The 223,071-nt window shown below is 69.0% G+C and carries 205 protein-coding genes, 1 tRNA gene and 1 pseudogene (2 of these 207 cut by a window edge); 98 read left to right on the plus strand and 109 right to left on the minus strand.

Annotated features, from left to right (window positions below):
- From clpA to putA, 5 genes are all read left to right on the plus strand, one after another.
- Window positions 1-2,204, plus strand: the 3' portion of a protein-coding gene (gene clpA / locus ACYBYQ_RS07925) for an ATP-dependent Clp protease ATP-binding subunit ClpA (protein WP_459618201.1). It extends 100 nt beyond the left edge of the window; 2,204 of the gene's 2,304 nt are visible here — the last part of the coding sequence; the start codon falls outside the window, past its left edge; the stop codon is at window positions 2,202-2,204.
- Window positions 2,205-2,206: 2 nt separating this feature from the next.
- Window positions 2,207-3,481 carry a paraquat-inducible protein A gene (locus tag ACYBYQ_RS07930; RefSeq protein ID WP_459618202.1) on the plus strand — a complete coding sequence of 425 codons (1,275 nt, stop codon included), beginning with the start codon at window positions 2,207-2,209 and terminating at the stop codon, window positions 3,479-3,481.
- A gap of 27 nt (window positions 3,482-3,508) precedes the next feature.
- Entirely contained in the window at window positions 3,509-5,197 is a 1,689-nt protein-coding gene (locus ACYBYQ_RS07935) for a PqiB family protein (protein WP_459618203.1), read from the plus strand.
- 12 nt (window positions 5,198-5,209) lie between these two features.
- Window positions 5,210-5,857, plus strand: a complete 648-nt coding sequence (locus ACYBYQ_RS07940) for a PqiC family protein (protein WP_459618204.1) — start codon at window positions 5,210-5,212, stop codon at window positions 5,855-5,857.
- A gap of 110 nt (window positions 5,858-5,967) precedes the next feature.
- Window positions 5,968-9,789, plus strand: coding sequence for a trifunctional transcriptional regulator/proline dehydrogenase/L-glutamate gamma-semialdehyde dehydrogenase (gene putA / locus ACYBYQ_RS07945; RefSeq protein WP_459618205.1), 3,822 nt, complete (start codon window positions 5,968-5,970; stop codon window positions 9,787-9,789).
- Between the two features lie 98 nt (window positions 9,790-9,887).
- Here putA and ACYBYQ_RS07950 read toward each other — a convergent pair whose 3' ends face one another.
- Complete coding sequence (locus ACYBYQ_RS07950; protein WP_459618206.1) at window positions 9,888-10,802, minus strand: alpha/beta fold hydrolase; 915 nt, start codon at window positions 10,800-10,802, stop codon at window positions 9,888-9,890.
- Window positions 10,803-10,948: 146 nt separating this feature from the next.
- Between ACYBYQ_RS07950 and ACYBYQ_RS07955 the strand changes: the two genes are divergently transcribed.
- On the plus strand, window positions 10,949-11,527 hold the full coding sequence (locus tag ACYBYQ_RS07955) for a CGNR zinc finger domain-containing protein (protein ID WP_459618207.1): 579 nt from the start codon (window positions 10,949-10,951) through the stop codon (window positions 11,525-11,527).
- Between the two features lie 55 nt (window positions 11,528-11,582).
- Here the strand turns inward: ACYBYQ_RS07955 and ACYBYQ_RS07960 are convergent, their stop codons facing one another.
- Window positions 11,583-12,539 carry an OmpA/MotB family protein gene (locus ACYBYQ_RS07960; protein WP_459618208.1) on the minus strand — a complete coding sequence of 319 codons (957 nt, stop codon included), beginning with the start codon at window positions 12,537-12,539 and terminating at the stop codon, window positions 11,583-11,585.
- Window positions 12,536-13,447 (minus strand): motility protein A, encoded by a 912-nt coding sequence (locus tag ACYBYQ_RS07965; RefSeq protein ID WP_459618209.1) that lies wholly within the window; start codon window positions 13,445-13,447, stop codon window positions 12,536-12,538. The genes ACYBYQ_RS07960 and ACYBYQ_RS07965 overlap by 4 nt, the downstream gene beginning before the upstream one ends.
- Window positions 13,448-13,654: 207 nt before the next feature.
- Here ACYBYQ_RS07965 and ACYBYQ_RS07970 point away from each other — a divergent pair, with 207 nt between their 5' ends.
- Window positions 13,655-14,884 carry an NYN domain-containing protein gene (locus ACYBYQ_RS07970; RefSeq protein ID WP_459618210.1) on the plus strand — a complete coding sequence of 410 codons (1,230 nt, stop codon included), beginning with the start codon at window positions 13,655-13,657 and terminating at the stop codon, window positions 14,882-14,884.
- A gap of 38 nt (window positions 14,885-14,922) precedes the next feature.
- On the opposite strand, the gene ACYBYQ_RS07975 is transcribed toward ACYBYQ_RS07970, so the two are convergent.
- From ACYBYQ_RS07975 to ACYBYQ_RS08010, 8 genes are all read right to left on the minus strand, one after another.
- The gene (locus tag ACYBYQ_RS07975; protein WP_459618211.1) at window positions 14,923-15,633 is read right to left on the minus strand and encodes an ABC transporter ATP-binding protein; all 711 of its coding nucleotides are present in this window, start codon (window positions 15,631-15,633) and stop codon (window positions 14,923-14,925) included.
- Entirely contained in the window at window positions 15,630-16,379 is a 750-nt protein-coding gene (locus tag ACYBYQ_RS07980) for an ABC transporter ATP-binding protein (protein ID WP_459618212.1), read from the minus strand. The genes ACYBYQ_RS07975 and ACYBYQ_RS07980 overlap by 4 nt, the downstream gene beginning before the upstream one ends.
- Window positions 16,372-17,412 carry a branched-chain amino acid ABC transporter permease gene (locus ACYBYQ_RS07985; RefSeq protein WP_459618213.1) on the minus strand — a complete coding sequence of 347 codons (1,041 nt, stop codon included), beginning with the start codon at window positions 17,410-17,412 and terminating at the stop codon, window positions 16,372-16,374. The genes ACYBYQ_RS07980 and ACYBYQ_RS07985 overlap by 8 nt, the downstream gene beginning before the upstream one ends.
- A 5-nt stretch (window positions 17,413-17,417) precedes the next feature.
- A complete protein-coding gene (locus ACYBYQ_RS07990; RefSeq protein ID WP_459618214.1) occupies window positions 17,418-18,299 on the minus strand; it encodes a branched-chain amino acid ABC transporter permease in 882 nt (293 codons plus the stop codon).
- 24 nt (window positions 18,300-18,323) lie between these two features.
- Window positions 18,324-19,484 carry an ABC transporter substrate-binding protein gene (locus tag ACYBYQ_RS07995; protein ID WP_459618215.1) on the minus strand — a complete coding sequence of 387 codons (1,161 nt, stop codon included), beginning with the start codon at window positions 19,482-19,484 and terminating at the stop codon, window positions 18,324-18,326.
- 41 nt (window positions 19,485-19,525) lie between these two features.
- Window positions 19,526-20,359: an alpha/beta fold hydrolase gene (locus ACYBYQ_RS08000; RefSeq protein ID WP_459618216.1), complete on the minus strand. Its 834-nt coding sequence runs from the start codon at window positions 20,357-20,359 to the stop codon at window positions 19,526-19,528.
- Window positions 20,356-21,912, minus strand: coding sequence for a benzoate-CoA ligase family protein (locus tag ACYBYQ_RS08005; protein WP_459618217.1), 1,557 nt, complete (start codon window positions 21,910-21,912; stop codon window positions 20,356-20,358). The genes ACYBYQ_RS08000 and ACYBYQ_RS08005 overlap by 4 nt, the downstream gene beginning before the upstream one ends.
- Before the next feature lie 79 nt (window positions 21,913-21,991).
- A complete protein-coding gene (locus ACYBYQ_RS08010) occupies window positions 21,992-22,456 on the minus strand; it encodes a DUF4863 family protein (protein WP_459618218.1) in 465 nt (154 codons plus the stop codon).
- A 164-nt stretch (window positions 22,457-22,620) separates the two neighbouring features.
- On the opposite strand from ACYBYQ_RS08010, the gene ACYBYQ_RS08015 reads away from it, so the two are divergent.
- The 4 genes from ACYBYQ_RS08015 to boxA all read left to right on the plus strand — a co-directional run bounded on the left by ACYBYQ_RS08015 (window position 22,621) and on the right by boxA (window position 28,141).
- On the plus strand, window positions 22,621-23,523 hold the full coding sequence (locus ACYBYQ_RS08015; protein ID WP_459618219.1) for a helix-turn-helix transcriptional regulator: 903 nt from the start codon (window positions 22,621-22,623) through the stop codon (window positions 23,521-23,523).
- 111 nt (window positions 23,524-23,634) lie between these two features.
- Complete coding sequence (gene boxC, locus ACYBYQ_RS08020; protein WP_459618220.1) at window positions 23,635-25,305, plus strand: 2,3-epoxybenzoyl-CoA dihydrolase; 1,671 nt, start codon at window positions 23,635-23,637, stop codon at window positions 25,303-25,305.
- Window positions 25,306-25,391: 86 nt separating this feature from the next.
- Window positions 25,392-26,819: a benzoyl-CoA 2,3-epoxidase subunit BoxB gene (gene boxB / locus ACYBYQ_RS08025; RefSeq protein ID WP_459618221.1), complete on the plus strand. Its 1,428-nt coding sequence runs from the start codon at window positions 25,392-25,394 to the stop codon at window positions 26,817-26,819.
- Window positions 26,820-26,908: 89 nt separating this feature from the next.
- On the plus strand, window positions 26,909-28,141 hold the full coding sequence (boxA, locus tag ACYBYQ_RS08030) for a benzoyl-CoA 2,3-epoxidase subunit BoxA (RefSeq protein WP_459618222.1): 1,233 nt from the start codon (window positions 26,909-26,911) through the stop codon (window positions 28,139-28,141).
- A gap of 12 nt (window positions 28,142-28,153) precedes the next feature.
- Here the strand turns inward: boxA and ACYBYQ_RS08035 are convergent, their stop codons facing one another.
- The gene (locus ACYBYQ_RS08035) at window positions 28,154-28,840 is read right to left on the minus strand and encodes a GntR family transcriptional regulator (RefSeq protein WP_459618223.1); all 687 of its coding nucleotides are present in this window, start codon (window positions 28,838-28,840) and stop codon (window positions 28,154-28,156) included.
- A gap of 147 nt (window positions 28,841-28,987) precedes the next feature.
- On the opposite strand from ACYBYQ_RS08035, the gene ACYBYQ_RS08040 reads away from it, so the two are divergent.
- The gene (locus ACYBYQ_RS08040; RefSeq protein WP_459618224.1) at window positions 28,988-30,250 is read left to right on the plus strand and encodes a M20/M25/M40 family metallo-hydrolase; all 1,263 of its coding nucleotides are present in this window, start codon (window positions 28,988-28,990) and stop codon (window positions 30,248-30,250) included.
- Here the strand turns inward: ACYBYQ_RS08040 and puuE are convergent.
- Together puuE and ACYBYQ_RS08050 are read right to left on the minus strand one after the other, a co-directional pair.
- The gene (gene puuE, locus ACYBYQ_RS08045) at window positions 30,247-31,191 is read right to left on the minus strand and encodes an allantoinase PuuE (RefSeq protein ID WP_459618225.1); all 945 of its coding nucleotides are present in this window, start codon (window positions 31,189-31,191) and stop codon (window positions 30,247-30,249) included. The genes ACYBYQ_RS08040 and puuE overlap by 4 nt on opposite strands.
- Window positions 31,188-32,465 (minus strand): allantoate amidohydrolase, encoded by a 1,278-nt coding sequence (locus tag ACYBYQ_RS08050; RefSeq protein WP_459618226.1) that lies wholly within the window; start codon window positions 32,463-32,465, stop codon window positions 31,188-31,190. Before ACYBYQ_RS08050 ends, puuE begins: the two co-directional genes overlap by 4 nt.
- A 172-nt stretch (window positions 32,466-32,637) precedes the next feature.
- Here ACYBYQ_RS08050 and ACYBYQ_RS08055 point away from each other — a divergent pair, with 172 nt between their 5' ends.
- The 4 genes from ACYBYQ_RS08055 to ACYBYQ_RS08070 all read left to right on the plus strand — a co-directional run bounded on the left by ACYBYQ_RS08055 (window position 32,638) and on the right by ACYBYQ_RS08070 (window position 36,473).
- On the plus strand, window positions 32,638-33,537 hold the full coding sequence (locus ACYBYQ_RS08055) for a LysR substrate-binding domain-containing protein (protein WP_459618227.1): 900 nt from the start codon (window positions 32,638-32,640) through the stop codon (window positions 33,535-33,537).
- Between the two features lie 204 nt (window positions 33,538-33,741).
- A complete protein-coding gene (locus ACYBYQ_RS08060) occupies window positions 33,742-34,722 on the plus strand; it encodes a Bug family tripartite tricarboxylate transporter substrate binding protein (protein ID WP_459618228.1) in 981 nt (326 codons plus the stop codon).
- A gap of 59 nt (window positions 34,723-34,781) precedes the next feature.
- Window positions 34,782-36,143 carry an acyclic terpene utilization AtuA family protein gene (locus ACYBYQ_RS08065; RefSeq protein WP_459618229.1) on the plus strand — a complete coding sequence of 454 codons (1,362 nt, stop codon included), beginning with the start codon at window positions 34,782-34,784 and terminating at the stop codon, window positions 36,141-36,143.
- Window positions 36,144-36,146: 3 nt separating this feature from the next.
- A complete protein-coding gene (locus ACYBYQ_RS08070) occupies window positions 36,147-36,473 on the plus strand; it encodes a DUF4387 domain-containing protein (protein ID WP_459618230.1) in 327 nt (108 codons plus the stop codon).
- 32 nt (window positions 36,474-36,505) lie between these two features.
- Here the strand turns inward: ACYBYQ_RS08070 and ACYBYQ_RS08075 are convergent, their stop codons facing one another.
- Complete coding sequence (locus tag ACYBYQ_RS08075; protein WP_459618231.1) at window positions 36,506-37,063, minus strand: hypothetical protein; 558 nt, start codon at window positions 37,061-37,063, stop codon at window positions 36,506-36,508.
- 172 nt (window positions 37,064-37,235) lie between these two features.
- Here ACYBYQ_RS08075 and ACYBYQ_RS08080 point away from each other — a divergent pair, with 172 nt between their 5' ends.
- A complete protein-coding gene (locus ACYBYQ_RS08080) occupies window positions 37,236-37,427 on the plus strand; it encodes a YqaE/Pmp3 family membrane protein (RefSeq protein WP_459618232.1) in 192 nt (63 codons plus the stop codon).
- A gap of 33 nt (window positions 37,428-37,460) precedes the next feature.
- Here the strand turns inward: ACYBYQ_RS08080 and ACYBYQ_RS08085 are convergent, their stop codons facing one another.
- Window positions 37,461-37,808, minus strand: coding sequence for a GFA family protein (locus ACYBYQ_RS08085; RefSeq protein ID WP_459618233.1), 348 nt, complete (start codon window positions 37,806-37,808; stop codon window positions 37,461-37,463).
- Window positions 37,809-37,879: 71 nt separating this feature from the next.
- Window positions 37,880-39,316, minus strand: a complete 1,437-nt coding sequence (locus tag ACYBYQ_RS08090) for a DHA2 family efflux MFS transporter permease subunit (protein WP_459618234.1) — start codon at window positions 39,314-39,316, stop codon at window positions 37,880-37,882.
- 100 nt (window positions 39,317-39,416) lie between these two features.
- On the opposite strand from ACYBYQ_RS08090, the gene ACYBYQ_RS08095 reads away from it, so the two are divergent.
- A complete protein-coding gene (locus tag ACYBYQ_RS08095; RefSeq protein ID WP_459618235.1) occupies window positions 39,417-40,019 on the plus strand; it encodes an LON peptidase substrate-binding domain-containing protein in 603 nt (200 codons plus the stop codon).
- Window positions 40,016-40,801 (plus strand): ParB N-terminal domain-containing protein, encoded by a 786-nt coding sequence (locus ACYBYQ_RS08100; RefSeq protein ID WP_459618236.1) that lies wholly within the window; start codon window positions 40,016-40,018, stop codon window positions 40,799-40,801. The genes ACYBYQ_RS08095 and ACYBYQ_RS08100 overlap by 4 nt, the downstream gene beginning before the upstream one ends.
- A 15-nt stretch (window positions 40,802-40,816) precedes the next feature.
- Here the strand turns inward: ACYBYQ_RS08100 and ACYBYQ_RS08105 are convergent, their stop codons facing one another.
- From ACYBYQ_RS08105 to gorA, 7 genes are all read right to left on the minus strand, one after another.
- On the minus strand, window positions 40,817-41,764 hold the full coding sequence (locus ACYBYQ_RS08105; protein WP_459618237.1) for an AraC family transcriptional regulator: 948 nt from the start codon (window positions 41,762-41,764) through the stop codon (window positions 40,817-40,819).
- Between the two features lie 13 nt (window positions 41,765-41,777).
- Window positions 41,778-42,797, minus strand: coding sequence for an XdhC family protein (locus tag ACYBYQ_RS08110; RefSeq protein WP_459618238.1), 1,020 nt, complete (start codon window positions 42,795-42,797; stop codon window positions 41,778-41,780).
- Window positions 42,798-42,812: 15 nt separating this feature from the next.
- Complete coding sequence (locus tag ACYBYQ_RS08115; RefSeq protein WP_459618239.1) at window positions 42,813-45,056, minus strand: xanthine dehydrogenase family protein molybdopterin-binding subunit; 2,244 nt, start codon at window positions 45,054-45,056, stop codon at window positions 42,813-42,815.
- A 10-nt stretch (window positions 45,057-45,066) separates the two neighbouring features.
- A complete protein-coding gene (locus tag ACYBYQ_RS08120; RefSeq protein ID WP_459618240.1) occupies window positions 45,067-45,525 on the minus strand; it encodes a (2Fe-2S)-binding protein in 459 nt (152 codons plus the stop codon).
- Between the two features lie 155 nt (window positions 45,526-45,680).
- Window positions 45,681-46,022: an I78 family peptidase inhibitor gene (locus ACYBYQ_RS08125; RefSeq protein ID WP_459618241.1), complete on the minus strand. Its 342-nt coding sequence runs from the start codon at window positions 46,020-46,022 to the stop codon at window positions 45,681-45,683.
- 36 nt (window positions 46,023-46,058) lie between these two features.
- Complete coding sequence (locus tag ACYBYQ_RS08130; RefSeq protein ID WP_459618242.1) at window positions 46,059-47,180, minus strand: 3-deoxy-7-phosphoheptulonate synthase; 1,122 nt, start codon at window positions 47,178-47,180, stop codon at window positions 46,059-46,061.
- A gap of 1,271 nt (window positions 47,181-48,451) precedes the next feature.
- Complete coding sequence (gene gorA, locus ACYBYQ_RS08135; RefSeq protein ID WP_459618243.1) at window positions 48,452-49,807, minus strand: glutathione-disulfide reductase; 1,356 nt, start codon at window positions 49,805-49,807, stop codon at window positions 48,452-48,454.
- Window positions 49,808-49,986: 179 nt separating this feature from the next.
- On the opposite strand from gorA, the gene ACYBYQ_RS08140 reads away from it, so the two are divergent.
- The 3 genes from ACYBYQ_RS08140 to ACYBYQ_RS08150 are packed head-to-tail and all read left to right on the plus strand — an operon-like array spanning window position 49,987 to window position 51,464.
- Complete coding sequence (locus ACYBYQ_RS08140) at window positions 49,987-50,286, plus strand: hypothetical protein (protein ID WP_459618244.1); 300 nt, start codon at window positions 49,987-49,989, stop codon at window positions 50,284-50,286.
- 19 nt (window positions 50,287-50,305) lie between these two features.
- Window positions 50,306-50,683 (plus strand): DUF2784 domain-containing protein, encoded by a 378-nt coding sequence (locus ACYBYQ_RS08145; protein ID WP_459618245.1) that lies wholly within the window; start codon window positions 50,306-50,308, stop codon window positions 50,681-50,683.
- 58 nt (window positions 50,684-50,741) lie between these two features.
- Window positions 50,742-51,464 carry a GNAT family N-acetyltransferase gene (locus ACYBYQ_RS08150; RefSeq protein WP_459618246.1) on the plus strand — a complete coding sequence of 241 codons (723 nt, stop codon included), beginning with the start codon at window positions 50,742-50,744 and terminating at the stop codon, window positions 51,462-51,464.
- Window positions 51,465-51,474: 10 nt separating this feature from the next.
- Here ACYBYQ_RS08150 and ACYBYQ_RS08155 read toward each other — a convergent pair whose 3' ends face one another.
- From ACYBYQ_RS08155 to ACYBYQ_RS08165, 3 genes are read right to left on the minus strand one after another with little or no spacing between them, the layout of a single operon-like run.
- A complete protein-coding gene (locus ACYBYQ_RS08155) occupies window positions 51,475-51,810 on the minus strand; it encodes a thioredoxin family protein (protein ID WP_459618247.1) in 336 nt (111 codons plus the stop codon).
- Between the two features lie 5 nt (window positions 51,811-51,815).
- Entirely contained in the window at window positions 51,816-53,081 is a 1,266-nt protein-coding gene (ertE, locus tag ACYBYQ_RS08160) for an N-carbamyl-l-glutamate amidohydrolase ErtE (protein WP_459618248.1), read from the minus strand.
- A gap of 31 nt (window positions 53,082-53,112) precedes the next feature.
- Window positions 53,113-54,519, minus strand: coding sequence for an MATE family efflux transporter (locus ACYBYQ_RS08165; protein ID WP_459618249.1), 1,407 nt, complete (start codon window positions 54,517-54,519; stop codon window positions 53,113-53,115).
- Between the two features lie 183 nt (window positions 54,520-54,702).
- On the opposite strand from ACYBYQ_RS08165, the gene ACYBYQ_RS08170 reads away from it, so the two are divergent.
- From ACYBYQ_RS08170 to ACYBYQ_RS08180, 3 genes are all read left to right on the plus strand, one after another.
- On the plus strand, window positions 54,703-56,556 hold the full coding sequence (locus ACYBYQ_RS08170) for a phosphoenolpyruvate carboxykinase (GTP) (protein ID WP_459618250.1): 1,854 nt from the start codon (window positions 54,703-54,705) through the stop codon (window positions 56,554-56,556).
- 87 nt (window positions 56,557-56,643) lie between these two features.
- On the plus strand, window positions 56,644-57,276 hold the full coding sequence (locus ACYBYQ_RS08175; RefSeq protein ID WP_459618251.1) for a class I SAM-dependent DNA methyltransferase: 633 nt from the start codon (window positions 56,644-56,646) through the stop codon (window positions 57,274-57,276).
- 23 nt (window positions 57,277-57,299) lie between these two features.
- Window positions 57,300-57,887 (plus strand): DNA-deoxyinosine glycosylase, encoded by a 588-nt coding sequence (locus tag ACYBYQ_RS08180; RefSeq protein ID WP_459618731.1) that lies wholly within the window; start codon window positions 57,300-57,302, stop codon window positions 57,885-57,887.
- Here ACYBYQ_RS08180 and ACYBYQ_RS08185 read toward each other — a convergent pair.
- Window positions 57,869-58,720: a beta-keto acid cleavage family enzyme gene (locus ACYBYQ_RS08185; protein ID WP_459618252.1), complete on the minus strand. Its 852-nt coding sequence runs from the start codon at window positions 58,718-58,720 to the stop codon at window positions 57,869-57,871. The genes ACYBYQ_RS08180 and ACYBYQ_RS08185 overlap by 19 nt on opposite strands.
- A complete protein-coding gene (locus ACYBYQ_RS08190; protein ID WP_459618732.1) occupies window positions 58,717-59,682 on the minus strand; it encodes a 3-hydroxyacyl-CoA dehydrogenase family protein in 966 nt (321 codons plus the stop codon). The genes ACYBYQ_RS08185 and ACYBYQ_RS08190 overlap by 4 nt, the downstream gene beginning before the upstream one ends.
- Before the next feature lie 116 nt (window positions 59,683-59,798).
- Here ACYBYQ_RS08190 and ACYBYQ_RS08195 point away from each other — a divergent pair, with 116 nt between their 5' ends.
- Window positions 59,799-60,695 (plus strand): LysR family transcriptional regulator, encoded by an 897-nt coding sequence (locus tag ACYBYQ_RS08195; RefSeq protein ID WP_459618253.1) that lies wholly within the window; start codon window positions 59,799-59,801, stop codon window positions 60,693-60,695.
- 29 nt (window positions 60,696-60,724) lie between these two features.
- Here ACYBYQ_RS08195 and ACYBYQ_RS08200 read toward each other — a convergent pair whose 3' ends face one another.
- On the minus strand, window positions 60,725-60,868 hold the full coding sequence (locus ACYBYQ_RS08200) for a hypothetical protein (RefSeq protein WP_459618254.1): 144 nt from the start codon (window positions 60,866-60,868) through the stop codon (window positions 60,725-60,727).
- A 125-nt stretch (window positions 60,869-60,993) separates the two neighbouring features.
- Between ACYBYQ_RS08200 and ACYBYQ_RS08205 the strand changes: the two genes are divergently transcribed.
- Window positions 60,994-61,215 carry a hypothetical protein gene (locus tag ACYBYQ_RS08205; protein WP_510677792.1) on the plus strand — a complete coding sequence of 74 codons (222 nt, stop codon included), beginning with the start codon at window positions 60,994-60,996 and terminating at the stop codon, window positions 61,213-61,215.
- A gap of 13 nt (window positions 61,216-61,228) precedes the next feature.
- On the opposite strand, the gene ACYBYQ_RS08210 is transcribed toward ACYBYQ_RS08205, so the two are convergent.
- Window positions 61,229-62,965, minus strand: a complete 1,737-nt coding sequence (locus ACYBYQ_RS08210) for an IlvD/Edd family dehydratase (RefSeq protein ID WP_459618255.1) — start codon at window positions 62,963-62,965, stop codon at window positions 61,229-61,231.
- A 222-nt stretch (window positions 62,966-63,187) separates the two neighbouring features.
- Between ACYBYQ_RS08210 and ACYBYQ_RS08215 the strand changes: the two genes are divergently transcribed.
- Window positions 63,188-64,204 carry a Bug family tripartite tricarboxylate transporter substrate binding protein gene (locus ACYBYQ_RS08215; protein ID WP_459618256.1) on the plus strand — a complete coding sequence of 339 codons (1,017 nt, stop codon included), beginning with the start codon at window positions 63,188-63,190 and terminating at the stop codon, window positions 64,202-64,204.
- A gap of 9 nt (window positions 64,205-64,213) precedes the next feature.
- Here the strand turns inward: ACYBYQ_RS08215 and ACYBYQ_RS08220 are convergent, their stop codons facing one another.
- From ACYBYQ_RS08220 to ACYBYQ_RS08235, 4 genes are all read right to left on the minus strand, one after another.
- Window positions 64,214-65,842: a GMC family oxidoreductase gene (locus tag ACYBYQ_RS08220; RefSeq protein WP_459618257.1), complete on the minus strand. Its 1,629-nt coding sequence runs from the start codon at window positions 65,840-65,842 to the stop codon at window positions 64,214-64,216.
- A gap of 6 nt (window positions 65,843-65,848) precedes the next feature.
- Window positions 65,849-66,853, minus strand: coding sequence for an ABC transporter substrate-binding protein (locus ACYBYQ_RS08225; RefSeq protein ID WP_459618258.1), 1,005 nt, complete (start codon window positions 66,851-66,853; stop codon window positions 65,849-65,851).
- A 79-nt stretch (window positions 66,854-66,932) separates the two neighbouring features.
- Window positions 66,933-67,748 carry an ABC transporter ATP-binding protein gene (locus ACYBYQ_RS08230; RefSeq protein ID WP_459618259.1) on the minus strand — a complete coding sequence of 272 codons (816 nt, stop codon included), beginning with the start codon at window positions 67,746-67,748 and terminating at the stop codon, window positions 66,933-66,935.
- 34 nt (window positions 67,749-67,782) lie between these two features.
- Window positions 67,783-68,550: an ABC transporter permease gene (locus tag ACYBYQ_RS08235; protein WP_459618260.1), complete on the minus strand. Its 768-nt coding sequence runs from the start codon at window positions 68,548-68,550 to the stop codon at window positions 67,783-67,785.
- Window positions 68,551-68,655: 105 nt separating this feature from the next.
- Between ACYBYQ_RS08235 and ACYBYQ_RS08240 the strand changes: the two genes are divergently transcribed.
- Both ACYBYQ_RS08240 and ACYBYQ_RS08245 read left to right on the plus strand, forming a co-directional pair.
- On the plus strand, window positions 68,656-69,381 hold the full coding sequence (locus tag ACYBYQ_RS08240) for a GntR family transcriptional regulator (protein ID WP_459618261.1): 726 nt from the start codon (window positions 68,656-68,658) through the stop codon (window positions 69,379-69,381).
- 8 nt (window positions 69,382-69,389) lie between these two features.
- Window positions 69,390-70,562 (plus strand): mandelate racemase/muconate lactonizing enzyme family protein, encoded by a 1,173-nt coding sequence (locus ACYBYQ_RS08245; RefSeq protein ID WP_459618262.1) that lies wholly within the window; start codon window positions 69,390-69,392, stop codon window positions 70,560-70,562.
- Between the two features lie 16 nt (window positions 70,563-70,578).
- On the opposite strand, the gene loiP is transcribed toward ACYBYQ_RS08245, so the two are convergent.
- The 3 genes from loiP to ACYBYQ_RS08260 form a co-directional block, all read right to left on the minus strand.
- Entirely contained in the window at window positions 70,579-71,346 is a 768-nt protein-coding gene (gene loiP / locus ACYBYQ_RS08250) for a metalloprotease LoiP (RefSeq protein ID WP_459618263.1), read from the minus strand.
- A gap of 187 nt (window positions 71,347-71,533) precedes the next feature.
- Window positions 71,534-72,853 carry an acyl-CoA thioester hydrolase/BAAT C-terminal domain-containing protein gene (locus tag ACYBYQ_RS08255; protein WP_459618264.1) on the minus strand — a complete coding sequence of 440 codons (1,320 nt, stop codon included), beginning with the start codon at window positions 72,851-72,853 and terminating at the stop codon, window positions 71,534-71,536.
- 13 nt (window positions 72,854-72,866) lie between these two features.
- The gene (locus ACYBYQ_RS08260) at window positions 72,867-73,853 is read right to left on the minus strand and encodes a Bug family tripartite tricarboxylate transporter substrate binding protein (protein ID WP_459618265.1); all 987 of its coding nucleotides are present in this window, start codon (window positions 73,851-73,853) and stop codon (window positions 72,867-72,869) included.
- 283 nt (window positions 73,854-74,136) lie between these two features.
- On the opposite strand from ACYBYQ_RS08260, the gene ACYBYQ_RS08265 reads away from it, so the two are divergent.
- Entirely contained in the window at window positions 74,137-74,280 is a 144-nt protein-coding gene (locus ACYBYQ_RS08265; protein ID WP_459618266.1) for a hypothetical protein, read from the plus strand.
- Between the two features lie 51 nt (window positions 74,281-74,331).
- Here the strand turns inward: ACYBYQ_RS08265 and ureG are convergent, their stop codons facing one another.
- From ureG to phnG, 15 genes are all read right to left on the minus strand, one after another.
- Window positions 74,332-74,958: an urease accessory protein UreG gene (gene ureG / locus ACYBYQ_RS08270; protein WP_459618267.1), complete on the minus strand. Its 627-nt coding sequence runs from the start codon at window positions 74,956-74,958 to the stop codon at window positions 74,332-74,334.
- Window positions 74,959-74,983: 25 nt separating this feature from the next.
- Entirely contained in the window at window positions 74,984-75,700 is a 717-nt protein-coding gene (locus tag ACYBYQ_RS08275) for an urease accessory protein UreF (protein WP_459618734.1), read from the minus strand.
- Window positions 75,672-76,349, minus strand: a complete 678-nt coding sequence (gene ureE / locus ACYBYQ_RS08280; protein ID WP_459618268.1) for an urease accessory protein UreE — start codon at window positions 76,347-76,349, stop codon at window positions 75,672-75,674. The genes ACYBYQ_RS08275 and ureE overlap by 29 nt, the downstream gene beginning before the upstream one ends.
- 3 nt (window positions 76,350-76,352) lie before the next feature.
- Window positions 76,353-78,056: an urease subunit alpha gene (ureC, locus tag ACYBYQ_RS08285; RefSeq protein ID WP_459618269.1), complete on the minus strand. Its 1,704-nt coding sequence runs from the start codon at window positions 78,054-78,056 to the stop codon at window positions 76,353-76,355.
- Complete coding sequence (locus ACYBYQ_RS08290) at window positions 78,053-78,358, minus strand: urease subunit beta (protein ID WP_459618270.1); 306 nt, start codon at window positions 78,356-78,358, stop codon at window positions 78,053-78,055. Before ACYBYQ_RS08290 ends, ureC begins: the two co-directional genes overlap by 4 nt.
- A 10-nt stretch (window positions 78,359-78,368) precedes the next feature.
- Entirely contained in the window at window positions 78,369-78,971 is a 603-nt protein-coding gene (locus ACYBYQ_RS08295) for a HupE/UreJ family protein (protein ID WP_459618271.1), read from the minus strand.
- Window positions 78,972-78,994: 23 nt separating this feature from the next.
- Entirely contained in the window at window positions 78,995-79,297 is a 303-nt protein-coding gene (locus ACYBYQ_RS08300; protein WP_459618272.1) for an urease subunit gamma, read from the minus strand.
- Between the two features lie 45 nt (window positions 79,298-79,342).
- Window positions 79,343-80,242, minus strand: coding sequence for an urease accessory protein UreD (locus tag ACYBYQ_RS08305; protein WP_459618273.1), 900 nt, complete (start codon window positions 80,240-80,242; stop codon window positions 79,343-79,345).
- A gap of 220 nt (window positions 80,243-80,462) precedes the next feature.
- On the minus strand, window positions 80,463-81,632 hold the full coding sequence (locus ACYBYQ_RS08310; protein WP_459618274.1) for an alpha-D-ribose 1-methylphosphonate 5-triphosphate diphosphatase: 1,170 nt from the start codon (window positions 81,630-81,632) through the stop codon (window positions 80,463-80,465).
- 5 nt (window positions 81,633-81,637) lie between these two features.
- On the minus strand, window positions 81,638-82,363 hold the full coding sequence (gene phnL / locus ACYBYQ_RS08315) for a phosphonate C-P lyase system protein PhnL (RefSeq protein WP_459618275.1): 726 nt from the start codon (window positions 82,361-82,363) through the stop codon (window positions 81,638-81,640).
- Between the two features lie 3 nt (window positions 82,364-82,366).
- On the minus strand, window positions 82,367-83,140 hold the full coding sequence (phnK, locus tag ACYBYQ_RS08320; RefSeq protein WP_459618276.1) for a phosphonate C-P lyase system protein PhnK: 774 nt from the start codon (window positions 83,138-83,140) through the stop codon (window positions 82,367-82,369).
- Window positions 83,137-84,021, minus strand: coding sequence for an alpha-D-ribose 1-methylphosphonate 5-phosphate C-P-lyase PhnJ (locus ACYBYQ_RS08325; protein ID WP_459618277.1), 885 nt, complete (start codon window positions 84,019-84,021; stop codon window positions 83,137-83,139). Before ACYBYQ_RS08325 ends, phnK begins: the two co-directional genes overlap by 4 nt.
- A complete protein-coding gene (locus ACYBYQ_RS08330; RefSeq protein WP_459618278.1) occupies window positions 84,018-85,178 on the minus strand; it encodes a carbon-phosphorus lyase complex subunit in 1,161 nt (386 codons plus the stop codon). Before ACYBYQ_RS08330 ends, ACYBYQ_RS08325 begins: the two co-directional genes overlap by 4 nt.
- A 3-nt stretch (window positions 85,179-85,181) precedes the next feature.
- Entirely contained in the window at window positions 85,182-85,793 is a 612-nt protein-coding gene (phnH, locus tag ACYBYQ_RS08335; protein WP_459618279.1) for a phosphonate C-P lyase system protein PhnH, read from the minus strand.
- Window positions 85,794-86,258 (minus strand): phosphonate C-P lyase system protein PhnG, encoded by a 465-nt coding sequence (gene phnG, locus ACYBYQ_RS08340; protein WP_459618280.1) that lies wholly within the window; start codon window positions 86,256-86,258, stop codon window positions 85,794-85,796.
- Window positions 86,259-86,415: 157 nt separating this feature from the next.
- On the opposite strand from phnG, the gene phnF reads away from it, so the two are divergent.
- From phnF to phnN, 4 genes are all read left to right on the plus strand, one after another.
- The gene (gene phnF, locus ACYBYQ_RS08345; RefSeq protein ID WP_459618281.1) at window positions 86,416-87,141 is read left to right on the plus strand and encodes a phosphonate metabolism transcriptional regulator PhnF; all 726 of its coding nucleotides are present in this window, start codon (window positions 86,416-86,418) and stop codon (window positions 87,139-87,141) included.
- A gap of 101 nt (window positions 87,142-87,242) precedes the next feature.
- Window positions 87,243-88,439, plus strand: coding sequence for an alpha-D-ribose 1-methylphosphonate 5-triphosphate diphosphatase (locus ACYBYQ_RS08350; protein ID WP_459618282.1), 1,197 nt, complete (start codon window positions 87,243-87,245; stop codon window positions 88,437-88,439).
- A gap of 4 nt (window positions 88,440-88,443) precedes the next feature.
- Window positions 88,444-89,184, plus strand: a complete 741-nt coding sequence (locus tag ACYBYQ_RS08355) for a DUF1045 domain-containing protein (RefSeq protein ID WP_459618283.1) — start codon at window positions 88,444-88,446, stop codon at window positions 89,182-89,184.
- A complete protein-coding gene (gene phnN, locus ACYBYQ_RS08360; RefSeq protein ID WP_459618284.1) occupies window positions 89,181-89,795 on the plus strand; it encodes a phosphonate metabolism protein/1,5-bisphosphokinase (PRPP-forming) PhnN in 615 nt (204 codons plus the stop codon). Before ACYBYQ_RS08355 ends, phnN begins: the two co-directional genes overlap by 4 nt.
- A gap of 42 nt (window positions 89,796-89,837) precedes the next feature.
- On the opposite strand, the gene ACYBYQ_RS08365 is transcribed toward phnN, so the two are convergent.
- From ACYBYQ_RS08365 to ACYBYQ_RS08415, 11 genes are all read right to left on the minus strand, one after another.
- Window positions 89,838-90,818 carry a Bug family tripartite tricarboxylate transporter substrate binding protein gene (locus ACYBYQ_RS08365; protein WP_459618285.1) on the minus strand — a complete coding sequence of 327 codons (981 nt, stop codon included), beginning with the start codon at window positions 90,816-90,818 and terminating at the stop codon, window positions 89,838-89,840.
- Between the two features lie 48 nt (window positions 90,819-90,866).
- The gene (locus ACYBYQ_RS08370) at window positions 90,867-92,195 is read right to left on the minus strand and encodes an arylsulfatase (RefSeq protein WP_459618286.1); all 1,329 of its coding nucleotides are present in this window, start codon (window positions 92,193-92,195) and stop codon (window positions 90,867-90,869) included.
- 133 nt (window positions 92,196-92,328) lie between these two features.
- Window positions 92,329-93,231 (minus strand): LysR family transcriptional regulator, encoded by a 903-nt coding sequence (locus ACYBYQ_RS08375; RefSeq protein ID WP_459618287.1) that lies wholly within the window; start codon window positions 93,229-93,231, stop codon window positions 92,329-92,331.
- Window positions 93,232-93,349: 118 nt separating this feature from the next.
- Complete coding sequence (locus ACYBYQ_RS08380; protein WP_459618288.1) at window positions 93,350-93,892, minus strand: phosphonate degradation HD-domain oxygenase; 543 nt, start codon at window positions 93,890-93,892, stop codon at window positions 93,350-93,352.
- Window positions 93,893-93,903: 11 nt separating this feature from the next.
- The gene (phnE, locus tag ACYBYQ_RS08385) at window positions 93,904-94,701 is read right to left on the minus strand and encodes a phosphonate ABC transporter, permease protein PhnE (RefSeq protein WP_459618289.1); all 798 of its coding nucleotides are present in this window, start codon (window positions 94,699-94,701) and stop codon (window positions 93,904-93,906) included.
- Window positions 94,702-94,777: 76 nt separating this feature from the next.
- Complete coding sequence (gene phnD / locus ACYBYQ_RS08390) at window positions 94,778-95,767, minus strand: phosphonate ABC transporter substrate-binding protein (protein WP_459618290.1); 990 nt, start codon at window positions 95,765-95,767, stop codon at window positions 94,778-94,780.
- Window positions 95,768-95,805: 38 nt separating this feature from the next.
- The gene (phnC, locus tag ACYBYQ_RS08395; protein ID WP_459618291.1) at window positions 95,806-96,660 is read right to left on the minus strand and encodes a phosphonate ABC transporter ATP-binding protein; all 855 of its coding nucleotides are present in this window, start codon (window positions 96,658-96,660) and stop codon (window positions 95,806-95,808) included.
- A gap of 179 nt (window positions 96,661-96,839) precedes the next feature.
- Window positions 96,840-97,805 (minus strand): ABC transporter permease, encoded by a 966-nt coding sequence (locus ACYBYQ_RS08400; protein ID WP_459618292.1) that lies wholly within the window; start codon window positions 97,803-97,805, stop codon window positions 96,840-96,842.
- Window positions 97,792-98,754, minus strand: a complete 963-nt coding sequence (locus ACYBYQ_RS08405; protein ID WP_459618293.1) for an ABC transporter ATP-binding protein — start codon at window positions 98,752-98,754, stop codon at window positions 97,792-97,794. The genes ACYBYQ_RS08400 and ACYBYQ_RS08405 overlap by 14 nt, the downstream gene beginning before the upstream one ends.
- Window positions 98,751-99,923 carry an NEW3 domain-containing protein gene (locus ACYBYQ_RS08410; protein WP_459618294.1) on the minus strand — a complete coding sequence of 391 codons (1,173 nt, stop codon included), beginning with the start codon at window positions 99,921-99,923 and terminating at the stop codon, window positions 98,751-98,753. Before ACYBYQ_RS08410 ends, ACYBYQ_RS08405 begins: the two co-directional genes overlap by 4 nt.
- 282 nt (window positions 99,924-100,205) lie before the next feature.
- The gene (locus ACYBYQ_RS08415) at window positions 100,206-101,201 is read right to left on the minus strand and encodes a Bug family tripartite tricarboxylate transporter substrate binding protein (protein ID WP_459618295.1); all 996 of its coding nucleotides are present in this window, start codon (window positions 101,199-101,201) and stop codon (window positions 100,206-100,208) included.
- 243 nt (window positions 101,202-101,444) lie between these two features.
- Between ACYBYQ_RS08415 and ACYBYQ_RS08420 the strand changes: the two genes are divergently transcribed.
- Window positions 101,445-102,218 carry an SIR2 family NAD-dependent protein deacylase gene (locus ACYBYQ_RS08420; RefSeq protein WP_459618296.1) on the plus strand — a complete coding sequence of 258 codons (774 nt, stop codon included), beginning with the start codon at window positions 101,445-101,447 and terminating at the stop codon, window positions 102,216-102,218.
- Here the strand turns inward: ACYBYQ_RS08420 and ACYBYQ_RS08425 are convergent.
- The 3 genes from ACYBYQ_RS08425 to ACYBYQ_RS08435 all read right to left on the minus strand — a co-directional run bounded on the left by ACYBYQ_RS08425 (window position 102,148) and on the right by ACYBYQ_RS08435 (window position 105,454).
- Window positions 102,148-103,212 (minus strand): 3-hydroxybutyryl-CoA dehydrogenase, encoded by a 1,065-nt coding sequence (locus ACYBYQ_RS08425; protein ID WP_459618297.1) that lies wholly within the window; start codon window positions 103,210-103,212, stop codon window positions 102,148-102,150. The two genes, ACYBYQ_RS08420 and ACYBYQ_RS08425, sit on opposite strands and share 71 nt — an antisense overlap.
- Window positions 103,209-104,312, minus strand: a complete 1,104-nt coding sequence (locus ACYBYQ_RS08430; RefSeq protein WP_459618298.1) for an NAD/NADP octopine/nopaline dehydrogenase family protein — start codon at window positions 104,310-104,312, stop codon at window positions 103,209-103,211. Before ACYBYQ_RS08430 ends, ACYBYQ_RS08425 begins: the two co-directional genes overlap by 4 nt.
- Window positions 104,313-104,470: 158 nt before the next feature.
- Window positions 104,471-105,454: an AraC family transcriptional regulator gene (locus tag ACYBYQ_RS08435; RefSeq protein WP_459618299.1), complete on the minus strand. Its 984-nt coding sequence runs from the start codon at window positions 105,452-105,454 to the stop codon at window positions 104,471-104,473.
- A 144-nt stretch (window positions 105,455-105,598) separates the two neighbouring features.
- On the opposite strand from ACYBYQ_RS08435, the gene ACYBYQ_RS08440 reads away from it, so the two are divergent.
- Window positions 105,599-106,996 carry a spinster family MFS transporter gene (locus tag ACYBYQ_RS08440; RefSeq protein ID WP_459618300.1) on the plus strand — a complete coding sequence of 466 codons (1,398 nt, stop codon included), beginning with the start codon at window positions 105,599-105,601 and terminating at the stop codon, window positions 106,994-106,996.
- Between the two features lie 25 nt (window positions 106,997-107,021).
- Here the strand turns inward: ACYBYQ_RS08440 and ACYBYQ_RS08445 are convergent, their stop codons facing one another.
- Window positions 107,022-107,585: a sugar O-acetyltransferase gene (locus tag ACYBYQ_RS08445; RefSeq protein ID WP_459618301.1), complete on the minus strand. Its 564-nt coding sequence runs from the start codon at window positions 107,583-107,585 to the stop codon at window positions 107,022-107,024.
- 163 nt (window positions 107,586-107,748) lie between these two features.
- On the opposite strand from ACYBYQ_RS08445, the gene ACYBYQ_RS08450 reads away from it, so the two are divergent.
- Window positions 107,749-108,156 carry a hypothetical protein gene (locus ACYBYQ_RS08450; protein WP_459618842.1) on the plus strand — a complete coding sequence of 136 codons (408 nt, stop codon included), beginning with the start codon at window positions 107,749-107,751 and terminating at the stop codon, window positions 108,154-108,156.
- A 72-nt stretch (window positions 108,157-108,228) separates the two neighbouring features.
- Here ACYBYQ_RS08450 and ACYBYQ_RS08455 read toward each other — a convergent pair.
- From ACYBYQ_RS08455 to xth, 3 genes and pseudogenes are all read right to left on the minus strand, one after another.
- A pseudogene (locus ACYBYQ_RS08455) lies at window positions 108,229-108,395 on the minus strand (DUF4172 domain-containing protein); the annotation flags it as partial.
- A gap of 117 nt (window positions 108,396-108,512) precedes the next feature.
- A tRNA-Ala gene (locus tag ACYBYQ_RS08460) sits at window positions 108,513-108,588 on the minus strand.
- A 68-nt stretch (window positions 108,589-108,656) separates the two neighbouring features.
- Window positions 108,657-109,439: an exodeoxyribonuclease III gene (gene xth, locus ACYBYQ_RS08465; protein ID WP_459618302.1), complete on the minus strand. Its 783-nt coding sequence runs from the start codon at window positions 109,437-109,439 to the stop codon at window positions 108,657-108,659.
- A 157-nt stretch (window positions 109,440-109,596) separates the two neighbouring features.
- Between xth and ACYBYQ_RS08470 the strand changes: the two genes are divergently transcribed.
- The 8 genes from ACYBYQ_RS08470 (at window position 109,597) to ACYBYQ_RS08505 (ending at window position 117,446) form a co-directional block, all read left to right on the plus strand.
- Window positions 109,597-110,529 (plus strand): MurR/RpiR family transcriptional regulator, encoded by a 933-nt coding sequence (locus tag ACYBYQ_RS08470; protein ID WP_459618303.1) that lies wholly within the window; start codon window positions 109,597-109,599, stop codon window positions 110,527-110,529.
- Between the two features lie 30 nt (window positions 110,530-110,559).
- Window positions 110,560-111,657, plus strand: a complete 1,098-nt coding sequence (locus ACYBYQ_RS08475; protein ID WP_459618304.1) for an ABC transporter substrate-binding protein — start codon at window positions 110,560-110,562, stop codon at window positions 111,655-111,657.
- Window positions 111,657-112,784: an ABC transporter ATP-binding protein gene (locus ACYBYQ_RS08480; RefSeq protein WP_459618305.1), complete on the plus strand. Its 1,128-nt coding sequence runs from the start codon at window positions 111,657-111,659 to the stop codon at window positions 112,782-112,784. The genes ACYBYQ_RS08475 and ACYBYQ_RS08480 overlap by 1 nt, the downstream gene beginning before the upstream one ends.
- A 26-nt stretch (window positions 112,785-112,810) precedes the next feature.
- Window positions 112,811-113,632, plus strand: coding sequence for an ABC transporter permease (locus ACYBYQ_RS08485; RefSeq protein ID WP_459618306.1), 822 nt, complete (start codon window positions 112,811-112,813; stop codon window positions 113,630-113,632).
- A complete protein-coding gene (locus tag ACYBYQ_RS08490; protein WP_459618307.1) occupies window positions 113,629-114,420 on the plus strand; it encodes an ABC transporter permease in 792 nt (263 codons plus the stop codon). Before ACYBYQ_RS08485 ends, ACYBYQ_RS08490 begins: the two co-directional genes overlap by 4 nt.
- An 18-nt stretch (window positions 114,421-114,438) precedes the next feature.
- Window positions 114,439-115,575: a M24 family metallopeptidase gene (locus tag ACYBYQ_RS08495; RefSeq protein ID WP_459618308.1), complete on the plus strand. Its 1,137-nt coding sequence runs from the start codon at window positions 114,439-114,441 to the stop codon at window positions 115,573-115,575.
- Between the two features lie 5 nt (window positions 115,576-115,580).
- The gene (locus tag ACYBYQ_RS08500) at window positions 115,581-117,071 is read left to right on the plus strand and encodes a M81 family metallopeptidase (protein WP_459618309.1); all 1,491 of its coding nucleotides are present in this window, start codon (window positions 115,581-115,583) and stop codon (window positions 117,069-117,071) included.
- Between the two features lie 72 nt (window positions 117,072-117,143).
- Window positions 117,144-117,446, plus strand: coding sequence for an Rdx family protein (locus tag ACYBYQ_RS08505; RefSeq protein WP_459618310.1), 303 nt, complete (start codon window positions 117,144-117,146; stop codon window positions 117,444-117,446).
- Between the two features lie 17 nt (window positions 117,447-117,463).
- Here the strand turns inward: ACYBYQ_RS08505 and ACYBYQ_RS08510 are convergent, their stop codons facing one another.
- The 4 genes from ACYBYQ_RS08510 to ACYBYQ_RS08525 all read right to left on the minus strand — a co-directional run bounded on the left by ACYBYQ_RS08510 (window position 117,464) and on the right by ACYBYQ_RS08525 (window position 122,121).
- Window positions 117,464-118,234: an amino acid ABC transporter ATP-binding protein gene (locus ACYBYQ_RS08510; RefSeq protein WP_459618311.1), complete on the minus strand. Its 771-nt coding sequence runs from the start codon at window positions 118,232-118,234 to the stop codon at window positions 117,464-117,466.
- Entirely contained in the window at window positions 118,231-118,911 is a 681-nt protein-coding gene (locus tag ACYBYQ_RS08515; RefSeq protein WP_459618735.1) for an amino acid ABC transporter permease, read from the minus strand. The genes ACYBYQ_RS08510 and ACYBYQ_RS08515 overlap by 4 nt, the downstream gene beginning before the upstream one ends.
- Before the next feature lie 46 nt (window positions 118,912-118,957).
- On the minus strand, window positions 118,958-119,743 hold the full coding sequence (locus ACYBYQ_RS08520; protein ID WP_459618312.1) for an amino acid ABC transporter substrate-binding protein: 786 nt from the start codon (window positions 119,741-119,743) through the stop codon (window positions 118,958-118,960).
- A 155-nt stretch (window positions 119,744-119,898) separates the two neighbouring features.
- On the minus strand, window positions 119,899-122,121 hold the full coding sequence (locus ACYBYQ_RS08525) for a heavy metal translocating P-type ATPase (protein ID WP_459618313.1): 2,223 nt from the start codon (window positions 122,119-122,121) through the stop codon (window positions 119,899-119,901).
- 86 nt (window positions 122,122-122,207) lie between these two features.
- On the opposite strand from ACYBYQ_RS08525, the gene cadR reads away from it, so the two are divergent.
- Entirely contained in the window at window positions 122,208-122,642 is a 435-nt protein-coding gene (gene cadR, locus ACYBYQ_RS08530) for a Cd(II)/Pb(II)-responsive transcriptional regulator (RefSeq protein WP_459618314.1), read from the plus strand.
- 46 nt (window positions 122,643-122,688) lie between these two features.
- Window positions 122,689-123,273: a nitroreductase family protein gene (locus tag ACYBYQ_RS08535; protein WP_459618315.1), complete on the plus strand. Its 585-nt coding sequence runs from the start codon at window positions 122,689-122,691 to the stop codon at window positions 123,271-123,273.
- Between the two features lie 159 nt (window positions 123,274-123,432).
- Here the strand turns inward: ACYBYQ_RS08535 and argH are convergent, their stop codons facing one another.
- The gene (argH, locus tag ACYBYQ_RS08540; protein ID WP_459618316.1) at window positions 123,433-124,848 is read right to left on the minus strand and encodes an argininosuccinate lyase; all 1,416 of its coding nucleotides are present in this window, start codon (window positions 124,846-124,848) and stop codon (window positions 123,433-123,435) included.
- Between the two features lie 81 nt (window positions 124,849-124,929).
- Between argH and ACYBYQ_RS08545 the strand changes: the two genes are divergently transcribed.
- Window positions 124,930-126,582 (plus strand): NAD+ synthase, encoded by a 1,653-nt coding sequence (locus ACYBYQ_RS08545; RefSeq protein ID WP_459618317.1) that lies wholly within the window; start codon window positions 124,930-124,932, stop codon window positions 126,580-126,582.
- Between the two features lie 14 nt (window positions 126,583-126,596).
- Window positions 126,597-126,935: a P-II family nitrogen regulator gene (locus ACYBYQ_RS08550; protein ID WP_459618318.1), complete on the plus strand. Its 339-nt coding sequence runs from the start codon at window positions 126,597-126,599 to the stop codon at window positions 126,933-126,935.
- Window positions 126,936-127,012: 77 nt separating this feature from the next.
- Here the strand turns inward: ACYBYQ_RS08550 and gspF are convergent, their stop codons facing one another.
- On the minus strand, window positions 127,013-128,221 hold the full coding sequence (gspF, locus tag ACYBYQ_RS08555; protein ID WP_459618319.1) for a type II secretion system inner membrane protein GspF: 1,209 nt from the start codon (window positions 128,219-128,221) through the stop codon (window positions 127,013-127,015).
- Window positions 128,222-128,341: 120 nt separating this feature from the next.
- On the opposite strand from gspF, the gene gspD reads away from it, so the two are divergent.
- The 3 genes from gspD (at window position 128,342) to ACYBYQ_RS08570 (ending at window position 134,803) form a co-directional block, all read left to right on the plus strand.
- Window positions 128,342-130,909 carry a type II secretion system secretin GspD gene (gspD, locus tag ACYBYQ_RS08560; RefSeq protein ID WP_459618320.1) on the plus strand — a complete coding sequence of 856 codons (2,568 nt, stop codon included), beginning with the start codon at window positions 128,342-128,344 and terminating at the stop codon, window positions 130,907-130,909.
- A gap of 7 nt (window positions 130,910-130,916) precedes the next feature.
- A complete protein-coding gene (gene gspE, locus ACYBYQ_RS08565; RefSeq protein ID WP_459618321.1) occupies window positions 130,917-132,347 on the plus strand; it encodes a type II secretion system ATPase GspE in 1,431 nt (476 codons plus the stop codon).
- A 224-nt stretch (window positions 132,348-132,571) separates the two neighbouring features.
- Window positions 132,572-134,803, plus strand: coding sequence for a phosphocholine-specific phospholipase C (locus ACYBYQ_RS08570; protein ID WP_459618322.1), 2,232 nt, complete (start codon window positions 132,572-132,574; stop codon window positions 134,801-134,803).
- Window positions 134,804-134,838: 35 nt separating this feature from the next.
- On the opposite strand, the gene gspN is transcribed toward ACYBYQ_RS08570, so the two are convergent.
- The 9 genes from gspN to ACYBYQ_RS08615 all read right to left on the minus strand — a co-directional run bounded on the left by gspN (window position 134,839) and on the right by ACYBYQ_RS08615 (window position 140,508).
- The gene (gspN, locus tag ACYBYQ_RS08575; RefSeq protein WP_459618323.1) at window positions 134,839-135,573 is read right to left on the minus strand and encodes a type II secretion system protein N; all 735 of its coding nucleotides are present in this window, start codon (window positions 135,571-135,573) and stop codon (window positions 134,839-134,841) included.
- Between the two features lie 3 nt (window positions 135,574-135,576).
- Complete coding sequence (locus ACYBYQ_RS08580; protein ID WP_459618324.1) at window positions 135,577-136,158, minus strand: type II secretion system protein M; 582 nt, start codon at window positions 136,156-136,158, stop codon at window positions 135,577-135,579.
- Window positions 136,155-137,150, minus strand: coding sequence for a type II secretion system protein GspL (gene gspL / locus ACYBYQ_RS08585; protein WP_459618325.1), 996 nt, complete (start codon window positions 137,148-137,150; stop codon window positions 136,155-136,157). Before gspL ends, ACYBYQ_RS08580 begins: the two co-directional genes overlap by 4 nt.
- Window positions 137,147-138,088 carry a type II secretion system minor pseudopilin GspK gene (gene gspK / locus ACYBYQ_RS08590; RefSeq protein WP_459618326.1) on the minus strand — a complete coding sequence of 314 codons (942 nt, stop codon included), beginning with the start codon at window positions 138,086-138,088 and terminating at the stop codon, window positions 137,147-137,149. The genes gspL and gspK overlap by 4 nt, the downstream gene beginning before the upstream one ends.
- A complete protein-coding gene (locus ACYBYQ_RS08595) occupies window positions 138,085-138,684 on the minus strand; it encodes a PulJ/GspJ family protein (RefSeq protein WP_459618327.1) in 600 nt (199 codons plus the stop codon). The genes gspK and ACYBYQ_RS08595 overlap by 4 nt, the downstream gene beginning before the upstream one ends.
- Complete coding sequence (gene gspI / locus ACYBYQ_RS08600; RefSeq protein ID WP_459618328.1) at window positions 138,681-139,100, minus strand: type II secretion system minor pseudopilin GspI; 420 nt, start codon at window positions 139,098-139,100, stop codon at window positions 138,681-138,683. The genes ACYBYQ_RS08595 and gspI overlap by 4 nt, the downstream gene beginning before the upstream one ends.
- Window positions 139,084-139,578, minus strand: a complete 495-nt coding sequence (gene gspH / locus ACYBYQ_RS08605; RefSeq protein ID WP_459618329.1) for a type II secretion system minor pseudopilin GspH — start codon at window positions 139,576-139,578, stop codon at window positions 139,084-139,086. Before gspH ends, gspI begins: the two co-directional genes overlap by 17 nt.
- Complete coding sequence (gene gspG / locus ACYBYQ_RS08610; RefSeq protein WP_459618736.1) at window positions 139,550-139,921, minus strand: type II secretion system major pseudopilin GspG; 372 nt, start codon at window positions 139,919-139,921, stop codon at window positions 139,550-139,552. The genes gspH and gspG overlap by 29 nt, the downstream gene beginning before the upstream one ends.
- Window positions 139,922-140,049: 128 nt before the next feature.
- Window positions 140,050-140,508, minus strand: a complete 459-nt coding sequence (locus ACYBYQ_RS08615) for a hypothetical protein (RefSeq protein ID WP_459618330.1) — start codon at window positions 140,506-140,508, stop codon at window positions 140,050-140,052.
- Window positions 140,509-140,685: 177 nt separating this feature from the next.
- On the opposite strand from ACYBYQ_RS08615, the gene ACYBYQ_RS08620 reads away from it, so the two are divergent.
- Window positions 140,686-142,662 carry a PhoX family protein gene (locus ACYBYQ_RS08620; protein ID WP_459618331.1) on the plus strand — a complete coding sequence of 659 codons (1,977 nt, stop codon included), beginning with the start codon at window positions 140,686-140,688 and terminating at the stop codon, window positions 142,660-142,662.
- A gap of 95 nt (window positions 142,663-142,757) precedes the next feature.
- Here ACYBYQ_RS08620 and ACYBYQ_RS08625 read toward each other — a convergent pair whose 3' ends face one another.
- Window positions 142,758-143,429 (minus strand): O-methyltransferase, encoded by a 672-nt coding sequence (locus ACYBYQ_RS08625; RefSeq protein ID WP_459618332.1) that lies wholly within the window; start codon window positions 143,427-143,429, stop codon window positions 142,758-142,760.
- A gap of 111 nt (window positions 143,430-143,540) precedes the next feature.
- Here ACYBYQ_RS08625 and ACYBYQ_RS08630 point away from each other — a divergent pair, with 111 nt between their 5' ends.
- Window positions 143,541-144,395 carry a LysR substrate-binding domain-containing protein gene (locus ACYBYQ_RS08630; RefSeq protein ID WP_459618333.1) on the plus strand — a complete coding sequence of 285 codons (855 nt, stop codon included), beginning with the start codon at window positions 143,541-143,543 and terminating at the stop codon, window positions 144,393-144,395.
- 39 nt (window positions 144,396-144,434) lie between these two features.
- On the opposite strand, the gene ACYBYQ_RS08635 is transcribed toward ACYBYQ_RS08630, so the two are convergent.
- On the minus strand, window positions 144,435-145,334 hold the full coding sequence (locus ACYBYQ_RS08635; RefSeq protein WP_459618334.1) for a LysR family transcriptional regulator: 900 nt from the start codon (window positions 145,332-145,334) through the stop codon (window positions 144,435-144,437).
- A gap of 93 nt (window positions 145,335-145,427) precedes the next feature.
- Between ACYBYQ_RS08635 and ggt the strand changes: the two genes are divergently transcribed.
- The 5 genes from ggt (at window position 145,428) to ACYBYQ_RS08660 (ending at window position 152,399) form a co-directional block, all read left to right on the plus strand.
- Window positions 145,428-147,056 carry a gamma-glutamyltransferase gene (gene ggt / locus ACYBYQ_RS08640; protein ID WP_459618335.1) on the plus strand — a complete coding sequence of 543 codons (1,629 nt, stop codon included), beginning with the start codon at window positions 145,428-145,430 and terminating at the stop codon, window positions 147,054-147,056.
- A 38-nt stretch (window positions 147,057-147,094) separates the two neighbouring features.
- Window positions 147,095-148,618, plus strand: a complete 1,524-nt coding sequence (locus ACYBYQ_RS08645) for an ABC transporter substrate-binding protein (RefSeq protein ID WP_459618336.1) — start codon at window positions 147,095-147,097, stop codon at window positions 148,616-148,618.
- A gap of 90 nt (window positions 148,619-148,708) precedes the next feature.
- On the plus strand, window positions 148,709-149,653 hold the full coding sequence (locus ACYBYQ_RS08650; RefSeq protein ID WP_459618337.1) for an ABC transporter permease: 945 nt from the start codon (window positions 148,709-148,711) through the stop codon (window positions 149,651-149,653).
- Window positions 149,650-150,528 carry an ABC transporter permease gene (locus tag ACYBYQ_RS08655; RefSeq protein WP_459618338.1) on the plus strand — a complete coding sequence of 293 codons (879 nt, stop codon included), beginning with the start codon at window positions 149,650-149,652 and terminating at the stop codon, window positions 150,526-150,528. The genes ACYBYQ_RS08650 and ACYBYQ_RS08655 overlap by 4 nt, the downstream gene beginning before the upstream one ends.
- A gap of 26 nt (window positions 150,529-150,554) precedes the next feature.
- The gene (locus ACYBYQ_RS08660) at window positions 150,555-152,399 is read left to right on the plus strand and encodes a dipeptide ABC transporter ATP-binding protein (protein ID WP_459618339.1); all 1,845 of its coding nucleotides are present in this window, start codon (window positions 150,555-150,557) and stop codon (window positions 152,397-152,399) included.
- Window positions 152,400-152,476: 77 nt separating this feature from the next.
- Here the strand turns inward: ACYBYQ_RS08660 and ACYBYQ_RS08665 are convergent, their stop codons facing one another.
- The gene (locus tag ACYBYQ_RS08665; protein ID WP_459618340.1) at window positions 152,477-152,869 is read right to left on the minus strand and encodes a GFA family protein; all 393 of its coding nucleotides are present in this window, start codon (window positions 152,867-152,869) and stop codon (window positions 152,477-152,479) included.
- Window positions 152,870-153,523 (minus strand): LysE family translocator, encoded by a 654-nt coding sequence (locus ACYBYQ_RS08670; protein WP_459618341.1) that lies wholly within the window; start codon window positions 153,521-153,523, stop codon window positions 152,870-152,872.
- A 113-nt stretch (window positions 153,524-153,636) separates the two neighbouring features.
- On the opposite strand from ACYBYQ_RS08670, the gene ACYBYQ_RS08675 reads away from it, so the two are divergent.
- Window positions 153,637-154,188 carry a YaeQ family protein gene (locus ACYBYQ_RS08675; protein WP_459618342.1) on the plus strand — a complete coding sequence of 184 codons (552 nt, stop codon included), beginning with the start codon at window positions 153,637-153,639 and terminating at the stop codon, window positions 154,186-154,188.
- An 18-nt stretch (window positions 154,189-154,206) separates the two neighbouring features.
- Here the strand turns inward: ACYBYQ_RS08675 and ACYBYQ_RS08680 are convergent, their stop codons facing one another.
- Complete coding sequence (locus ACYBYQ_RS08680; RefSeq protein WP_459618343.1) at window positions 154,207-154,827, minus strand: chorismate--pyruvate lyase family protein; 621 nt, start codon at window positions 154,825-154,827, stop codon at window positions 154,207-154,209.
- A 72-nt stretch (window positions 154,828-154,899) separates the two neighbouring features.
- On the opposite strand from ACYBYQ_RS08680, the gene ACYBYQ_RS08685 reads away from it, so the two are divergent.
- Window positions 154,900-155,631, plus strand: a complete 732-nt coding sequence (locus ACYBYQ_RS08685) for a pseudouridine synthase (RefSeq protein ID WP_459618344.1) — start codon at window positions 154,900-154,902, stop codon at window positions 155,629-155,631.
- Window positions 155,632-155,650: 19 nt separating this feature from the next.
- On the opposite strand, the gene ACYBYQ_RS08690 is transcribed toward ACYBYQ_RS08685, so the two are convergent.
- The gene (locus tag ACYBYQ_RS08690; RefSeq protein ID WP_459618345.1) at window positions 155,651-156,607 is read right to left on the minus strand and encodes a LysR family transcriptional regulator; all 957 of its coding nucleotides are present in this window, start codon (window positions 156,605-156,607) and stop codon (window positions 155,651-155,653) included.
- 198 nt (window positions 156,608-156,805) lie between these two features.
- Between ACYBYQ_RS08690 and ACYBYQ_RS08695 the strand changes: the two genes are divergently transcribed.
- From ACYBYQ_RS08695 to adeC, 3 genes are read left to right on the plus strand one after another with little or no spacing between them, the layout of a single operon-like run.
- A complete protein-coding gene (locus ACYBYQ_RS08695; RefSeq protein WP_459618346.1) occupies window positions 156,806-158,008 on the plus strand; it encodes an efflux RND transporter periplasmic adaptor subunit in 1,203 nt (400 codons plus the stop codon).
- Between the two features lie 13 nt (window positions 158,009-158,021).
- Window positions 158,022-161,192 (plus strand): efflux RND transporter permease subunit, encoded by a 3,171-nt coding sequence (locus tag ACYBYQ_RS08700; RefSeq protein ID WP_459618347.1) that lies wholly within the window; start codon window positions 158,022-158,024, stop codon window positions 161,190-161,192.
- 11 nt (window positions 161,193-161,203) lie between these two features.
- A complete protein-coding gene (gene adeC, locus ACYBYQ_RS08705) occupies window positions 161,204-162,673 on the plus strand; it encodes an AdeC/AdeK/OprM family multidrug efflux complex outer membrane factor (protein ID WP_459618348.1) in 1,470 nt (489 codons plus the stop codon).
- Window positions 162,674-162,769: 96 nt separating this feature from the next.
- Here adeC and ACYBYQ_RS08710 read toward each other — a convergent pair whose 3' ends face one another.
- From ACYBYQ_RS08710 to ACYBYQ_RS08745, 8 genes are all read right to left on the minus strand, one after another.
- Window positions 162,770-163,021, minus strand: a complete 252-nt coding sequence (locus ACYBYQ_RS08710; RefSeq protein WP_459618349.1) for a GlsB/YeaQ/YmgE family stress response membrane protein — start codon at window positions 163,019-163,021, stop codon at window positions 162,770-162,772.
- A gap of 223 nt (window positions 163,022-163,244) precedes the next feature.
- The gene (locus ACYBYQ_RS08715; RefSeq protein WP_459618350.1) at window positions 163,245-163,841 is read right to left on the minus strand and encodes an SCO family protein; all 597 of its coding nucleotides are present in this window, start codon (window positions 163,839-163,841) and stop codon (window positions 163,245-163,247) included.
- Between the two features lie 26 nt (window positions 163,842-163,867).
- A complete protein-coding gene (locus ACYBYQ_RS08720; RefSeq protein WP_459618351.1) occupies window positions 163,868-166,021 on the minus strand; it encodes an amylo-alpha-1,6-glucosidase in 2,154 nt (717 codons plus the stop codon).
- 14 nt (window positions 166,022-166,035) lie between these two features.
- The gene (locus ACYBYQ_RS08725) at window positions 166,036-167,100 is read right to left on the minus strand and encodes a glycosyltransferase family 4 protein (RefSeq protein ID WP_459618352.1); all 1,065 of its coding nucleotides are present in this window, start codon (window positions 167,098-167,100) and stop codon (window positions 166,036-166,038) included.
- A gap of 130 nt (window positions 167,101-167,230) precedes the next feature.
- Window positions 167,231-169,297: a M3 family metallopeptidase gene (locus tag ACYBYQ_RS08730; RefSeq protein ID WP_459618353.1), complete on the minus strand. Its 2,067-nt coding sequence runs from the start codon at window positions 169,295-169,297 to the stop codon at window positions 167,231-167,233.
- Between the two features lie 158 nt (window positions 169,298-169,455).
- Window positions 169,456-170,304, minus strand: coding sequence for a bifunctional methylenetetrahydrofolate dehydrogenase/methenyltetrahydrofolate cyclohydrolase FolD (gene folD / locus ACYBYQ_RS08735; protein ID WP_459618737.1), 849 nt, complete (start codon window positions 170,302-170,304; stop codon window positions 169,456-169,458).
- A gap of 11 nt (window positions 170,305-170,315) precedes the next feature.
- Window positions 170,316-170,942 (minus strand): response regulator transcription factor, encoded by a 627-nt coding sequence (locus tag ACYBYQ_RS08740; protein ID WP_459618354.1) that lies wholly within the window; start codon window positions 170,940-170,942, stop codon window positions 170,316-170,318.
- A complete protein-coding gene (locus ACYBYQ_RS08745) occupies window positions 170,939-172,690 on the minus strand; it encodes a PAS domain-containing sensor histidine kinase (protein WP_459618355.1) in 1,752 nt (583 codons plus the stop codon). The genes ACYBYQ_RS08740 and ACYBYQ_RS08745 overlap by 4 nt, the downstream gene beginning before the upstream one ends.
- 326 nt (window positions 172,691-173,016) lie before the next feature.
- Between ACYBYQ_RS08745 and aceE the strand changes: the two genes are divergently transcribed.
- The 3 genes from aceE to lpdA are packed head-to-tail and all read left to right on the plus strand — an operon-like array spanning window position 173,017 to window position 179,249.
- The gene (aceE, locus tag ACYBYQ_RS08750; RefSeq protein WP_459618356.1) at window positions 173,017-175,725 is read left to right on the plus strand and encodes a pyruvate dehydrogenase (acetyl-transferring), homodimeric type; all 2,709 of its coding nucleotides are present in this window, start codon (window positions 173,017-173,019) and stop codon (window positions 175,723-175,725) included.
- A gap of 11 nt (window positions 175,726-175,736) precedes the next feature.
- On the plus strand, window positions 175,737-177,413 hold the full coding sequence (gene aceF / locus ACYBYQ_RS08755; protein WP_459618357.1) for a dihydrolipoyllysine-residue acetyltransferase: 1,677 nt from the start codon (window positions 175,737-175,739) through the stop codon (window positions 177,411-177,413).
- Between the two features lie 9 nt (window positions 177,414-177,422).
- Window positions 177,423-179,249, plus strand: coding sequence for a dihydrolipoyl dehydrogenase (lpdA, locus tag ACYBYQ_RS08760; RefSeq protein ID WP_459618358.1), 1,827 nt, complete (start codon window positions 177,423-177,425; stop codon window positions 179,247-179,249).
- Window positions 179,250-179,297: 48 nt separating this feature from the next.
- Here lpdA and ACYBYQ_RS08765 read toward each other — a convergent pair whose 3' ends face one another.
- The 4 genes from ACYBYQ_RS08765 to ACYBYQ_RS08780 all read right to left on the minus strand — a co-directional run bounded on the left by ACYBYQ_RS08765 (window position 179,298) and on the right by ACYBYQ_RS08780 (window position 187,004).
- The gene (locus tag ACYBYQ_RS08765; protein WP_459618359.1) at window positions 179,298-180,158 is read right to left on the minus strand and encodes a hypothetical protein; all 861 of its coding nucleotides are present in this window, start codon (window positions 180,156-180,158) and stop codon (window positions 179,298-179,300) included.
- Window positions 180,159-180,340: 182 nt separating this feature from the next.
- Complete coding sequence (locus ACYBYQ_RS08770; protein WP_459618360.1) at window positions 180,341-184,774, minus strand: O-linked N-acetylglucosamine transferase family protein; 4,434 nt, start codon at window positions 184,772-184,774, stop codon at window positions 180,341-180,343.
- Between the two features lie 204 nt (window positions 184,775-184,978).
- A complete protein-coding gene (locus tag ACYBYQ_RS08775) occupies window positions 184,979-186,124 on the minus strand; it encodes a FliC/FljB family flagellin (RefSeq protein ID WP_459618361.1) in 1,146 nt (381 codons plus the stop codon).
- A 142-nt stretch (window positions 186,125-186,266) separates the two neighbouring features.
- Window positions 186,267-187,004, minus strand: coding sequence for an RNA polymerase sigma factor FliA (locus ACYBYQ_RS08780; RefSeq protein WP_459618362.1), 738 nt, complete (start codon window positions 187,002-187,004; stop codon window positions 186,267-186,269).
- A 385-nt stretch (window positions 187,005-187,389) separates the two neighbouring features.
- Between ACYBYQ_RS08780 and flhD the strand changes: the two genes are divergently transcribed.
- From flhD to flhF, 15 genes are all read left to right on the plus strand, one after another.
- Complete coding sequence (flhD, locus tag ACYBYQ_RS08785; RefSeq protein WP_459618363.1) at window positions 187,390-187,713, plus strand: flagellar transcriptional regulator FlhD; 324 nt, start codon at window positions 187,390-187,392, stop codon at window positions 187,711-187,713.
- Between the two features lie 12 nt (window positions 187,714-187,725).
- Window positions 187,726-188,316: a flagellar transcriptional regulator FlhC gene (gene flhC, locus ACYBYQ_RS08790; RefSeq protein WP_459618364.1), complete on the plus strand. Its 591-nt coding sequence runs from the start codon at window positions 187,726-187,728 to the stop codon at window positions 188,314-188,316.
- A gap of 126 nt (window positions 188,317-188,442) precedes the next feature.
- Window positions 188,443-189,318: a flagellar motor stator protein MotA gene (gene motA / locus ACYBYQ_RS08795; protein WP_459618365.1), complete on the plus strand. Its 876-nt coding sequence runs from the start codon at window positions 188,443-188,445 to the stop codon at window positions 189,316-189,318.
- Between the two features lie 12 nt (window positions 189,319-189,330).
- Window positions 189,331-190,278: a flagellar motor protein MotB gene (gene motB, locus ACYBYQ_RS08800; protein ID WP_459618366.1), complete on the plus strand. Its 948-nt coding sequence runs from the start codon at window positions 189,331-189,333 to the stop codon at window positions 190,276-190,278.
- 8 nt (window positions 190,279-190,286) lie between these two features.
- Window positions 190,287-190,667 carry a response regulator gene (locus ACYBYQ_RS08805; protein ID WP_459618367.1) on the plus strand — a complete coding sequence of 127 codons (381 nt, stop codon included), beginning with the start codon at window positions 190,287-190,289 and terminating at the stop codon, window positions 190,665-190,667.
- A 30-nt stretch (window positions 190,668-190,697) separates the two neighbouring features.
- Window positions 190,698-192,785 (plus strand): chemotaxis protein CheA, encoded by a 2,088-nt coding sequence (gene cheA, locus ACYBYQ_RS08810; protein ID WP_459618368.1) that lies wholly within the window; start codon window positions 190,698-190,700, stop codon window positions 192,783-192,785.
- A gap of 15 nt (window positions 192,786-192,800) precedes the next feature.
- On the plus strand, window positions 192,801-193,301 hold the full coding sequence (gene cheW / locus ACYBYQ_RS08815; protein WP_459618369.1) for a chemotaxis protein CheW: 501 nt from the start codon (window positions 192,801-192,803) through the stop codon (window positions 193,299-193,301).
- Between the two features lie 81 nt (window positions 193,302-193,382).
- The gene (locus ACYBYQ_RS08820; RefSeq protein ID WP_459618370.1) at window positions 193,383-195,113 is read left to right on the plus strand and encodes a methyl-accepting chemotaxis protein; all 1,731 of its coding nucleotides are present in this window, start codon (window positions 193,383-193,385) and stop codon (window positions 195,111-195,113) included.
- 38 nt (window positions 195,114-195,151) lie between these two features.
- Window positions 195,152-196,003, plus strand: coding sequence for a CheR family methyltransferase (locus tag ACYBYQ_RS08825; RefSeq protein ID WP_459618371.1), 852 nt, complete (start codon window positions 195,152-195,154; stop codon window positions 196,001-196,003).
- A 15-nt stretch (window positions 196,004-196,018) separates the two neighbouring features.
- Window positions 196,019-197,074 carry a protein-glutamate methylesterase/protein-glutamine glutaminase gene (locus ACYBYQ_RS08830; RefSeq protein WP_459618372.1) on the plus strand — a complete coding sequence of 352 codons (1,056 nt, stop codon included), beginning with the start codon at window positions 196,019-196,021 and terminating at the stop codon, window positions 197,072-197,074.
- A gap of 51 nt (window positions 197,075-197,125) precedes the next feature.
- A complete protein-coding gene (gene cheY, locus ACYBYQ_RS08835; protein ID WP_459618373.1) occupies window positions 197,126-197,515 on the plus strand; it encodes a chemotaxis response regulator CheY in 390 nt (129 codons plus the stop codon).
- Window positions 197,516-197,523: 8 nt separating this feature from the next.
- On the plus strand, window positions 197,524-198,156 hold the full coding sequence (cheZ, locus tag ACYBYQ_RS08840; RefSeq protein ID WP_459618374.1) for a protein phosphatase CheZ: 633 nt from the start codon (window positions 197,524-197,526) through the stop codon (window positions 198,154-198,156).
- 209 nt (window positions 198,157-198,365) lie between these two features.
- A complete protein-coding gene (gene flhB, locus ACYBYQ_RS08845) occupies window positions 198,366-199,520 on the plus strand; it encodes a flagellar biosynthesis protein FlhB (RefSeq protein ID WP_459618375.1) in 1,155 nt (384 codons plus the stop codon).
- A gap of 6 nt (window positions 199,521-199,526) precedes the next feature.
- Window positions 199,527-201,638 (plus strand): flagellar biosynthesis protein FlhA, encoded by a 2,112-nt coding sequence (flhA, locus tag ACYBYQ_RS08850; RefSeq protein WP_459618376.1) that lies wholly within the window; start codon window positions 199,527-199,529, stop codon window positions 201,636-201,638.
- Window positions 201,635-204,079 carry a flagellar biosynthesis GTPase FlhF gene (gene flhF, locus ACYBYQ_RS08855; protein ID WP_459618377.1) on the plus strand — a complete coding sequence of 815 codons (2,445 nt, stop codon included), beginning with the start codon at window positions 201,635-201,637 and terminating at the stop codon, window positions 204,077-204,079. The genes flhA and flhF overlap by 4 nt, the downstream gene beginning before the upstream one ends.
- A 20-nt stretch (window positions 204,080-204,099) precedes the next feature.
- On the opposite strand, the gene ACYBYQ_RS08860 is transcribed toward flhF, so the two are convergent.
- The 3 genes from ACYBYQ_RS08860 to flgA form a co-directional block, all read right to left on the minus strand.
- Window positions 204,100-204,570 (minus strand): flagellar protein FlgN, encoded by a 471-nt coding sequence (locus ACYBYQ_RS08860; protein ID WP_459618378.1) that lies wholly within the window; start codon window positions 204,568-204,570, stop codon window positions 204,100-204,102.
- Window positions 204,571-204,593: 23 nt separating this feature from the next.
- Window positions 204,594-204,887, minus strand: coding sequence for a flagellar biosynthesis anti-sigma factor FlgM (gene flgM / locus ACYBYQ_RS08865; protein ID WP_459618379.1), 294 nt, complete (start codon window positions 204,885-204,887; stop codon window positions 204,594-204,596).
- A 127-nt stretch (window positions 204,888-205,014) separates the two neighbouring features.
- Entirely contained in the window at window positions 205,015-205,728 is a 714-nt protein-coding gene (flgA, locus tag ACYBYQ_RS08870) for a flagellar basal body P-ring formation chaperone FlgA (protein ID WP_459618380.1), read from the minus strand.
- A gap of 171 nt (window positions 205,729-205,899) precedes the next feature.
- Here flgA and flgB point away from each other — a divergent pair, with 171 nt between their 5' ends.
- From flgB to ACYBYQ_RS08945, 15 genes are all read left to right on the plus strand, one after another.
- Window positions 205,900-206,307 (plus strand): flagellar basal body rod protein FlgB, encoded by a 408-nt coding sequence (gene flgB / locus ACYBYQ_RS08875; protein WP_459618381.1) that lies wholly within the window; start codon window positions 205,900-205,902, stop codon window positions 206,305-206,307.
- Window positions 206,308-206,323: 16 nt separating this feature from the next.
- Window positions 206,324-206,743, plus strand: coding sequence for a flagellar basal body rod protein FlgC (flgC, locus tag ACYBYQ_RS08880; protein WP_459618382.1), 420 nt, complete (start codon window positions 206,324-206,326; stop codon window positions 206,741-206,743).
- A 28-nt stretch (window positions 206,744-206,771) separates the two neighbouring features.
- Window positions 206,772-207,470 carry a flagellar hook capping FlgD N-terminal domain-containing protein gene (locus ACYBYQ_RS08885; RefSeq protein WP_459618383.1) on the plus strand — a complete coding sequence of 233 codons (699 nt, stop codon included), beginning with the start codon at window positions 206,772-206,774 and terminating at the stop codon, window positions 207,468-207,470.
- 57 nt (window positions 207,471-207,527) lie between these two features.
- Window positions 207,528-208,739 (plus strand): flagellar hook protein FlgE, encoded by a 1,212-nt coding sequence (gene flgE / locus ACYBYQ_RS08890; protein ID WP_459618384.1) that lies wholly within the window; start codon window positions 207,528-207,530, stop codon window positions 208,737-208,739.
- 44 nt (window positions 208,740-208,783) lie between these two features.
- Entirely contained in the window at window positions 208,784-209,545 is a 762-nt protein-coding gene (locus ACYBYQ_RS08895) for a flagellar basal-body rod protein FlgF (RefSeq protein WP_459618385.1), read from the plus strand.
- A 52-nt stretch (window positions 209,546-209,597) separates the two neighbouring features.
- Window positions 209,598-210,383 (plus strand): flagellar basal-body rod protein FlgG, encoded by a 786-nt coding sequence (gene flgG / locus ACYBYQ_RS08900; protein ID WP_459618386.1) that lies wholly within the window; start codon window positions 209,598-209,600, stop codon window positions 210,381-210,383.
- Complete coding sequence (locus ACYBYQ_RS08905; RefSeq protein ID WP_459618387.1) at window positions 210,383-211,075, plus strand: flagellar basal body L-ring protein FlgH; 693 nt, start codon at window positions 210,383-210,385, stop codon at window positions 211,073-211,075. The genes flgG and ACYBYQ_RS08905 overlap by 1 nt, the downstream gene beginning before the upstream one ends.
- A 92-nt stretch (window positions 211,076-211,167) precedes the next feature.
- Window positions 211,168-212,253, plus strand: coding sequence for a flagellar basal body P-ring protein FlgI (locus ACYBYQ_RS08910; protein WP_459618738.1), 1,086 nt, complete (start codon window positions 211,168-211,170; stop codon window positions 212,251-212,253).
- Entirely contained in the window at window positions 212,253-213,245 is a 993-nt protein-coding gene (gene flgJ / locus ACYBYQ_RS08915) for a flagellar assembly peptidoglycan hydrolase FlgJ (protein ID WP_459618388.1), read from the plus strand. Before ACYBYQ_RS08910 ends, flgJ begins: the two co-directional genes overlap by 1 nt.
- Before the next feature lie 66 nt (window positions 213,246-213,311).
- Window positions 213,312-214,958: a flagellar hook-associated protein FlgK gene (flgK, locus tag ACYBYQ_RS08920; protein ID WP_459618389.1), complete on the plus strand. Its 1,647-nt coding sequence runs from the start codon at window positions 213,312-213,314 to the stop codon at window positions 214,956-214,958.
- Window positions 214,959-214,994: 36 nt separating this feature from the next.
- Window positions 214,995-216,233: a flagellar hook-associated protein FlgL gene (gene flgL, locus ACYBYQ_RS08925; protein ID WP_459618390.1), complete on the plus strand. Its 1,239-nt coding sequence runs from the start codon at window positions 214,995-214,997 to the stop codon at window positions 216,231-216,233.
- Window positions 216,234-216,287: 54 nt separating this feature from the next.
- Window positions 216,288-218,156, plus strand: coding sequence for a methyl-accepting chemotaxis protein (locus ACYBYQ_RS08930; RefSeq protein ID WP_459618391.1), 1,869 nt, complete (start codon window positions 216,288-216,290; stop codon window positions 218,154-218,156).
- A 25-nt stretch (window positions 218,157-218,181) separates the two neighbouring features.
- Entirely contained in the window at window positions 218,182-218,616 is a 435-nt protein-coding gene (locus tag ACYBYQ_RS08935; protein ID WP_459618392.1) for a hypothetical protein, read from the plus strand.
- A 40-nt stretch (window positions 218,617-218,656) separates the two neighbouring features.
- A complete protein-coding gene (locus tag ACYBYQ_RS08940; protein ID WP_459618393.1) occupies window positions 218,657-220,390 on the plus strand; it encodes a methyl-accepting chemotaxis protein in 1,734 nt (577 codons plus the stop codon).
- A 142-nt stretch (window positions 220,391-220,532) separates the two neighbouring features.
- Window positions 220,533-222,128, plus strand: coding sequence for a methyl-accepting chemotaxis protein (locus ACYBYQ_RS08945; RefSeq protein ID WP_459618394.1), 1,596 nt, complete (start codon window positions 220,533-220,535; stop codon window positions 222,126-222,128).
- A gap of 55 nt (window positions 222,129-222,183) precedes the next feature.
- Here ACYBYQ_RS08945 and fliR read toward each other — a convergent pair whose 3' ends face one another.
- Entirely contained in the window at window positions 222,184-222,972 is a 789-nt protein-coding gene (fliR, locus tag ACYBYQ_RS08950; protein WP_459618395.1) for a flagellar biosynthetic protein FliR, read from the minus strand.
- Window positions 222,973-222,987: 15 nt separating this feature from the next.
- On the minus strand, window positions 222,988-223,071 hold the 3' end of the coding sequence (gene fliQ / locus ACYBYQ_RS08955; RefSeq protein WP_459618396.1) for a flagellar biosynthesis protein FliQ. It continues 186 nt past the right edge of the window; only the last 84 of its 270 coding nucleotides appear in the window; its start codon lies off the right edge, out of view; it ends in the stop codon at window positions 222,988-222,990.

The following is a 223,071-nucleotide window of genomic DNA, read 5'->3' on the forward strand; positions in this document are numbered from 1 at the left end:
TGCTGGACAACGCATCGGCGGTCGAAGTTCTGCGTGCCTGCGCGGCCAATCTGGATGACTTGCGCCGTAACCTGCGCCAGTTCGTAACCGAGAACACGCCAGTGATCCCGAGCGGCGCCGAGGTCGATACCCAGCCCACGCTGGGCTTCCAGCGGGTGATCCAGCGCGCCATCATGCATGTCTCGGCGGGCGGAACCGGCAAGAAGCCGGTCACCGGCGCCAACGTGCTGGTGGCCATCTTCGGCGAGAAGGACTCCCACGCCGTCTACTACCTGCAGCAGCAGGGCATCACGCGGCTGGACGTGGTCAATTTCCTGTCCCATGGCATCACCAAGCAGCCCCAGGAGGAATCCTCCGCCGTGCAGAAAGAGCAGCAGCCCAACGGCGAGGAACAGGCCGAATCCCGCCAGTCTCCCCTCGACCAGTACGCCACCGACCTGAACGCGGCTGCGCTGGCCGGCCGCATCGATCCGCTGATCGGCCGCGAGCACGAGGTCGAGCGCGTCATCCAGGTGCTGTGCCGCCGCCGCAAGAACAACCCGCTCCTGGTGGGCGAGGCCGGCGTCGGCAAGACCGCCATCGCCGAGGGCCTGGCCTGGCGCATCACGCGCGGCGAGGTGCCCGAGGTGCTGCACTCGGCGCAGGTCTATGCGCTCGACATGGGCGCGCTGCTGGCCGGAACCAAGTATCGGGGCGACTTCGAGCAGCGCCTGAAAGGCGTGCTCAAGCAGGTGCGCGGCAATCCCGACGCCATCCTGTTCATCGACGAGATCCACACCCTGATCGGCGCCGGCTCGGCGTCGGGCGGCACGCTCGATGCGTCCAACCTGCTCAAGCCGGCGCTGTCGTCGGGGCAGCTCAAGTGCATCGGCGCCACCACCTACAACGAATACCGCGGGGTCTTCGAGAAAGACCACGCGCTGTCGCGTCGCTTCCAGAAGATCGACGTGCCCGAGCCCAGCGTCCAGCAGACCGTCCAGATCCTGCGCGGCCTCAAGAGCCGCTTCGAAGAGCACCACAACGTGCGCTATTCGGCTGCGGCGCTCAGTGCGGCGGCCGAGCTCTCGGCCCGCTACATCAACGACCGCCACCTGCCCGACAAGGCCATCGACGTCATCGACGAGGCCGGCGCGGCGCAGCGCCTGCTGCCGCGTTCCAAGCAGAAGAAGGTCATCGGCAAGCCCGAGATCGAGTCCATCGTCTCCAAGATCGCGCGCATCCCGCCGCAATCGGTGTCCAACGACGACCGCAGCAAGCTGGCCACGCTCGAGCGCGACCTCAAGACCGTGGTGTTCGGGCAGGAGCAGGCCATCGAGGCGCTGGCCGCCGCCATCAAGATGGCGCGGTCCGGCCTCGGCAAGCCCGACAAGCCGATCGGCTCGTTCCTGTTCTCCGGGCCCACCGGCGTGGGCAAGACCGAAGTCGCGCGCCAGCTCGCCTTCACGCTGGGCGTGGAACTGCTGCGCTTCGACATGTCGGAATACATGGAGCGCCATGCCGTGTCGCGCCTCATCGGCGCGCCGCCGGGATACGTGGGGTTCGACCAGGGCGGGCTGCTCACCGAGGCCATCACCAAGCAGCCGCACTGCGTGCTGCTGCTCGACGAGATCGAGAAGGCCCACCCCGACATCTACAACATCCTGCTGCAGGTCATGGACCACGGCACGCTCACCGACAACAACGGGCGCAAGGCCGATTTCCGCAACGTCATCATCATCATGACGACCAACGCGGGCGCCGAAACCCTGAACCGGCCCTCCATCGGCTTTGCCAACAGCCGGGTCGCCGGCGACGAAATGGCCGAGATCCGGCGCATGTTCACGCCCGAGTTCCGCAACCGCCTGGATGCCATCATCCCGTTCGGCGCGCTCTCGCGCGACATCATCCTGCGCGTGGTCGACAAGTTCCTCATGCAGCTCGAAGACCAGCTGCACGAGCGTCGGGTTGCGGCGGTGTTCACGGAGAAGCTGCGCGAGCACCTGGCCAAGGCGGGCTTCGATCCCGTCATGGGCGCGCGTCCGATGCAGCGGCTCATCCAGGACACCATCCGGCGGGCGCTGGCTGACGAGCTGCTGTTCGGCAAGCTGGTCGATGGCGGCAACGTCACGGTGGACGTCGACGAGAACGACAAGGTCGTGCTGCGTTTCGACGATCCCGACGCGCGTGGTCCATCGGCCCGGCAGGAAGTCGCGCTGGCCGAGTAGTCTTGGATCGCGAACCGCTGATTGCCTGCGAGCACTGCGCCAGCGTATATCGCCGGCACGTGCTCGGGCCCGGCGAGACAGCCACCTGCAGCCGCTGCGGCACCGTACTCTGGCGCTATTCGGGCCTGGGCCTGCAGGGCTGGCTCGCGCTTGCTGTCTCGGCCCTCATCGTGTTTGCGCTGGCCAATGCCTATCCGGTGGCCAGCCTCAACGTGCAGGGCATGGTGCAGCGCGCGTCGCTGCTCGATGCGGTGCGCATCACCTGGGATCAGGGCCATGGCGCGGTAGCCTTCATGACCGGCATGGCAGGCTTCGGCCTGCCGCTGTTGCAGCTGCTCGTGCTGCTGTGGGTGCTGGGCCCGCTGTCGGCGGGCCGTGTGCCCGCCGGCATGGGCATGGCCATCCGCATCCTGGGCTGGGCGCGTCCGTGGAGCATGGTGCCGGTGTTCCTGCTGGGCGTGCTGGTGTCGGTGGTGAAGCTCGCGGGCATGGCTGCCGTGCAGCCCGAGATCGGCCTGGCCGGCTTCGCCGTGCTGACGGTGCTGCTGACCATGCTGGGGCGGCTCACGCCCCAGACCTTGTGGCGCTACGCCGAAGACGCCGGCGTCGTCGCGGTGCACCTGCCCGCCCGCCCGCAAGCGGGGCAGGTGCTGGCCGGATGCCACGCCTGCGGCCAGGTGCAGGCCGTGACGCTGGGCGCCGACCCCGCCGCCCGCCATCATTGCCGGCGCTGCCACGCCGTTCTGCACGTGCGCAAGCCCGATCACCTGACGCGGACCTGGGCGCTGCTGGTTGCCGCCGCCATCCTCTACGTTCCCGCCAACGTGCTGCCGGTCATGCGCATCTCCACGCTGCTGGGGGAAACCGACCACACCATCCTGGGCGGCGTGGTGGAGCTGTGGGAGGGCGGGTCCTGGGACATCGCCCTCATCGTCTTCGTGGCCAGCGTGGTGGTGCCGCTGACCAAGCTGCTGGCCCTGGCGCTGCTCGCGCTCAGGGTGCAGTGGCGCAGCACGTCGGGGCAGCGGCAGTCCACGCGGCTGTACGAGATGGTCGAATTCATCGGGCAGTGGTCCATGCTGGATGTCTTCGTCGTCATCCTGCTGGCTGCGCTCGCCGACTTCCAGGGCTTCATGTCGATCAGCGCGGGCGCAGGCGCGGCGGCCTTCGGGATGGTGGTGATCCTCACCATGCTGGCAGCCATGAGCTTCGACCCCCGGCGCAGCTGGGACCTGGAACGGGCCGCGGCAACACCCGCCCCCAACCGTACGATTTGATGCCGCCGGCACAAGGAGCCTCAATACATGGCCGACGATCCCACCCCGTCCCGCAACGATGAGCCAGCGCCCATCGGCGTTCCGGAGGTCGCCCGCACGCGGCAGCGCCGCATTTCATGGATCTGGCTGGTGCCGCTCATCGCGGCGCTGGCCAGCGCGTCGCTGGTGCTGCGCACGTGGCTGCAGACCGGGCCGGAGATCACCATCGAGTTCAACACCGCCGAAGGGCTGGAAGTGGGCAAGACCCAGCTGCGCTACCGGGACGTGAACGTCGGCGTGGTCACGGGCGTCCATTTCAACGACGACCGCAGCAAGGTCCTGGTCAAGGCCGAGCTGTCGCGCGAAGTGGCGGACCTGGCGCGCGAGGGCACGAATTTCTGGGTGGTGCGCCCGCGTGTGGGCTTCACCGGCGTGTCCGGCCTGGGCACCCTGCTGTCCGGCGCCTATATCGGCATGGACGCGGCCGAAGACGACAAGCAGGCCGAACGGGCCACCAAGCTGGATTTCGTCGGGCTCGAGACGCCGCCCGCGGTCACGCACGACCGCGAGGGCAGCCGCTTCGTGCTCAAGGCCGACAACCTCGGTTCGCTGGACATTGGTTCCCCCGTGTATTTCCGTCGCATCAGCGTGGGCCGCGTCATCGGCTATGCGCTGGACGAAAGCGGGGAATCGGTCAATATCGAGATCTTCGTCGACGCGCCGAACGACCGCTTCGTCACCCGGCATTCGCGCTTCTGGAATGCCAGCGGGGTGGATGTCTCGGTGAATCCCGACGGCCTCAAGCTGCGCACGCAGTCGTTGATATCCGTGGCGCTGGGAGGCGTGGCGTTCGAGTCGGTTTCGGCGTCGCAAAGCGAACCCCAGCCCGTCGAGCCGGGCGCGCAATTCCAGCTGTACGACAGCGAAAGCGCGGCCAAGGCCGACCCCACGGGCGAACCGTTCCCCATCCGGATGCGTTTCGACCAGTCCATACGCGGCCTGGCGGTGGGCGCCGGCGTCGACTTCCAGGGCATCACGATGGGCAACGTCACCGCCATCAACATGGACTTCGACAACGAGAAGAAGCGCTTCTATGCGGTCGTCGATGCCACGCTGTATCCGGAGCGGCTGGGGCGCGTCTACCATGTCCTGCGCGAGCGCTATGAGGCAGACGGCGATGCGGCCGGCACCAAGCTGCTCGGCGCCATGATCAGGCATGGTCTGCGCGCCCAGCTGCGCACGGCCAACCTGCTCACGGGCCAGCTGTATGTCGTGCTCGACACGTTCCCGCACGCGCCGCCGGTCACCTTCGAACCCGGCGAGCCGGGGCAACCCGCCGACATTCCCACCGTGCCCGGCCAGCTCGACCAGTTGCAGGAGCAGCTCAGCAGCATCGTCTCCAAGCTGGAGAAGATTCCGTTCGACCAGATCGGCACCGACCTGCGCGATACGCTCAAGACCATGTCGCGCCTGATGAACCAGATCGACAAGCAGCTGGCGCCGGAGGCGCGGTCGGTCCTGAAGCAGGCGCGCGAATCGCTGAAGCAGGTGGACGACATGCTGGCCTCGGATTCCTCGTTGCCGGTCAATGCCCAGCGCGCCATGCAGGAGCTCACCCGTGCGGCACGGTCGTTGCGCGCGCTGACGGATTTCCTGCAGGCCAATCCCGAAGCGCTGCTGCGCGGACGCGGCGCGGATCCGATTCCCGGCGTTCCGCCGGCCGATGGAGCAAGATAAATGGAGCCCCGCATGCGTGTATTCGTCCTGTCCTGCGCCCTGGCGGCGGCCCTGGCCGGTTGCGCCGGTTCGCCGCCCGCGCGCTACTACACCCTGGTGGCGCCCGTGTCGGCCGAGGCGCCGCCGGCCGCCGGCCGCAGCTACATGATCGACGTGGTGCCCGTGTCGGTGCCTGGCCAGGTGGACCAGCCCCAGCTCATGCTGCGCGATGGGGCCGGGCAGCTCGTGCCCTACTATTCCGATCGCTGGAGCGCGGCGCTGTCAGACGAATTCCGCAGCGCGCTGTCCGACGTGCTGACGCGCGAGCTGGGCGTACCCGATGTCCAGGTGGTGCAACCTCCGCCCGGTACCCAGGTCTGGCGGGTGCAGGCAGACGTGCAGCGCTTCGATGCCACCCTAGCGGGCCCCATCGTGCTCGATGCCACATGGCGCGTACGCCCGGTGGGGGGCGAAAGGGCGGAACGGGGCGGCCTGCTGTGCCGCACGCGCGTGGAAACGGCCGCTGCCGCCCCGACCGTGGCCAGTGTGGTGGAAGCACAACAGCAGGCGGTGCGCCAGCTGGGCCGGACCATCGCCTCTGCCGTGGCGGCAAATGGAACGGAAGCCCGGGCTGCAGAGGCGGGAGTGCAACTTCTGGGTTGTACTCAATTTAAAGGGTAAACCCTTAAAGGTTAACCATCATTCCGGTTGTGGTAAAACCGATCTAGAATTCTGGTTAACTCCGGGCGTCCTGCCCGGCCCTTCCCATTCTTGTATCGGGTCCATCCGTCATGGTCACCACCACCCTGGGCGTCAAGGTCGACGAAGCCTTGCGGCAGCGCCTGAAAACGGCCGCCGAAAAACTCAACTGCACGCCGCACTGGCTGCACAAGCAGGCGTTGCTGTCGTATCTCGAGAGGATAGAGCGCGGGCAGCTGCCGGCCGAGATGGCCCATCTGGGCCAGGACGAGGCCGAGGGCGAAGAGGGCGAGGCCGGGCCTGCCCCGGCCCCGACGCCGCCGTTCTTCGAGTTCGGCCAGGACGTGCAGCCGCAGTCGGTGCTGCGCGCCGCCATCACGGCGGCCTACCGCCGGCCCGAACCCGAGTGCGTGCCCCTGCTGCTGGGGCAGGCGCGCATGCCCCAGCTGGAGAAGATCCACGCCCTGGCCAAGGGCCTGGTGCAGACCCTGCGCGGCAAGCGCAAGGGCGGCGGGGTCGAGGGCCTGATCCAGGAGTTCTCGCTCTCCAGCCAGGAAGGCGTGGCCCTGATGTGCCTGGCCGAGGCGCTGCTGCGCATTCCCGACCGGGCCACGCGCGATGCGCTGATCCGCGACAAGGTCGCGCGCGGCGACTGGCGCTCGCACCTGGGTGGCAAGCAGTCGCTGTTCGTCAACGCGGCCACCTGGGGGCTGATGCTCACCGGCAAGCTGGTGGCGGTGAACAGCGAGCAGTCGCTGTCCAAGGCGCTCACGCGGCTCATCGGCAAGGGCGGCGAGCCGCTGGTGCGCAAGGGCGTGAACCTGGCCATGCGGATGATGGGCGAGCAGTTCGTCTCGGGGCAGACCATTTCGGAGGCGCTGGCCAACAACCGCAAGATGGAGGCCAAGGGCTTCCGCTATTCCTACGACATGCTGGGCGAGGCCGCCACCACGGCCGAAGACGCGCAGCGCTACTACGCCTCGTACGAGCAGGCCATCCACGCGATCGGCAAGGCCGCCGCCGGCCGCGGCATCTACGAAGGCCCGGGCATCTCGATCAAGCTGTCGGCCCTGCATCCGCGCTACAGCCGCGCCCAGCGCGACCGCGTCATGAACGAGCTGCTGCCGCGGGTGCGGACGCTGGCGATCCTGGCGCGCAGCTACGACATCGGCCTGAACATCGATGCGGAAGAGGCCGATCGCCTGGAGATCTCGCTGGACCTGCTCGAGGCGCTGTGCCATACGCCCGAACTCGAGGGCTGGAACGGCATCGGCTTCGTGATCCAGGCCTACCAGAAGCGCGCGCCCTTCGTCATCGACTACGTGATCGACCTGGCGCGCCGCAGCCGCCATCGCATCATGGTGCGCCTGGTGAAGGGCGCATACTGGGACACCGAGATCAAGCGTGCCCAGGTCGAGGGGCTGGAAGATTATCCGGTCTATACCCGCAAGATCTACACCGACGTGTCCTACCTGGCCTGCGCACGCAGGCTGCTGGACGCGCCCGAGGCGGTGTATCCGCAGTTCGCCACCCACAACGCCTACACGCTGTCGGCCATCTATCACCTGGCCGGCCAGAACTATTACCCCGGCCAGTACGAATTCCAGTGCCTGCACGGCATGGGCGAGCCGTTGTACGAGGAAGTGGTGGGGCCGCTGGCGCAGGGCAAGCTGAACCGTCCCTGCCGCATCTATGCGCCGGTCGGCACGCACGAGACGCTGCTGGCCTACCTGGTGCGGCGCCTGCTGGAGAACGGCGCCAACACCTCGTTCGTCAATCTGATAGGCGACGAGAGCGTGCCGGTGGAGCAACTGATCGCCGACCCGGTCGAGGCCGCCTCCCGCATCGTGCCGCTGGGCGCGCCGCACGAGAAGATCCCGTCGCCGCGCGAACTCTATGGCCGCGCCGACGCCGGCGCGCGCCTCAATTCGGCGGGCCTGGACCTCACCAATGAGCATCGCCTGAGCTCGCTCGCCGCGGCGCTGCTGGCGAGCGCGGCCACGCCCTGGCGCGCGGGCCCCATGCTGGGCGAGGACGCGGCCTGGGACGAGGCGCGCGCCGTCGACGTGCGCAACCCGGCCGATCATCGCGACGTGGTGGGCCGCGTGCTGGAGGCCGGCGACGACGACGTGGCGGCCGCGCTGCGTCATGCCGCCAATGCGGCGCCGATCTGGCAATCCACGCCGGTGGAGGACCGCGCACGCTGCCTGCGCCGCGCGGCGCAGCTGCTGGAGGAGCGCATGCAGGGCCTGCTGGGCCTGATCGTGCGCGAGGCCGGCAAGTCGCTGCCCAATGCCATCGCGGAAGTGCGCGAGGCCGTGGATTTCCTGCGCTACTACGCCGACCAGGTCGAGCGCGAGTTCAGCAACGACACGCATCGTCCCCTGGGCACGGTGCTGTGCATCAGCCCCTGGAATTTCCCGCTGGCCATCTTCACGGGGCAGGTCGCGGCTGCGCTGGCGGCGGGCAACACCGTCATTGCCAAGCCGGCCGAGCAGACTTCCCTGATCGCCGCGCAGGCCGTGCAGATCCTGCGCGAGGCGGGCGTGCCGCCGGGCGCCGTGCAGATGGTGCCGGGCCGCGGCGAGACCGTGGGCGCCGCGCTGGTTGCCAGCGCCGGCGTGCACGGCGTGATGTTCACCGGTTCGACCGACGTGGCCCGCATCATCGCCCGTGCCCTGGCCGACAGGCTGGACGACAACGGCCACACGATCCCGCTGATCGCGGAAACCGGCGGACAGAACGCCATGATCGTCGATTCTTCCGCGCTGGCCGAGCAGGTGGTGTTCGATGTGCTGAGCTCGGCCTACGATTCGGCCGGGCAGCGCTGTTCGGCGCTGCGCGTGCTGTGCCTGCAGGAAGACAGTGCAGATCACGTACTTGCCATGGTGCGCGGAGCCATGCGCGAACTGCGCGTGGGCAACCCCGACATGCTGTCCACCGACGTCGGGCCGGTCATCGACGCGGAAGCGCGCGACGGCATCCTGCGGCACATCGAGGCCATGCGCAAGGCAGGGCATCGCGTCGACCAGGTCGAGATGGACCCGAACTGCCGCTACGGCACTTTCGTGCCGCCCACGCTGATCGAGATATCCAGCCTCAGCGAGCTGACCCGCGAAGTGTTCGGCCCCGTGCTGCACGTGCTGCGCTATGCGCGCGACGAGCTCGACAGCATGATCGACCAGATCAACGCCACGGGCTACGGGCTCACGTTCGGGGTGCACACGCGCATCGATGAGACCATCGCCCATGTCACCTCGCGCGTGCATGCCGGCAACATGTACGTGAACCGCAACATCGTGGGCGCGGTGGTGGGCGTGCAGCCGTTCGGCGGGGAAGGGCTCTCGGGCACCGGCCCCAAGGCGGGCGGGCCGCTCTATCTGTACCGTCTGCTGGCGGTGCGCCCGGCCAGTCTGCCGGCGTGGGCCGACGGCATGCGCGGCGAGCCGCTGGTGCTGGCGCTGCCCGGGCCCACCGGCGAGTCCAATACCTACCGGCTGCAGCCGCGCGGGGCCGTCCTGGGCGTGGCCGCCACGGCGGCCGGCGCGCAGGCCCAGTGGGCCGCCGCGCAGCTCACCGGCAATGTCCTGATGCTGGTGGACAACGCCGCGACGCGCGCCTGGCACGGCGCACTGGATGCGCAGGCCCGCCAGCGCGTCACGCTCGTGCCTGACGCCGAGATCGACACGGCCTCGTACGGCGCCGTGATGTTCGAGGGCGACGGCGATGCGCTGCGCGAACTGAACCGCCGCGTGGCGGCCCGGCCGGGCCCCATCGTGTCGGTGCAGGGCCTGACGTCCGACGCCGTGGCCGCAGGCGCGGCCTATGTGTCGGATCGCCTGCTGAACGAGTGCGCCATCAGCGTGAACACGGCGGCGGCAGGCGGCAACGCCAGCCTGATGACGATCGGTTGACGTAGACGGCCCCGGACAGGCCCGCAGACCCACAGACCTGCAGACCCGGTGAGCCGGCCCCCGAAGCTGGACGAAATCCGGCCTCCGGGGCCGGCTCACTATGCCGGGTCTTTTTTTGCGCCGGGCCTGCCGGCCTGGTCCACGGCTGACAGCAGTTCGTGGATCTCGGCCGCGATCACGTCCACATGGGTCTCCAGCGCGAAGTGGCCGGTGTCCAGCAACCGGACGCGCGCGCGTGGATTATCCCGCAGGAACGCCTGCGCCCCGGGCGGGATGAAGAACGGATCGTTCCTGCCCCAGATCACCAGCGTGGGCACCTGCGCCGTCCGGAAGAACTGCTGGAAGACGGGGTACTTCTCCAGGTTCGACGCATAGTCGAGGAAGAGGTCCAGCTGGATTTCCCGATTGCCCGGCTGCTCGAGCAGGGCGGCGGCCAGGTGATAGGCCTCGGGGGCGATCCTGGACGGATCGTCCACGCCGTGCAGGTACTGCCACTTGATCCCTTCCAGGTTCAGGAAGGCGCGGACCTGGTCGCGGTTCCCGGCGGTCGGCTGCGCCCAGTATTGCCGGATGGGCGCCCATGCGTCGCCCAGGCCTTCCAGGTAGGCGTTTCCGTTCTGCGACACCAGGGCGGTCACCCGTTCCGGGTGGGCGGCAGCCAGGCGCAGGCCGGCCGGCGCACCGTAGTCGAACACGTAGAGGGCGTACTTCTCCAGGCCCAGGGCCTCGACGAACGCCGCCATGGTCGAGGCGAGGTTGTCGAAGGTGTATGCGTAGTTGCGTTCGGCCGGCACGACGGTGAAGCCGAAGCCCGGCAGGTCCGGTGCAATGAGGCGGTATCGGGTGGCCAGCAGCGGGATGAGGTCGCGGAACATGTGCGACGAGGCGGCGAAGCCGTGCAGCAGCAGCAGGACGGGAGCGTCCTGCGGGCCGGCTTCCCGGTAGAAGACGTCGATTCCGTCGGCGGAGACGGTGCGGTAGGCGGCGCGGGGAGCGGGGGTGGCGGCGGGCATGGCGTATTCCTGGCTACGGTGGGAAGGAGGGTAAAGAGGCGATGGACGTGAAACCATATAAACTTAGTTTTATAGGTTACTCAGGCAAAGTGTAGCGGAACCTGATAACCTGTCAACATGATTTTTAACGGTTACGCGAGGCGGAGATGAGCGAGGAATCGGCGGGCGCCACGATCGACTTGCACGGAGACCACCCGGCGCTCGACCTGATCAATACGGTCATGACGGTCGACGGGAATCCTGTGGAGCGCTGGGAGACGGACCGCGATGTCCTGGCGTGGCTGCGCCGGACGATCGATCCGGCGGTGGCGTTGCCGGAGCGGCCTCCCCGGGGGCTGCTGGCGGCGGCACGCGTGCTGCGCGAACAGTTGCGCGGCCTGCTCGAGGCGCGCACGGAGACGGGCAGTTTCGACCTGGCTGTGCTGAACGGTCTGTTGTCGCGCTCGCCATCCGTGCTGGCGGCACACATGGCGGCGGGGCGTCCCGCGCTGCAGCGCGTCTATGGCGGCGAAGAGGCCGCTGCGCTGCTGGCGCCGGTCGTGGAGGCGGCGGCACGCCTGCTGGCCGGAGAGGGGCTCGAGCTTGTCAAGCGTTGCGAGAATCCTGCCTGCACGCTGTGGTTCATGGACAGATCGAAGTCACGCCGGCGCCGGTGGTGCAGCATGGGACTGTGCGGGAACCGTCACAAGGTCGCCACGTTCCGCCAGCGCAAGGCCGCGGGCTGACGCCGCAACGGCGCAACGGCCGGCGCGATCCTGCTTCCCGATTTCCCGCTTCGGCTCAAGCCGCCGGGTCTTTTCGACGGTTCTCCCCGGCCTGCGGGGAAATCTCCATGATCAGCTCCACCCGCCGGTTGGCCGCGCGGCCTTCGGCCGTATCGTTCGAGGCGATGGGCCGGGTGTCGGCATAGCCCACGGCGCGCAGGCGGCCTGCGTCCACGCCGTCGCGCACCAGCTGCCGCAGCACGCTGGTGGCGCGGCTGGTGGAGAGCTCCCAGTTCGAGGGGAACTGGCGGGTCTGGATGGGAACCGGGTCGCTGTGGCCTTCGACGGACAGCGGGTGCGTGCTGCGGCCCACCACCTTGGCCAGGCGCTGGACCACGTCCAGGCCGGCGGGGCTGAGGGTGGCCTGGCCGGAAGGAAAGAGCAGTTCGTTGCTGATGCGGAAGCTGATGGACTGTTCGTTGATGACCACGTCCACGGCGTCGCCCAGGTCGGCCAGGCCGAGTTCCTCGGCGGACGGCGGCTGGATGAGCGGCACCATGGGCGCGTCGGCCGGCGCACCTTCCGCTGCCCGGGCAGCGGCTGCCAGGGCCAGGGTCTGGGCACGCGGCAGCGGGCCCACGTCGGCGGGATGGGCCGGAGGCAGCTCGCCGGGCAGCGCCAGGCGCGCCCATTCGGCGGGGATGTGCGGCGCGTCGAAGCTGGCGTAGGGGCCCTCGTAGGCGGGCAGGCCCCGGCCGGCCACGGAACCCACCAGGACGGGCGCTGCATCGCCGCCCATGGGCCAGCCCATGCGCGACAGCCCCAGCAGCACGACGAGCAGCGCCAGAAGCAGGGTCAGCATGTCGAGGTAGGTGAGCAGCCAGCTGTCGGGCTCGCGCTCGACGCCCTCGGGCATGTGCCAGCGCGCGAAGCGGCCCGCCTGCTGCAGCTGGCGACGAGGAGAGCGCCTGCGCTGCGCCTGTTCACGGCGCTGCGCGACTAGGTCGGCCAGCGTTGTGGCGGTGGCGCTCATTGGCGGGCGGCGGCGGGCTTGAAGACGGAACCGGCCAGGGTGGCGCGGACGGGGTCGACACCCGCGGCGGCGCGGTCAGGCTTGCCGGCGGTCTGGGCACCGTTCTGCGTAGCCGGCTTGGCGGCAGGCTCGAGGCCGCCGTCGTGCACCTCGTCTTCGACGTGCAGCATGAAGGAGTTGAGCGTCTCGCGCAGCATGGCGGGGCCGCGCTTCTCGCACATCATGGCGATGCCCTGCAGCACCATGTTGAGCAGCACGATGCGCTGTTCGGTGCGGCGCTCGAGCTTGACGGCAATGGGCTTGCACACCAGGTTGGCCAGCAGCAGGCCGTAGAAGGTGGTCATGAGGGCCACGGCCAGGTGCTGGCCGATGACCTGCATGTCGCCGTTGCCCAGCACGGTCATGAGGTTGATCAGGCCCACGAGCGTGCCCAGCATGCCGAAGGCCGGCGCGAGGCTGGCCATGACGCGGAACATCTGCGCCTCGGCCTGTTCGCGCGCGCGCATCCGGGCGATGCGCCATTGCAGCAGCTCGATGATCTGGTCTTCGGGAGTGTGGTCGATGACGAGCTGCACGCCGGTGCGCAGGAAGGGGTTGGCCACCTTGCGCAGGGCTTCCTCCACCTTGTGCACGTCGTCGTTCATCCACAGCTGGGCCATGGCGACGAGCTCGTCGATGTCGCGCTGGCTGTCGGGCTGGTCGTTGCGGAATACCGTGCGCACCAGGCGGAACACGCGGCGGATCTCGCGCAGCGGGTAGCTGATGAAGAGGGCGGCGCAGGTGCCGCCGATCACGATGGCCAGGCCGGGCAGGTTGACGTAGGCCAGGGCGTCGACGCGCGACGAGGCGGCCACCAGGACCAGGGTGAGGACGCCGACGGCGAGGCCGATGAGGGTGGAAGGATTCATGGAGGGCAGCCGGTGTAGCGCCGCGGGCGGGGAGCCTGCGCGGCCGCAGGACGGTCGGACCCGCAGATTCTAGTCAGCGGGCTGCCGGCGCAATCTGCCGGAAAACGGCGGAAAACCCCGGGTTATCGGGCGTAGCCCGCCACCCGGGGTACCTCGCCTGCGGCCGGTCGTGCGATCATGGCGGCCATATTCCGGAGATTCCGCCTCATGAGCCTCAATCAAGACAGCGTCAGCATGGCCATCTATTGCGACTTCGAAAACGTCGCACTGGGCGTGCGCGACGCCAAATACCAGAAGTTCGACATCCGGCTGGTGCTGGAACGCCTGCTGCTCAAGGGCAGCATCGTGGTCAAGAAGGCCTATTGCGACTGGGATCGCTACAAGGACTTCAAGGCCGCCATGCACGAGGCCAATTTCGAGCTGATAGAAATCCCGCACGTGCGCCAGTCGGGCAAGAACTCGGCCGACATCCGCCTGGTGGTGGATGCGCTGGACTTCTGCTATACGAAGTCGCACGTCGACACCTTCGTCATCATCAGCGGCGATTCCGATTTTTCGCCGCTGGTGTCCAAGCTGCGCGAGAACGCCAAGCAGGTGATCGGCGTGGGCGTGAAGCAGTCCACCTCGGACCTGCTCATCGCCAACTGCGACGAGTTCATCTTCTACGACGACCTCGTGCGCGACCGCCAGCGCACCGAGTCGCGCTCGGCGCCGCCCGCGCAGCAGCCGCGGCGCACCCCTGCCGAGGAGAAGCGGCGCAAGGAAGAGATCGACGCCAGGCGCGACCGCGCCATCCACATGGTCGCCGAGACGTTCGAGGCGCTGATCTCCGACCGCGGCGATGGCGGCAAGATCTGGGCTTCGGTGCTCAAGGAAGCGCTGAAGCGCCGCCGCCCGGATTTTTCCGAGTCCTACTACGGCTTCAAGACCTTCGGCAACCTGCTGGAAGAGGCGCAGGCGCGGGGCCTGCTGGAGTTCGGGCGCGACGAGAAGTCAGGCGCGTACGTGTACCGCAGCACGCCCGGCCAGCCGGCGGCGGAGCCGGTGGCCAGGCCTCAGGAGGGACGCGGCCGGCGCGGCGGACGCAAGACGGCGTCCTCTGTTCTGCCCGAGGCGCAGGAGCCGCAGGACATGTCCGCGGAATCGCCGGAACCCGAACTGGGCCTGGAGTCCGCTGCGGAGGCGGCACCGGAGCCGGCGCCGCCTCCTGCGCCGGCGCGTCGCCGCAGCCGCACCCGCAAGGCGGAAAGCGCCGAGCCGGCGGCAGCCACGCCCGCGCCGATGCCCGAAGACACGCCAGCCACGGCGGCACCCGAGCCGGAGCCTGCCCCGGCTGCCGAGGCGCAGCCCGAAGCCGCGCCTGCCAAGCCGCGGCGCGCGCCGCGCAAGACGGCCGCCCGCACCCGGCGTACGCGGACCACCGACGCCGAAAGCTGAACTTGCGGCGCGCGTCGCCAGCCGGTGCGCGGACCGGCTCATACCCCCAGGTGGCGTGCCAGCAGTTCCGGCTGGCACGCGAGGCCGGCGCTGTCCCCCTCCCGAACCAGGCAGCCTTTCTCCATGACGAGGCAACGGTCCGTATGGGCCAGCACGGCCCGGAAGTTGCGGTCCACGATGAGGGTGGACATGCCGGTGGCGCGGATCAGGCCGATGATCTGCCAGATCTCTGCCACGATGCGCGGCGCCAGCCCCTCGGTGGCCTCGTCCAATACCAGCAGTTCGGGATTCGTCATTAGCGCGCGGCCTATGGCGAGCATCTGCTGCTCGCCGCCGGACAGTTGCTGGCCGCCATGCGAAAGCCGCTCGCGCAGCCGCGGGAAGGTATCCAGCACGCGCTCGCAGGTCCAGTCCGGGCGCGCGCCACGGCCGGACCGCGCGGCGACCAGCAGGTTTTCGCGCACACTGAGATTGGGGAAGATGCCGCGGCCCTCGGGCACGTAGGCCACGCCCAGGCGCGCGATGGCGTGCGGCGCCGCGCGGGTGCAGTCGCGCCCGCGCACCTGCACGCTGCCGCGGGCAGGCTTCAGCAGGCCCAGCAGCGTGCGGATCAGCGTGGTCTTGCCCATGCCGTTGCGGCCCACCAGGCCGATGGATTCGCCCGGCAGCACCCGCAGGTCCACGCCGCGCAGCACGTGGCTGGCGCCGTAGTAGGCGTGCAGGCCGCGCGCCTCGATCAGCGGCGTCATGCTTCGGCTCCCAGGTAGGCGGTCTGCACCTCCGCGTTGGTGCGGATCTCCTGCGGGGTGCCGTGGGCGATGGTACTGCCGTTGACCATCACGGTGATGCGGTCAGCCACGCGGAACACCGCGTCCATGTCGTGTTCGACCAGCAGGATGGCGTGGTCGTGCCGCAGCGACTCCAGCAATGCCAGCACGCGGTCGGTTTCCTCGGGGCCCATGCCGGCCAGCGGCTCGTCCAGCAGGAGCACCTGCGGCGCGCCGGCCAGGCACATGGCGATCTCCAGCTGCCGCTTGCGGCCGTGCGGCAGTTCGCCGGCCTTGCGCGACGCGTCGGCGGCAAGCCCGGTGGACTCGAGTGCGCGTTCGGCAGCCGGCCCGCAGTGCGGGCAGTTCCGCGCGTCGCGCCACCATTGCCAGAAGCGCTGCCGCGCGGCCTGGGCGGCAAGCCGGCAATTCTCGTGCACGCTGAGCTCGGGAAACAGGGTGGAGCGCTGATAGGTGCGCCCCAGCCCGGCGCGGGCGCGGCGCGGCTGCCGCCATTCGGTCACGTCGCGGCCGTCCAGCATCACCGTGCCGCCCGTGGGAGCGAGCTCGCCGGAAAGAATGTTGATCAGGGTCGACTTGCCGGCGCCGTTGGTGCCGATCACGGCATGTATCTCGCCGCGACGCAGGTCCAGCGATATGTCGCTGACGGCCACCAGACCGCCGAAGCGGCGCACGATGCCGTGCGCCTGCAGCAGGGGTTCACCCATGTTGACCTCCGTTGGCGGGCAGGGCAGGCGCGCCGTGGACCGGCGCGGCGGCGCCGGTTTCCGCGGGCTGCGGCGGCGGGACACGCCGGCGCCATGACAGGCCGGTGAGGCCGTCGGGCAGCAGGGCCACCAGCACGATGACGGACAGCCCCAGCGGCAGGTGCCAGTGCTGGGCGTAGCTACCGAAAATCTGTTCGGCCTGGAACAGTTCCTGCAGCAGGACCAGCGCGGCCGCGCCCGCCACGGCCCCGCCCAGGCGCGCCATGCCGCCGAGGATCACCATCAGCAGCACCAGGCCGGACTGTTCCCAGGCCAGCAGCTCCGGCGTGACGAAGCCGTCCTTCAGGGCGTAGAGAAAACCCGCCAGGCCGGCCAGCGTGCCGCCCAGCACGTAGGCCACCAGCTTGTATGGGTAGGTGGCGTAGCCGGCGGCACGCATGCGCTGCTCGTTGATGCGGATCCCCGCCAATGCCGCGCCGAACGGCGAGCGGTACAGCATGGCGAGGAACAGCCACACCAGTGCCAGACAGGCCAGCACGAAGCCGTAGAAGACGCCCTCCGAGCCCAGGTCCGGGCCCGGCCAGCCGCCCAGCGCCGCCTCGGGCCGGAAGTACAGGTAGACGCCGTCGGATCCGCCGCCGAAGTCGGTGTCGTGGAACACGTAGTAGGCCATCTGCGAGAAGGCCAGCGTGACCATGATGAAGTACACGCCGCGGGTCCGCAGCGCCAGCGCGCCGGTCGCCAGCGCGTACAGGGCGGCGGCGCCCAGCGCGGCGGGCAGCAGCCACCACAGCGATGCGGGGCCGCTGTCGGGCGTGAGCAGCGCCGCGGCGTAGGCGCCGATGCCGAAGTAGGCGGCGTGGCCCAGGCTGACCAGGCCGGCGCCGCCCACCAGCAGCTGCAGGCTGAGGGCGAACACTGCGTAGATCATGATCTTCAGGGCCAGGCCGACGTAGTAGTCGCCGACCCAGGCCGGCAGCAGCGCCAGGCCGAGCAGCACGACGGCAGGCAGGAAGGCGGCGGGGCGGGGCATGGCGCTCATCCTTGCTTGAACAGCCCTTCGGGCTTGCAGATCAGAATGGCCGCCATCAGCATGTAGACCAGCATGCCGGCGATGGACGGGAACAGGCTCTGGCCGAAGGTGTCCACCATGCCGACCAGCATGGCGGCCAGGAAGGCGCCGCGGATCGAACCGATGCCGCCTATCACCACCACCACGAAGCAGACGATGAGCACGCCGTGGCCCATGCCCGGATACACCGAGGATACCGGTGCGGCGATGGCCCCGGCCAGGGCGGCCAGCGCCACGCCGGCAGCGAACACCAGGCGATAGAGGCGGTTGATATCTATGCCCAGGGCACCCGCCATTTCGCGATTGCTGGCGCCCGCGCGCACCATCATGCCGAGCCGGGTGCGCGTGAGCACGCCGTACAGCAGCAGGCCCACCGCCAGGCCCACCCCCGAGATGAACAGACGGTACACGGGATAGGTCATCACGTCGCCCAGCGACACGCTACCCTGCAGCCAGGCCGGCACGGACACGCCGTGCACGTCATTGCCCACCAGCAGGCTGCGCAATTCCTCGAACACCAGGATCAGCCCGTAGGTCATGAGCACCTGCTGCAGATGATCGCGCCGATACAGGTAGCTGAAGAACGCCAGCTCCAGCACGTAGCCCAGCAGGGCGGCGGCCGTCACGCACACCGCCAGCGTGAGCAGGAAGCCGCCGCCCAGCTCGCGTTCGACCCAGGGCCCCAGCGCGAAGGCCATGTAGGCGCCGATCATGTAGAAGCTGCCGTGGGCCAGGTTGATGACGCCCATGATGCCGAAGATCAGCGTCAGCCCGCTCGCCACCAGGAACAGCAGCAGGCCGTACTGGAAGGCGTTGAGGCACTGGATCAGGAATACGGTGGCGTCCATGCCGGCTCCGTCGGTATGGGGTTGTCAGAGCTTGCAGCCGCGCGCGGGGTCGGCCAGCTTGCTCACGGCCACGCCCAGCGACACGTTCTCCAGCCCGCGCACTTCGCGCAGGTAGATGTCCTGCACCGGGTTGCCCGACGGTGCCAGCGTGAACGGGCCGCGCGGGCTGTCGATGGTGGCGCTGCGCATGGCCTTGCGGAACGCCTCCTTCTTGCCGGCGTCGCCGTCCACCGCCGCCAGGCCCGCCTGCATCAGCTGCGCCGCGTCGTAGCCCTGCACCGCGTACACGTCGGGCACCATGTCGTAGGCCTTGCCGTAGGCGGCGCGGAACGCCCGGTCACGCGGGTTGTCCAGGCCGTCGGCGTAGTGCAGCGTGGTCAGCAGGCCCTGCGCGGCATCGCCCTGGGCCTTGAGCGTGCCGTCGGTGAGGAAACCCGACCCGTACAGCGGAATGGTCTTGCCCAGCCCGGCCGCGTGGTAGTCCTGCACGAATTTCACCGCGCCGCCGCCGGCGAAGAAGGCGAACACCATGTCGGGCCTGGCTGCGGCGATCTCGGTCAGCATGGACTGGAACTCCACATTGGGAAAGGGCACGGTGAGTTCCTTCACCACCTTGCCGCCGGCCTGCTCGAAGCCTTCCCGGAAACCCGTGGCGGCTTCTTCGCCCGCGGCGTATTTCCAGGTGACGGTGATGGCGGTCTTGTGGCCCTTCTTCGCGGCCACCGGGCCCATGGCATAGGCCGGCTGCCAGTTGGTGAACGACGTGCGGAAGATGCCTGGGCTGCACAGCGGGCCGGTAATGGCGCCGGCCCCTGCGTTGGCCACGATCAGCGTGGTGTCGCTGTCCTTGGCGGCCTTGGCCAGGGCCATGGCCACGCCGGAGTGCACCGTGCCGATGACCACGTCGACCGCGTCGCGCTTGATCAGGCGGTTGGCGTTCTCCGGCGCCTTGGCGGGGTTGGATTCGTCGTCCACCTTGAAGAACTGGATCTCGCGCCCGCCCAGCTTTCCGCCTTGTTCCGACACGTACAGGCGGAAGCCGTTCTCGATGGCCTGGCCCAGCGCGGCATAGGTGCCGCTGTAGGGCAGCATGAAGCCCACTTTGATCGGCTCGGCCGCCCAGGCCGCCGGCGCTGCGCACAGCAGGAGGGCGGCGGCGCCGCCGCGGATAGAGGCTCGTTGCATGGTTGTCTCCTTTGCTTCTTATGATGGCGGGCGCAATGGCCTCAGCCGGGTGGATCCAGCTCGCGGATGAAGTCGGTGAGGGCTTGCATGACGACCCCGGGCTTGTCCCTGTGGGGCGAATGGCCGCAGCCGGGAATCTCCAGCAGGCGCGCCTGCGGCACCGCGCGGGCGATGCCGCGGATCTGCGCCAACGTGCCGTATTCGTCCTCGGTGCCCTGCAGAGCCAGAACCGGGCAGCGGATGGCCGGCAGCCAGGGCTCGATGTTCCAGGTGCGGAAGGCCGGGTCCAGCCAGATGTCGTTCCAGCCCCAGAATGCCGAATCCACGTCGTCGTGATAGCGCGCCAGCTTGTGCGGCAGATCGGTATCCAGGTAGGCCTGGCGCGCGGCGCGGATATGCGCAACGGTGATGTCTTCCACGAAGATGTGGGGCGCGGCCACGACGATGCCGTGCACGGCCTGCGGATGCATGGCCGCGTAGAGCAGGGCGATGGAGCCGCCGTCGCTGTGGCCGTACAGCAGCACGCGCTCGCGCGCCGGATCGACATCCAGCGCCTCCAGCAGGGCGGGCAGGGCGTCGCGCGCCTGGTCGTGCATGAAGCCTATCGGCCAGCGTTCCTGCGGCGGGCGCGGCGTGGACCTTCCGTAGCCCTGGCGCGAATACACCAGTCCGCGGCAGCCCGCCGCGGCACAGGCCTGGTCGGGCCAGTCCTTCCACATCGCGGCCGACCCCAGGCCCTCGTGCAGGAACACCAGCAAGGGAGCATCGCTGCGTTCGGGCGCGATCCAGCGGTATTCGAGCCGGATCGCGCCGGCGCCGCGGCGGATCGTGGCGAATGAGGCCGGGACGGCCAGGGAGGCTGGGGCGAGCGTCACGGCAGGCTCTCTTCCAGCTGGCGCAGGCGGAACCGCTGTATCTTGCCGGTGGCCGTCTTGGGAAGCTCCTCGGTGAAGTTGATCTGGCGCGGATACTTGAAGGGCGCCAGGTGCTGCTTTACATACTGCTGTAGCGCCGCGCCGGTATCGGCGTCGGGCGCGTAGCCCGGGCGCAGCACCACGTAGGCCTTGGTCTTGACCAGCCCGTCGTGGTCGGGCACGCCGACCACGGCCGCCTCCAGCACCGCCTCGTGCTGGATCAGTACGTTCTCCACCTCGATGGGCGAGACGTACTGGCCGCTCACCTTGATCATGTCGTCGCTGCGGCCTGCGTAGGTGTAGTAGCCGTCGGCATCGCACACGTATTTGTCGCCGCTCTTGAGCCAGTCGCCCAGGAAGCATTGGCGGGTCTTGTCGCGGTTGTTCCAGTACATCAGCGCCGCGCTCGGCCCCTTGATGTAGAGGTCGCCGATGGTGCCTGGCGGCACGGGTCGTCCGTTCTCGTCGCGCAGCTCCACTTCGTAGCCGGGCACCGGCTGGCCGGTGGTGCCATAGCGCAATGCGCCACTGCGGTTGGAGATGAAGATGTGCAGCATCTCGGTGGAGCCCAGGCCGTCGAGGATCTCGCAGCCGAAGTGCTGCGTGAAGCGCGCGCCGATGTCGCCGGGCAGCGCTTCGCCCGCCGAGGTACAGACCCGCAGCGCCACCTGCTCGCGCGGCGGCAGCTCGGGCGAAGCCAGCATGCTGGCATACAGCGTGGGCACGCCGTAGAACACCGTGGGCCGGTGCGCCACCAGGCGGCGGAACACCGCCTGCGGTGTGGGCCGCTCGGCCATCAGCACGGTGGTGGCGCCCACCGACAGCGGAAAGGTCAGGCCGTTGCCCAGCCCGTACGCAAAGAACAGCTTGGCCGCCGAGAACACGACGTCGTCCTCGCGTATGCCCAGCACCGGCTTGGCGTAGAGTTCGGCCGTATGCCAGAGGTTGCCGTGGGTGTGCACCACGCCCTTGGGGCGGCCGGTGGACCCCGAGGAGTACAGCCAGAAGGCGATCTCGTCGGCGAGCGTGCGCACCGCCGGCACGCGGTCGGCAGACTGCAGCAGCGGTTCCAGCGCCTGCATGCCGGCGGGCAGGTCGGCGGGCGGGTCGGCCACCACCACGCGCTCGACTTCGCTGCCCTGCGCCAGCGCCGCCTGCAGCACCGGCAGCAGGGCGCCGGACACGAATGCCGCTCGCGCGCGGCTGTGCTGCAGGATGTAGGCGTAGTCGTCCGCCGTCAGCAAGGTGTTCACGGCCACCGGGACGACGCCGGCGTGCAGCGAGCCCAGGAAAACCACCGGCCAGTCGGCGGTGTCGTGCATCAGCAGCAGCACCCGTTCCTCGCGGCGCAGGCCCAGGCTGCGCAGCAGCCCGGCGAAGCGGGCGATGCGCTCGGCCAGTTCGCCGTAGCCGACGCGGCGGGTATCGTCTATGTAGGCGATCTTGGCGGCGCGTGCGGCGTTGAGCGCGGCCAGGTGGCTGGCGAAGTTCAGCTCGGTGGGGCAGTGGTTCATGCATGTCTCCTGATGTCGTTCCTGGCCCGGGTGTCGGGCAGGCCGGATCTGCAGTCCGGAAGCGGGGCCGGCCGGGGACTCAGCCGAAGTCGATCGCGCCCTGGGGCAACAGGTACAACACCAGCGCCTGCCCGCCTGCGACGGTGGGGCGGTGGGCGCTGCCTGGCCCGTACACCAGCCACCCGGCGCCGTGGCCGTCGAAGCGGGCGGCTTCGGCGATCGGCATGATCAGGTCGATCTCGCCATGGGGGTGGGTGTGGCGGGGGCCGGCCACGTCGCGCATGTCGACGACATCCACGGAAAAGCCGCCCAGGTCCGGCGCAGGCTTGATGACGCGCCCGTAACGGATGCCGTCGCGCTCTCGGCTGCACATCCAGCCTTCGGCCACGCCCTGCCTGCAGGCCTCGAACAGCCTCTGGTAGAGCCCGCTGTCCGGGCCGGCGTCGCGGTTGAGGCGAGCCTGCAGCGCGGCGTCCAGCGGCGCGTCGCCGATCTGGTCGACGACGCTGCGGACGAGCTCGTGGAACGATGCGGGCGTGGTCACAGCTGTCTCCTTTACACTGTGGCCGGCGCGGCATGCAGTGGAGTGCATTGCTTCGCCAGGATTTCGTTTGGAGTTTGTGGAAAAATAGTGCTTTGAACTCAGTCAGTCAAGCACTATAGTGCATAGCATTATCGAACCTAGGGTTTTTGCGGAGCAATAAGGTCATGATTCAAGCGCTCGATACCGCCGAGTCCGAGCCGCGGCGCGAGGCGTTCCTGGTCGCCCTGGGCGAGCGCGTGCGGCGGCTGCGCGCGATACGCGGCATGACCCGCAAGAGCCTGGCGCAGGCTACCGGGGTGTCGGAGCGCCACCTGGCCAACCTGGAGCACGGGGCCGGCAATGCGTCCATCCTCGTGCTGCTGCAGATCGCCCGGGCCTTCAACTGCTCGCTGGCCGAGCTGGTGGGCGACGTCACCACGGAGTCCCCGGAATGGCTGCTGATCCGCGAGCTGCTGAGCGGCCGCGCCGAATCCGAACTGCAGCGTGCCCGCGAGGCGCTGGCCCAGCTGTTCGGCGCCGGCAGTCCGCGCCCGAACCGTTTCCAGCGCATCGCGCTGATCGGCCTGCGCGGCGCGGGCAAGTCCACGCTGGGGCAGATGCTGGCCGACGACCTGGGCTACCCGTTCGTGGAGCTCAACCGCGAGATCGAACGCGTGGCCGGCTGCGGCATCCTGGAAATCCACAATCTGTACGGGCCCAACGCGTACCGCCGCTACGAGCGCCGGGCGCTGGAGGAGGCGGTGCAGATCTATCCGGAGATGGTGCTGGCCACGCCGGGCGGGCTGGTGTCGGAGCCCGCCACGCTGAATCTGCTGCTGGCCCACTGCTACACCATCTGGTTGCGGGCTACGCCGGAAGACCACATGGGTCGCGTGATGGCCCAGGGCGACTTCCGCCCGATGTCGGGCAACAGCGAGGCCATGGCGGACCTCAAGCGCATCCTGGCCGGCCGCGAGGCTTTCTATGCCAAGGCGGATCTCACCTGGGACACCAGCGGCTTGGAGCTGCAGGAATGTTTCGCCGGGCTGCGCACCCAGGTCCGCAAGGTGGGCGGCCTGCCGCGCTGAAACCTGCACTTTTTTGCATGCCCCGCTTGACGGGGCTTTTTTTTCTCCGTATTCTGCACTTTAATGCATCTAATGCAGTATCTTGCTGGTTGGCAGAACGAGGAGACGACTATGGATGGCATCGTGAACGGCGCGGCTGCGCCGGTGGACTTCCGCACCACGCCCGAGCAATACCGCCATTGGCGGCTGCAGTTTGACGGGCCGGTGGCCACGCTGGCCATGGATGTCGCAGAGGACGGCGGGCTGCGCCCGGGCTACAAGCTCAAGCTCAATTCGTACGACCTGGGCGTGGACATCGAACTGCATGACGCCCTGCAGCGCATACGCTTCGAACATCCGGAAGTGCGCACCGTGGTGCTCACCAGCATGAAAGAGCGGGTTTTCTGTTCCGGCGCCAACATCTTCATGCTGGGGCTGTCCTCGCATGCCTGGAAGGTGAACTTCTGCAAGTTCACCAACGAGACCCGCAACGGCATGGAGGATTCCAGCCGGCACGGCGGGCTGAAATTCCTGGCCGCCCTCAATGGCGCCTGCGCCGGCGGCGGCTACGAGCTGGCGTTGGCCTGCGACGAGATCCTGCTGGTGGACGACCGCTCGTCGGCCGTGGCGTTGCCCGAGGTGCCGCTGCTGGGCGTGCTGCCGGGCACCGGCGGACTGACCCGGCTGACCGACAAGCGCAAGGTGCGGCACGACCACGCCGACATATTCTGCACGCTGGTGGAAGGCGTACGCGGCCAGCGCGCCAAGGATTGGCGGCTGGTCGACGACGTGGTCAAGCCCGCGCAGTTCGAGGCGGCCGTGCGTGCGCGCGCGCTGGCGCTGGCCGAGGCCAGCGACCGTCCGGCCGACGCGCGCGGCGTGGCGCTGACGCCGCTCGAGCGCAGCGCCACGGCCGACGGCCTGGCCTATCGCTACGTGGACGTGCGCATCGATCGCGAGAAGCGGCTGGCCACCTGGACCCTACGCGCGCCCGAGGGCGGCGTGCCCACGCAGATCGACGCGATTCTCGAGGCAGGCGCGTCCTGGTGGCCGCTGCAGATGGCGCGCGAACTGGACGACGCCATACTGTCGATGCGCATCAATGAACTGGAGATCGGCACCTGGTTGCTGCGCACCGAGGGCGATGCGGCGGCGGTGCTGGCGGCCGACGAAGCATTGCAGGCCCACGCCGGTCACTGGTTCGTGCGCGAGACAGCCGGCATGCTGCGGCGCACGCTGGCTCGCCTGGACGTCACCTCGCGTTCGGTCTTTGCGGTCGTCGAGCCGGGGTCGTGCTTCGTGGGCACGCTGCTCGAACTCGCGCTGGCCGCCGACCGCAGCTACATGCTGGACGCGCCCGACGCCGACGCGCCCGCGGCCATTGCCGTCAACGCACGCAATTTCGGCGCTTATCCGATGGTCAATGGCCTTACCCGGTTGCAGCGCCGCTTCTACGACGAGGCCGGCCCCATGGAAGCCGTGCGCGCGCAAGCGGGGCGCATGCTGACGCCGGGCGACGCACAGGCGCTGGGGCTGGTCACCTACGCGCTGGACGACATCGACTGGGAAGACGAATTGCGCCTGGCGCTGGAGGAGCGCCGCGCGCTGTCGCCCGACGCGCTCACCGGCCTGGAGGCCAATCTGCGCTTCGGTCCCCAGGAAACCATGCACGCCCGCATCTTCGGCCGCCTGACGGCCTGGCAGAACTGGATCTTCAACCGCCCCAATGCCGCCGGCGAGAAGGGCGCGCTCAAGGTTTACGGCAAGGGCGAGCAGGCCGCGTTCGACTGGAACCGCGTCTGACGCGGGCACCCGCCCCCGCGCCGTCGCGGCGCGCCGCACGATCATCATGCCGCCGGCGGCGCCGGCGCACGACCAAGGAGAGAGACATGTCCGGCATCAACTACAGCGAGAAGATTCCCAATAACGTCAATCTGTCCGGAGACCGCACCCTGCAGCGCGCGCTGGAACACTGGCAGCCCAATTACCTGCAATGGTGGCAGGACATGGGCCCCGACGGCGCGCAGCAATTCGATGTGTATCTGCGCACCGCCGTGAGCGTGGCGCCGGACGGCTGGGCGCACTTCGACTACGTGAAGATGCCCGACTACCGCTGGGGCATTTTCCTCGCGCCGCAGGACGGCCAGCGCAAGATCCATTTCGGCGAGAACATGGGGCGCGACGTCTGGCAGGAGGTGCCGGGCGAGCATCGCGCCAACCTGCGCCGCATCATCGTCACGCAGGGTGATACCGAGCCCGCGTCGATCGAACAGCAGCGCCACCTGGGGCTGACGGCGCCCTCGCAGTACGACCTGCGCAACCTCTTCCAGATCAACGTGGAAGAGGGGCGTCACCTGTGGGCCATGGTGTACCTGCTGCACCGCTACTTCGGCCGCGACGGCCGCGAAGAGGCCGATGCGCTGCTGCAGCGCACGTCGGGCGATGCCGACAATCCGCGCATCCTGGGGGCGTTCAACGAGAAGACGCCGGACTGGCTGGCGTTCTACATGTTCACCTATTTCACCGACCGCGACGGCAAGTTCCAGCTGTGCGCCCTGGCGGAGTCGGGCTTCGATCCGCTGGCGCGCACCACGAAGTTCATGCTGACGGAGGAGGCGCACCACATGTTCGTGGGCGAATCCGGCGTGTCGCGCGTGATCCAGCGCACCTGCGAGGTGATGAACCAGCTCAAGACCGACGACCCCGCCACGCTGCGCGCTGCGGGCGTGATCGACCTGCCCACCATCCAGCGCTACCTGAATTTCCACTACAGCGTCACCATCGACCTGTTCGGCGCCGACCAGTCTTCCAACGCCGCCACGTTCTACAGCGCCGGGCTCAAGGGCCGCTACGAGGAGGGCAAGCGCACCGACGACCACCAGCTCAAGAACGACACGTACCGCGTGCTGAGCGTGAAGGACGGTAGGCTGGGGGAAGAGGAAGTGCCCATGCTCAATGCACTCAACGAGGTGCTGCGCGACGACTTCATCCGCGACTCGGTGGCGGGCGTGAGCCGCTGGAACAAGGTCATCGAGAAGGCCGGGATCCCGCAGCGCCTCACCGTGCCGCACAAGGCCTTCAACCGGCAGATCGGCACCCTGGCAGGGCTGCACATCTCCCCTGAGGGCGAGGTGCTGAGCGAGGCCCAATGGAAGGCCAACGTCGACCGGTGGCTGCCTTCCGAGTCCGACCGCGCCTTCGTCGCATCGCTGATGGGGCGCGTCACCGAGCCGGGCAAGTTTGCCAACTGGATCGCCCCGCCGGTCATGGGCGTGAACCGCCAGCCCGTGAATTTCGAATATGTGCGCTTCAACTGAGCTGCGCGCCGGGGCGGGTGGCGGCTGCGGAACGCGGCGCCGCGCCCGCCCCGGCATCTGCCGCAGCGCGCCCTCGCAGTGAGTCCATCATGAACGCGCCCCTGTCCGCCGATCTGCTCAAGCAGCATCTCATCGATCCGGAAATCTGCATCCGTTGCAATACCTGCGAAGAGACCTGCCCGATCGATGCCATCTCCCACGACGGCCGCAACTATGTCGTGGACCCGAACATCTGCAATGCCTGCATGGCCTGCGTGCCGCCGTGCCCCACGGGCTCGATCGACAACTGGCGGCTGGTGCCGCGCGAGCAGGCCTATACGCTGGAAGACCAGTTCGGCTGGGACGAGCTGCCTGCCGACCGGCCGCCGGCCGACGCCGCAGTCGCCGCGTCGGCCGATGCCGGCACCTTGCCGGCGCAGGCCGGCACTTCCGTCATCCAGGCTTCTGGCGCAGTGGTGCCGCCGTGGTCGGCGGCCCACCCGTACGTCAACCTCTACACGCACAAGTCGCCCGTGACGGCCACCGTGGTGGGCAATTACCGCGTCACCGATGCCGACACCGCCAGCGACGTGCACCACATCGTGCTGGATTTCGGCAAGGTGCCGTTTCCTGTGCTGGAAGGCCAGTCCATCGGCATCCTGCCGCCCGGCACGGACGCCGGCGGCCGGCCGCATCATGCGCGCCAGTATTCGCTGGCCAGCCCGCGCGACGGCGAGCGCCCGGGCTACAACAACCTGTCGCTCACGGTGAAGCGCGTGACCGAGACGCACGACGGACAGCCTTTGCGCGGGGTCTGCTCCAACTATCTGTGCGACCTGCCCAAGGGCGCGCAGGTGCGCGTGATCGGGCCGTTCGGCAATTCATTCCTGATGCCCAACCATTCCCGCGCCAACCTGGTGATGATCTGCACCGGGACCGGCTCCGCACCCATGCGCGCCATGACCGAGTACTGCCGGCGCCGCATGGACCAGGACACGTTCGGGCGGCTGATGCTGTTCTTCGGCGCCCGCACCCGCCGCGAGCTGCCGTACTTCGGGCCCCTGATGAAGCTGCCCAAGGATTTCATCGACATCAACCTGGCGTTGTCGCGCGAGCCCGGGCTGCCCAAGCGCTACGTGCAGGATGCCATGCGCGAACGCGCCGCCGACCTGGCCGGTCTGCTGGCCGATCCCGACACCTACCTTTACGTGTGCGGGCTGAAGGGCATGGAGGCGGGGGTGCTGCGGGCGCTGCAGGACATTGCCGAAGAGGCCGGACAGCGCTGGGCCGAGCTGCATCGCGCCCTGTGCGAGCACGGCAGGCTGCACCTGGAGACGTACTGAGGCTGTCTTGCGTCAGCTCAGCAGCGCTGCCACCAGGTCGCTGCCGGGTTCGGCGGGTCCGGTGAAGTCCAGGGCGGTCTGCACGTGCTCGAGGTGCGCGTCCATGAGGGCGCAGGCGCGTTCGACATCGCCGGCGCGGGCGGCCTCGAGAAAGGCCTGATGCTCGTTGGACGAGCAGCTGGCGTCGTGCGAGCTCTGGTACAGCACGGTGATGACGGCGCTGCGCGCCAGCAGCTCGCGCAGCATGTCGGTGAGCACCGAATTGCCGACCGTCTCGGCCAGCAGCAGGTGGAATTCGGACAGCAGGTGATTGCGGCCCTGCACGTCGCCGTCGGCGATGGCCCGGCGCTCGCGCGCCAGGTGCTGTTCCAGGCGCCTGTAGTCGGCCGCCTTGGCGCGCGCCACGAATTCGCGGGCTAGGGCCGCCTCGAGGATGCGGCGCACCGCATAGACCTCGCGCGCCTCGTTGGCGTCGGGCTTGCTGACGAAGGCGCCCTTGTCGGGCACCGTGTGGATGAGCTTGTCTTTCGACAGCATCAGCAGGGCGGCGCGGATCTTGGTGCGGCTCACGCTGTAGGCGCGAGCCAGCGCTTCCTCGCGCAGCCGTGTGCCGGGCGGCAGCCGGTGCGCAACGATGGCGGCCGCGATTTCCTTGGCGATGGCGGCGGCACTGGGATCGGAAGAAGCGGCTTTGGTCATGGCGCGGCGGCGCGGCGGTGAGAAACGGCGGCCAGTCTATCAAACTCGCCCAGGCGCCACCCAAACATTTATTGCATACAAAATTTACATACCTTAAATTGGCGAGGCTGCCGCGCCCCTGCGGCACGTGCCGTTTCCGGAGCCCCGATGTCTGTCCCGTCCGCCACCCTCATCACGCAATTCCTGGATGCCCAGCGCGCCGACCAGGCCGGTTTCCTGCGGGAACTGGTGCGCGTGCCGTCCGACAATCCACCCGGCGACTGCGCGCCGCACGCGGCGCGCGCCCGGGCGCTGCTGGAGGCGCTGGGGCTGCCGGTGCAGGCGGTGGAGGTCCCCGCCGACCAGGCGCGGGCGAACGGCATGGTCTCGGCCACCAATCTCATCGTGCGCCATGTATTCGGCCCGGGCCCCGTGGTGGCCCTCAATGCGCACGGCGACGTGGTGCCGCCCGGGGAGGGCTGGCGATACGACCCGTATGGCGGCGAGATCGTCGACGACCCGCAGTACGGGCCGGTGATGCTGGGCCGGGGCGTGGCCGTGTCCAAATCGGACTTCGCCACCTATACCTGGGCGCTGCTGGCGCTGCGCGCGGCGCAGGCGCAGGGCGTGGCGGCCTATCGCGGCACCGTCGAACTGCACTTCACCTACGACGAGGAAGCCGGCGGCGGCATCGGCCCGGCGCTCCTGCTCGAGAGCGGCTTGAGCAAGCCCGACCTGGCGCTGTCGGCCGGGTTCTCGTACGGCATCGTGTCGGCGCACAACGGCTGCCTGCACGTGGAAGTCATCGTGCGCGGCAAGCAGGCCCACGCCGCCATGCCGCACACCGGCGCCGATGCGCTCGAGGCCAGCACGCACATATTGCAGGCGCTGTACCGCCATCGCGCCAGGCTGGCGCAGAGGCATTCGGCCACGCCCGGCATCGACAGCCCGGCCCTCACCGTGGGGCTGATCCAGGGCGGCATCAACACCAACGTCGTGCCCGACCTGGTGCGCTTTCGCATCGATCGCCGCATGATCCCCGAGGAAAGCGGCTTCGATGCCGAGGGCGAGCTGCGCGACATCATCCTGCAGGCGGCCGCGGGCATGCCGGGCATCGAAGTGGACGTGCGGCGCATCATGCAGGCCGAGCCGCTGGCCGAGCTGCCGGGCGTGGAGCGCCTGATCGGGCCGCTCAAGGCCCATGCCGAGCGCGTATTCGGCGTGGAGATTCCCGTGCACGGCGTGCCGCTCTACACCGATGCGCGGCATTACACGCGTCATGGGGTGCCCACCGTGCTGTACGGCGCCGGCCCGCGCACCCTGATGGAAGCCCGCGGGCACAACTCCGACGAGAACCTGCGCCTGAACGACCTCTACAAGGCCACCCGCGTGGTGGCGCTCACGCTGGACGAACTGCTGTCGACTCCTTAGGTGTCTGACACCGAAGTCGCCGGAGCGGGATGCCGGCTGCGCCAGTGGCGCGCGATGTCGATGCGGCGCGCCACCCATACGTGCTCGTGCCTGCCGATGTGATCGAGGAAGCGCTGCAGGCCGGCCAGGCGGCCAGGACGGCCGAGGAGCCGGCAATGCATGCCCACCGACATCATGCGCGGCGTGTCGGCCCCTTCGGCATACAGCACGTCGAAGCTGTCGCGCAGGTACTCGAAGAAGTGCTGCGCCGTGTTGAAGCCTTGCGGCGTGGCGAAGCGCATGTCGTTGGCGTCGAGGGTGTACGGCACGATGAGCCGCGGCTCGGCGGTGCCCGCGATCTCCGGCGGCATCCAGAAGGGCAGGTCGTCGCCGTAGTAGTCGCTGTCGTATTCGTAGCCGCCCAGTTCGGCAAGCAGGCGGCGCGTGTTGGGGCTGTCGCGGCCGGTGTACCAGCCCAGCGGCCAGGCTCCGCCGGTGAGGCGCCGTATGCTTTCCGTGGCCTGGCGCATGTGCTCGCGCTCCACGTCTTCGGGCACGTCCTGGTAGTGGATCCAGCGCAGGCCGTGGCTGGCGATCTCGTGGCCGGCCTCCAGGAACGCGGCGGTGACCTCCGGGTTGCGCTCCAGGGCCATGGCCACGCCGAACACCGTGAGCGGCAGGCCGCGGCGCTCGAACTCGCGCAGGATGCGCCATACGCCCGCACGCGAGCCGTATTCGTAGATGGATTCCATGCTCATGTGGCGCGCCGGGTAGGCCTCCGCGCCCACGATCTCCGACAGGAACCGTTCGGATGCCGGGTCGCCGTGCAGTACGCAGTTTTCCGCGCCTTCTTCGTAGTTCAGCACGAACTGCACCGCGATGCGGGCGCCGCCGGGCCAGTCCGGGTTCGGCGGACGGCGGCCGTAGCCGACGAGGTCGCGCGGATAGCCGGGTGGGATCACTGGCCGCCCTCCGCGTCGATGCGCGCCAGGCCGTGCAGGAATCCCTCCACGGCGCGGCCGGCCAGTTCAGCATCCTCGGCCGTCATGGTCTCCAGCGGGTTGTGGCTGATCCCGCCATTGCCGCAGCGCACGAACAGCATGCTCATGGGCACGGCGCGGCCGACCAGCATGGCGTCGTGGCCGGCGCCGGAGGGCAGCTCGCGCACGGTGTGCCCCTGGGCTGCCAGCACTTCACGCCAGAGCGCCCGGTGGGCGGGCGCGCAGGGCGAGGCGGCGACGCGCAGGATCTCTTCGGTTTCGCAGGCGATGCCGCGCCGGCCGCAGATGGCGTCGATCTCGTGCGCGATGTCGGCCAGCGCGGCGTCGCGCGTGGCATCGTCCGGCGCGCGCACATCCAGGCTCAGGCGGCACGCGCCGGGAATCACGTTGATGGAGCCGGCGGGCACCTCCAGCACGCCCACGGTGCCGACCAGGCCTTCCGCCGCGCGGCAGCGCGCCTCCACGTAGAGCACGATCTCGGCCGCGGCGCACGCGGCGTCGCGGCGCAGGCTCATGGGCGTGGTGCCGGCATGGCCGGCCATGCCGGTGAGCGTGAGGCGGCGCCGCACGCAGCCCGCGATCGAACTCACCACGCCTAGCGCCAGGCCGGCGTCCAGCAGCACGGGCCCCTGCTCGATGTGGACCTCGAAGAAGTGGCGCAAGCGCCGGGGATCGGCCGCTGCCGAGGCGATGCCCGCGGGATCGAGGCCCGCCGCGAGCATGGCCTCGCGCATGGAGATTCCGTCGGCATCGCGGCGCTCCAGCTGCGTCATGTCGAACTGGCCGATGTAGGCCGAGGAGCCGAGGAAGGTGCTGCCGTAGCGCACGCCTTCCTCCTCGGCGAAGCCGATCACTTCGAGGTGGTAGGGCAGCCGCGCGCCGCGCCGCCGCAGTCCCGCCACCACCGCGATCGGCAACAGGATGCCCAGCCGGCCGTCGTAGCGGCCGCCGTTGCGCACGGTGTCGTAGTGGCTGCCGGTGGCCACCAGGTACGGGTCGGCAACGGCAGGGTCGGCATCATAGCGGCCCACCACGTTGCCCACGGCGTCGTGGCGCACGCTGTCGAACCCCGCTTCGCGCATCCAGGCCGCCAGCTGTTCGGCGGTGGCGCGATGCGCGGGGGTGAGGTAGGTGCAGGTCAGCTGGCCTTCCGCGTCGGACCAGCGCGACAGGCTGTGTGCCCATTCCATCAGGCGCGGGCCATAGGAAAGCGGGGCGGTGGCATCGAAGGGCATCGTAGGGCTCGGGAGTGGATTCCCGGCTATTTAATCGCAATGCACAAAAATTGTGTACAGGAATTCGTGCTGGATTTCCCGGCCACGCCGGTCGGGTGCCGTGCAATCGCCTATAGCCGCTGAGGCTTGGACATGATGAACTGGCGGCCCCGCGATTGCTACAGAGGCCCGAATGAACCTGCGCCAGATAGAAGTATTCCGCGCCGTCATGCTTGCCGGCTCCGTCAGCGGTGCGGCCCAGATGCTGCATGTCTCCCAGCCCGCGGTGAGCCGGCTGATCGCCTATACCGAGCAGCGCCTGGGATTCAGCTTGTTTCAGCGGCTACGCGGGCGCCTGCATCCCACACCGCAGGCGCATCGCCTATACGCCGAGGTGGAGATGCTCTACCAGGGCGTGCAGCGCATCAACGGCTTGGTCGGCGACATGGCGCACGAGCAGGGTGGGACGCTGCGCATCGCATGCAGTCCGAGCCTGGCCTATGCCTTGATTCCCATGGCTGTCGCCTCGTTCGTCCGCGACTGGCCCGATGTCCAGGTGACCGTGGAGAGCATGCTTGCGGACCCCCTGATCGATGCGGTGTTGACGCAACGGGCCGACGTGGCGGTGGCTATTGTGCCGCTGCAGCATCCGCACCTGCAGGTGCACAAGCTGTTCCGCAATCGCGTGGTGGCGGTGCTGCCGCCTCGCCATCGGTTGGCGCGCCTGAAACGCGTGCGGGTCACAGACCTGAGGGACGAGCGCGTCATCGGCTACAGCGCAGGCACCCCGTTGTCGCATGCCATCGGGCGGCTATACGACGGCGCACACCTGGCACCACGCTGGGTGGCTGAGGTGAAACAGACCCAGACCGCCTGCGCGATGGTTCAGCAGGGCATGGGCATCGCCCTGGTGGACGAGCAAGCCCGACTCAGCCAGGCATGGCCGGAACTGGCGATGAGAGACCTTTCGCCGAGCATCGATCTGCAGGTGCGTGTGGGCTACCTGCGCCACCAGCCTTTGCCCACTGTGGTGCAGGCATTCGTCGACCATCTGCAGTCGCTGCGGCATCCATTGCTCGTCGCCGCCAGTTAACTTGGCCATGGCGGGCGGCGTCGGTCAAGCGGCCGTATCCGCTTGCTAGCCCAATACTGGCGCGGCTCTTAATGGGAGGTTATGCGGATTTTCCATATCGGAATACGACATGCGCGAAGCCCCTACCTAGAATGGCCCCAGCCGTCGACGCATGCGGCGCGATGTGGAGCAACAAGCATCCATGCCAATACAAGGGGCCCTTACATGAAGTCTGCATTTTTCTGCGTGCAATTGGCCGTTGCGCTGCTGGGCATCAGTCCCGGCCTGCCCGTACTGGCCCAGAAGGCAAGCTTTCCGGACAGACCTGTGACCATGGTCGTTCCGTATCCCGCAGGCGGTTCGCTGGACACGGTGGGACGGCCACTCACCAGTGCATTCGAAAAGGCCACGGGACAACCGCTGATTCTAGAGAATGTCGGCGGCGCCGGCGGGCTGATCGGCGCGGCCAAAGTGGTGAAGTCGCAGCCCGACGGCACGACGTTGCTGCTGGCCAGCAACGGGCAGGTGACGATAGCGCCGCTCATCTACAAGGATATGGCCTACGATCCCATGAAGGATCTGGTGCCCATCGTGCACTTGGTTGACCAGACGGCCGTGATGTATGCCAGCGCCAAGTCGCCGTACCGCAACTTCGCCGACGTGGTCAGCGCCGCACAAGACGGCAACGGCTTGGAGTTCGCCTCCACGGGCACGGGAAGCATTTCCCATCTGGCCATGGAATTGCTGGCGCGCAAACTAGGCAGCAACTTTGTGCATATTCCCTATCGTGGCGCCGCCCCGGCGCTGCAGGACCTGGCCGGGGGGCAGGTTCCGCTGCTGTTCACTTTTGTCGGATCGGCCAAACCGCTTACCGAGTCGGGAATGGTGCGCCCGCTGGCCGTGGCCGCCCCGCAGCGTCTGCCGGCCCTGCCCGACGTGCCCACGTTCGCGGAGCTGGGCTATCCCGGCGTGGAAGCATCGGTATGGATCGGCCTGATGGCGCCACGAGGCACGCCGCCCGAACGAGTGCAGCGTCTCGCCGGCGTGGTCGATCAGGTGCTGGAGACTCCCGAGTTTCGCCAATTGATGACCAGCAACAACATGGAGATCAAGGGCGGAACGGTGGAGGCCTTCCAAACGATGATGGCGCAGGATGCCCGCCGCTGGGCGGAACTCGCCCGCTCCGTCAACCTTGCCGTCAAGTAGCACGGTATCGAGGCCCACGGAGTCGTGGGCGGTTTCAGCCCTTTTATGCAGGAATTCCGATGAAGCAGATCATAGGCGTGGCGCCGTCCGGCTCCATGGGCAGCGGGTACAACATCGCGTCGTTCAAGCGGGCGATGGACGCCCGGCCGGATTTCATAGGCCAGGATGCGGGGTCCACCGACATGGGGCCGTATTACCATGGTGCCGACAAGCCGTTCCTGCCTCTCTCTGCATATCGCCGCGATCTGGCTATCATGCTGACGGCTGCACGCAGCGCGCGCATCCCTTTGCTGATCGGCTCGGCCATCACCAACGGTTCCAACGTAACGCTGGCGTTGATGGTCGACCTGGTACGCAGCGTGGCTGCCGAGCAGAAGCTCTCGTTCAAGCTGGCGGTGATCTCGGCGGAAATAGACAAAGGATATCTCAAGGGCAAGCTCGAGGCAGGCCCTCTGGCCCCGCTGGGACCACCGCATGCGCTCGACTGCCAGACGATCGATGCCGCTGGCCCCATCGTGGCCCAAATGGGCATGGAGCCTTTCATGCGGGCCCTGGATGCGGGGGCCGAGGTGATCATCGCGGGGCGCGCATGCGACGACGCGGTGTTCGCCGCGCTGCCGGCGCTGAAGGGATTTCCGGTCGGTCTTGCCCTGCATTGCGGCAAGATACTCGAATGCGCAGGCTTGTCCGCCGTGCCGTATGACCTGGGCGAGCCCATGATAGGGCGCATCCGCGAAGACCATTTCGAGGTGGAGCCCGGCAACGCCAATAGCCGCTGCACTACGGTTTCGGTGGCGGGCCATTCCTTGTATGAGCGCAGCGATCCGTTCATGCAGGCCGGCCCGGGCGGCGTGAACGATCTCAGCAAGGCGCGGTTCGAGCAGATGGACGCACGGACCGTCCGCGTCACGGGCAGCGAATACCTGCCCGACGCGCAGTATCGAGTGAAGCTCGAGGGAGCGGAGCAGGTGGGCTATCGCAGCATCGTCGTGGTCGGCATCCGCGACGCCGTGATGATCCGGGAGCTGGATCATGTATACGCGCACGTGCGCGAGCGCGCCGAAGAACGGTTCGACCTCGCCGGAAACGGCATAAGCCTGATGCTGAGAACGTATGGGAGGGATGGTGTGATGGGGGCGCTCGAGCCCGACCTTCATCAGGCCCCGAAGGAGGTGGGCCTGGTGATCGATGCGGTGGCGCCCGACCAGGATACGGCTACCGCGGTCGCCATGTTCACTCGCGGTGTGCTGCAGCACGCCGATTACCCGGGCATATTGACCACAGCGGGCAACATGGCTTATCCGTTCTCACCCTTCGGCATACCGGTGGGGCCTGCGTACCGATTTTCCGTCTATCACCTGATGCCGGTGGGTGATCCATGCGAATGCTTCCCCATTCACTATGAGACGATCAGGAACTGAAGCATGACGAACGCAACCCAACCGCTGACTGCCTACGCAAAGGTAATCCGCAGCAAGAACTCCGGGCCATTCGAGCTGACCTTCGATGTGATGTTCGATGCTGAGCCGCCGTATCAGCACGTGAAGCGCACGGGGGCGATCAATGCGGACAGTGTGGCCAGGGCATTCTCGATACCGCTCGGGGACGTCCTCGTGTGTACTCCTTTTGATGCGGCGCGGGCCTTCAAGATAACCATACGCCGGCCGGTCAGTTCGGGCGACCTGACGGACCGCGACGTATATGGTTGCCAGCAGCATGTGCCCTTGACCAGGCTGGCCATACCTGCCTGACCTGCGGTGGTTCCAGGGACCGGTTTCCCCGATCAGCCGCGGCGCCCCGCCAGGCAGTCCTGCAGGGCGCGCTGGTAGGAATTCACCGACACCTGCGTGGTCCAGCGCGTGTGCATGGCCGGATCGTAGCCGCTGTAATTCACGGCCGCCCGGTGGCAGTCGGTTTCGGCCGGCGTCGCTGCCGAGGCGTTCAGCGGGGCGGAGCTGGCCGCAGGCCCGTCTACCGGCGCGGGCGGCGCCGCGTAGCCGGGGTCCACGGGATAGCCGGTGGGCGCGTTGGGGTCGGCGCCGTACGACGGGGCGTACTGGCCGTAGTCGTTCCCGGAGTAATACGGAGGCGGCGGGGAATAGGGCACTTCCGGATAGTCGGGCTCGGCGGTGGCGGCCAGGTACAGGCCGGCGCCCACGAGGGCCAAGGCGCCGATTCCCCACCAGTCGGTGCCGCCGTGGTAGTGGCCATGATGGTGGTGATATCCGTGGCCATGATGGCCCCAGCCGCGTCCGGCCTGGGCGGGGGCGACCAGGGTGGTGGCAAGGGCCGCGCCGGCCAGCGCGGTGGCGGCGATGCGCCGCAGGATGAGCGGTTTCATGCGTGACTCCAGGGGCGGGCGCAGCCCGCCTGTACCTGCCACTTTACTCCGGCCGGCCATGGCCCCGCCCCACAAAATGTGTCAAGTTGCAGGTGCGCCGGAGACTGCGGTGATGCCCGGCTGAGCGCCACGTTATGATGGAATGTCCTTCAATCCGGAGCCTCTGTCCGTCATGCGACTGCTACTCGCGATCTTCCTGCCTTTCATGGTGTTTTTCACAATCGGCCGCCCCATTGCGGGGATCATCTGCCTGATCCTGCAGATCACCCTGATCGGCTGGATTCCTGCCGCCCTGTGGGCAGTCTATGCCCTGAGCCAGTACAACACCGACAAGAAGATCAAGGGCATGCTCGACGGCCGGTGAGCCTGGCGGCGGCCTCGGGGCCGGCCCGCCATCCTAGGCCGAGCGGCCGTCGAATTCGCGTACGGGCACGCTGGCCAGGTCCACGTCCTCGAGGCAGCGCAGGTTGATGGCGGCCATGGCGGTGCCGTCGGGCGCCTGACCTTCCCCGAAGGGGTGGATGCCGCAGGTCCTGCAGAACCGGTGCTGGATCACGTGCCGGTTGAATGTGTAGGTGGCCAGCGCGTCGTCGGCCGCCTGCACCGACAGGGCGGTGCGGGGCACGAACCACAGCAGCGCCCCCTTGCGGCGGCAGATGGAGCAATTGCACGACAATGCGCCGTCGACCGTGCCTTCCACCTCGAACTGGACGGCCTGGCAGTGGCAGCTTCCGCGGTATTTCATCGTTTCTCTCCGGTGTGGGGGAAGGATCCGGGGCGGCATCCCCGTGCATGGTAAAGCCAGCCCCGGGCGATTCAAACCCCGGGCCCGGCCGCGCCGCTGGCCGGCCTGCCGTCCAGGCGCAGCAGCGCCGCGGCCAGGGCGGCCAGCGCAGCGCAGGCCGCGCCCAGTGCGAAGGCAATGCGATAACCGCCGTGCAGGGCCAGGGCGAGGGCCTCGCCGGATGCGTGAGAAGCCAGGCTGTGCGCCGCCGCCACGCTGGCCAGCACGGCCAGCCCCAGTGCGCCGCCCATCATGAACGCCGTGTTGACCAGCCCCGATGCCAGGCCCGCCTGGTGTTGCGGCACCTCGCCCATGGCGATGAGCAGGATGGGGTTGAAGGCGATGCCGGCGCCCAGGCCCAGCAGCAGCATGCCCGGCAGCACGTGCAGCGCATAGCTGCCCTGCGGATCGGCCAGGGCGAACAGGGCCAGCCCCAGCGTGCCGCATCCCAGTCCGGCCACGAGGGGCAGGCGTACGCCCAGCCGCATCACCAGCCGCGCCGAAATGCCCAGCGAACACGCCGCCATGACGAGGTTGGCCGGCAGGAACGCCAGCCCCACCTGCATGGCGTCGTAGCCCAGCACGCGCTGCATGGTCAGGGCCGAGAGGAAGAACCAGGCGAACATGGCGGCCGCCCAGAGCACGCATATGCCGTTGATGATGGCCAGGTTGCGCAGGCGGAAAAGCGCGAGCGGCACGAGCGGCTCGGCGGCGCGCGACTCGAGAAGGAGGAATGCTGCCAGCAGCACGCCGGCGGCGGCGAGCAGCCCCAGCGTGCGTGCGGAGGCCCAGCCGGCGGCGTTGCCCTCGACCACGGCATAGACCGCCAGCATGAGGGCCAGCGTGATGCTGGCCGCGCCGGCCAGGTCCAGGCGCAGTGGCCCGGCCCGCCTGGCGGCGGACGGCAACAGCCGCAGGCATAGCGCATACACCAGCATGCCGATCGGCACATTGACCAGGAAGATCCAGTGCCAGCTCAGCCGGCTGGTCAGCAACCCGCCCAGCAGCACCCCGATGCTGCCGCCCCCGGCGCACACGAAGCCGTAGACGCCCATGGCCTTGGCGCGCTCCCCGGGCTGGGTGAAGAGGGTGGTGAGCAGCGAGAGCGAGACGGCGGACACCACCGCGCCGCCCAGGCCCTGCACTGCGCGCGCGGCCACCAGCGTGGCGGGCTGGCCGGCCAGCCCGCAGGCGGCCGATGCCAGGGTGAACACCAGCAGTCCGGCCAGGAATACGGGCCGGTGGCCCAGCAGGTCGCCCAGGCGCCCGCCGAGCAGCAGCAGGCCGCCGAAAGTCAGCATGTAGGCATTGACCACCCACACCAGCGAGGCCTCGGTGAAACCCAGGTCTGACTGGATCGAGGGCAGGGCCACGTTGACGATGGTGGTGTCGAGCACGATCATCAGCACGCCCAGGCACACCACGGCCAGGGCCAGCCAGCGTGCGCGGGGGGAGTCGGACAGCGGCATGCGGCGATACGGGACGATGGCAGGGGCGCACACTGTAAACCGGCCGGCGCCTGCTGTCATGATGCGCTGCCGGTGCGGCGCTTTCGTGTCATCATGGGGTATGCAAGAAATACCCCTGTTCCCGCTGAGCAATGCGCTGTTTCCGGACGGCGTGGTCCACCTGCGCGTCTTCGAGGTGCGCTATCTCGACATGATCCGCCGCTGCATCGCCGAGGGCTCGGAGTTCGGCGTCGTGGGCCTGCTGTCCGGCAGCGAGGTGCGCACGCCCGAGGGCGTGCCGGAACTCGCCGCCGTGGGCACCTGCGCCCGCATCCAGCACTGGGAGGCCCCCATGCCGGCGCTGCTCACGCTGTCGTGCGTGGGCACCACGCGTTTTCGCCTGTATGCCAGCCGCCCGGCGAAGTATGGTCTCTGGATGGGCATGGCCGAGCCGCTGGCGGCGCCCGTGGTGCAGCCCGTGCCGCCCGAATTGCAGCCCGCCGCCGATGCGCTCGGGCAGCTCATTGCGGGGATGCAGCGCGAGGGCCTGCCTGCGCAGGCCATGCCCGTGGCGCCGCCGTTCCGTCTGGACGAAAGCGGCTGGGTGGCCGACCGCTGGTGCGAGCTGCTGCCGTTGCCGCAGGCCGAGAAGGCCGAGCTGCTGGCCCTGGACGATCCCATCGAGCGCCTGCGCCGCGTGCAGGCCGCGCTGTCGCAGCCATGACGCTACGCATCGACCCGGATCTGCGCGGCTACATCGATCCGCTCACGCCCGATGAATACGCGGCCCTGGAGCGCAGCCTGCTGGCCGAGGGTTGCCGCGACGCGCTGGTGGTATGGGGCGACCTGCTCGTGGATGGCCACAATCGCTACGAGATCTGCCGCAAGCATGGCATTCCCTATCGCACGATCGCGCACGCGGGATTCCGCGACATGGACGACGTGCGGCTGTGGATGATCGAGAACCACCTGGGGCGCCGCAGCGTGTCGGACTACCAGCGCGGCGTGCTGGCCCTGCGCAAGAAGGAAATCCTGCAGGCGCGGGCGGATGCGGCGGCCGGGCAGGAGACCCCGGTGCCGCTTCCCTCCCGGCAGGAACTGGCCCGCGAGGCGCGGCTCAGCCCGGTGGCGCTGGGCCGCATCGAGAAGATCCGCCAGCAGGCTGTGCCCGAGGTGCAGCGTGCCGTGCAGGCGGGCGGGCTGTCCATCCATGCGGCCGCCGCCGTGGCGGCCCTGCCGCCGGAACGCCAGGTGCGTGCGGTGGATGGCGGGGTTCCGGCGCTGCGCGAGGCGGCGCGCGAAGCCCGTGCCGCACGCCTCGCCGCGCGTCCCGCGCCGCACGTGGAAGTACAGGTGCCGGAAGTCGCCGATGCGGCCGACTATCCCGCGGAACTGGAACGCCTGGCGCGGCGCGTGGCCGAACTCACGCAGGAACGCGATGCACTGAAGAAGAAGGTGGCCCAGCTCACCGTGGCGCTGGCGCAGGCCCGCGCCGAACGCGGCTAGGCAGGCGCGTGGGGTTCAGTATCCCGCGCGCCGCAGGCGCGACACGTCGCGCAGCGGCGGGGCGCCGTACAGCCGGCTGTATTCGCGGCTGAACTGCGAGGCGCTTTCGTAGCCTACGCGGTGCGCGGCCGCGCCGGCGTCGAGCATCTCGGCCAGCATCAGGCGGCGCGCTTCGTGCAGCCGCAGCTGCTTCTGGTACTGCAGCGGGCTCATGGCCGTGACCGACTTGAAATGATGGTGCAGCGAAGACGGGCTCATGTTGACCAGCTGCGCCAGGTGATCGATGCGCAGCGGCTGGGCATAGTGCTGCTTGAGCCACTCGATGGCGCGCGAGATCTGGTGGCTGGGGCCGCCCTGCAGCACGATGTGGCGCAGCCGCGGCCCGAGCGGACCGGTGAGCAGGCGGTAGTGGATCTCGCGTTCGATCAGCGGGGCGAGAATGGGGATGTCGGCCGGCGTGTCGAGCAGCTCGGCCAGGCGCAGCACCGCCTGCAGCAGGCCGCGTTCCAGGCGCGCGGTGGCCAGGCCGCGCCTGTCGGCCAGCGGGGCTTCGGCGCGAGGCGGGCCCAGCTGGCTGATGAGCTCGGCGATGCGCCGCGTGTCCAGGTCCAGCGAGAAGCACAGGTACGGCGTGCCGCTGCTCGCCAGGGTCACGCGCGAGGCGACGGGCAGGTCCACCGAGGTGAGCAGGTAGTCGGCGGTGTTGTACTGGTAGACCTCGTCGCCCAGCTCGACGCGCTTGGCGCCCTGGGCCAGGATGGCCAGCGACGGCCGGTACACCGAGAAGAACGTCTCGGTGGGCTTGCTCCAGCGATAGAACTGCATGCCCGGCACGGCCGTGGTGTGCAGCCCGTCTTGCGGGGCGTGGCGGGAAAGCAGCGCCGCAAGGGCTGCCTGTTCCGGCTGCAGCGCCGCCAGCGCCGCCAGCGCCGGCGGCGTCAGGGTGGACGGATCGGCGCTCATGGGAGGGCGGAACTCAGGCGGGGGCCGCTTGCGGAGCCACGGCCTTGGCCACGCCCACGGCCACTTCCTCGGGCAAGCGCACGCCGTTCTTGCACGCCACGACTTCGGCCAGTATGGACAGGGCGATCTCGGCGGGCGTGCGGCTGCCGATGTACAGGCCGGCGGGGCCGCGCAGGCGCGAGAGCTGGGCGTCTTCGAGGCCGAAGTGCTCGCGCAGGCGCTGCACGCGGCTGGCGTTGTTGGCCCGCGAACCCAGCGCGCCCACGTAGAAGGCGGACGACTGCAGCGCGTGGATGAGGGCCATGTCGTCGAGCTTGGGATCGTGCGTGAGGGCCACGATGGCGGTGCGCGCGTCGGGCTGCATGGCCAGCAGCACATCGTCGGGCATGTCGTGCGTGACATGCACGCCGGGCACGTTCCACTCCTCGCGGTACTCCTCGCGCGGATCGCACACGGTGATGTCGAAGTCCAGTCCCACGGCGATCTCGCACAGATAGCGCGACAGCTGCCCGGCGCCGATCACCAGCAGCCGGTGGCGCGGCCCCAGCACGCAGGCCAGCCGCGCCTCGTCGAGCTGCGGCGGCGCGTCGGCGGGCGCGGCATGCAGCGCGACCCGGCCGGTGGCCATGTCGAGCTCGCGCAGCACGGGGCGCCGCGCCTGCAGCATGTCGACCAGCCCGTCCACCGCGCTGTGCGCCGCCAGGGGCTCGATCACCAGCTGCAGCGTGCCGCCGCAGGGCAGGCCGAAACGGCGCGCGTCTTCGCCGCGCACGCCGTAGGTGACGACGCGCGGCTTGCCGTCGGGGCACAGCGCCGCGATGCCCGCGCGCCGTACCTGGTCGATCAGGTCGTCCTCGATGCAGCCGCCCGACACCGAGCCGCTCACCACGCCGTCGTCGCGGATCGCCATCATCGCGCCCGGCGGGCGCGGCGACGAACCCCAGGTGCGCACCACGGTGAGCAGGGCGGCCTGGCGGTTCTGGCTCATCCAGTTGCGGCAGGCTAGCAGGACGGAGAGATCGGCGGCATGCATGGGGAGGACTCCGGTTCAGGCGGTCTCGAGACGGGTGCCGAAGGGCAGGGTGCGCAGCCGGCGGCCGACCGCAGCATATACCGCGTTGGCGACGGCCGGGGCGATCGGCGGCACGCCGGGTTCGCCCACGCCCGTGGGCGGCGCTTCCGATGGCACGATGTGGACCTCGACTGCCGGCATCTCGTTCATGCGCAGCACCGGGTAGTCGTGGAAATTGCTCTGCTGCACGGCACCGTCCGCCAGTGTAATCGCACCGTGCAGGGCCGCGGCAAGGCCGAAGCCGATGCCGCCCTCCATCTGGGCGCGGACGACGTCGGGATTGATGGCGATGCCGCAATCCACGGCGCAGACGACGCGTTCCACCCTGAGGGCACCGTCTGCGGAGACGGCGACTTCGGCCACCTGCGCCACGATGGTGTTGAATGACTCGTGCACGGCGACGCCGCGCCCGCGCCGCGTGCCGTCGGCCCCGGGGGCCAGCGGCCGCGACCAGCCGGCGCGCTCGGCCGCGAGTTCCAGTACGCGGCGGTGGCGCGGATGCGCCGCCAGCAGGCGGCTGCGATAGGCCACCGGATCGGCGCCGGCCGCCGCGGCGGCTTCGTCGATCAGCGTCTCGGCCGTGTAGGCCGTGTGGGTGTGGCCCACGGAGCGATACCACTGCACCGGCACGCGCACGTCCTGGGGCGAGTGCAGCTCGACCTGGAGGTTGGGCACCGCATAGCGCAGGTCGGCCAGGCCTTCCACCGACGTGGGGTCCACCCCCTCGCGCACCCAGCCCGAGAAGGGCGAGCCGCCCAGGATGGACTGCCCCACCAGCCGCACGTGGCAGGCGCCGGGATCCCCGCGCTCGTCGAGGGCGAGGCGGGCACGGTGCAGGTTGTACGGGCGGTAGTAGCCGGCCCGCATGTCGTCCTCGCGCGTGTAGACCAGTTTGACGGGGGCGTCCGTGCCCTGTTCGCGCGCGGCGCGTGCGATGGCCACGGCTTCGAGCACGTAGTCGGCATGGGGATTGGCGCGCCGCCCGAAACTGCCGCCGGCATACAGCTGGGTCAGGGCGACGCGCTCGGGCGGCAGGCCCAGCAGCCTGGCCACCGCGGCCTGGTCCGGCGTCTGGAATTGCTCGCCGTTCCAGATGTCGCAGCGCTCGTCGGACAGCCGCACCACGCAGTTCAGCGGCTCCATGGCGGCGTGGGCCAGGTAGGGATAGAGGTACTCGGCCTCGATGACGCGGCCGGCCTGCGCCAGCACGCCCTCCGCGTCGCCCCTGCGTGCCGCCACCGTGCCGGGCCGGCCGGCGGCCTCCCGGTATTGCGCCAGCAGGGCGTCGGTGCCGACGCGGTACGCCTTGGACTCGTCCCACTGCACGGCCAGGGCGTCGCGGCCGCGCCAGGCGCTCCAGGTGTTGCTGGCCAGCACCGCCACGCCGCCGCCGCCCATCCCGGTGGCCGGGTACTGCACCACGGCGCGCACGCCGGGCACGGCCAGGGCGGGCGCCGGATCGAAGCCCGCCACGGTGGCGCCGAAGCGCGGCGGCCTGGCCGCCACGGCCACCAGCATGCCGGGCAGCCTGAAATCCTGGGTGAATACCGCGCTGCCGTCGGTCTTGGCCGCGCTGTCGGTGCGCACGAGCCTGTCGCGTCCGATCAGGCGATATCCGGCGGCCGGCTTGAGCGGCGCGTCGGCGGGAACCGGCAGCGCGGCCGCGGCAGCGGCAAGCTGTCCGAAGCGGGCCTCGCGCCCGCTGGCGGCGTGCCGCACCACGCCGTCGCGCACCGTGATGTCTGCGGCCGGCACCTGCCATTGCGCGGCCGCCGCGGCCACCAGCATGGCGCGCGCCGTGGCGCCGGCGCGCCGCATGGGCAGGTAGGAGTCGGCCATGGCCGAGCTGCCGCCCGTGCCCTGCACGCCGCCCAGGGCGGCAGTCTGGTAGCGTTCGGCATCGGCCGGCGCGCCTTCGACGCGGACCTGGTCCCAGGCCGCATCCAGCTCCTCGGCCAGCAGCGTGGCCAGGCCCGTGTAGGAACCCTGGCCCATCTCGAGATGCTTGGCGATCACCGTGACGCTGTCGTCCGTGCCGATGCGCACGAAGGCATTGGGCGCGAACGCCTGCGCGGCGGGCTCGCCGGCCGGCGCGGCGGGATGCGCCAGCGGCGGCAGCGCCAGGCCCAGCAGCAGCCCGCCCGCGCCCTGCACGAAGCGGCGCCGGCTGAGGTTGTGTATGGGCGCGGCGGTTCCGCGCAGCATGTGGGGCGTGTCCATGGATGTCTCCTCAGGCCAGGGCCGCGGCAGCGGCGTGGATGGCTGCGCGGATGCGCACGTAGGTGGCGCAGCGGCAGATGTTGCCGCTCATGGCGTCGTCGATGTCGCGGTCGGTGGGGCGGGGCGTCTGGCGCAGCAGGGCCACGGCGGCCATGATCTGCCCGGACTGGCAATAGCCGCATTGCGCCACGTTGCCTTCGCGCCAGGCGTGTTGCACGGCTTGCCCGATCCGGTCGGCCCCTATGCCTTCGATCGTGACGACCTTCTGGCCGGCCACGGCTTCGGCCGGCGTCACGCAGGAGCGGACCGGGTTGCCCTCGACATGCACCGTACAGGCGCCGCACAGCGCCATGCCGCAGCCGTACTTGGTGCCGGTGAGGTCCGCCGCGTCGCGCAGCGCCCACAGCAAGGGCATCTCGCCGGGTACGTCGAGGGCCTTGGTCTGGCCGTTGATATCGAGGGTGATCATGGTGGCGTCTCCTTCAGGGCGCGGCCGCGGGATCGTGACCCGCGCCAGGTGCGCCTAGGATAGGAAACACCGCCATGCGGCGGCAATGCCGATTACTGTGCGATTCTTGCCTGATCGTGTCGAAGCCGGGTGGAAGCCAGGCTTGCCGGAGCAGTTCAGCCGCAGCGCAGGGCCTCGATGGCGCCGCCGGCATCCAGGATGACGTTGAGGCGGCGCGGATCGTATTCCATGGTCATGACCTCGCCAGGGCGCAATACCCGCAAGGATGCCGAGCCGGATCGCTGGCGCGCGTCTTCGGCAGTGCGTTCGGAATAGGATTGCCCCACCATGTTCTGGATCGACTGCGCGTCGCAGTCGGTTCCCGCGCCGGTGTCGGCGGACGCCTGGGAGGGGCTTTGCGGGGCCTGCGTGTCCGCGCTGCGGGCAGGGCCCTGGGGGTCGGCCGCGCAGGCGGTGAGTCCGGCGACGAGCACGGCGGGAATCAGTTTCCAGTTCATGGGCACTCCTTCATACAGACAAGGGTGGGATGAACATCATAGTAAACGACGGCGCGCGCGCACGGCCTCGGCCAGCTCGTGCAGCAGCGGCTCGGTCTGGGCCCAGCCCAGGCAGGCGTCGGTGATGGACACGCCCGGGCGCAGCGGCACACCGGGCTGGAGGTCCTGGCGGCCGGCTTCCAGGTGGCTCTCGATCATGACGCCGATGATGCGGCGGTCTCCGCCGGCGATCTGCCCGGCGAGATCGCGCGCCACCTCGACCTGGCGTTCGTGCGACTTGTTGGAATTGGCATGCGAACAATCCACCATGACCTGCTGCCGCAGCCCCGCCTTGCCCAGCACCTCGCAGCACGCGTCGATGCTGGCGCGGTCGTAGTTGGTGCCGCGCTTGCCGCCGCGCAGGATGACGTGCGTGTCGTCGTTGCCGCGCGTTTCGAAGATGGCCGCCATGCCCATCTTGGTCATGCCCATGAAGGCATGGCTGGCGCGCGCCGCCACGATCGCGTCGGCCGCCACCTGGATGCCGCCGTCGGTGCCGTTCTTGAAGCCCAGCGGACAGCTCAGGCCCGAGGCCAGCTGACGGTGGCTGGGGCTTTCGGTGGTGCGGGCGCCGATGGCGCCCCAGGCAACGAGGTCGGCGATGTACTGCGGGCTGAGCAGGTCCAGGTACTCGGTGCCGACGGGCAGGCCCAGCCCGCCGATGTCGAGCAGCAGCTCGCGCGCGCGCCGCAGCCCCTCGTTGATGCGGAAGCTGCCGTCCAGGCGGGGATCGTTGATGTAGCCCTTCCAGCCCACCGTGGTGCGGGGCTTCTCGAAATACACGCGCATCACCACCAGCAGATCCTCGCGCAGTTCGGCGGCGGCGGCCGCGAGGCGACGCGCATATTCCATGGCCTGGCCGTGATCGTGGATGGAGCAGGGGCCGACCACGGCGACGAGGCGGTCGCTGCGGCCGTGCAGCACGTCGGCGATGTCGCGGCGCCCCTGTTCCACCTGGCGCTGCAGCGGGGCGGGCATGGGCAGCTCGTCGAGCAGCAGCGCCGGGGAGATCAGCGGCCGCACTGCCCCGATGCGTACGCTGTCGATGTGGGTGGCGTCCTGCGGGGCGTCGGCCTGGCCGACTTCATGGTCATGGGAGGGGTCGTCGATGCGGGTCACGGGGGCTCTGGCGCGCGAAGGATGCAAAAGGGCGATTATCGCATCGCCAGGGTGGGCCGCCTCGCGGCCGGGCTCAGCGCCGGGTAGAGAAGGTGGGCGCCGCGGTGCGCGGGCGGGCGCTGCGCCGGCCAAGGCGTCGGGCTCGGGCGCGCCAGCAGGCGCCCTCGGCCCCCTGCGGGGGCTGCCCCGCCGCCTAAGGCCGCCGCAGCGCCCGCCCGCGCACCGCGGCTCGCAGCGTCTTCATGCGTCGACTACAGGACATCTTCCATGCCGCCGCTCCGGCATATGCAGGCGTTTGCGCCTCATGAGAACTTGACGCAGGCAGCGTGGGGCCGGGGCCTGTTCTTTCGCTGACGGGTAAATGAAGGTGGACGCCACGGCACGCGGGCGGGCGCTGCGCCGGCCGAAGCGTCGGGCTCGGGCGCGCCATCAGGCGCCCTCGGCCCCCTGCGGGGGCTGCCCCGCCGCCTAAGGCCGCCGCAGCGCCCGCCCGCGCACCGCGGCTCGCAGCGTCTTCATGCGTCGACTACAGGACATCTTCCATGCCGCCGCTCCGGCATATGCAGGTGTGTGCACCGCATGAGATCTGACGCAGCCAGCGTGGGGCAGGCCTCGGCTCGGCCAGTCAGGCGGGAGGGAAGCCGAAGGCCGAGGGCGCCTTCTGGCGCGCCCGAGCCGAGCGCCGTGGCCGGGCCGAGGCCCGCCCCGCGCTGGCGGATGAAGAACACAAACGCAGCAAAACCACCGGCAGCCGCACCTATCACCTATTGCACCGGCGTATGCACGACGGAAGACCTTCCACGCCCCCGCTCCGGCATATGCGGGTGTTTGCACCGCATGAGATTTGACGCAGCCAGCGTGGGGCTGGCCTCGGCTCGGCCAGTCAGGCGGGAGGGAAGCCGAAGGCCGAGGGCGCCTTCTGGCGCGCCCGAGCCGAGCGCCGTGGCCGGGCTAAGGCCCGCCCCGCGCTGGCGGATGAAGAACACAAACGCAGCAAAACCACCGGCAGCCGCACCTATTGCACCGGCGTATGCACGACGGGAGACCTTCCATGCCGCCGCTCCGGCATATGCGGGTGTTTGCACCGCATGAGATTTGACGCAGCCAGCGTGGGGCAGGCCCCGGCCCGGCCAGTCAGGCGGGAGGGAAGCCGAAGGCCGAGGGCGCCTTCTGGCGCGCCCGAGCCGAGCGCCGTGGCCGGGCCGGGGCCTGCCCCGCGCTGGCGGGTAAAGAACCCCGACACGGCACAGCACCCGCCAAATACCAGCAACCTACTGTACTGGCGTACGCATGGTGACGAACTCCTCGGCCGCCGTGGGATGGATACCGATGGTCTCGTCGAAGATCCGCTTGGTGGCGCCGGCCTTCAGGGCCACGGCCAGGCCCTGGACGATCTCGCCCGCGTCCGGCCCCACCATGTGGCAGCCCAGCACGCGGTCGGTGGCGGCGTCGACCACCAGCTTCATCAGGCTGCGCTCCTGGTCGTCCGTGAGCGTGAGCTTCATGGGGCGGAAGCGGCTCTCGTACAGCTTCACGTCGTAGCCGGCTTCGCGCGCGGCCTCGGTGGTCAGGCCCACCGTGCCGATGTTGGGCAGGCTGAACACCGCCGTGGGCACCAGGTCATAGTCCACCTTGCGGTATTCCTCGGGGCGGAACAGCCGGCGCGCGATGGCCATGCCTTCGGCCAGCGCCACGGGGGTGAGGGGGATGCGGTTGATCACGTCGCCGAGTGCCAGGATGGAGGGTTCGGCGGTGCGGTACTCGTCATCGACCACGATGAAGCCCTCCTCGTCGAAGGTGACGCCGGTGTTTTCCAGCCCCAGGCCGTCCGTCATGGCGCGCCGGCCGGTGGCGTAGAACACGCAATCGGTGTCGATCTGTTCGCCGCTCTTGAGCGTGACGCGCAAGGTGCCGTCGGCCTGGCGGTCGATGCGGGCTGCTTCGGCGTTGAAGCGCAGGTCCAGGCCCTTCCTGACCAGCTCGTCGCGCAGGTGTTGGCGCACGCTGCCGTCGAAGCCGCGCAGGAACAGCTCGCCGCGGTAGAGCTGGGTGACTTCGGCGCCCATGCCATGGAAGATGGAGGCGAACTCCACGGCAATGTAGCCGCCGCCGACCACCACCACGCGGCGCGGCAGGCGCTCGAGGTAGAAGGCTTCGTTGGACGTGATGGCGTGCTCGCGGCCGGGCAGGTCCGGCACCATGGGCCAGCTGCCCGTGGCCACCAGGATATGGGCGGCGGTATGGCGCCGGCCATTGACTTCCACGGTATGCGGGTCGACGATGCGGGCGTGGCCTTCGTGCAGGGTGACGCCGCTGTTGACCAGCAGGTTGCGGTAGATGCCGTTGAGCCGCTCGATCTCCCGGTTCTTGTTGGCGATGAGGGTAGGCCAGTCGAACACGGGTTCGCCGGTCGTCCAGCCGAAGCCGGAGGCATGGGCGAAATCCTCGGCGTAATGGGCGCCGTACACCAGCAGTTTCTTGGGCACGCAGCCCACGTTCACGCAGGTGCCGCCCAGGTAGCGGCTCTCGGCCACGGCCACGCGCGCGCCGAAGCCGGCCGCGAAGCGCGAGGCGCGCACGCCGCCCGAGCCGGCGCCTATCACGTAAAGATCGAAATCGAAATCCATGCGGGTCCTCTGGCGCCGGGAGCGGCGCCTGTATTGCAAGCTGTGACGGAGCCCGTATTAAACCTCCAAATCCGCCAGCGCGCGGAGCGGGCGCCGGCGGCCCGGGCCGTATTTGGGATATAACTGCGCTCGGGGCCCGCGGCGAGGCGCGGGCCCATCGGATGCCGCAATGGAGTCGCATGCAGACAGAATCGAGTTTCTTCGGGTCCCTGGGCGCCATGCTCGGGGAAGTGATCCGTGCCATCGTGGGCGCCCTGCAGGCCGTGTTCGGCGGGCTGGGTTCAGCCCTGGGGGATTTCTTTTCGGGCATGGCCGCTGCGCTGGGCATGAGCCCTTCGGTGTTCAACTTCGGCCTCCTGGTTCTGGGGCTGCTGCTGCTCTGGGCCGCGCTGCGCGCCTTCATGGGGCGCGCCATCGTCGCCGGCCTGTTCTGGCTGGTGCTGGCCATCTTGCTGCTGGGCGGCCTGATCGGCGGCTGAGGCGGCCGCACGCATATCCATGGGCATCTACCGCCTGCTGGCCGACCTGACGCTGTCGCTGCATGCCGCCTTCATCCTGTTCGTGGCGGTCGGCGGCGTGCTGGTGTGGCTGCGCCCCAGGCTGGCCTGGCTGCACGTGCCGGCGGTGCTGTGGGGCGGCAGCATCATGCTGTTCGGCGGCATCTGCCCGCTCACGCTGCTGGAGAACCATTGGCGCCGCCTGGCCGGGGAGGCGGGCTATCCGGGCGGGTTCATCGAGCATTACCTGCAGGCGCTGATCTATCCGCGCGGCCTCACGCGCGGCGCGCAGGCCGCGCTGGGCGTGGCGGTGCTGGTTTTCAACCTGGCGGTGTATGGCGGGCTGTGGTGGCGCCGCCGCAGGCGGGGCCGGCGCTGAACCCGCGGGCGGCCCGGCATGGTAGAACTACGGCTGCTTTTTTTCCCGGAGCTCCTGCATGTCTCCCGTCATGAACGAGTACGGCCAGCCCGTGGGCGAGCCGCTGCCCGGCTGGACGCCGCGCGCGCTGCCGCCCCGCACGCCGGTATCGGGCCGATATTGCCGCCTGGAGCCGCTGGACGCGGCGCGCCATGGCGATGCGCTCTGGGAGGCCTATGGCGGCGCGCCGGACGGCGCGCTGTGGACCTATCTCTCGGCCGGGCCGCATGCCGGCCGCGGCGCGTTCGACGACTACCTGGCGCGCGCCAGCGCCAGCACGGATCCGCTGCATCACGCGGTGATCGACCTGCGCAGCGGGGTCGCGGTGGGTACGCTGGCATTGATGCGCATCGATCCGGGCAATGGCGTGATCGAGGTGGGGCACGTGGCCTTCTCGCCCCGCCTGCAGCGCTCGCCGCTGTCGACCGAGGCCCAATACCTGTTGATGCGCCGCGTCTTCGACGAGCTGGGCTATCGCCGCTACGAATGGAAGTGCGACAGCCTGAATGCGCCCAGCCGCGCCGCGGCTCAGCGCCTGGGGTTCCGGTTCGAGGGCATCTTCCGGCAGGCGGTGGTGTACAAGGGGCGCACGCGCGATACCGCGTGGTATTCCGTCATCGATTCGGAATGGCCCGGGCGGCGTGCGGCGTTCGAGGCCTGGCTCGCGCCCGCCAATTTCGACGGGCAGGGCCGCCAGCGCCGGCGCCTGGCCGAGTGCGCGCCCGGGGCCGACGGGCGCTGAGCCTTGCGGTTCAAGGGAGTTCGGCCGGATAGCCGTCCAGCGCCAGGGAAATCTGCTGGCGCAGGTCCCATTCGGCCAGTTGCGCGCTGACCGGACCGTAGTAGGCGCCGTCGCGCACCACGAAGAGCGCGGGCAGGTGGAAGACCTCGTAGCGCTCCACCAGGCCGCCGTTCTCGCCGGCGTCGACCCAGCACAGGCGCTCGACGGGCAGGTCGAGCTGCGGCAGCTGCTCGCGCGCGATGCGGCAGGTGCCGCAGGTGCGGCTGTGGAACACCACCAGCGACAGGCCCGGGGCATCGAGCAGATAGCGGTCGGCGGTGCCGTCGTCGAGTTCGACCTGGTCCATGCGCGTCAGCCTTTGCGCGCCAGCACGGCGTCGAGTTCCAGGACGGTCTCGTACAGCACGCGCGTGCCGTCCAGCAGCTGTTGCGGCGTGATCCATTCTTCGGGGCAATGGCTGCGGCCGCCGAGGCAGGGCACGAAGATCATGCCGATGGGGCCGGTGGCGGCCATCTGCACCGCGTCGTGGCCGGCGCCGCTGGGCAGGCGCATGCTGGCATAGCCCAGGCGGTCGGAGGCGGCCTGGATCGCGTCCATGACCCGCGGCGTGCAGTCGGTGGGGGCGGCGCGGCTGAGGTCCGACATGGCGGCCTCCAGCCGCAGCGCGGGCAGGCCGGGCGCCACTTCGTGCATCAGGGCTTCGGGGAAGGTGTCGAGCACGTCCTGGCTGTCGCTGCGGACTTCCAGCACCAGTTCCACGTGGCCCGGTACGGCGTTGGGCACATTGGGCGTCATGGCGATGCGGCCCACGGTGGCCACCACGTAGTGCGGACGGCCGCTGAGCTGGCTGGCGCGGCGGTGCGCGGCCTCGATGATGCGGGTGGCGCCCACCAGCGCGTCGCGGCGGATGTCCATGGGCGTGGTGCCGGCATGGTCGGGCTGGCCGTCCACGGTGATGCGCACGCGCCGGATGCCCACGATGTTGGTGACCACGCCGATGGGCAGGCCGCGGGACTCCAGCACGGGGCCCTGCTCGATGTGCAGCTCCACGAACGCGGCGGTGTCGCCCGGCGAGCGCAGCGGCGCGCCCAGCGCATCGGGGTCGCCGCCGACGCGCCGCAGCGCCTGCGCCAGCGTCTCGCCGTGGGCGTTCTGGGCTGCCAGCATGCCGGCATCGAGCCGGCCGGCAATGGCGCGGCTGCCCACGCAGGAGATGCCGTAGTCGCTGGGCTCCTCGGACAGGAAATCGATGACCTCGAACGGGTGGCGCAGCGCGATGCCCTGCTCGTGCAGGGTATGGGCGACCTCGATGCCGGCCAGCACGCCGATGATGCCGTCGAAGCGTCCGCCGCCCACGACGGTGTCGCAGTGCGAGCCGGTGACGATGGGCTTGAGGCCCGGATCGGTGCCGTCGCGGCGGCCGATGAGGTTGCCGCCGGCATCCTGGGCCACGGCCAGGCCGGCCTCGGCGCAGGCGTGGCGCAGCCATTGGCGCGCCGCATCGAACAGCGGCGTGAAGGCCCGGCGCGTCCAGGGCGCTTCGGGCAGCGTATGGCGGGACAGGGCTTCGACGCGCGCCCAGAGGCGTTCGGCGTCGATCGGCGGCAGGTGGGGCATGGCGTTCCTCGATGAAGCGCCGCCGATTATGTCACAGGGGGGCAGCCTGCCCGGCCGGATGTGTGGCGGTTCTGACCAGGCCCAGCGTGTCGCGGCGCATCCAGCGCTGCATCATCAGCACGGCCACCACGCCCAGGCCCGCCGCCAGCCCGCTCCAGACGCCCACGCCGCCCCAGCCCAGGCCGAAGGCCAGGCCCGCGCTGGCAGGCAGGCCGATGCCCCAGTAGCCGAGCGCCGCATAGAACATCGGCACGCGCGTGTCGTGCAGGCCGCGCAGCATGCCGGCGCCCAGCACCTGGGCGCCGTCGACGATCTGGAACAGCGCCGCAACCGCCAGGAAGGAGACGGCCAGGGGCACCACGCGCGCGTTGGCGGGATCCTGCAGGTCGATGAAGAGGGAAACCAGGGCATGGGGCATCGCCACCATTGCCAGTGCCGCGAGCGCCATGACGCCGGTGCCCATCCAGAAGGCGGTCCAGCCGGCGCGCGAGACGTCGTCGGCGCGCCCGGCGCCATAGGCGTGGCCGACGCGCACCGTGGCGGCCTGCGCGATGCCGTAGGGCACCATGAACGTGATGCTCGCGATCTGGATGGCCACCGCATGGGCCGCCAGCTCGGCTTCGCCCAGCCAGCCCATGAGGAAGGCCGCGGCATTGAAGATGGTGACTTCGAACGCCGTGGTCACGGCGATGGGCAGCCCCAGCCGCCAGAACGCGGCCAGCCGCTCCCGGTCGGGCTGCCACCAGCGGCCGAACACGCGGTAGCGGCGGAACTGCCTGTCGGCGCACACGATGACTGCCATAGCCACGAACAGGGCCGCCGTGGCGAATGCGCTGGCGATGCCGGCGCCCACCAGGCCCATGGCGGGGAAGCCCCAGTGTCCGTATATCAGGACCCAATTGGCCAGCACGTTCAGCCCGATGGCCGCGAGCGCGGCCACCAGGGCCGGGCGCGGACGCTGCAGCGCCGCCACGAAGCCGCGCAGCACCAGGTAGCCCAGGAAGGCGGGCATGCCCCACATCAGCGCGCGCAGGTAGGCGCCGGCATCGCGCGCCAGTCCGGCCGGCTGGTCCATGGCGCGCAGCAGGGCCTCGCCGTGCCACAGCAGCAGGCAGCCGGGCACGGACACCAGTACGGCGCTCCACAGGCCCTGGCGCACGGTGCGGCGCACGTCGCGCACCGCGTTGCGCCGCCGGCCCAGCGCGCGCGCCGCCATCGGCGCCGTCGCGCTCACCAGCCCCAGGGCGAAGAACAGGACGGCGGCATAGAGATTGGCGCCCAGGGTGCTGGCCGCCAGCGGCCGTGCGCCGAGGCGGCCGATGAACATCACGTCCGTCGCCGTCATGGCGATCTGCGCAAGATTGGTCAGCACCAGGGGCACGCTCAGTGCGAACGTGGCCGCCAGTTCGCGTCTGCAGGCTGGGGTGAGGCCGGGCATGGTGTCTCCAGATCAGGGACGCAATCTTACGCCATGCCTAGGGTAAACCCGGATCTGGCCCAAGTTTCTTTTTCTTGCATCCTCATCCGGGACGCATTGCGCTGCGCAAGTATGATGGCCTCCATGCCGGGCGCCAGCCTCGCGCCCCCGGCCCCGTCCAACCCGACCGAGGAGAGAAGAACGATGTCATCGTCAGCTGTTGCAACGCTCAAACTGAACGTCCCGTCCTATGTCAGGCACCGGAAGCTGGTCGACTGGGTGTCGCGCATCGCCGCCCTGGCCCAGCCCGACGAAGTGGTGTGGTGCGACGGCTCGCAGGAGGAGTACGACCGGCTGTGCGCGCAGATGGTCGAAGCCGGCACGCTGCGCCGCCTCAATCCGGAGAAGCGGCCGAATTCCTACCTCGCCTGCTCCGATCCTTCCGACGTCGCGCGGGTCGAGGATCGCACCTTCATCTGCTCCGAGCGCCAGGAAGACGCCGGCCCGACCAACAACTGGGTGGCGCCGGCGCAGATGCGCGCCACCCTCGACGGACTGTTCGACGGCTGCATGCGCGGCCGCACCCTGTACGTGATCCCGTTTTCCATGGGGCCGCTGGGTTCGCCCATCGCCCACATAGGCGTGGAGCTGTCCGACAGTCCGTATGTGGTGGCGAACATGCGCATCATGACGCGCATGGGCAAGGCGGTCTACGACGTGCTCGGCGCGGACGGCCATTTCGTGCCCTGCGTGCACAGCGTGGGCAAGCCGCTGGCGCCGGGCGAGGCCGACGTGCCCTGGCCGTGCAACGACACCAAGTACATCGTGCATTTCCCCGAAACCCGGGAGATCTGGAGCTACGGCTCGGGCTACGGCGGCAATGCGCTGCTGGGCAAGAAGTGCTTCGCGCTGCGCATCGCCTCCACCATGGGCCGCGACGAGGGCTGGCTGGCCGAGCACATGCTGATCCTGGGCGTCACTTCCCCCCGGGGACGCAAGTACCACGTGGCGGCGGCCTTCCCTTCGGCCTGCGGCAAGACCAACTTCGCCATGCTGATCCCGCCCGAGGGCATGGACGGCTGGAAGGTCAGCACCATCGGCGACGACATCGCCTGGATCAAGCCCGGCGCCGACGGCCGCCTGTATGCCATCAACCCGGAGGCCGGCTATTTCGGCGTGGCGCCGGGCACCGGCGAGAAGACCAACCCCAACGCCATGGCGACCCTGCGCGCCAACGTGATCTTCACCAACGTGGCGCTCACCGACGACGGCGACGTCTGGTGGGAAGGCATGACCGACGAGCCGCCCGCGCACCTGATCGACTGGCAGGGCCGCGACTGGACGCCGGAGATCGGCCGCGAGACGGGCCGCAAGGCGGCCCATCCGAACGCGCGCTTCACGGCGCCGGCAGCCCAGTGCCCCTCGATCGATGCCGAATGGGAGAACCCGGCCGGCGTGGCCATCGACGCCTTCATCTTCGGCGGCCGGCGCTCCAACACGGTGCCGCTGGTGACCGAGGCGCGCAACTGGAGCGAGGGGGTGTACATGGCGGCCACCATGGGCTCCGAGACCACCGCCGCCGCCGCGGGCCAGCAGGGCGTGGTCCGCCGCGATCCCTTCGCCATGCTGCCGTTCTGCGGCTACAACATGAGCGACTACTTCAACCACTGGCTCGCGCTGGGCAAGCGGCTCGAAAGCGCAGGCGCCGCGCTGCCGCGCATCTATTGCGTGAACTGGTTCCGCAAGGGGCCCGACGGCAAGTTCGTCTGGCCGGGCTTCGGCGAGAACATGCGCGTGCTCAAGTGGATGCTCGGCCGCCTCGACGGCGCTGCCGGCGGCGTGGAGCAGCCTTTCGGCGTGTCGCCGAGCTACCAGGACATCGACTGGACCGGCCTGGACTTCAGCCCGGAAAAGTTCGAACAGGTCATCTCGGTGGATGCCGCTGCATGGCGCAGCGAGCTGGCGCTGCACGAAGAACTGTTCGGCCAGCTGGCCGAGCGCCTGCCCGAAGACCTGCCGGCGACCAAGGCGAAGATAGAGGAACGCCTGGCCGCCTGACGGCGCGCCGGGCAATGGCCCGCGCCGCACGCGCGGGCATTCTTCTTCTGAGGGCCGGCCTTCCGTTCGGAAGGCCGGTGCAACGCCATGACCCAGGATCCGGACACCCTGCGCCGCATCACCGCGCTTACCGTGGCGCACTATGACGAGCATGCGCAGGCCTTCGCGGCGGGCACGCGCGATCACGACGTGAGCCAGAACATCGCGGCCCTGCTGCGGCACATCGAGGCCGATCCGCCGTACCGCATCCTGGATTTCGGCTGCGGTCCCGGCCGGGACCTGCGCGCTTTCGCGGCGCTGGGGCACACGCCCGTGGGGCTGGACGGCTCGGCGCGGTTCGTGGACATGGCGCGATCGGCCAGCGGCTGCGAGGTATGGCTGCAGGATTTCCTGCAACTCGACCTGCCACAGGCCGCGTTCGACGGCATCTATGCCAATGCCTCGCTGTTCCATGTGCCTGCGCAGGAGCTGCCCCGGGTACTGGGCGAGCTGCGCGCCGCGCTGCGGCCGCGCGGCGTGCTGTTCTGCTCCAATCCGCGCGGCCTGAACCAGGAAGGGTGGAGCCACGGCCGCTATGGCGTCTACCACGACTTCGACCGCTGGCGCGCCACGGTGCTGGCCGCGGGATTCGAGGAACTGGAGCATTACTACCGCCCTGCGGGCCTGCCCAGGGAGCAGCAGCCCTGGCTTGCCACGGTATGGCGCCGCACGCCAGCCTAGGCGGCCCGCGGTATGCTCCCGTGATGGACGCAAGCACACGCCAGGCTCCCTGCGCATCGGCGGACGGCGTGCGGGGATTCCCGCCCGTGGCCGACGCGCATGCCCGCGTGCTGGTGCTGGGCACCATGCCCGGCGTGGCGTCGCTGCGCCGCGGGCAGTACTACGCGCATCCGCGCAACGCCTTCTGGCCGATTGCCGCGCAGGTGCTGGGATTCGACCCGGATCTCGGCTATGCCGACCGGCTCGCCGCCCTGCAGCGGGCCGGGGTGGCGCTCTGGGACGTGCTCGTCGCATGCGAGCGCCCGGGCAGCCTCGATGCGCACATCCGCTCGGCCATGCCCAATGATTTCGCCGGCTTCCTGGCCGCGCACCCGCGCATCCGGCGCGTCTGCTTCAATGGCGGCAAGGCTGCGCAGCTGTATCGCCGCCACGTCATGGGCAGGCCCGGCCTGCCCGAACTGGAATACCTGGCCCTGCCTTCCACCAGCCCGGCCCATGCCGCCATGCCGTATGCGGCCAAGCTGGCGGCCTGGGGCGCGGCATTGCGGCCGGACGGCGCCTGGGCGCTGCCCTGCGCCGACGCGGAACCCGTTCAGCCGATGGCGCCGTAGATGCGCCGGGCGTCCTGCGCCGTGGCGATGGGCCGGCCCAGCACCGTGCCGCCTTCCACGGCCTGGCGCACCAGCGCCGCGTTGTCCGGCGCCAAGCTGCCGTCGCGCAGCCGCAGGTTGTTCTCGAAGCCCACCCGCATATGCCCGCCGAAGGCTGCGGCAGTGGTGACGCACGCGTTCTCCTGGGGACCGAAGGCGCATACTGCCCAGGGCAGCGCGTGGTCGTAGGCCGCAAGAAACGGCAGCAGGTCATGGGCGGAGGAGGTCTGGCCGGCGCGATAGCGGCCCAGCACGAACAGCACCGACCATGCGCCGGGCGGCACCAGGCCGCGGGCGCGCAGGTCCAGCCAGCGCCGCACGTCGGCTTCGTCGTACAGGATGATCTGCGTCATGATCCGCTCGGCCGCGAGCCAGGCGAGGAACGCGGCGAGCTCCGTCTCGGGAACCTCGGGCACGGCGATCTCGCGCAGCCCGATGGACACGGCCTCGGGCCGCAGTTCGCGCACCATGGCGATCTGCTGGGGCGCGCGGTACACGCCGGCGGCCTCGCTGGTGACCTGCACCAGCAGCGCATCGCCCACGGCGCCGCGCACTGCGGCCAGGGCGTCGCGGTAGGCCTGCGCGTCCAGCAGGTGGCTGCCGTCGGGCTTGCGCACATGCATGTGCATCATCGCCGCGCCTGCATCGAGGCAGGCGCGCGCTTCCGCGGCCAGCGCCTGCGCGGTGAGCGGCACGGCGGGGTGGTCGGCATGCGTCTTGTAGGCGCCGTTGGGCGCGACCGTCACGATGACGGGCGAGTCGGCCAGGGTGGCCCCGGATACGGGCGTGTTCATGGCTGGATCTCCGGCAGTTCGTCCGACAGCAGGTCCAGGCCTGCGCGCAGCAGGCGGTCGTAGCGCTCGCGCTCGGCCTGGATGCGCTCCGGCGTCCAGCGGTAGAAGCCTTCGCCGGTCTTCATGCCGTGCCGGCCGTCGTGCGCCCGCTCCGTGAGGCAGCGCGCCGGCCGGTCGGCGTTGCAGAAAGTGGGATACATGGTGGCGCCCGCGGCGGCGTGCACGTCGATGCCGGCATGGTCGCGCTGCATCACCGGGCCGGCCGCCAGGAACCGGAAGCCGAAGCCGAAGCGCACCGCCGCGTCGACGTCCTCGGGGCTGGCGATGCCGCGGTCGATGAGGTCGAAGGCTTCGCGCGACAGTGCATGCTGCAGGCGATTGGCGAGGAAGCCGGGCAGGTCCTGGCGCACTTTCACCGGCACCATGCCGCAGCGGCGCATGAAGGCGACGAGCGTGTCCGCGCAGGCTTCGTCGCTGGATTCGCCCATGACCACCTCCACCAGCGGCACCAGGTGGGCCGGCATGAAGAAGTGCAGGCCCAGCATGCGCCCGCGGCTTTCCAGCCCCTGGCCGATCGCCGTGATCGGGAAGCTGGAGCTGTTGCTGGCCAGGACGGCCTGCGGCGGCGCCTGCCGCACCAGCTCGGCGAACAACGCCTGCTTCAGCGGCAGGCGCTCGGGTATGCATTCGATGACCAGGCCGACGTCGTGCCAGTCGACTTCCGCCAGCCCGGCCACGACGCGGATGGGGCCCGCATTGGGCTCCTGGCCCGCCGCGCGCAAATTGGCGGCTGCCCGCCCGGGCAGCGTGGCGGCGCGGCCGGCGTCGGGCTCCACCACCGTGGCGCGACATTGCGCGCGCGCGAGCACCACGGCGACGTCGGCGCCCATGGTGCCTCCGCCCACGATCACGGCATGCGCGGCGCCGGGCCGGGACAGCAGCGCGCTCGATGTTGCAGACATGCGGGAAGACATGCGGGAAATTCTCCTCGGGTAGGGATGCGGGGAGTGTAGGCAAGCCGGTTTGATTGATGAATCAGATTTTTTGAATAGAATTATTCCAAAAACAGATCAATGCCATGAAAATCAATCTCTCCATGCGCGACATCGAGACCGTGCTGGTGCTCGGCCGCACGCTCAATTTCCGCCAGGCCGCCGCCCAGCTGCACCTGTCGCAGTCTGCGCTGTCGACCCAGGTGCTGCGCATCGAGGAGGCCCTGGGCGTGCGGCTGTTCGACCGCACCACGCGCTCGGTGCGCCTCACGGCGGCAGGAGAGGTCTTCCTGCAGCAGGCGGCGAGCCTGCAGGTGGCATTCCGCGAGGCGATCGATGCGGTCGGCGGCATTGCCAGCGCCGAGCAGGGCCAGGTGGCCGTGGCGGCGCTGCCTTCGCTGGCGGCGCGCATGCTGCCGCGCGTGCTCATGGCCTACCGCCGTGCCCACCCGGGCGTGGCCCTCAAGGTGCACGACACGCTGTCGGGGCCGGCGTTCGACCTGGTGCGCACGGGCGCGGTGGACTTCGCGCTGACTGCCGCGGACCCGCAGCAGGCCGACCTGCACTATGTGCCGCTGCTGTCGGACAGCTTCATCCTGCTGGTGCCGGCCCGCCATGCGCTGGCGCGCGGCCGCGGTCCGGTGCGCTGGGCCGACACGGCGGACCTGCCGCACGTTTCCATGGTGCATCCGAGCAGCGTGCGCCAGTACACCGAGTGGGCTTTCCTGCAGAACCGCATCCGCTTCCAGCCGGCCTTCGAGGCGGAACACCTGACCACCATCGTGGCCATGGTGGAATGCGGGTTCGGCGTGGCGGCGCTGCCCGAGATCGCCGCCCGCGCGGTGACGTATTCCGGGCTCGCCGAACGTACGCTGGGCGTGCCCAGGGTGGAGCGTTCCATCGGCCTGGTCACCTCGCGCGGCCGCAGCCTCTCGCCGGCCGCGGCCGCGCTGGTGGACATGCTGCGCGACAGCCTGGCCTGAGCGCAGCCGCTGCAGGAAGCCGCGGCGCGTCAGATCTGCGGGGCTGGGGCATGCGGGTAGGGTTCGCGCGCCGTGTGCGCCGCTGCCCATTGCTGCGCCAGCTCCGCAGCGCGGTAGAACTGCACGCCGGCCCGGCGCTGCAGGCCGCCCAGGAAATCGGCAACCCGCCGCATCTGCGGCAGGCGCCCCGAGCCGATGTCGCCGCGCGTGTGCAGCGTGAAGTTGATGTAGCCGCCGGCGCAGTATTGCGCATGCGCCTCTTCCGCCCAGGCACCTGCGGCCGAACGAGTTCCTGGAGATGAACACCATGCGCACCATCGCGGACCTGGTCAAGGACGATCTGGGCGTGACGATACTGCCGATACCGACCGGGCTGGACTGGAGCCGCGACCCGCAGCTCCACGTGGTGCATTTCGACGACCCGCGGGCGCGGCGCACCGTGGGCCTGTTCGAGAACGAAAGCCGGACCTTCCTCACCAGCATACTGCGCCAGCACCTGCTGGCGCAGTTCCAGCGCTGAACCGGCGCGCGCGTCAGCGTTCGCGCGGCACGATCTCGTTGGTCTGGGGCGCGCGCAGGAAATCGAAGTCCACGCCGCGGTCGGCCTGGGTGACGGTTTCCAGGAACAGCTTGCGGTAGCCGCGCGGCGCGCTCGGGCGCTCGACCCGGTGCTCTGCCGCGCGGTGCGCCAGCTCTTCGTCGCTGATCAGCAGGGCGATCTCGCGTCGCTGCACCGAGAGGCGGATGCGGTCGCCGTTGCGCACGTGCGCCAGGGGGCCGCCGACCGCCGCCTCGGGCGTGACGTGCAGCACGATGGTGCCGGCAGCGGTGCCGCTCATGCGGCCATCGGAGATGCGCACCATGTCCTTGACGCCTGCGCGCGCCAGCTTGCGCGGGATGGGCATGTAGCCCGCCTCGGGCATGCCCGGCGCGCCGGTGGGGCCGATGCGCTTGAGCACCAGGACGTCGTCGGGCCGCACGTCGAGGTCTTCCGCGTCGATGCGGCGCGCCATGTCTTCGGCGTCTTCGAACACGACCGCGCGCCCCTCGTGCTCCATCAGTTCGGGATGCGCCGCGGATTGCTTGATGATGGCTCCGCCCGGCGCCAGGTTGCCGCGCAGTACGGCCAGGCCGCCCACCGGGTAGATCGGCGCGTCGAAGGGGCGGATCACGTCCTGCCTGAAAGGCGGCGGGGCGGCGTCGAGCTCCTCGCCCAGTGTGCGGCCGGATACCGTGAGGGAGTCCAGGTGCAGCAGGGGCCGCAGTTCGCGCAGCAGCGCCGGCACGCCGCCTGCCTTGTGGAAGTCTTCCATGTAGTGCTGGCCGGAGGGCTTGAGGTCCACCAGCACGGGGGTCTCGCGGCTGAGGCGGTCCAGGCCGGCCAGGTCGATGTCGATGCCCAGCCGTCCCGCGATGGCGGTCAGGTGCACGATGCCGTTGGTGGAGCCGCCGATCGCCAGCAGCACGCGCAGGGCGTTCTCGATGGCCTTGCCGGTGAGGATCTGCTCGGGGGTGCGGTGCGCGTGCGCCATCTCCACGGCCAGGGCGCCGGTGCGTTCGGCCACCCGCACGCGGTCGGCCGTGACGGCGGGCGCCGAGGCCCCGCCCGGCACCATCATGCCCATGGCTTCGGCCAGGCAGGCCATGGTGCTGGCCGTGCCCATCACCGAGCACGTGCCCACGCTGGCCACCAGCTGGTTGTTGACGTCGGCGATCTCGGCGTCGTCGATCTCCTCGGCGCGGTAGCGGCCCCAGTAGCGCCGGCAATCGGTGCACGCGCCGACGCGTTCGCCGCGGTGCGCGCCGGTGAGCATGGAGCCGGTGACCAGCTGGATGGCCGGCACGCCGGCCGAGGCGGCGCCCATCAGCTGCGCAGGCACCGTCTTGTCGCAGCCGCCGATCAGCACCACGGCATCCATGGGCTGGGCGCGGATCATTTCCTCGGTGTCCATGGACATGAGGTTGCGCAGGTACATGCTGGTGGGTTGCGAGAAGCTCTCGTGCACCGAGATGGTGGGGAAGTCCATGGGCAGGCCGCCGGCCAGCATGACGCCGCGCTTGACCGCCTCGATGAGCTGCGGCGCGTTGCCGTGGCAGGGGTTGTAGCTGCTGCCGGTGTTCACGATGCCGATCACGGGGCGCGACAGGGCCTCGTCGGTGTAGCCGGCGCCCTTGATGAAGGCCTTGCGCAGGAACAGCGAGAAGCCCGTGTCGCCATAGTTGGTCAGACCCTTGGAGAGCCCCTGCGCGGGCGGCTTTTTCTGGCTCATATGGATTCCAATAATATTATTGACAATCTGGTGCCCAGCATCATATCTCACCGCTTGAACATCGCGACAAGGAATTCGCATCCATCGCAATTGATCTTGATAAAAGGATCAGTCGATAGAAAAATGCGGATTCTTCAATCAAGACCGGAGGCCTACACTGCATCTCCACATAAAGCCGGGCATCGACGCACCCCTGAATCGCCCGGCACGAGGAGACAGTCCATGCCCGACCATCGTACCCCCGGCGTGTTGCATCCTGTGCGGCGCGCCATGGTGACCTTCCTGCTGGCCCTGGCGGCCAGCATCGCCATCCCCGCGGCCCAGGCCGCGCAGGCCGGCTATCCGGAGCGGCCCGTCCGCCTGGTCGTGCCGTATCCGCCGGGCGGGGCCACCGACGTGATCGGCCGCGTGCTGGCCGAGCAGCTGGGCGCGGAGCTGGGCCAGGCCGTGGTGGTGGAGAATCGCGCTGGGGCGGCGGGCAACATCGGCGCCGACCAGGTCGCCAAGGCGCAGCCCGACGGCTACACGCTGCTGATGGGCGCGCTGACCAGCCACGCCATCAATGCCGTGCTGTACGAAGGCCGGGTCTCCTACGACATCGAGCGCAGCTTCGCCCCGGTGTCCATCGTGGGCACCGTGCCGCTGGTGTTCGTGGTGCACCCGTCGGTGCAGGCCCGCACGCTGCAGGAGTTCATCGCCCTGGCCAAGTCCAGGCCGGGCCACATCACCATGGCTTCGGCGGGCAACGGCTCGCCCCAGCATCTCGCGGCCGAACGCTTCAAGCACGTGGCCGGGGTGGAGGTCCTGCATGTGCCCTACAAGGGCAGCGGGCCCGCCATGACTGATCTCATGGGCGGCCAGGTGCTGGGCATGATAGAGACCGTGCCTGCGGCCCAGGCCAACATCAAGGCCGGCAAGCTGCGCGCCCTGGCCGTGACCGCCGGCGAGCGGGCTGCGGCGCTCCCCGATGTGCCCACCGCGGCAGAGGCCGGCCTGCCGGACTTCGAGGTGAGTTCCATGTTCGGCATCGTGGCGCCTGCGGGCACGCCTGCGCCGGTGATCGACCGGCTCAATGGCGCCTTGCAGCGCATCCTGGCCCGCCCGGAGGTGAAGCAGGCGCTGTTGAACCAGGGCGCCGTGGCCACCTGGACCACGCCGGCGGACGCGGCGGCGCGCATTCGCACCGAGCGCCGCAACTGGGCCGAGGTGGTCCGCGAGGCGGGGATCAAGGCGGAATAGAAGCGGCCCTCAGGCCTGCGGCGCCGGCCGCCCCAGCACCAGGTCGGCGCCTTTCTCGGCAATCATGATGGTGGCTGCGTTGGTGTTGGTCGACACCATGGTGGGCATCACGGACGCGTCGATCAGGCGCAGTTTCTCCACGCCGCGCACGCGCAGCTGCGGATCGACCACCGAGCGCTCGTCGCCGCCCATGCGGCACGATCCGCTGGCATGGAATACCGTGCCGCCGCGCTGCCGTGCGAAGGCTTCCAGCTCGGCATCGCTGCGCACGGCGGCGCCCGGCATGTATTCCTCGCTGTGCAGATGTTCGCGGAACGCGGGCTGCCGGTAGATCTCGCGCAGCTGCTTCAGGCCGGCCACCAGCACTTTGATGTCATGCGGTTCGGTGAGGTAGTTGGAAACGATGCGCGGCGCATCGAACGGGTCGGCCGAACGCAGTTCCACCGTGCCGCGCGATTCCGGCCGGCATTGCGTGGCCGAGGCCGAGAAGCCGGAGAAGGTGTGGAGCGGGTCTCCCGGCTTGTCGACCGACAGCGGCATCACGTTGAAGAGGATGTCGGCGCGGCCGTCGCGCGCATGTTCGGTGTGCACCATGCCGCCCACCTGGCCGGCGCCCACGGTGAGCGGGCCGTCCTGCGAGAGCAGCCAGCGCGAGCCCATGCGCAGCAGCTGCAGGGGATTGCGCACGTCGTCGTTGAGCGACAGCCTGCGCTTGAGTTTCACGATGACGCGCGCCTGGTAGTGGTCCTGCAGGTTGCGTCCCACCTCCGGCGCGTCCACCTGCACCGCGATGCCGTGGCGCCGCAGCAGCGCTGCCGGACCCACGCCGGAGAGCTGCAGCAGCTGCGGCGACTGCAGCGCCCCGGCCGCCAGGATGGTTTCGGCCCCGGCATGCGCGATGCGCACCGCGACATGATCCGCTTCGGGCACCCATTCCACGCCGCGACACACGCCGTTTTCGATGAGCAGCCGCGTCACGCGTGCGCCGGTGACCACGGTGAGGTTGGGCCGCCGGCGCACGGGATGCAGGAAAGCGGTGGCCGCGCTGCAGCGCCAGCGGCCCTTGAGCGTGAGCTGGTAGCAGCCCAGCCCCCAGTCCTGGGCGCCGTTGAAGTCCGGATTGGCCGGAAAGCCCATCTGCAGGCCCGCCTGGACCCAGGCATTGCACAGCAGGTGGTCGTTGCGCAGGTCCGACACGCACAGCTCGCCCTGGTCGCCGTGATAGGCGTCGGCGCCGCCGCTGTAGCATTCCGATCTGCGGAAATAGGGCAGCACCGAGCGGTAGTCCCAGCCTTCGGCGCCGAGCCGGGCCCAGCCGTCGAAGTCGGCGTGCTGGCCGCGTATGTAGATCAGCCCGTTGATCGAGCTGGAGCCGCCCAGCACCCGGCCGCGCGGCCAGATGATGCTGCGGTTGCCGGTCTCGGGCTGGGGTTCCACGGCGAACTGCCAGGAGAACCGGGGGTCGTAGATCGAACGGAAATAACCCACCGGCAGCCGCAGCCAGAAGTTGCGGTCTGCGCCGCCTGCCTCGAGCAGCAGCACGCGGCACGCCGGGTCGGCGCTGAGGCGATTGGCGAGCAGGCAGCCGGCCGAGCCGGCGCCCACGATGACGTAGTCGTACGAGGTCGGGGAGGACATGCGGGCTCAGGCGGCGACGGTGTCCAGGTAGGGCTTGGGATCGAAGTACTGGCTTGCGGGCACGGGCGAGGCGATGTTGGCCGTCTGCACGAAGAAGTCGGTGACCTGCTGCAGCCATTTGGTGACCGTGCCGTCGGCATAGCGCGTGCGCCACTCCGCTGCGGTGAAGTACTTCGACGCCTTGAACTGTTCCTTGAGGTCGGCCAGCGGCACCTGCTGGTACTGCTGCCGCTGCAACACTTCCAGGGCCGCGTCGGTGTTGGCCAGCAGATAATCGTTGCTCTCCCGCCAGGCCCGGATCAGCCCGCGGATCACCTCGGGCTGGCTCGTGTAATAGTCGTTGCGTGCGGCCCAGCCGCCCACGATTGCCGCTTCCGGATAGAACGCCGAGGCGTCCAGCAGCTTGCGGGCGTCGGGCACGCGCTGGCGCAGCGTGACGTCGAACGGCACCCACAGCGCCACGGCCGGGACGGCGCCCGAGATGAAGGCAGTGACGGCCTCGGACATGCGCTGGTTGACGATCTGCACGTCCTTGCCGGGCTCCAGGCTGGCGCTGCGCAGCGCGCGGTCGAGGAACACGTGCGCCGTGGTGCCGGTGGTGGTGGAGATCTTCTTGCCCTTGAGGTCGGCCAGCGACTGCACTCCCGCATCCGCGCGTACCCAGAGCTGCGCGGTGGCGTATTCCACGTTGTTGATGAGGAACACCCGGCCCTGGCCGCGCGCGGGAAAGTTCGACAGCACGGCGCCGGTGGACAGGACGTCCAGGCTGCCGCCTATCATGGCCTGGAACAGCTCGAGGCCGGTCGTGAACTGGGTGGGCTTGATGTCCAGGCCCTGGGCGGCATAGAAGCCGCGGTCCATGCCGGTCCAGATCTGGCCGTCGACGGCGGGCGTGTGCAGGTAGCCCACGCGCACCGTGGCGCGCGGCTGGGCCAGCGCCGGGGCGCCGATGCCCGCGAGGGCGGCGGCCAGGGCGCCGGTCTTCAACATGGTTCTGCGGTGCGGATTCATGGATGTCTCCTCCTCTCGGGAGTGTGGTGCGGACGGCGGCTGCGCCGGGTCGGAAAAGCGTCATGGCCCGTGTAGGGCCTCAGCCGGACAGGCGCACGGCCTGCCGGGATTGTCTTGCGTACTCTTCCATCACCAGGCCGCGGATGTGCGAACGCAGTTCGCCGAAACGCGGGTCCTCGTGCAGGTTCTCGGCGCGCGGATAACCGAAGGGCACGTCGATGACGGTGCGTATGCGCGCCGGTCGCGCCGTGACCACCACGATGCGCGACGACAGGTAGATGGCTTCCTCCACCGAGTGCGTGATCAGCATGACGGTCTTGCCTTCGGTCATCTGCACCTGCAGCAGCAGGTCCTGCATGGCCGAGCGCGTCTGGGCGTCTAGGGCGCCGAAGGGCTCGTCCATCAAGAGGAATTGCGGGCGCACCGCGTAGGCGCGCGCCAGCGCCAGGCGCTGGCGCATGCCGCCCGACAGGTGCTTGGGATGATGGTGAGCGAAGTCCTGCAGCCCCATCAGCTGCATGTAGCGGCGGCAGATTTCCTTGCGTTCGGCCGCAGGCACGCGGTTGCTGCGCAGCGTCAGGCCGAAGCCGATGTTCTCCTCCACGGTGAGCCAGGGGAAGACGCCGTATTCCTGGAAGATCACGCCGCGGTCCGGCCCCGGGCCCTGCACCGGCTTGCCATCGAGCAGCACCCGGCCCGCGGTGGGCTGCACGAAGCCGCCCACCAGTCCCATCATGGTGGTCTTGCCGCAGCCGGACGGGCCGATGACCGAGACGAATTCGCCGTCGCGGATCTCGTAGTCGATGCCGTCGAGCACGCGCATGGGGCCGTCGGCCGTGGGATAGTCGACGCATACACCTTCGAAGCGGATGCGCGGGACGGCGGTCGCGGTCATGGGGTCTCCTGTGGTCTGGGACGGTGCCGGGCGGCTACGCGATGCGGTCCTGCCAGGACACCAGCCGCCGGGCCGCCGCGCGCAGCGCCAGGTCCATGGCGAGCGCGATGAAGCCGATGCAGATGATGCCCACGTAGATCACGTCCAGCTGGAAGAACGACGACGCGTCCTGGATGAGGGCGCCGAGGCCCTGCTGCGCGGCGATCAGCTCGGAGGCCACCAGCGTGGCCCAGGCCACGCCCAGCGCCACCCGCAGGGCCGTGAGCATGTGCGGCACGGTGAGCGGCAGGATCACCTTGCGGAAGATCTCTCCGTCGGTGGCGCCCAGCGTGCGCGAGACGCGCACGAAGATCGGGTTGATCTGCGAGATGCCTTCGTACATCACGATCACGCCGGCGAAGAACGCGGCATAGAACAGGATGGCGATCTTGGCGGATTCGCCGATGCCGAAGTACACGATGACCAGGGGAATGAGCGCGATGGGGGGCAGGGCGCGGAAGAAATTGATGACCGGGTCGATGAAGGCGCGCACGCCCTTGTACCAGCCCAGCACGAAGCCCACGGGCACGGCGCACAGCGTGCCCAGGCATACCCCGATGAAGACGCGCTGGGTGGAGATGTAGATGTCGTGGCCGAGGCGCTGCTGCAGCAGTTCCCAGAACTTGCGCGCCACTTCCAGGGGTGTGGGCACCAGGGCCGGATTGACCAGCCCGCTGTAGCGGATGCCATACCAGACCAGCACCAGCAGCAGCCAGGGGGCGAGGATCAGCAAGGCACGCGCGGGGGCGGAGTGGCGCTTCAAGATGTCTTCCTCCATGGCAGGCGTTTATCGCCTTGCACTTATTGTCTACCGATCGTACCATGGACCATACGTTTGGCAAATAAATCCGAGAAATAAGCTATCCGCATGCCGGTCAATTTCCACGACAGTCCCATCCCCCGCTATCTCCAGCTCGCCGACCTGATGCGCCAGCGCATCGCGCGCGGGCAATGGGGTCAGGGCCAGAAGCTGCCTTCCCTCGAGGACCTGGTGGCCGCGTTCGGCGTGGCGCGCGTCACCGTGCGCCAGGCCATCGACGTGCTCACCCGCGAAGGCCTGGTCTCGCCCCAGCAGGGCCGGGGCACTTTCGTTACCGGCATGCCGCCCAACGATCGCTGGCTGCAGGTGCAGAGCACCCTGGCCGAACTGGCCAAGGTCTACCGCGACACCCGTCCCAAGATCGTCAACATCGACGAGGGCATCACCAACCCGCCGCTGTCCGGGCGCGACGGCATCGCGGCGGAGCGCTATGTGTACATGCGCCGTGTGCACGAGCGCGACGGCCGCCCGTATTGCGTCATCGACATCTACCTGGACGAAGCCATCTTCCGCCGCGACCCCGAACGTTTTCGCAACGAGACCGTGATCCCGCTGCTGGTGGCGTTGCCCGACGCGCCCATCGCGCGTGCCCACCAGGTGCTCACCATAGGCACGGCCGACGTCGAGGTGGCGGGGCACCTGCAGGTGCCTGTCAACACCCCCATCGCGGAGGTGCGCCGCCTGTTCCACGATGGCGCGGGCCGCGTGATCTACCTCAGCGAAGTCGCCTACCGCGGCGATTTCATCCACCTGGAAATGAACCTCATCCCCTGAGACTCCTCATGAGCCCCGATGCCGCAGTCCTCGCACCCGCCCGGGTCGACGTATACGCGTTCCGCTATCCCGTGCGCACGCCGGTGCGCACCTCCTTCGGCACCATGCACGATCGTCCCGCGGTGTTCGTGCGCATCGAGGATCAAGACGGGGCCTGGGGCTGGGGCGAGGTGTGGTGCAATTTTCCGTCCTGCGGCGCGGAGCACCGCGCCCGGCTCATCGAGACGGTGCTGGCGCCGCTGCTGGTCGGCCGGCGATATGCCGATGCACCGGCCGCTTTCACCGAGCTCACCCGGCAGACTGCCGTGCTGGCCATCCAGGCCGGCGAGCCGGGGCCCTTGGCCCAGGCCATCGCAGGCATCGACACCGCCCTCTGGGACCTGGCGGCCCGCCGTGCCGGCCAGCCACTGTGGCGGCTCCTCGGCGGCACGTCCGACGAGATCGGCGTGTACGCCAGCGGCATCAATCCGCAGGGCTGCGCGGAGCTGGTGGCGCGCAAGCTGGACGAGGGCTACCGTGCGTTCAAGCTCAAGGTGGGGTTCGGCGAGGATACCGACCTGGCCAACCTGCGCAGCCTGCGCGGCCTGCTCGGCCGATTGCCGCTGATGGTCGACGCCAACCAGGGCTGGGACTTGCCCGAGGCCCGCCGCATGGCGGGGCTGATGGCCGGGTTCGACCTGGGCTGGCTCGAGGAGCCGCTGCGTGCCGACCGGCCGGCCGCCGAATGGGCCGAACTCGCCGCGGCGGCGCCCATGCCCCTGGCCGGCGGCGAAAACCTGGCCGGGCATGCCGCCTTCGAGGCCGCGATTGCGGCGCGCCAGTTCGAGGTGGTGCAGCCGGACCTGGCCAAGTGGGGCGGGATATCCGGTTGCCTGCCGGTGGTGCAGGCCGTGCGCCGCGCCGGGCTGCGCTATTGCCCGCATTTCCTGGGTGGCGGGGTGGGGTTGCTGGCTTCGGCCCACCTGCTGGCGGCAGCCAGTGTGCCGGGAGACAATGGCTGGCTCGAGGTGGACGCCAACGACAATCCGCTGCGCAGCGCGCTCAGCCCCGGCCTGCACCAGCCCCGCGAGGGGCGCGTGCGGCTGGGCGAGGCGCCCGGCCTGGGCGTGGACCCCGACCCGGCGGCGCTGGCACGGCTGTGCGGGGCAGCCGGCGGCCAGGCGCTTCCGGCTACTTCCTAGGCCGGACGCCGGCGCCTCACTTGCCGTTCTTCAGGCGGGCGCGCACGCGGGCGGCGCGGTCCGGCGAGGACGGGTGCGAGCTCAGCATGCTGCTTTCGCCGCCATCGAGCTTGGCGAGCTTCTCGAAGGCGGTGGCCAGGCCCTGGCGGTTCATCTTCTTCTGCGTCAGCAGTTCGAACGAGTAATCGTCGGCCGCGTATTCTTGCGATTGCGAGAACTGCGCGTTGATGAACTTCTCGGTGAGGTCGCCCAGCTGCGACGCGCTCAGCGAGGCCACCACGCTGTTGCCGGCCGAGGCGGCGGCCGAGCGCGCGGCGCTCACGGCGTAGGCGGTCTGCATGGCCTTCTTGCTGTGGCCCAGCGCCACGTGGCCCATCTCATGGCCGATCACGCCGCGCAGTTCGTCGTCGTTCATCATGTCCATCAGGCCGCTGTAGACGCGCACGCAGCCGTTGCCCATGGCCCAGGCGTTCACTTCGTCGGTGAGATAGACCTTGTAGTTCACCTTCTGCCCGTTCAGCGTCATGTTGCCGAAGCCGCGCATGATCTTGGTCAGCCGCTTGGCGTACTTGCTGCCGGCCGGCGCCACGCGGGAACCGGCATCGCTTTCCTTGCATGCCGCGTCGGACAGCTGGATGAGATCGGCGTCCGACAGGCTGACGGCCTTGGCCATGGTGCTGCCGGCCGACATCAGGCCGTTGGGATCCATGCTGCCCATGTTGCTGCAGCCGGCCATGCCCAGCGCGGCTGTCAGGGCTGCCGCGGCAAAGGTGAATTTCCTCATGAGTTCCTCTTTCCTGAAATCTGCTTATTGGTGTCGTCGCGCCGGTCCGGCGGGCAGCCGGCCGGAGCCGCCGTGCCCGCGGGCGCGGCGGCTGAACTGTAATGAATCCGTTCCGGACTATTGATGTGCCGATCTGTCGAAATGAAACCAGATGAGAACGGAGGGCGGCTGGCCGATCCGCCGGCCGCTATGCCGTCATGGACGGCGCCACGGCCTTGGCGGCGCTGGCGCGCGCCAGGAAGTCCAGCACGGCGCGGTACGAGCCCTCGTTGGCCGCGGCATTGGCCGGGGCCGTGCCGCCGGCGTCCAGCGGCAGGCCGGACATCGCGTGGCGCTTGCTGATCAGGGTGGCCGGCAGGTAGGGATAGTGCACATGATGGCCGGCGCCCGGGCACACATGGTGCAGCGTGGCGCCGGCGCATCCGGCCGCCTCGCGCTGCCGCACCACCATCTCGGCGTAGGCCGTGCTGGGCCAGAAGCCGTCGTCGGAAGCGCTCACGAGCATCATGGGCCCGGGATAGCGTTCCACCGGGATGCGGGCGCGTGCGAAGGCGGCGGCGTCGCGCGTGGCCGACAGGAAGGCGCGGCTCTGGCGATACGGCGGCTCGCTGGCGTAGGCCGCATTCCAGTCGGCGTGGGCGTTGTCCTGCCACAGGTGCGGCAGCGGCTTGCCCTGAAGCGTCCAGACCTGGGCGTCGCGGCCTGTGCCCGGCGCGCCGGCGCTGACCACCCCGTGCATGACCGGCGACGGCACGTAGGCCACCACGGCGCTGACGAGTTCGGGATAGGTGGACGCCACCAGCAGCGATGCCTCGCCGCCTCGGCTGATGCCCGACAGCGCCACGAAGCCGTCGCGCGGGGCCAGCGTGTCGCGCACCCAGCGCAGCGCCGCGCCGAAGTACTCGAGGGGCATGTCGTTGAGGTACTTCGGCCGGCCTTCGTAGTTGAACAGCCCCAGCGCCAGGCACTGGTAGCCGCGGGCGGCGAACAGCGCGGCGCGCGGCGCGTTCACGCCGCCCGAGGAGCCGTTCATGTAGACCACCACCGGATGCGGCCCGGGACCGGCCGGGGTATAGAGCTCGCCCGACACCAACATGCCCTCGGCATGCACGCGGACGGGTTCGTGCACCACGCCTTCGGCGAGAAAGCGCTGCACCAGCAGGGCCTCGGCCTGGTGCCGCCCGTCGGTGGCATGCAGGCGCACGACCACGTCGTCGGTGCGGTCGGGCGGATACACCACCTTGTCCATTTCCTGGCAGACCATGGACCACACCACGCCCATGGCCGAGGGCTCGGCATAGGAACCGGCCACCGGTGCGTCGCGGCGCAGGTCCAGCCTGCCGTCGTGGCCGGCCAGGAACACCGAGGAGGATCCCCAGGATGCGCCGCACAGCGTGGCGCGGGCCGTGACGGTGACCAGGGCATAGGGCGGGAAGCCCTCGATGCAGATGGCGCGCTCGACGTCGACCAGGGCTTCGGGCGGCGTGACGATGATGCCGGGTTGCATGTGCGCTCCCGCCTCAGGCCTTGAGGTCCGTCTTGGCCACGCCGTTGGATTCGATCACCTGCTGCCACAAGGCCGATTCCTCCGCGATGACCTTTTCCAGTTCGGCGGACGGCGTGAACTCGATCATCACGCCCTGCTCGGCGAACTGCTGGATCAGGCCGGCATCCTGCGTGCCGCGGCGCACCGCGTCTTCGAGTGTGGCCACCACGTCGGGCGGCATGGCCGCGGGGCCGGAGATCATCATGCGCGTGTAGAGTTCGACGCCGGCCACGCCGGCTTCGCGCATGGTCGGCACGTCGGGCAGGCTGCTGAGGCGCTTGTCGGCCGTGACGGCCAGTGCCAGGTACTTGCCGGCCTTGATGTTGGCCAGGGACGACGTGGGGAAGTCGAAGGTGGACTGCACGGTGCCCGCCATGAGGTCCAGCAGCGCCGGGCCGCTGCCCTTGTAGGGCACGTCCTGGAATTCCGTGCCCGTGCGGGCCTGGAAATGCAATAGCGCCAGGTGGTTGATCACGCCGCGGCCGGCGTGGGCACAGGTGAGCTGGCCGGGCTTCTGCTTGGCCATGTCGATGAACTCCTGCAGCGTCTTCACGCCCAGGCCGGGATGCACGCACAGCACCATGGGCGATCTCCCCATGGAACCCAGCTGCTTGAAGTCGGACTGCTGGTAGGGCAGGTTGTTGTAGAGCAGCGGGTTCAGGATCATGCCGTTGGTGCCGGCGAAGGCCAGGGTGTAGCCATCGGGCTCGGCGCGCGCGACTGCCGTCGTGGCGATGATGGTCTGGCCGCCGGGGCGGTTTTCCACCACCACGTTGCTGCCCAGCACCTTGCTCATGCGCTCGGCCAGGGCCCGCGCGGCGATGTCGGTGAGGCCGCCGGGCGCGAAGCCGACCAGCAGGCGGATGGGACGGTTCGGGAACTTGTCCTGGGCCCAGGCAGGCCGGGCGGCCAGGGGCAGGGCGCCCAGGGCCTGCAGCAGGCGGCGGCGAAACGGAAGCATGGAATGACTCCGGAGGCGGGAGGAGAGAGGGCGCGCCACATGCCCGCGCACGGTGGCGGCACCAAATAGTGGCGGCAGCCGCCCGAGCCCACCATCCGGATTATCCCGCTGGCGCGGAAGGGCTTCATGGTATGTGCGATGCACGGGGGTATGTGCGATGCACGGGCTCAATCGTCGGGATGCACGAAAACGAATGGACGGCGGGCCCGCCCTGCGCGCAGTATGGATCCGTCGTGCGCACCCCGCGGGTGCACGCATCTGTTTCCAGAACAAGGAGCATGCCATGCAGCAATTTCTCCGTGCCCTGGCCGAGGCGGAACTTTCGTTGTTCGGCGTGGCGGCCGGCCCCGCCTTCGTCCCGGTGCAGGCCGTTGCCGGCGACGCGCCGCGCTTCACCCAGACGGACTACCGCAGCGCCGCAGGCTGACGGCAATGGCGCTGCGGCGGCGCACGCGGCCGCCTGCGCCAGGGCGCCGATTCATGCGGACAGCAGGCCGCGCCGCTCGATGAACGCCACCACCTGGTCCAGCCCGGCGCCGGACTTCATGTCGCTCATCACGTAGGGCCGCTCGCCGCGCATGCGCCGCGTGTCCTCTTCCATGATGGGCAGCGAGGCGCCCACCAGCGGCGCGAGGTCGGTCTTGTTGATGATCAGCAGGTCTGATTTCGTGATGCCCGGGCCGCCCTTGCGCGGTATCTTCTCGCCGCCGGCCACGTCGATCACGTACAGCGTCAGGTCCGACAGCTCGGGGCTGAAGGTGGCGGCCAGGTTGTCGCCGCCGGACTCGATGAACACCACGTCGGCTTCGGGAAAGCGCTGCAGCATGCGGTCCACGGCGTCGAGGTTGATGGACGCATCCTCGCGGATCGCCGTATGCGGGCACCCGCCGGTCTCCACGCCCATGATGCGTTCGGGCGGAAGCGCGCCGGCAACCGTGAGCAGGCGCTGGTCTTCCTTGGTGTAGATGTCGTTGGTGATGACGACCAGGTCGTAGCGTTCGCGCATGGCCTTGCACAGCATTTCGAGCAGCGTGGTCTTGCCCGAGCCCACCGGGCCGCCGATGCCGACGCGCAAGGGGGGATTCTTCTTGGTGCGGTTCTGCATGGTTTCCTCGTTGCAGGAGCTGCCGCTACGAGCGGAACAGCCGGGAGTATTGGGTTTCGTGACGGGACGAGTGGATGCCGAGCAGGGGGGCGAAGGTGCTGACGTCGGCCTCGGGGCAGGACAGCGCGTGGCGCGTGGCCCGCGCCAGCGGCTCGCGCAGGCGGTGCAGGATGCGCTGCCCGGCCACCTGGCCCAGCGGCACGGCCTTGAGGGCGGCCGCGACCTGGTTCTCCATCCAGCCATAGAGCCAGGCGGTGAGGCAGGCCGCCTCGGGTATGCCGAGGGCCCGGGCCGCATAGGCATAGGCGGTGGCCAGCGCCACAGGCTGCAGGGCGGCCAGCCGGGCCCGCATTGCCGCATCGCCCCATTCCAGCTCGCGCGCCAGGCGCGCCAGCGAGCTTCCCATCTGTTCGGTCTCCAGGCGCAACTCGGCGGATTCGCGCAAGGCCAGCAGCGCGTCGTTGCGGCGCGCGAGCGCCTCGTCGTCCGGGGCCTGCCAGGCGCGATACTGGCAGCGCAGCAATACCGCCTCGCCGCCCGCCAGGAGATCGAGGCCGGCCGCGATCCAGTCGTACGCGCTGTCGGGGTCGTGCACCACGCCTGCGTCGATGGCCGCCTCCAGACCCTGCGAATAGCTGAATGCGCCGATCGGCAGGGCCGGGGACGCCAGTTGCAGCAGGCCGGCCAGGACGGCGGGATCGCCGGCCACGTGCTCAGTGCCTGTGTCCATGGCCGTGGCCATGATCGTGGCCGTGTCCGTGACCATGGTCGTGGCCATGATCGTGGTCGTGTCCGTGCGCATGATCGTGGCCGCCGTGGTCGTGCCCATGCCCGTGGTCATGCGCATGATCGTGGGCGTGCTCATGGGCGTGATCGTGGCCATGGCGATGCGCATAGGCCTGCTGCGCCAGCGCGTGGTCTTCCTCGAACGTGTCGTCGTGGCCGTGGCGATGGCCGCCACCGTAGGCGCCGGCCTCGGGATCGAAGGGGGCTTGCAGTTCCGTCACTTGCGCGCCCAGGCGCAGCAGCATGTCGCGCAGCACCGGATCGTGTTCCAGCTGCAGGGCGTCGGCCTGCACCTGTACCGGCGTGTGGCGGTTGCCCAGGTGGTAGGCGGCGCGCAGCAGCACCAGCGGATCGGGGCTGGTGACGCGCAGCACGGGCTGGGCTGCGGCCAGCACCTGCACCAGCGTGCCGTCGGTGGCCACCAGCATGGCGCCGTGCCGCAGGATGCTGCCGCGCGGCAGGAACAGCCCGGCCTCGCGGCCGTCGTCCAGCGTCACGGCCAGGCGGCTGCGGCAGCGCTGGTCGTAGGGCAGGGTGAGCGGCACGGCGCGGCGCCGCAGCGCGGGGGCCAGGGTGTGGCCGAGGATTTTTTCGATGCGTAGCATGGATCAGAAAAGAAAATAACGTTGCGCCATGGGCAGCACCTGGGCCGGCTCGCACATCAGCAGTTGGCCGTCGGCCACCACCTGGTAGGTCTCGGGATCGACCTCGATGTGCGGCAGCCAGTCGTTGTGCACCATGTCGGCCTTGGTGACCTTGCGCACCCCATGCACCGGCACCACGCGCCGGGCCAGGCCGTAGCGCTCGGCCACGCCTGCGTCGTAGGCGGCCTGCGACACGAAGGTGAGCGAATTGCGGGCCAGCGCCCCGGCACGCGCGCCGAACATCTCGCGATAGTGCACCGGCTGCGGCGTGGGGATGGACGCGTTGGGGTCGCCCATCAGGGCCGACACGATCTGCCCGCCCTTGAGCACCATCTCGGGCTTGACGCCGAAGAACGCCGGATCCCACAGGACCAGGTCGGCCCACTTGCCGGGCTCCACCGAACCCACTTCGTGGGCGATGCCATGGGTGATGGCCGGGTTGATGGTGTACTTGGCCACGTAGCGACGTGCGCGCAGGTTGTCGGCCAGTTCGTCGCCCGGCAGGGCGCCGCGCTGCACCTTCATCTTGTGGGCGGTCTGCCAGGTGCGCAGGATGGTCTCGCCCACGCGGCCCATGGCCTGCGAGTCGCTGGAGATCATCGACAGCGCGCCCAGGTCGTGCAGGATGTCCTCGGCCGCGATGGTCTCGCGGCGGATGCGCGATTCGGCGAAGGCCACGTCCTCGGCGATGGAGGCGTCGAGGTGGTGGCACACCATGAGCATGTCGAGATGCTCGTCGACGGTGTTCACGGTGTAGGGCCGGGTGGGATTGGTGGAGGAAGGCAGCACGTTGGCATGCCCGGCCACCTTGAGGATGTCGGGCGCGTGGCCGCCGCCCGCGCCTTCGGTATGGTAGGTGTGGATGGTGCGTCCGGCGATGGCCGCGATGGTGGCCTCGACGAAGCCGCCTTCGTTCAGCGTGTCGGTGTGGATGGCCACCTGCGTGTCGGTGCGCTCGGCCACGTCCAGGCAGCAGTCGATGGCCGCGGGCGTGGTGCCCCAGTCTTCGTGCAGCTTCAGGCCGATGGCGCCGGCCTCCACCTGCTCCATCAGGGGCTCGGGCTGGCTGGCGTTGCCCTTGCCCAGCAGGCCGATGTTGATGGGCCAGCCGTCCACTGCAGCCAGCATGCGCTCGATGTGCCAGGGGCCCGGCGTGCACGTGGTGGCGTTGGTGCCCGTGGCCGGGCCGGTGCCGCCGCCGATCAGCGTGGTGATGCCCGCCGACAGGGCCTCGTCGATCTGCTGCGGGCAGATGAAATGGACGTGTGCGTCGATGCCGCCCGCGGTGATGATGCGGCCTTCGCCGGCGATCACTTCGGTGGCCGCGCCGATGACGATGTCGACGCCAGGCTGTATGTCGGGATTGCCTGCCTTGCCGATGCGCTGGATGCGGCCGTTCTTGATGCCGATGTCGGCCTTGACGATGCCCCAGTGGTCCAGGATCAGCGCATTGGTGATCACGGTGTCGACCACCTCGGCGGCGCGGCGCTGCGACTGGCCCATGCCGTCCCGGATGACCTTGCCGCCGCCGAACTTCACTTCCTCGCCGTAGACGGTGTAGTCGCGTTCCACGGCGATCAGCAATTCGGTGTCGGCCAGCCGGACGCGGTCGCCCGTGGTGGGGCCGAACATTTCCGCATACGCGCGGCGCGGGATCTTCAGGCTCATAGCTTCCCCATGACGTTGCCGGCGAAACCGTAGACGGTTCGTGCGCCGGCCAACTCGACCAATTCCACCGTGCGCGTCTGGCCGGGCTCGAAGCGCACTGCGGTGCCGGCGGTGATGTTCAGGCGATGGCCCCGCGCGGCGGCGCGGTCGAACTGCAGCGCGTCGTTGACCTCGGCAAAGTGATAGTGCGATCCGACCTGCACGGGCCGGTCGCCGGTATTGGACACGCTCACGGTCATCGTGGCACGACCCGCATTGAGTTCGATCTCGCCGTCCAGGGGCAGCAGTTCGCCGGGTATCATGGCCGCCTCCTCAGCCCGCCAGCAGCACGGCGCCGTACAGCGCCACGCCGCCGCCCAGCACGCGCGCGGCCCACGCATGCATCCGGCGCAGTCCCAGCCCGCCGGCGATGCCGGCGCAATGGAGGGCGATGGTGGCTGCCATGAAGCCGCCGATGTAGGCCCAGGCCACTGCGCCACCGGGCAATTCGGCGCCATGGGCATGGCCGTGGAACAGGGCGAAGAGGCCGGCCACCGCTGCGCCGGCCGATTCGGGCAGCCGGGCGCGCGCCGCCGTGAGCAGCCCCAGCACCAGCAGCGATACCGCGATCATGGGCTCCACGGCAGGCAGCGCCAGGCCTGCGCGGCCCAGAAGCGCGCCGGCCAGCAGCAGCAGCGCGAACGTCAGCGGGGCCAGCCACACGCGGCGCGCCGTCATGGCGCTCCAGACCCCGAGCACGACCATGGCGCAGAGATGGTCCAGGCCGGTGAGGGGATGCAGGAAGCCGGCGGCCAGGCTGGCGCCGGTGGCGCCGGCCGCGGCCACGTGGTCGTGCCCCGGGTGGGCGAGTGCGAGGGCCGGGAGGGCAAGCAGCGTGGCCACGGCGGCGCGGCGCGCGAAGACGGAATAGCGCATGCGGGTTCCTTGTGTAGTCAACATCAGACGATGGGATTGTGGACGGTGACCAGCTTGGTACCGTCGGGAAAGGTGGCCTCGACCTGCACGTCGGGGATCATTTCAGGCACGCCTTCCATGACGTCGTCGCGGGTGAGCAGGGTGGTGCCGTAGTCCATCAGCTCGGCCACGCTGCGGCCGTCGCGCGCGCCTTCCATCAGCGCGGCGCTGATGTATGCCACGGCTTCGGGGTGGTTGAGCTTGAGGCCCCGCGCGCGGCGGCGCTCGGCCAGCAGGGCGGCGGTGAAGATCAGGAGCTTGTCTTTTTCGCGGGGTGTCAGTTTCATGGGTAGACCATAGGGAGAATCGGGGGCGTCACGTGGCGGCAGGGCTCAGGTGGACCATAGCCGCAGCGGGCGCCCTGCCACGCCGTGGACCAGTGGCCGCAGCTGCAGCCAGAGACGGGCGAACAGCGCGCGCAGCGCCTCGGGCTGGCGCGCCACGCCTCGTATCAGCAGCACGCCGCCGGGCAGCGCAGTGGCTCCGGCGCGCAGGGAGTCGTCGCCGGGCAGCGCGGGCGCCAGCGATTGGGCCAGCTCCGGCGTACAGGCCTCGCCCACGCACCAGAACGTGCCGTAGGCCGGCCGGCCGTCCAGCCCCTGCGGCGCATGCAGGAGGGGATCGCCGCTGCGCAGCACCTGGCGTTCTTCCCACAGCGGGCGGCCGTCGGGCCCCACCAGCCGGGTGAGGCTGCGCAGGCAGGCCCGCAGCCATTGTTCGCCGCCGGCGCGCCGGCCCAGCAAGGCGGCATCCCAGCCCATGGCGGTGGCCCCGGATGCCAGGTGCAGCGTGAGCTGCTGCAGGGCATGGCTGTCGTCGAAATAGATGTTGTCCTGGGGGAGCCAGTCGAGACGCGCGCCCTCGTCCAGCGCAATGGCGATGCGCTGCGAGGCCGGCCTGTGCGCCGCGCCCTTGTACCACTTGGTGGCGCCGGGCGTGGTGAGCAGCGCATGCGCGCCGGCCTGCACCTGCACGTCGATGTCCAGCGCATCGCCGGCGGCCAGGCCGCCCGGGGGATGCACGATGACCGCATGGCAGACGCCCGGGCCCTCGGGGTAGAGCGGCTTCTGCACCGTGAGCGGACCGTGGTGCTGGCGGTGCACCAGAACAGTGCGGGCATCGCGCCGCGCAAACCCCAGCCGCAACTGCGCCCGCCACCCATCGTGCCCCGCAGCCGCCGGCGCAGGGCCGGGGGAGCGGAACGGCAGCGACGCTTCGACAGGGCGGTACATGGCAGTATCGGGAGTGACGTGCAGGCCGGGACAGCCTGCGACCCAGAGCGGAATCGCCGGAGTGTGGCACATTTGCCGCAGTGCGCCAATACGGAACAATCCCGGCTGCCACCGCCGAACATGGGTGTCAGACACCAGGTTTCAGTCGGGAGTGAACGCTGGTGTCAGACACCGAGTTTCAGTCGGGAGTGAAAGCTGGTGTCTGACACCGACTTCGGGTTCAGGCGGCTTGGGCGGTGACGGGGTATTGGGCGGAGAACACCAGCCTGCCGGCAGACCAGGTGTGGGTGACCAGCGGGAGCTGGCCGACCTGGGTGACGGCGATGAGGTCGGCGCGCAGGCCGGGGGCGATGCGGCCGCGGTCCGTCAGGGCGCAGGCGTGGGCGGGATTGGCCGTGACCAGCGCCGCCGCCTGCGACAGCGACAATTCGCTTTGCTCGACCACCGCATATACCGCCGCGATCAACGTGGAGGGCTGGTAGTCCGAGCACAGGCAGGTGGCGACGCCGGCGCGTATGGCGTCGATGGCGCGCATCGAGCCGCTCTGGCTGCCGCCGCGCAGCACATTGGGCGCGCCGAGTATGGTCGTCAGTCCGCACGACACGGCCGCCTTGGCCGTGTCCAGGGTGATGGGGAACTCGCTGAGGGTGACGCCCAGGTTGCGCATGGTGGCCACGCGCTGCACGGTGTCGTCGTCGTGGCTGGCGGTGGGCACGCCGGCCTTCTGCGCGTGGGCGAGCAATTGCTCCACCCGGCCGGCGGCGTCGTGGCTGGCGCGCTGCTTGGCCAGCGCCGCGGCCTCGGCCTGGGCGCGGTCCATGCCGTGGTTGCCCATCATGTACTGCAGGTAGGCTTCCAGCGTCTTGAACTGGCCCTGCCCCGGAGAATGATCCATGACCGACAGCAGGTCCACCGCGCCTTCGTCCAGCAGTTCGCGCAGGACCTCGAGCGCGTGCGGGTCGGTGATTTCGTAGCGGCAATGCACGCGGTTGTCGACCAGCCCCTGGCCGCGGAAGGCGCGCACCATGCGCACCACCTGTGCGGCGGTGAGGTTGTTGCGCACGCCCCATTCGTTGTTGGCGAAGGACAGCGCGTGGTACGGGGTGGTGATGCCGGCCGAGGCGTTGCGCCGGTCGACCTGGGCCACGGCGAAGTCCAGCGGGAACTGCACGCGGGCTCGCGGTTCGGCCTCTTTCTCGATGGCGTCGCAGTGCAGGTCGATCAGGCCCGGAAGCAGCGTCTGGCCCGACAGATCGACGACATGGGCATTGTGCGGCATGCCGCCGGGGTCGATGGCGGCGATGCGGCCGTCCTCCATCAGCAGGGCGGCGTCTTCGAGCACACAGTCGGGCAGGACGATGCGGGCGTGGGTGATGTAGGTGGCAGGCATGGGCGTCATTCCATCAGGGCGGCCGGTTCGGGCAGGGCTGCGTGCAGCGGCAGGAGGCGGGTGGCGACGGCATCGCGCACGGCTTCGTCGTGGAAGATGCCCACCAGGCAGCGGCCGGCGGCGCGCGCCTCCTGGATCAGCCCGACCACCACGGCGCGGTTGCTGGCATCGAGCGAGGCGGTGGGCTCGTCCAGCAGCAGTATGGGATGGCCGCCGATGAAACCGCGCGCGATGTTGACGCGCTGCTGCTCGCCTCCGGAGAAGGTGGCGGGCGCCAGCGGCCACAGGCGTTCGGGTACGTTGAGCCGCGCCAGCATGGCGCCGGCGCGCTCGCGCGCCTCGGCGGCCGGCACGCCGGCCTGGCGCAGCGGATCCGCCACCACGTCCAGCGTGGACACGCGCGGGATGGTGCGCAGGAACTGGCTCACATAGGCAATGGTGTGGCGGCGCAGCGCCAGCACCTGCTGCTCGCTGGCCTGCGTGAGGTCGGTCCAGCCGCCATCGCTGCCGCGGACGCGGATGCTGCCAGCGCTGGCCAGGTAGTTGCCATAGAGGCAGCGCAGCAGCGTGCTCTTGCCTGCGCCCGAGGGGCCGGCCAGCACCAGGCAGTCTCCGGCGGCGGCCTGGAAGCTGACGGCGCGCAGCACCGGCAGGTGGATGCCGCCCTGGTTGTGCAGCGTGAAGTGCTTGCTCAGCCCGCGCACTTCTATCATGGGGTCCGGTGTGCTCATTGTTCAGCTCTGAAGAATGGATGAGACCAGCAGCTGGGTGTAGGGATGCTGCGGATCGTCGAGGATCTGGTCGGTCAGGCCGCTCTCGACGACGGTGCCGCCGCGCATGACCAGCGTGCGCTGGGCGAGCAGCCGGGCCACGGCCAGGTCGTGGGTGACGATGATCGCGGCCAGCCGCAGGTCGGTGACGAGCTGGCGCAGCAGGTCCAGCAGGCGCGCCTGCACGGAGACGTCGAGCGACGCGGTGGGCTCGTCCATCAGCACCAGGCGCGGATGCGTGACCAGGTTGCGGGCGATCTGCAGGCGCTGCTGCATGCCGCCGGAGAACGCGGCCGGGGCGTCGTCCAGGCGCGCGGTGTCGATCTCCATGCGCGACAGCCAGCCCGAGGCGGCGTCCCGCAGCGCGCCGTAGTGGCGCTGGCCGACGGCCATGAGCCGCTCGGCGATGTTGGCCCCGGCGCTGACCTGCATGCGCAGGCCGTCGCGCGCATGCTGGCGCACGAAGCCCCAGTCGGTGCGGGCCAGCAGGCGCCGTTCGGCGCTGCTCAGCGTGGCGAGGTCCACCAGGCCGGCGCGCTCCACGTCGTACCAGACGCTGCCCGATTCGGGTTCCGCCTGCCACGACAGCGCCTGCAGCAGGGTGCTCTTGCCCGAGCCGGATTCGCCGACCACGCACAGGACTTCACCGGGGTGCAGGTCGAAGCTGACGTCGCGGCAGCCGTGGATGCCGTCCCAGGTGCGGGTGAGGCTGCGTACCGAAAGCAGGGGGCGCGTCATGCCTGCGCTCCTGAGCCGGCACGGGCCTGCTCCGCCTGGCGGCCCGAGCAGTACTCGGTGTCGGAACAGACATAGCGGCGCGTGCCGCGATCGTCGAGGATGATCTCGTCGAGGAAACTTTCGTTGGAACCGCAGAGATCGCAGCACTCGGACCAGCGCTGCACCTCGAATGGGTGGTCTTCGAAATCGAGGCTCGCCACGCGGGTGTAGGGCGGCACGGCGTATACGCGCTTTTCGCGGCCGGCGCCGAACAGCATCAGGGCGGGGCTGGCATCGAGCTTGGGGTTGTCGAACTTGGGAATGGGCGAGGGGCGCATCATGTAGCGGCCGTTGACGATGACCGGGTAGTCGTAGGTGGTGGCGATGTGCCCGTGGCGCGCGATGTCTTCGTACAGCTTCACATGCATGGCGCCATACTCGGCCAGCGCATGCATGGTGCGCGTTTCCGATTCGCTGGGCTCGAGCCAGCGCAGCGGTTCGGAGATGGGCACCTGGAACACCATGATCTGGCCTTCGCGCAGCGGCGTCTCCGGGATGCGGTGCCGCGTCTGGATGATGCTGGCCTCCCGCGTGGACTCGGTGGTGCGCACGCCGGTGACGCGGCCGAAGAAGCGCCGGATGTTGATCGCGTTGGTGGTGTCGTCGGAGCCCTGGTCGATCACCTTGAGCACGTCGTCCTGGCCGATGATCGATGCCGTGACCTGGATGCCCCCCGTGCCCCAGCCGTAGGGCAGCGGCATTTCGCGGCTGCCGAAGGGCACCTGGTACCCCGGGAGGGCCACGGCCTTGAGCAGGGCCCGGCGCAGCATGCGCTTGGTGGATTCGTCGAGGTAGCCGAAGTTGTAGTGCGTGTCGCGGGCAGGATGCTGGGATGGGGTCATGGCGCGAGGGCCTCCTTGCGGTCGGCGGCGGGCGTTGCGGGCGCCTCGGCAGCCTGGGGATGCGCCGCACGCATGCGCCGCAGCAGTTCCAGGTTGGCCTGGAAATCGACGTAGTGCGGCAGCTTCAGATGCTGCACGAAGCCCGAGGCCTCGACGTTGTCGCTGTGGTAGAGCACGAACTCGTGGTCGTTGGCCGGCGAGTCGGCTGCCTCGCCCAGCTCGGCGGCGCGCAGCGCGCGGTCGACCAGCGCCATGGACATGGCCTTGCGCTCGCCGTAGCCGAACACCAGGCCGTAGCCCCGGGTGAACTTCGGCCCTTCCCGGGCGGTGCCGGCGAACTGGCTGACCATCTGGCATTCGGTGAGCTCGATCTCGCCGATGACTACCGGGGCCTCCAGTTCTTCGACCACCATCTCGACCTCCAGCGTTCCGTAGCGGATCTCGGCGGCGAACGGGTGAGTGTTGCCGTAGCCGCGCTGGGTGGAGTAGCCCATGGAAAGCAGGAACCCTTCGTCTGCGCGGGCCAGGTTCTGCAGGCGGGCCGGCCGCGAGGCCGGGAACGACAGCGGCTGGCGCGTCAGGTCGTAGGGCGCCGGGTCGCCGGGCGGCGGCTCGTCGCTATCGAGCAGCGCGTCGTGCTGCAGCAGGTCGGTGACGCGCGGCATGGCTTCGTCCGGGGACGCGGCATCGACGGCATCGGCGGCATCGCTGCCGGGCGCGCCGTCGTGCGCCTGCTGCGCGGCGCCGGCTTCGTCTTCCAGGCTGAAGTCGAGCAGGCGCTGGGTGTAGTCGTAGGTCGGGCCCAGCATCTGCCCGCCGGGCAGGTCCTTGAAGGTGGAGGAGATGCGGCGCTGCAGCTGCATGCGGGCGGTGTCCACCGGCTCGGTGTAGCCCAGGCGCGACAGCGTGGTGCGGTAGGCGCGCAGCAGGAACACGGCCTCGACCACGTCGCCGGCCGCCTGCTTGAGGGCCAGCGCGGCCAGGTGCGGGTCGTAGAGCGCCCCTTCGGCCATCACGCGCGAGACGGCCAGCGGCATCTGCTCGCGGATCTGCGCCAGGGTGATTTGCGGTACGGCCGGGTCGCCACGGCGATATTGGGCCAGCACGCGATACGAATTCAGGATGGCGCGTTCGCCTCCCTTGACGGCTACATACATGTCTCAGGCCTCCATGTGGCAGGTTCGCGGCAGGCCGCACAGCAGGGTGCCGGACGTGAGCAGGACATCGACGCCCAACGGAAAGCGCCGGTGGTTGGCCTGCCACTGGGCGAGGAAGCCGTCCGGCAGGCCGGCCACGCGCAACGTGTGCGCATCCCGGATACCGGGGCCGGTGAGCCGCAGGGGCACGCCCTGGTCCAGCGAGGCGACCTCCAGGACCAGCGTGCCGGAGCGGTCGGGGTAGGCGGGCTCGCCCGCATGGCAGGCGTGCAGGCCGGGGAAATCGAAACCCGCGGGCACCGCGGCGAAGGCCGCCTGGTCGGGTTGCTCGACGACCTGGCAGCCTGTGTGGAAGCGCAGGAACCGGGCCACATCGGCGGCCACGCCGGAAGGCAGCCACAGCGGCGCGTCGCCGTCGGCCAGCGTGAGCAATACCGCCGTCATCGCGGGCGAGAGGCCGCGGGGCACGCCACTGCGCACGTCTACCGCGACCACGCGGCCGGGATGGGACATGGCATGCAGGGTGGCGCGGAACACGGCCTGCGCCTCGGCCACCGGATCGTCGAAGCCCGGCAGCAGGACGGCGCCCGGGGCCGGGAGGGTTTGCGCTTGCATTCAGTCTTCTCCTCGGACCAGCGTGAAAAAGTCCACCTTGGTTTGCGCCGCCTGGCGCGCCCGGGCCTCGCGGCGGGCGGCAATGGCCTGGGCCAGCGGTTCCACCAGCCCGGCCTGCACGCGCTCGTGCCAGCGCGGCAGCTGCAGCAATGCGTCGGCCACGGCGGCCTGTTCGGCGTGGCGGGCCGCGCGGCCGCGGACGTAGGCCACGCCCATCACGCCGTCGAGCGTCACGGCGCAGCGCGTGACGGTGATCTCGCCGAGGTTGAACTGGGAGCCGGTGCCGCCGCTGCGCGCGCGCACCATGGCCATGCCGGTTTCCGGCTTGCGCAGCCATTGCCGCGCAGGCAGTTCGCCCAGCGCGGCATAGGCGCGGTCGAGTTCGGCAGGGTCGGCCAGCGCCAGGACGCGCATCCAGGCGCGGCGCGCACCGGCGTCCGGGTTGGGGGAGGGGATGTCGACCATTTTTCCTCTAAACGTCTATACGTATTGGGTGCTAGTATGCTTGCATGCCGGATCCGATTCAAGCGCGCCCGCATGAATTTATGATGACACCCGCGCAGGCTGCCGCGGCGCACGCCCCGATGGCACAATGGCGGCTGCGACACGGACGTGAAAGAACATGGTCGAACGAGGTTCAGGGGTTGCGGTGTGGCGGCAGATCGGCGAGCTGCTGGCTTCGGACATCCGCAAGAAGCTATACGCGCCAGGCGAGCAACTGCCGCCCGAGCCCGAGCTGGCGGCCCGCTACGGCGTCAACCGCCATACCATCCGGCGCGCCATGAGCGAACTCGAGCAGAGCGGCCTGGTGCGCATCGAGCAGGGCCGCGGCACGTTCGTGCAGGAACATGCCATCGATTACGCCATCGGCAAGCGCACCCGTTTCTCCGAGAACCTGCGCCGCCACGGCCTGCCGGCGCACCTGGAACTGCTGGGCAAGCAGCTGCTGCGCCATGCCGAGGCGGCGGGGCATCTGGGCCTCGCGCGCAGCGCGCAGGTGCTGCGCGTGCAGGCGCGCGGCAAGTCCGGCGAGCGCACGCTCAACGTGGCCGAGCACTATTTCGATCCGCGGCGCTTTCCCGACCTGCCCGAGAAGCTCGATGCGCTGCGCTCGGTGTCCAAGGCCTACGCGGCCTACGGCATCGCCGACTACACCCGCAAGTGGTCGCGCATCACCGCGGCGCTGCCCGATCCCGAGATCGCCCGGCTGCTGGGGCAGCCCAAGACCCGCCCCGTGCTGCAGGTGGAAGCCCTCAACGTCGACCAGGACCAGGCGCCGCTGCAGTACAGCATCACGCGCTTCGGCGGCGACTGGGTGCAGCTCGTGGTGTCGGACGAGGAGGCCTGAGGCCGTGCCGCGCCGGCTGGCCGGCGTGGCAAAATTCATCTAGACATCTGTCCGTCATGAAGCCGCTCTAGCATTGAGCCTCACCCATCCAGGACCCGCCGATGCAATCCGCGAATCTCTCCCGTGCACCCCTGGCCGGCATTTCCGGCGCCCGCGTACTCACTCCCGATGGCCTGCAGCCGGCCACCCTGGCGTTCCAGGACGGGCGCATCGCGGCCGCCGCGCCTGCCGCCGCGGGCTGCCTCGACGCGGCCGGCCTGCTGGTGCTGCCCGGCATCGTGGACCTGCACGGCGATGCCTTCGAGCGCGCCGTGATGCCGCGTCCCGGGGTCACCTTCCCGTATGAAGGCGCGCTGCTCGACGTCGACCGCCAACTGCTTGCCAACGGCATCACCACCGAGTTCCATGGCGTCACCCTGTCGTGGGAAGGCGGGCTGCGCGGCGAGTCGTATGCGCGGCGCATGTTCGACACGCTGGCGCGCATGCGGCCGGAGCTGGGCGCCCACCATTACGTGCACCTGCGTTTCGAGACCCACAACGTCGATGGCGTGGAGGTCGCGCAATCCTGGATCCGCGAAGGGCTGGTGCGCTTCCTGGCCCTCAACGATCACCTCCCCAGCATGGTCAAGCGCCTCGGGGACGACCGCAAGCTGCTGCAGTACGCCGAGCGCGCCGAATGCGATCTCGACACGTTCCAGGCGCGCATCCGCCAGGCCATGCAGGCGGCGGGCGGCGTGGCAGAAGCCATGCGCGCGCTGACCGCCACCGCGCGCGAAGCCGGCCTGCAGATTGCCTCCCATGACGATCCCGACGCCTCCACGCGGCGCTACTACCACCAGCTGCAATGCCGCGTAGCCGAATTCCCGCTGGTGCGCGAGGCCGCAGAAGTTGCGCGCGAACTGGGCGATGCCATCGTGTTCGGCGCGCCCAACGTCGTACGCGGCCGCAGCCACACCCACGCGCCCAACGCCACCGAGATGATCCGCGCCGGCTTGTGCGACGTGCTCACTTCCGACTACTACTATCCCGCGCCGCTGGCCGCGGCCATGCGCCTGGTGCACGACGGCGTGCTGCCGCTGCCGGCTGCCTGGAACCTGGTGTCGCGCAATCCGGCGCGCGCCGCCGGCCTGACCGACCGGGGCGAACTGGCCCCTGGCATGGCCGCCGACCTGATCCTGGTCGACGACAGCCAGCCCGGCCTGGCCCGGGTCTGCGCCGCGATCGTGGGCGGCCGCCTGTGCCATGCCAGCCGCGCATTCGAGACGATGGACGCGCCCGCCGCGGCGATGGCGGGCTGAACCCATGCCGCACGCGTACCGCTATGCGCTCTATCTGGCGCCGCCCGAGCCCTGGCGCAGCGCCGGGGCTCGCTGGCTGGGCCGCTGCGCCGAAACAGGCGCGACCCTGCCGTTTCCGGAGGATGCCGATCCGCGCCATGAGGCCTGGACGCAGGCGCCGCGCTTCTATGGCCTGCATGCCACGCTGAAGCCGCCGTTCCGGCTGCGCGCCGGCACCACGCCGCACGGCCTGGACCAGGCCGTGCGCGCATTGGCCTGCCGCCTCGCGCCGTTCGACGTGCGGCTGCAATGCCAGGCGCTGCGCGGCTTCCTGGCGTGGCGCCTGGACGGCGATGCCGCCAGCCAGGCGCCCATGCAGGCCCTGGCGGCCGAGGCGGTGCGTGCGCTGGACGACTGGCGCGCCCCACCCACCGAAGAAGAGCTGGCGCGGCGGCGCAAGACCCCGCTCGCGCCGGAGCATGAAGCCATGCTGCTGCGCTGGGGCTACCCCTATGTGTTCGAGCAGTTCGTGTTCCATATCACGCTTACCGGCCGGCTCGACGCGGCCGCCATGCAGGACGCGGCCGCGCGCCTGCAGGCCCTGACGGCGCCGCTGCAGCGCGAGCCCATGCCGGTGCGCGAGATCAGCGTCTACGTGCAGCCCGGGCCCGACGCGCCTTTCGTGGTGGCGCGCCACTACGGTTTCGACGGATCCATCGTCGATGCGGTGGGCGCCCCGTATCTCGATGCGGGCGAGCCTGCATGAGCGGCCCCGTATCGGCCGCACAGGACCCGGCCACGCAGGCCGGCGCCAGGCTCGTCTACCTGATGGGCGCGTCCGGCAGCGGCAAGGATACGTTGCTGCGCCTGCTGCAGTCCTGGCTGCACGACGAGCCCGTCAGGGTGGCGCAGCGCTGCATCACCCGGCCCGCCGGGCCGGACGAAGCCAGCGTGCATGTTTCCGAGGCAGACTTCGCGCGCATCGCCGCGGCCGGCGGCTTCGCCCTGCATTGGCGCAGCCACGGCCTGCACTATGGCATCGGCGTGGAGATCGACCGGCACATGGCAGCAGGCGCCGTGGTGGTGGTCAATGGCTCGCGCCGCCATCTCGCGCAGGCGAGAGCCCGGTACCCGGCCATGACGGCGGTGGAAATCGTGGTGGATCCGGCCGTGCTGGCGTCGCGGCTGGCGCGCCGCGGCCGCGAAAGCGCGGAGCAGATCGCGCAGCGGCTGGCCGCGGCGGTGCTGCCTCTGGACGATGCCGGCGCTCCGGGCCGGCTGCATCGCATCGAGAACAATGCCGAGCCCGAGCGCGCCGCCCGGGCCCTGCTGGAACTGGCGCGCGGCCTGCTGTGCAGGGCGGACAGCGTCGGCTGAACGCTGCAACGGCTGCGGCGCGAGGCTTGCGTGGCACGCGCTTCAGTTCAGTGGCAGCTTATTGCGTGTGGCCAGTTCAAGCCAGCGCGCCTGTTCCTGTGTGACGAAACGGGTGGTGGCCTCCGGCGTAGCGTGGCTGGGTTCCACGCCCGCTGTCTCGAATGCGGTCTTGACGTCGGGCAGCAGCAGGATCTCGCCGAGCAGGGCATTCAGGCGCATCAGCCTGTCCGCCGGGACGCCCCGCGGCGCTGCCACCACGAACCACTGGCTGGCCTGGAAGCCCGGCAGCACGGTTTCGCCCAGCGTGGGCGTGTCCGGCAGGGAAGCGGCGCGCTGTTCCGTCGTTACTGCATAGGCGCGCAACTTGCCGGACTGCAGGTGCGGCAGCACGGAGGTGATGCCCAGCACGCCCAGGGCGACCTGCCCGGATATCACGTCCATGACGGCCTGGGATCCGCCCTTGTATGGAATGTGCGCCGGGCTCACGCCTGCGAGTTGCTTGATGAGCTCGCCCGTGAGGTGCTGGCTGGTGCCGTTGCCGGAAGAGGCATATTCGTAGCGGTCCGGCGCCTGTTTCATGGCCTGGAACAGCGACTGCACGTCGGGCGGCGTGTCCCTGGCGAGGGTGCCGACCAGGACCATCGGGCCGCGCCCCAGTTCGCTTACCCCGGTGAGTTCAGCCCCGACGGCGGGCATGGGCTTGCTGGTCACTACCGGGCCGGGAACGGTGATCAGCGTATAGCCGTCGGGCGCGGCGCTGGCGGCACGCGCCTGCGCAATGGCGCCGGAGGCGCCGGGACGGTTCTCCACCACCACGGACTGTCCCAGGCGTTCGCCCAGGTGCTTGGCCAGGACCCGCGTGACGCTGTCGACGCTGCCGCCGGGCGACCAGCCCACCAGCCAGGTGATGGGTCGGCTGGGCCAGGGCGCCTCGTCCTGGGCGTGGGCAGCGCTTATGCCGGTGCTGAGCGCCGCGGCGCAGAGCATGGAACGGAGCACGTGGCGCCGCATGGTCTCGGTCATCGGATTCCCCTCGTCATGTATGTGCTGCGGTGGTGTCGAGTTGCCGCTTCAATCTTCCTTGCCTGGCGGCACGTTGGGATGGGCCTTCACGCTCTCGTTAAAGGCACGGACCATCTTCAGGATGGGTCCCAGGACCCAGGTGTTGTAGACCAGCACGTCGGTCTCTTCCTTGGGGTCGCGGGTGAGGTTGAACAAATAGGGCGACTCGAGCTTGCCCTTGCCCTCGTTGACTTCCGGCTCCCAGTAGAAGTGCAGTTTCCAGTCGCGCCACTTGGCGGCGCGCAGTTCCTGCTTGATGTAGAACAGGAAACCTTCGCGGGCCGACTTGGCGTCGGGCGCATCGTTGAGCAGGAATGGCAACTGGTCCACGCCGTCGATCGGCCGGTCGGTCGGGATGGCGGCTCCTGCTACGCTGGCCAGCGTGGCGTAAAGGTCGGTGACGTGCACGATCTCGTTGCTGATGCGGCCGGGCTGGATCCTGCCTGGCCACCGCGCGATGAAAGGCACGCGCAAGCTGCCTTCCATCGCCGTGTGGTAGGTGCCGCGCCAGGGGCCGGCCGTGCCGCGATAGGGGGCGCGGAATTCCGGACCGTTGTCGCTGCAGAAGATCAGCAGGGTGTCCTGTGCCGCGCCGAGCTCCTCCACCGCGTCGATGATCTGGCCCACCCGGTAGTCCATCTCGGCCATCGAGTCGGCGAAGTCGCCCGCGCCGGTACGGCCCGCGAAGTCCGGATGTGGCAAGGTGGGAAAATGCAGGTGCACCAGGGGCAGGTACAGGAAGAAGGGCTGTTTCCGGGCGTGGCTTTCCGTCATGAAACGGCGCGAACGCGCCACGAGTTCCGCGTCGATGCCGCGGCGGGAATCCAGGTCGTATACCGCGACGTTGCGCGAGGGCTCGCCGGCCTTGCCTTCCATGATGTACGGAATATCCGCCACCGAGGCATCGAAGCCCAGCGTGGAGGTGAACTGGCTTTCGTCGGTGGTGCGCGGGATGCCGTACCACTGATCGAAGCCCCGGTCGGACGGATAGCGGCCTTCGATGTCGCCGAGATGCCATTTGCCGAAATGGGCGGTGGCATAGCCCTGGCCGCGCAGCAGCTGCGCCAGGGTGATCTCCCAGCGGGTCAGGCCCTGCGGCAGGCCCGGCGGCACGGATTGCAGGCTGCCCGTGCGTATGGGGTGGCGCCCCGTCATCAGCGCCGAGCGCGTCGGCACGCAGTCGCTTTCCACGTTGAAGTTCTGCAGCAGCAGGCCCTCGCGCGCCAGCGCGTCGATGCGGGGCGTCGGTGCGCCGCGCAGCGCGCCGCCGCCGTAGCAGCCCAGTTCCCCCCAGCCGAGGTTGTCGGCCACGATCAATACGATGTTCGGTGTTACCACGCCAGTTTTCCAAGCCGGTAATGGCCTGACTATAGGAGGCATGCGCACGCGCCGGCATTCCTGTTGGTACGAAAAACCATATCCAATGGGAATATTCAGGGTAAACACGGAACGCCGGGGCAGGCGCGCAAATTCAGTGGCGAGCCTGGCTGGCCTGCTGCATGAGATCGCGGAACTCCTGCATCAGCGCCGAGTGGTGGGCATCGCGGCGGGTCAGCAGGAGCAGGCGTCGTGTGAGCGCCAGTTCGCGCACCGGCACCGGGCCGATGCGCCCGCTCCAGGCGCGCAGGCTGATCGACGGCGCCAGCGCCAGCACGTCGGAGTTGGCTACGATGCCCAGCGCGGCCTCGGATATGTACTCCGCCTCTACCGCCACGGAGGGTTCGGGCAGGCCCGCTGCCTCGTGCATGCGAATGACGGCCTTGCGGGCGGCGCTGTCGCGGCTGGGCATCACCCAGGAGTAGGGCAGCGTCGATGCCAGTGTCGGCTCCGCCTCCTTGAAGAGGGGATGGCCAAGGCGCGCCGCGACCAGCATGGTGTCCTGGCTCAGGTCCACCTGCTCGCAACTGAAAGTCGTGCCGGGCGGACAAGGGACGACCGCCACGTCCAGGTCGGCCGCTTCCACCGCGGCGTTCAGCGCGTCGGACTTGCCAATGACGAGCCGGATGCGCAGTCCGGGCCGCCGCCGGACCATCTCGGCCAGGACACGGACGGAGTCGCTGTCGCCGGCCGGGTTGGTGAGCCCCACGCGCAGCAGACCGCTGTGGTGGGCGCGCAGGTCGGTGGAAACCTTGACCAGCTCATCATGGTGCAGGCTGAGCCGGCGGGCGTGTTCGTGGAAGACGCGGCCGTCGCCGGTGAGCCGGGCTCCGTGCGCGCCCCGCTCGAACAGCGTCACGCCGGTGGCGTCCTCGAGGCGGCGCAGCGCCTTGGTGATGGCCGGCTGCGTGACGCCGCACTCTGCCGCGGCCCGGCCGAAATGGCCATGCCGCACGACGGCAAGGAAATAATCGATGTCGACCAATGAGAAATGCACGTCCTGCTCCGCTGCGCCACCGGGCGCCCTCCGTATCTATAACCGAGTAGCGGGGAACACGCTCGGCAGGCCTGCGCAGCGGCCGGGAGCAGGCCGGCAGGGATGGCTGCGCGCGGCGTCAGCCGCGCGCCAGCCCCTCCACCAGCGCCATGTAGTGCGCCAGCGGCGGAGTGACCGCATCCGCGTCCTTGGCCACGTCGTCGTAGCGGCGCAGCCGCAGCGCGGCTTCGGCGTGCGCGTGGGCGGCGAATTCGCGCCGGCCGGCCTCGTCGTAGGGGCCGCCCTGCAGCACCAGGCTGGCCTGCGAGGCGGGCGACAGGGTGGCGTGGTAGGAGGGGTCCGCGGCGCAGAGATAGCGCTTGGCCGCCACGTGCAGGCGTATGGGCTCGGTGACGGCAGGGCCCAGCAGCGGGGCCAGCGACCGCGCCGCCACGTCCTGGTGGCGCATGTCGAGGTTGCGGCTCTCGGCCTGCAGCAGGTGCCCCAGGTCGTGCAGCAGCGCCGCGGCCACGAGTTCGGGCGCCTCGCCGGCCTGTTCGGCCAGCCGGGCGCACTGCAGGGCGTGCTGCGTCTGGGTGACGGCCTCGTCGCCGTAATAGGCGCTGCCGTAGCCTTCGAAGAGGGCGGCGATGCGGGCCGGCGTGAGGGCGGGCGTCGACATGGCGTGCGATGTCAGATGAAGGCCTTGCGGATGCGCGACGACAGCATGTCGGTGGCCACCACGAAGACGATGATGATGATCATGATGGCGCAGGTCTCGGCGTAGCGGAAGCTGCGGATGATCTCCCACAGCAGCATGCCGATGCCGCCCGCGCCCACGATGCCCACCACGGAGGCCGAGCGCACGTTGGATTCGAACCGGTACAGCGAGAACGAGATCCACAGGGGCATGACCTGCGGAATGACGCCGTAGACGATCTCTTCGAGCGCGTTGGCTCCCGTGGCGCGCACGCCCTCGACCGGACGCGGGTCGATGGCCTCGACCGCCTCGGCGAACAGCTTGGCCAGCACCCCGGTGGTGTGGATCCACAGGGCCAGCACGCCGGCGAAGGGGCCCAGTCCCACGGCCACGATGAACAACATGGCGAACACCATCTCGTTGATGGCGCGGCACGCGTCCATGAGCCGGCGCATCGGCTGGTATACCCACGCCGGCACGATGTTGGACGAGCACATCAGGCCGGCGGGCACCGCCACCACGATGGCGAGGAACGTGCCCCAGACGGCGATCTGCACCGTGATCAGCATCTCCGCCAGGTAGTTGCGCCAGTCCCGGAAGTCGGGCGGGAAGAAGTCGGCGGCGAACTGGCCCATGTTGCCGCTGTCGCTGAGCAGGTCCAGCGGGCGCATGTCGGCCCCGCGCCACGACAGGCCCAGCACCACGAAGATCGCGGCCCAGGCCAGCAGCGTGGATACCGGCGTGCGCAGGCGCGCCGAGGTCGGAAGAGGGGTGGAGAGCGTGTGGTTCATGGCATGGGCCTCGGGCCTGCAGCCCGGTGGAAAGAGGGTGTCCGCCTCCAGGGCGGACACCCGGGAACAGCAGCGATCACTGGGCCGCCGCGACCTTCTCGGCCTGCTTGTTCAGCACGTCGAGCTGCGCGTCGATCTCGGCGATGCGCTTCTGCTTCTCTTCGGCCGACAGCGTGGTGTCGCCCTCGATGCGCGCCTTCTTGCTGGCCAGGTCGATCTGGCGGATGGGGATGAGCTGGTTGTTGTCGGCGGCGCGGAAGCCCTTGTAGGTGAGGCGCTTGAGGTTCTCCAGCTCCTGCTGCGAGCCCTTGCCGTAGTTGACGAAGAAGTCGCGGATCTTCTGCTTCAGCTCGGCCGGGAGGTCGGTCCGGTACACCATCGGGTCGGCGGGGATCAGGGGCGACTTCCACACCACGCGCACGGCGTCATGGGCATCGCGGCCGGTGTTGACCCGGTAGCGCTCCACCGCTTCGGTGTTGGCGATGGCCACGTCCACCTGCTTGTTGATCACCGACAGCAGGTTGGTCTCGTGGTTGGCGATGCGCACGGTCTTGAAGAGCGTCTTGGGGTCGACCTTGTTGGCCAGCCACAGGTAGTAGCCCGGCACCGCGGTGCCGGAGGTGGAGTTGGGGTCGCCCGCGCCGAAGCTCAGCGACTTGCCGTTCTTGATCACGTCTTCCACGCTCTTGAGCGGGCCGTCCTTCTGCACCAGCAGCAGCGACCAGTAACCGGGGTTGCCGTCCTTGTCGATCACCGAGGCGAACACCTCGCCGCCGGCGCGGTCCACCGCTTCCATGGCCGACTTGTTGCCGTACCAGGCGAGCTGCACCTTGTTGAAGCGCATGCCCTCGATGATGCCGGCGTAGTCGGAGGCGAAGAAGGGCTTGACCGGCATGCCGATCGCCTTGCTGAGGTCGCTGATGACGGGATCCCAGCCGGACTTCAGGTTGCTGGAGGACTCGGTGGAGATGATGCCGAAGTTCAGGGTCTTGGCATCCTGCGCCAGAGCGGGCGCGGTGGCGAGCGCGGCGGTGGCGAGCAGGGCGGAAAGGGTCTTGGCGAACATGGGATGGCTCCGTGATGGGCGGGCAGGAAAGGCTGGATTCAGGAGATGGCGGCCGCTTCCAGGGCGCCGCTCAAAACAGGGCGGGGCGCCGGCGCGGGCGCCGGCACCACGGCGGGGGCATCGTGCAGTTCGGAGAGCTGCGCGCCGTACAGCGCCTGCTGCATGGCCGGGGTGAGCTCGGACGACGGGCCGTCGTACACCACCTTGCCGTTGCGCAGGGCCACCACGCGCGGGCAGTAGCGCAGCGCCACGTCCACCTGGTGCAGCGACACCACCACCGCCACCTTGCGGCGCCGGTTGATCTCGGCCAGCGTGTCCATCACGCGGCGCGAGGACTCCGGATCCAGCGAGGCGATGGGTTCGTCGGCCAGGATCACGCGGGCGTTCTGCACCAGCGTGCGGGCGATCGCCGCGCGCTGCTGCTGCCCGCCGGAGAGCGTGGAGGCGCGCTGAAAGGCATAATCGTCTATACCAACCTGGGAAAGCGCGTCCATGCCCAGGGCCACTTCGTCGCGCCGGAAAATGCGCAGCAGGCTGCGCCACATGGGCACGCGCGGCAGCAGGCCGGTAAGCACGTTGGTGATGACGGGCAGGCGGCCCACCAGGTTGAACTGCTGGAACACGAAGCCGATGCCTGCGCGCGAGCGGCGCACGTGGCGGCTCAGGCGGCCGTCGCGCTGGATCAGCTCGCCGTTCATGTGGATCGGGCCCGAGCCCTTGTCGGCGGCGGTGAAGCCGGCCAGATGGCGCAGCAGCGTGGATTTGCCGGAGCCCGAGGCGCCCAGCAGGGCAACCATCTCGCCCGGCGCGACGCGCAGCTGGACATCGTCCAGCGCCTTGCTGCCCGGCTTGAACGTCTTGCTCAAGCCTTGCACTTCGATGGCGTAGGTCATGTGGAATCCCCTTGGTGGATCGACTCGCCGCAGTATGGGCAAGCCACATGACCAGGGCGTGAATCGCCGGGCCGCTGGTTTCAGGGGGCGGACAGCCTCGTTCGCAGGCCTGTCATCCGATTGCAGTGGTTGTGGCCAGACGTTACGCTGGGGGCGGGTCGCTGCCGGCCCCCGGCATTTCAGGCGCGCACTTCCTGGCGCTGGAAGGCAACGTAGGCCGCCGCATAGACCAGCAGCGTGCCGGCAAGCAGGCTCACGGCCTGCGGCCAGACGATCTGCAGGCTCTGCCCCAGGGCCAGCGGAGCGCCCATCACGGCGCCTTCGAGCTGATCCAGGAACACCGGGCCCAGCGTGCGGGTGCCCGGGCTCAGCACCGTGACCATGGCCTCGCTGAAGAGCTGGTTGGGCGACAGGCGCTGCAGCCCCTGCGTCCATTCCATGGTGGCCAGGCTGGGCTGCCCGGTGAGCTGCGACAGCACGTCGGGCGGCGCGATGGCCTGGGCCAGCGCGCCGGCGAGCAGGGGCCACAGCAGCGCCATGAATAGCCACAGTCCCAGCGCGACCAGCGCCGAGGTGGCCGCCGAGCGGAACAGCACCGAGAACAGCATGGACAGCGCCAGCCAGACGCCCGCGTACATCAGGGCGGCCAGCAGGAAGAGCAGCGAGCGGGCCAGCTCCTCCGCGCTCGGCGGCACGCCCAGCAGGACCAGGCCGCTGCCCATCACCAGCAGCCACAGGCACAGCAGGCAGATCGCCAGCGTGCCCAGGCCGGCGAGGAACTTGCCCAGCAGCAGCGCGTCGCGGTAGATGGGCTGCGACAGGATGCGGCTCATGGTGCGGCGGCTGTATTCGCCGTTGACCGCGTCGAAGCCCAGGCCGATGGCGACCAGGGGGATCAGGAAGCCCAGTATCGCGGCGAACGACGGCATGGGCGGCTGTGCCAGGGTGAAGAGCCGCAGGAACACGAACGGATCCTCGGCCGTGTTGCTGCGGATGTCGCGGAATGCGCCATACAGCGCAGCCGCCGCGGTCAGCACGATCAGCCACTCCAGCACCCGCATGCGGGCGCTCGCCATATGGTCGGAGAGTTCCTTGAGGGCGACCGTTCCGACTCCGGTCCAGGGTGAACCTTCACGCTGTCTCATGTGCGGGCTCCTCGGATGCTGCCGCGGCGGCGGCGAAGAAGCGGTTGTAGATGGCGTCCAGGCTGGGCTGCTCCACCGACAGGCGCGTCAGCGCGCCGCCCGCCTGCACCACGGCTCGGGCAGCGTCGGCGCGCACGTCGCCCTGGGCCAGCAGGCGGTAGCGGCCGGGCGCTTCCTGGCTCACCGAGCGCACTCCCGGCACGCGCTGCAGGTGCTCGGCCAGCCCGTCGCCGGTGGCCTGCACCTCGACCGCGTAGCCGCCGCCCAGCACCTGCCGCGCCAGTTCCGGCACGCTGCCCATGAGGGCGATGCGGCCCGCGCGGAACAGCGCCACCCGGTCGCAGATGCGCTGCATGTGGTCCAGCAGGTGCGAGGACAGCAGCACCGTCACGCCGTCGCGCTTGAGGGACCGGATCAGCTCCAGGAATTCCTCGGTGGATTGCGGATCCAGCCCCGACGTGGGCTCATCGAGGATGGCCACGCGCGCCTGCTTGACCACGATCTCGGCCAGGCCCAGCCGCTGGCGCATGCCGCGCGAGTAGGTCGCCACGCGACGGTCGGCCACGTCCGACAGCCGCATCCGGGCGAGCGCGGCCTCGATGCGCGCGTGCCGCTCGGCTTCGTCCAGCCCCAGCAGGCGTGCCGTGTAGGCCAGGTTGGCGCGCGCGCTGAGGTGGTCGTAGAAGCCCACGGCGTCGGGCAGGTAACCCAGGCTGCGCTTCACGGCCAGCGGCTCGCGCTGGGGATCCATGCCCAGCACGCGCACGCTGCCGCCGGTGGCGTCCGTCAGGCCCAGCAGCATCAGGATGGTGGTGGTCTTGCCCGCGCCGTTCGGGCCGAGCAGGCCGAAGATCTCGCCCGCGCCCACCGTGAAGTCGATGCCGTCCACGGCGGCCGTGGCGCCATAGCGCTTGCTCAGCCCCCGGGCTTCGATGACTGCGTCGCTCATCGCCGTCCGAACCTCGCGACGGCGCCCACCAGGATCAGCACCGCGATGGCGATCACGGCCACGCCGATGATCCCCCAGGTGCTGGAGGTGGCGACGGTGATGCGGAAATCTCCCGAGGCCGAGTTGCCGGCCGCGCGGGCGGTGATGCCCGCCATGTAGTCGCCGGCCAGCGAGCGCGACGACGGGGTCAGCCGGGCCTGCACTTCCGCCTGTTCGCCGGGCGCGATGCGGGCGACGGACTTGGGCTCGAATTCCACGCGCCAGCCGGAGGGCGCGTTGCTCGAGAACTCGACGTTCTCGGCCGCGGCGCCGCCCGTGTTGGTGACCACCACCGGCATCGTGGTGGTGCGGTCGGCTTCGGCGCGCGCGCTCATGAGGCCGTCGCGGCCGCTGATGCGCAGTTCCGGCTGGCCCACGATCTGCATCTTCAGGTCGGCGCTGGCCTGCAGGCCTTCCGCGGCGGCGGTGACCCGGATCGGGTAGTCGCCGGGCTGCGCGTCCGACGGCGGGCGCACGCTGAGCTTGATGTCCTTGGTCTGCCCCGCCTTGATGGGCACCGAGCTGATCTGCTGGCTGCCGTAGCCTTCGGTGAACGACGGGCGGAAATACTGCGGCGTCGTGGCGTCGAAGCTCACGGTGAGGTCGCGGCCGCTGTCGTTCTTCACCGTGAGGGAATAGTCGAACGCGGCGTTCGCGCCGCCCTTGAGCGCGGGCAGGCTGGGTTCCAGCGTGAGCTTGGCGGGCAGCGCCTCGGCCAGGTTCACCTGCACCGGCAGCGAGACCTGGTGTCCCTCGCCCTCGGCCACCAGGCGCAGCGTATGCGCCTGGGCGGCCGCGCCGGCCGGGACTTCCAGCCGCAATTGCAGCGAAACGCTGTCGTCGGTGGCGGGCATGGCCGCCGCGACGGGCTGGCCTCCGCCCAGCACCGTGGCCTTCCAGCCCGCCGGCACGTCTTCGACGCGCAGCGCCAGGCGTGCCGGCGGCAAGCCGTAGTTGCGCAGCATGAGCGAGATCGAGGAAGTGGTGCCGGGCTGGAGCGTGACCGCGGGGTAGTCGGTCAGCAGGTAGAGGCCCTTGTGGTCGGATGCGGGCTGGGCGCGCAGCGCGGTACAGCCCAAGGCAAGCAGGAAGGCCGTGGCGGCCAGGATCAGGTGTAATTGTTTTCGCATGGCAGGTCTGTTGCTGAAGAACCCGGCCGGCGGGCAGGCGTGGCCTGCGCCATCCGGCGGGTTCGCGTTCAAGAACAAAACTGGACGCGGAAAGCACGTGCTGATGCGCAGTCTGTGCTGCGTTCTGCGACACCCCGGCTGTCACGCGTCGCAGTGTCTGTTGACGCGTAAGCCGATGCGGAAGTTCAATTCAGATTGTTTCTTTTTGTTTCCCGGAAGGTGGGCTCCCAGGCCACTTGCGTCGGCATGGCCCGCAGCCAGCGCGCGGGCCATGCGCCGGCTTCATTCCACCTGCACCTTGGCCTGCGCGACCACGTCGGCCCAGGTCTTGTGCTCGGCGACGATGGACTGGCCGTAGGCCTCCGCGGGGGTGTACGCGAGCTCGGCGCCCTGTGCCGCCAGGGTGGACTTGAGCCCCGGGTCGGCCAACACCTTCTGCAGCGCTTTCGACACCGTGTCGATGGCCTCCTGCGGCGTGCCCTTGGGCGCCGAGAAGCCGAAGATGTTGTCGGCCTGCATGCCCTGTATGCCCGATTCCCGCAAGGTGGGCACGTCGGCCAGGACGGAGGCCCGCGTGCCGGAAGCCACGGCCAGCACCTTGAGTTTCTTTGCCTGGATCAGGGGCATCGAACCCGGGATGCTGTCGAACATGAAGCTCGACGAGCCGCTGGCCAGCTCGGGCAGGGCGAGCGAGCTGCCCTTGTACGGGATGTGCGTGACATCCAGGCCCGCCTTGATCGCGAACAGCGCGGATTCGAGGTGGGACAGCGTGCCGCTGCCCTGCGAGGCGTAGTTGTACTTGCCGGGCGTAGCCTTGAGGTAGGACACCAGCTGCTGCACGTTGTCGACCGGCAGCGACGCAGGCACCACCAGGATGTGCGGCACCATGCCTACGCCCGCGATCGGCACGAAGTCGTCGATGAGGCTGGCCTGCTGCTTCTTGTAGATGGCGGCGGCGATGGCCTGGTTGGTAGTTGCCGCGAGGTACAACGTATAGCCGTCGGCCGGCGCCTTGGCCGCGGCCGTGAGGCCGATGGCCCCGCCGGCGCCCGGCCGGTTTTCCACCACCACGGGCTGCTTGAGTTCGTCGGACAGCTTCTGGCCTATGGCGCGCGCCAGCACGTCGGTGGCGCCGGCCGGCGGGAACGAGATGATCACGCTGATGGGCCGCTCGGGGTAGGCGGCATGCGAGGGGCCCGCCATGCCCAGGCCCAGGACTAGGGCGCCGAGGGCGCGGGCGGCGTGGCGGAGGGAAGCAGCAAAGGGAAGAGCACGCATGCGGAATCCTTCAAGTGACGAGGGGTGTGCCGAGGGACCTGCATAGGCTTCGGCGCGATTGAGCAGCGTGCAACATGCAATAAACGTGCCAGGTTGTAACCGGGTGGCAGGCGCCTGCGCTGCGCCTGCCGGGTGCCGGACCGGGGCTTCGTGCACCGGCGTGGGGCGTGCGCAGGCAGGCCGGTGCATCGCCATGCTGCACCCTGACACGCCGGCCGTCGCCGTCTGTATTACGCTGCTGCCATGACCTCGAACATCCCGCACGAACTCATCGAGCGCCTGCGCAGCGCCGACCACGTGGTGTTCCTCACCGGCGCCGGCGTGTCCGCCGAAAGCGGCATTCCCACCTTCCGAGACCCCATGACGGGGCTGTGGGCGCGCTACGATCCGGCCGACCTGGCCACGGCCGAAGCCTATGCCAGGGATCCGGAACTCGTCTGGGGCTGGTACGAGTGGCGGCGCATGCGCGTGCTGCAGGCCCGGCCCAACGGCGCGCACCGCGCCATCGCGGCCATGGCCGCGCGGCTGCCGCGCGTCACCGTGGTCACGCAGAACGTCGACGACCTGCACGAACGCGCCGGCAGCCGCGACGTGCTGCATCTGCATGGCCAGCTCGACAGCCCGTACTGCCAGTCATGCCGCGCACCGCACGCGTTTTCCGCGGCCATGCCGCAGGAACCGGAGGGCGGCCGGCGGCTGGCGCCGCCGCGTTGCGTGCATTGCGGCGGGCCCGTGCGTCCGGGTGTGGTCTGGTTCGGCGAGATGCTGCCCGAGGCGCCGTGGCGCAGCGCGGTGCAGGCCTGCACCGGCTGCGACCTGCTGTTCAGCGTGGGCACGTCGGCCCTGGTGCAGCCGGCGGCCGGCCTGTCGGTACAGGCGGCGCGCCGCGGCGCCGACGTGGTCCAGGTGAATCCCAATCCCACCGCGCTCGACGGCGTCGTCCGCTTCAACCTGGCCGCTGCGGCGGGGCAGGCGCTGCCGGCGCTGTACCGGGCGACGTGGCCGGCTGAGGCGTGATGGCGGCGTCGAAGCGCGGCAGCAGGCCGAGGAGGCGCAGCCGCTGGCACAGCTCGTCGAGCCGCTGCATGCGATACGCCTCCACGTCGGTGCCGGCGTACGCATAGAAGCCCTGGCCGTCGCGCAGGCCGTTGCGGCCCTGTTCCATGTTGCGCGAAATCACTTGCGGCGCCTCGAAGCGCTGGCCCAGGGTCTGGCTCAGGTAGCGCGAGGCATAGTAGAGGATGTCGCCGCCGCCCCAATCTATGAACTCCAGCAGGCCCAGCACGGAGAAGCGCAGGCCGAATCCCAGGCGTATGGCGGTGTCGATGTCCTCGGCGGTGGCCACGCCTTCCTCCACCATGCGCGCGGCCTCGTTCATGGCCAGGGCCTGGATGCGCGGCACGATGTAGCCCGCCGCCGGCGCGCAGCGCACCGGCACCTTGCCGGCCTGGCGCAGCAGCGTTTCCATGGCGGCCAGGGCCTGCGGCGAGGTCGTCGCGTCGGCCATGATCTCCACCAGCGGGATCAGGTGCGCCGGGTTGAGCCAGTGCGCGTTGAGAAAGCGCCCCGGATGCGGCACCAGGCCGGCAAGCTCCGTGACCAGGAAGGTGGACGTGGTCGACGCCACCGGGCAGTCGGACGTGCAATGCCGGCCTATCCAGGCCAGCGCCTCGCGCTTGGCGTCGAGCCGTTCCGGCACTGCCTCGAACACTGCCCGCGCGTGCGCCAGCGCGGCCGCGCCATCGGCCTGGCCGCACAGCGATACGCGCGCCAGGGCCGTGCGCGCCTGTGCCTCCTGCAGCAGACCGAGGCGCACCAGGGTGTGGAACTCCTGCTGCAGCGCCGCGCGCACCCCGTCGAAATAGCGCGCGCGCTCGGCTGCGTCGCGCGGTTTGGCGTCGACCAGCGCCACCGCCATGCCGGCGTGGGCGTACGACATCGCGATGCCGATGCCCATGCGGCCGGCGCCCACGATGCCGACCGGCGCATTCAGGCTGTCCGTGTCGTTCATGCCGATACGCCCTGCACGAGCAGTTCACGCATCTGCTCGCGCGAGAGGTGGGCCAGGCCCAGGTTTTCCAGCGTGCGGCCCTCGCGGTACAGGTCGCGGCCGGTGAGCGCCGACGCGATGCTCAGCAGGCCCTGGGCAACCGGCGTGGGCACACCGGCCCAGCGCCCCAGCGAAACCAGCAGCGACAGGCCCAGGCGCGTGTCTTCCATCATGTAGCGGTGCGCGTGCAGGTCGATGCGTTCGCGCCAGTCGCCGCTGTCGGTGAGCCGGCCGTGCGCCCCGCGGCCGTACATCCACTCGTCGCCTTCCTTGGCGTAGTGATCCGCCAGCGGGAAATGCGGTGGGGCGTAGCCCAGCGCCGTGCGCAGGGCGATGCGCTCCGCGTCCAGCGCGTCCGTCACGCGGCGTATGCCGGGCTGGGTGCCTTCGTTGTGGATGTCCCAGGCCTCGAAGTGCTCGAGCGGACCCGCGTTCATCAGGATGAGCGGGGGATGGATGACGGGGCCCGCGTTCATCAGCGCGCCTGACAGACCGTCCTCGATAGGCTCGATGCTGGGATAGGCCAGGCGCAACCGCTCCAGCGCCGGGCCCGCGAGGCGGGCAGGGAACACGCCGGTGGGCAGGCGGGTGGCGTAGCCGCTGATCACCACGCGTTCGCCATGCTTGCGCGCCAGGTAGGGCAGTGTTCCGGTCTCGGCCCAGGCCACCTCGGCGGGATTGCCCGCGTCGCGCATTGCCTTCGCGAAGACATAGCTGCCGAAGGTGCCGGGAGGCAGGAACACCACCTGGCCGTCGCGCAGCAGCGGCGCCAGATCGGCCGCCAGGGCGTCGTGCGTGGTGGCGGGCAGCGGAATGACGAGGAGCTCGGCATCCTGCACGGCGCGCGCCAGCTCGGGCTGCAGCCGCAGCGCGCCCGGCTCGTCGGCCAGCGCGATGCGGCGCGTGCCGCGGTAGTCGGTGACGGCCAGGGCGCCTTCACGGCGCAACGCTTCGAGCGCCCCGCCGTCGCGGCGCCACAACGTGACCGCATGCCCTTTCTCGACCAGATCGGCTGCTGCCGCATAGCAGCCGTGGCCGCCCCCGATGACACTGATGCGCATGATCGACGTTCCGTTGCTGTTGCATTGCCGGCCATGCTAGCGACGCGCCGCTCGGCAGGCTCCCCGGAAAGCGCAAGCGCAATTCGGAAACTGCAACGCGGCGCGTGCGGCCGGGCGCCGGCAGCCCTGGCAGAGCGCAGATGCGCTGCCGACGGCGGCTAGCCGCGATGCTTGTGCAGCGTGTCGGACGGCAGGCAGCCGTAGCGCTTGCGGTAGTGCGTGGCGAAATGCCCGAAGCTGGTGACGCCATGCCGCAGCAGCACCTCCGTGACGCTTCCCCCTTCGGCGCCGGCGCGTTGCAGGGCGGCGTGCACGCGTTCCAGGCGCTGGCTGCGCATGTAGTCGCTGGGATTCTGGCCCAGGAAGCGCAGGAAGCCGTTCTGCAGCGTGCGCACCGACACCCCGCAGTGGGCGGCCAGTCCGGCCAGCGGGATCGCTTCGTCGGCATGGGCGTCGATGTAGTCGCGCGCCTTGCGCACGTGCGCGGGCAGGGGCTGGCGCGCGTCGCCCTGCAGCGCTTGGCTGTAATTGTGCGGCAGCTGCATGAGCAGCAGCGAGAGCAGGTAGTCGTCGAAGCCGGCCGACAGCGTGCGGCCCGCCCCGTCGGGCGCAAATTGATAGAGCCGGCACAGGTAGCGCAGGGTTTCGCGCAGCGCCTCGGCGCCGGGCGCATGGTTGCCGGCCTCCACCTCGAAGACCAGGGGCTGGCGCAGCGGACGCTGCAGCAACTGCTGCAACTGGCGTTCCAGCGGCTGGCGTTCGACGCGCAGGATGAGGTTGCGGCAATCCTTGCCGAAGCGCAGGGCGCTGCGCTCGGAAGGCGAGGACACCGTCAGGCTGCCGGCGCGCATTGCGGCCCGCTGCCTGCCCAGCTGCACTTCGCCTGTGCCGTGCAGCGTGGCCCGGAACAGGTAGTAGCTGCTGATGTCGCCGGCATCGATCTCGACTTCGGCGCCATAGTGGAGGTCGTAGAGCGCCACGCTGCCGAAGCGCACGCCGTACATGCGCGAGTGCAGGTCGGCCCCGGGGCGCACGCTCATGCGGTGCGACCACAGGTGCTGGCTGACCTGGTCCTTTACCTCGGAGGCGTTGCCGGAATCCAGCAGGCAATGGCGGCTTAGCGGGTAGCGGTTCGCGTACATGTTTTCTGCGCAAGGCGTACAAGGGTTGCGCGCGGCGTATAGAGCGGCCGCGCCCGAGGGCCTAAAACGGGGCAAATCCAGCATGAATCCGCGGCACGCACCACCGGAGCGCGCTGCATGGATCGACTCATATAAGGGGAAACCATGGTTGCCGATATGCGCGGGAACGCGACGGGCAGAAGCTACGCCTACGAGTGGTACGTCGTGTTGATCTGCATGCTAGCGTACATATTTTCGTTCGTCGATCGGCAGATACTCGCGCTGATGATCGAACCGATCAAGCGCGACCTGCAGCTCAGCGATACTCAGTTCAGCCTGCTCCACGGGCTGGCCTTCTCGCTCTTCTACGCCTTCATGGGCATACCCATCGCCGTGCTGGCCGACCGCCATTCCCGGCCGCGCATCATCGCCATCGGCGTGGCCTTCTGGAGCCTGGCCACCGCCGCCTGCAGCCTGTCGCGCAGCTTCGCGCACATGTTCCTGGCGCGCATCGGCGTGGGCGTGGGCGAGGCGGCGCTCTCGCCCGCGGTCTATTCCATGCTCAGCGACATGTTTCCGCGCGACAAGCTCGGCCGCGCCGTCGGCGTGTATTCCGTGGGCGCCTTCGTCGGCGGCGGCCTGGCCTTCCTCATCGGCGGCTACGTCATCGACCTGCTGAAATCCGTGGACAGCGTGGCGCTGCCCTGGGGCACCATGAGGCCATGGCAGCTCACCTTCGTCATCGTGGGCCTGCCCGGCGTGCTGGTGGCGCTGCTGATCCTGCTCACCGTGCGGGATCCGCAGCGGCGCGGGCTGACCCAGGGCGCCGACGGTGCCGCCGCCAAGGCCGGCTTCGGCGCCACGCTGCGCTTCCTGGGCAGGCATCGCGCCACCTTCTGCTGCCACTACCTCGGCTTCTCCTTCTACGCCATGGCCCTGTTCTGCCTGCTGGGCTGGGCCCCGGCCTTCTACATGCGCAAGTTCGGCATGACGCCCACCCAGGCGGGCTACATGCTGGGCATCGTGGTGCTGCTCACCAATACGGCGGGCGTGTATTTCGGTGGCTGGCTGATGGACTGGCTGGCGCGGCGCGGGCACCAGGACGCACCCATGCGCGCCTCCGTCATCGGCGCGGCCGCCATGGCGCTGCCGGCCCTGGCCTTCACCCAGACCGACAGCCTGGCCCTGTCGGTGGCGCTGCTGGTGCCCGCCATGTTCTTCGCCTCGTTCCCCATGCCCACTTCCACCGCAGCCATGCAGATCCTGCCGCCCAACCAGCTGCGGGCACAGATCGCGTCGATCTTCCTGCTCATCTCCAACCTCATCGGCCTGGGCCTGGGCACGACCCTGGTGGCCTTGCTGACCGACCGCGTCTTCAAGAGCCCGGCGGCCGTGGGCGACTCCATGTCGGTACTGCTGGGCTGCACGGCCTTGCTCTGCGTGCTGCTGCTGGGCGTGGGATGCGCCGCTTATCGCGCCAGCCTGCTGCGGGAATCCGGCCAGGACGGTGCAACGGCCGCCTATCCGCCAGCGGGCAAGGAGGGCGCCGTGACGGCGCCCTGACATGGCGCCCTGACACGGGCGCACCTCAGCCCGGCGCGCCCGGCCTCGGCCGGGCCGGATTGCCGTAGGCCGTGGCGCCGGCCGGCACGTCACGCGTGACGACGCTGCCCGCGCCGATCAGCGCGTCGTCGCCTATCGTCACCCCGGGCAGGATGATGGCACCCGCGCCGATCCACACATTGCGCCCGATGCGCACCGGCCGGCCGAATTCCAGGCCTGCCGCCCGCTGCGCCGGATCGCGCGGATGATCGGCCGCCAGGATCTGCACGCCGGGGCCGATCTGCGTGAGATCCCCGATGCATACCTCCACCACGTCCAGGATCACGCAATTGAAGTTCAGGAACACGCCGGCATCCAGCCGGATGTTGTAGCCGTAGTCGCAATGAAAGGGCGGACGCACCACCGTGCCGTCGCCCACTGCGGCAAGCCGTTCGGCTAGCAGCCGGTGGCGTTCCGGCAGCGGCATGTCGGGTCGCGCGTTGTAGCGCGCCAGCCACTGCCGCGCGGCTTCCTGGTCGGCCTGGATCGTGGGGTCGCCGGGATGGTAGAGCGCCCCGGCCAGCATCTTCTCTTTTTCGCTTTGCGTCATGGCGGCTTGCATGGGAGTGGAACGAGGAGGAGCCGCAAGATCCGTACCCGGCCGAGCCCGCGATCATGGGGGAGTTTGGCCGGGTGCTCCTGCCTTTCCGCGGCCCGTCTTTCCGACATACTGGCAGACCCGCCGTACCGTGACACCCGCCGGAGCAGACCTCATGATCCCGTCCCCAGCCCTGCCGGACGCCGCGGCAGCAATCGACGCGCTGCAACGCGAGTTCCCCCTGCGCCAGCAACCCCACCGGACCAAGGACTACGACGACCTGCAGGTCCGGTTCCTGGGCATCGGGCCCGGCCAGGCCGCAGCGCCCGCCGAGCGCCATTATCGCTTCGCCTACGCCGTGGCGTTCCCGGGCGTGCGCCGCAAGCCGGACGTCGCGGTGGACATCCATTACGCCTACGCAGCGGGCCCGGGTTCAGCGGCCGGCGCCGGCGGGGAACAGCCCCGTCTGCGGATCGAAGCCATGGGCGCCGACGTGTTGGGCGTCTCCGAAGCCGTGGCCGCGGTGGAGCGCTTCCATCATGAGGAGGGGTTTGACTCGGTGCTGCGGGTCGGGGATAGATAGGGGCGGGGCGGCGGGTGAAAGGCTGGCCCAACGAATTCCGCTGCGAGGTGCATCATCTGCTTCCGATCCGCAGCGGTGCGGGCGCCAATCGGCGCGCGCGAGAATAGGTTGTCCACGGGCCCGGTGATGCGGCCGTCGCCGTCGTCGAACGGATGAAGCGTCACGAACCACAGGTCTGCGAGGCCTGCCTTGATGAGCGCGGGCTCGCCGGTGTCCGCGTTGGCCCGCGCCAGGAAGCGGCTGCCGAATCGCTTCTGGGTACCTGATGCATGACGCCTTGCGCTATGGCCGAACGTCCCGCAAAAACAAAAAGCCTTGGAACACATTGTGTGTCCAAGGCTTTGATCTGGAATTTTTGGTGGAGCGGAGGAGGATCGAACTCCCGACCTTCGCATTGCGAACGCGACGCTCTCCCAGCTGAGCTACCGCCCCAATCAGTGAAGACCGAAACTATACCTGATTTGCCGCATTTGTGTAAACGGCTGCGGGTGGGTGCCGGCTCAGCCCAGCGCCAGGGTGGCCACCACCGGGGCGTGGTCGGACGGCTGGGGATTGCCACGCGGGGCCTTGTCGATGACGCAGGCCTGGCAGGCGTCGGCCAGGGGCTGGGTCAGCAGGATGTGGTCGATGCGCAGCCCGGCGTTGCGCCGGAAGGCGAACTGGCGGTAGTCCCACCAGCTGAACGACTTCTCGGGTTGCTCGAACAGGCGGAAGGAGTCCACCAGCCCGAGCGAAAGCAGGGTGCGGAATACGGCGCGTTCGGGTTCGGACACGAGCACCTGGCCTTCCCATTTCTCGGGGTTGTGCACGTCGGCGTCGGTGGGCGCGATGTTGTAGTCGCCCAGCAGCGCGAGCCGCGGGTAGATGGTCATCTCTTCCTTGATCCAGCGCGTGAGCTCGGCATACCACGCCAGCTTGTAGGCGTACTTGTCGGAGCCCACTGCCTGGCCGTTGGGGCAGTAGGCGCAGATGACCCGCACGTCGCCGGCGGGGCTGGGCAGGGTGAGCGCGATCACGCGCTGCTGCAGGTCTTCGTAGAGGGGGATGTTGCGCACCAGGCCGAAGCCTGGTTCGCGCGAGATGATGGCCACGCCGTTGTACGTCTTCTGCCCGGCCCAGGCGGCGTGGTAGCCGATGTCGGTGAAGGCCTGCAGCGGGAATTTGTCGTCGGCCAGCTTGAGCTCCTGGATGCACAGCGCATCCACGGGATTGGCGGCGAGCCAGTCCAGGACCTGCGGCAGGCGGACATTGAGGGAGTTGACGTTCCAGGTGGCGAGTTTCACAAGTGCGATCTTCTTTCTCGTGGTCGTGGCGGCCACGCCGGCTGTAGTTCGCCGAGCGGGCGACCTGCATTCTCGCAGAAATGGGGCTTGCGCTGAATTGTCGTGATCACTACAATTTTTCATTAAATAGTAGTGAATACAACAAAGCAGATCTTCCATGACGCTAGCCCAACGGATCACCGAGCACCTCGATACCCTGACGCGGGCGCAGCAGGAGCTGGCCCGATACATCCTCGGCCACGCCGAGCAGGTGGCATTCATGACCGCCAAGCAATTGGCGGAGGCTGCCGGGCAGAGCGATGCCGCGGTGGTGCGGTTCGCGCGGGCAGTGGGATATGGCGGCTATGCCGATTTGCGCGAGGCGTTGCGCGGCGGCCTGCTCGAGCGCGCCGGCGCATTGGGCATGCGGCAGGAGCCGCCCTCCACGCTGACGGAGCTGAAGGCGCAGGTATACGAAAGCGACGCCGCCCTGGTTGCCGAGACGGCGCGGCTCAACGCCGACGAGACGGCCGAGTCGGTAGCCGACCTGCTGATCGGCGCCCGCCGCATCTGGGTGACGGGGCATGGTACTTCGTACCCCCTGGCGGCTTATCTGGCCATGCACTTGAACCAGGTGCTGGATAAGGTCCAGGTGTTCAACGTCGAGCACGGCGACCTGGCCGAGCGCCTGCGCACCGTCGGCAAGGGCGACGTGTTCATCGGCATCGGCTATGTCCGCTACTTGCCCTACACCGTGGACATCCTGCAGCACGCAAAGGAGGCGGGGGCGCAGGTGGTGGCGATAACGGATCGTCCGACCTCGCCACTGGCCAGGCTGGCTGTCCATACGCTGTACGCGGCGCGCGGCATGACGTCGTTCGCCTGGTGGTCCCAGGCGGGCACGCTGGCGCTCGCCAACTGGATCACCGCGCTGATCATGGTGCGCGATGCCGAGCGGGTGGTACAGCGCCTGCGCCAGTCCGACGAGGCCTGGAAGCGGTTGGGCCACTGGCACAGCCCGGGCAACAGCGAGAGCGATCCATCGCTCGAGCAGCATCTGCGGGCGGGCATGCAGTCCCGTTCGAAACGCGCGTCAGGCAAGCGGGCCTGACGCAACCACTACAGTCAAGGGAGAAGTCACATGCAGTCGAAGTCGTTACCTGTGCGTGCCGGTCGCCGCGCCTTTCTGAAACGTTCCGCCCTGGCGGGGGCTGCCCTGGGCGGCGCCAGCCTGGGCATGCCGCTGGCGTACGGACGAGAGGCGGGCCAGGTGGTGGTCCGCGGTCTGGGCGGCGCCTATCAGGACGCCATGGACGTGGCGCTGTACAAGCCCTTCACGGCCGAGACCGGCATCAAGGTGGTGGTGCAGCCGGCCACGGCGGCCCAGATCCGCGCCATGGTGGAGGCTCGGCGGGTACAGGTCGACGTAGTGGACCTGCTGGACGTGGCGCAGATCGCGCTGGACAAGATTGGTGCGCTGGAGCGCATCGACTACGACGGCATGAAGTACAGCAATCCAGCCGACATCCAGTCCACGGTGCGTCATCCGACCATGGTGGGCAATCTGTACTTCGCCACGGTGCTGGCGTACAACACCGAGGTGTTTCAGCCCGGAACACAGCCGCGTTCGTGGGCGGAGTTCTGGGACGTGGCGCGTTTCCCGGGAGCCCGAACCTTGGCCGACCAGAAGTCGGGTGCGGCGGAACTGGAGTTCGCCTTGCTGGCCGACGGCGCGAACAAGGATCAGCTTTATCCCGTCGATCTCGACCGGGCATTCCGGTCCCTGGACCGCATCAAGGGCAGCGTGGTCAAGTGGTGGGACACCGGCGCCGTATCGGCGCAGTTGCTTGAGCGCAAGGAGGCCGTGCTGGGCGGCATCTGGAACGGTCGAGCGCAGGCGCTGATCGACAAGGGAGCGCCCCTGGCGATCGAGTGGAACCAGGCCAAGCAGCAGGTGCAGTACTGGGGCGTCGTGAAGAACGCTCCCAACAGAGCCAACGCGCAGCGCTTCATCGATTTCGCGCTGCAGCCGCAGGTGCAGGGCGAACTTACGAAGTACATCGCGTACGGCCCCACGAACACCAAGGCCTTCGAGCACGTGCGCCCCGAAGACCTGGCCAAGCTGCCAAGCTCGCCCGAGCATTTTTCCATGTCTTTCGAGCAGGACGCACACTGGTGGTCCGACAACCTTCCCACGATAGGCCAACGCTGGCAGGCCTGGGTGCTGCGGAGGTCCTGATGGCGGGTGCAGCTGCAATGCCGGCGCGCCGGGGAGCCGAACTGAAGCTGGAGGGAATCAGCAAGTTCTATGGGGTATCTGCCGCGGTCTGCGAACTCGACCTGGCCATCGGGGCGGGCGAATTCGTGACGCTGCTGGGAGCCAGCGGATCGGGTAAGACCACCACGCTGATGATGCTGGCGGGGTTCACGGCGCCCAGTTCCGGCCGCATCACCATCGGTGGCCGGGACGTCACCGCGCTGCCGCCGGGCAAGCGGGACCTGGGCGTGGTGTTCCAGAACTATGCCCTGTTCCCACATCTCACGGTTGCGCAGAACCTGGCGTTCCCGCTGGAGATGCGCGGCATGGGGCGTTCGCGCATCGAACAGGAAGTGCGCCGCGCCCTCGACATGGTGCAGTTGCCGGACAAGGGCGGGCGCTACCCCAGGGAGCTGTCGGGTGGACAGCAGCAGCGCATCGCGCTGGCCCGGGCCATCGTGTTTGCGCCCCAAGCGCTGTTGATGGACGAACCCCTCGGCGCCCTGGACAAGAACCTGCGCGAGCACATGCAGGTGGAGATCAAGCGCCTGCACGCCTCGCTGGGTGCGACGATTGTCTTCGTCACGCATGACCAGGAAGAGGCGTTGACCATGTCGGACCGCGTGGCGGTGATGCAGGATGGCCGCATTGCGCAGATTGCCTCCGCGCAGGCGATCTACGAGCAACCGGCGAGCCGTTGGGTGGCGGAGTTCATCGGCCAGTCGAATTTCCTGGCTGGCAGCATCGAGGCGCGCGACGGGCAGGACTACGTCGTCAGGTTGGCCGGCGGCGAGGCCATCCGGGCGCGCGGCAGTGTCTCCGGCGGGATCGGCAGCCGCGTGTACGGCGTGCTGCGTCCGGAGCGCGTGCGTGTGCACCAGGGAGACGCCGCAGATCTCGCGACGGGGCGCTGCCTGCCTGGCGAAGTCGTGGATACGCTCTATCTGGGCCACACGGTGAAGCTGGGGGTGCAACTGCGCGACGGCACCGTGCTGCGTACGCAGGCGGCCTGCGACGGCCATGATCGCGTCCCTGCGGCGGGTACGCCTGTGACGGTGCAATGGGACGCGGGCAGCGTCTGGCTGGTGGATGCACGGGAGGAGGGGTGATGCCGGCCGTACTCCGATCGCCGCGCATGGCTCCCTGGATCCTGCTGGCGCCGGCGTTACTGCTGCTGGCCGTGTTCTTCCTGTATCCGCTAGGCGGGATGCTGGCACGCAGCGTCTACGATCCCGACTTCACCTGGAAACACTATGCCCGCTTGTGGCAGGAGCCCACCTACCTGCAGGTGCTGTGGATCACTTTTGAGATTTCCCTCTCCGTCACCGTGGCGGCCTTGGCGCTCGGCTATCCGCTGGCATATTTCCTGTCGCAGATTCGTCCGCGCACGGCGGGACTGCTAATGATCCTGGTGGTGGTGCCATATTTCACCAGCGTCCTGGTCCGCACCTACGCGTGGATGGTGCTGCTCGGCACCGAAGGCGTCGTCAACCAGCTCCTGCTGGCGGCCGGCCTCATAGGAGAGCCGCTCACGCTGATGTATACGCGCTTCGGGGTGCTGGTGGGCATGACTTACATCCTGCTGCCCTACATGGTGCTGGCGCTCTATAGCGTGATGCGTGGGGTGGATACCGGCCTGCTGCGGGCGGCGGAAAGTCTGGGCGCTTCGCGCCGGCGCGCGTTCTGGCGCATTTTCGTGCCGTTGTCGCTGCCTGGCGTGGCGGCGGGCAGCCTGCTGGTGTTCATTCTTTCCATCGGTTTCTTCATCACGCCGGCGCTCATGGGCAGCCAGGAAGACAGCATGATCTCCATGATCATCGAAAGCCAGGTGGAAACCTATTTCGACTGGGGTTTCGCCTCGGCGCTATCGACCATCCTGCTGGCGTGCACGCTGGTGCTGTTCCTCGTGTATGAACGGGTCGTGGGCCTGAACCGACTCTTCGAGGCCAAGCTATGAATCCACACAAGGTCGGATGGGCCACCAGCGCCGCAGCGATCGCCGTATTGCTGTTCCTGGCATTGCCCATCCTCATCATCTTCCCGCTGGCGCTCAGTCCTTCTGATTATCTGAGCTTCCCGCCGCAAGGGCTGTCGCTGCGCTGGGTCGAGGAAGTGCTGGGCAATGCAGACTGGCGCGCCTCGATATGGCTGAGCTTCCAGATCGCGGTGGGCGCCACGATCCTGGCCGTGGTTCTCAGCGTGCTGGCCGCGCTTGCGCTGGTGCGCGCGCGATTCCGCTTCAAGCAGCTGGTCTACGCGCTGATCCTGCTGCCGATGATCGTGCCCAATATTATCTCCGCCATCGCGATGTTCTTCTTCTTCGCCGACCGGGGCGCCATGTTCGGCAGCACGGCCGCCATCATCATCGGCCACGCCGTGATCGCGCTGCCCATCGCCATCATCATCCTCTCGGCCACGCTGCAGGGCGTGGACAGCCGGCTGGAGAATGCCGCGCTGAGCCTCGGGGCGAACCGCTATACGGCGTTCCGGCGCATCACCCTGCCGTTGATCGCACCGGGGATCGCCTCGGCCTGCATCTTCGCCTTTCTCAGTTCCTTCGACGAGCTGCTGATCGCCATGTTCATGGCAGGCAGCACGGCGCAGACCTTGCCCGTGCGCATCTGGAATTCCGTGCTGTTCCAGCTCGATCCCACCATCGCCGCAGTCAGCGCGCTGCTTGTCGTGGTTTCCGTACTCGCGCTGCTGGCCGCCAATCTGCTGGCAAGCCGCGGCGCGCGCTCTTGAAAATTTTCTAGGATCTCTATGAGCCAGACCAAGAAGTTGCTGTTCACCCAGGACGAGTACGACGCCCGGGTCGAGGCGGTGCGCACCCATATGCGCACGCGTGGCGTGGATGTATTGCTGGTCGACCAGACCGAATTCCTGGCCTACCTCACCGGCTTCAGCATTTCCGAGAATATGTATCGCGCCTGCCTGCTGCCCCTGGAGGGGGAGCCGGTGATGGTATTGCGCGCAGTAGACCTGGGCCCATTCCTGGAAAGTTCCTGGGTGCAGGACGCCGTGGCGTTCTCCGACTGGGAGGATCCGGTCGGCGTGCTGGCGCGCACCCTGGCCCAGCGCGGCTGGGATGGGTTGCGGCTGGGCATGGACGAAGATTCCTACTGCATGCCGCTGCGTCGGTATCGGCAGCTCACGGCTGCCTTGCCCCAGTCCCGCTTCGTCGACTTCTCGGGTGTGCTGGAGCAGGTGCGCATGCGCAAGTCGCCGCAGGAGATCACTTATCTCCGTGAGGCGGGGCGGATCGCCGACCTGGCGCTGCAGGCCGTGGTGGAGCATGCCGGCGAAGGCCGCAGCGAGCGAGATGCCGCCGCGATCGTGCACCAGGTCTTCATGGAGCAGGGGGCCGACACCAGCCGGGCGGGCATCATCACCGCTGGCGTGGGCGACAGCTTCCTGCATGGCAACCTGCACGCCGAACCGCTGCGCCGCGGCGACGTGATGCACTTGGAGCTCCTTCCGCTGGTGAACGGCTACAGCGCCCGCCTGATGCGCCCCGTGGTGATCGGTGCGGCCGGCGAACGGGCCGCGCTGGCCGAGCAGTTGATCGCCATCCAGGATCGCCAGTTCGCCGCGATGGTGCCGGGCCGGCCGGCTCGCGAGGTCGACGCCATCGCCCGCGAAGGCATTCTGCAGGCGGGACTGCGCAAAGATTATCTGAACATCACCGGCTATACGGTTGGACATTTTCCGCTTTCCACGCCGCACACCAGCGATTTCTCGCGGGTATTCCTGCCCGATTCCAACTGGGTGCTCGAACCGGGCATGGTCTTCCACATGTACGTCTCCGCCGCCGGCGTGGCGTTCAGCGAGACGATACTGACCACCGAGACCGGCATCGAGCGGCTTACTCGAGCGCCGCGCCGGCTGTTCGAGGCCTGAAGCCAATGCGACGCATTGCCATCGGCGGATTCCAGCACGAGACCAATACCTTTTCGTCGCAGTCCGCCACCCTGGCCGACTTCCTGGATGGTTCGGGCTGGCCCGGGCTGCTGGAGGGCGCGAACCTGCTGCAGACCACCGCCGCCATGAATCTGCCGGTCGCAGGCGCAGCCGCGGAGCTCAAGGGTCTAGGATACGAGCTAGTGCCGCTGGTGTGGGCAGCAGCCACGCCATCGGGCAGGGTCGAGGACAGCGCCTTCGACGCGATTTGCGAGCGGTTTCTGCGCGCGCTGGAAAGCGCCGGTCCGCTCGATGGCGTGTACTTGGACCTGCACGGCGCCATGGCGACCACTACGTTCGACGACGCGGAAGGGGAGTTCCTGCGCCGGTTGCGCGCGCGCCTGGGGCCGGAGCTGCCGATCGTCGCCAGCCTGGACCTGCATGCCAACGTGTCTGCTGCCATGGTGACGCTGGCCGACGGCTTGGTCGGCTACCGGACCTATCCCCATATCGACATGGTGCAGACCGGGGCGCGGGCGGCCAGGCTGCTGCATGCGCGGTTGGTGCGCGGGGTGCCGCTGGCTGTGGCCTGGCGGCCTCTGGACTTCCTGGTGCCGCTCAGCAGCCAATGCACTTTGGCCGAGCCTGCCGCAGGCCTGTACGCGAAGCTGGAAGCGCTGGAGCGCGAGCTCGGGCTGGCATCCCTGAGCTGGACCGGCGGATTTCCCCTGGCCGATGTGCCGGATTGCGGCCAGGCCGTGCTGGCCTATGGCGAGACGAGCTCGCAGGTCGAGGCTGCGGTGCAGCGCTACAGCCAGTGCGTTGCCGAACAGGAAACGGCATTCCAGCAGCGCATCTGGGATGATGCCGAGGCGGTGGCGCATGTCATGCCACGTGCGGCGGCCGGGCATGGCCCCATTGTCCTGGCCGATACCCAGGACAATCCGGGCGGCGGCGGCGCTTCCGACACGACGGGCCTTTTGCGAGCCCTCGTGGCGGCGGGGGCTCAGAATGCGGTTGTTGCGATGATCCGCGACGGCGAGGCGGTGCGGCGCGCGTACGCAGCAGGGGCGAGTGCATCCGTGCACCTGGCTCTCGGTGGGCGCACGCCCGACGCAACGGGTCATCCAGGCGTGCCTTGTACCGGCCTGTACGAAGTGGAGCGCCTGACCGACGGCCGCTTCACTGGCACGGGGCCCATGTGGGGCGGTTCGCCCATCGACCTGGGGCCCACCGCATTGTTGCGATTGGGCGGCGTGCGCGTCATCGTGACCACGGGCAAGATGCAGGCGGCCGACCAATCCATCCTGCGCCACGTCGGCATCGAGCCGGCAGAGGTGGGGATCCTCGCGCTCAAAAGCTCGGTGCATTTCCGCGCAGATTTCCAGGCGCTGGCAAAGGAGATCCTGGTGGTGGCCAGTCCGGGGCTGGTCCGTGCCCGCCTGCGCGGCTTGCCATATCACAAGCTCCGGCCCGGATTGCGCATGCCGGCCTGAGTTGTGCCGGCTGCGCCTGCCATGAAGGCCTTCGACGTCGTAAGCTATCCCTCCCGCCCAAAGGAGCTCGCCATGAACACGCCCACGGCCCGTCCCCGCATCGTCATCGAATACTGCACGCTGTGCCAGTGGCTGCTGCGCGCGGCCTGGATGGCGCAGGAGCTGCTGTCCACGTTTTCCACCGACCTCGCCGAGGTGGCGCTGGCGCCGGGCACGGGCGGCGTGTTCCGGGTGCACTACGATGGCGAGATCATCTGGGACCGCACGGTGGACGGGGGCTTTCCGGATGCCAAGGCGCTCAAGCAGCGCGTGCGCGACCGCCTCGACCCGGGCCGGGACCTCGGCCACATCGACGGCCACAAGAAGGCGGGCTGAAGCGCCGCGGCAGCGCTTCAGGCGGTCCAGTCCTCGGGCAGGGCGCTGCGCGCCAGCGTGGCCACGAAGTCGGCGGTGCGGTCGTCGCCGGGGTGGGTGAACACGCGGCGCGGCGGGCCCGCCTCGATGATTTCGCCGTCGTGCAGGAACACGACCTGCCGCGCGATGGCGGCCGCCAGGCGCAGGTCGTGCGTGGCCATGATCATGGTCATGCCCTCGGCCGCGAGGCGGCGCAGTACGTCCACGACTTCCTCGGCCAGGCTGGGATCCAGCGCGGACGTGGGCTCGTCGCACAGCAGCACGCGCGGCGAAGGCGCGAGCGCACGCGCGATGGCCACGCGCTGCTGCTGGCCGCCCGACAGGGTGGCGGGCCAGGCGTCGGCCTTGGCGGCCATGCCCACCTTCTCCAGCAGCTCCATGGCGCGGTCGCGGGCGCGCGCCCGGGGCCAGCGTTGCACCGTCACGAGCCCTTCCATGACGTTCTCGATGGCGCTGCGGTGGGGGAACAGCTGGAAGTTCTGGAACACCATGCCGGTCTGGCGCCGCACGCGCAGCAGCGCCTCGACGGCGGGGCGCCGGCCGGGCTTGAAGCGCATGTGCTCCTCGCCCAGGTCGAGCGTTCCGGTTTCGGGCACTTCCAGCAGGTTGACGCAGCGCAGCAGCGTGCTCTTGCCGCTGCCCGAAGGGCCGATGAGGGCGGTGACGCCGCCTTCGGCCACGTCGAGATCGATCCCGCGCAGCACCGGGTGGCCGTCGAAGGATTTGGAGACGTTGCGCAGGCGGATCATCGCAGTTTCCCGGCGAATACGGCATGCTGGCCGTAGCGTTTCTCGAGCCGGCCCTGCACGGCCGACAGCACCGAACTGAAGATCAGGTAGATCAGCGCGGCTTCGAGGTACAGCACCAGCGGCTCGTAGGTGACGGCCGCGATGCGCTGGGCGGCCTGGAAGATCTCGGGCACGGTGATCACCGCGGCCAGCGAGGTGTCCTTGACCAGCGAGATGAAGGAGTTGGCCAGCGGCGGCACGGCCACGCGCGCGGCCTGCGGCAGAACGGTGCGGCGCATGGCCTGGCCGCGCGTCATGCTGAGGGAATAAGCGGCTTCCCATTGGCCCTTGGGAATGGACTCGATGGCGGCGCGGATCACTTCGGAGTTGTAGGCGCCCACGTTCAGGGTGAACCCGATCAGCGCGGCCGGCAGCGGGTCGAGCACGATGCCGGCGCTGGGCAGGCCGTAGAAGATCACGAAGAGCTGCACCAGCAGCGGGGTACCGCGGATCAGCCACACATAGAAGCGCACCAGCGCGACCAGCGGCCGCGGCCCGAAGAGCCGGATCAGGGCCACCACGAAAGCCAGCACCAGGCCGGCGGCGAAGGACAGGAGCGTGAGGGGAACGGTGAAGACCAGGCCGGCATGCAGCAATGGCCAGAACGAGTCGGCCATCAGCTGCAGCCAGGCGGGCAGGGCGGTAGCGGTTTCCTCGGGCATCGGCGGCGCGGCTCCGGGCGGCTCAGCGCGCCGACAGGTCGGTGCCGAAGTACTTCTCGGAAATGCGCTTGTAGGTGCCGTCGGCCTTGATGGCGGCCAGGGCCTGGTTGATGGCCTCGCGCAGCTCGGGGTTGTTCTTGCGGATCAGCACGCCCGATTGCGTGAATTCCTTGGCGGTGTCGCGCGCGGCGATGCGCACGGGCGCGTCGGGCTTGTGCTTCTTGAAGTCCAGGAACGACAGCTCGTCGTTGATGGTGGCGTCCACGCGGCGCGACAGCAGCAGGTCTATGGATTCGTTGAAGCCCTGCACCGGCACCACGTTGGCGCCGTATTGCTGGGCCAGCTTGCCGAAGTTGCTGGTGAGGGTGTTGGCCGAGCGCTTGCCCTTGATGTCGTCGAAGCCGCGGATCTCCTGGTTGTCGTTGCGCACGATGAGCACGGCCGCGGAGGAGATGTAGGGCTCGGAGAAGTCGTACTTGGCGCGGCGCGCCTCGGTGATGCCAACCTGGTTGATGACGGCGTCGTAGCGGCGCACGTCCAGGCCGGCGATGAGGCCGTCCCACTTGCCTTCCACGAATTCGGCCTTCACGCCCATGTGCTCGGCGATCGCGCGGCCGATCTCCACGTCGAAGCCGGTGAGGCCGGAGGCGTCGTGGTAGGTGAAGGGGGCATAGGTGCCTTCGGTGCCGATCTTGAACACGCCGGCCTGCTTGATGCGGGCCAGGTCGTCGGACTGGGCATGGGCGGTGCCGAGGGCCAGCAGGGGCGCCACGGCAAGGGAGAGCAAGGCGCGCAAGAGCGGTTTCATCGCGGGCTCCACATGGACGAGGGGTCGAAGGGGACGAGCACTCTAGCAACGTGTCTATTGTTTCACAAGGATGTTCCCGTGGTTCCGAAATAACAAAAAGTCATGAGACGCGCCGCGCCGCCGATGGCGCAGCGCAGCATGGAACGGCGTGGGTCTCAGCCCGCGCGCAGCAGGCGCAGGCCGTTGGCCACCACCAGCAGGGCTGCGCCCACGTCGGCGAACACGGCCATCCACAGGCTGGCCTGGCCCGTGACGGCCAGCACCAGGAACACGGCCTTGATGCCCAGCGCGAGCGCGATGTTCTGCACCAGCACGCGGTGCGTGGCGCGCGACAGGCGCACGAAGATGCCGATCTTGCGCAGGTCGTCGTCCATCAGTGCGACGTCGGCGGTTTCGATGGCGGTGCCGGTGCCGGCCGCGCCCATCGCGAAGCCGATGTCGGCACGCGCCAGGGCGGGCGCGTCGTTGATGCCGTCGCCCACCATGCCCACGCGGGCCGCGGGCCCGAGCCTGGCTTCGATGGCGCGCAGCTTGTCCTCGGGCAGGAGGTCGCCGCGGGCCTCGTCGATGCCGGCGGCCTGCGCCACGGCCTGCGCGGCGCGCGCATTGTCGCCGGTGAGCATCAGCGTGCGCACGCCCAGCGCATGCAGCTCGGCCACCGCTTCGACGCTGCCGGGCCGCAGGGTGTCGGCCACCGCCACCAGCAGCAGCACGCCGTGTTCATCGGCAAGCGCGACGGCGGTCTTGCCTTCGGCTTCCAGCGCATCGACGCGCTGCGTGAAGGCGGCGTCGGCCAGGCCCAGCTCCGTCATCAGGCGGCGGTTGCCGAGGTGGTAGAGGTTGCCGCCGATCCGCCCGCGCACGCCGCGCCCGGGCAGGGCGGAGAATTCGTGGACGGCCAGGCGTTCCAGGCCGCGCGCGTCGGGTGATTGCGCCAGGGCATGCGATACGGGATGGTCGGAGCGCGCCGCAAGACTGGCCCCGATCTGCAGGCTGTCGCCGCTTCGGGCGTCCAGGCGGAGGAGGTCGGTGACCACGGGCCGGCCCTGGGTGAGCGTGCCGGTCTTGTCCAGCGCCAGCCAGGCCAGCCTGCGGCCTTCCTCCAGGTAGACGCCGCCCTTGATCAGGATGCCGCGGCGCGCGGCCGCGGTGAGGCCGCTGACCACGCTCACGGGGGTGGAGATGACCAGGGCGCACGGGCAGGCGATGATGAGCAGGGCCAGGGCGCGGTATGCCGCGTCCAGCCATGCCTGGCCGAGCAGCAGCGGCGGCGCCAGCGCCACCAGCACGGCCAGGCCCACCACGGCGGGGGTGTAGTAGCGCGAGAAGCGGTCGATGAAGCGCTGCGTGGGCGCGCGCGCGCCCTGGGCCTGCTCCACCGCGTGGATGATGCGGTCCAGCGTGGTGTCGCCGGCGGCCGCGGTGACGCGGTATTCGAGGCTGCCCTCGGCGTTGACCGTCCCGGCGTAGACCGGCTCTCCCGGTCCCTTGTCCACCGGCAGGCTCTCGCCGGTGATGGGCGACTGGTCCACGGCGGAGCGGCCCTGGGCCACGACCCCGTCGGCGGCGATGCGCTCGCCCGGCCGCACACGCACCAGGTCGCCGGGCTGCAGGCTGGCCGCCGGCGCCTCGACCCACTGGCCGTCGGGCCGGCGCACGGTGGCGGTGGGCGGGGCGAGGTCCAGCAGGCCGCGCACGGCATTGCGCGCACGGTCCAGCGCGCGCGCCTCGATCAATTCGGCCACGTTGAAGAGGAACATCACCATGGCTGCCTCCGGCCATTGGCCAATGAGGACGGCGCCGGTGACGGCGATGCTCATCAGGGCGTTGATGTTGAGGTTGCCGTTGCGCACCGCGATCCAGCCCTTGCGGTACGTGCCCAGCCCGCAGGCCAGGATGGAGAGCAGGGCCGGCACGGCCGCGGCCCAGGCGGGCAGGGACGCGAAGTGCGCGATCTCCGCGGCCACGGCCAGCACGCCGCCCAGCGCCAGCAGGCGCCAGCCACGGGCCGCGCCCAGGCGCGCCTCGGGGGCGGGCGCGGCGGCGTCCATGGGCTCGGGCGTCATGCCCAGCGTGCGGATGGCCGCCTGCACCGCGGGCAGCGCGCCTTCGGCGTGCACCACGGTAAGCACCCGCTGCATCAGGTTGAAGTCCAGCGCCCGCACCGCGTCCATGGCGTCCAGCTTGCCGCGGATCAGTCGTTCCTCGGTGGGGCAGTCCATCTGGCCGATGCGCAGCCGCGACATCACTTCGCCGGGGCCGGGCCGCAGCGCGCCGGACGGGGCGCGCGACGGGGGCGGGGCCTGGACAGGGGCATCATGGCGATGGGCGTGGCCATGGGCGCAGCAGGCGGGTTCGTGATGGGGCGTGGATGACATGGCAGGGGGGCCAGTCCGTGAACGATGACCTATTGCACACCCTAGAGTTACTATAGGGTCAACGACCCACGTCTGGAGGTGTCGCCATGAAGATCGGAGCCCTGGCCAAGGCGGCCGGAACCACCGTCGAAACGGTGCGCTACTACGAGAAGGAGGGGCTGCTGCCGGCCCCCGAGCGCGGCCTGAACAATTACCGCAGCTACGGCCCTGCCCACCTGGAGCGCCTGCGGCTGATCCGCAACTGCCGGGCGCTGGACATGACGCAGGAGGAGATCCGCACCATTCTGGCCCTGTCCGATCATCACGAGGCCGGTTGCGGTCCCATCAACGCGCTGTTCGACGAGCACATCCAGCACGTCGACATGCGAATCGCCGAACTGCAGCAGCTCAAGGCGCAGCTGTGCGAGCTGCGGCAGCGCTGCCTGTCGGCACGGCCCGACACCGACGATTGCGGCATCCTGCACGGCCTCACCGAAATGGACGTGCAGGAACGGCCGGAGCGTCATACCCACCTGGGTTGACCGGGTGGCGTATGATGAGAACGTTTCTCATCGAAGCCCACGCAACATGACCGATATCTCGCTACCGCTGCATGCCCTGCATACCCGCCGCTCCATGAAGTTCCTGCGCGCGCCGGCCCCCCGTCCCGAAGAGCTCGACCAGATCCTGCAGGCCGCCATGAGCGCGCCCGACCATGGCGCCTTGCGTCCGTGGCGCTACGTGCTGATCCGGGGCGAGGCCATCGGCCGGCTGGCCGACCTGGCGCTGGACGCGGTCAAGCGCAGCGGCGACAAACGCATGACGCCTGAAAAGGAAAAGTCCGTGCGCGAATGGCTGGCCGGCGTGCCGCTGCTGATCGGCCTGGCGCACAAGATCGACCACGACAATCCCAAGGTGCCCGAGCAGGAACAACTGCTGGCCACGGGGGCATCGGTCATGAACATTCTCAACGCCGTGCACATGCTGGGTTATGCCGCATTCTGGAGCACCGGCCTGGGCACCTACCTGGAGGAGGTGCAGCAGGCGCTCGGCCTGGACCCGCTCGACTACCGCTTCCTCGGCTTCCTGGCCGTCGGCACGCCCGCCTGCGCCATGCCCGAAGCCACGCGCCCCGACTACCGCGAATTCGTCACCGAGTGGACCGGCGCCTGACCCCTCCCGCCACTCTTATATAAGTTGGTGTCAGACACCAGCTTTCACCAAACGCTAAAGGCTGGTGTCTGACACCGTCTTGTATAAGACTCGAGTGCGGCGGGTGCAGGGATAAAAAACGCCGGCTCGGGGCCGGCGTTTGTTGCATGCGAGCGAGGCTCAGCGGGTTTCGTCGAGCACGCGCCGGGCTTCTTCGCGCACGCGGTCGGGGGCGGTGCCGCCGATGTGGTTGCGGGCGGCGACGGAGCCTTCTAGCGTGAGCACCTGGTGGATGTCTTCGGCGATGGCGGGATGGTATGCCTGCAGCTCGGCCAGGCTGAGGTCGGCGAGGTCGCAGCCGCGCTGTTCGCAGTCGCGCACGGCGTGGGCCACGACTTCGTGGGCGTCGCGGAAAGGCAGGCCCTGCTTGACCAGGTAGTCGGCGAGGTCGGTGGCGGTGGCGTAGCCCTGCAGCGCAGCAGCGCGCATGTTCTCGGGCTTGACCTTGATGCCGGCGGCCATGTCGGCGAAGATCGTGAGCGTGTCGCGCAGGGTGTCGACCGTGTCGAACAGGCCTTCCTTGTCTTCCTGGTTATCCTTGTTGTAGGCCAGGGGCTGGCCCTTCATGAGGGTGAGCAGGGCGACCAGGTGGCCGTTGACGCGGCCGGCCTTGCCGCGGGCCAGTTCGGGCACGTCGGGGTTCTTCTTCTGCGGCATGATGGAACTGCCGGTGCAGAAGCGGTCGGCCAGGTCGATGAAGCCCACGCGCGGGCTCATCCACAGCACCAGCTCTTCGGACAGCCGCGAGACGTGGGTCATGATGAGCGCGGCGGCGGCGCAGAACTCGATGGCGAAGTCGCGGTCGGAGACGGCATCGAGCGAGTTGCGGCACACGCCGTCGAATTCCAGGGTGCGGGCCACGCGCTCGCGGTCGATCGGGAACGAGGTGCCGGCCAGGGCGGCGGCGCCCAGGGGCAGGCGGTTGACGCGCTTGCGGCAGTCGGCCAGGCGCTCGGCGTCGCGGCCGAACATCTCGGCGTAGGCCAGCAGATGGTGGCCGAACGTGACGGGCTGGGCCACCTGCAGGTGCGTGAATCCGGGCATGATGGTGCCGGCATTCTCCAGTGCCACCGTGGCCAGGGCGTGGCGCAGCTGGCGCAGCAGGCCCACCAGATGGTCGATCTCGTCGCGCAGCCACAGGCGGATGTCGGTGGCCACCTGGTCGTTGCGCGAACGGCCGGTGTGCAGCCGCTTGCCGGCGTCTCCCACGAGCTCGACCAGGCGCTTCTCGATGTTCAGGTGCACGTCTTCGAGGTCGAGCAGCCACTGGAAGCTGCCGGCGTCGATCTCGGACAGGATCTGCCGCATGCCGCGCTGGATGTCGGCGAGGTCCTGGGCGGAGATGATGCCCTGCGCCGCCAGCATTTCCGCATGGGCCAGCGAGCCGCGGATGTCGTGGCGCGCCAGGCGCTGGTCGAAGTCCACCGACGCGGTGTAGCGCTTGACGAGATCGGAAACCGGCTCGGAGAACCGGGCGGACCAGGCTTGCGCCTTGTTGGCGAACTGGTCTTGATTGGAGTGGGTGTTCTTTGCCATGATGGGCGGATTATACGGGCCGGCCAGGAGCGGGACATGCGATAATTTTTGCTTGTCCACTCCCCCAATCTGGATATCCGCATGAGCGCCCGGGTAGCAATTGCGCAAATCAACGCCGTGGTCGGCGACCTCGCCGGCAACGCCGAACGTGTGCTGCGCGCGGCCCGCGCGGCCCACGAGAAAGGGGCCGACGTCCTGGTCGCGCCCGAGCTGGTGCTCACCGGCTATCCCCCCGAAGACCTGCTGCTGCGCCCCTTCTTCGTCGAGCGGCAGCTGCATGTGCTGGACACCCTGCGCGAGCAGCTGGCGGGCCTGGCCGGGCTGCACGTGGTGGTGGGCTATGTCGAGTCGCGCCAGGGGCGCCTCTACAACGCCGCCATCGTGCTGTGCGAGGGCCGCGTGGCGGGCCGCTACGCCAAGCTCGAACTGCCCAACTATTCCGTGTTCGACGAGCAGCGCTACTTCACCGCCGACGGCGCGCCCTGCGTGTTCGAGGTCAAGGGCGTGCCGTTCGGCGTGACCATCTGCGAGGACGTCTGGTTCGACCGCGCCCCGCGCGCTGCCGCGCAGGCCGGCGCCCGGGTCCTGCTGGTGCCCAACGCCTCGCCCTACAACACCGGCAAGCAGGACGAGCGCCGCGAAGTCGTGGCGCGCTGCGTGCGGGAAACCGGCTGCGCCGTGGTCTATGCCAACATGGTGGGCGGCCAGGACGAGCTGGTGTTCGACGGCGCCTCCTTCGTGCTCGATGCCCACGGCGCGGCGGTGGCGCGGCTGCCCGAGTTCGCCGAGCATGTGGCCCTGGTCGAGGTCTCGGCCGACGGCGCGGTGCGCCCCGCGTCGGCACAGGCCGACGTGGCGCCGCTGGGCCCTGAAGAGCAGGTCTGGAATGCGCTGGTGGTTGGGGTGCGCGACTACCTCGGCAAGAACGGCTTCCCGGGCGCCATCATCGGCCTGTCCGGCGGCATCGATTCAGCCGTGGTGCTGGCCGTCGCGGTCGACGCGCTGGGGGCGGAGAACGTGCGGGCCGTGATGATGCCGTCGCGCTACACGGCCGACATCTCCCAGACCGACGCGGCCGACATGGCGCGGCGCCTGGGCGTGCAGTACGACGTGATCCCCATCGCGCCCGCGGTCGGCGCATTCGACGGGATGCTGGCGCAGCAGTTCGCCGGCCTGCCGCTCGATGCCACCGAGGAGAACATCCAGGCCCGGGTGCGCGGCACGCTGCTGATGGCGCTGTCCAACAAGACGGGCAGGCTGGTGCTCACCACGGGCAACAAGTCGGAAATGACCACCGGCTATTGCACCCTGTACGGCGACATGGCCGGCGGTTTCGCCGTCATCAAGGACGTCCCCAAGACCCTGGTGTACCGTCTGGCGCGCTGGCGCAATACCCGCGGCGAGGTCATCCCGGATCGCATCATCACGCGTCCGCCCTCGGCGGAACTGCGGCCCGACCAGACCGACCAGGACAGCCTGCCGCCCTACGACGTGCTCGACGGCATCATGGCGCTCTACATGGAACGCAACGCATCGGCCGCCGACATCGTGGCCGCCGGATACCCGCCCGACGCCGTGGAGCAGGTGGTGCGGCTGATCCGCATCAACGAATACAAGCGTCGCCAGGCGCCACCGGGGCCGCGCATCACGCCGCGCGCATTCGGCCGGGATTGGCGCTATCCTGTCACCAACGGGTTCCGCGAGACGCTGCACACCGATCGTCACCACAAATAACCAGGGATACGTACGTGAAACAAGTCACCGCCATCATCAAACCGTTCAAGCTCGACGAGGTGCGCGAGGCGCTGGCCGAGGTGGGCGTCAGCGGCCTCACGGTCGCCGAGGTCAAGGGCTTCGGCCGCCAGAAGGGCCACACCGAGCTGTACCGCGGCGCCGAGTACGTCGTGGATTTCCTGCCCAAGATCCGTGTCGAGGTGGTGCTGTCCGACAGCATGGTGGAGCCCGCCATCGAGGCCATCCTCAAGGCCGCGCGCACCGGCAAGATCGGCGACGGCAAGATCTTCGTCAGCCCGGTGGAGCAGGCCATCCGCATCCGCACCGGCGAGAGCGACGACGAGGCCCTGTAGCCCGCACTGCCGTCATTGCCGCAGGTTCACGGCCGGCCCCCAGGGGCCGGCCGTTTCATTTCAATTCCGCCGCGGCTTCAGCGCACTAGCTGGTTCATCTCCAGGATGGGCATCATCACGGCCAGCACGATCAGCAGGACCAGGCCGCCCATCACCAGGATGAGCAGCGGTTCGAGCAGCGCCGTCATGGCCATGGCGCGGCGCTCGAGGTCCTGCGACAGCGTGGCCGCGCCGCGGGTCAGCAGTTCGGGCAGCTGGCCGGTCTTCTCGCCGCTGGCCATGAGGTGTATCAGCAGCGGCGGAAAGCAGCGCTGCGCCGCGAGCGAAGACGACAGCGGCGCGCCTTCGCGCACCCGCTGCGTGGCCTCGTCCACGGCCAGGCGCAGGCGTTCGTTGCCCAGCGTGCGGCGCGCGGCATCCAGGGCCGTCAGCAGCGCCACGCCGCTGCCTGTGAGGATGGCCAGCGTGGACGCGAAGCGGGCGGATTCCACGCCCAGCACGAAGCGGCCGACCAGCGGCAGGCGCAGCACGCGCGTGTGCCAGGCCAGCCGCGCGGCCGGCGCCCGCAGCGCATAGCGCCACAGCCCGAAGGCCGTGCCCAGGACCAGGGCGCCCGCCCAGCCCCAGTCGCGCACCGCATCGCTGGCCGCCAGCATCAGCCGCGTCAGCAGCGGCAGCTGCTGCTTGGCATGGTCGAAGGCCGAGACGACCTGAGGCACCACGTAGCCCAGCATGAAGAGCACGATCCCCACCGACACGGTGGCGACCACGGCGGGGTAGATGAAGGCGGTGAGCACCTTGCTGCGCAAGGCGTTGCGCGATTCGATGTAGCCCGCCAGCTTCTCCATCACCTGGGAAAGGTCGCCCGAGGCCTCGCCTGCGCCCACGAGCGCGCGGTAGATCTCGGGGAAATCGCGCGGGCGCGAGGCCAGCGCATCGGAGAGGCGATGGCCGGCGCGCACGTCGGAGCGCACCTCCGTGAGCAGGTTGGCCATGTGGCGGTTCTCGGCCTGCTCCAGGGTGGCGCTGAGCGCCGCGTCCAGCGGCAGGCTCGCCGCGAGCAGGCTGGACAGCTGGCGCGTCATCCAGGCCAGGTCGGCGTCCGACAGGCGCGGGCGCAGCGCGGCGCCCAGCGAGCCGCTGCGCGCCGCGGCCGGCGCGGTCGACAGCGGCAGCAGGCCGCGCTGGCGCAGCTGGTTGCGCGCGCCGCGCTCGGTCTCGGCGTCGAGCGTGCCGCGCACGATGCGGCCCAGCGCATCGCTGGCTTCATAACGGTAGGAGGGCATGGAAAAGCGCGTGGATCCGGGGCTGTACGGCCTGCCACCATGCCGTTGAATTATGACCGTAGTGTTTCACGTAGCACCCGTATACTCGCCGGGTTTTCCTCGCCACCTGGTAAAGATCCCATGCGTCAACTCCTGTCGTTCAGCCTGGCCGCGGTGCTCGCCGCGACTGCCTGTGCGTGGCCGCCCCAAGCCGCGCACGCGCAACAGGTCGACAACCGAGTCAGCCTCAATTTCGTCGACACCGACATCCCCGCGGTGCTGCGTGCGCTGTCGCTGTTCACGCAGCGCAACTTCCTGGTCGACCCGCGGGTCAAGGGCAAGATCACGCTGGTGTCGGAACGCCCGGTGGATCGCAACCAGGCGCTCTCCATGCTGACCGGTGCATTGCGCATGCAGGGCTACGCCATCGTCGAGGTCGACGGCGTGACGCGGGTGGTGCCCGAGGCCGACGGCAAACTGCAGGGCAGCCCGGTGGTGGGCGGCGCAAGGCCGGCCGCGCCCGTGCCGGTGGAACAGTTCGCCGGCCGCGGCAGCGAGATCATCACGCGCGTATTTCCGCTGAAGTACGAGAACGCGGCCAACCTCGTGCCGGTGCTGCGGCCGATGGTGGCCCCCAACAACCCCATCAATGCCTACCCGGGCAACAACACGCTGGTCATCACGGACTATGCCGACAACCTCGAGCGCATCGCGCAGGTGATCGCCAGGGTCGACGTGCCCACGTCGATGGATACCGACGTGGTGCCCGTGCAGAATGGCATTGCGGCCGACATCGCCGCGCTGGCCACCCAGCTCATGGACGGCCAGCAGGGCAACGATTCCGGCCAGCGCATCGCGCTGGTGGCCGATCCGCGCAGCAATTCGGTCGTGATCCGCTCGGGCAGCCCGGCGCGCACCCAGCTGGCGCGCCAGCTCATCGCCAAACTCGACAGCCAGTCGCGCGGGGCCGGCAATCTGCATGTGGTCTATCTGCGCAATGCGCTGGCCACGCGCATGGCGCAGATCCTGGGCGGCCTGCTCGCGGGCCAGGGGCAGTACAGTCCTTCCGGCAGCACGGGAACGGGCTCGACCACCGGCGCGGCCGGGGGCGGCGCAGCCACCGCCACCACGACGAACCGCAGCCAGTCGGCGCCGGCGACGCAGACCGCCAGCTACAGCGGCTCCTCGTCCATGGGGCTGGGCACGACCGAGCAGATCCAGCGAGAGGCCACCAGCCTGGAGCCGGTGTCCTATTCGGGCAACGGAGCGGTGGTGCAGGCCGACCCGTCGACCAACTCGCTCATCATCTCGGCGCCCGAGCCCCTGTACCGCAGCCTGCGCGAGGTCATCGACCAGCTCGACCAGCGCCGCGCCCAGGTGCTGGTGGAGAGCCTGATCGTCGAAGTCAGCGAGAACGTATCCTCCGAATTCGGCATCCAGTGGATGACCGGCAGCAGCAACCTCAGCAACGGCAGCACCGGCTTCATCGGCGGCACCAACCTGGGCGGCAGCGGCATCAGCGTCAACGGGGCGACGACCCTGGACGCGCTGGGCAGCGGCCTGTCGCTGGGCGTGGTCAAGGGCACGGTGGACGTGCTGGGCAACGAGATCATCAACCTGGGCGTGCTGGCGCGCGCCCTCCAGGCCACCGGGCAGGCCAACATCCTGTCCACGCCCAACCTCCTGACGCTGGACAACGAGCAGGCCAGCATCATGGTCGGCCAGACCGTGCCGTTCATCACGGGCCAGTACACCACGTCCGGAGACAGCAGCACCAATCCGTTCCAGACGATCGAGCGCGAGGACGTGGGCCTGAAACTGAACATCCGGCCTCAGATATCCGAAGGCGGGGCCGTCAAGCTGGACATCTACCAGGAAGTCAGCAGCGTCGACCAGAGCACGGCCACGTCCACGCTGGGCGTCACGACCAACAAGCGCGCCATCGATACCAGCGTGCTGGTCGACGACGGCCAGATCATCGTGCTGGGCGGCCTGCTGCAGGATGCCGTCACGACCAGCAACGACGGCGTTCCGGGGCTGAGCAAGATTCCCATCCTGGGGGCGCTGTTCCGCTACGATGCGCGCAGCCGCACCAAGACCAACCTGATGGTGTTCCTGCGTCCCTACGTGGTGCGCAATGGAGAGCAGGGCGCCAGCCTGACGCTGGACCGCTATGACTACATGCGGCGCCAGCAGAGCCAGGCCCGGCCCAACGAGCACTGGCTGCTGCCGGACATGGATGCGCCGCTGCTGCCGCCGGCGGGCGTGCAGACCGCCAGCCGCGCCGGCACGCCATACGATATGCGGCCCGAGCATCTCGCCGAGACGATGCGGCGCGATCCTCCTCGCACCACGGAGACGTTCGCGGTACGCCAGATGCCGCAGGCCGCCGACCAGGCCGATGCCAGGTCCATCCGCGTGAACCTGCCGCGCGGAGCCAGCATCGCGACGGACATCGCAGCGCTGTATCCCGACACGAGCCGCAATGTCACCACGCTGCAGCTGGCCAATGTCGAGACCTCGGCGCAGGCCGAGCAGATCGTGCAAAGGGTCAGGCTCAGCGGCCTGAGCGCGTACGTGATGCCCGGTCCGGGCAATCAGGGATACCTGGTGCGCGCGGATGTGGCGCGCGATGCCACCACCGTCGACACGACCCTGCAGCTGCTGCGCGAGCTGGGATTTCGCGGCGAACTGGTGACCCAGCCGTAGGCGCGCCATGAATCCGCATCCCCTGCCGTATGCCTGGGCGCGCGCGCACCGCGCCGTGCTGTCGCTGCGCGGCGGCGCGCCGCAATTGTCGGTCAGCGCGCGCACGCCGGCCTGGGCCATACGCGAAGTGCTGCGCTGCCACGGGGACGTGCCGGTGGTGGAGATCGACGACGCGGCGCTGGAAACCCTGCTCACCGCCGCCTACAGCGATACCGGCGATGCGGCCTCGGTGATGGGCGTGGCCGAAAGCGAGATCGACCTCGACCGCCTGATGCAGGACATCCCCGAGGTGACCGACCTGCTGGATGCGCAGGACGACGCACCCGTGATCCGCATGATCAACGCGCTGTTCGCCCAGGCGGCGCGCGACGGCGCGAGCGACATCCACATCGAGCCCTTCGAGACGCATTCGGTGGTGCGCTACCGCGTGGACGGCACGCTGCGCGACGTGGTGTCGCCGCGCAAGGCGCTGCATGCGGCGCTGATCTCCCGCATCAAGATCATGGCCCATCTCGACATCGCCGAGAAGCGCCTGCCGCAGGACGGGCGCATCGCGTTGCGGGTGGGCGGGCGCCCCATCGACGTGCGCGTCTCGACCCTGCCTACGGGCCACGGCGAGCGGGCCGTGCTGCGCCTGCTGGACAAGCAGGCCGGCCGCCTGCAGCTCGAGAAGCTGGGCATGAGCCCGGCCGTGCTGACCCGCCTGGACACGCTGATCCGCCAGCCGCACGGCATCGTGCTCGTCACCGGCCCCACCGGCAGCGGCAAGACGACGACGCTGTATGCGGCGCTGGCGCGGCTGGACGCCAGCACCACCAACATCCTCACGGTGGAAGACCCGATCGAGTACGATCTTCCCGGCATAGGCCAGACGCAGGTCAACCCGAAGATCGACATGAGCTTCGCCACGGCCCTGCGCGCCATCCTGCGCCAGGATCCCGACGTGATCATGATCGGCGAGATCCGGGACCTCGAAACGGCCCAGATCGCGGTGCAGGCCTCGCTCACGGGCCACCTGGTGCTGGCCACGCTGCATACCAACGATTCCGTGTCCGCCGTCACGCGCCTCACCGACATGGGCGTGGAGCCTTTCCTGCTGGCGTCTTCCCTGCTGGGCGTGCTGGCCCAGCGCCTGGTGCGCCAGCTGTGCCGGGAGTGCCGCAAGCCCGAAATGCTGCCCGATGGCCGACAGGTGTATCGTCCCGTGGGCTGTCCGGCCTGCGGGCATACCGGCTACTCGGGCCGCTCGGGCATCCATGAGCTCTTCGTGGTCGACGACCAGGTGCGCACGCTGATCCACGAAGGGCGCGACGAGCAGGTGCTGCGCCGCGCGGCCGTGGCCTCCGGCATGCGCAGCATGCGCGAGGACGGCCAGCGCTGGGTGGACGAGGGCGCGACCTCGCCCGAGGAGATCCTGCGCGTCACCCGCGAGGCCTAGGCCCTGCCGCCGGCCGACCTTGCCGGCGGCACATGACAGCGGCACATGACAGTGGTGCGTGCATGCGGCGCGGGTGCGCCCGCACGCATCATGACACCGGTAATCGATTCATCAAGGCGGTTTCACGCAGGCTTCATGGGCCGGCCGCAGCATGCCTGCGGTGCTGCCGTCCCGGCACGCCACACCTTCATTCTTTTCTCATCAACCTTCATAGGGCTAGCGAGATGTCGAAGAAAGAAAGCGGGTTTCATGTGGTCGTGGACGCGGGCAAGCGCCGCTTCCTGCGGGGCTCCGCCGCGGCGGCTTCGGGCGTGGCAGCGTTGTCGATGTTCCCGCCCAGCATACGCCGGGCGCTGGCGATCCCCGCCCACAACCGCAAGGGCACCATCGAGGACGTCGAGCACATCGTCATCCTGATGCAGGAGAACCGCTCGTTCGACCATTACTTCGGTACGCTCAAGGGCGTGCGCGGCTTTGGCGACCGCATCACGATTCCCCTGCCCGAGGGCCGCAGCGTCTGGGAGCAGTGGAACGGGGCGCGCGTGGTCATGCCCTATCACCTGGACAGCAGGGCGGGCAATGCGCAGCGCGTCGACGGCACCCCGCATGACTATCCCGACGCGCATTTCGCCTGGGACGGCGGGCGCATGGACAAATGGCCGCTCTACAAGCAGGATCATTCCATGGGCTACTACAGGCAGGCCGAACTGGAATTCCAGTTCGCGCTGGCCGATGCCTTCACGCTCTGCGACGCCTACCACTGTTCCACGCACGGCGGCACCAATACCAATCGGCTGTTCCTCTGGACCGGCACCAACGACCCCTCGGGCGCGGGCAACGGGCCGTCCACGCGCAACGCCGGCCACGACGGCTTCGGCCCGTCGAGCGAGGGCTGGACGTGGAAGACCTACCCGGAACGCCTGCAGGAGGCCGGCGTGGGCTGGAAGGTATACCAGAACCTGCCCGACAACTACGGCGACAATCCGCTGGTGGGCTTTCGCCAGTACCGTGCCGCCCACGAGGCGGAGGGCAACGGCCCGGATGGCGCGCCGTATCTGCCCTGGACGCAGGAGATCGAGGCCCGCAATCCCTTGTACAAGGGCGTGGGCAACACCATGCCCAACGCCGGCGACGTGAACGCCACCGAGCAGATGCTGGCGGATTTCGAGGCCGACGTGGCCAACGGCCGGCTGCCGCAGGTCTCCTGGATCGTCGCCACCGATACCTATTCCGAGCATCCGGGTCCGTCGAGCCCCATCCAGGGCGCCTGGTATACGCAGAAGGTCCTGGATGCGCTGACGGCGCACCCCGAGGTATGGAGCAAGACCGTGCTGTTCGTGACCTTCGACGAGAACGACGGCTTCTTCGACCACCTGCCGCCGCCCGCCGCGCCGTCGCTCGACGCCGAGGGCCGGGAGCTCGGCGCCTCCACCGTGGACACCTTGGCCGAGCGGCACACGGTGGCGTCCACCACCGATCCGGCGGACAACGAGGTCTACGGCCCCGGGCCGCGGGTGCCCATGTATGTGATCTCGCCGTGGAGCCGCGGCGGCTGGGTCAACTCGCAGGCATTCGACCACACTTCGGTGCTGCGCTTCGTGGAAGCGCGCTTCGGCGTGATCGAGGAAAACATCAGCCCCTGGCGCCGTGCGGTGCTGGGCGACCTGACCTCCGCCTTCAATTTCGCCACGCCCAATCACGATACGTTGCCGGACCTGGACCTGTTGAGCAAGGTCGAGGCGGACCTGGAGCGTGCCGCGCAGGAACAGCTGCCGCAGGTGCCTCCGCCCGACGAAAGCATGCAGCAGCTGCCTGTTCAGGAGCCGGGCGTGCGCCCCTCGCGGCCGCTGCCCTACGTGCTGCACGTCCATGGCCAGGCCGACGTCAAGTACCAGGGCCGGCACGACCGGCAGGACATGACGCTGGTCTTCTCGAACACCGGCGGGCAGGGCGCAGTATTCCACGTGTACGACCGGCTGCACCTGGAGCGCCGGCCGCGCCGCTACACGGTCGAGGCCGGCATGCGGCTGGAGGGGCGCTGGAGCACGGCCGACGATCGCGGCCGCTATGACCTGTGGGTGCTCGGCCCCAACGGCTTTCATCGGCATTTCCAGGGCGACCTCGGCGTGCTGGACGCGCACCGCGTGGCGCGGCCGGAGATCCGCGTGGACTACGACAGCGACAACGGCGACGTCCAGCTGATCCTGTCGAACACGGGCAACGTGCCGTGCACCTTCGTGGTCACGCCCAACGCGTATTTCGGCGCGGACCAGGCCCGCACCGTCACCGTGGGGGTGCACCGCCGGGAGGCGCTGTCCTGGTCGCTGCGGGACAGCGGCTGCTGGTACGACTTCACGGTGAGGGTGGAGGGCGACGAGAGCTACGTGCGCCGCTTCTGCGGCCGCGTCGAGACCGGCCGTCCGTCGGTGAGCGACCCGGCCCTGGGCATGCGCTGACGCCGGCCGGGCCGGCGCAGGAGCCGGCCCGGGCTTCAGTCCTTCACGCCGTACCGGTGCACGCCGTCGCGTGACGGACCCAGCGCATACAGCAGGCCCTGCAGGCCGGCGCGCTGGGCATCGCTGGCCTGGTCCGATGCGGCTGCCTCGCCCTGGAACCGGAAATGGCCATTGCGCATGGCGCCTTCGCCGGCAAGGCGCAACGCGCCCCGCAGGGTCTCGAGCGACAGGTGCAGGCCGTCGTCGGCACGCGTGAGGCGCAGCCGGTAATCGCCCAGCGGCGCCACGGGCGAGATGGCCGAGCTGGCCTCGCGCCAGGTGGCCTCGGCCACCGTGCCGGTGGCGGCTGCCGCGGGATCGTAGCGCTGCCATTGCAGGGCCAGCTGCCCGCCGGGGGCGATGGTGTTCCAGGGCGTGCCCAGGCCGTAGAGGGCGCCGGCGGGCAACTGCGCCTGCCCCGCCGACACCGCCGCCCCGCGCCATCCCGGCGTGATCTTCACCGGCGCGCGCATCCATGCATGGCGAACTTCCAGCCCGCCGCCGCGCCATTGCCACGACAGCGGTTCGGTGAGCATGCGGCGCTGGCCCGGCGCGCCCAGCGCAAGCCAGCCCCGGCCATTCCACAGCGTGCCGTCGGCATCGACCAGCGTCAGCAGTGCATTGTCGGGCTGCAGGCGCAGCAGCCAGCGTGCGGGCAGCACGGCCAGCGCCGCGGCTGCGGCGACGAAGCAGGCCAGCAGCACGGCCGCGAGACGCGCAAGACGGGTCATGCCTTACTCCTTCGCCTTGGGCTGCGTGCTCAGCACCGCGGTGCCGCTGAGGCGGCCGGGCAGGCGCCGGTCGTCGGCATCGCGCGGGCGCACCAGCGCCAGTTCGCTCAGCGTGAGCCGCCAGTCGCGCGGGGCGCTGTCCAGCCATCCCAGCGCGGAGGCTGCCGAGGCGGCGTCGAAGCGCAGCGTGAGGCTTCCGGCATCGCGCCGCTCGATCGCCCATTGGTCCGCGGCCATGCCGGTCTGTTGCAGGCTGGCCTCGACTTCGGCATCGGCAGGCAGCGCGGCGGGGCCGGCCGATGCGCCGCGCTGCAGGGCCCGCGCGCGGCTGGCCAGGTCCGCCACCGTGGCGGCCTGCACGCGCAGGGCAGGCAATTCGGCCTGCAGCGCGCGCATCGACTTCCAGGCCGGTTCGATGGCCAGCAGGAACAGCAATGCGCCGCCGCCCAGTACGGCGGCCGCGGTGACCAGCCGGCGCTCGCGCGGGGCGAGCCGCTGGTGGGCGGCGCGCAGCCGCTGCAGCGATTCGGCGGCCTGCGCCGTGCGCTTGCGCAGGGCGGGGGGCAGGGTGAGGGATTTGATCATGGTTGGACAGGAACGATGCGCCACTGGCCGTCGGCCTGCTCGTCGCGTTCGACGCGCACGCCCAGGGCCGCGGCGCGCTGTGCGATGGCGGGGGCGTCGGCCAGGCGGGCGTCTTCGTCTTCGGCGCCGGCCAGTTGCAGGGTCAGGGTCTGGTCGCGGTAGTGCAGCGTCTCCACGGCATCGGCGGCGAAGGGCAGCACCTGGGCCGCGGCACGCGCCAGCAGGAAGAAGTCGCCGCCCGACGTGCCGCCGCGCTGTGCCAGCAGGGCCTCGTAGCCTTGCTGGGCCTGGCGCATGGGGTCCAGCACCACGGGGATGTCCGGGAAGGCGTCGCGCACGTCCGCCTGCATGCGTGCGCGCAAGGCTTCGGCCTCGCCGCGCAGCTGGCCCGCATAGAGATTCAGGCCGGCGATCCAGAGCAGGGCGGCGATGGCCGACCAGCGCAGCGCCGGGCGCCAGGGGGAGACGTGGGTGGGGGCCAGGCGGGGCAGTTCCAGCGTCCAGCCGGGCAGCGGCGCATGCCACCGCGCAGCGTCGCGTTCCTGCGGCGGTGCGTCGGCGTCCTGCTGCAGTGCCTGCGCCGGCACCACGGCGCGCAGCTTCAGGCCGGCGTCCGACAACAGGCGGCAGGCGCGGTGCAACGCAGCGCGGTCGGCCCAGGCCACCGTCACGGTGCCGTCGGGCTCGCGCTTTCCATGACCGATCGCCAGGGCGTCCAGGTCGCTCAGCACCAGCGCCTCGAGCGCACCGCGCACGGCCGCGGGGAAGCGTGCCGGCGCCACGGCCGGCACGTTGACGCGGGCGACGATGGCATCGTCCGGATGCAGCACCGCATACACGCCCACCCCGGGCCAGGCGCCCGCCAGGGCAGCCGCCGTGAGGGCGCCCTGGCGGGCCGGCTCGCCCTTGCGGTCGAACCAGGCATGCTCCAGCAGGACGGCGGCGTTCAGGTCCTCCAGCCGGGGAAGGGCGATGCGCAGTATGTTCTTCATGGTACCTCCCGCAACCAGATGGTTTCCGGTTCGGTGTTGGCGCTGTTGCGGATCAGGGCTTGCATGGTGATGCGTGCGTTCTCGTAGACGACGGTGCCGGTGGCCATGAACCAGCTGCTGGCCGTGACGACGGTGGGCGCCGCGATGTCCCGGGCCATGCCGGCGAGGCGGTTGGCAAAGTCGCCGCTGTTCACGAACCAGCGGCCGCGGTCGCGCTCGCCGGCCAGGCTGCGCGCCTGCGACAGCGACAGCTCGGGCACCAGGGCCGCCAGCACTTCGGGCGGCGCGGTATTGACGTTGATGCTGGTCGAGGTGGGCAGCAGCGTCATGGCGCGGCGCAGGCTGGCGCGGCTGGCCGCGTCGGCCCCGGCCAGCGCGGCCAGCTCGTCGATGCCGCGCGGCAGCGGCGCCTGCGCCGAGGGCTGCGCCGTCTCGGCCTCCTCCTGTTCAGCGGGCCTGCGCGGCTGCGCGGCTGCCACGCGCTCGGCCAGCGGCACGGCCAGCGTATCGGGCAGGTCCAGGTTGGCCAGCAGCCGGCGCAGCGTTTCCAGCTGCGCCGGCTGGACCACGCCCAGGGTGGCGACGTTGTACAGGTTGTACTTGCCCTGCTCGTCCTGGATGGTGCCGGAGAACACCGCCACACGGGCATCTCCGGCGCGTTCGATGCGGGTGTCGGGCAGGGGTGTGGCCCAGAGCTGGTCGTTGCGGGTGGTGGACTCGCGGCGCGCATGGTCGCGCAGCATGAGCCGCGCCCAGTCCAGCCCCCCCACCAGCAGCCAGCGCGCCTGGACGCGGTCCTGCGCGTTGGCCGTCTGGCGCACGGCGGCCGCCTGGCGCTGGAACAGGCTGGTGCTCAGCGCAGCCACCACGGCCACGATGAGCAGCGCGGCCAGCACGGCCACGCCGCGCTGCCGCCTGCGCGCGCGCTGCGTCCTCATGGCAGCACCACGATGCGGTTGTACGGCCGGGTGACGCTGCCCACGCGGCGCTGCAGGCTCACGTCCAGGCCGGTTGCGGGGGCGGGCAGGGCGGCGGGCAGGGCAGCCCAGCCGCGTCCGGGCACCCAGGCGCGCACCTGCATGGCGGTCACGTCGGGCAGCACCAGGGCGCCCGATTGCGGCTCGGGCAGCGGGTAGCGGTCTCCCGGCGCGCCGGCATAGCGCCAGAGTCCGTCGGGACGCAGCTGCCATACCACCTGCTGCCACCATCCGGGCAGGCCCGGCGCGGCGCGCACGATGCGCAGCTGCGGCGCGCCCGAGCCCGGGGGCACCGTCACGCCGGCGGGCAGCATGGTCCTCACGCTCGTGCCGCTGCCGAGATAGGTTTCGGCGAGGTCGCGGTCCATCTGCCCCAGCGTGCGTATCACCATGTCGTTGTCCTCGGCATTGCGGCCGATCGCTTCGCGCGTGGTGGCGACCTGCGCCAGGCCGCGCCATGCCATCAGGCTGACCAGCGCCATGAGCGCCACGGCGACCAGCACCTCGATGAGCGTGAAGCCGCGCTGCGCGCGCAGGCCGGCGATGCGTCGCGTCATTGCAGATTCGACAGCAGGCCGCTGAGCATGCCCAGCGTGGCCCCGTCCCTGCCCTGCTCGTGGACCCGCACCGTGACCTGCCGGAAGCGGCGATTCAGCGAGTTGGTGAATTCGATTTCACAGACCATGGCTTCTCCGCCCTGCGCGCAGGGTTCGCTGCGGGTGCCCGCGCGCGGCAGCGTCTGTTCCAGCCGCAGCTGCGCCAGCATGTTCTCAGCCGCCAGCATCGCCAGGGTCTTGTCGTGCAGGGCGCGGTTGTTGTCGATCATCACGCCCATGGCGCGCAGCGCCGCCGCCATGGCCACGCCGATGATGGCCAGCGCCACCAGCACCTCGATCAGCGTGAAGCCCTTCTGGCGGGCCGACCGCCCGGCCGGGTTTCGCCGCAGGGCGTTTTTTCTACTGTTCGATGGCATAGCGGCCGGCGGCGTCGCGGACGATGGTGAGGCTGTCGCCCTGGGCCTGCAGCTGCAGCACCAACGGCGCGGCGATCCACTCGTTGTCGAAGACCAGCGGTAGGCCCGGATCGGCCTGCAGGGTCACGGGCGGCGACTGCCACGCGCGGCCATGCAGCAGCGCGTCGTGCTCGAATCGGTCCGGGCGCAGCGGGGCGTCGTCCTGGGCGGACAGGCGGTCGGTGCGTCCGCGGCGCTCGAAGCGCCAGCCTTGCTCGTCGGCCTGCCAGCGGATGGGGCGGCCGTCGCTGCGGGCCTCGCTTTGCGCCACCGCAAAGGCATCGAGCAATTGTTCGGCGTCGGCACGCAGCCGCCCGTCTGCGGAAGGAAACGCCGAGACGCTGACCATGGCCACGCCGATGCCGACGATCACCAGCACCACCAGGATCTCGACGAGGGTGAAGCCGCGCTCAGAGCTCCCAGGAGCCGATGTCCGCATCGCCTTCCTCCCCGCCGGGCTTGTTGTCGGCGCCGAACGAGAACACGTCGATTTCGCCTTTCACGCCGGGGTTGAGGTACTGGTAGGGATGGCCCCAGGGATCGTTGGGCAGGCGCTCGAGGTACGGGCGCCAGCCGCGCGCGTCCTGCGGGCGCTCGACCAGCGCGCGCAGCCCCTGCGAAGTGCTGGGATACCGGCCGTTGTCCAGGCGGTAGAGCTTGAGGGCCTGCATCAGCCCGGCGATGTCCTGGCGCGCCGCCACCTGGCGCGCCTGGTCGGGCCGGTCGAGTACGCGCGGCACGACCAGCGCAGCAAGAATGCCCATGATCACGATCACCACCATGATCTCGATCAGCGTGAAGCCCTGCTGACGGCGGGCAATTCGGGAAGTGCGGCGCACGGTGTCCTCCAATTTTCGGTCAAGCCCGAAATTGTGCGGCATTTATATGACAGGTTTGCGTCGCCAGCCGCTCAGGGCTGCACCCGGATGCCGTCGGGCGGCGCGCCCAGCGGCGGCGCCGCAAGCCGCGTGCGCGTGCCGCCCATGTCGAGCATGACGCCCGCGGCATCCACCGAGACCAGCGTGATCTGCGGCGCCACTTCCTGGCCCGTGCGCACGCCCACCGGCGGGCCGCCATTGACGCTCAGCAGCGCCGCGCCGCTGTCGCCGCCGGCAATCAGGCCCACCACGGCGACCTCGGTCTGGAGTACGCCGTCGCGCCCGAACCAGAGGGCCACGGGCGACACGTCGGCCTGGCGGGAGGGGGCCACCGAGAGGGCGGGCGGCAGCTGGCCCGGTTGGGGCGCGCCGAGCAGCGCGCCCCATACGCCCACGGCCGCGGCAGCGGCGAGCAGCGCGGCCAGGCGCGCCATGGCGGGCAGGTTGAGGCGGGGCAGGGGCAGGGCAGTGAGCACGATGATCCGGAGCATTCGAAGAGGCCCCGAACGTAGCGCTGCATCATGACAGGAATAAGACTTTCAGGAAGCTGAATGATGAATTTTTTATTTCATTCCCAATTTTGTAATGGGGCGTTTATAGGATGCCGGTGCTGCGGGCCCCCTGCCTGCATTTCGTCACCCCTTTTCAGTTTCCGGAGATAGGCCGACATGCAAGATCCCATCCAACTCCAACGCCGACGCATCCTCAAGCTGCTCGGCGGCGCGCCCATGCTGCCCCTGGCCGGCGGCGCCAGCGCTGTACTGCTCGCGGGCTGTAATTCCGACGACGATGACGACGAGGAGGTCGGCGGTGGCGGCGATGGCGGCGGCACGCCGGCGCCCGGCGCGACCTTCCAGTCGGCGCGCTTCGTGCCCATGGATGCGCCCGGCGCGGACGACCCGGCTGCGATGGCCACGACCACGGTGAAGTCGGCGCTGGAAGTGACGTACAGCGACGGTACCGTGCAGACTTTCCAGCTGGGCTACGAGCCCTTCTTCATGACGGGCGACCTGGTTCCCGATGGCGACGGCGGCACGATCGTGGCCGGCGGCTACTACGACATCCACAACCAGCCGATCATGGACACCACCGGCAGCACGCCGCGCCAGTTCTTCTCGGACTGCCCCGACGGCTCTTCGCTGATCACGCTGGAAAACCCGGCGGTGGCCGGCGTCACGGGCAATACCGTGTTTGCCGTGGTGCAGTTCGAATACACCTCGCGCAGCCTGGACGACTCCGACATGTACGGCCGCCTGCCCTCGCCGATCGCCGTGCTGACGCTGGACCAGGATCCCGCCACCGGCGAGCTGAAGGTGGTCAAGTACCATAACGTCGACACGTCCTCCGCCAACGGCCTGTGGATCACCTGCGGCGCGAGCCTGTCGCCCTGGAACACGCACCTCTCGAGCGAGGAATACGAGCCCGACGCCTCCTCGATCGCGTCGAACACGCAGTTCGCCGGTTTCAGCACCAACCTGTACGGCACGGCCGACGCCGCCAAGCCCTATCACTACGGCCATCTGCCGGAAGTCACCGTCAATCCCGACGGCACCGGCACGATCAAGAAGCACTACTGCCTGGGCCGCATCTCGCACGAGCTGATCCAGGTGATGCCGGACCGCCGCACCGCGCTGATGGGCGACGACGCCACCAGCGGCGGCCTGTTCATGTTCGTGGCCGACAACGAAGCCGACCTGTCCTCGGGCACGCTGTACGTGGCGCGCTTCGCGCAGACCAGCGGCGTGGACGCCGGCGCGGGCACGCTGTCGTGGATCAAGCTGGGCCACGCCACGAGCGACGAGATCCGCGCCCTGGCCGACACCCTCACCTTCGACGACATCATGGAGAAGGTCACCACCGATCCGGCCGACGATTCCTATACCAAGATCTACTACAACGGCAAGGCCGAGTGGATCCGCATCAAGGACGGCATGGAGAAGGCGGCCGCCTTCCTCGAAACCCACCGCTACGCCGGCTACGTCGGCGGCAGCATGGCGCTCACCAAGAACGAAGGCACGACGGTCAACATCAAGGACAAGATCGCCTACTCCGCGCTGGCCAACATCCAGGCCTCGATGATCAAGGGCGAGGCGGCCTGGGATCCCAACGGCGGCGTCGCGCTCGACAAGAAGATCACCGCAGGCGGCATCCTGGCCCACAAGCTGGCCGGCGGCCAGCTGGACGCCGACGGCGATGCGATCAACAGCGAGTGGGTGCCCCATGAGTACTCGACCCTGCTGGTGGGCGAGGACATCACGGCCGACGCGCTGGGCAATACCGCCAACCCCGACCGCATCGCCAGCCCCGACAACCTGAAGTTCTCGGAAAAGCTGCGCACGCTCTTCATCGGCGAGGACAGCGGCAATCACGTGACCAACTTCATGTGGGCCTACAACGTGGACACCAAGGAGCTGTCGCGCCTGCTGTCCACGCCGGCCGGCGCGGAGTCCACCGGCCTGCACGCCGTCGACGAGATCAACGGCTGGACGTACATCATGAGCAACTTCCAGCACCCGGGCGAACTGATCGGCTCGGTGCCGGCGGCGCTGGCGGACACGCTCAAGCCGCTGATCGAGGCCAACTACAAGGACGGCTTCGGCGCATCGGTGGGCTACCTGACGGGCGTGCAGCTCGAGAAGGCCTGATCCACGGCCTGAGATGGGCGGGGCCGCGGCCCCGCCCGTGTTCCGGAAGCCGGCGTTCGCCGGCTTCTTTTCTTCATGCGCTGTGTTGATGGCCGTCAGCGCCGCACGATCGACAGCGAATAGCCGTCCCAGCCCTTGGCGCCCACGGTCTGGATGGCGGTGGAGTTCAGGCGCAGGTCCTGGCCCAGCTGCTGCAGGAAGGCCTGCACGCCCCGTACGTCCGGATCGTCCTGGCTGCCGGCATCCTGCAGCCTGCCGGCGCGGGCGATGTTGTCGGCCACGATCACCGTGCCGTCGCGCGACAGCGCCAGGGCCGCCTCCAGGTAGGCGGGATTGTGCTGCTTGTCGGCATCGATGAAGATCAGGTCGAAGGGCTCGAGCGCGTCGCGGCGCAGCTGGTCCAGGCTGGCGTGGGCGTCTCCCGTCATGATGCGCACGATGCCGGACAGGCCGGCCAGCTCGACATTCTGGCGCGCCACCTGCGCGTGCGCGGGATCGCGTTCCAGGGAAATCAGCCTGCCGTCGGACGGCAGGGCGCGCGCCATGCAGATGGCGCTGTAGCCGCCCAGCGTGCCGATCTCCAGTATGCGGCGGGCGCGCGTCATTTGTGCAAAAATCTGAAGCATGCGCCCCTGGTTCGGCGCCACTTCATGGGCGGGAAGGCCGGCTGCCGCAGCGCGTGCCAGCGCGGCGTCGAGAATCGGGTCGCTCAGGCCCAGGGTTTCATTGAAGTAGGAATCCAGGGCAGTCCACTGTGATGGGTGCATGTCGTCGTATCCGGGAAAAGTGCAGGTTGCAGCCGATCTTAGGCGCGGCGGGCGGATCCCGTATATCGATTTATTCTGCAGTATCCGGCAGTTTTTTTAACGATACAGATCATGCGCAACCTGCCGCCCCTGGGGGCACTGAGGGCCTTCGAAGCCATCGCACGCACCGGATCGGTGACGCGCGCGGCCCAGGAAATGCATCGCACGCATGGCGCGCTGAGCCGCCAGCTGCGCCTGATGCAGGAGCATGCGGGCGTGCCCCTGTTCGAGAAGGAGGGCACCGGCCTGGCGCTTACCGCCGCCGGCCGCGCGCTGTACGACATGGCCCGGCCGCTGTTCGACCAGCTGGAGCAGGGCTACCGCCGCGTATTGCAGCAGGCGCGCAATCCGGGCCTGCACGTGGCCTGCAGCGCCACGTTCGCCATGCGCTGGCTGGTGCCCCAGCTGCCGGACTTCTATCGCCGCCATCCCGACGTCCGCATCAGGTTGTCCATGACCTCCGCGCGCGACATGCGCGGCGAAGACGCGGACCTGGTCATCGCCTGGGACCTGGCCTCGTATCCGCAGGCCGACCGCGCCCGTGCACGGCGGCTGGCCGGCGTCGCGTTCGGGCCGGTGTGCGCGCCCGGCCACGGCCTGCGCCGCGCCACGCGCATCAGCCACGACTACACCTCCACGGCATGGGACCAGTGGCAGGCGCTGGCCGGCAGGACGCCGGCCTGGGCGGGCGAGCGCTCATTCCCGCATACCCATCTGTGCATCGAGGCCGCGTTGTCGGGCCTGGGCGTGGCGCTGGTGGAGCGCCGGCTGGTGCGCCGGGAACTGGCGGAAGGAGCGCTGGTGGCGCCCTATGGCTTCACGCCGTTCCCCGGCGGGCTGATGGCCGTGCCGGCGGGAGACAGGCCCTGGCCGCAGGAGGCCCAGGCCTTCGTGGACTGGCTGGCCATGGCGCTGTCCGACGCCTGAGACGGCCCTGCCGGGGCCGGGATTGAGCCGGCCCCTGCGTCAGGGATGTGGCGCTTCGCGCCCGCGGATGGCCTCGAGATAGGCTGCGCAGATCGCCGTCGTGATGCCCTGGCGGGCATGTTCGCGCCGCTCCAGCATGCCCACGGCACGGGCGATGGGGCCGATGTCGCCCGGCAGCCTCAGCACGCGCAGGTCCGGCGCCTGGGGCCAGTTGGAGCCCTGCAACAGGGGCAACAGGGTCACGCCCACTTCCTGGCGCACCAGCTCCACCAGCGTCTCGATCGCGTTCAGTTCCAGGAACTCCTGCACCGACACGCCCAGCCGGCGCAGCACCCGGTCGATCTGCCGTCCGGTGCGCTGGGTGCGGTCGAAGCGCAGGAAGGGATGGGCGGCGAGCAGGGCGCGCGGATCGTCTCCCTGCGCCGAGGGCGGCGCCAGCACCACGAGGGGCTCTTCATAGAGGGGCGTCCAGCGGGTGCTGGCCATCTTGCGTCCGGCCTCCACCACGAAGGCCGCGTCGAGCTCGCCGGCCTCGACCCGGCTGGCCAGTTCGCTGGCCTTGCCCGACAGCACACGCACGTCCAGGGCCGGGTGGCGGCGCTTGAGGTGCGACACCACCTTGGAGAGCGAGCCCATGCACGACACGATGGCTCCCACGGTGACCGACCCCGCCAGTTCGTCGGGCGCGCTGCGCGGCTGGCGCAGCCTGTCGTACATGTCCAGCAGTTGCTTGGCTTCCGGCACCAGTTCGCGGCCCGCGGCGTTCAGCAGGGCCAGCCTTCCGGAACGGTCGAAGAGTTCCCGTCCCAGTTCGGCTTCCAGGGCGCGCATCTGGAAGCTCACCGCGGCCTGGGTCAGCGCCACCTGCTCCGCAGCCTCGGAAAACGAGCCGTGGTGCGCCACCGCCAGGAAGGTGCGCAGGAAGCGTAGGGTGCTCATAAAAAAACTTTTAATGACGGAATAAAAAATCAAATTGATCTAATTAGATCACGGGAGTAACGTCGCGAGCTTCCCTCCCTATCGAGTCGCCGCATGAAGAACTTCAACTGGGCCAACCCCTATCCTTCGCACCGCATCCCGCTGTTCGCGCGCAACGTGGTGTCGACCTCCCACCCGCTGGCGGCCCAGGCCGGCCTGCGCATGCTGCTCAAGGGCGGCAACGCGGTCGATGCCGCGATCGCCGCGGCAGCCACCATCGTGCTGGTCGAGCCCGTGTCCTGCGGCCTGGGCGGCGACTGCTTCGCCATCGTCTGGGACGGCCAGGAACTGCACGGCCTCAATTCCTCGGGCGTGGCGCCCGCGGCATGGAACGTGGAGTATTTCAAGCGCAAGTACGGCACGGGCACTGACGGGCTGGCACAGCGGCCCAAGCGCGGCTGGGATGCCGTCACCGTGCCGGGCGTGGTGGCCGGCTGGGCCGCCCTGCACGGCAAGCTGGGCAAGCTGCCGTTCGAGCAGCTGTTCGAGCCCGCCATCGAGATCGCCGAGCGCGGTTATGCCGTGCCGCCGGTGGTGGCGCACAAGTGGGAAGCCGCCGCCGCCGAGCTGGCCGGCCAGCCGGGCTATGCCCAGGCCTTCATGCCCCAGGGCCGCGCGCCGCGGGTGGGCGAGCACTTCCGCTTTCCCGACGCGGCCCATGCGCTGCGCCGCATCGCTGCCAGCGGCGGCCGAGACTTCTACGAAGGCGAGCTGGCCGAGCGCATCGCCGCCTTCAGCAAGGAAGGCGGCGGCGCCATGACGCTGGACGACCTGCGCAATTACCGGCCCGAGTGGGTCAAGCCGATTTCCAAGTCGTACCACGGCTACGCGCTGCACGAGATCCCGCCCAACGGGCAGGGCATCGCCGCGCTGATCGCGCTGGGCATCTGCGAGCGCTTCGACCTGCGCAACATGCCGGTGGACTCGGTGCAGTCGCAGCACGTGCAGATCGAGGCCATGAAGCTGGCCTTCGCAGACCTGTACCGCTACGTGGGTGATCCGCGCTCCATGGACGTCACGCCGGAGCAGATGCTGGACGACGCGTACCTCGACAGCCGCGCCAGGCTCATCGACCTCGACCGCGCCACGCATTTCCAGGCCGGCCGCCCGCATGCCGGCGGCACCATCTATCTCACCGCCGCCGACGAGAACGGCATGATGATCTCGTTCATCCAGTCGAACTACATGGGTTTCGGCTCCGGCGTGGTGGTGCCCGGCACGGGCATCAGCCTGCAGAACCGCGGCGTGGGCTTCTCCATGGACCCGGCCTCCGCCAACGTGGTGGCGGGCGGCAAGCGCCCCTTCCACACCATCATCCCGGGCTTCCTCACCCAGGGCGGCCGCCCGGTGATGAGCTTCGGCGTGATGGGCGGCGACATGCAGCCGCAGGGCCACCTGCAGACAGCGATCCGCATGATCGACTACGATCAACAACCGCAGGCCGCCTGCGACGCGCCGCGCTGGAAGGTGAACCGCGACTTCACGCTGGACGTCGAGTCGTCCATGAGCCGCGATACCGTGGAAGGCCTCAAGCAGCGCGGCCACGCGCTCAAGTCGGTGGACGATCCTTACATGGACTTCGGCGCCGGGCAGTTCATCTGGCGCATGTCGGCCGGCGACAACGAACTGGGTTACGTCGCGGCGAGCGATCCGCGCCGTGATGGTCAGGCGGTGGGCTTCTGAGGCCTGTCCGCATATCGCAGAGCTAGGGGAATAACCAAATGAAGAAACTGAAGCGCTTGGGCATGCTGGCGGGCGGCATGCTGCTGGCGGTGGCCGGCGGCGCCGCCGCCGCGCAGGAATTGCGCATCGGGCTGCAGGAAGATCCCGATGTGCTGGATCCGCACCGCGCACGTACGTACGTCGGCCGCATCGTGTTCACGTCGCTGTGCGACAAGCTGGTCGACATCGACGAGAAGCTGGAGTTCGTGCCGCAGCTGGCGCAGTCCTGGACGTGGAGCGACGACAACCGGACGCTCACCTTCAAGCTGCGCACCGACGCGGTGTTCCACGACGGCACCCGCTTCGACGCGGCCGCGGCCAAGGCCAACCTGGAGCGCGCCATGACGCTGCAGGACAGCATGCGCAAGGGCGAGCTCGCCTCGGTGGCCGGCATCGAGGCGCCCGACGCGGCCACCCTGGTGCTCAAGCTGAAGCAGCCCGACGCCACGCTGCTGGCCAACCTGTCGGACCGCTCCGGCATGATGCTCTCGCCCAAGACCTTCGATCCGGCCGATTCCTCCACGGTGGGCAAGCAGCCGGTATGCTCGGGGCCCTACAAGTTCGTGCAGCGGGTGCAGAACGACCGCATCGTGCTGGAGAAGTTCGACCAGTACTACGATGCCGGGCAATACCACTTCTCGCGCCTGGTGTTCCTGCCCATTCCCGATACCACCGTGCGCCTGTCCAACCTGCGCGCGGGCGGGCTGCACATCCTCGAGCGCCTGAACCCGTCCGACGTGGGCCAGGTGAAGGGCGATTCCAACCTGGTGCTGGCCACGGTGTCGGGCCTGGGCTACCAGGAAGTGTTCTTCAACTTCAACAACGGTCCGCGGGCCGAAAGCAGCCCGTTCAAGGACGCGCGCGTGCGCAAGGCCTTCGAGCTGTCGGTCGACCGCAACATCATCAATGAAGTGGTGGGCGCGGGCATCTTCGAGCCGGCCAGCCAGCCGTTCCCCCCGGCCAGCCCCTACCACAGCAGCAAGTACCCGGCGCCCGCGCGCGATGTGGAAAAGGCCCGCGCGCTGCTGAAGGAGGCCGGCGTGGAAACGGTGCAGGCCGAGTTCGCCTTCGGCAACAACACCACCACCTCGGCCATTGCCGAGATGATCCAGGCCATGTCGGCGGAGGCCGGCTTCCAGCTCAGCCTGCGGCCCACCGAGTACGCGGCCTTGCTCAGCGAGGCCCAGCGCGGCAACTTCCAGGTGATGATGCGCGGCTGGTCCGGCCGCGTGGACCCCGACGGGAACCTGCACCAGTTCGTCACGTGCAAGGGCGCGCAGAACGACGGGCGCTACTGCAATCCCGACGTGGACAAGCTGCTCAACGAGGCGCGCACGGTCACCGACCAGGCCCGGCGCAAGGCCCTGTACGAGCGGGCCGAGGGGCTGCGGCAGGCCGACAAGCAGAATTTCTACCTCTACTACCAGCCGTGGCCGTTCGCGCTGCAGAAAAGCGTGCAGGGCTTCAAGCCCTATCCCGACGGTATGATCCGGTTGAAGGGCGTCACGCTGGCGGCAAAATAGTGTGAACAGGCCCTGGGCGACGCCGGCGCCGTCCGGGCCGCATCCGCGGCAGTCGGCGCCGGCGCGCTTGTCCGTTTTTCCGGTTATCCCATGCTGAAACTCATATTGCGCCGCGTCTTCGTGGCGATCCCGACGCTGATCCTGGTGTCGATGATCGTTTTCTCGCTGCAGAAGATCCTGCCCGGCGACCCGGTGCTGACCCTGGCAGGCGAAGAGCGCGATCCGGCCGTGCTCGACTACCTGCGCGAGAAGTACCGCCTCAACGACCCGCTGCCCGTGCAGTACGGCGCCTGGCTGACCCAGGTGCTGCAGGGCGACCTGGGCAAGTCGCTGCGTACCGACGTGCCGGTGCTCGACCTGATCGGCCAGAAGCTGCCCGTGACGCTGCAGCTCGCCCTGATGGCGATGTTCTTCGCCGTGCTCCTGGGCATTCCCATGGGCATCATCGCGGCCGTGCGCAAGGGCACCGCCGTGGAGATGGGCGCCAACGTGGCCGCCCTGTCCGGCATGTCGATTCCCAATTTCTGGCTGGGCATCATCCTCATCATGGTGGTGTCGGTGCAGTGGCAGCTGCTGCCGGCCTCGGGCTACGTGCCGCCCTCGCAGGACCTCTGGCTGTCGATCAAGACCCTGCTCATGCCCTCGCTGGTGCTGTCCACCGCCATCGCCGCCTACCTGATGCGGCACACGCGTTCGGCCATGCTCGAGGCCCTGAGCGCCGACTACGTGCGCACGGCGCGCGCCAAGGGCGTGTCGCCGCGCCAGGTGGTGCTGCGGCATGCGCTGCGCAACGCGCTGATGCCCATCGTGACGCTGGTCACGCTGCTCTTCGGCGAACTGCTGGCCGGCGCCGTGCTTACCGAGCAGGTATTCACCATCCCGGGCTTCGGCAAGCTGATCGTCGACGCCGTGTTCAACCGCGACTACGCCGTGGTGCAAGGCGTGGTGCTGTGCGTGGCCGTGGGCTTCATCGTCATGAACCTGCTGGCCGACGTGCTCTACATCCTGGTCAATCCCCGCCTGAGGCACGCATGACGACGATACAGACTGCCGCGGTCGCCGCCGTTCCGCCCCGCAGCGGCAACCGCGCCTGGAACAAGTTCCGGCGCAACCGCACGGCCCTGCTGGGCGCGGGCATCGTCCTGGTGTTCGTGATCCTGGCCATCCTGGCGCCCTTGCTGGCCACCCACGATCCTTTCCAGACCAGCTTCATGACCATACGCAAGGCGCCGTCCGCGGCCTTCTGGCTGGGCACCGACGAGCTGGGGCGCGACATCTACAGCCGGCTGCTGTACGGGGCGCAGGCCTCGCTCATGGCAGGCCTGGTGTCGGTGGTGATCGCCCTGGTGGTGGGCGTGCCCTTCGGGCTGGCGGCCGGCTATTTCGGCGGCTGGACCGACAGCGTCATCTCGCGCGCCACCGAGGCCCTGCTGGCCATTCCCTTCCTGATCCTGGCCATTGCGCTGGCGGCCTTCCTGGGCCCCAGCCTCACCAACGCCATGATCGCCATCGGCGTGTCGGCCGCGCCCAAGTTCATCCGGCTCACGCGCGGGCAGGTGCTGGCCGTGAAGAACGAAGACTACGTGCAGAGCGCCCGCGCGCTGGGCGCGTCCGACCTGCGCATCATCGCGCGCCATGTGTTCCCCAACGTGATGCCGCCGCTGATCGTGCAGGCCACCATCACCATCGCCACGGCCATCATCGCCGAGGCCAGCCTCTCGTTCCTGGGCCTGGGGCTGCAGCCGCCCAACCCCTCGTGGGGCTCCATGCTCAACACGGCCAAGAACTTCATGACCCAGGCGCCCTGGATGTCCATCTTCCCCGGCTCGGCCATCTTCCTCGTGGTGCTGGGATTCAACCTGCTCGGTGACGGGCTGCGCGACGCGCTCGATCCGCGTCAAGAGAAGTAGTAGGGTCTGTTCACACTATGGCAAGCATGGATTCCAAGCGCGTGGCGCAGGTCGAAGGCCTGACGGTACGCTTCAACACCCCCGCGCGCGTCGTCGAGGCGGTGCGCGACGTCTCCTTTCATGTCGACCGCGGCGAGACGCTCGCCATCGTGGGCGAATCGGGTTCCGGCAAGTCCGTGACCTCGCTGTCGCTGATGCGCCTGGTGGAATACGGCGGCGGGCACATCACCGCGGGCAGCATGCTGCTGCGCCGGCGCAGCGGCGAGGTGCTGGACCTCGCCCGCGCGCCCGAACACACCCTGCAGCGCGTGCGCGGCGCCGACATCGCCATGATCTTCCAGGAGCCCATGACCTCGCTGAACCCCAGCTTCACCGCCGGGGCCCAGATCGCCGAGGCGCTGCAGCTGCACCAGGACCTCGATGCCGCGGCAGCGCGCGCCGAGGCGCTGCGCATGCTCGAGCGGGTGCGGATCCCGGAGGCGCGCGCCATCCTGGATCGCTATCCGCACCAGCTTTCGGGCGGCATGCGCCAGCGCGTGATGATCGCCATGGCGCTGTCCTGCAAGCCGCAGCTGCTGATCGCCGACGAGCCCACCACCGCGCTCGACGTGACCATCCAGGCGCAGATCCTGCAGCTCATACGCCAGCTGCAGGAAGAGATGGACATGGGCGTGATCTTCATCACGCACGACATGGGCGTGGTGGCCGAGGTGGCCGACCGGGTGCTGGTGATGTACCGCGGCGACAAGGTCGAGGAGGGCGGCACCGACCAGGTGTTCGCCGAGCCGCGCCATGGCTACACGCGCGCGCTGCTGTCGGCCGTGCCGCGCCTGGGCGCCATGCAGGGCACGGTGCATCCGGCGCCGTTTCCGTTGCTGCGCGTGGATGGCGCGGACGAGGTTCCCGAGGCCGCGCCCGTCGACACCGTGCGCCGCGAGCATGGACCGGTGCTGCGCGTGCGCGACCTGGTCACGCGCTTCGACGTGGCCAGCGGCCTGTTCGGGCGCGTGCAGAAGCGCGTGCACGCGGTCGAGAAGGTCAGCTTCGATCTCTATCCCGGCGAGACGCTCTCCCTGGTGGGCGAGTCGGGTTGCGGCAAGACCACCACCGGCCGTTCGCTGCTGCAGCTCGTCAAGAGCCAGGGCGGCAGCATCGAGTTCGACGGGCGCGACATCGGTTCGCTGCGCGGTTCGGCCATGCAGTCGCTGCGGCGGCACATCCAGTTCATTTTCCAGGATCCCTTCGCCTCGCTGGACCCGCGCATGACGGTGGGCGACTCCATCATGGAGCCGCTGCTGATCCACGGCGTGGCGCGCGGCAGGCAGGCCCGGGAAAGGGTGCGCTGGCTGATGGACAAATGCGGCCTGCTGCCCGAGATGGTGGACCGCTATCCGCACGAGTTCTCGGGCGGCCAGCGCCAGCGCATCAGCATCGCGCGGGCCCTGGCTCTCAATCCCAAGGTGGTGGTGGCCGACGAGTCCGTGTCGGCGCTGGACGTCTCCATCCAGGCCCAGATCGTCAATCTGCTGCTGGACCTGCAGCGCGAACTGGGCGTGGCCTATCTCTTCATCTCGCACGACATGGCGGTGGTGGAACGCATCAGCCACCGCGTGGCCGTGATGTACCTGGGCCAGATCGTGGAGATCGGCCCGCGCCAGGCGATTTTCGAGAATCCGCAGCATCCCTACACCCGCAAGCTGATGGCGGCCGTGCCCATCGCCGATCCGCAGCGCCGCCATCGCGAGCGTTCGCTGCTGGTCGACGAGATCCCCAGCCCGGTGCGCCGCGTGGGCGACGAACCCGTGGTCGAGCCGCTGGTGCAGGTGGGCGAGGGACACTACGTGGCACGCCACACGGTGGGCGTGTACTGAGCGTTCCGGTGTTTGCGGCAGGGCGGCCTTTTCCGCCCCTGAGTCTTGCGCGCGGTCCCGTCGCCGGGGTGACGCGTTCAGTCGTCGCTAACCAGGCGGCTGCCGTGTATCAGCAAGACCGGCACGGCCGACGGGTCGAAATCATCGAGGCATCGGGTGTTCACGGCCCAGCCCGTGAAAGGTTCGACTCCTCGGGCGCGCTCGGCAATGGTCGGTAGGCTGGGCCGCCGGAAAGGCAGTACGCCGCACCGCCGGCAGAAGTAGTCGACTGCCGTGCCGGAACCCCAGCGGTATTCGCTCAGATCGTTCCAGGGCCTGAGCAGGCGCAGGGCTTCGGCGGGCACCCGGTGGATCAGCGCGCTTCGGCGGCGGCAGACGGAGCAGTCGCAGGAGCGTACGTGGTCGATGTCCGCCTCCACTTCGAAGCGCACGGAGCCGCAGTGGCAGCTGCCTGCATAGACCCGCCGCATTCAGCGTTTCTCGAGCGCCAGGCGCAGGCCGAAGGCGAGGAACACGGCGCCGGTGGCGCGATCCAGGCCGCGCGCCACCGCGGGGCGGGCCAGCCAGCGGGCCAGCGGGCGCGTGGCGGCCACGAGCAGCGCGAACCAGGCGATGCCCATCGCGGCGTGCAGGCCCGCCAGCAGGATGCTGAAGGCGAGCACGTCCACGCCCTGCGGGATGAACTGCGGCAGGAATGTGATGTAGAACACGCCGACCTTGGGATTCAGCAGGTTGGTAAGGCAGCCGCGCCCGAACCAGGCCAGCGGCGTGGAGGCGGCGCCAGCGTGGGCGGCCGCGGCCATGGCCGCCGGCGACGGCGCGGCCGGCGCGGTGCGGCGGCTGCGCCACAGCAGCATGGTGCCGAGATAGAGCAGGTACGCGGCTCCCGCGGCACGCAGCACGTCGTAGGCGAGCTGCGACGCCTGCAGCAGCGAGCCCAGGCCCCACGCGGCCGCCAGGCCCCAGCCCAGGCAGCCGGCGCAGATGCCGAGCCCTGCCATCAGGGCGCGGCGCGGCCCCTCGTTGGCGGCGGTGCGCAGCACCAGGGCGGTGTCCAGGCCGGGCGTGAGCGTGATGACGAGGGCGGCGACACAGAAGGCGAGGAGGGCGGCGGCAGGTGTCATGTGCGGCGGAATCGGCGCTGCGGTTGGCGGGGGGCCTGTGGCGGATTGCCGCCATCATACTGCGGGCATGGCAGGTTATAGTGCCGCCTTTGTTGGATACCGGAAGTTCCGCTATGGCGTTGCGCGCAACCATCTACAAGGCCGATCTCAACGTGGCCGATACCGACAGGCACTACTATGGCAGCCATGGCCTGACCGTGGCGCGCCACCCGTCGGAGACGGAGGAGCGCATGATGGTGCGGCTGGCGGCCTTCGCCCTGCACGCCTCGGAAGGGCTGGCCTTCACCAAGGGCCTGAGCGACACCGACGAGCCCGACATCTGGCGCCAGGACCTCACGGGCGCGATCGAACTGTGGATCGAGGTCGGGCAGCCCGACGAGCGCCGCATCCTGCGCGCCTGCGGCCGCGCCGAACAGGTGGTCATCTATTGCTATGGCGGCCACGCATCGCAGGTCTGGTGGGGGGGCGTGCGCCACAAGGTGGAGCGGGCGCGCAATCTGCGCGTCGTCAACCTGCCGGCCGGGCAGACGTCGGCGCTGGCAGAACTGGCCGAGCGCGGCATGCAGCTCAACGTGAATATTGCCGACCAGGCGGTTTATGTCTCGGCCGCAAAGGGTGAAGCGACGCTGGAACCCGAGGTCTGGCGTGAGGCGTCCGCGGGCTGACATCCCGCCTTCGCCGACCTAGGACGCGGGGCGGTCGTTCGAGCGGCGGTGGGGCACCAGGGGCGGGTTGGGGCGGTCGGCGACCACCTTGTGCCAGAAGTCGGGCAGGAAGCATTCGGCGACCAGCAGCGGCTGGCCGTGGCGCCAGAACACGGAACGCCGCGCCCAGGCGCCGGTCGCGCTGGCCGGGGTCTGGCCGGGCAGCCGGCTCACCATGCGATGAAAGGGCACCGGCGGAGCCAGGCGCAGGACGGCAAATGGCGAGCGCCTGACGCTGCGGTCGTGATACAGCATGTCGGCCAGCGGCCGGGTCATCAGGCGCCGCATGCCCTGCCATACGCCATGCGATGCGGCCAGCGGGGTCAGGCTGCGCGCCGCCACGCTGTCCACGCCGTCCACCGACATGAGCACTTCCCGAACCCATACCGGGTGGCGTGCGGGCAGCCCCATGGGCCTGGCTTCGTCCTCGGGCGCGCCGCTGGGGTACTCGGCCAGCACGCGCAGCCGCACCTGGCCCAGGCCGCGCAGGCCGGCCGTGAGGGCGCCCGGGCGGAACAGCCAGGCCCGATGGAGGAGTGGGAGGGAGGCGGGCGCGCGGGCGGCCCAGCCGCTGGGGCTGACGGGGCTGGAAAGGATCATGGGCCGGTATTATGCCAAGGTCGGAGGGCGGCGCCCGGGGCGTCCGCGCCGCAGGGCCTACAATACCGCGCCATGGAAAAAGTACGCATCTCCAAGCTGATGTCCGAGCGCGGGCTCTGTTCGCGGCGCGAGGCCGACGCCTATATCGAGCGCGGCTGGGTCCGGGTCGACGGCGAGGTGGTGTCGGAGCTCGGCGCGCGCGCCTATCCCAGCCAGGCCATCACCCTGGAGCGGGCTGCGCAGGCGCGCCAGACGGCGCAGGTCACCATCCTGCTCAACAAGCCGGTGGGCTACGTGTCGGGCCAGGCCGAGAAGGGCTACACCCCGGCGGTGGCCCTGGTGCAGGCCGCCTCGCGCTACGCCGGCGACCGCGCCCCGCAGCGTTTCGAGCGGTCGCATCTGCGCGGGCTGGCGGTGGCCGGCCGGCTCGACATCGATTCGCAGGGCCTGCTGGTCCTCACCCAGGACGGGCGCGTGGCGCGGCGCCTGATCGGCGAGGATTCTGCCGTCGACAAGGAATACCTGGTGCGGGTGCAGGGGCGGCTGTCGGAGAACGGGCTGGCGCTGCTCAACCACGGGCTTTCGCTGGACGGCAAGGCGCTGAAGCCGGCGCAGGTGCGCTGGCAGAACGATGATCAACTGCGCTTCGTGCTGCGCGAAGGGCGCAAGCGGCAGATCCGCCGCATGTGCGAGCTCGTGGGCCTGCGCGTGGTCGGGCTCAAGCGCGTGCGCATCGGCAAGGTGGCCCTGGGCGACCTGCCCCCGGGGCAATGGCGCTACCTGCGCGACGACGAGTCGTTCTGAATCGGGCCGGCCGCCGGACTCATTTCAATGGGTTTCCCGGCACGGGTTCGGGCAGGCCGAGCGCGCTATGCTGCACGCCCAGTTCGCCACGACTCAGATGCTCCATCAGGAATTCCGCAAAAATACGCGTCTTGGCCGGCAGCAGCCGGGTTTCGGTAACGGCGTATACCGGGAAGGGGCCTGCGTGCCACTCCGGCAGCACGCGCCGCAGGCGGGTCGAGATGCGGTCCGGGCCGACGTCGCTCGTGGGCGCAAGCACCGCCACGCCGGCGCCCAGCATGGCCAGGCTGCGCAGCATGGCCACGCTGTTCACCGAGAAGCGCTGGCCTGGCGTGATCTCCACGTGCTCGTCGCCGCGGCGCAGCGGCCAGCGCGTCACGCGGCCGCTGTAGGCGCGGAATTCCAGGCATTCGTGCCGGGCGAGGTCCTCGGGATGCCGCGGCTCCCCATGGCGGGCCAGGTATTCCGGCGAAGCGTAAAGATAGCCGTGTATCCTGCCCAGCAGGCGTGCGATGCGCGTGGAGTCGGGCAGGTCGCCGATCTGGATCGCGATGTCGCACGACTGGAACACGCGCCCCGCATGCTCCGGCGCGGCCAGGTCCAGATAGAAGGTCACCTCGGGATAGCGGCGCGAGAAGTCCATGAAGGCGTCGGCCAGGAAATCGGTGCCGAAATCCGCAGGCATGTTCACGCGCAGCGGGCCCCGCGGGGTATCGACCAGGTTCTGCAGTTCTTCCTGGGCCACCAGCGCCTCGGCTACGATGCGCTGACAGCGCTCGAAATAGAGCTGCCCGGCCTCGGTGAGCTCCACCCTGCGGGTGGTGCGGCTGAGCAGCCGCAGGCCCACGCTGCGTTCCAGTTCGGCCACCTGGCGCGAGAGCGTGGATTTCGGGATGCCGAGGTGCTCGGCCGCCCGGCTGAAATTCCGGGTCTTGGCCACCTCGACGAACAGTTCCATGCCTTGGAGTCGGCTCATGCGGATGACTGCAGGAAAAGGGATGGTGGATTGTCCCATAAATGGAACTATGTTTTCGTAACCGAATACTTTGTATCTGGAACGGGATAACGCAGAATGTCGGTTTTTTGCATTGCAGCACGGGGCCGGAACACCGGCCGCGGCGTGTGCGCAGCCGCCCGGCGGGCGCGCAAGATGAACGAAACGGGAAAGCAAGCAATGAAGAATCATCATCCGGTCCTGCGCGGCGGTGCTGCGCTCTTTTTCTCGGCGATCGTGCTCGGACTGGCGGCTTGCGGCGACCAAAAAGGGGCGGCCCCGGCTGCTGCGGGCAAGCCCCAGGTCGGCGTGGTCACGCTCAAGACGCAGCCTGTGACGCTCACCACCGAACTGCCCGGCCGCACGGCCGCCACCCGCAGCGCCGAGGTGCGGCCCCAGGTCAACGGCATCATCCAGAAGCGGCTCTTCACCGAGGGCGGCGAGGTCAAGGCCGGCGACCAGCTCTACCAGATCGATCCGGCGCTCTACCAGGCGCAGGTCGAGAGCAGCAAGGCCGCACTGGCGCGCGCCGAAGCGCAGCTGCGCAGCGCCCGCGCGCTGGCCGAGCGCTACAAGCCGCTGGTCTCCACCCGCGCCATCAGCCGCCAGACCTATGACGACGCCGTGGCCGCCCGCGACCAGGCCCAGGCCGACGTGCTCTCGGCCAAGGCCGCGCTCGACACCGCGCGCATCAATCTCACGTATACCAAGGTGCTGTCGCCCATCGACGGCATCATCGGCCGCTCCGCCGTCACCGAAGGGGCTCTGGTCGCAGCCAACCAGGCCAACGCCCTGGCCACCATCCAGCAGATCGATCCCGTCTACGTCGACGTCACCCAGTCCAGCACGCAGCTGCTGCGCCTGAAGAAGGACCTGGCCAGCGGCCGGCTCAAGCGCAGCGGCGACGGCCAGGCGGCCGAAGTCACGCTCACGCTGGAAGACGGCACGCCCTACGAACACAAGGGCAAACTCGAGTTCTCCGAGGTCACGGTCGACGAAAGCACGGGCTCCGTGATCATCCGCGCGCTGTTCCCCAACCCCGACCACACTCTGCTGCCCGGCATGTTCGTGCGCGCCCGGCTGGCCGAAGGCGTGGCGCCCGAAGGGTTGCTGGTGCCGCAACGCGGCGTCACGCGCAGCCAGCGCGGCGAACCCACCGCGATGGTGCTCGATGCCGAGAACAAGGTCGAGCTGCGCGTCCTCCAGGCCGATCGCACCGTGGGCGACCACTGGCTGGTCACCGGCGGCCTGAAGGCTGGCGACCGCGTCATCGTCGAGGGGCTGCAGAAGGTGCGGCCGGGCGTCGAGGTCGAAGCCACCGAATGGCAGCCGGCGCCCGCCGCGGGCGCCGCCCCGGCCCAGCCCGCCGCGCAAACGAAGTAAGGGAGCCTAGCGCATGGCCAAGTTTTTCATCGACAGGCCGGTCTTCGCCTGGGTCATCGCCATCGTGCTGATGATGGCCGGAGCCCTGTCCATCCTCAGCCTGCCGGTGGCGCAATACCCCAATATCGCGCCACCCGCCGTCCGCGTCTCGGTCACGTATCCGGGCGCGTCGGCGCAGACCGTGCAGGACACCGTGGTGCAGGTCATCGAACAGCAGATGAACGGCATCGACAACCTGATGTACATGTCGTCGCAGGCCACCTCCGACGGCAGCATGCAGATCAGGCTCACGTTCCGCCAGGGCACCAACCCCGACACGGCCCAGGTGCAGGTGCAGAACAAGCTGTCCCTGGCCCAGCCGCTGCTGCCGCTGGAAGTGCAGCAGCAGGGCATCCGCGTGACCAAGGGCACCGACAACTTCATGCTGGTGGCGGGCTTCGTGTCCACCGACGGGTCCATGAACAAGGCCGACCTGGCCGACTACGTGGCCACCTACGTGCAGGATCCGGTCAGCCGCACGCAGGGCGTGGGCGACTTCCAGCTGTTCGGCTCGCAGTACGCCATGCGCATCTGGATGGACCCGGACAAGCTGGTCAACTACGGCCTGGTGCCCAGCGATGTCAGCGCGGCCATCGAGGCACAGAACGTGCAGCTCTCCGTGGGCGAGCTGGGCGGGCTGCCGGCCGCCAGGGGCAACGAACTCAACGCCACCATCATCGGCCCCACGCGCCTGCAGACGCCGGAGGAGTTCGGCAAGATCCTGCTCAAGGTCAACGCCGACGGCTCGCGCGTGCTGCTCAGGGACGTCGCCACCATCGAGCTCGGCGCCCAGAGCTTCGCCATCGACAGCCAGTACAACGGCCGGCCCGCCACGGGCCTGGCCATCCGCCTGGCCTCCGGGGCCAATGCGCTGGACACCGCCGAGGCCGTCCGCGCCACGCTGGACAACCTGAAGCAATACTTCCCGCCGGGCATGGAAGTGGTGTATCCGTACGACACCACGCCGTTCGTGTCGATTTCCATCGAGACGGTGATCCACACCTTGTTCGAGGCCATCGTCCTGGTGTTCCTGGTGATGTATCTGTTCCTGCAGAACTTCCGCGCCACGCTGATCCCCACGCTGGCGGTGCCGGTCGTGCTGCTGGCCACCTTCGGCGTGCTGGCCGCGGCCGGTTTCTCCATCAACATGCTCACCATGTTCGGCATGGTGCTGGCCATCGGCCTGCTGGTGGACGACGCCATCGTGGTGGTCGAGAACGTCGAGCGGATCATGCAGGAGGAGGGCCTTTCGCCCAAGCAGGCCACGCGCAAGTCCATGGACCAGATCACGGGGGCGCTGGTCGGCATCGCCCTGGTGCTGTCGGCCGTGTTCGTGCCCATGGCGTTCTTCGGCGGGTCCACGGGGGTGATCTATCGCCAGTTCTCCATCACCATCGTGGCCTCCATGGCGTTCTCGGTGCTGGTGGCCATCGTGTTCACCCCCGCCTTGTGCGCCACCATCCTCAAGCCCATCCCCAAGGGGCACCACGGCACGCGCAAGGGCTTCTTCGGCTGGTTCAACCGCAACTTCGAGCGGGCCAGCCACGGGTATTCCAACACGGTGGCCCGCTCGCTCAACCGCGGCAAGCGGATGATGCTGATCTACGTGCTGCTGGTGGCGGGCATGGCCTGGCTGTTCACCCTGCTGCCGTCGTCCTTCCTGCCCAACGAAGACCAGGGCGTGCTTTTCGTCCAGGTGCAGGCGCCGGTGGGCGCGACGGCCGAGCGCACGCAGAAGGTCATCAATGCGGCGGCCGAATACTTCCGCAACGAGGAAAAGGAGACGGTCGAGTCCACCTTCGCCGTCAATGGCTTCAGCTTCGGCGGCCGGGGCCAGAACGCGGGCCTGGTCTTCGTCAAGCTGCGCGACTGGGACCTGCGCAAGGGGGCCGAGCTCCGCGTCGACGCGCTGGCGGCGCGCGCCAACGCCAAGTTCGCCACGGATCCCATCTTCCGCGATGCCACCGTCATGGCTTTCGCGCCGCCGGCCGTGATCGAGCTCGGCAACGCCACCGGTTTCGACATGATGCTGGTCGACCGCGGCGGCGTGGGCCGGGAGACCCTGCTGCAGGCGCGCAACCAGCTGCTGGGCATGGCCGCCCAAAGCCCGGTGCTGGCGGGGGTGCGTCCGAACAGCACCGAAGACGCGCCGCAGTACAAGCTGGAGATCGATCGCGAGAAAGCCAGTGCGCTGGGTGTGTCCATCGCCGAGATCCACACCACGCTGTCGGCGGCCTGGGGCTCGTCGTACGTGAACGACTTCATCGACCGCGGCCGCGTGAAGCGCGTGTACATCCAGGGCCAGCCGATGTCGCGCATGGTGCCGGAAGACCTCAACAAGTGGTATGTGCGCAATGCCGCGGGCGACATGGTGCCGTTCTCGGCCTTCGCCACGGCCGAGTGGACCTACGGTCCGCAGATGCTCACCCGCTATAACGGCACCCAGTCGTACCAGGTCCTGGGCCAGGCCGCGCCGGGCTACAGTTCGGGCGACGCCATGGCGGAGATGGAGCGCCTGGTCGCCCAGCTGCCCACAGGCGTGGGCTTCGAATGGACGGGCCTGTCATACGAAGAGCAGTCCTCGGGCTCGCAGGCGCCAGCGCTGTACGCCATCTCCATCATCGTGGTGTTTCTGTGCCTGGCCGCCCTGTACGAAAGCTGGAGCATTCCCACTTCCGTGCTGCTGGCGGTGCCGCTGGGAGTCATCGGCGCGGTGATCGCGATGCTGCTGCGAGGCTTCTCCAACGACGTGTACTTCCAGGTGGCGCTGCTCACCACCGTGGGCCTCACCGCGAAGAACGGCATCCTCATCGTGGAGTTCGCCAAGGAGCACTACGAGTCCGGGGCCAGCCTCGTCGAGGCGGCCGTGCATGCCGCGCGCCAGCGCCTGCGTCCCATCATCATGACCTCGCTGGCATTCTCGCTGGGCGTGGTGCCGCTGGCCATCTCCACCGGCGCCGGCTCGGGCGGCCAGAATGCCGTCGGTACCGGCGTCATCGGTGGCGTGGTCACCGGTACGCTGCTCGTCATCTTCTTTGTGCCAACGTTCTTCGTGCTCATGCTGCGTCTCTTCAGGGTCAAGCGCCTCAGCGAGCGGCGTGCCGAAGAAGAGGCCCTCGACGCCAAGCTGAGGGACCAGCCGTGATTCCGTTTTCCATGAACAAACTGTCCGTACTCGCCTTGTCGGCCCTGCTGGCCGGCTGCACCCTGGCGCCGCGCTACGAGCGCCCGGATGCGCCGGTCGACGCGGCCTATCCCACCGGTCCGGCCTATGGGCAACCCACGCCGCTGGCGGCGGGCCAGCCCGCCGCGGCCGACATCGGCTGGCGCGATTTCTTCCACGATCCGCTGCTGCACCGCCTGATCGAGATGGCGCTGGCCAACAACCGCGACCTGCGCGTCGCGGCGCTCAATGTGGAGGCGGCGCGCGCGCAGTACCGCATACAGCGGGCCGAGATCCTGCCCACCATCGGCGGGGCGGGCGAGGCCTCGGTGCAGCGCCTGCCGGCCGATCTCAGCCAGAGCGGCCAGTCCATGATCAGCCGCAGCTACCAGGTCGGCATCGCCACCTCGGCCTGGGAGCTCGACCTCTTCGGCCGCATCCGCAGCCTGAGCCAGCAGGCCCTCGAGAACTACCTGTCGCTCGACGAGACCCGCATCGCCACGCACCTCAGCCTGATCGCCGAGGTTGCCAATGCGTACCTCACGCTGCGGGCCGACCAGGAACTGCTGCGGATCACGGGCGACACCCTGGCCGCCCAGAAGGCGTCGTACGACCTCACCAAACAGCGCTTCGACGCGGGCGTCTCCACCGACCTCGACCTCAGCCAGGCCGAGATCGCGCTGCGTACGGCCGAGAGCAATTTCGCCACCTATACGCGCCTGGCGGCGCAGGACCGCAATGCCCTGGTGCTGTTGCTGGGCCAGCCGTTGCCGGCCGACCTGTCGGCCGAGATCGAGCAGGCGCAGGGCCTGCCCGACGGCATCGTCTCGGAAGACCTGCCGGCAGGCCTGCCTTCCGACCTGCTGGTGCGCCGGCCGGACATCCGCGCCGCCGAGCATACGCTGCGCGGCGCCAACGCCAACATCGGCGCGGCGCGTGCGGCATTCTTCCCCACCATCAGCCTCACGGGCAGCGCCGGCACGGCCAGCGCCAGCCTGGGGGGCCTCTTCGAGGGCGGCTCCGGGGCCTGGAGCTTCGCGCCCCAGATCACGCTGCCCATCTTCGCCGGCGGATCGCTGCGCGCCAACCTGGACCTGGCCCAGGTGCAGAAACGCATCGAGATCGCCAACTACGAGAAGGCCATCCAGACGGGTTTCCGCGAGGTAGCCGATGGGCTGGCGGGCAAGCGCACGCTGGACGAGCAGATCCGTTCCGAACGCCAGCTGGTGCAGGCCAGCCAGCGGGCCTACAACCTGTCGGAACAGCGCTTCAAGGAAGGGGTGGACGACTACCTCAGCGTGCTGGATTCGCAGCGCTCGCTGTACAGCGCGCAGCAGTCGCTGGTGAACACGCGCCTGACGCGCCTGTCCAACCTCATCGGCCTGTACAAGGCCCTGGGCGGCGGCTGGACCGAGCGCACCGTTGCGCCCGCGCCGGCGGCGCAGGTTGGGGCGCCGGGCTGAGGCCAGGCGGCGGGCTCATGCCGGGGCCCGGCAAAAAACAAAGCCCGCCGGCTTGCGCAGCCTGCGGGCTTTGTTTATCGAGCCTGCATCGAGGCGTCAGGCGCGCCTTTTGGTGATGAAGCCCACCACGAACAGCACGATGATGGCGCCTACCACCGAGCCGATCCAGCCAGCCGGCTCGCCAGGCGCGTACCAGCCCAGCGCCTGCCCCAGGAATCCCGCCACCACGGCGCCGACGATGCCCAGGATGGTCGTCATTATGATGCCCAGATTCTGGTCCCCCGGCATGATGGCCCGGGCGATCAGGCCCACGACAAACCCGACGATGATCATGATGATGATGCTCATGCGCGTACTCTCCTTGGTGGGAAACTGCGGAACCCGTCCGGAAATCATACCGGCCGCCTTTGCGGGCGCGTTGTAACCACACGTACCGGACAGGAACAACATGCGGGCGCCGGCCGTGGCGCCGCGATTTCCGCGCCGCGGACCGGACGGCAACGTGTCGGGAAAGCAACAGTGGCGCGCTGCAAACCCTGCGGTCCGGGCCCGAACCCCTCCACGTGGCCGGTCACTTGAGCGCCAGCATCTGCCGCAGGTCGTGCACGATGGCTGCCACGCCGTCGGTGTCGGCCGCGAGCAGCCGGGCCTTGCCGGCGGCATCGAAGATGTACACGCCGCGGCTGTGGGTCACTTCGTAGTTGTCGGGGTCGGCGCCGGGGCGGGGCGGCTCGATCTGATAGGCCACGCGGTAGCGTCGCGCCAGGCTGGCGATCTGCTTCCCGGTGCCCGTGAGGCCGGTGGCGTTGGCATTGAACGCGTCCACGTACGCCTGCAAGGTCTCGGGCGTGTCGCGGTGGGGATCCACGCTGATGAAGACGATGCGCACGTCCCGGGCGTCGGTGCCCAGCTCCTGGAGCACGCCGGTGAGCTGGGCCATGGTGGTGGGGCAGACGTCCGGGCAGCTCGCATAGCCGAAGAACAGCAGCACGGTCTTGCCCCGGAGGTCTTGCGCGGTGACCGTTCTGCCGCCGGCGCCCGTGAGCTCGAAAGCGAGATCGGGCAGGTGGCCGCTCACGTCGTAGAGCTGCCAGTCGGCCGTGCGATCGCCGCAGCCGGCGGTGGCGAGGCCCAGCAGCAGGGCGAGGCAGGAGAGGAGGCGTCGCATGCCGCGATTCTAGCGCGCCGGCCCCGCTACAGCCGAACCTCCACCTGGACGTCGTGGCTGGCCGGCCCGCGATCCTCCACGAAGGCGGATACGCGCGCCCCCTGCCGCTGGAAGACCAGGTCCAGGTAGTGCGATCCCACTTGCAGCCGGCGCAGCTGCAGCCGGTCGATGCCGGTGGGCAGCCAGGGGTGGGCGATCGTCACCCGCCGGCGCTGGCCGTCCACTTCCACGCCCAGGCAGGCCTGCAGCAGCATGAATACGGCGCCCGAGGCCCAGGCCTGTGGCAGGCATGCCACGGGATAGGCCGTGGGCGCCTCGCCGGGCACGCGCTCGAAGCCGCAGAACAGCTCCGGCAGACGCATGCCGAAATGCGCGGCTGCCTCGAACAGCTGGGCCAGCAGACGCACCACGGCCTCGCGCTCGCCGTAGCGCGCCATGCCTGCGGCGCACAGCGCCATGTCGTGGGGCCATACCGAGCCGTTGTGATACGACATGGGGTTGAACCGGGCGGCCTCCACCGCCAGCGTCCGCAGCCCCCAGCCGCTGTTGAGCGCGCGCGACATCAGTTGCCGCGTCACGGCCGCCGCCCGCTCTCGCCGGGGCAGGCCCGCGTAGAGCAGGTGTCCGGGATTGGAGGCGCGCACGCGGCAGGGCTGGCCTGCGCCGTCGAGGGCCAGCGCGTAGTACTGCAGGTCGGGCAGCCAGAAGTTGCGCTCGACGGCTTCGCGCAACTGGTCTGCCAGGCCTCGCCAGTGGCGCCCGGCGTCGGGCTCGCCCAGCCAGTCGGCCAGCGCCGCCATGTCTTCGTAGGCGCGGTAGGCATAACCCTGCACTTCCACGAGCGCGATGGGCCCCTCGGCCGCGCTGCCGTCTGCGTGGAACACCGAATCGTGGCTGTCTTTCCAGCCCTGGTTCGCCAGCCCGCTGGCCTCGGCACGGGCGTAGGTCAGCAGACCATGGGGATGCGCCGAGGCATTGGCCTCGATCCACTGCACGGCGGCCTTCAGGGCCGGCCACAGGGTCTCGGCGAATGTCCGGTCGGCGGTGCGCCGGGCATAGGCGCCGGCCAGCATGATGAACAGCGGCGTGGTGTCCACCCCGCCGTAATACTGGCCGAACGGCAGCTCGTTGGCGGCAGCCATTTCGCCCTTGCGGGTCTCGTGCATGATCTTGCCCGGCTGGGCATCGCGGAATGGCGAGGTTTCCCGCGCCTGGCTGTGCGCCAGGAAGGCCAGCACGCCGCGCGCGAGCTCCGGATCCAGCCACAGCGTCTGCAGAGCGGTGATGATGGCATCCCGGCCGAAGGGCGTGGAAAACCACGGGATGCCTGCATACGGATAGAGGCCCGTCGGCAGCTCCGTGGTCAACAGGGCCAGGTCGGCACGGGATTTGTCCAGCCAGGACTGGAACAGCCGGCCCGGCGCGACCAGCCGCGCGCCGCGGCGCCTGCGTTGCCGCAGGCTGCGCCAGGCCGCCGCCGCGGCCTGGCGGTAGCGCTGGCGCGAAGGCTGGGCGCGCGTCGTGCCTATCTCCACATACAGCAGCCACGCGGCGCGTCCGGGCAGCGCAACGTCGAATACCGCAAGCCCGGCGTCCAGCCGGGCCGGCGGCTCGGAGAAGTCCACCGACACCTGCCGGGCCAGCCCGTCCAGTCCGCGGTAGCGCAGCGTCACGCCCCGGGGGTCCACTTCGGGCGGGGTCTGAGTGCCGCGCTGCGCGCGCTGCTGCCCGCGCACCTCGAACATGTCGTGGAAATCGGCGGCGAAATGCACGGCCAGCGGCGCGTGCGTCGGCGCATCGCTGTAGTTGGCGAGCTGGATGCGCTCGTAGATCCGGCCCTGCCACAGGAAACGCTTGCGCTCGATGTGCACCACGCCTTCCGGCGTGGCCGCGGGGGCGCCCAGCGCCGGCAGCGGCTGGTTGGTGAGGTGCGCCGTGAAGTAGAGGTTGTCCTGGCTCACGCCGCTCGACAGCAGGGCGGGCCGCCGCTCCGCCAGCCGAAGGTGCAGTCGGGAGAGCAGCCGGGTGTCGTTGTGGAACAGCCCGTCGCCGCCGCCGTTCACGTCCCCGTAGGCGTCGGCCACCAGGAACGTGTCGCCTTCCTTCAGCACGAACAGGGCGCCGGCGCGGGGCGCGGCCCCGGCGGGCTGGGCTGCGCTGGTCATCGCTTCGGATGCCATGGCCACCCCCGTGGTCACGCGCTCTGCGCGAAGAGCGCCTCGTTGGAGGATTCGCCCTGCAGCTGCCGGTAGAGCCGCAGGTAGCGCCCGGCCATCGCAGTCGCGGTGAAGCGGCGTTCGAACACCGAGCGCACGCGGCGGCGATCCAGCCAGCCGGCGCGTTCCACGGCTGCCGCCGCCTGCTCGATGTCGTCGACGATGAAGCCCGTGACGCCTTCCTCGAGCACTTCGGGCACCGAGCCCTGGCGCCAGGCAATGACGGGCGTGCCGCAGGCCATGGCCTCGATCATCACCAGGCCGAAGGGCTCGGGCCAATCGATCGGGAACAGCAGGGCCCGGGCATTGCCCAGGAATTCGGATTTCTGGTGGTCGCCGATCTCGCCGATGAATTCCACCAGCGGGTCGTCCAGCAGGGGTTCGATGGCCTGGCGGAAATAGGCCTGGTCGGCCGCATCCACCTTGGCCGCGATCTTCAGCGGCATGCCCGCCTGGCGCGCGATCATGATGGCGCGGTCGGGCCGCTTCTCGGGAGAGATGCGGCCCAGGAAGGCGAGGTAGTCGCCGCGCGGCCGGGCCGGCGGGCGGTAGGGGGCCGGGTCCATGCCGTGGTGCACGGTGCCGATCCAGTTGGCGGACGGCAGCGGCTCGCGCTGGGATTCCGAGATGGACACCAGCGGGTAATCGGGCCAGCGGCGGTAGGCCTCGGGGAGGTCCTTCAGGTCCAGCCGTCCGTGCAAGGTGGTGAGCGTGCGCCCGGCCATCTCCTCGAACAGCGGGAAATGCAGCAGATCCACGTGGAAATGCAGCACGTCGAATTCGGCGGCCCGCGCGCGCACCTCGTAGAGCATGGCCAGGTGGCTGGCCACATCGGACTTGAGGGGAGCGGGATCCAGCCGTAGCGCCTGGTCGCGCACCGGCACGAGCCGGCCGCGGGTGCACGTATCGCCGGAGGCAAACAGGGTGACGTCGTGGCCCAGGGCCACCAGTGCGTCGGTCAGGTGGGCCACGACGCGTTCCGTGCCGCCATACAGGCGCGGCGGGACGGCTTCGTACAGGGGTGCGATCTGCGCAATCTTCATCGGTCGAGTTCCTGAGCAATGAACAAAGCGGAGAGGGACGGCGGGTTGCGGGCCGTCCGGCCGCACAAGGAATATGGGCGCCCGGCGCGGATTTCAAGAGGCCGGGCGTGCCCGCTTCCGGGCCCTGCGATCAGGCCGGCTCGGCCATGCCGCTGTGCCGCAGCAGCGCGTCGATGCTGGGCTCGCGTCCGCGGAAGGCGCGGAACGAGTCGGCCGCGGGGCGGGCTCCGCCCACGGCCAGGATCTCCCGGCGGAAGCGCCGGCCGGTGTCCGGGTCCAGCGTGCCGGCGTCGGCGCCGGACCGGGCGGCGGCTTCCTCGAAGGCCGCGTAGGCATCGGCGGACAGCACCTCGGCCCACTTGTAGCTGTAGTATCCCGCGCCGTAGCCGCCGGCGAACAGGTGCGAGAAACTGTGCGGAAACCGGTGCCAGGCCGGCGGGAACAGCACCGCCACCTCCTCGCGCACCTGCTGCAGCACCGCCAGCACTTCGCCGATGGGCAAGCCCCGGGAGCCCGAGTGCAGCAGCATGTCGAACAGCGCGAACTCGATCTGCCGCACCGTCTGCATGCCGCTCTGGAAATTGCGCGCGGCCACCAGCTTGTCGTAGAGGGCGCGCGGCAAGGGCTCGCCGGTCTCGACGTGGGCGGAAAGCTGCTGCACCACCGTCCATTCCCAGCAGAAGTTCTCCATGAACTGCGAAGGCAGCTCGATGGCGTCCCACTCCACGCTGGCAAAGGCGGCCGCGGCCGGCTCGTCCACTTCCGACAGCAGCGCGTGCAGGGCGTGGCCGGTCTCGTGGAACAGGGTGATGACGTCGTCGTGGGTGAGCAGGGCGGGCTTGCCGTCGCCCGGCCGCGAGAAATTGCACGTGAGGTAGGCCACCGGCGTCTGCAGCCGGCCGCCGGCCACGCGGCGGGTGCGCTCGCTGTCGACCCAGGCGCCGCTCTGCTTGCCGGCGCGCGCGTACAGGTCCAGGTAGAGGTGGCCCACCAGCCCGCCCGCCGGCGTCTCGACGCGCACGCCGCGCACGTCGGCGTGCCAGGCGGAAACCGGCTCTTCGCGCAGGCGCACGTCGAACAGCTTCTCGATGACCGAATACAGGCCCTGGAGCACGGTGGGCTCGGTGAAGTATTGCTTGATCTCGTCTTCGGAATACGCGTAGCGCGACTCGCGCAGGCGCTCGGCGGCGTACGTCACGTCCCAGGGCTGCAGGTCTGCCAGCCCGAGTTCGCTGGCGGCGAATTCGCGCAGCGCCGCCAGGTCGCGCTCGGCGTACGGCCTGGCACGGCGGGCCAGGTCGCGCAGGAAGTCGGTGACCTGCGCGGCGCTGGTGGCCATGCGGGTCTGCAGGCGCAGCTCGGCGAAGCTGGCGTAGCCCAGCAGGCCGGCTTCCTCGGCGCGCAGCGCCAGCAACTCCTCGATGAGCGCGGAGTTGTCGAACTCGGGCGCGCCCTGTTCCGAGGCTACCGTGGCGTAGGCGCGGTACAGCGTGGCGCGCAGCTCGCGGTCGCGCACGTACTGCATCACCGGCAGGTAGCAGGGCATCTTCAGGGTGAGCTTGAAGCCCGGCTTGCCGTCGGCCTCGGCGGCGTCGCGCGCGGCCGCCAGCACGTCGGCGGGCAGGCCGTCGAGCCGCGCCGCGTCGTCCACGTAGAGCGACCAGGCGTCGATCGCGTCGAGCACGTTCTCGGAGAACTTCTGCGACACCTGCGCCTCGCGGTCGGAAATGGCCGCATAGCGGTCCCGCGCCTCGCCCTGGAGCTCCACGCCGCTGAGGCGGAAGTCGCGCAGCGCCAGTTCCACGATGCGCCGGCGCACCGCCGGCCAGACGTCGAACCCGGGCGCCTGGCGCAGCCGCTGGTACTGGCGGTACAGGCCTTCGTGCAGGCCGACCCAGGTGGAGAACTCCGTGACCTTGGGCAGGGCCTCGTTGTAGGCCTCGCGCAGCGCCGGCGTGTTGACCACCGCATTCAGGTGGCCGGCCACCGACCACGCCCGCCACAGGCGCTCGGTGGCCCCGTCCAGCGGTTCGACCACCGCTTCCCAGGTGGGCGGCAGGTCGGGCGAGGCGGCGTGCTCCACCGCCTGCCTGGCCTCTTCCAGCAGCGCCTCCACCGCCGGGACGATGTGCTCGGGCAGCACACGGGCGTAGTCGACCAGTTCGGAGGCGGGGGCGAGCAGGGGATTGGGAGTCATCGTGGTATCGGGGAAAGACCGGGAAAGGCCCGCACGCGCGGGGCCGTGTTTCAACTAGTTGGGGGCGATCGGGAGGGATGCAAGCCCCGGCCGCGCCCGGCAACGGGGCAGGCGGCCGCGGTGCCGGGCGCCGGAGCGCCTGGCGCCACCGCTGTCGTTCAGGCGCGGCGCTCGGCCGCCTCGACGGTGTTGACCAGCAGCATGGCGATGGTCATGGGGCCCACCCCGCCCGGCACCGGCGTGATGGCGCCGGCCACCTCGCGTGCGGAGGCGAAATCCACGTCGCCGCACAGCTTGCCGTCCGCGCCGCGGTTGATGCCCACGTCGATGACCACGGCGCCAGGCTTGATCATGTCGCCGGTGATCATGCCCGGCTTGCCGGTGGCCACCACCAGCACGTCGGCGCGGCGCGTCTGGGCGCCGAGGTCGCGCGTCTTGGAGTTGCACAGCGTGACGGTGGCGCCGGCCTGCAGCAGCAGCATCGCCATGGGCTTGCCCACGATGTTGCTGGCTCCCACGACCACGGCCTCGGCGCCGCGCAGCGGCACCTGCTCGGATTCGAGCATCTTCATCACGCCGTAGGGGGTGCAGGGGCGGAACAGCGGCTGGCCGGTCATGAGCAGGCCGGCATTGCTGACGTGAAAGCCGTCCACGTCCTTCTCGGGGGAGATGGCCTCGATCACCTTGTGCGAGTCCATGTGCGGGGGCAGCGGCAGCTGCACCAGGATGCCGTGGATGGACGGGTCGCGGTTCAGCGCGTCGACGCGCGCCAGCAGCTCGGCCTCGGTCATGTCGGCCGGGTATTGCTCCTTGACCGAGTGCAGGCCGGCCTTTTCGCAGGCGGCGACCTTGTTGCGCACATAGACCTGGGAGGCGGGGTCTTCGCCCACCAGCACCACGGCGAGGCCGGGGCGGATGCCGCGGGCGGCCAGGGCCTGCACGCGCTGGGCGACTTCTTCGCGGATGCGTTGCGACAGCGCCGTGCCGTCGATGATGCGGGCGGTCATCGGCTCTGCGCTCATGCCTGGGTCTCGGGCTTGGCCAGGGCAACTTTCATCAGGTCGGCAACAGTGGTCACTTCGAGTTTTTCCATGATGTTGGCGCGGTGCGCCTCGACAGTCTTGATGCTGATGCCGAGGTCGTCGGCGATCTGCTTGTTGAGCCGGCCGGCCACGATGCGCTCGAGCACCTGCTGCTCGCGCGCGGTGAGCCGCGCCAGCATGGCTTCGTGGTCTTTCTGGGCCTGGAACTTGCTCACGCGCTGCACGGCCTGTTCCAGCATGCGCGCCACGATCTCGCGCAGGTCGGATTCATTGAAGGGCTTCTCGAGGAAATCGATCGCGCCCTTCTTCATGGTGGACACCGCCATGGGCACGTCGCCGTGGCCGGTGATGAAGACGATGGGCAGCGGCGCCTGGCGGGCGATCAGCTGCTCCTGCAGCTCCAGGCCGCTCATGCCGGGCATGCGCACGTCGGCGATCAGCACGCCCACCTGGTTGGGGTCGTACTCGTCGAGGAAGGTCTCGGCGCTGGCGTAGGCGCGGACGCGGTAGCCGTTGGCCTCGAGCAGCCAGCGCAGCGAATCGCGGACGGCCTCGTCGTCGTCGACTATGAATACCGTGCTCGACAGGTGGGGGGTGTTCATGCGTGCAACTCCTCGGACTGATCAGGCTGCGGTTGCGTTTGTGGCGCTGCGCAGGGCAGGGTAAACCGGAAAATCGTACCGCCGGCCGGGTTGGGATCCGCCCACAGGCGGCCATGGTGCGATTCGATGATGGTACGGCAGATGTTCAGTCCCATGCCCAGCCCCTGGGACTTGGTGCTGAAGAAGGGTTCGAACAGGCGCTCGGGCTCGGCCAGGCCGTGGCCCCGGTCGACCACGGCCACTTCGATGTGCTGTTCGTGCAGGATGACGGCCACCTTGAGCTCGTCGGATTCGCTGTGCTCCATGGCCTCCAGGCCATTCTTGAGCAGGTTCAGCAGCACCTGCTCGATCAGGATGGGGTCGGCCAGCACGTCGGGCGCGTTGGACGGCACGAAGCTGTCGATGCGGATGCGGCGCTTGCGCGCATCGATCTCGGCGAAGCCGATGGCATTGTCGACGATGCGGCGGATCGCCACGCGCTGGCGGCGCGGCTCGCTGCGCTTCACGAATTCGCGGATGCGGCTGATGATCTTGCCGGCGCGCTCGGCCTGCGCCGCGGCCTTCTCGAGCGCCGGCAGCAGCATGTTGGGGCTGGTGTGGCCGGCCTTGACCAGGGCCACGGCGCCCATGCTGTAGTTAGCGATGGCGGTGAGCGGCTGGTTGAGCTCATGCGCGAGCGACGACGCCATCTCGCCCATCGTGGTGAGGCGGCTGGTGAGCTGGATCTTCTCCTGCTGCAGGCGCGAGGCCTCCTCGTGGTTGCGGCGCTCGGTGATGTCGCGCGCCACCTGCATGCGCACGCGCCGGCCGTCGGTCCAGGCCAGCATGCGGTGGTGCACCTCGAACCAGCGCTGCACCGAAGGGGCGAACACCTCCACCGACTCGTCGGTGAAGCGGCCCCGCCGGCCGGCCAGCAGCTCGTCGTGGCCGCCGGTCTGGGCGCCGAACACCCTGCGGTAGGTGCGGTTGGCGAACAGCAGCTCCAGCCCGTCGTGCGTGTCGGCCGTGACCGAGATGGCGTCGTCCAGGCCCTCCAGCACCGTCATGAAGCGCTCGTGCGCCGCCGTGAGCGCCTCGCGGATGCGCTTGGGCTCGGTGATGTCCGTCATGGAGGTCATCCAGCCGATCTGGTTGCCGTTGGGGTCCAGCAGCGGCGAGACGTACATGCGCGCGGTGAAGCGCGAGCCGTCGCGGCGCTGCGCCTCGATCTCCAGCCCGCTGGAGGGCGTCTTGCCCGACATCAGGACGTCGAGCGTGTGCTGGTGCTGCTCATGCCGGCCGGGCACCCAGTAGGGGAAGGGCGGGCTGCGGCCGATCAGGTCGGCCTCGTTCCAGCCTATCATGCGGCAGAAGGCCGGATTCACATAGGCGATGCGCCCTTCCATGTCGAGCACGCGCATGCCCGTGGACATGGAGTTTTCCATGGCGCGCCGGAAGCCCGTCTCGGCGATCAGCGCGGCCTCGGCCTCGGAGCGGAAGCGCGTATAGCGCCACAGCATGAGCAGGCTGATCACGATCACGCACGACAGCGCCAGCACCACCCAGATCAGCCGCTGCTGGCGCAGCTCCTGGTCTATCGTGACGAACATCACGCTGTCGTCGTGGATGCGCTGCAGCCAGAAGAATGCGCCCATCACACATATATAGAGCACGAGCACGAGCGCCGGCGTCAGCCAGTACAGCCCGCGCCGGTGCTGGCGGGCATGGTCGCGGAACGACGTGGGGATGGTGGACTTGACGCTGGACATGTGGGCGGTGCCGGTGAATCCGGCATTTTAGTGCCACTTTGTATCGCCCGTGCCAGGGGGCAATTGCCGTAAGGTGTCAGGCATGCCGTCGCGGCGCCAGAATCGGACGGAGCCAGGGCGGGCGTGCCAGGATATTCCGTATCATGAAATGCCGTACCGCAACATGAAATTTTCCTTGCGGCAGGTTAAATTTGTTTCTTAGAATGCCGCTTCTGGCAGCCCGCACAAGACCGCGGTCGTGTGCGCACGGCCCGCCGGCTCGGCCTGCACCTCGCCGTCCGCGCTACCCGCGGGCGCGCTCACGAACCCCCAACAGGAGACACACGATGTCCTCTCTTGCCCAGGCTGGCGCCCTCGTGGCTGCCAATGACGAAGACACCATCGAGACCCAGGAATGGCTGGAAGCGCTGGCCGCGGTGCTCGACCGTGAGGGGCCGGAGCGTGCGCACTACCTGCTCGAGCGCCTGATCGACCTGGCCCGCCGTTCCGGCGCGCACATCCCGTTCTCGCCCAACACGGCGTACGTCAACACCATCCCGCCCGGGCTGCAGCCGGCACACCCCGGCAACCTCGAGCTCGAGGCCCGCATCCGCTCATACGTGCGCTGGAACGCCATGGCGATGGTGGTCAAGGCCAACAAGCATAACCCGCCCGATGGCGGCGACCTGGGCGGCCACATCGCCTCGTTCGCCTCGCTGGCCACCATGATCGGCTGCGGCCAGAACCATTTCTGGCACGCCGAGACCGAAGACCACGGCGGCGACCTGGTCTACTTCCAGGGCCACTCGTCGCCCGGCGTCTACGGCCGCGCCTACCTCGAGGGCCGCCTCACCGAAGAGCAGCTCGACAATTTCCGCCAGGAAGTCGACGGCAAGGGCCTGTCCTCGTATCCGCATCCCAAGCTGATGCCGGATTTCTGGCAGTTCCCCACCGTCTCCATGGGCCTGGGCCCGCTGATGGCCATCTACCAGGCGCGCTTCCTCAAGTACCTGCACGCCCGCGGCATCGCCGACACCAGCAAGCGCAAGGTCTGGGTGTTCTGCGGCGACGGCGAGATGGACGAGCCCGAGTCGCTGGGCGCCATCGCCCTGGCGGCCCGCGAGAAGCTCGACAACCTGATCTTCGTGATCAACTGCAACCTGCAGCGCCTCGACGGCCCGGTGCGCGGCAACGGCAAGATCATCCAGGAGCTCGAGGGCGACTTCCGCGGCTCGGGCTGGAACGTCATCAAGCTGATCTGGGGCGGCTACTGGGATCCGCTGCTGGCGCACGACAAGGAAGGCATCCTGCGGCGCATCATGGAAGAAACCGTCGACGGCGAGTACCAGGCGTACAAGGCCAATGACGGCAAGTTCGTGCGCGAACACTTCTTCGGCAAGCATCCCAAGCTGCTCGAGATGGTCTCGCGCATGAGCGACGAAGACGTCTGGCGGCTGAACCGCGGCGGCCACGATCCGCACAAGGTCTATGCCGCCTTCGACGCCGCCTACCGGCACAAGGGCCAGCCCACCGTCATCCTGGCCAAGACCATCAAGGGCTACGGCATGGGCCAGGTGGGCCAGGCCAAGAACCCCACTCACCAGCAGAAGAAGCTGGAACTGGAATCGATCCGCGAGTTCCGCGACCGCTTCGCCATTCCCATCCCCGACGACCAGCTCGAGAAGCTGCCGTACTTCAAGCCGGCCGAGGATTCGCCCGAGATGAAGTACCTGCACGAGCGCCGCAAGGCCCTGGGCGGCTACCTGCCCAAGCGCCGCGAGAAGGCCGACGAGCAGCTCAAGGTGCCGGGCCTGGAGGCCTTCAAGGCGGTGCTCGAGCCCACGTCCGAGGGCCGCGAGATCTCCACCACCCAGGCCTTCGTGCGCATCCTCAACCAGGTCCTGCGCGACAAGCAGCTGGGCCCGCGCGTGGTGCCCATCCTGGCAGACGAATCGCGCACCTTCGGCATGGAAGGCCTGTTCCGCCAGATCGGCATCTATGCCCCGGAAGGCCAGAAGTACGTCCCGGTCGACAAGGACCAGGTCATGTACTACAAGGAGGCGGCCGACGGCCAGCTGCTGCAGGAAGGCATCAACGAAGCGGGCGCGATGAGCTCGTGGATCGCGGCGGCCACGTCGTACTCCACGAACAACCGCATCATGATCCCGTTCTTCATCTACTACTCGATGTTCGGGTTCCAGCGCATCGGCGATCTGGCATGGGCCGCCGGCGACATGCAGGCGCGCGGCTTCCTGCTGGGCGGCACGGCCGGGCGCACCACGCTCAACGGAGAGGGCCTGCAGCACGAGGACGGCCACAGCCACATCCTCGCGTCCACCATCCCGAACTGCGTGTCGTACGACCCGACCTTCGCGCACGAACTGGCCGTCATCGTCCAGCACGGCCTCAAGCGCATGGTCGAGAACCAGGAGAACGTCTATTACTACCTGACGGTGATGAACGAGAACTACCCGCAGCCGGGCCTGAATCCCGGCGACGAGGAAGGCATCATCAAGGGCATGTACAAGCTGAAGTCGGTGGGCAAGGGCAAGGCCCGCGTGCAGCTGATGGGCTCCGGCACCATCCTGCGCGAGGTCCTGGCGGCCCAGGACATGCTCGAAGCCGACTGGGGCGTGGCCTCCGACGTCTGGAGCGTCACCAGCTTCACCGAGCTGCGCCGCAACGGCCTGGACGCCGACCGCCACAACCTGCTGCATCCGCAGGAGAAGCAGCCGCAGGTGCCATACGTCACGCAGCAGCTGGAAGGCACGGAGGGCCCCATCGTGGCGTCCACCGACTACATGAAGCTGTTCGCCGACCAGATCCGGCCGTTCATTCCCAAGGGCCGCGAATACCGCGTGCTGGGCACCGACGGCTTCGGCCGCTCGGATTTCCGCAGCAAGCTGCGCGAGCACTTCGAGGTCGACCGCCGTTTCGTCACCCTGGCGGCGCTGCGCGCGCTGGCCGATGAGGGCAAGGTGCCGGCCGCCAAGGTCGCCGAGGCCATCAAGAAATACGGCATCAACCCCAACAAAGCCAACCCCCACTACGCCTGAGGGTGAGAAACATGTCCAAACAGGAAATCAAGGTTCCCGACATCGGCGACTTCAAGGAAGTGGAAGTCATCGAGGTGCTGGTGTCCGAAGGCGACACGGTCAAGGCCGAGCAGAGCCTGATCACGGTGGAGTCGGACAAGGCCTCGATGGAGATTCCGTCGTCGGCGGGCGGCGTGGTCAAGTCGGTGAAGGTCAAGGTCGGCGACAAGGTCTCGATGGGCACGGTCATCGTCGAGGTCGAGTCCGACGCGGAGGCGGCCGAGCCGGCGCAGTCGGGCGGATCGGAGCAGCCCGAAAAGGCGGAAAAGCCGCAGAAGCCGGCTGAGTCCGCCCAGGCGCAACCTGCGGCCGAGGCCGGCGGCGACGGCGCCGTCACCGACGTCAAGGTTCCCGACATCGGCGACTTCAAGGAAGTGGAAGTCATCGAGGTGCTGGTGTCCGAGGGCGACGAGATCAAGGCCGAGCAGAGCCTGATCACGGTGGAGTCGGACAAGGCCTCGATGGAGATCCCGTCGTCGGCAGGCGGCGTGGTCAAGTCGGTGAAGGTCAAGGTGGGCGACAAGGTCTCGATGGGCACCGTCATCGCGCAAGTGCAGGGTGGCGGCGCCAGGGCAGCCGCGGCCGACAGGCCGGCACAGGAAGCCAGGCCGGCCGAAGAGGCCAAACCGGCCGCCGGCGCGCCGCCGCAGCCGGCCGCCGACAGCGCGCCCCAGGGCAGCGGCAAGCCTGCGCCGGCCGCTGCGCTGGAAGATGCGGGCCTCAAGCCCGGCCAGTTTCCCCATGCCTCGCCGTCGGTGCGCAAGTTCGCGCGCGAGCTGGGCGTGAACCTCAGCCGCGTGCAGGGATCCGGCCCCAAGGGGCGGATCACCGTGGACGACGTGCGCGCCTTCGTGAAGAGCGCGCTGGCTTCGGGCGCCGCGCCCACGCAGCCGGGCGGCTCGGCCGACGGCGCCGCGCTGGGCCTGCTGCCCTGGCCCAAGGTCGATTTCGCCAAGTTCGGTCCGGTCGAGGCCAGGCCGCTGTCGCGCATCAAGAAGATCTCCGGCGCCAACCTGCATCGCAACTGGGTGATGATCCCCCACGTCACCAACAACGACGAGGCCGACATCACCGAGCTGGAAGCCCTGCGGGTGCAGCTCAACAAGGAGAACGAGAAAGCCGGCATCAAGGTCACGATGCTGGCCTTCCTGATCAAGGCCGTGGTGGCGGCGCTGAAGAAGTTCCCTGAGTTCAACGCCTCGCTCGACGGCGACAACCTGGTGCTGAAGCAGTACTACCACATCGGCTTCGCCGCCGACACGCCCAACGGGCTGGTGGTGCCCGTGGTGCGCGACGCCGACAAGAAAGGCATTCTGCAGCTGGCGCAAGAGACGTCCGAACTGGCCAGGAAGGCGCGCGACGGCAAGGTCTCGCCCGCCGACATGCAGGGCGGCTGCTTCTCGATCTCCTCGCTGGGCGGCATCGGCGGCACGCACTTCACCCCCATCATCAACGCGCCCGAGGTGGCGATCCTCGGCGTCTCGCGCAGCTTCCACAAGCCTGTCTGGGACGGCAAGCAGTTCGTGCCGCGCCTGACGCTGCCGCTGTCGCTGTCGTACGACCACCGCGTCATCGACGGCGCCGCCGCGGCCCGCTTCAACGCCTATCTCGGCCAGCTGCTGGCCGATTTCCGGCGCATCGCGCTCTAAGGGGGCCCCATGGCGAATCTCACGCAAATCAAGGTTCCCGACATCGGCGACTTCAAGGAAGTGGAAGTCATCGAGGTGCTGGTGTCCGAGGGCGACGAGATCAAGGCCGAGCAAAGCCTGATCACGGTCGAGTCGGACAAGGCATCGATGGAAATCCCGGCCTCGCAGGGCGGGGTGGTGAAGTCGGTGAAGGTGAAGGTGGGCGACAAGGTCGGCGAGGGCAGCGTCATCGTCGAGGTCGAGGCCGCGGGCGAGGACGCCGGCGATGCCAGGCCCGCCGAATCGGCCAAGTCGGATGCGAAGGCCGATGCAAAGGCTCAGGCGCCCAAGGGCGAGGCCGATAAAAAGGCCGACTCCGCGCCGGCGCAGCCGTCCAAGCCTTCCGCCCCTGCGCCGGCGGCCGCCCGCTACGAGGGGCAGGCCGATCTCGAATGCGACGTGCTGGTGCTGGGCGCCGGGCCCGGCGGCTATTCCGCGGCCTTCCGCGCCGCCGACCTGGGCCTGAAGACCGTGCTGGTCGAGCGCTACGCCACGCTGGGCGGCGTGTGCCTGAACGTGGGCTGCATTCCGTCCAAGGCGCTGCTGCACAACGCCGCCATCATCGACGAGGCGCGTGCGCTGGCCGCCCACGGCATCAGCTTCGGCGAACCGAAGATCGACCTGGACAAGCTGCGCGCCTACAAGGACAGCGTGGTGGGCAAGCTCACCGGCGGCCTGGCCGGCATGGCCAAGGCCCGCAAGGTGACCGTGGTCACGGGCGTGGGCGAGTTCGCCGATCCCCATCACCTGGCGGTGAAGGATGCGGACGGAAAGGCGCAGACCATCCGCTTCAAGAACGCCATCATCGCGGCCGGCAGCCAGTCGGTGAAGCTGCCGTTCCTGCCCCAGGACGACCGCATCGTCGACTCGACCGGCGCGCTGCAGCTGCGCGCCATCCCGAAGAAGATGCTGATCATCGGCGGCGGCATCATCGGCCTCGAAATGGGCACGGTGTATTCCACGCTGGGCGCGCGCCTGGACGTGGTCGAAATGCTCGACGGCCTGATGCAGGGCGCCGACCGCGACCTGGTGAAGGTGTGGCAGAAGATGAACGCCCCGCGCTTCGACAACATCATGTTGAAGACCAAGACGGTGGGCGCCGAAGCCAAGCCTGACGGCATCTACGTCAGCTTCGAAGGCGAGGGTGCGCCGAAAGAGCCGCAGCGCTACGACCTGGTGCTGCAGGCCGTGGGCCGCAGCCCCAACGGCAAGAAGATCGGCGCCGAGCGCGCCGGCATCGCCGTCACCGAGCGCGGCTTCATCGAGGTCGACAAGCAGATGCGCACCAACGTGCCGCACATTTTCGCCATCGGCGACATCGTCGGCCAGCCCATGCTGGCCCACAAGGCCGTGCACGAGGGCCACGTGGCGGCCGAGGCGGCCGCCGGCCAGAAGTCCTTCTTCGACGCGCGCGTGATTCCGTCCGTGGCCTACACCGACCCCGAGGTGGCCTGGGTGGGGCTCACCGAGGACGAGGCGAAGAAGCAGGGCATCAAGGTCGAGAAGGGCCTGTTCCCGTGGGCGGCCTCCGGCCGCGCCATCGCCAACGGCCGCGACGAGGGCTTCACCAAGCTGCTGTTCGACGCCGAAACCCATCGCATCGTGGGCGGCGGCATCGTCGGCACCCACGCGGGCGACCTCATCAGCGAGATCGCGCTGGCCATCGAGATGGGCGCCGACATGGTCGACATCGGCAAGACCATCCACCCGCATCCCACGCTGGGAGAATCGGTGGGGATGGCGGCCGAAGTGGCGGAAGGCGTGTGCACCGACCTGCCGCCGACGCGGAAGAAGTAGGCCCGCGGCCCGGCGCCGGACACCGCACGTGTCCGGCGCCGGCCGGCTTCAGCCCACCGAATCGGCCTGCGAGAGGGCGGCGGCGCGCACGCGCCGGGCAGACCTGCCGAACAGGCCGTAGTGGCCGACCATGTTCTTGATGCACTGGTCGTTGTTGCCCAGGAACAGGTTCTTGTGCCAGAGGCTGGCGTACTGGCTGCCGGGCCACTGCCGCAACGCCAGCCGCTCGCCCACCACCCTGGCGCGCCCGCCGTTGCGGCGCCACATCCAGTACAGCCACACGTCGTCCGCATTGGGACAGAGCGACTCGAAGAGCGCCCGGTTCGTCACGTCGGCATGGAAAATCCCGGGCGGATACAGCACGCCGCCCACGCCGGTGGGAAAGATCAGCGTGGAAGACGCAGTGGACGAGCGATAGCTCCAGCGCCACTTGAAATAGGGCAGGGGCCGGCCGGTGGCGGGATCCAGCGCTATCCGGTGCGCGCGCCACGCCACCGCCGTGCGGTAGTCGCCGGGCCAGGCGGCGATCAGGCCCGCCAGCCAGTGGCTGGGGTAGCGCACGTCGTCGTCGGCGGTCACGATGAAGGCGGACGGCTCTTCCTCGAGCGTGGGAATGATCTTCTTGTACGACTTGATGTCCGCGCAATAGCGGATCTCCAGCCCCTGGCCTTCCAGGCTGCGCACCGACTCGGGCAGCAGCGCGCGCTCTTCCTGCGCAATCCACAGAATGATGCGATCGGGCTGCACCGACTGGTTCAGAAGGCAGGCCAGCGTACGCGGGAGGATGCGGAAGCGCTTGCGATACGAGGTCAGGCTTACGACCAGCCGCCCGGGAAGTCCATGCGCGGCAGCAGGAATCCCGGGATCCGCCTCCTTCCATGCAAACAGGTCTGCGTATCGGCGCGCCATGGGGAAGCGGGCTCCTCAATGGGAAATTACTAGATCGTGCGAGCAATAGATGACATGTATAAGAAAAGCCGGCGTCCGACGCAAGCCGAGTGTGGCAGGAAGTTACCGGCCAGGGGCTGTCCCGGCGTCGGGCAATGCGTGCCTGACACCGTTTGTCGACAATCGGTGGGTGGGGCCCGCGCTCAGCGCGGGTCGGTGGCGGCCTGCACGAGTCTCATCACGATGCCGGCCGTATAGCGGCGTTGCGGCACGATGAACTCCGCCATGCGGCCCACCAGCCGGTGCGGCTTGAGGAAGGCCTCGACGTCGTGGTAGTAGGGCCGCTGCACATAGTCGTCCCAGAGGATGACGCAGCCCGGTTCGGCCAGCAGCAGGCTGATGAGGAAGCAGGCGCGGCGGAAGCGGCCGTCGATCAGGACCAGGTCCGGGTTCGGCAGGTTGGAGGCGTGCACGCAGTCCCAGGGCAGGGTGCAGTATTGCGGCCATTGCACCGACTTGCTGGTGTCGGTGGGCTTGCCTCCGGCCTCCATCGGACCGATGTCGGCGTACAGCGGCCTGAGGGTCACGCCCTGTCCCACCCGCTCCGCGAATGCCTCGACGACCGCCTGCAGGAAGGCCTGGTCCGAATCCACGCTGATGATGCTGCGGATCCCGGCCGTGCCGGCCATGATGGTGCTGCCGCCCGAGCCGTACTCCATGTAATGGCGGCTTTCCGCCAGGCGTTGGCGCAGCAGCTCCACACCCTCGGGCTCCATGGCGGGGGTGTCCCGGATGACCAGAGGGGCCGAGGTCAGGGCCAGGGTTGCTGCTGCGGCCGGCTGTGGACGGATGGCTGGTACAGGAGGCCGAGTATGGCCCAGCGTCTCGATCAACAGCCAGGAGGCGCGCAGCTTGGCAAATTTTTCGGCGGCGTGGGCATTTCCGCGCAAATAGTCATGCTGCAGCACCGCGGCCGGCGTGTACAGCTGCCGCTCGGGGCCGAAGCCGTCGCGGAGCAGTCGATGCGAAATGTCGACACCGCCGTGGCCAAACAGAATGTAGTCGGCCCAGCCGCCCACGGCGAGGAATTCCTTCCTCGGGAAAGATACATTGCCTTCCAGCAATGGCGGTGCGCTGCAGACGGTGTCACCCAGGTGATAGTGTTCGGGGATCTCGGAACCCGCGGACCTCGGCCGGCACGCGCCACGCAATGACACGGGATCGTGGCTCGCATGGACGGCCAAGTGGGCCTCGACGAAGCCGGCTTCCGGCAGGCCGTCGTCGTCGATGAACAGCAGGATGGGGGCCGTTGCGTGGATCGCGCCGAGATTCCGTGCCAGGCAGTCCCCCGAATTTCGATTCAGCTCTATCCACACGTCCACCATCGGGGGCAGCACGGCGCAGTCCGCTGCCGGTATCCCGTTGTTGACGAATACGATCTCGATGCCGTCCTGCTGCTGCTCGCGCAGCGCTTCGATGTTGGCCACGATCTCGGGCTTGAAGCGGTTGGCGATCAGGATGGCGCTCACCCTGGCGTGCGGCCTGTTGCGCAATTGGCGCACGTCCGATATCCAGTCGGCATACAGCGCACCCTTGTGTGCCCAGCCGGCGGCAGCCAGCCGCTGGCTCAACTCCGCAAGCACGGCAGAATCCTGCACGTCCTCGAGCGCGCCCTGGGCCAACAGGGCATGCACCAGGATGAAATGCGCCGTATTGTTGGCCTCGTCTCGCAGCAGGGCCTGGCGGCATCGGTTCGCGACGACCTGCAGCGCGGCCGCATCCCAGCGGCCGAACTCCTGCGTCAGGCGCACGACGGCGCCGGCGTCGTTCTGCGACCTGACGTTCTGCAGCGGGATGCGGATGTCCCGGCCGGCAGACTTGCGCAGCAGCGCATCCTCCAGGTAGCGCTCGGACCCGGGCAGCGGCGCCATGATCCGGTACGCTGCATCCTCGAGGCCGTAGACCGCGTGCAGGATGAAGGCAAGCTTCATCCTGCGGTTGGGGTCCAGCGCTTCGAGCCGCTCACGGCTGGGCAGGAACAGGGCGCTGGTGCCCGGCGTGGCGGTCGGCGTCAGCGCAAGCCCGCTCGCGGCCTCGCGGCCAGATTTGGATTCATGCAGGCGGTAGAAGGCGTAGCCGTGGCCGTTTGCCCAATCCTGCAGTTCGGCCAGATCCGGCTGCCGTTCATGCGTGGGCTGGAAGCTGACGCGGGCCTCGATCAGCAGGCCTTGCGCCAGCGCGTTCCGGCCATGCGCCAGGATGGCGGCGCTGTCGCTCATGTCGTCCAGCATGAGCCAGTCGATACCGGGCAGACCCTCTATGTTGTCCAGCGCGACGGTATCCAGCGGCAACTGGGCCAGGACCTGCGTCTCGCGCCCATGGGGAATCGGCGACTCGCCGGCCTGCAGCGGCCTGAGCGGCCCGCTGAGGCTGGCGTCCAGGCAGGCGTACAGCGTGCCCGGACGGCCGTCGCCCAGCGCGGTGCCAGCGTAGTAGTGCACCCCTTGCCGGCGCGCGAGGGGTTCCTGCAGGGCCTGGCTGGCCGCGTCGAACACCACCAGCTCCAGGGCCTGGCGTTCCAGCATGCGCGCCACGGCGGCGTCGGCGAATGGGCGGCTGCCGCTGGATACGGCGATGATCCTGCCCTGGAAGCTCCATTGGAACCCGGCCTCCTCGGCGCTGGGCTGGGGGTGCTGCAGCACCAGGGGCTGGGCTTCGTCCTCGAACCAGGCCTCGCCGTCGGCGCCCAGCGCCAGCGCCGCCGGCGCCTTGCCTTCGCAGTACCGCTGCCAGATGGCGCGCAGCGCATTGGCCAGGTTGCGCCCGAAGCGCGCGCTGTCGCATACCGGCGAAGCCAGCAGGATGTCGCGCAGATGGGCCCGGATCGTGGCGAGGCTCTGCAGGTCGGAGGCCAGTTCCACCGCGCGCGCCCGGTATTGGTTCCAGTCGTCCGCCACGAGCTCCGGCATGCCGGCATTCACCAGATGCGTGGCCGAGTGGCGGCCGGCGAACGTGGGCCCGGGCAGCGTGATCACGGGTACGCCCATGAGCAGGGCCTCGCAGGTGGTCAGCCCGCCGGAGTAGGGCCAGGGATCCAGGCCGATGTCCACTTCGTTGTAGCGCGCCAGCAGCTCGAGATGGGGCGAGCGGCCTTCTATCCGTACGCGCCCGCTATCGATGCCGTGGGCAGCCAGCGTGTCCAGCACCCGCTGGCGCAGCACCGGGGTGCTGTAGGCAGCGCCCTTGAGGAAGAGGCGCGATTGCGGCACCGCATGCAGCAGCTCGGCCCAGCGGGCCAGCAGCGTTTCGTTGATCTTGGTGGGGTTGTTGAAGCAGCCGAACGTGATGTAGCCGTTCTTCAATGCGGGCAGCGGCGCCACCTCGGGCGGCTTGGGCGGCGGCACGAAGCAGATGTAGTCGTCCGGCATGCGGATCAGCTTCTCCGTGTACAGGTGGTCGCTGCCGGCCGGCGATTCGATCTTGTCGGTGATCAGGTAGTCGATGGCCTCGACCCCGGTGGTGTTGATCAGGCCCCCCACCCACTTCACCAGCACCGGCGCGGGCTCGAGCGCCATCGTGCGCATGCGCGAGCCGGCGTTGTGGCCGCTGAGGTCTATCAGGATGTCGATCTGGTCGTCGCGGATGCAGGCGGCGAACTGCTCGTCCTTCAGGTGGTAGATCGGCGTCCACTTGCTGACCAGCGCCATGATCCGGCGGGTAATGGCGTCAACGGAATTGTTCGTGGTGTATGCATAGATCTCGAAGCCGAGTCCGGGCAGGCGTTCCAGCGCGGACACTGTCATGGTCCCGACGGGGTGCTGGCGAAAACCGTCGGAAAACATGCCGATCCGCAATACCTTGGACGGAGACCTATCCGCGGGAATAGGCCGTTCAGGCCGCACGGCAGGGGCGAACATGCTCCCCCAGTCTTTGCATGCCTGCAGAATGTCCTCGATCGTGGCCTCGGGCTGGTAATGCATGGCGGTAAGCCGGTTCGACTTCGGAAGGGGATCGACCTTCGTGAGCGAGGCTGCCTTGGCGTAGCAGCGCTCGGCCTCGTCGAGGTTGCCGGTGTCGCGGTGAATGTTGCCCAGGTTGTTCCAGGCGGAGTATTCCTTGGGCTGGATATCGAGCAGGGCTTCGAAATCCCTGCGCGCCTCGTCGTAGCGCTGCATGGCCAGCAGGATGACGCCATGCCACGCCAGCCACGCTGCCAGGTGGGCTGCAGGAGGTCTTCCGGCCACCTCCAGGCATTGCAGGGCTTCTTCGTTGCAGCCCAGTCGATGCAGGATCTCGGCCAGCTTGATACGGCCCAGCAGATGTCCAGGCTCTATGCCGAGTGCCATGTCGAGCTGCCGTCGAGCGTCCTCGATGCGGCCTTCCTTGAGAAGCAGGTCGGCCATCACGCGCAGCCCTTCCGCATCGCGCGGAGCGAGTTCCATAACGCGCTCGAGCGCCAAGCGGGCCTCTGCCAGCCGTCCGGCTTCCAGGCAATGGGCGCCCAGGCTCTTCCAGCCCAGCGGATCCTCGGGATGCTGCCGCGTGCGGGCCTCGGCCTGCGCCTGGGACAGGCCCATGATGGTGAGGACCTTGGCGGAAACGGGGGGCTTGCGCGGGGAGCGGACGGTTCTGGGCATGGCGATCTACACACGAAGGGCAGACATACAGCCTACCCGCGCACGCGCGCGGGCAATGTGCCGGAGTGCGAGCAAAAAACCGCCTATTTTCCGCAGCCAAGAAAACAGCCCCTCCGGGGAGGGGCTGGGCGCGGCCCGCGAGGGCCGGTGATCGGCATGAGAGGGAATGCAGCCGGGCGGCGGGCCGCCCGGCCTGCTCCGGGATTACTGCAGCAGCGACAGGACCGTCTGCGGAACCTGGTTGGCCTGGGCCAGAACCGAGGTGCCAGCCTGTTGCAGGATCTGGGCGCGCGTCATGTTCGACACTTCGACCGCGTAGTCGGCATCTTCGATGCGCGAGCGCGAGGCCGAGAGGTTGTTGACGATGTTGTTCAGGTTCGAGACCGTTGACTCCAGGCGGTTCTGCACGGCACCGAGGTTGCTGCGCAGGGTGTCCACCGTGTTCAGGGCGGTGTCGAGCGAAGCCATGGGGTCTTCGCTGGCAGTTCCGAGCACCTTGGTCGAGTCGTAGGTAACCGTTGCCGTCGGATTCATATCAGCCGCCGCGGTACCCGTACCAGCTTTGACAGTCACGCTGGCTGCGTAGTAAACGACGTTGGAAGCGCTGGAGCTGTCCTTGACATACCAGTTGCCGCGCTCGTCTTGGACGAGGTCCAGAGTGCCACCCGTTGCGCCAGCCCGGGTGCCACCATCGCTGACATCCTTCAGGGTGACGGCGGCAGAGCTCACGGCAGCGGGATCACCGCTGCCGTTGGTCGACTTCAGCGTGACGGCGCCAGCAGCGGTGCCGCCCGTGTAGTCGGTGGCGTCGCCGGTCGGGCCGGCGATGCTGAACGAGGCCAGGTCCAGCGTGCTGGAGCTGATTTCCTTCAGGTCGATGGTGATGGTCTCGCCGTCGCGGGCGCCGACTTGCAGCGTCAGCGTGCGGTCGGCCGACAGCACCTTCACGCCGTTGAAGTCGGTCTGCTGGCTGATGCGGTCGATGTCGGCCAGGCGCTGTTCGACTTCGTCCTGCATGGAGGCCAGGTCGGTCGAGGAGTACGTGCCGTTGGCGGCCTGCACCGACAGTTCGCGGATGCGCTGCAGGTGGGTGGTGATTTCGGCGGTGGCGCCTTCGGTCGTCTGGGCGATCGAGATGCCGTCGTTGGCGTTGCGGCCAGCCTGGGTCAGGCCACGCACGTTGGACGTGAAGCGGTTGGCGATGGCCAGACCGGCGGCGTCGTCCTTGGCGCTGTTGATGCGCAGGCCGGAGGACAGGCGCTCGATAGCCGTGCCCAGGGAGGATTGGGACTTGGTCAGGTTGTTCTGGGCAACCAGCGACAAGTAGTTGGTGTTGATAACAGCAGCCATGTATAGCTCCCAAGAGAGAAAGGCTTCTTCAAACCGGGCAGCGGGGCCGCCCTGCGTTGCGAGGCGGTGCTGCCTCGCTGCCTGGGTTACGTCCTCGATCCTGGGAACTTAAGGGTTTTGCGAACGACTTTCCGCGGGTTCGTCAGAACACGTGGGCCAGGTGCGACTCGGCAGGCAGTTCCTGCCAGGCGCTCGCTTTCATGCGCGCGCGGATGCGGGCGATGGCCTGGGTGCGCAGCTGGCACACGCGCGCCTCCGTGACATTGAGCACGGCGCCGATCTCCTTGAGATTGAGGCCGTGCTCGTAGCACAGCGACATCAGGAGCTTCTCGCGTTCGGGCAGCGCCTCGATGGCCTGCACCAGCGTCCGCTTGAGGTCGCCGGCAAGCAGCGCGTCCAGCGGGGTGGACTGTTCGTGGGCGGGCACGTCGTGCCAGCCGCCTTCCTCGCCGTCGCGGCCGAAGTCTTCGTAGTGGAGGATCTGCATGCCCTGGGCATCGGACAGCATGTGCTGGTATTCGTCCAGCGACACGCCCAGCTCTTCTGCGACTTCGCGCTCGCTGGGCGCGCGCATCAGGGCCTGTTCCTGGCGCTGCATGGCCGTCTCGATGCGCCGGCTCTTGCTGCGCACGCTGCGCGGCAGCCAGTCCTGGGCGCGCAGCTCATCGAGCATCGCGCCGCGGATGCGGGTGGTGGCGTAGGTTTCGAACTGGGCCTCTGCGCACTCGTGGTAGCGGCGCAGGGCATCGAGCAGGCCGATCATGCCGGCTTGTATCAGGTCGTCCAGCTGGACGCTGGCAGGCAGCCGGGCAAGCATCTGCAACGCGAGCTTGCGCACGAGCGGGGCGTACTGGACCAGGCTTTCTTCGGCGTCGGGCATTCGGTGTCGTCGGCAGGAAACGGACGCGGCAGGGCCGGGAGCGCGGGGCCGGACGGCGGCCAGCCGGGTGATTCCGGTGCAGGGATTGTCGACAAAACGCCACGATTCATTTCAGCAAGTAGAAAAGTTTTTACTCGCTTATTTACGAATTTGCCTGAAATATGGCGTAATCCGCGTTCCACAATGTATCTTTAGTGCCAAAAACCGCGGTAAAAAATACGTACTGTCACATTTGTCATAGATAATGTTGCTTGATGTGTTAGATTGTTGATACATCAAGCACATTTGTTACATGCTTGCAACGGTCGCGACAGGGCTGGCCGCTGCGCCATCACGGTGCAGCCCGGCGTTCTTGCCCCACTTGTTCGAGTTTCAGGAGTGAAGTGTGAAGCCTGCGGATAATTCTTTGCTTGCCGATATACGTGAGGTCAATCTTTCGTACCTGCTTCTGGCCCAGCGCATGTTGCGGGACGATCTTGCCACGTCGATGTTCCGTCTCGGTTTCAGCAGCGAGGTCGCCGACATCCTGCTGCGCCTGTCTCCGGCCCAGCTCGTGAAGCTGGCGAGCTCAAGCTTGCTGCTGTGCCGCTTCCGCTTCGACGACTACGGGCTGCTGTCCGCGCTCACCCAGGATGTCCTGGGCGGCGCCCTGCAGCAGGCCCATGCGACGATCCTGCTGTCCAGGCAGTCAGTCGAAGAACTGGCCTGAGGCGGATCCGCCATGCCACCGAAGAGCGTCTCGCAGGAGGCGGACGAGATCCTGCTGGCCAGCGCCATGATCACGCTGGGCGCCCGCCTGCAGGTTCTCGAGGCTGAAACCAACATCAGCCACGACCGGCTCGCCAGGCTGTACCGCGAGATCCGGGGCTGTTCGCCGCCGAAGGGCATGCTGCCCTTCTCGGTGGATTGGTTCATGACCTGGCTGCCCAACATCCACTCGTCGCTGTTCTACAACGTGTACGGCTTCCTGAGCTCGCGCACGTCCAGCCGCGGCATCCGCGCCATCATCGACGCCTACCGCCTGTATCTCGAGCATGTGGCCGGCGACGAAGGCGAGGCGGCCGAGCCGGTGCTCAGCTTCACGCGCGCCTGGATGCTGGTGCGCTTCTTCGACAGCGGCATGCTGCAGTTGTCGCCGTGCAGGCAATGCGGTGGCCATTTCATCGCGCACGCCCACGATCCGCAGTCGGATTTCGTGTGCGCGATCTGCCGCCCGCCGCCCCGGGCAGGCAAGACCCGCGCCGCGAAGGCGAAGGTGGCGCAGGCGCGGGTCGCCCGCGTCCGCGGCGACGCCGCGCCGGCCCGCTCCTGAGCCGGAAAAACAGGGCCGAACTGGTCAAAAGCCCCCGAAAAACCCCGGTAACCCGCGTTTTCGGGTGACGGGGTGCGGGAGATCATTGTCATCGGTTTCCATGGACTACGTTGGCAGAGGCCCGTTGTGTTGATTCTTATCGGTTATGCGATCGTATGCGTCGCAGTGGTCGGGAGCTTCGTCCTGTTGGGTGGGCATCTCGGGGCGCTCTATCAGCCTTTCGAGTTCACGCTGATCGTGGGTGCCGCGTTCGGGGCGTTCCTGGCAGGCAATAGCCGCAAGTCGCTGGGCCTGGTCGGGCAGGCGCTTCCCCAGGCGCTCAAGAGCGCGCCCTACAGCAAGGTGCTCTACATGGAGCTGATGGCCCTGCTGTACGTGCTGCTGAACAAGGCCCGCCGCGAGGGCCTGATGGCGATCGAATCGCACATCGAGGATCCCGCCTCCAGCCCGCTGTTCGCCGAATATCCGCGCATCATGGCCGATCCCAAGCTGATGGAGTTCATCACCGACTACCTGCGCATCATGATCAGCGGCAACATGAGCTCGTTCGAGATCGAGACGCTGATGGACGAGGAGATCGAAACCTATCGCCACGAGCGCGAGGTGCCGGCTCATGCGCTGCAGCAGGTGGCCGACGCGCTTCCCGCATTCGGCATCGTGGCCGCGGTGCTGGGCGTGATCAAGGCGCTGGCATCCGTGGATCAGCCTCCGGCCGTGCTGGGCGACCTGATCTCCAAGGCCATGGTGGGCACGTTCCTGGGCATCCTGCTGGCCTACGGGTTCGTTGCGCCGCTGGCCTCGCGCGTCGAGCGCCGCACGGCCGAATCGGTGAAGGTGCTGGAGTGCATCAAGGTCACGCTGCTGGCCAGCATGAACGGATATCCCCCGCAGCTGGCGGTGGAATTCGGCCGCAAGGTGCTGTTCTCTGCCGTGCGCCCGACCTTCGGCGAGCTCGAGGAGCATGTGCGCCAGGCCAAGTCGGCCTCGCCCGGCCGCGCCTGACGGAGCCTCGGCATGAGTCCCGTAAACAACTATCGCGTCGTCGTGCGCCGCAAGCGCGGCCGCAAGGCGGCGCATCACGGCGGCAGCTGGAAGATCGCCTACGCCGACTTCATCACTGCCATGATGGCGTTCTTCCTGGTGATGTGGCTCATCAGCGTCGTCCCGCGCGAAGAACTCAAGGGCATCGCCGAGTACTTCCGCATGCCGCTGCGCGTGGCGCTTACGGGCGGCCCCAGCAGCTCCGCCGAGACCAGCGCCATCCCGGGCGGCGGGCGCGATCCCTTGCGCGACGAGGGCGACGTGCGGCGCGCCCAGGGCGAGCGAGTGCAGGCTCAGCCCACGCCGTCCGAGGCCGATCGCCGCGACCGCCGCCGCCTGGAGCAGCTGCGCACCCGGCTGGAGTCCGTGATCGAGAACAGCCCGGTGCTGCAGAAGTTCCGCCCGCAGCTGCTCATCGACATCACGACGGAAGGGTTGCGGGTGCAGATCGTCGACAGTCAGAACCGGCCGATGTTCGCCACAGGCAGTGCCCAGGTGCAGCCCTACATGCGCGACATCCTGCGCGAGCTCGGTCCGGTGCTGAACGAGCTGCCCAACAAGATCAGCATTGCCGGCCATACCGATGCCACCCAGTACGCATTGGGAGAGCGGGCCTACAGCAACTGGGAGCTTTCCGCCGACCGCGCCAACTCGTCGCGCCAGGAACTCGTGGCCGGCGGCATGAGCGAGGGCAAGGTGATCCGCATCCAGGGACTGGCATCCAGCATGAGCCTGGTTAAGGATGACCCCTATGCTGCCGTTAACCGCCGCATCAGCCTGGTCGTGCTCAACGAGGCCACGCAGCGACGCATCGAGATGGAGAATGCCGCGGCGGCCGACCTGACCGCGCGCGACGCGGCCCAGGTCGGGCAGGAGCTGGCTGCACCCCAGGGTGCCGCGGCATCCGCGGCAACACGATAGGAACATTCATGGCAACCACGATTCTGGTAGCGGACGACTCGGCAACCATGAGAATGATCGTCCAGGCGGCCTTGTCGGGCGCCGGCTGGCAGGTGCTGGCCGCCGCCAACGGACGGGATGCGCTGGCGCTGTCGCGCGAGCATGCCGTCGATCTGGTGGTCACCGACTGGAACATGCCGGTGCTGGGCGGGCTGGGGCTCATCCAGGGCCTGCGCGAGGATCCCCGCTACGCGGCCGTGCCGGTGCTGGTCCTTACCACCGAGGAAGACGCGCTGAGCAAATCGGCGGCACGCGGCCTGGGCGCCAGCGGCTGGCTGAACAAGCCGGTGGATCCGGATGCGCTGGTCGAGCTGGCGGCCGAGCTCCTGGACGAAGCGGCGCGCGCCTGACGCGGGCTTTCACTCAAAGGCATATTTCCCATGAGTTCTGGTCTGGACCTGAGTCAGTTCTACGAGACATTCTTCGACGAGGCCGATGAACTGCTGGCCGAGATGGAGCAGCGGCTGCTCCAGCTGAATGTCGATGCGCCCGATATCGAACAGCTCAACGCCATTTTCCGCGCGGCCCATTCGATCAAGGGCGGCGCAGCCACGTTCGGCTGCTTCCAGAAGCTGGCCGAGACGACTCACCTGCTGGAAAACCTGCTGGACGCCATCCGTCGTGGAGAGATGGCGCTGCGTGTCGACATGGTGGACTCTTTTCTGGAAACGAAGGACGTGCTCAAGAGCCAGCTGGATGCCTACCGGGCATCGGAAGAACCCGACGAAGCCGTGTACGAACGGATCTGCGCCATACTGAGGGAATTGGCGCTCGAAGACGCCGGCAGCGCGCCCCAGGGCCGTGTCCAGCCGGCCGCCGCGGCGCCGGCCGTGCCGCCGCCTGCAGCGGCGCAGCAGGCCCCGGCGCCCACGCCGTCCGCGCCGGCACCCGCGCCGGCTGTCGAGGGCGCCGTCACGTGCGTGCGCCTGCGCGGCGTCTCCGACAAGGACGCCCAGGCCATCCTCGAGGAAATGGGCAACCTGGGCAAGGTGCATGCATCCGAGCGCCAGGACGGACAGTTCACCGTGTGGGTCGACACGAACTGCAGTGCCGACGATATCGAGGCAGTGTGCTGCTTCATCGTCAATGCCGACCAGCTCGCGATCTCGCGCGAGGCGCCACCCGCGCCGAAGGCCGATGCGCCGCAGCAGCCGGCCCCCGCGCCAGCCGCCAGTGCGGCGCCCACGCCCGTCGCCGAGGCGCCGGCACCGCGGCCGCCGGCCGGCGGTGCGCCGCGTCCGGCCCGCCCGGCGGCGGCGCCCCAGGCCGACAAGGAATCCACCTCCATCCGCGTCGGCGTCGAGAAGGTCGACCAGATCATCAACCTGGTGGGCGAACTGGTCATCACCCAGGCCATGCTGGCACAGACCGCTTCCACGCTGGATCCGGTGCTGCACGACCGCCTGCTCAACGGCATGGAGCAGCTCGAGCGCAACGCGCGCGACCTGCAGGAGGCGGTGATGTCCATCCGCATGATGCCGATGGACTACGTGTTCAGCCGCTTCCCCCGCCTGGTGCGCGACCTCGCCGGCAAGATGGGCAAGCAGATCGAGCTGCAGACCTATGGCCGCGCCACCGAGCTCGACAAGAGCCTGATCGAGCGCATCATCGACCCGCTCACGCACCTGGTGCGCAACAGCCTGGATCATGGCATCGAGACCCCCGAGAAGCGCATCGCGGCGGGCAAGGATCCGGTCGGGCAACTGGTGCTGTCGGCGCAGCACAACGGCGGCAACATCGTGATCGAGGTGAGCGACGACGGCGGCGGCCTGAACCGCGAGCGGATCCTGAAGAAGGCCCTGGCGCAGGGCCTGCCGGTTAGCGACAGCATGTCCGACGACGAAGTGTGGCAGCTCATCTTCGCGCCGGGCTTCTCCACGGCCGAGCAGATCACCGACATTTCCGGGCGGGGCGTGGGCATGGACGTCGTGCGCCGCAACATCCAGGACATGGGCGGCCACGTGCAGCTGTCCAGCGTGCCGGGGCAGGGCACCACCACCCGCATCATTCTTCCGCTCACGCTGGCCATCCTCGACGGCATGTCGGTGCGCGTGGGCGAAGAGACCTTCATCCTGCCGCTGAACCACGTGACCGAGTCGCTGCAGCCCACCGAAGAGCAGATCTACACGGTGGCGGGCAACGAGCGCGTGATGCACGTGCGGGGGGAATACCTGCCGCTGGTCGAGATGCACAGGGTGTTCTCGGTGGCGGACGCCCAGGCCGATCCCACCCAGGCCATCGCCGTGATCATGCAGGCCGAGGAGCGGCGTTTCGCGCTGCTCGTCGACCACCTCGTGGGACAGCACCAGGTGGTGGTGAAGAACCTCGAGTCCAACTACCGCAAGGTGCCGGGGATTTCCGCCGCGACCATCCTCGGCGACGGCAGCGTGGCCCTCATCGTCGACGTCTTCGCGCTGGCCCGGGCCAACCGCGAGAAATGGGCCCAGCCCGAAGCCGCCCTCATTTGATTGGAGCATACGAACATGGCAGCCAAACCCCAACCGCAGGCTTCCCGCGTGGAAGACGGCGGCAGCGAGTTCCTGGTCTTCACGCTGGGAGAAGAGGAATACGGCATCGACATACTCAAGGTGCAGGAGATCCGCGGCTACGACGCGGACGTCGTGACCCGCATCGCGAACGTCCCGCCCTTCATCAAGGGCGTGACCAACCTGCGCGGCATCATCGTGCCCATCGTGGACCTGCGCATCAAGTTCAACCTGGGCAGCGTCGAATACAACGAGCAGACGGTGGTGATCATCCTGAACCTCGATCGGCGCGTGGTGGGCATCGTGGTCGACGGGGTTTCCGACGTGCTGATGCTCAATGCCGCGCAGGTGCGGCCGGCGCCGGAGTTCGGCGCCACGCTTTCCACGGAATACCTGACCGGACTGGGCACGGTGGACGACCGCATGCTCATCCTGGTGGATATCGAGAAGCTGATGACCAGCGACGAGATGGCGCTGGTGGAGAAGGCCGCTTCCTGAAGAACCGCCGCCGGCCTGGCGGACGCCGCGCCGCCCGGCCTGCGCCGCAGCCCAGATCGTCGTAGTCGGAGATCCTGCTTCATGCGCAAATTCCTGGCCAATCTGTCCGTACGCACCAGCCTGCTGGCCGTGCTGGGATTCTTCTCTTTCATGCTGGTCGTCGGCGCCGTGCTGGGCGTGGCGTCGCTGCGCACCAGCAACGCCACGCTGGTCGGCATCAAGCAGGCGCAGGACGTCGCAGATGCCATGTCCCGCGTCACCAGCAGCTACAAGGAAGCGGTCAATACATTGAGCCGCGCCGCCTCGACGCACTACGCCTACGTGGTGGCGAGCATCGGCCAGCCCGTCCAGCTGCAGTCCGGGCTGAGCGGCCAGGCGGCGGCGCTGTTGCAGCGTGCCGAGGCCGCACTGAACCGCGGGCAGACCGAGTTCGATTATTACCGCACGCTGGAGAAACCGGCGGCAGCGCAGGAGGCGCTGGGCGAGTTCGAGGAGGCCTACCGCGTGCTGGCGCAGCAGGGCGTTGCGCCGCTGGTCGAGGCGCTGAGGCGCGGCGACCTGCCGGGCTACCAGACGCAGGTCGAAGAAGTGCAGGACGCCCTGGAGGGGCGCTTCCTGCGTGCCGTGGAAGCGGTGGATTTCTGGCGTGCCGGCCAGATGAACGATGCCTACGCGCTGGCCGAGCAGCGCTATCGCATGGTATTGGGCGCCGTGGCGGCGGGCACGCTGATCGCTGCGCTGCTGGTGCTGGCTACCTACTTCTTCCTGCGCGGCCGCGTGCTGCGTCCGCTGCGCGAGGCGGGCCAGCACTTTGACCGGATAGCGGGGGGTGACCTGACGGCGCGGGTGGAGGTGCGCAACAGCAACGAGATCGGTCAGTTGTTTGCGTCGCTGAAGCGGATGCAGGAGAGCCTGACGCGCACGGTGAGCACGGTTCGCCGTGGGGTGGAAGAGATCAACGTGGGTGCGCGTGAGATTTCGGCGGGCAACACGGACCTGAGCAGCCGCACGGAGCAGCAGGCGGCGTCGCTGGAGGAGACGGCGGCGTCGATGGAGGAGCTGGCCTCGACGGTGAAGCAGAATGCGGACAACGCGCGGCAGGCGAACCAGCTGGCGGCGAGCGCGTCGGACGTGGCCGAGCGCGGTGGTTCGGCGGTGTCGGAGGTGGTGAGCACGATGGAGGGGATCTCGGCGAGTTCGCGCAAGATCTCGGAGATCGTGTCGGTGATCGACGGGATCGCGTTCCAGACGAACATCCTGGCGCTGAATGCGGCAGTGGAAGCGGCGCGCGCGGGCGAGCAGGGCAAGGGATTTGCGGTGGTGGCGGGCGAGGTGCGTTCGCTGGCGCAGCGCAGCGCGCAGGCGGCCAAGGAGATCAAGCAGCTGATCGAGGACTCGGTGTCGAAGGTGGGCACGGGGTCGCAGCAGGTGGAGCGCGCCGGGGCGACGATGCAGGAGATCGTGGCGTCGGTCAAGCGCGTGACGGACATCATGGGCGAGATCTCGGCGGCGTCGGAGGAGCAGTCCAGCGGGATCGACCAGGTCAATCGTGCGGTGTCGCAGATGGACGAGGTGACGCAGCAGAACGCGGCGCTGGTGGAAGAGGCGGCTGCGGCGGCGGGTTCGCTGCAGGAGCAGGCGCAGCGGCTGGCCGAGGCGGTGTCGGTGTTCAAGATCAACGCCGGCGAAGTCATCGAGGTGCCGGCGGCCAGGCTGGCCGGCCATGCACCCCAGGTCGGCCGCGAGGGTGGCAGCCCTGCCGCGTCCGATGACGGGCCGCCGGGTGGTCCGCTGGCGCTCGCCGGCGGCTGACGTGTACAGACCTGACGTGTACAACCCCTAGGATCCGCATGGCCATCGTGGACAAGCCGCCGGCATTCCCGGCCGAGCGCCAGTTCGAGTTCCGGGACGCGGATTTCACGCGGGTACGGAAGATGATCTATGCGCGCGCCGGCATCTCGCTGGGCGACCACAAGCGCGAGATGGTGTACAGCCGTCTCGCCCGCCGGCTGCGCGTGCTGGGCCAGCAGGGCTTTGCCGCTTATCTCGACGGCCTGGAGCGCGACGCGGGTTCCGCCGAATGGGAACATTTCGTCAATGCCCTCACGACCAATCTCACGGCCTTCTTCCGCGAGGCGCATCACTTTCCCATCCTGGCCGATTTCGCGCGAGGTCGCGGCGCGCCGCTGTCGGTATGGTGCTGCGCCGCTTCCACGGGCGAGGAACCGTATTCGATCGCCATCACGCTGGCCGAGGCGCTGGGCGCGCGCGCCGGTTCCTGCCAGGTGCTCGCCACCGACATCGACACGCAGTGCCTCAGCCGGGCCAGGGCCGGTGTCTACCCCTACGAACGCGTGGCCAAGCTGGGCGAGGAGCGCCTGCGCCGCAGTTTTCTGCGGGGCCGCGGCAGCAACGAGGGGCAGGTGAAGGTCCGCCCGGAGATCCAGGAAATGGTGCGTTTCGAAGTCCTGAACCTGCTGGCGCCGACCTGGCCGCTGCATGAGCGGTTCGATGCGATCTTCTGCCGCAACGTGATGATTTATTTCGACAAGCCGACCCAGGCCAGGATCCTGCAGCGCTTCGTGCCGCTGCTCAAGCCCGGCGGATTGCTGTTTGCGGGGCATTCCGAGAATTTCACCTATATCAGCCGGGACTTCCGCCTGCGCGGCCAGACGGTCTACCACTGTGTCGCCCAGGCGTAGCGTAGGGATGGCAGCATGAAGAAAATCCGAGTCTTGTGCGTGGACGATTCCGCGCTGGTGCGGGGGCTGATGACGGAGATCATCAACGGCCATCCCGACATGGAGGTCGTGGCCACCGCGCCCGATCCGCTGGTGGCCCGCGAGCTCATCAAGCAGCACAATCCCGACGTGCTGACGCTGGACGTCGAGATGCCGCGCATGGACGGCCTGGAGTTTCTCGAGAAGCTGATGCGCCTGCGGCCGATGCCGGTGCTGATGGTGTCTTCGCTCACCGAGCGCGGGGGGGAAACCACCATGCGCGCCCTGGAGCTCGGTGCGGTGGACTTCGTCACCAAGCCCAAGCTGGGCATCCGCGACGGCCTGCTGGAGTACAGCGAGGCCATTGCAGAGAAGATACGCGCGGCCTCGCGCGCCCGGCTGCGCAAGCCCGACGCCGGCGCCGCCCCGCCGCCGGTGCAGCGCCTGCACCGGCCCTACGCCAGCTCCGAGAAGCTGGTGATCATCGGCGCCTCCACCGGCGGCACCGAGGCCATACGCGAGGTGCTGCAGCCCCTGCCTCCCGACAGCCCGGCCATCCTCATCACGCAACACATGCCGGCCGGATTCACCCGTTCCTTCGCGCAGCGGCTGGACGCCATGTGCGCGGTGACGGTGCGCGAGGCCGTCCATGGCGAGCGCGTGCTGCCCGGCCACGTATACCTGGCCCCGGGCGGCGAGTTCCACATGCGGCTGGGCCGCAGCGGCGCCAATTACGTGGTGGAGCTGCATCCCGGCGACCCGGTCAACCGCCATCGCCCGTCGGTGGACGTGCTGTTCCACTCTGCGGCCGAGGCGGCCGGCCGCAACGCCATCGGCGTCATCCTGACCGGCATGGGCAAGGACGGCGCAGCCGGGCTGCTGGCGATGCGGCGTGCCGGCGCCCACACGCTGGCCCAGGACGAGGCCAGCTGCGTGGTGTTCGGAATGCCGCGCGAGGCGATCGCCCTGGGCGCGGCGGCCGAGGTGGCGGCACTGGGGCACATGAGCGAGCGCATCCTGGGCAGCCTGGGCGATCGCGGTCATCGAGTTTGAAGGATCGCGGCGCGGAGCGCGCCGCTTGGCATCTAATTTCTTGGAGTTGAAATGGTAGACAAGGGATTGAAGATTCTGGTGGTGGACGATTTCCCCACCATGCGGCGCATCGTGCGCAACCTGCTGAAGGAACTGGGCTTCGAGAACGTGGACGAAGCCGAGGACGGCGCCATGGCGCTGGAGAAGCTGCGCACGGGTGGTTTCCAGTTCGTGGTCTCGGACTGGAACATGCCCAACCTGGACGGCCTGGAGATGCTCAAGCAGATCCGCCTGGATCCCAACCTGAAGAGCCTGCCGGTGCTGATGGTGACGGCCGAGGCCAAGAAGGAGAACATCGTCGCGGCGGCCCAGGCCGGCGCCAACGGCTATGTGGTCAAGCCGTTCACCGCGGCGACGCTGGAAGACAAGTTGAACAAGATCTTCGAGAAACTCGCCGGCTGAGGTGGCGCATGAACCCAACGGATAACGCCGACAAGCCGGACGCGGGCGACCTGATCCACCGCATCGCCTCGCTGACGCGCATGCTGCGCGACAGCATGCGCGAGCTGGGCCTGGACCAGGCCATCAAGGACGCCGCCCAGGCCATTCCCGATGCGCGCGACCGCCTGCGCTACGTGGCCCAGATGACCGAGCAGGCGGCGACGCGCGTGCTCAATGCCACCGAAGCCGCGGGCCCGATCCAGGAAGACATTGCGCGCGTGGCGCGCGGCCTGGACACGCGCTGGCAGGAGTGGTTCGACCAGCCGCTGGAGCTGCCCCAGGCGCGCGAACTGGTCAAGGACACGCGCGCCTTCCTGGCCGCGGTGCCGGCACAGACGCAGCAGACCCAGTCGCACCTGATGGAGATCATCATGGCCCAGGACTTCCAGGACCTCACGGGCCAGGTCATCATGCGCATGATGGACGTGGTCGGCGCCATCGAACGCGAGCTGCTGCAGGTGCTGCTCGACAGCGTGCCCCAGGAAAAGCGCGACGAGGCGAACAGCCTGCTCAATGGTCCGCAGGTGAATCCCGAAGGCAAGGCCGACGTGGTCACCAGCCAGGACCAGGTCGACGACCTGCTGGCCAGCCTGGGCTTCTGACCCTGCTGCCGCGCCGGGGCCATGCGCCGCCGAGGCGCAGCCGCATGCCGGGACAATATTTCGCCCCCGGGGCGCGGGGCTGGCCCGCGCAAGGCGAATAACCGCGCTTTCTCCCTGCTTCTTGGCTGATCGCCCGGCAGGCCGCCCCCCTAGAATCTCGGCGGGCGGCCTGCATCCCCCTGGATGCGGCCGCAGACGACACGCTGAGCATGGCCGAAGAAAGCGACCTCGAAAAAACCGAAGCAGCCTCTCCGAGGCGCCTGGAAAAGGCGCGCGAGGAAGGGCAGATCGCGCGTTCGCGCGAGCTCGGCACGTTCCTGCTGCTGGCGGCCGGGGTGGCTGGCCTGTGGCTGAGCGGCGGATCGCTGTACCGCAGCCTCACCGGCGTATTGCGCGCAGGCCTGGGTTTCGATGCGCGCGTCGCGCGCGATATCCAGGTGATGCTGTCGCTGTCGGCGCGCTCGGTCTATGAGGCGCTGCTGCTCCTGCTGCCGATCTTCGGCCTGCTGGTGGTGGTGGCCGTGCTGGGCAGCGTGCTGCTGGGCGGCATCGTATTCTCGTCCAAGCCGCTGGAGCCGAATCTATCCAAGCTGAATCCCTGGGCAGGCCTGAAGCGCCTGTTTTCCGCCCAGACCGTCATCGAACTGCTCAAGGCCGTCGCCAAGGCGGTGCTGATCGGCGGGGTGGGGGGCTGGGCCCTGTGGCACTACCACGACGACATGCTGGCGCTGCTGCACGCCGCGCCGCATGCGGCGCTCATCAAGGCCATGTCGCTGGTGGCGCTCTGCGCGGCCCTGATCGTGGCGGCGCTGTCCGTGGTCGTGCTGCTGGATGTGCCCTGGCAGATCTGGCACCACCTGAAGAAGCTGCGCATGACCAAGGAAGACCTGCGCCAGGAGCACAAGGAAAGCGAGGGCGACCCGCACATCAAGGCGCGCATACGCCAGCAGCAGCGCGCCATGGCGCGCCGCCGCATGATGGCCGAGGTGCCGCGCGCCGACGTGGTCGTCACCAATCCCACCCACTATGCCGTGGCGCTGCGCTATGCGGAAGGCGAGTTCGGCGCGCCCAAGGTGGTGGCCAAGGGCACCGGCCTGGTGGCGGCGCGCATCCGCGAGATCGCCGCGGAGCACCGGGTGCCCACGCTGGAGGCGCCGCCGCTGGCGCGCGCCCTGCACGAACATGTGGAACTGGGCCAGGAGATTCCGGCCGCGCTGTATACCGCGGTGGCCGAGGTGCTGGCCTGGGTCTTCCAGCTGCGCAGCTGGCGTGCCGGCTGGGGCGCCGAGCCGGCGCCGCCGGCTGCGCTGCCCGTCCCGGCGGAACTGGATCCCCAGTCCGCCACCGCCGCTCAAGGAGTCTGACAAACGATGAGCGCTCTGCTCGCCTCGCTGAAAGCCAACGGCGCCGCCAACGCCCGCCTGCTGGCCGGTCCCGTCCTGATCGTGCTGGTGCTCGGGATGATGGTGCTGCCGCTGCCCACCTTCCTGCTGGACCTGCTGTTCACCTTCAACATCGCGCTGTCGGTGATGATCCTGCTGGTGGCCATGTTCACCCGCAAGCCGCTGGATTTCGCGGCTTTCCCGACGGTGCTGCTGTTTGCCACGCTGCTGCGGCTGTCGCTGAACGTGGCGTCCACGCGCGTGGTGCTGCTCAACGGGCACCAGGGGCCGGACGCCGCAGGCAAGGTGATCGAGGCCTTCGGACACTTCCTGGTGGGCGGCAATTTCGCGGTCGGCATCGTGCTGTTCGTGATTCTCACCATCATCAACTTCATCGTCATCACCAAGGGCGCCGGCCGCATTGCCGAGGTGGGCGCGCGCTTCACCCTCGACGCCATGCCGGGCAAGCAGATGGCGATCGATGCCGACCTGAACGCCGGCCTGATCGGCGAGGATGAGGCACGCAAGCGGCGCGCCGAGGTCTCGCAGGAAGCCGACTTCTTCGGCTCCATGGACGGCGCGAGCAAGTTCGTGCGCGGCGACGCCATCGCCGGCCTGCTCATCATGGCGATCAACGTCGTCGGCGGCCTCATCGTGGGCATGGCCCAGCACGACCTCTCCATCGGCGAGTCCGCCCGCGTGTACACGCTGCTCACCATCGGCGACGGCCTGGTGGCGCAGATTCCCGCACTGGTGATCTCCACCGCGGCCGGCGTGGTGGTGTCGCGCGTCTCCACCGACCAGGACGTGGGCCAGCAGATGCTGGCGCAGCTGTTCTCCAACCCCAACGTGATGTTCCTCACGGCGGCCATCGTGGGCATCATGGGGCTGATCCCCAACATGCCGCACGTGGCCTTCCTCACCCTGGCGGGCCTGCTGGCGGGCAGCGGCCACGTGGTGCGCAAGCGCCTGATGGCGCGCGAGAGCGCCAGGACTCAGGAACCGTCGCAGGCCCAGGCCCAGGCGCAGGCCGCGGCAGCGGAAGCGAGCTGGGACGACGTCTCCATGGTCGACCAGCTGGGGCTGGAGGTCGGCTACCGATTGATCCCGCTGGTCGACCACGGCCAGAACGGCGAGCTGCTGCACCGCATCCGCAGCCTGCGCAAGAAGTTCGCCCAGGACGTGGGCTTCCTGCCGCCGGTGGTGCACATACGCGACAATCTGGAACTCAAGCCGAACGACTACCGCATCCTGCTGTCCGGCGTGGAGGTGGGCCGGGGCGTGGCGATGCCCGGCCAGTGGCTGGCGATCGACCCGGGCGGCGCCACGGCCACCATCAAGGGCGTGGCGACCACCGATCCCGCGTTCGGCCTGCCGGCGCTGTGGATCGACAATGCGCAGCGCGACCAGGCCCAGGTGGCCGGGTACACGGTGGTGGATGCCAGCACCGTGGTGGCCACGCATCTCAACCACCTCATGCATCGCTACGGCGCCGGCCTGCTGGGCCGCCAGGAAGTGCAGCAGCTGCTCGACCGCGTGGGGCGCGAGGCCCCGAAGCTGGTCGAGGACCTGGTGCCCAAGACGCTGTCCCTCACGACGCTGCAGAAAGTGCTGCAGGGACTGCTGGCCGAGGAAGTGCCCATCCGCGACATGCGCACGATCATCGACACGGTGGCCGAGCATGCCCCGCGCCTGGCGGCCGCGAACGCAGGCGGACAGCCCGACGTCGGCGAACTGGTGGCGCTGGCCCGCAGGTCGCTGGGCCGGGCCATCACGCAGCAGTGGTTCTCCACCGAAGGCGAGCTGCGCGTGATCGGCCTGGACGTCAAGCTGGAACGGGTGCTGAGCCAGGCCATGGCTACCAGCGGCGGCCTGGAGCCCGGCCTGGCCGAGACATTGCTGCGCGAGACGCAGGCTGCGGTGTCGCGCCAGGAATCCCAGGGGAATGCGCCGGTGCTGGTGGTTTCGCCGGCACTGCGCGCGCCGCTGTCGCGCTTCCTGCGGCACCATCTGCCGCAGCTGGGCGTGCTGTCCAATGCCGAGATTCCGGACGAGCGCGTGTTGCGCGTGACCGCGCTGGTCGGAGGTAACGGGGAATGAAGCTGAACCGCTTCGTCGGCGCCACGACCCGCGAGGTGCTGCGCCAGGTGCGCGCGGCGCTCGGCCCCGATGCGCTCATCGTATCCAATCGCACGGTTGCCGACGGCATCGAGGTGATCGCCGGATTGGATCCGTCGTTGTCCGACGCCGATGGCCCGTCCGGCGTGCAACTGCCGACGGACGCGCCGGCGGCGCCAGCCGTGCATCCTGCCGCCGTTGCCGCTGCGCCCGCGCCATCCGGGGCACCCGCCCCGGCTCGCGCGCCGCAGCCCGCGGCGGCGGTTCCGGCCCCGCCGCGCTCGCCGGATGCGCCCATGCCGGCGGCCTGGTCGGGCGGCGCGCCGCCCGGAGGCGCGGTGGCCGTGCAGGCCGCCATCGACGCCCTGCGTGGCGCGCTGGAAAGCGGTATGGACGGGCTGCTGTGGGACGGCGCGCAGGGCCCCGGCCGCGAGCCGGCGGCCATGGGGCTGTTCCGGGGCCTGCTGGAAGCCGGTTTCAGCATGCCGCTGGTGCGCGCGCTGGTGGAGCGCCTGCCCAGGGACATGGACCGCGCGGCGGCCCTGGCCTGGGCCCGCAACGAACTGGTCACGCACCTGCCCGTGCTGCGCGACGAGAATGCGTTCCTGGGCGATGGCGGCGTGTATGCGCTGGTCGGGCCCACCGGCGTGGGCAAGACCACCACGCTCGCCAAGCTCGCCGCCCGCTGCATCGCGCGCGAAGGCCGCGAGCACGTGGCGATGCTGACCACCGACATGTTCCGCATCGGCGCGGCCGAGCAGCTGCAGATCTACGGCCGCCTGATGGGCGTACCTGCCCTGTCCGTGCGCGATGCGGCTAGCCTGCGCCAGGCGCTGGAGCAGCTGGGCAGCCGGCGCATCATACTCATCGACACCACCGGCATCAGCCAGCGCGACCGCAATGTGGCCGAGCAGGCCGCGCTGCTGCACGCCGCGGGCCGGCCCGTGCGGCGGCTGCTGGTGCTCAACGCGGCCAGCCAGGGCGACACGCTCGACGAGGTGGCGCATGCCTACCGCCATGGCGCCGAACAGGACGTGGTGGGCTGCATCATCACCAAGCTGGACGAGACGACGCGCCTCGCGCCGGCGCTGGACACGGCGATCCGCCACCGGCTTCCCATTCATTACGTCTCGATGGGCCAGAAAGTGCCCGAGCACATGGATCTCGCCGATCCGCAGGTGCTGGTCGATCGCGCCCTCCAGGCAGCCGGCAGGGGCAAGGCGCTCTATGCGCCCAGCGAGGCGGACCTGGCGGCATTGTGCCGCGAGGCCGGCGTAGCCCCGGAAAGCGCCGATCCCGCCCGCCGGCGCCGCCTGCTGGCCGCGGCCTTGCGCAATGGCGCCGGCGCGGTGTCGGACCTGGACGCTGCCATCGACTGGCTCGAGGCGGACCCCGCCTGTGCCCAGGCACGGGCCAACTGGCGCGCGAGTGGCGGCGCTGGGGCAGGCGAGTCGGCTGCGCCCGGCGCCGGAACGTTGCGCGACGAGGCCCTGGCGATGGCGCGCCGGCAGTACGCCCAGGCCTGCGACCGCCATCTGCTCGTGGTTCACGGCAAGGCGACGCTGGACGGTGCCGGCCTGCCGGCCGGCACGCTGTTGTCTTCCCTGCTCATGACCGACCGCGGCGCCGCGTTGTGTGCCCCCGTGGCGCAACTGAAGCTGCAGCATGGCGGGCTGTGCGCCCACGCGCCGGCCGAGCCCATGACCGGCAATGCGGTGGATGCGCTGTTGCATCGGGTGCAGGCGCTGGGCCGTGCACTCGACGGCGTGCCGCTGCTGCACCTTTTCGACATGGGTTCCACCGCATTGTGGCAGGCCATGAACGCCGGCGCGGCTGCCTGGCTGGCGCGCGGGCCGGGCGCCCTGCGCGTCATGCAGGAAGGCTGCGGCACTACGCTGGCCGCGGTCTCACGCGGACTGGGCTATCTGCCGGCGGGCCAGGTGCGCCTGCATGGGTCCGTCGGCGCAGGCCGCCTCCTGGATCTCTGGGCCAGCGGCACGGAAGTGGCCCTGGCGATGCGGGGCAAGCAGGACCAGCCGCTGCGCATGGTGTGCGCCCGCCTGGTCGACCCGGCAGACGGTGCCATCGTGCGGCAACTCTACGGCCTCACGAACGTCAGGGCGGGGCAGGCCGACGCCCCGGCCGTGGCGCGCTGGCTGGTCCAGCATGAGCAGGCGAAGCCGGCGTTCCGCTATATGCAGTCGGCCTGGCCGGCGCTGCCGCAGGCTGCGGACACCCACGCGCTGGCCCGCCAGGCGCAGCTGGCAGCGCAGTGGGGGGCGGCATGCTGGCAGCTGGCGCGGGCACCGGAAGCGGTGCGGACGCTGCTGGCGGCGCTGGCCGAAGGGCGGCTGAACGGGGCCCGCCTGCCCGCGGCCATGCTGCGGTGCTTCGCGATGCTGGAGATGTCGGCCGGCGGCTGACGCGGCCGGTGTGCAGGCCCTCAGGCCGCGATGATGCTGCGCCGGCTGCCCGTGGGGCGCGGTCCGCGGCCGCGTGCGTCGTAGGTGGCCGCGGCGCCGGCCTGGGTGATCTGTCTCAGGGCCTGCAGCGATTCTCCCGTGTGGCGCAGGTGCACGGCGATCAGCGCGCCATTGCGCGCATTCTGCTGGCGCGCGGTGTCGGCCAGCTGGCGCAGCGTGTGCCAGGCCGGCGCGAGCTGCGGGTGCAGGGAGGCAGCCTGGTCCGTGCCGGCGTAGCCGGGCGGCAGGCCCATTTCGGCGAGCAATTCGTCGCGCCGAGCGCCCAGCTCGGCGAGCTGGCTGGCCAGGGCCTCCTTGCGGCTTGCGGCTTGCTGCAGCGACGCATGGGCCTTGCGGTCGGCAAGGGCCGCCGCTTCGGCTTCGGTGGCGGCGATGAAATCGCGGACCAGGGCGGTCTCGTGTTCGATGCAGTCTTGCAGGGAGGCAATCATGTCGGGGCAGGGCGCGCGAAGGCTTACTTGAGGAGTTCCTGGGCGCTGGCGATCAGGCTGTCGGCGATGCGGCTGGCATCGATCTTGAGCTCGCCCGAGGCGATGGCGGCGCGGATGGCCTGGATGCGGGCGAGGTCCACGTCGCTGCCGCCTTCCTGCAGCGCCAGCAGCTGGCGCGAGGCGGAACTGAGGGCCACCTGGGCGCTGCTGCCGGGCTGGCCTCCGGTGCCGCCGGCGTAGGCCTGCGCCACCGTATTGTCGGCTCGCAGGTTGACGCCTTGGGCTGCAATCGGGCTGGAAGTCGTGCTGATCTTCAAAATGATCTCCGCGGAGCGGTGGGAGAGGCCGCCGAGGCGGACCCACTGTCGTTATGTGCTGGTAACGGTCGGGCGGCCGATAACTTTAGGGCCCCATCCGGATGCGTGCGGCGAATATGTAACATTTCTAGAGGGGGATTTCCACCAGCCCCGCGTTCTGCACGATGCCGCTGACGATCTGGCCGGAGGCGGTGCGCACCTGCACGCGCGCGCCCGGGGCTGCGTCGGCCAGCACCTCGCCTTCCCCCGTGACGACGAACCCTTTGCCGTTGGCCACGATGCGCACGTTCTGCCCACGCTCCACCGATTGCGCGCTGCGCAGGGCAGAGCCTTTGAGGGGCTGGCCGGCAGCGATGCGGTAGGCCGCCCGCATGCCGACGGCCTGGGCCGGATCGGTGATGACCCCCGGCGGCAGGGCCACCAGGTCTGCGGCACGCGCTTCGAGGTCGGCAGCTTCGATGACGCGGCCGGGCGCGATGCGGCGCGCCGCCACGTAGTACTCGCCCGCAATGCTCAGGCTCGCTTGCACGTAGGTGGTCCAGGCCTGCGGCGCGGTGCACCGCACGCCCACCGACATCCGCGCCCGCAGCCGCAGCGCCGAAGGCAGGAACGGCTCGAGCGCCTCGCAGGCGGGCAGCCGTTCGGTGCGGACCGGGTCGACGGTGATGGTGGCCTTGCCCGGAATGTCGGCCAGCCGCGACTCCAGATACAGGACCACGCTGCGGGCCAGTTGCCCGGGATCCTGGGCGGGCGCGGCGCCGGCTGCCGCGGCGGATGCCCCCATGCAGGCCAGCGCCAGGGCGCATGCCGCGCGGGCGATCGGGATCAGATGCGCTTTCATGCCAGCGATTGTAGAAGCGGGGTATGGGCGGCAATAACGGAATTGACTGCGAAATCGCGGGTTATTTGGATGATTGTGGCGCGCGCCGCAAACCTATGATGCCGCATGTCTGAAAAGCCCGGCATCGCGCCGGGCGTTCGCCAAGCAATATCCGATACGAGGCGCGACCGCATGCTAGACCGGCTCAGTGAGGACTTCCGATTTTTCCAGCAGGCCATCGGCCTGCGGGCGCAGCGCCAGGAGGTGCTGTCGTCGAACATCGCCAATGCCGACACCCCGAACTACAAAGCGCGCGACTTCGATTTCAAGGCCGCCATGGAAGGCGCGCTCGACCAGCCCATGCGCCTGCCCGATACCCATCTCACCCTGACCTCCGCGCGGCACATACCCGCCCAGGCCCAGGGAAATCCCGACGCCGAGCTGATGTATCGCATGCCGTACCAGGCCAGCCTGGACGGCAACACGGTCGACATGGATGCCGAGCGCGTGCAGTTCCTCGACAACACGCTGCACTACCAGAGCAGCCTGCAGGTGTTGTCGGGCCGCATCCGCACCATGATGGCCGCCATCCAGGAATGATAGGGAGCAGTCTGCCATGTCTTTGTTGAGCATCTTCGATATCGCCGGTTCGGCGCTCAGCGCGCAGTCGCAGCGCATGAACGTGTCGGCCAGCAACATGGCCAACGCCGAGAGCGTGGTCGGCCCCGATGGTCAGCCCTATCGCGCGCGCCAGGTGGTGTTCCAGGTGAACCCGCCGGCGGGCCAGGCGCTGGGCCAGGAAATCGGCGGCGTGCGCGTCGCCGGGGTGGTGCAGGACCCCTCGCCGCTCAAGCAGGTCTACGACCCCAACCATCCGCTCGCCGACGAGCAGGGCTACATCTACATGCCCAACGTCGATCCGGTGGCCGAAACGGTGAACATGATCGCCGCGTCGCGCTCCTACCAGGCCAACGTCGAAGTGCTCAACACGGCCAAGCAGCTGATGCTCAAGACGCTCACGCTGGGCCAGTCCTGAGCCATCGATCCCCAACCGGCGCACAACCATGACCACCATCACATCCAGCTCCACCGCCACCGACGTTGCGTTGGCCCAGGCGTCCACCGCCAGCTCCAGCGCGGCCCAGAGCATCCAGGACCAGTTCCTCACGCTGCTCGTCACGCAGCTGCAGAACCAGGATCCGCTCAATCCCATGGACAACGCCGAACTGACTTCGCAGATGGCGCAGATCTCCACGGTGGAGGGTATCACCAACCTGAGCAACGTGATGCTGGCCATCAGCGGACAGATCGACGTGTCGCAGTCGATGAATGCCATTTCGCTGATAGGCAAGGGCGTGCTGGTGCCGGGTGCCAAGATCGCCCTGGGCACCAATCCGGAAGACGGCACGGTGCGCGAGGCCACGCCCTTCGGCGTCGACCTGCAGGGCGACGCGGCCAAGGTGACGGTGAAGATCCTCGACGCCTCCGGCGCCGCCGTGCGCACGGTGGAGCTCAGCAACCAGGAAACCGGTGTGCTGACCTTCGAATGGGACGGCAAGACGGACAGCGGCGCCGATGCGGCCGACGGCAGCTACACGGTGAGCGTCAGCGCCGTCGATGCCGACGGCAAGCAGGTGGGCGCGGAAGCCCTCACGTACGGCGTGGTCAACAGCGTGGCGTACTCCACGGAAGGCCTGCGCCTGGACCTGGGGCTGGCGGGCCAGGCCAGCATGCTGGACGTGCGCAAGGTCATCGGCACCTGAGCCTGCCATCCGGCGGGCATCGATTCCAACGAACTTTTTGCAGAGCGAGAGTAGAACATGGGCTTCGGACAAGGACTCAGCGGCCTCAACGCCGCATCGCAGAACCTGGACGTCATCGGCAACAACATCGCCAACTCGGGCACGGTGGGCTACAAGACCGGCTCGGCGTCCTTTGCCGACGTGTACGCTTCCTCGCGCGTGGGCCTGGGCGTGCAGGTCAGCGCCGTCAATCAGCGCTTCACCGTCGGCACCGTATCCTCCACGGGCGGCGAGTACGACATGGCCATCGACGGCCAGAACGGCTTCTTCCGGCTGGTGGACTCGAGCGGCAGCCTGTACTACTCGCGCAACGGCGAGTTCATGGTCGACAAGGACTTCTACATCACCAACATGCAGGGCCTGCGCCTCACCGGCTACCCCGCCGGCGGCGTCGGCGAAGACCCCGTGCCGCTCACGCTGCCCCAGGGCAACATCGCGCCGCAGGCCACGACCGCCGCGACGCTGCAGAGCAACCTGAACGCCAACGCCGACCCGATCGATCCCGCCACGCTGCCGTTCGATCCCGCTGACAGCACCACGTATACCAACTCGGTGCCCACCACGGTGTACGACTCGCTGGGCAATGCGCACCAGTTGACGCAGTACTTCGCCAAGCGCGAGGCGACCGGCGACCACAGCGTGTACGACGTGTACTACATGCTGGACGGCCAGGCCATGACGCCGGCCAGCGCGCAGCTCACTTTCAATTCGGCGGGGCAGATCACGAATACGCCGGCCCAGGTAGACCTGGCCTTCGCCAACCCGGGCGGCGTGAACTCGCCCGCGGAAGACCTGGCCATGACGGTCGACTACTCCCAGGTCACCCAGTATGGCAGCTCCTTCAATCCGGTGATGACGCCCGACGGCTACACCAGCGGCGAATTCTCGGGCATCAGCATCGGCGCGGACGGCAGCCTGCTGGCTTCCTACACCAACGGCGAGACGCAGGTGATCGGCACGGTGGTGCTGGCCGACTTCAACAACGTGCAGGGGCTGCAGCCTGTGGGCAACAACGCCTGGGTCGAGACGGCCGAATCGGGCCAGGCCCGCCTGGGCCAGCCCGGCACGAACGGCCTGGCCACGCTGGTGGGGCAGGCGCTGGAGCAGTCCAACGTCGACATGAGCAAGGAGCTGGTGAACATGATCATCGCCCAGCGCACGTACCAGGCCAACGCCCAGACCATCAAGACGCAGAACGAGATCATGCAGGTCCTGATGAACATGAGCTGACCCGGCTTGCCTTTCGCAGCCAGAACGCATTGATGGAATAGGCGATGGATCGCATCATCTACACGGCCATGAACGGCGCCGCCCGCATCGGCGAGCAGCAGGCGGTGCTCAGCAACAACATGGCGAACGTCAGCACGCCGGGCTTTCGCGCGCAGCTGGCGCTGTACCGGTCGGTGCCGGTGAACGACGGCACCTCGCTGCCCACGCGCGTCTCCACGGTGGCCGCCACGCCGGGCCACAACTTCGCCATGGGCACCGTCAACACCACGGGCCGCGATCTCGACGTGGCGCTGGCGGGGCGGGGCTGGCTGGCGGTGCAGACTCCGCAGGGCGAAGGCTATACCCGCGCGGGAGACCTGCAGGTGGGCCTGAACGGCCTGCTGCAGACTGCGCTGGGCCAGCCGGTGCTGTCCGACCAGAATGCCGTCATCGAAGTGCCTGAGCAGGCCTCGCTGAGCATCGGGTCCGACGGCACGGTAACGGCCATCGGCGCGGGCGACCCGCCCAACAACGTGCTGAACCTGGGCCGCATCAAGCTGGTCGATGCGCCCGAGCAGGCGCTGGTGCACGGCGACGACGGGGTGTTCCGCATGCCGCCGGTCAATGGCCAGCCGGCGCTGCCGCTGCCCGCGGACCCGACGCTGCGCGTGGTGTCCGGTGCGCTGGAAGGCAGCAATGCCAGTCCCATGGCGGCCATGGTGGGCATGATCGAGAACGCGCGCCGCTTCGAGATGCAGATGCAGGTGATCAGCGAGGCCGACGGCAACGCGCAGCGTGCCAACGAGCTGCTGTCGGTTAGCGGCTGATTTTCAACGGTTTTGATGCGCGGCCCGCGGGGCCGCGCCAGGAGTCTTCGCCATGATGCGTTCACTGTGGATTTCCAAGACGGGCCTGGAGGGTCAACAGACCTCCATGGACGTCATCTCGAACAACCTGGCCAACGTGCAGACCACGGGCTTCAAGCGCGGCCGCGCGGTGTTCCAGGACCTGATGTACCAGACGCTGCGCCAGCCTGGCGCCCAGGTGGGCGACGCCAACCAGCTGCCCTCGGGGCTGCAGCTGGGCACCGGCGTGCGCGTGGCCGCCACCGAGCGCGTCTTCACGCAGGGCAACATGAACAACACCGGCAGCGAGATGGACATCGCCATCAACGGGCGCGGCTTCCTGCAGGTCGAGCTGCCCGACGGCACCCAGGCGTACACGCGGGACGGCACGCTGCAGGTGGACCAGAACGGCCAGCTCACGACGGCCGGCGGCTATGTGATCCAGCCGCCCATCAACGTGCCGGACAACGCTCTGAGCCTCACGATCGGCAAGGACGGCACGGTCACGGTGACGCAGCCGGGTGCGGCGGGCGTCAACGTGGAAATCGGCCAGCTGCAGATCGCCACGTTCATCAACCCCGTGGGCCTGCAGAGCATCGGCGAGAACCTGTACCTCGAGACGGATTCCTCCGGCCCGGCGAACATCCTGGAGGCCGGGGTGGACGGCGCCGGCGAGATCATGCAGCAGTACACGGAGACGTCCAACGTGAACGTGGCCGAGGAGCTGGTGAACATGATCACCACCCAGCGCGCCTATGAGATGAACAGCAAGGCAGTGCAGACTTCCGACGAGATGCTGGCCCGCCTCACCCAACTGTAATGACCTTGCCGATGCTGCGATTGCTCGCCGGTGCGGGCCTGCTGCTCCTTGCGGCCGGCTGCGCCATGATTCCGCCCGAGCCGGTGGTGCTGGGGCCGACGACGGCGGTGCCGCCGGCGCCGCCCATGCCCATGGCGAGCCCCAGCGGCTCGATCTTCCAGCCCACGGTATACGGCAACTACCCCTTGTTCGAGGACCGGCGCCCGCGCAACGTCGGCGACGTGGTGACCATCGTGCTCGAGGAGCGCACCAACGCGGCCAAGAACGTGGCAATCAACACCAGCCGCCAGGGCGGCGTATCGCTGGGCATCGCCGCCGCGCCGCGCTTCATGGGCAGCTCGATCAACAGCGGCGGCCTCGACACCGACGCCTCGGGCGAGAACACCATGAACGGCACGGGCAACAGCATGGCCAACAATACCTTCAGCGGCACCATCACGACCACGGTGATCGGCGTGCTGCCCAACGGCAACCTGCAGGTGGCCGGGGAGAAGCAGATCGCCATCAACCGCGGCAGCGAGTACGTGCGCTTTTCCGGCGTGGTCGATCCGCGCTCCATCACAGGCAGCAACTCGGTGTCGTCCACGCGCGTGGCGGACGCCCGCATCGAATACCGCAGCAAGGGAACCATGGACGAGGTCCAGACCATGGGCTGGCTGCAACGCTTCTTCCTGCTGGCCTCGCCGTTCTGATCATGCGACTGTCGATTACGCCCGCAAGCCTGTTTCCCATCCTGTTCCGTCCGTCCGCCCGGCGGCTGGCCGCATGGAGCTGGCGCGCGGCCATGGGCCTGGCCCTGTGCCTGGCGATGGCGGCGCCGGCCGAAGCCGAGCGCCTGAAGGACCTGTCTTCCCTGCAAGGGGTGCGCGCCAACCAGCTGATCGGTTACGGCCTGGTGGTGGGCCTGGACGGCAGCGGCGACCAGGTGCGCCAGACCCCGTTCACCCAGCAGAGCCTGACCAACATGCTGTCGCAGCTGGGCATCACGGTTCCCCAGGGCAGCAACATGCAGCTCAAGAACGTGGCGGCAGTCATGGTCACCGCCACGCTGCCGCCGTTCGCCCGGCCCGGCCAGACCGTGGACGTGGTGGTGTCGTCCATGGGCAACGCCAAGAGCCTGCGCGGCGGCACGCTCCTGATGACGCCGCTCAAGGGCGCCGACAACCAGGTGTATGCCATCGCCCAGGGGAACATCCTGGTGGGCGGGGCGGGAGCCCAGGCGGGCGGGTCGAGCGTGCAGATCAACCAGCTCAACGGCGGCCGGATCAACAACGGCGCCATCGTCGAGCGCAGCGTGCCCACCACCTACAACGACGGCGGCATCGTGCACCTGGAGATGAACGACACCGATTTCGGCACGACCCAGAATGCGGTGGCCGCCATCAACCGCAGCTTCGGCCCCGGTACCGCCACGGCCCTCGACGGCCGCGTGGTGCAGGTACGCGGCCCGCAGGATCCGGCCGCCATGCCGGCGTTCCTGTCGCGCCTCGAGAATCTCAACGTCACGCGCGCGCCGGCGTCGGCCAAGGTCATCATCAACGCCCGCACCGGCTCGGTGGTGATGAACCGCACCGTGATGATCGAAGAGGCGGCCGTCTCCCACGGCAACCTGTCGGTCATCATCAACCAGCAGAACCAGGTCTACCAGCCCGACACGCCGTTCACGCAGGGGCAGACGGTGGTGGCGCCCAATACCCAGATCGAAGTGCGCCAGGAAGGCGGCGCGATACGCCGCGTGGACACCAGCGCCAATCTTGCGGACGTGGTCAACGCGCTCAATGCCCTGGGCGCCACGCCGCAGGACCTGCTGGCCATACTCCAGGCCATGAAGGCCGCCGGCGCGCTGCGCGCAGACCTGGAGATCATCTAGTGGCATTGGTCCGTTATACGCCGCGTCCGGGCAGCCAGGAATCGGTCTTCGACCTGGGCCGCCTGGCCGATCTCAAGCGGGCCGCAGGCAGCCAGCCCGAAGGTCTGGCCGAGCAGAAGCAGGTGGCGCGCCAGTTCGAGGCGCTGTTCCTGCAGATGATGCTCAAGCGCATGCGCGAAGCCACGCCCAGGAGCGGCCTGCTCGACAGCCAGCAGACCGAGATGCTGCAGTCCATGGGCGACGAGCAACTCGCGCTGCAGCTGGCCGATCCCGGCATCGGCCTGGCGCAGGCACTGCTGGCACAGATGCGGCAGGGGCAGCCTGCCGCCGCGGTCCAGCCCGCTGGTGATGCGCTGGCCGACGACGTGCCGCCTATCCCGCTGGCCGGCCTGCCTTCCGCCCCGGGCGCGGGCAAGACGCAGGAGCGCGAGGTCTCGGCGCTGCTGGACATGCTGCGCAGCAACCAGGCCCGCGAACGTGCCGCGGCTGCGGCAGAGGGCGTGCCGCCGCACGTGGTCGATTTCGTCTCGCGCATGGCGGGGGCCGCCAACCACGCCGCCCGCGAAAGCGGCGTGCCGGCGCGCCTGATCCTCGGCCAGGCCGCGCTGGAGTCCGGCTGGGGCCGGCGCGAGATCCTGCATCCCGACGGCCGTACCAGCCACAACGTGTTCGGCATCAAGGCCGGCGCCGGCTGGAAGGGCGACGTGGTGGAGGTCACCACCACGGAGTACGTGGACGGCGTGGCCCGGAAGATGGTCCAGCCGTTCCGCTCCTATGGCTCCTATCGGGAGGCCTTTGCCGACTACGCCAGGCTGATCGGCGACAGCCCGCGCTACGAACGGGTGGTGCAGGCCCGCAACGAGGTCGAGGCGGCGCGGCGCATCCAGCAGGCCGGCTACGCCACGGACCCGCGCTATGCCGACAAGCTGATCCAGGTCATGAGCCAGCTGCAGGCATCCATCGGGGCGCTGGATTTTGCGGGACGTCGCTAAATTTGCGAACAAGCCTGCCGTTAACCGGGCATTCGTGACCGTCAGCGGTCTATCACGGGGCACAGCATGAATCTGTACAACTTGGCGAAGACGGGCTTGAACGCCGCCCAGGCGGGCCTGGAAACCACCAGCCACAACATCACCAATGCCACCACCGCCGGCTACAGCCGGCAGCGGGTCATCACCTCGACGGCGGGGGCCACGGCAACGGGCAGTGGCTTCTTCGGCCGGGGCGTGCAGGTCGACACCGTGGCGCGCCAGTACGACAGCTTCCTGTATCGGCAGCTGGTGGGTTCGCAGGGCTCGGGCGCGCAGCTCGGCGAGCAGTACAACCAGCTGTCGCAGGTCAACAACCTGTTCGGCGACCGCACCGTGGGCATCACGCCGGCGCTGGCCGGCTTCTTCAGCAGCCTCAACTCGGCAGCCAGCTCGCCGTCCGATCCCGCCGTGCGCCAGGACCTGATCGGCACTTCCGAGAGCCTGGTCACCCAGATCAACTCGGCCTACCAGGAGCTCCAGAACCAGCGCGAGGCGCTCAATACGCAGGTTTCCACCACGGTGCAGCAGGTCAACAGCTACCTCGAGCGCATCAACGAGCTGAACCAGCAGATCGTGGTGGCCAAGGGCAAGACCGGCCAGGAGCCCAACGACCTCCTCGACCAGCGCGACCAGGCAGTTTCCGAGCTCAACCAGCTGGTGGGCATCCGCTACTACGAGCAGGGCGACAGCGTGAACATCACGCTGCAGGGCGGGCAGACGCTGCTGTCCGGAACCACGGTGTATCCGCTCGAAGCCGTGAGCTCGGCCAGCGACGTGGGCCGCACGGTGGTGGCCTACACCCTGCCGGCGGGCTCGGGCAACGTCATCTCGGTGGAGCTGTCCGACAGCGAGATCACCGGCGGCAAGCTCGGCGGCCTGCTGGCGTTCCGCACCGATTCGCTGGACGCCATACAGGACCAGCTCGGGCAGTTCGCCATCGGCCTGGCCATGACGCTGAACGCCCAGCACGAGCAGGGCCTGGATCTCAACGGCGATCCGGGCGGCGCGCTGTTCGGCCTGGCGGCGCCCGCGGCCATCCCGAACACCGGCAACGCGGGCAACGGCTCGCTGCAGGCCGAGTACGTCGATGCCAACGCCATCCAGGCCAGCGCCTATGAAATCGAGTTCGACGGCGCCAGCTACCAGGTGACGCGCCTGTCCGACAACACCGTCTATACGCTGGCCCCCGCGGCCGACGGCACCATCAGCTTCGATGGCCTGACGCTCTCGCCGGGCGGCGTGGCCGCTGCCGGCGACAGCTGGACGCTGCAAGCCACCCGCGATGCGGCCCGCGACCTGGAAATGCTGATCAGCGACCCCACCAAGCTGGCGCTGGCCGACCAGGACGGCGGCACCAGCAACGGCAACAACGGCCTGGCCCTGGCCGCGCTGCAGACGGCCAAGGTGCTGGGCAACGGCTCCATGAGCCTGAACGAGGCCTTCTCGCAGCTGGTCAACACGGTAGGCGTGCAGACGCAGCAGCTCGAGACGGCGGTCACGGCGCAGAACACGCTGATCACCCAGCACCTCACGGCGCAGCAGTCGGTGTCGGGCGTGAACCTCAACGAAGAGTACGTGAGCCTGACGCTCTACCAGGAGCAGTACCAGGCCAGCGCCAAGATCCTCGACGTCGCCAGCACAGTCTTCGACACGCTGCTCGGCCTGCGTACCTGAGCGCCACTTCCAGAAGCCTAGACCCGGAGTTCCACCATGCGCCTTAGCACCTCGCTGATCTACCAGAACGGCCTGAACGGCATCCTGAACCAGGAGTCGACGCTGTCGCGCCTGCAGGAGCAGCTGGCCAGCGGCAAACGCATACTCACGCCGGCCGACGATCCGCTGGCGGCCTCGCTGGCGGTGAACGTGTCGCAGACGCAGAGCATGAACGACACCTATGGGTCGAACCGCAAGACGGCCCTGCAGTCGCTGGGCGCGGAGGAAAACACGCTGGCTTCGGTCACGACCACCCTGCAGGACCTGCTGCAGCGGGTGGTGCAGGCGGGCAACGGCACGATGAGCGACGCCGACCGCCAGTCGCTGGCCACGTCCCTGCAGGGCGCGCGCGACCAGTTGCTGGGTCTGGCCAATTCCACCGACGGCAATGGCCAGTACCTGTTCTCCGGCTACGCCGGCTTCACCGCGCCCTATGTCGAGGATCCGGCCACGGGCACCGTGAGCTATGCCGGAGACGCCGGCCAGCGCATGATCCAGGTCGACCAGACGCGCCAGATGGCCAGCGCCGACGTCGGCACCGACATCTTCGGCAAGGCCGCGGCAGGCACGCTCACCTACATTGCCGAGGCCGCGCCGGGCAACACCGGCACGGCGGTGTACAGCCAGGTCTCCTACGACGTGCCCGAGGCCGGCAACGCCGTGGGCCGCGATTTCCAGATCGACTTTGCCGCAGACCCCGTCAGCGGCGAGCTGCAGTACACCGTGACGGTGGTTCCGGCCGATCCCGCCATGCCGCCCCTCACGGCAGCGTACGAAAGCGGCGCCACCATCGAGATGTACGGCGTGAGCGTGGTGATCTCCGGCGAGCCGGCGGCGGGCGATTCGTTCGCGGTGGCAACGCCGAATGACGACAACATGGACATGTTCGCCACCCTCGACAGCCTGATCGATACGCTGAAGCAGCCGTCGACCGACGACCCCGTGGCGCAGGCTGCGCTCGTCAATGAACTGGCTTCGGCCAACAAGAAGCTGACGCTGGGCCTGGACAACGTGCTTACGGTGCGGGCTTCCGTGGGCGCGCGCATGAACGAACTCGAGGCGCTGGACGCCACGGGCACGCAGAAGGGCCTGTCGTATACCAAGCAGCTGTCCGACCTCGAGGACGTGAACGTCTACGAGGTGACCTCGCAGCTGATCCTGCGCCAGGTGGCGCTGGAGGCGGCCTCGCTGTCGTTCACGCGCATCACGGGAACCAGCCTCTTCAGCCGGGGCTGACCCGCCGTCCGCATCCCCGGACGGGATTCATTTCTAGCAGACCACACAGAAAACATGTTCTCCAATCTGAAGGTACGGACCTGCATCGGCCTCGTACTCGGGCTTTTCTTCTTTGCCATGCTCGCCGCCACGGGCGCGGGCTGGTTCGCCACCTCGTCGAGCAACCAGAAGCTGGAGGACGTCAACGGCGCCTACAGCAACCTGGTCACGCCGGCCTATGCCTCGTACGTGAGCATGCTGCGCGCGCGGCTGAATCTCACGCAGTCCATGCTGGAGCTGCAGGACGGCCGGATGCGCGAATCGACGGCGGCGTTGGACCAGGCCGTCGAGCGCCTCGGGCATGCCAAACGTCAGTTCGACCTGTACAGGCAGGCGGCGCAGTCCGGGCAGGGCGCGGAGCTCAGCCGCCAGGTGGAAAGCGCCTTCGGCAACTACGCACGCACCGCCGACCGCCAGGCCGGCGCCCTGCGCAACCAGGACATCCGCCAGTTCGTCGAGCTCAATGCAGAGATGCAGCGCCTGAACGGCGCATTCGACCAGGCCATGGACGCCTACCTGGGCTATATCGACACGGCCACCGACGCGCTGGTGGTGCAGGCGCGCGGCGACTACGGGATTTCGCGCGGCGTGTCGGTGGCGCTGCTGTGCCTGGCCGTGCTGCTGTGCGTGGGCTGCGCGCTGTTCATCGGGCGCAGCGTGCTGCGTCCGCTGCGCGAGGCGGGGCAGCACTTTGACCGGATAGCGGGCGGCGACCTGACGGCACGCGTGGAGGTGCGCAACAGCAACGAGATCGGTCAGTTGTTTGCGTCGCTGAAGCGGATGCAGGAGAGCCTGACGCGCACGGTGAGCGCGGTTCGCCGTGGGGTTGAAGAGATCAACGTGGGTGCGCGGGAGATTTCGGCGGGCAACACGGACCTGAGCAGCCGCACGGAGCAGCAGGCGGCGTCGCTGGAGGAGACGGCGGCGTCGATGGAGGAGCTGGCCTCGACGGTGAAGCAGAATGCGGACAACGCGCGGCAGGCGAACCAGCTGGCGGCGAGCGCGTCGGACGTGGCCGAGCGCGGCGGCGCGGCGGTGTCGGAGGTGGTGAGCACGATGGAGGGGATCTCGGCGAGTTCGCGCAAGATCTCGGAGATCGTGTCGGTGATCGACGGGATTGCGTTCCAGACGAACATTCTGGCGCTGAACGCGGCGGTGGAAGCGGCGCGCGCGGGCGAGCAGGGCAAGGGATTTGCGGTGGTGGCGGGCGAGGTGCGTTCGCTGGCGCAGCGCAGCGCGCAGGCGGCCAAGGAGATCAAGCAGCTGATCGAGGACTCGGTGTCGAAGGTGGGCACGGGTTCGCAGCAGGTGGAGCGCGCCGGGGCGACGATGCAGGAGATCGTGGCGTCGGTCAAGCGCGTGACGGACATCATGGGCGAGATCTCGGCGGCGTCGGAGGAGCAGTCCAGCGGGATCGACCAGGTCAATCGTGCGGTGTCGCAGATGGACGAGGTGACGCAGCAGAACGCGGCGCTGGTGGAAGAGGCGGCTGCGGCGGCGGGTTCGCTGCAGGAGCAGGCGCAGCGCCTGGCCGAGGCGGTGTCGGTGTTCAAGATCAACGCCGGCGAAGTCATCGAGGTGCCGGCGCAGGCCCTGTCGCATCGCAGCGCCACGCCGCTGGTCGGCCAGCAGGCGGCGCCGGCGCAGGCTGCGGCGGAGCCCGCCCAACCCGCGCCGCAGCAGGCCTCGTCGCCTGCTGCGCCCGCGCGCCTGCCGTCCGGCCGTCCGGCGGCACGCGCCGAGGGGGCCACCGCCCAGCGCCCGGCTCGCCGCAGCGCCGCAGCCGGGGCCGGCCCGGCCGCGCCCGCGCCGGCCCCGGCGTCGGCTGCGGCTGCGGCCACCCGCCGCAAGCCGGCGGCGGCGGACGACTGGGAGTCTTTCTGATGGCAACGGCCACAGGGAGCGGAACGTGAAGCGGCGTCTTGCAGGCCTGGCAACGGCGGCGCTGCTCCTGCTGGGCGGCTGCGCCGCGACCGGGCACAACTTCGATCCTGACGGCCTGTCGCGGCTCACGCCCGGGCAGACCACCATGGCCGAAGCGGCCCAGACCCTGGCCGCGCCGCCCGACCGGGTCTATCCCCAGAGCGACGGCACCACGCTGGCGCTCTGGCATTTCAATATCACGTTCGTTCCCGACGGGCTGTACAGCCGCAAGCAGGCCTTGCTGCAATTCGGACCCGACGGACGGCTGGTGCGGCTGGTGGACAGCTCCAACATCCTGCTGGAGCCCTGGGCCCGCCGCAAGTTGCTCGGGCCCGCGCCGACGCCGTCGGCCGGTGCGGCGTACGCCACAGAACCGGTACAGGCGCTGCCCATCGCCGTCCCGCCCGCGCCAGCGCGCTAGACGCTGCTCGTAGACCAATCCTTGAATGCATGGGGGAGTTATGGATACCAATTTCGAATCGGGTGAAACGACCAAGGCCCAGGCAAAGCGGCGCAAGCGCGAATCCAGGCCCAGGCAGAAGCGCAAGCTGCGCGACGCGCGGGTGGGCACGCTGATATTGCTGCTGATGGGCGTGTTTGCCCTGCTGATAGCCGGGATCGGTGCGATGGCCGCCTACTTCCTGGACCAGAACTACAAGTCGGTGCAGCAGATCTCGGAGTTGACTGCGCGCGCCAAGCAGGTGGAGATCATCAACAGCGACATGCTGCGGGCCCGCGTGGCCCTCATGGTGGCGGCCCGCCATCTGCAGGAGTCCGGCTGGGGCAGCGGCGAGAATTCGGCGCAGGCCGCCAAGGACACGCTGGCCGAAGCCACCACCCTGCTCGAGGGCGTGCGCAAGAGCTTCTCCGACTTCCAGGGCAACATGCTGGAGGACGACGCTGGCCGGCAGCTCTCCATGAACCTGGTGCGGCGCTACCGCTCGTACATCGACGACGGCGTGGACACCATGGTGGAAGCGCTGCGCAGCGAAGACTACTCCACCTTCTACATGGTCAACAACGAATACGGCACGCCCCGCAGCGCCGCATTCATCGCGGCGCTGGCCGATTTCAGCAAATACATCGCCGAGAGGGAGGCCGCCACGCTGGAGGTGGCGCGCACCAACTTCGATCGCGCCCTGGTGGCGGTGGCGGCGGCCATCGTGCTGTCGCTGATCCTCATGGTAGTGGCGCGGATCCTGTTCGGCCGCCTGGTGGTGCGCCCGCTCGTCGAGGCGGGTCAGCACTTTGACCGGATAGCGGGCGGCGACCTGACGGCGCGGGTGGAGGTGCGCAACAGCAACGAGATCGGTCAGTTGTTTGCGTCGCTGAAGCGGATGCAGGAGAGCCTGACGCGCACGGTGAGCACGGTTCGCCGTGGGGTGGAAGAGATCAACGTGGGTGCGCGGGAGATTTCGGCGGGCAACACGGACCTGAGCAGCCGCACGGAGCAGCAGGCGGCGTCGCTGGAGGAGACGGCGGCGTCGATGGAGGAGCTGGCCTCGACGGTGAAGCAGAATGCGGACAACGCGCGGCAGGCGAACCAGCTGGCGGCGAGCGCGTCGGACGTGGCCGAGCGCGGCGGCGCGGCGGTGTCGGAGGTGGTGAGCACGATGGAGGGGATCTCGGCGAGTTCGCGCAAGATCTCGGAGATCGTGTCGGTGATCGACGGGATCGCGTTCCAGACGAACATCCTGGCGCTGAACGCGGCGGTGGAAGCGGCGCGCGCGGGCGAGCAGGGCAAGGGATTTGCGGTGGTGGCGGGCGAGGTGCGTTCGCTGGCGCAGCGCAGCGCGCAGGCGGCCAAGGAGATCAAGCAGCTGATCGAGGACTCGGTGTCGAAGGTGGGCACGGGCTCGCAGCAGGTGGAGCGCGCCGGGGCGACGATGCAGGAGATCGTGGCGTCGGTCAAGCGCGTGACGGACATCATGGGCGAGATCTCGGCGGCGTCGGAGGAGCAGTCCAGCGGGATCGACCAGGTCAATCGTGCGGTGTCGCAGATGGACGAGGTGACGCAGCAGAACGCGGCGCTGGTGGAAGAGGCTGCGGCGGCGGCGGGTTCGCTGCAGGAGCAGGCGCAGCGGCTGGCCGAGGCGGTGTCGGTGTTCAAGATCAACGCCGGCGAAGTCATCGAGGTGCCGGCGCAGGCCCTGTCGCATCGCAGCGCCACGCCGCTGGTCGGCCAGCAGGCATAAGGACCGGCGTCACGACGGGCAGCAACATGGATGGCCGGCAGGGTACCCGGTACCCTGCCGGCCATGTTTTTTCCCCCTGGCCATCGATGCCGGGCGGGTGCTTCGGGCATTACCTGGAAACAGCAGAACAGAGGAGCAAGCCGTGCGGGTCAATCTTCCGGTCACCGACGTGGAGACACGCCTGCGGGACGATCAATACCTGATCTCCCGTACCGATACCAAGGGACGCATCGTCTACGCCAATCCGGCCTTCGTGGCCGTGAGCGGCTACACGCGCGAGGAGCTGCTTGGCCAGCCCCACAACCTCGTGCGCCATCCCGACATGCCGTCGGAGGCTTTCGAAGACCTGTGGCGCACCTTGCGCGCGGGCGAGTCCTGGCTCGGGCTGGTGAAGAACCGCCGCAAGGACGGCGGCTATTACTGGGTGCTGGCCAATGCCACGCCGATCTTCGAGAACGGCGAAGTGGCGGCCTACTCCTCGGTGCGGGTCAAGCCCAGCGACGAGCAGGTCGAGGCCGCCGAAGCCTTCTATGCGCGGCTGCGGGAAGGCCGCGCGGCCGGCTGGACCATCCGCCGCGGCAAGCCGGCGCGCGCCGGCTGGCGTCGGCTGCTGGAACTCGCGGCGTATCCCCTGCGCGGCGGCATGCGGGCGCGCATGTGGCGCTGCACCACTCTCTCGGTAGCATTGACGGGCGCCGCCGGCGCGGCCGCCCTGGCCGCATGGTGGCCGCAGTGGTCCACGCTGCAGGCCGGCGGCGGCGTGGGCGGCGTCGCGGCGGCGATGCTGCTGGTCGGTGTGGCCCAGCGCAGGCTGAACCGTTCCGTGGTGCGCACGATGGAGTCGGCCGCCGACATGGCGCGCCAGGTCGCCGCAGGCAACCTGACCACCCAGCTGCATGCGGACTCCGGCGACGAAGCGGGCGAACTGGCGTTCTCGCTCGACGTGATGCGCAAGAGCCTGATCGGCATCGCCCGGGAGGTGCATCGCGGCATCGAAGGCACCGGCCGGGCCGTCGCGGGCATCTCGCGCGACAACGAGGCGCTGTCCCTGCGCACGCTGGACCAGAGCTCCGCGCTGCAGAGCACGGCCGCCAGCATGGAGGAGCTGACTTCCACGGTGCGCCAGAACGCCGACCATTCCAGGCAGGCCAGCCTGCTGGCCAGCGACAGCATGGACGTGGCGCGGCGGGGCGGCGCCGCCGTGGGCGAGGTGGTGAATACCATGCACGGCATGTCGGCCAGCTCGCAGAAGATCGCCGAGATCGTCACCATCATCGAGGGCATTGCCTTCCAGACCAACATCCTGGCCCTGAATGCGGCGGTGGAGGCGGCGCGCGCCGGCGAGTCAGGCAAGGGCTTCGCCGTGGTGGCCTCCGAGGTGCGCAGCCTGGCCCAGAAGAGCGCGCAGGCCGCGCGCGAGATCAAGGACCTGATCGAGGAGTCGGTGAGCCGCGTCATGGAGGGTTCGGACCAGGCCGAGCGCGCGGGCGCCACCATGCAGGACATCGTCAATGCGGTGCAGCGCGTGGCCGACATCATCAGCGAGATATCCGTGGCTTCCCAGCAGCAGGCGGCGGGCATCGAGCAGATCGAGCAGACCGTGTCGCAGCTGGACGGCGGAACACAGGAGAATGCCCAGCTCGTGCAGCAGCTGGGCGCCGCGGTGACGCAGCTGGACGGCCAGTCCTCGAGCCTGCGGGAGACCATCCGCGTATTCCGCCTGGGGGGTTCGGCCTAGGCCTTTCAGCGCGGGCCGCCGGCCGGGGCCGCGCGCACTGCCCGCGCTTCAGCGCTCAGCGGCCGGCCAGTCCGTCGGCCACTTCGCTCATAGTCTGCAGGCCTTGCTGGAACAGGTCCTCGAAGAACGGGCCGGCATGGGGCAGGACCACGGCAAGCAGCACCAGGCCCACGATCAGGCTCAGGGGAAAGCCCACGGCGAACACGGTGAGCTGCGGCGCGGCGCGGTTCAGGATGCCCATGGCCAGGCTCATGGTGAGCAGCGCGCAGATCAGCGGCAGCGCCAGCATCAGGCCGGACACGAAGATGGCCTGGCCCCATTCGGCCAGGATGCCCCAGCCGTTGCGGTCCAGGGCGCCCAGCGCCACGGGCAGCGTCTCGAAGCTGCGCATCAGCGCGGCCAGCATGAGCAGATGGCCGTCCAGCGCCATGAACACCAGCATGGCCACGACGTTGAAGAAGCGCGACAGCACCGCGGTGTTGGCCCCCGTGGCGGGATCGAAGAACGAGGCGAACGAAAGGCCCATCTGCAGCCCCACGAATTCGCCCGCGGTCTGCACGGCGGCGAACACCACCCGCATGGCCAGGCCCAACGCCACGCCTATCAGTATCTGCTGCAGCACCAGCCACAGGCCCTCGTACGATCCGGGCGCCACTGCCGGCATGGGCCCCAGCGCAGGGGATACCGCCACGGTGAGCATGAAGGCCAGCCCCACCTTCACCAGCGCGGGCACATTGGATTCGGAGAAGAGCGGCGAACTGCCTATCAGCGCCAGGATGCGCACGAAGGGCCAGAGAAACTGGCCGATCCAGCCGTTGAGCTGCTCCAGGGTGAAGGAGACCATGACGCGAGCCGGGGCTCAGGACACCAGCATGGGGATCTGGCCGATCAGCTGGCGGATGTAGTCGGTCATCAGGCCGATGAGCCAGGGACCGAGCAGCAC

Source organism: Bordetella sp. 2513F2 (assembly GCF_054642735.1).

Excerpts from the sequence above, each read along its gene's own strand:
- ACYBYQ_RS07935 (WP_459618203.1), top strand. The coding sequence starts at position 3,509 with ATGGCCGACGATCCCACCCCGTCCCGCAACGATGAGCCAGCGCCCATC.
- ACYBYQ_RS07940 (WP_459618204.1), top strand. The coding sequence starts at position 5,210 with ATGCGTGTATTCGTCCTGTCCTGCGCCCTGGCGGCGGCCCTGGCCGGT.
- putA (WP_459618205.1), top strand. The coding sequence starts at position 5,968 with ATGGTCACCACCACCCTGGGCGTCAAGGTCGACGAAGCCTTGCGGCAG.
- ACYBYQ_RS07950 (WP_459618206.1), bottom strand. The coding sequence starts at position 10,802 with ATGCCCGCCGCCACCCCCGCTCCCCGCGCCGCCTACCGCACCGTCTCC.
- ACYBYQ_RS07955 (WP_459618207.1), top strand. The coding sequence starts at position 10,949 with ATGAGCGAGGAATCGGCGGGCGCCACGATCGACTTGCACGGAGACCAC.
- ACYBYQ_RS07960 (WP_459618208.1), bottom strand. The coding sequence starts at position 12,539 with ATGAGCGCCACCGCCACAACGCTGGCCGACCTAGTCGCGCAGCGCCGT.
- ACYBYQ_RS07965 (WP_459618209.1), bottom strand. The coding sequence starts at position 13,447 with ATGAATCCTTCCACCCTCATCGGCCTCGCCGTCGGCGTCCTCACCCTG.
- ACYBYQ_RS07970 (WP_459618210.1), top strand. The coding sequence starts at position 13,655 with ATGAGCCTCAATCAAGACAGCGTCAGCATGGCCATCTATTGCGACTTC.
- ACYBYQ_RS07975 (WP_459618211.1), bottom strand. The coding sequence starts at position 15,633 with ATGACGCCGCTGATCGAGGCGCGCGGCCTGCACGCCTACTACGGCGCC.
- ACYBYQ_RS07980 (WP_459618212.1), bottom strand. The coding sequence starts at position 16,379 with ATGGGTGAACCCCTGCTGCAGGCGCACGGCATCGTGCGCCGCTTCGGC.
- ACYBYQ_RS07985 (WP_459618213.1), bottom strand. The coding sequence starts at position 17,412 with ATGCCCCGCCCCGCCGCCTTCCTGCCTGCCGTCGTGCTGCTCGGCCTG.
- ACYBYQ_RS07990 (WP_459618214.1), bottom strand. The coding sequence starts at position 18,299 with ATGGACGCCACCGTATTCCTGATCCAGTGCCTCAACGCCTTCCAGTAC.
- ACYBYQ_RS07995 (WP_459618215.1), bottom strand. The coding sequence starts at position 19,484 with ATGCAACGAGCCTCTATCCGCGGCGGCGCCGCCGCCCTCCTGCTGTGC.
- ACYBYQ_RS08005 (WP_459618217.1), bottom strand. The coding sequence starts at position 21,912 with ATGAACCACTGCCCCACCGAGCTGAACTTCGCCAGCCACCTGGCCGCG.
- ACYBYQ_RS08015 (WP_459618219.1), top strand. The coding sequence starts at position 22,621 with ATGATTCAAGCGCTCGATACCGCCGAGTCCGAGCCGCGGCGCGAGGCG.
- boxC (WP_459618220.1), top strand. The coding sequence starts at position 23,635 with ATGGATGGCATCGTGAACGGCGCGGCTGCGCCGGTGGACTTCCGCACC.
- boxB (WP_459618221.1), top strand. The coding sequence starts at position 25,392 with ATGTCCGGCATCAACTACAGCGAGAAGATTCCCAATAACGTCAATCTG.
- boxA (WP_459618222.1), top strand. The coding sequence starts at position 26,909 with ATGAACGCGCCCCTGTCCGCCGATCTGCTCAAGCAGCATCTCATCGAT.
- ACYBYQ_RS08035 (WP_459618223.1), bottom strand. The coding sequence starts at position 28,840 with ATGACCAAAGCCGCTTCTTCCGATCCCAGTGCCGCCGCCATCGCCAAG.
- ACYBYQ_RS08040 (WP_459618224.1), top strand. The coding sequence starts at position 28,988 with ATGTCTGTCCCGTCCGCCACCCTCATCACGCAATTCCTGGATGCCCAG.
- ACYBYQ_RS08050 (WP_459618226.1), bottom strand. The coding sequence starts at position 32,465 with ATGCCCTTCGATGCCACCGCCCCGCTTTCCTATGGCCCGCGCCTGATG.
- ACYBYQ_RS08055 (WP_459618227.1), top strand. The coding sequence starts at position 32,638 with ATGAACCTGCGCCAGATAGAAGTATTCCGCGCCGTCATGCTTGCCGGC.
- ACYBYQ_RS08060 (WP_459618228.1), top strand. The coding sequence starts at position 33,742 with ATGAAGTCTGCATTTTTCTGCGTGCAATTGGCCGTTGCGCTGCTGGGC.
- ACYBYQ_RS08065 (WP_459618229.1), top strand. The coding sequence starts at position 34,782 with ATGAAGCAGATCATAGGCGTGGCGCCGTCCGGCTCCATGGGCAGCGGG.
- ACYBYQ_RS08070 (WP_459618230.1), top strand. The coding sequence starts at position 36,147 with ATGACGAACGCAACCCAACCGCTGACTGCCTACGCAAAGGTAATCCGC.
- ACYBYQ_RS08075 (WP_459618231.1), bottom strand. The coding sequence starts at position 37,063 with ATGAAACCGCTCATCCTGCGGCGCATCGCCGCCACCGCGCTGGCCGGC.
- ACYBYQ_RS08080 (WP_459618232.1), top strand. The coding sequence starts at position 37,236 with ATGCGACTGCTACTCGCGATCTTCCTGCCTTTCATGGTGTTTTTCACA.
- ACYBYQ_RS08085 (WP_459618233.1), bottom strand. The coding sequence starts at position 37,808 with ATGAAATACCGCGGAAGCTGCCACTGCCAGGCCGTCCAGTTCGAGGTG.
- ACYBYQ_RS08090 (WP_459618234.1), bottom strand. The coding sequence starts at position 39,316 with ATGCCGCTGTCCGACTCCCCCCGCGCACGCTGGCTGGCCCTGGCCGTG.
- ACYBYQ_RS08095 (WP_459618235.1), top strand. The coding sequence starts at position 39,417 with ATGCAAGAAATACCCCTGTTCCCGCTGAGCAATGCGCTGTTTCCGGAC.
- ACYBYQ_RS08100 (WP_459618236.1), top strand. The coding sequence starts at position 40,016 with ATGACGCTACGCATCGACCCGGATCTGCGCGGCTACATCGATCCGCTC.
- ACYBYQ_RS08105 (WP_459618237.1), bottom strand. The coding sequence starts at position 41,764 with ATGAGCGCCGATCCGTCCACCCTGACGCCGCCGGCGCTGGCGGCGCTG.
- ACYBYQ_RS08110 (WP_459618238.1), bottom strand. The coding sequence starts at position 42,797 with ATGCATGCCGCCGATCTCTCCGTCCTGCTAGCCTGCCGCAACTGGATG.
- ACYBYQ_RS08115 (WP_459618239.1), bottom strand. The coding sequence starts at position 45,056 with ATGGACACGCCCCACATGCTGCGCGGAACCGCCGCGCCCATACACAAC.
- ACYBYQ_RS08120 (WP_459618240.1), bottom strand. The coding sequence starts at position 45,525 with ATGATCACCCTCGATATCAACGGCCAGACCAAGGCCCTCGACGTACCC.
- ACYBYQ_RS08125 (WP_459618241.1), bottom strand. The coding sequence starts at position 46,022 with ATGAACTGGAAACTGATTCCCGCCGTGCTCGTCGCCGGACTCACCGCC.
- gorA (WP_459618243.1), bottom strand. The coding sequence starts at position 49,807 with ATGGATTTCGATTTCGATCTTTACGTGATAGGCGCCGGCTCGGGCGGC.
- ACYBYQ_RS08140 (WP_459618244.1), top strand. The coding sequence starts at position 49,987 with ATGCAGACAGAATCGAGTTTCTTCGGGTCCCTGGGCGCCATGCTCGGG.
- ACYBYQ_RS08145 (WP_459618245.1), top strand. The coding sequence starts at position 50,306 with ATGGGCATCTACCGCCTGCTGGCCGACCTGACGCTGTCGCTGCATGCC.
- ACYBYQ_RS08150 (WP_459618246.1), top strand. The coding sequence starts at position 50,742 with ATGTCTCCCGTCATGAACGAGTACGGCCAGCCCGTGGGCGAGCCGCTG.
- ACYBYQ_RS08155 (WP_459618247.1), bottom strand. The coding sequence starts at position 51,810 with ATGGACCAGGTCGAACTCGACGACGGCACCGCCGACCGCTATCTGCTC.
- ertE (WP_459618248.1), bottom strand. The coding sequence starts at position 53,081 with ATGCCCCACCTGCCGCCGATCGACGCCGAACGCCTCTGGGCGCGCGTC.
- ACYBYQ_RS08165 (WP_459618249.1), bottom strand. The coding sequence starts at position 54,519 with ATGCCCGGCCTCACCCCAGCCTGCAGACGCGAACTGGCGGCCACGTTC.
- ACYBYQ_RS08170 (WP_459618250.1), top strand. The coding sequence starts at position 54,703 with ATGTCATCGTCAGCTGTTGCAACGCTCAAACTGAACGTCCCGTCCTAT.
- ACYBYQ_RS08175 (WP_459618251.1), top strand. The coding sequence starts at position 56,644 with ATGACCCAGGATCCGGACACCCTGCGCCGCATCACCGCGCTTACCGTG.
- ACYBYQ_RS08180 (WP_459618731.1), top strand. The coding sequence starts at position 57,300 with ATGGACGCAAGCACACGCCAGGCTCCCTGCGCATCGGCGGACGGCGTG.
- ACYBYQ_RS08185 (WP_459618252.1), bottom strand. The coding sequence starts at position 58,720 with ATGAACACGCCCGTATCCGGGGCCACCCTGGCCGACTCGCCCGTCATC.
- ACYBYQ_RS08190 (WP_459618732.1), bottom strand. The coding sequence starts at position 59,682 with ATGTCTGCAACATCGAGCGCGCTGCTGTCCCGGCCCGGCGCCGCGCAT.
- ACYBYQ_RS08195 (WP_459618253.1), top strand. The coding sequence starts at position 59,799 with ATGAAAATCAATCTCTCCATGCGCGACATCGAGACCGTGCTGGTGCTC.
- ACYBYQ_RS08200 (WP_459618254.1), bottom strand. The coding sequence starts at position 60,868 with ATGCGGCGGGTTGCCGATTTCCTGGGCGGCCTGCAGCGCCGGGCCGGC.
- ACYBYQ_RS08205 (WP_510677792.1), top strand. The coding sequence starts at position 60,994 with ATGAACACCATGCGCACCATCGCGGACCTGGTCAAGGACGATCTGGGC.
- ACYBYQ_RS08210 (WP_459618255.1), bottom strand. The coding sequence starts at position 62,965 with ATGAGCCAGAAAAAGCCGCCCGCGCAGGGGCTCTCCAAGGGTCTGACC.
- ACYBYQ_RS08215 (WP_459618256.1), top strand. The coding sequence starts at position 63,188 with ATGCCCGACCATCGTACCCCCGGCGTGTTGCATCCTGTGCGGCGCGCC.
- ACYBYQ_RS08220 (WP_459618257.1), bottom strand. The coding sequence starts at position 65,842 with ATGTCCTCCCCGACCTCGTACGACTACGTCATCGTGGGCGCCGGCTCG.
- ACYBYQ_RS08225 (WP_459618258.1), bottom strand. The coding sequence starts at position 66,853 with ATGAATCCGCACCGCAGAACCATGTTGAAGACCGGCGCCCTGGCCGCC.
- ACYBYQ_RS08230 (WP_459618259.1), bottom strand. The coding sequence starts at position 67,748 with ATGACCGCGACCGCCGTCCCGCGCATCCGCTTCGAAGGTGTATGCGTC.
- ACYBYQ_RS08240 (WP_459618261.1), top strand. The coding sequence starts at position 68,656 with ATGCCGGTCAATTTCCACGACAGTCCCATCCCCCGCTATCTCCAGCTC.
- ACYBYQ_RS08245 (WP_459618262.1), top strand. The coding sequence starts at position 69,390 with ATGAGCCCCGATGCCGCAGTCCTCGCACCCGCCCGGGTCGACGTATAC.
- loiP (WP_459618263.1), bottom strand. The coding sequence starts at position 71,346 with ATGAGGAAATTCACCTTTGCCGCGGCAGCCCTGACAGCCGCGCTGGGC.
- ACYBYQ_RS08255 (WP_459618264.1), bottom strand. The coding sequence starts at position 72,853 with ATGCAACCCGGCATCATCGTCACGCCGCCCGAAGCCCTGGTCGACGTC.
- ACYBYQ_RS08260 (WP_459618265.1), bottom strand. The coding sequence starts at position 73,853 with ATGCTTCCGTTTCGCCGCCGCCTGCTGCAGGCCCTGGGCGCCCTGCCC.
- ACYBYQ_RS08265 (WP_459618266.1), top strand. The coding sequence starts at position 74,137 with ATGCAGCAATTTCTCCGTGCCCTGGCCGAGGCGGAACTTTCGTTGTTC.
- ureG (WP_459618267.1), bottom strand. The coding sequence starts at position 74,958 with ATGCAGAACCGCACCAAGAAGAATCCCCCCTTGCGCGTCGGCATCGGC.
- ACYBYQ_RS08275 (WP_459618734.1), bottom strand. The coding sequence starts at position 75,700 with ATGGCCACGGCCATGGACACAGGCACTGAGCACGTGGCCGGCGATCCC.
- ureE (WP_459618268.1), bottom strand. The coding sequence starts at position 76,349 with ATGCTACGCATCGAAAAAATCCTCGGCCACACCCTGGCCCCCGCGCTG.
- ureC (WP_459618269.1), bottom strand. The coding sequence starts at position 78,056 with ATGAGCCTGAAGATCCCGCGCCGCGCGTATGCGGAAATGTTCGGCCCC.
- ACYBYQ_RS08290 (WP_459618270.1), bottom strand. The coding sequence starts at position 78,358 with ATGATACCCGGCGAACTGCTGCCCCTGGACGGCGAGATCGAACTCAAT.
- ACYBYQ_RS08295 (WP_459618271.1), bottom strand. The coding sequence starts at position 78,971 with ATGCGCTATTCCGTCTTCGCGCGCCGCGCCGCCGTGGCCACGCTGCTT.
- ACYBYQ_RS08300 (WP_459618272.1), bottom strand. The coding sequence starts at position 79,297 with ATGAAACTGACACCCCGCGAAAAAGACAAGCTCCTGATCTTCACCGCC.
- ACYBYQ_RS08305 (WP_459618273.1), bottom strand. The coding sequence starts at position 80,242 with ATGTACCGCCCTGTCGAAGCGTCGCTGCCGTTCCGCTCCCCCGGCCCT.
- ACYBYQ_RS08310 (WP_459618274.1), bottom strand. The coding sequence starts at position 81,632 with ATGCCTGCCACCTACATCACCCACGCCCGCATCGTCCTGCCCGACTGT.
- phnL (WP_459618275.1), bottom strand. The coding sequence starts at position 82,363 with ATGAGCACACCGGACCCCATGATAGAAGTGCGCGGGCTGAGCAAGCAC.
- phnK (WP_459618276.1), bottom strand. The coding sequence starts at position 83,140 with ATGACGCGCCCCCTGCTTTCGGTACGCAGCCTCACCCGCACCTGGGAC.
- ACYBYQ_RS08325 (WP_459618277.1), bottom strand. The coding sequence starts at position 84,021 with ATGACCCCATCCCAGCATCCTGCCCGCGACACGCACTACAACTTCGGC.
- ACYBYQ_RS08330 (WP_459618278.1), bottom strand. The coding sequence starts at position 85,178 with ATGTATGTAGCCGTCAAGGGAGGCGAACGCGCCATCCTGAATTCGTAT.
- phnH (WP_459618279.1), bottom strand. The coding sequence starts at position 85,793 with ATGCAAGCGCAAACCCTCCCGGCCCCGGGCGCCGTCCTGCTGCCGGGC.
- phnG (WP_459618280.1), bottom strand. The coding sequence starts at position 86,258 with ATGGTCGACATCCCCTCCCCCAACCCGGACGCCGGTGCGCGCCGCGCC.
- phnF (WP_459618281.1), top strand. The coding sequence starts at position 86,416 with ATGGTCGAACGAGGTTCAGGGGTTGCGGTGTGGCGGCAGATCGGCGAG.
- ACYBYQ_RS08350 (WP_459618282.1), top strand. The coding sequence starts at position 87,243 with ATGCAATCCGCGAATCTCTCCCGTGCACCCCTGGCCGGCATTTCCGGC.
- ACYBYQ_RS08355 (WP_459618283.1), top strand. The coding sequence starts at position 88,444 with ATGCCGCACGCGTACCGCTATGCGCTCTATCTGGCGCCGCCCGAGCCC.
- phnN (WP_459618284.1), top strand. The coding sequence starts at position 89,181 with ATGAGCGGCCCCGTATCGGCCGCACAGGACCCGGCCACGCAGGCCGGC.
- ACYBYQ_RS08365 (WP_459618285.1), bottom strand. The coding sequence starts at position 90,818 with ATGACCGAGACCATGCGGCGCCACGTGCTCCGTTCCATGCTCTGCGCC.
- ACYBYQ_RS08380 (WP_459618288.1), bottom strand. The coding sequence starts at position 93,892 with ATGTCGACGCCCGCCCTCACGCCGGCCCGCATCGCCGCCCTCTTCGAA.
- phnE (WP_459618289.1), bottom strand. The coding sequence starts at position 94,701 with ATGAACCACACGCTCTCCACCCCTCTTCCGACCTCGGCGCGCCTGCGC.
- phnD (WP_459618290.1), bottom strand. The coding sequence starts at position 95,767 with ATGTTCGCCAAGACCCTTTCCGCCCTGCTCGCCACCGCCGCGCTCGCC.
- phnC (WP_459618291.1), bottom strand. The coding sequence starts at position 96,660 with ATGACCTACGCCATCGAAGTGCAAGGCTTGAGCAAGACGTTCAAGCCG.
- ACYBYQ_RS08400 (WP_459618292.1), bottom strand. The coding sequence starts at position 97,805 with ATGAGACAGCGTGAAGGTTCACCCTGGACCGGAGTCGGAACGGTCGCC.
- ACYBYQ_RS08405 (WP_459618293.1), bottom strand. The coding sequence starts at position 98,754 with ATGAGCGACGCAGTCATCGAAGCCCGGGGGCTGAGCAAGCGCTATGGC.
- ACYBYQ_RS08410 (WP_459618294.1), bottom strand. The coding sequence starts at position 99,923 with ATGCGAAAACAATTACACCTGATCCTGGCCGCCACGGCCTTCCTGCTT.
- ACYBYQ_RS08415 (WP_459618295.1), bottom strand. The coding sequence starts at position 101,201 with ATGCGTGCTCTTCCCTTTGCTGCTTCCCTCCGCCACGCCGCCCGCGCC.
- ACYBYQ_RS08420 (WP_459618296.1), top strand. The coding sequence starts at position 101,445 with ATGACCTCGAACATCCCGCACGAACTCATCGAGCGCCTGCGCAGCGCC.
- ACYBYQ_RS08425 (WP_459618297.1), bottom strand. The coding sequence starts at position 103,212 with ATGAACGACACGGACAGCCTGAATGCGCCGGTCGGCATCGTGGGCGCC.
- ACYBYQ_RS08430 (WP_459618298.1), bottom strand. The coding sequence starts at position 104,312 with ATGCGCATCAGTGTCATCGGGGGCGGCCACGGCTGCTATGCGGCAGCA.
- ACYBYQ_RS08435 (WP_459618299.1), bottom strand. The coding sequence starts at position 105,454 with ATGTACGCGAACCGCTACCCGCTAAGCCGCCATTGCCTGCTGGATTCC.
- ACYBYQ_RS08440 (WP_459618300.1), top strand. The coding sequence starts at position 105,599 with ATGGTTGCCGATATGCGCGGGAACGCGACGGGCAGAAGCTACGCCTAC.
- ACYBYQ_RS08445 (WP_459618301.1), bottom strand. The coding sequence starts at position 107,585 with ATGACGCAAAGCGAAAAAGAGAAGATGCTGGCCGGGGCGCTCTACCAT.
- ACYBYQ_RS08450 (WP_459618842.1), top strand. The coding sequence starts at position 107,749 with ATGATCCCGTCCCCAGCCCTGCCGGACGCCGCGGCAGCAATCGACGCG.
- ACYBYQ_RS08470 (WP_459618303.1), top strand. The coding sequence starts at position 109,597 with ATGACGCTAGCCCAACGGATCACCGAGCACCTCGATACCCTGACGCGG.
- ACYBYQ_RS08475 (WP_459618304.1), top strand. The coding sequence starts at position 110,560 with ATGCAGTCGAAGTCGTTACCTGTGCGTGCCGGTCGCCGCGCCTTTCTG.
- ACYBYQ_RS08480 (WP_459618305.1), top strand. The coding sequence starts at position 111,657 with ATGGCGGGTGCAGCTGCAATGCCGGCGCGCCGGGGAGCCGAACTGAAG.
- ACYBYQ_RS08485 (WP_459618306.1), top strand. The coding sequence starts at position 112,811 with ATGGCTCCCTGGATCCTGCTGGCGCCGGCGTTACTGCTGCTGGCCGTG.
- ACYBYQ_RS08490 (WP_459618307.1), top strand. The coding sequence starts at position 113,629 with ATGAATCCACACAAGGTCGGATGGGCCACCAGCGCCGCAGCGATCGCC.
- ACYBYQ_RS08495 (WP_459618308.1), top strand. The coding sequence starts at position 114,439 with ATGAGCCAGACCAAGAAGTTGCTGTTCACCCAGGACGAGTACGACGCC.
- ACYBYQ_RS08500 (WP_459618309.1), top strand. The coding sequence starts at position 115,581 with ATGCGACGCATTGCCATCGGCGGATTCCAGCACGAGACCAATACCTTT.
- ACYBYQ_RS08505 (WP_459618310.1), top strand. The coding sequence starts at position 117,144 with ATGAACACGCCCACGGCCCGTCCCCGCATCGTCATCGAATACTGCACG.
- ACYBYQ_RS08510 (WP_459618311.1), bottom strand. The coding sequence starts at position 118,234 with ATGATCCGCCTGCGCAACGTCTCCAAATCCTTCGACGGCCACCCGGTG.
- ACYBYQ_RS08520 (WP_459618312.1), bottom strand. The coding sequence starts at position 119,743 with ATGAAACCGCTCTTGCGCGCCTTGCTCTCCCTTGCCGTGGCGCCCCTG.
- ACYBYQ_RS08525 (WP_459618313.1), bottom strand. The coding sequence starts at position 122,121 with ATGTCATCCACGCCCCATCACGAACCCGCCTGCTGCGCCCATGGCCAC.
- cadR (WP_459618314.1), top strand. The coding sequence starts at position 122,208 with ATGAAGATCGGAGCCCTGGCCAAGGCGGCCGGAACCACCGTCGAAACG.
- ACYBYQ_RS08535 (WP_459618315.1), top strand. The coding sequence starts at position 122,689 with ATGACCGATATCTCGCTACCGCTGCATGCCCTGCATACCCGCCGCTCC.
- argH (WP_459618316.1), bottom strand. The coding sequence starts at position 124,848 with ATGGCAAAGAACACCCACTCCAATCAAGACCAGTTCGCCAACAAGGCG.
- ACYBYQ_RS08545 (WP_459618317.1), top strand. The coding sequence starts at position 124,930 with ATGAGCGCCCGGGTAGCAATTGCGCAAATCAACGCCGTGGTCGGCGAC.
- gspF (WP_459618319.1), bottom strand. The coding sequence starts at position 128,221 with ATGCCCTCCTACCGTTATGAAGCCAGCGATGCGCTGGGCCGCATCGTG.
- gspD (WP_459618320.1), top strand. The coding sequence starts at position 128,342 with ATGCGTCAACTCCTGTCGTTCAGCCTGGCCGCGGTGCTCGCCGCGACT.
- gspE (WP_459618321.1), top strand. The coding sequence starts at position 130,917 with ATGAATCCGCATCCCCTGCCGTATGCCTGGGCGCGCGCGCACCGCGCC.
- ACYBYQ_RS08570 (WP_459618322.1), top strand. The coding sequence starts at position 132,572 with ATGTCGAAGAAAGAAAGCGGGTTTCATGTGGTCGTGGACGCGGGCAAG.
- gspN (WP_459618323.1), bottom strand. The coding sequence starts at position 135,573 with ATGACCCGTCTTGCGCGTCTCGCGGCCGTGCTGCTGGCCTGCTTCGTC.
- ACYBYQ_RS08580 (WP_459618324.1), bottom strand. The coding sequence starts at position 136,158 with ATGATCAAATCCCTCACCCTGCCCCCCGCCCTGCGCAAGCGCACGGCG.
- gspL (WP_459618325.1), bottom strand. The coding sequence starts at position 137,150 with ATGAAGAACATACTGCGCATCGCCCTTCCCCGGCTGGAGGACCTGAAC.
- gspK (WP_459618326.1), bottom strand. The coding sequence starts at position 138,088 with ATGAGGACGCAGCGCGCGCGCAGGCGGCAGCGCGGCGTGGCCGTGCTG.
- ACYBYQ_RS08595 (WP_459618327.1), bottom strand. The coding sequence starts at position 138,684 with ATGACGCGACGCATCGCCGGCCTGCGCGCGCAGCGCGGCTTCACGCTC.
- gspI (WP_459618328.1), bottom strand. The coding sequence starts at position 139,100 with ATGCCATCGAACAGTAGAAAAAACGCCCTGCGGCGAAACCCGGCCGGG.
- gspH (WP_459618329.1), bottom strand. The coding sequence starts at position 139,578 with ATGCGGACATCGGCTCCTGGGAGCTCTGAGCGCGGCTTCACCCTCGTC.
- gspG (WP_459618736.1), bottom strand. The coding sequence starts at position 139,921 with ATGGTGGTGATCGTGATCATGGGCATTCTTGCTGCGCTGGTCGTGCCG.
- ACYBYQ_RS08615 (WP_459618330.1), bottom strand. The coding sequence starts at position 140,508 with ATGCTCCGGATCATCGTGCTCACTGCCCTGCCCCTGCCCCGCCTCAAC.
- ACYBYQ_RS08620 (WP_459618331.1), top strand. The coding sequence starts at position 140,686 with ATGCAAGATCCCATCCAACTCCAACGCCGACGCATCCTCAAGCTGCTC.
- ACYBYQ_RS08625 (WP_459618332.1), bottom strand. The coding sequence starts at position 143,429 with ATGCACCCATCACAGTGGACTGCCCTGGATTCCTACTTCAATGAAACC.
- ACYBYQ_RS08630 (WP_459618333.1), top strand. The coding sequence starts at position 143,541 with ATGCGCAACCTGCCGCCCCTGGGGGCACTGAGGGCCTTCGAAGCCATC.
- ACYBYQ_RS08635 (WP_459618334.1), bottom strand. The coding sequence starts at position 145,334 with ATGAGCACCCTACGCTTCCTGCGCACCTTCCTGGCGGTGGCGCACCAC.
- ggt (WP_459618335.1), top strand. The coding sequence starts at position 145,428 with ATGAAGAACTTCAACTGGGCCAACCCCTATCCTTCGCACCGCATCCCG.
- ACYBYQ_RS08645 (WP_459618336.1), top strand. The coding sequence starts at position 147,095 with ATGAAGAAACTGAAGCGCTTGGGCATGCTGGCGGGCGGCATGCTGCTG.
- ACYBYQ_RS08650 (WP_459618337.1), top strand. The coding sequence starts at position 148,709 with ATGCTGAAACTCATATTGCGCCGCGTCTTCGTGGCGATCCCGACGCTG.
- ACYBYQ_RS08655 (WP_459618338.1), top strand. The coding sequence starts at position 149,650 with ATGACGACGATACAGACTGCCGCGGTCGCCGCCGTTCCGCCCCGCAGC.
- ACYBYQ_RS08660 (WP_459618339.1), top strand. The coding sequence starts at position 150,555 with ATGGATTCCAAGCGCGTGGCGCAGGTCGAAGGCCTGACGGTACGCTTC.
- ACYBYQ_RS08665 (WP_459618340.1), bottom strand. The coding sequence starts at position 152,869 with ATGCGGCGGGTCTATGCAGGCAGCTGCCACTGCGGCTCCGTGCGCTTC.
- ACYBYQ_RS08670 (WP_459618341.1), bottom strand. The coding sequence starts at position 153,523 with ATGACACCTGCCGCCGCCCTCCTCGCCTTCTGTGTCGCCGCCCTCGTC.
- ACYBYQ_RS08675 (WP_459618342.1), top strand. The coding sequence starts at position 153,637 with ATGGCGTTGCGCGCAACCATCTACAAGGCCGATCTCAACGTGGCCGAT.
- ACYBYQ_RS08680 (WP_459618343.1), bottom strand. The coding sequence starts at position 154,827 with ATGATCCTTTCCAGCCCCGTCAGCCCCAGCGGCTGGGCCGCCCGCGCG.
- ACYBYQ_RS08685 (WP_459618344.1), top strand. The coding sequence starts at position 154,900 with ATGGAAAAAGTACGCATCTCCAAGCTGATGTCCGAGCGCGGGCTCTGT.
- ACYBYQ_RS08690 (WP_459618345.1), bottom strand. The coding sequence starts at position 156,607 with ATGAGCCGACTCCAAGGCATGGAACTGTTCGTCGAGGTGGCCAAGACC.
- ACYBYQ_RS08695 (WP_459618346.1), top strand. The coding sequence starts at position 156,806 with ATGAAGAATCATCATCCGGTCCTGCGCGGCGGTGCTGCGCTCTTTTTC.
- ACYBYQ_RS08700 (WP_459618347.1), top strand. The coding sequence starts at position 158,022 with ATGGCCAAGTTTTTCATCGACAGGCCGGTCTTCGCCTGGGTCATCGCC.
- adeC (WP_459618348.1), top strand. The coding sequence starts at position 161,204 with ATGAACAAACTGTCCGTACTCGCCTTGTCGGCCCTGCTGGCCGGCTGC.
- ACYBYQ_RS08710 (WP_459618349.1), bottom strand. The coding sequence starts at position 163,021 with ATGAGCATCATCATCATGATCATCGTCGGGTTTGTCGTGGGCCTGATC.
- ACYBYQ_RS08715 (WP_459618350.1), bottom strand. The coding sequence starts at position 163,841 with ATGCGACGCCTCCTCTCCTGCCTCGCCCTGCTGCTGGGCCTCGCCACC.
- ACYBYQ_RS08720 (WP_459618351.1), bottom strand. The coding sequence starts at position 166,021 with ATGGCATCCGAAGCGATGACCAGCGCAGCCCAGCCCGCCGGGGCCGCG.
- ACYBYQ_RS08725 (WP_459618352.1), bottom strand. The coding sequence starts at position 167,100 with ATGAAGATTGCGCAGATCGCACCCCTGTACGAAGCCGTCCCGCCGCGC.
- ACYBYQ_RS08730 (WP_459618353.1), bottom strand. The coding sequence starts at position 169,297 with ATGACTCCCAATCCCCTGCTCGCCCCCGCCTCCGAACTGGTCGACTAC.
- folD (WP_459618737.1), bottom strand. The coding sequence starts at position 170,304 with ATGACCGCCCGCATCATCGACGGCACGGCGCTGTCGCAACGCATCCGC.
- ACYBYQ_RS08740 (WP_459618354.1), bottom strand. The coding sequence starts at position 170,942 with ATGAACACCCCCCACCTGTCGAGCACGGTATTCATAGTCGACGACGAC.
- ACYBYQ_RS08745 (WP_459618355.1), bottom strand. The coding sequence starts at position 172,690 with ATGTCCAGCGTCAAGTCCACCATCCCCACGTCGTTCCGCGACCATGCC.
- aceE (WP_459618356.1), top strand. The coding sequence starts at position 173,017 with ATGTCCTCTCTTGCCCAGGCTGGCGCCCTCGTGGCTGCCAATGACGAA.
- aceF (WP_459618357.1), top strand. The coding sequence starts at position 175,737 with ATGTCCAAACAGGAAATCAAGGTTCCCGACATCGGCGACTTCAAGGAA.
- lpdA (WP_459618358.1), top strand. The coding sequence starts at position 177,423 with ATGGCGAATCTCACGCAAATCAAGGTTCCCGACATCGGCGACTTCAAG.
- ACYBYQ_RS08765 (WP_459618359.1), bottom strand. The coding sequence starts at position 180,158 with ATGGCGCGCCGATACGCAGACCTGTTTGCATGGAAGGAGGCGGATCCC.
- ACYBYQ_RS08770 (WP_459618360.1), bottom strand. The coding sequence starts at position 184,774 with ATGCCCAGAACCGTCCGCTCCCCGCGCAAGCCCCCCGTTTCCGCCAAG.
- ACYBYQ_RS08775 (WP_459618361.1), bottom strand. The coding sequence starts at position 186,124 with ATGGCTGCTGTTATCAACACCAACTACTTGTCGCTGGTTGCCCAGAAC.
- ACYBYQ_RS08780 (WP_459618362.1), bottom strand. The coding sequence starts at position 187,004 with ATGCCCGACGCCGAAGAAAGCCTGGTCCAGTACGCCCCGCTCGTGCGC.
- flhC (WP_459618364.1), top strand. The coding sequence starts at position 187,726 with ATGCCACCGAAGAGCGTCTCGCAGGAGGCGGACGAGATCCTGCTGGCC.
- motB (WP_459618366.1), top strand. The coding sequence starts at position 189,331 with ATGAGTCCCGTAAACAACTATCGCGTCGTCGTGCGCCGCAAGCGCGGC.
- ACYBYQ_RS08805 (WP_459618367.1), top strand. The coding sequence starts at position 190,287 with ATGGCAACCACGATTCTGGTAGCGGACGACTCGGCAACCATGAGAATG.
- cheA (WP_459618368.1), top strand. The coding sequence starts at position 190,698 with ATGAGTTCTGGTCTGGACCTGAGTCAGTTCTACGAGACATTCTTCGAC.
- cheW (WP_459618369.1), top strand. The coding sequence starts at position 192,801 with ATGGCAGCCAAACCCCAACCGCAGGCTTCCCGCGTGGAAGACGGCGGC.
- ACYBYQ_RS08820 (WP_459618370.1), top strand. The coding sequence starts at position 193,383 with ATGCGCAAATTCCTGGCCAATCTGTCCGTACGCACCAGCCTGCTGGCC.
- ACYBYQ_RS08825 (WP_459618371.1), top strand. The coding sequence starts at position 195,152 with ATGGCCATCGTGGACAAGCCGCCGGCATTCCCGGCCGAGCGCCAGTTC.
- ACYBYQ_RS08830 (WP_459618372.1), top strand. The coding sequence starts at position 196,019 with ATGAAGAAAATCCGAGTCTTGTGCGTGGACGATTCCGCGCTGGTGCGG.
- cheY (WP_459618373.1), top strand. The coding sequence starts at position 197,126 with ATGGTAGACAAGGGATTGAAGATTCTGGTGGTGGACGATTTCCCCACC.
- cheZ (WP_459618374.1), top strand. The coding sequence starts at position 197,524 with ATGAACCCAACGGATAACGCCGACAAGCCGGACGCGGGCGACCTGATC.
- flhB (WP_459618375.1), top strand. The coding sequence starts at position 198,366 with ATGGCCGAAGAAAGCGACCTCGAAAAAACCGAAGCAGCCTCTCCGAGG.
- flhA (WP_459618376.1), top strand. The coding sequence starts at position 199,527 with ATGAGCGCTCTGCTCGCCTCGCTGAAAGCCAACGGCGCCGCCAACGCC.
- flhF (WP_459618377.1), top strand. The coding sequence starts at position 201,635 with ATGAAGCTGAACCGCTTCGTCGGCGCCACGACCCGCGAGGTGCTGCGC.
- ACYBYQ_RS08860 (WP_459618378.1), bottom strand. The coding sequence starts at position 204,570 with ATGATTGCCTCCCTGCAAGACTGCATCGAACACGAGACCGCCCTGGTC.
- flgA (WP_459618380.1), bottom strand. The coding sequence starts at position 205,728 with ATGAAAGCGCATCTGATCCCGATCGCCCGCGCGGCATGCGCCCTGGCG.
- flgB (WP_459618381.1), top strand. The coding sequence starts at position 205,900 with ATGCTAGACCGGCTCAGTGAGGACTTCCGATTTTTCCAGCAGGCCATC.
- flgC (WP_459618382.1), top strand. The coding sequence starts at position 206,324 with ATGTCTTTGTTGAGCATCTTCGATATCGCCGGTTCGGCGCTCAGCGCG.
- ACYBYQ_RS08885 (WP_459618383.1), top strand. The coding sequence starts at position 206,772 with ATGACCACCATCACATCCAGCTCCACCGCCACCGACGTTGCGTTGGCC.
- flgE (WP_459618384.1), top strand. The coding sequence starts at position 207,528 with ATGGGCTTCGGACAAGGACTCAGCGGCCTCAACGCCGCATCGCAGAAC.
- ACYBYQ_RS08895 (WP_459618385.1), top strand. The coding sequence starts at position 208,784 with ATGGATCGCATCATCTACACGGCCATGAACGGCGCCGCCCGCATCGGC.
- flgG (WP_459618386.1), top strand. The coding sequence starts at position 209,598 with ATGATGCGTTCACTGTGGATTTCCAAGACGGGCCTGGAGGGTCAACAG.
- ACYBYQ_RS08905 (WP_459618387.1), top strand. The coding sequence starts at position 210,383 with ATGACCTTGCCGATGCTGCGATTGCTCGCCGGTGCGGGCCTGCTGCTC.
- ACYBYQ_RS08910 (WP_459618738.1), top strand. The coding sequence starts at position 211,168 with ATGGGCCTGGCCCTGTGCCTGGCGATGGCGGCGCCGGCCGAAGCCGAG.
- flgK (WP_459618389.1), top strand. The coding sequence starts at position 213,312 with ATGAATCTGTACAACTTGGCGAAGACGGGCTTGAACGCCGCCCAGGCG.
- flgL (WP_459618390.1), top strand. The coding sequence starts at position 214,995 with ATGCGCCTTAGCACCTCGCTGATCTACCAGAACGGCCTGAACGGCATC.
- ACYBYQ_RS08930 (WP_459618391.1), top strand. The coding sequence starts at position 216,288 with ATGTTCTCCAATCTGAAGGTACGGACCTGCATCGGCCTCGTACTCGGG.
- ACYBYQ_RS08940 (WP_459618393.1), top strand. The coding sequence starts at position 218,657 with ATGGATACCAATTTCGAATCGGGTGAAACGACCAAGGCCCAGGCAAAG.
- fliR (WP_459618395.1), bottom strand. The coding sequence starts at position 222,972 with ATGGTCTCCTTCACCCTGGAGCAGCTCAACGGCTGGATCGGCCAGTTT.